The 230,686-nt window shown below is 35.5% G+C and carries 229 protein-coding genes, 1 tRNA gene and 4 pseudogenes (2 of these 234 running past the window's edge); 115 read left to right on the plus strand and 119 right to left on the minus strand.

Annotated elements, in window-relative coordinates; translation table 11 throughout:
• Nucleotides 1-358, minus strand: the 5' portion of a protein-coding gene (locus STA7437_RS03110; protein WP_015191912.1) for a sugar transferase. 317 nt of this gene lie to the left of the window's left edge; 358 of the gene's 675 nt are visible here — the first part of the coding sequence; the start codon lies at nucleotides 356-358; its stop codon lies beyond the left edge, outside the window.
• A 386-nt stretch (nucleotides 359-744) separates the two neighbouring features.
• On the opposite strand from STA7437_RS03110, the gene STA7437_RS03115 reads away from it, so the two are divergent.
• Genes STA7437_RS03115 through cobT form a run of 3 tightly spaced genes read left to right on the plus strand, consistent with a single transcriptional unit; the run spans nucleotide 745 to nucleotide 3,418 of the window.
• Nucleotides 745-1,473 (plus strand): Crp/Fnr family transcriptional regulator, encoded by a 729-nt coding sequence (locus STA7437_RS03115; RefSeq protein ID WP_015191913.1) that lies wholly within the window; start codon nucleotides 745-747, stop codon nucleotides 1,471-1,473.
• A 49-nt stretch (nucleotides 1,474-1,522) separates the two neighbouring features.
• Nucleotides 1,523-2,293: a DUF2232 domain-containing protein gene (locus STA7437_RS03120; RefSeq protein ID WP_015191914.1), complete on the plus strand. Its 771-nt coding sequence runs from the start codon at nucleotides 1,523-1,525 to the stop codon at nucleotides 2,291-2,293.
• Between the two features lie 6 nt (nucleotides 2,294-2,299).
• Entirely contained in the window at nucleotides 2,300-3,418 is a 1,119-nt protein-coding gene (cobT, locus tag STA7437_RS03125; RefSeq protein ID WP_015191915.1) for a nicotinate mononucleotide-dependent phosphoribosyltransferase CobT, read from the plus strand.
• Here the strand turns inward: cobT and STA7437_RS03130 are convergent.
• Nucleotides 3,395-3,778, minus strand: coding sequence for a hypothetical protein (locus tag STA7437_RS03130; protein ID WP_015191916.1), 384 nt, complete (start codon nucleotides 3,776-3,778; stop codon nucleotides 3,395-3,397). The two genes, cobT and STA7437_RS03130, sit on opposite strands and share 24 nt — an antisense overlap.
• A gap of 267 nt (nucleotides 3,779-4,045) precedes the next feature.
• Between STA7437_RS03130 and STA7437_RS03135 the strand changes: the two genes are divergently transcribed.
• Both STA7437_RS03135 and STA7437_RS03140 read left to right on the plus strand, forming a co-directional pair.
• The gene (locus tag STA7437_RS03135) at nucleotides 4,046-5,197 is read left to right on the plus strand and encodes an extracellular solute-binding protein (protein ID WP_015191917.1); all 1,152 of its coding nucleotides are present in this window, start codon (nucleotides 4,046-4,048) and stop codon (nucleotides 5,195-5,197) included.
• Nucleotides 5,198-5,230: 33 nt separating this feature from the next.
• Complete coding sequence (locus STA7437_RS03140; protein WP_015191918.1) at nucleotides 5,231-6,616, plus strand: ABC transporter substrate-binding protein; 1,386 nt, start codon at nucleotides 5,231-5,233, stop codon at nucleotides 6,614-6,616.
• On the opposite strand, the gene STA7437_RS03145 is transcribed toward STA7437_RS03140, so the two are convergent.
• Nucleotides 6,608-7,321, minus strand: a complete 714-nt coding sequence (locus STA7437_RS03145) for a GDSL-type esterase/lipase family protein (RefSeq protein WP_015191919.1) — start codon at nucleotides 7,319-7,321, stop codon at nucleotides 6,608-6,610. The genes STA7437_RS03140 and STA7437_RS03145 overlap by 9 nt on opposite strands.
• Nucleotides 7,322-7,579: 258 nt before the next feature.
• Here STA7437_RS03145 and STA7437_RS03150 point away from each other — a divergent pair, with 258 nt between their 5' ends.
• The 3 genes from STA7437_RS03150 (at nucleotide 7,580) to STA7437_RS03160 (ending at nucleotide 9,047) form a co-directional block, all read left to right on the plus strand.
• On the plus strand, nucleotides 7,580-7,807 hold the full coding sequence (locus STA7437_RS03150) for a DNA-directed RNA polymerase subunit omega (protein ID WP_015191920.1): 228 nt from the start codon (nucleotides 7,580-7,582) through the stop codon (nucleotides 7,805-7,807).
• A gap of 96 nt (nucleotides 7,808-7,903) precedes the next feature.
• Nucleotides 7,904-8,473: a hypothetical protein gene (locus STA7437_RS03155; RefSeq protein ID WP_041619721.1), complete on the plus strand. Its 570-nt coding sequence runs from the start codon at nucleotides 7,904-7,906 to the stop codon at nucleotides 8,471-8,473.
• Nucleotides 8,474-8,681: 208 nt separating this feature from the next.
• Nucleotides 8,682-9,047 (plus strand): DUF1818 family protein, encoded by a 366-nt coding sequence (locus STA7437_RS03160; RefSeq protein ID WP_015191922.1) that lies wholly within the window; start codon nucleotides 8,682-8,684, stop codon nucleotides 9,045-9,047.
• Here the strand turns inward: STA7437_RS03160 and STA7437_RS03165 are convergent, their stop codons facing one another.
• Complete coding sequence (locus STA7437_RS03165) at nucleotides 9,048-10,157, minus strand: Gfo/Idh/MocA family protein (RefSeq protein WP_015191923.1); 1,110 nt, start codon at nucleotides 10,155-10,157, stop codon at nucleotides 9,048-9,050.
• A gap of 222 nt (nucleotides 10,158-10,379) precedes the next feature.
• On the opposite strand from STA7437_RS03165, the gene STA7437_RS03170 reads away from it, so the two are divergent.
• Nucleotides 10,380-10,658 carry a hypothetical protein gene (locus tag STA7437_RS03170; protein WP_015191924.1) on the plus strand — a complete coding sequence of 93 codons (279 nt, stop codon included), beginning with the start codon at nucleotides 10,380-10,382 and terminating at the stop codon, nucleotides 10,656-10,658.
• Between the two features lie 81 nt (nucleotides 10,659-10,739).
• Here STA7437_RS03170 and gatC read toward each other — a convergent pair whose 3' ends face one another.
• From gatC to STA7437_RS03190, 4 genes are all read right to left on the minus strand, one after another.
• A complete protein-coding gene (gene gatC / locus STA7437_RS03175; protein WP_015191925.1) occupies nucleotides 10,740-11,036 on the minus strand; it encodes an Asp-tRNA(Asn)/Glu-tRNA(Gln) amidotransferase subunit GatC in 297 nt (98 codons plus the stop codon).
• 16 nt (nucleotides 11,037-11,052) lie between these two features.
• Nucleotides 11,053-11,574: a photosystem I assembly protein Ycf3 gene (locus tag STA7437_RS03180; RefSeq protein WP_015191926.1), complete on the minus strand. Its 522-nt coding sequence runs from the start codon at nucleotides 11,572-11,574 to the stop codon at nucleotides 11,053-11,055.
• 143 nt (nucleotides 11,575-11,717) lie between these two features.
• Nucleotides 11,718-13,370: an acetolactate synthase large subunit gene (locus STA7437_RS03185; RefSeq protein ID WP_015191927.1), complete on the minus strand. Its 1,653-nt coding sequence runs from the start codon at nucleotides 13,368-13,370 to the stop codon at nucleotides 11,718-11,720.
• Nucleotides 13,371-13,539: 169 nt separating this feature from the next.
• Nucleotides 13,540-13,971 (minus strand): VOC family protein, encoded by a 432-nt coding sequence (locus tag STA7437_RS03190; RefSeq protein WP_041619722.1) that lies wholly within the window; start codon nucleotides 13,969-13,971, stop codon nucleotides 13,540-13,542.
• A 183-nt stretch (nucleotides 13,972-14,154) separates the two neighbouring features.
• On the opposite strand from STA7437_RS03190, the gene cysC reads away from it, so the two are divergent.
• The 3 genes from cysC (at nucleotide 14,155) to STA7437_RS03205 (ending at nucleotide 16,787) form a co-directional block, all read left to right on the plus strand.
• A complete protein-coding gene (cysC, locus tag STA7437_RS03195; protein ID WP_322785859.1) occupies nucleotides 14,155-14,691 on the plus strand; it encodes an adenylyl-sulfate kinase in 537 nt (178 codons plus the stop codon).
• Nucleotides 14,692-15,116: 425 nt separating this feature from the next.
• A complete protein-coding gene (locus tag STA7437_RS03200) occupies nucleotides 15,117-16,481 on the plus strand; it encodes an RNA-guided endonuclease InsQ/TnpB family protein (RefSeq protein ID WP_015191930.1) in 1,365 nt (454 codons plus the stop codon).
• 9 nt (nucleotides 16,482-16,490) lie between these two features.
• On the plus strand, nucleotides 16,491-16,787 hold the full coding sequence (locus STA7437_RS03205) for an MSMEG_0570 family nitrogen starvation response protein (RefSeq protein ID WP_015191931.1): 297 nt from the start codon (nucleotides 16,491-16,493) through the stop codon (nucleotides 16,785-16,787).
• Nucleotides 16,788-17,016: 229 nt separating this feature from the next.
• On the opposite strand, the gene STA7437_RS03210 is transcribed toward STA7437_RS03205, so the two are convergent.
• The 5 genes from STA7437_RS03210 to STA7437_RS03230 form a co-directional block, all read right to left on the minus strand.
• Nucleotides 17,017-17,835, minus strand: coding sequence for a transporter (locus STA7437_RS03210; protein WP_015191932.1), 819 nt, complete (start codon nucleotides 17,833-17,835; stop codon nucleotides 17,017-17,019).
• A gap of 22 nt (nucleotides 17,836-17,857) precedes the next feature.
• Complete coding sequence (locus STA7437_RS03215) at nucleotides 17,858-19,081, minus strand: hypothetical protein (RefSeq protein WP_015191933.1); 1,224 nt, start codon at nucleotides 19,079-19,081, stop codon at nucleotides 17,858-17,860.
• Between the two features lie 16 nt (nucleotides 19,082-19,097).
• Complete coding sequence (locus STA7437_RS03220) at nucleotides 19,098-19,340, minus strand: hypothetical protein (RefSeq protein WP_015191934.1); 243 nt, start codon at nucleotides 19,338-19,340, stop codon at nucleotides 19,098-19,100.
• Between the two features lie 156 nt (nucleotides 19,341-19,496).
• A complete protein-coding gene (locus STA7437_RS03225; protein ID WP_015191935.1) occupies nucleotides 19,497-19,922 on the minus strand; it encodes a heavy metal-responsive transcriptional regulator in 426 nt (141 codons plus the stop codon).
• Between the two features lie 99 nt (nucleotides 19,923-20,021).
• On the minus strand, nucleotides 20,022-20,813 hold the full coding sequence (locus STA7437_RS03230) for a glutaredoxin family protein (RefSeq protein WP_015191936.1): 792 nt from the start codon (nucleotides 20,811-20,813) through the stop codon (nucleotides 20,022-20,024).
• A gap of 260 nt (nucleotides 20,814-21,073) precedes the next feature.
• Between STA7437_RS03230 and STA7437_RS03235 the strand changes: the two genes are divergently transcribed.
• The 6 genes from STA7437_RS03235 (at nucleotide 21,074) to STA7437_RS03255 (ending at nucleotide 27,479) form a co-directional block, all read left to right on the plus strand.
• On the plus strand, nucleotides 21,074-22,417 hold the full coding sequence (locus STA7437_RS03235; RefSeq protein WP_015191937.1) for an APC family permease: 1,344 nt from the start codon (nucleotides 21,074-21,076) through the stop codon (nucleotides 22,415-22,417).
• Between the two features lie 24 nt (nucleotides 22,418-22,441).
• Nucleotides 22,442-23,083: an SAM-dependent methyltransferase gene (locus tag STA7437_RS03240; RefSeq protein WP_015191938.1), complete on the plus strand. Its 642-nt coding sequence runs from the start codon at nucleotides 22,442-22,444 to the stop codon at nucleotides 23,081-23,083.
• A gap of 8 nt (nucleotides 23,084-23,091) precedes the next feature.
• Complete coding sequence (locus STA7437_RS03245) at nucleotides 23,092-24,429, plus strand: ferredoxin reductase family protein (protein WP_015191939.1); 1,338 nt, start codon at nucleotides 23,092-23,094, stop codon at nucleotides 24,427-24,429.
• A gap of 17 nt (nucleotides 24,430-24,446) precedes the next feature.
• Nucleotides 24,447-24,614 (plus strand): hypothetical protein, encoded by a 168-nt coding sequence (locus tag STA7437_RS26440; protein ID WP_015191940.1) that lies wholly within the window; start codon nucleotides 24,447-24,449, stop codon nucleotides 24,612-24,614.
• A gap of 39 nt (nucleotides 24,615-24,653) precedes the next feature.
• Nucleotides 24,654-26,027 (plus strand): glycoside hydrolase 100 family protein, encoded by a 1,374-nt coding sequence (locus STA7437_RS03250; RefSeq protein ID WP_015191941.1) that lies wholly within the window; start codon nucleotides 24,654-24,656, stop codon nucleotides 26,025-26,027.
• 78 nt (nucleotides 26,028-26,105) lie between these two features.
• A complete protein-coding gene (locus tag STA7437_RS03255; protein WP_015191942.1) occupies nucleotides 26,106-27,479 on the plus strand; it encodes a hypothetical protein in 1,374 nt (457 codons plus the stop codon).
• Here STA7437_RS03255 and STA7437_RS03260 read toward each other — a convergent pair.
• Nucleotides 27,476-27,865 carry a hypothetical protein gene (locus STA7437_RS03260; RefSeq protein ID WP_015191943.1) on the minus strand — a complete coding sequence of 130 codons (390 nt, stop codon included), beginning with the start codon at nucleotides 27,863-27,865 and terminating at the stop codon, nucleotides 27,476-27,478. The genes STA7437_RS03255 and STA7437_RS03260 overlap by 4 nt on opposite strands.
• A gap of 301 nt (nucleotides 27,866-28,166) precedes the next feature.
• Here STA7437_RS03260 and rppA point away from each other — a divergent pair, with 301 nt between their 5' ends.
• Nucleotides 28,167-28,856 (plus strand): two-component system response regulator RppA, encoded by a 690-nt coding sequence (gene rppA, locus STA7437_RS03265; protein WP_015191944.1) that lies wholly within the window; start codon nucleotides 28,167-28,169, stop codon nucleotides 28,854-28,856.
• 171 nt (nucleotides 28,857-29,027) lie between these two features.
• Nucleotides 29,028-30,275, plus strand: a complete 1,248-nt coding sequence (locus STA7437_RS03270; protein WP_015191945.1) for a sensor histidine kinase — start codon at nucleotides 29,028-29,030, stop codon at nucleotides 30,273-30,275.
• 268 nt (nucleotides 30,276-30,543) lie between these two features.
• Here the strand turns inward: STA7437_RS03270 and STA7437_RS03275 are convergent, their stop codons facing one another.
• The 4 genes from STA7437_RS03275 to STA7437_RS03290 all read right to left on the minus strand — a co-directional run bounded on the left by STA7437_RS03275 (nucleotide 30,544) and on the right by STA7437_RS03290 (nucleotide 37,814).
• Complete coding sequence (locus STA7437_RS03275; protein WP_015191946.1) at nucleotides 30,544-31,491, minus strand: YihY/virulence factor BrkB family protein; 948 nt, start codon at nucleotides 31,489-31,491, stop codon at nucleotides 30,544-30,546.
• A 13-nt stretch (nucleotides 31,492-31,504) separates the two neighbouring features.
• Nucleotides 31,505-32,572: an AI-2E family transporter gene (locus STA7437_RS03280; RefSeq protein WP_015191947.1), complete on the minus strand. Its 1,068-nt coding sequence runs from the start codon at nucleotides 32,570-32,572 to the stop codon at nucleotides 31,505-31,507.
• 48 nt (nucleotides 32,573-32,620) lie between these two features.
• The gene (locus STA7437_RS03285; RefSeq protein ID WP_015191948.1) at nucleotides 32,621-36,358 is read right to left on the minus strand and encodes a hypothetical protein; all 3,738 of its coding nucleotides are present in this window, start codon (nucleotides 36,356-36,358) and stop codon (nucleotides 32,621-32,623) included.
• A gap of 442 nt (nucleotides 36,359-36,800) precedes the next feature.
• Complete coding sequence (locus STA7437_RS03290; RefSeq protein ID WP_015191950.1) at nucleotides 36,801-37,814, minus strand: AI-2E family transporter; 1,014 nt, start codon at nucleotides 37,812-37,814, stop codon at nucleotides 36,801-36,803.
• 343 nt (nucleotides 37,815-38,157) lie between these two features.
• Between STA7437_RS03290 and STA7437_RS03295 the strand changes: the two genes are divergently transcribed.
• Entirely contained in the window at nucleotides 38,158-40,965 is a 2,808-nt protein-coding gene (locus STA7437_RS03295) for a cation-translocating P-type ATPase (protein WP_015191951.1), read from the plus strand.
• Nucleotides 40,966-41,201: 236 nt separating this feature from the next.
• On the opposite strand, the gene STA7437_RS03300 is transcribed toward STA7437_RS03295, so the two are convergent.
• Nucleotides 41,202-41,489 (minus strand): encapsulin-associated ferritin-like protein, encoded by a 288-nt coding sequence (locus STA7437_RS03300; protein ID WP_015191952.1) that lies wholly within the window; start codon nucleotides 41,487-41,489, stop codon nucleotides 41,202-41,204.
• A gap of 345 nt (nucleotides 41,490-41,834) precedes the next feature.
• Here STA7437_RS03300 and STA7437_RS03305 point away from each other — a divergent pair, with 345 nt between their 5' ends.
• Complete coding sequence (locus tag STA7437_RS03305) at nucleotides 41,835-43,445, plus strand: mechanosensitive ion channel family protein (RefSeq protein ID WP_015191953.1); 1,611 nt, start codon at nucleotides 41,835-41,837, stop codon at nucleotides 43,443-43,445.
• A 144-nt stretch (nucleotides 43,446-43,589) separates the two neighbouring features.
• Here the strand turns inward: STA7437_RS03305 and STA7437_RS03310 are convergent, their stop codons facing one another.
• The 5 genes from STA7437_RS03310 to STA7437_RS03330 all read right to left on the minus strand — a co-directional run bounded on the left by STA7437_RS03310 (nucleotide 43,590) and on the right by STA7437_RS03330 (nucleotide 47,288).
• On the minus strand, nucleotides 43,590-43,862 hold the full coding sequence (locus tag STA7437_RS03310) for a hypothetical protein (protein WP_015191954.1): 273 nt from the start codon (nucleotides 43,860-43,862) through the stop codon (nucleotides 43,590-43,592).
• A gap of 317 nt (nucleotides 43,863-44,179) precedes the next feature.
• Nucleotides 44,180-44,788: a DJ-1/PfpI family protein gene (locus STA7437_RS03315; RefSeq protein ID WP_015191955.1), complete on the minus strand. Its 609-nt coding sequence runs from the start codon at nucleotides 44,786-44,788 to the stop codon at nucleotides 44,180-44,182.
• 61 nt (nucleotides 44,789-44,849) lie between these two features.
• The gene (locus STA7437_RS03320; protein ID WP_041619112.1) at nucleotides 44,850-45,962 is read right to left on the minus strand and encodes a YihY/virulence factor BrkB family protein; all 1,113 of its coding nucleotides are present in this window, start codon (nucleotides 45,960-45,962) and stop codon (nucleotides 44,850-44,852) included.
• A 61-nt stretch (nucleotides 45,963-46,023) separates the two neighbouring features.
• Complete coding sequence (locus STA7437_RS03325) at nucleotides 46,024-46,866, minus strand: M56 family metallopeptidase (protein WP_015191957.1); 843 nt, start codon at nucleotides 46,864-46,866, stop codon at nucleotides 46,024-46,026.
• Nucleotides 46,866-47,288 (minus strand): BlaI/MecI/CopY family transcriptional regulator, encoded by a 423-nt coding sequence (locus STA7437_RS03330; RefSeq protein ID WP_015191958.1) that lies wholly within the window; start codon nucleotides 47,286-47,288, stop codon nucleotides 46,866-46,868. The genes STA7437_RS03325 and STA7437_RS03330 overlap by 1 nt, the downstream gene beginning before the upstream one ends.
• Nucleotides 47,289-47,616: 328 nt before the next feature.
• Between STA7437_RS03330 and STA7437_RS03335 the strand changes: the two genes are divergently transcribed.
• Complete coding sequence (locus STA7437_RS03335; RefSeq protein WP_015191959.1) at nucleotides 47,617-48,618, plus strand: zinc-dependent alcohol dehydrogenase family protein; 1,002 nt, start codon at nucleotides 47,617-47,619, stop codon at nucleotides 48,616-48,618.
• Between the two features lie 4 nt (nucleotides 48,619-48,622).
• Here STA7437_RS03335 and STA7437_RS03340 read toward each other — a convergent pair whose 3' ends face one another.
• On the minus strand, nucleotides 48,623-49,255 hold the full coding sequence (locus STA7437_RS03340; RefSeq protein ID WP_015191960.1) for a YdcF family protein: 633 nt from the start codon (nucleotides 49,253-49,255) through the stop codon (nucleotides 48,623-48,625).
• 284 nt (nucleotides 49,256-49,539) lie between these two features.
• Between STA7437_RS03340 and STA7437_RS03345 the strand changes: the two genes are divergently transcribed.
• The 3 genes from STA7437_RS03345 to STA7437_RS26080 all read left to right on the plus strand — a co-directional run bounded on the left by STA7437_RS03345 (nucleotide 49,540) and on the right by STA7437_RS26080 (nucleotide 50,572).
• A complete protein-coding gene (locus STA7437_RS03345) occupies nucleotides 49,540-49,812 on the plus strand; it encodes a hypothetical protein (RefSeq protein WP_015191961.1) in 273 nt (90 codons plus the stop codon).
• A 57-nt stretch (nucleotides 49,813-49,869) separates the two neighbouring features.
• A complete protein-coding gene (locus tag STA7437_RS25790; RefSeq protein ID WP_015191962.1) occupies nucleotides 49,870-50,208 on the plus strand; it encodes a hypothetical protein in 339 nt (112 codons plus the stop codon).
• 154 nt (nucleotides 50,209-50,362) lie between these two features.
• Nucleotides 50,363-50,572 carry a hypothetical protein gene (locus STA7437_RS26080; RefSeq protein WP_015191963.1) on the plus strand — a complete coding sequence of 70 codons (210 nt, stop codon included), beginning with the start codon at nucleotides 50,363-50,365 and terminating at the stop codon, nucleotides 50,570-50,572.
• Between the two features lie 125 nt (nucleotides 50,573-50,697).
• Here the strand turns inward: STA7437_RS26080 and bioB are convergent, their stop codons facing one another.
• From bioB to STA7437_RS03365, 3 genes are all read right to left on the minus strand, one after another.
• A complete protein-coding gene (bioB, locus tag STA7437_RS03355) occupies nucleotides 50,698-51,747 on the minus strand; it encodes a biotin synthase BioB (protein ID WP_015191964.1) in 1,050 nt (349 codons plus the stop codon).
• A gap of 74 nt (nucleotides 51,748-51,821) precedes the next feature.
• Complete coding sequence (locus STA7437_RS03360; protein WP_015191965.1) at nucleotides 51,822-53,426, minus strand: SpoIID/LytB domain-containing protein; 1,605 nt, start codon at nucleotides 53,424-53,426, stop codon at nucleotides 51,822-51,824.
• A gap of 35 nt (nucleotides 53,427-53,461) precedes the next feature.
• Entirely contained in the window at nucleotides 53,462-56,755 is a 3,294-nt protein-coding gene (locus STA7437_RS03365) for a hybrid sensor histidine kinase/response regulator (RefSeq protein ID WP_015191966.1), read from the minus strand.
• 114 nt (nucleotides 56,756-56,869) lie between these two features.
• Between STA7437_RS03365 and purU the strand changes: the two genes are divergently transcribed.
• Nucleotides 56,870-57,724 (plus strand): formyltetrahydrofolate deformylase, encoded by an 855-nt coding sequence (purU, locus tag STA7437_RS03370; RefSeq protein ID WP_015191967.1) that lies wholly within the window; start codon nucleotides 56,870-56,872, stop codon nucleotides 57,722-57,724.
• Here the strand turns inward: purU and STA7437_RS03375 are convergent.
• Nucleotides 57,721-58,110, minus strand: coding sequence for a YraN family protein (locus tag STA7437_RS03375; protein WP_015191968.1), 390 nt, complete (start codon nucleotides 58,108-58,110; stop codon nucleotides 57,721-57,723). The two genes, purU and STA7437_RS03375, sit on opposite strands and share 4 nt — an antisense overlap.
• A 244-nt stretch (nucleotides 58,111-58,354) precedes the next feature.
• Between STA7437_RS03375 and STA7437_RS03380 the strand changes: the two genes are divergently transcribed.
• From STA7437_RS03380 to STA7437_RS03400, 5 genes are all read left to right on the plus strand, one after another.
• Nucleotides 58,355-59,050, plus strand: a complete 696-nt coding sequence (locus tag STA7437_RS03380; protein ID WP_015191969.1) for an HAD-IA family hydrolase — start codon at nucleotides 58,355-58,357, stop codon at nucleotides 59,048-59,050.
• 54 nt (nucleotides 59,051-59,104) lie between these two features.
• A complete protein-coding gene (locus STA7437_RS03385) occupies nucleotides 59,105-60,022 on the plus strand; it encodes an Hpt domain-containing protein (RefSeq protein ID WP_015191970.1) in 918 nt (305 codons plus the stop codon).
• Nucleotides 60,023-60,106: 84 nt separating this feature from the next.
• Nucleotides 60,107-60,376 carry a hypothetical protein gene (locus STA7437_RS03390; RefSeq protein ID WP_015191971.1) on the plus strand — a complete coding sequence of 90 codons (270 nt, stop codon included), beginning with the start codon at nucleotides 60,107-60,109 and terminating at the stop codon, nucleotides 60,374-60,376.
• 144 nt (nucleotides 60,377-60,520) lie between these two features.
• Nucleotides 60,521-60,886 (plus strand): cupin domain-containing protein, encoded by a 366-nt coding sequence (locus STA7437_RS03395; protein WP_015191972.1) that lies wholly within the window; start codon nucleotides 60,521-60,523, stop codon nucleotides 60,884-60,886.
• 90 nt (nucleotides 60,887-60,976) lie between these two features.
• The gene (locus STA7437_RS03400; RefSeq protein ID WP_041619115.1) at nucleotides 60,977-61,165 is read left to right on the plus strand and encodes a hypothetical protein; all 189 of its coding nucleotides are present in this window, start codon (nucleotides 60,977-60,979) and stop codon (nucleotides 61,163-61,165) included.
• Between the two features lie 14 nt (nucleotides 61,166-61,179).
• On the opposite strand, the gene ygfZ is transcribed toward STA7437_RS03400, so the two are convergent.
• The 6 genes from ygfZ to radA form a co-directional block, all read right to left on the minus strand.
• Complete coding sequence (gene ygfZ / locus STA7437_RS03405) at nucleotides 61,180-62,229, minus strand: CAF17-like 4Fe-4S cluster assembly/insertion protein YgfZ (protein ID WP_015191973.1); 1,050 nt, start codon at nucleotides 62,227-62,229, stop codon at nucleotides 61,180-61,182.
• Between the two features lie 110 nt (nucleotides 62,230-62,339).
• Nucleotides 62,340-62,693 carry a hypothetical protein gene (locus STA7437_RS26820; protein WP_015191974.1) on the minus strand — a complete coding sequence of 118 codons (354 nt, stop codon included), beginning with the start codon at nucleotides 62,691-62,693 and terminating at the stop codon, nucleotides 62,340-62,342.
• A 172-nt stretch (nucleotides 62,694-62,865) separates the two neighbouring features.
• Nucleotides 62,866-63,219, minus strand: a complete 354-nt coding sequence (locus tag STA7437_RS03415) for a hypothetical protein (protein WP_015191975.1) — start codon at nucleotides 63,217-63,219, stop codon at nucleotides 62,866-62,868.
• Between the two features lie 17 nt (nucleotides 63,220-63,236).
• Nucleotides 63,237-63,677 (minus strand): hypothetical protein, encoded by a 441-nt coding sequence (locus tag STA7437_RS03420; protein ID WP_015191976.1) that lies wholly within the window; start codon nucleotides 63,675-63,677, stop codon nucleotides 63,237-63,239.
• A gap of 31 nt (nucleotides 63,678-63,708) precedes the next feature.
• Nucleotides 63,709-65,085 (minus strand): tRNA uridine-5-carboxymethylaminomethyl(34) synthesis GTPase MnmE, encoded by a 1,377-nt coding sequence (gene mnmE, locus STA7437_RS03425; protein ID WP_015191977.1) that lies wholly within the window; start codon nucleotides 65,083-65,085, stop codon nucleotides 63,709-63,711.
• 116 nt (nucleotides 65,086-65,201) lie between these two features.
• Nucleotides 65,202-66,719, minus strand: coding sequence for a DNA repair protein RadA (radA, locus tag STA7437_RS03430; protein ID WP_015191978.1), 1,518 nt, complete (start codon nucleotides 66,717-66,719; stop codon nucleotides 65,202-65,204).
• 245 nt (nucleotides 66,720-66,964) lie between these two features.
• Here radA and rpaB point away from each other — a divergent pair, with 245 nt between their 5' ends.
• Both rpaB and STA7437_RS03440 read left to right on the plus strand, forming a co-directional pair.
• A complete protein-coding gene (rpaB, locus tag STA7437_RS03435) occupies nucleotides 66,965-67,693 on the plus strand; it encodes a response regulator transcription factor RpaB (RefSeq protein ID WP_041619119.1) in 729 nt (242 codons plus the stop codon).
• 34 nt (nucleotides 67,694-67,727) lie between these two features.
• Nucleotides 67,728-68,372, plus strand: a complete 645-nt coding sequence (locus STA7437_RS03440; RefSeq protein WP_015191980.1) for a cofactor assembly of complex C subunit B — start codon at nucleotides 67,728-67,730, stop codon at nucleotides 68,370-68,372.
• A gap of 87 nt (nucleotides 68,373-68,459) precedes the next feature.
• Here STA7437_RS03440 and STA7437_RS03445 read toward each other — a convergent pair whose 3' ends face one another.
• Nucleotides 68,460-68,798, minus strand: a complete 339-nt coding sequence (locus tag STA7437_RS03445; protein ID WP_015191981.1) for a hypothetical protein — start codon at nucleotides 68,796-68,798, stop codon at nucleotides 68,460-68,462.
• A gap of 36 nt (nucleotides 68,799-68,834) precedes the next feature.
• Here STA7437_RS03445 and aat point away from each other — a divergent pair, with 36 nt between their 5' ends.
• Complete coding sequence (gene aat, locus STA7437_RS03450; protein WP_015191982.1) at nucleotides 68,835-69,410, plus strand: leucyl/phenylalanyl-tRNA--protein transferase; 576 nt, start codon at nucleotides 68,835-68,837, stop codon at nucleotides 69,408-69,410.
• Here the strand turns inward: aat and STA7437_RS03455 are convergent.
• Nucleotides 69,403-70,164 (minus strand): TIGR00297 family protein, encoded by a 762-nt coding sequence (locus STA7437_RS03455; RefSeq protein ID WP_015191983.1) that lies wholly within the window; start codon nucleotides 70,162-70,164, stop codon nucleotides 69,403-69,405. The genes aat and STA7437_RS03455 overlap by 8 nt on opposite strands.
• Nucleotides 70,165-70,382: 218 nt before the next feature.
• Nucleotides 70,383-70,796, minus strand: a complete 414-nt coding sequence (locus STA7437_RS03460) for a nuclear transport factor 2 family protein (RefSeq protein ID WP_015191984.1) — start codon at nucleotides 70,794-70,796, stop codon at nucleotides 70,383-70,385.
• 64 nt (nucleotides 70,797-70,860) lie between these two features.
• Between STA7437_RS03460 and STA7437_RS26445 the strand changes: the two genes are divergently transcribed.
• From STA7437_RS26445 to STA7437_RS03475, 3 genes are all read left to right on the plus strand, one after another.
• The gene (locus STA7437_RS26445) at nucleotides 70,861-71,013 is read left to right on the plus strand and encodes a hypothetical protein (RefSeq protein ID WP_015191985.1); all 153 of its coding nucleotides are present in this window, start codon (nucleotides 70,861-70,863) and stop codon (nucleotides 71,011-71,013) included.
• An 880-nt stretch (nucleotides 71,014-71,893) separates the two neighbouring features.
• The gene (locus tag STA7437_RS03470; RefSeq protein WP_015191987.1) at nucleotides 71,894-72,874 is read left to right on the plus strand and encodes a coiled-coil domain-containing protein; all 981 of its coding nucleotides are present in this window, start codon (nucleotides 71,894-71,896) and stop codon (nucleotides 72,872-72,874) included.
• A 20-nt stretch (nucleotides 72,875-72,894) separates the two neighbouring features.
• Nucleotides 72,895-73,956: a coiled-coil domain-containing protein gene (locus STA7437_RS03475; protein WP_015191988.1), complete on the plus strand. Its 1,062-nt coding sequence runs from the start codon at nucleotides 72,895-72,897 to the stop codon at nucleotides 73,954-73,956.
• Between the two features lie 84 nt (nucleotides 73,957-74,040).
• Here the strand turns inward: STA7437_RS03475 and STA7437_RS03480 are convergent, their stop codons facing one another.
• The 3 genes from STA7437_RS03480 to hpsJ-B all read right to left on the minus strand — a co-directional run bounded on the left by STA7437_RS03480 (nucleotide 74,041) and on the right by hpsJ-B (nucleotide 76,675).
• A complete protein-coding gene (locus STA7437_RS03480; RefSeq protein ID WP_015191989.1) occupies nucleotides 74,041-74,577 on the minus strand; it encodes a hypothetical protein in 537 nt (178 codons plus the stop codon).
• 365 nt (nucleotides 74,578-74,942) lie between these two features.
• Nucleotides 74,943-75,758 carry a tetratricopeptide repeat protein gene (locus tag STA7437_RS03485; protein ID WP_015191990.1) on the minus strand — a complete coding sequence of 272 codons (816 nt, stop codon included), beginning with the start codon at nucleotides 75,756-75,758 and terminating at the stop codon, nucleotides 74,943-74,945.
• A gap of 101 nt (nucleotides 75,759-75,859) precedes the next feature.
• Nucleotides 75,860-76,675 carry a hormogonium polysaccharide biosynthesis protein HpsJ gene (hpsJ-B, locus tag STA7437_RS03490; protein WP_015191991.1) on the minus strand — a complete coding sequence of 272 codons (816 nt, stop codon included), beginning with the start codon at nucleotides 76,673-76,675 and terminating at the stop codon, nucleotides 75,860-75,862.
• A gap of 304 nt (nucleotides 76,676-76,979) precedes the next feature.
• On the opposite strand from hpsJ-B, the gene pgl reads away from it, so the two are divergent.
• Nucleotides 76,980-77,711 carry a 6-phosphogluconolactonase gene (pgl, locus tag STA7437_RS03495; RefSeq protein ID WP_015191992.1) on the plus strand — a complete coding sequence of 244 codons (732 nt, stop codon included), beginning with the start codon at nucleotides 76,980-76,982 and terminating at the stop codon, nucleotides 77,709-77,711.
• A gap of 89 nt (nucleotides 77,712-77,800) precedes the next feature.
• Nucleotides 77,801-78,790, plus strand: a complete 990-nt coding sequence (locus STA7437_RS03500; protein ID WP_015191993.1) for an FHA domain-containing protein — start codon at nucleotides 77,801-77,803, stop codon at nucleotides 78,788-78,790.
• Between the two features lie 65 nt (nucleotides 78,791-78,855).
• Here the strand turns inward: STA7437_RS03500 and STA7437_RS03505 are convergent, their stop codons facing one another.
• Nucleotides 78,856-79,542, minus strand: a complete 687-nt coding sequence (locus STA7437_RS03505) for a hypothetical protein (RefSeq protein ID WP_015191994.1) — start codon at nucleotides 79,540-79,542, stop codon at nucleotides 78,856-78,858.
• 138 nt (nucleotides 79,543-79,680) lie between these two features.
• Here STA7437_RS03505 and STA7437_RS03510 point away from each other — a divergent pair, with 138 nt between their 5' ends.
• The gene (locus tag STA7437_RS03510; RefSeq protein ID WP_015191995.1) at nucleotides 79,681-81,867 is read left to right on the plus strand and encodes a transglycosylase SLT domain-containing protein; all 2,187 of its coding nucleotides are present in this window, start codon (nucleotides 79,681-79,683) and stop codon (nucleotides 81,865-81,867) included.
• Nucleotides 81,868-81,874: 7 nt separating this feature from the next.
• Here the strand turns inward: STA7437_RS03510 and STA7437_RS24640 are convergent, their stop codons facing one another.
• Nucleotides 81,875-83,299, minus strand: coding sequence for a protein kinase domain-containing protein (locus STA7437_RS24640; RefSeq protein ID WP_015191996.1), 1,425 nt, complete (start codon nucleotides 83,297-83,299; stop codon nucleotides 81,875-81,877).
• A 6-nt stretch (nucleotides 83,300-83,305) separates the two neighbouring features.
• The gene (locus STA7437_RS03520; RefSeq protein ID WP_015191997.1) at nucleotides 83,306-84,541 is read right to left on the minus strand and encodes an NB-ARC domain-containing protein; all 1,236 of its coding nucleotides are present in this window, start codon (nucleotides 84,539-84,541) and stop codon (nucleotides 83,306-83,308) included.
• A 307-nt stretch (nucleotides 84,542-84,848) separates the two neighbouring features.
• Between STA7437_RS03520 and STA7437_RS03525 the strand changes: the two genes are divergently transcribed.
• Nucleotides 84,849-85,061, plus strand: coding sequence for a hypothetical protein (locus STA7437_RS03525; protein WP_015191998.1), 213 nt, complete (start codon nucleotides 84,849-84,851; stop codon nucleotides 85,059-85,061).
• A 280-nt stretch (nucleotides 85,062-85,341) separates the two neighbouring features.
• Nucleotides 85,342-85,881, plus strand: a complete 540-nt coding sequence (locus tag STA7437_RS03530) for a Calx-beta domain-containing protein (RefSeq protein WP_015191999.1) — start codon at nucleotides 85,342-85,344, stop codon at nucleotides 85,879-85,881.
• Nucleotides 85,882-85,950: 69 nt separating this feature from the next.
• On the opposite strand, the gene STA7437_RS03535 is transcribed toward STA7437_RS03530, so the two are convergent.
• Together STA7437_RS03535 and STA7437_RS03540 are read right to left on the minus strand one after the other, a co-directional pair.
• The gene (locus tag STA7437_RS03535) at nucleotides 85,951-86,199 is read right to left on the minus strand and encodes a DUF4926 domain-containing protein (RefSeq protein WP_015192000.1); all 249 of its coding nucleotides are present in this window, start codon (nucleotides 86,197-86,199) and stop codon (nucleotides 85,951-85,953) included.
• Nucleotides 86,200-86,217: 18 nt separating this feature from the next.
• Nucleotides 86,218-86,574 carry a DUF6883 domain-containing protein gene (locus tag STA7437_RS03540; protein WP_015192001.1) on the minus strand — a complete coding sequence of 119 codons (357 nt, stop codon included), beginning with the start codon at nucleotides 86,572-86,574 and terminating at the stop codon, nucleotides 86,218-86,220.
• A gap of 90 nt (nucleotides 86,575-86,664) precedes the next feature.
• On the opposite strand from STA7437_RS03540, the gene STA7437_RS25365 reads away from it, so the two are divergent.
• From STA7437_RS25365 to psb35, 6 genes and pseudogenes are all read left to right on the plus strand, one after another.
• Nucleotides 86,665-86,805, plus strand: coding sequence for a winged helix-turn-helix domain-containing protein (locus STA7437_RS25365; protein ID WP_216087090.1), 141 nt, complete (start codon nucleotides 86,665-86,667; stop codon nucleotides 86,803-86,805).
• 137 nt (nucleotides 86,806-86,942) lie between these two features.
• Nucleotides 86,943-87,404: a HAMP domain-containing protein gene (locus STA7437_RS24645; protein ID WP_051036023.1), complete on the plus strand. Its 462-nt coding sequence runs from the start codon at nucleotides 86,943-86,945 to the stop codon at nucleotides 87,402-87,404.
• Nucleotides 87,405-87,597: 193 nt separating this feature from the next.
• Nucleotides 87,598-87,900, plus strand: a complete 303-nt coding sequence (locus STA7437_RS24650) for an ATP-binding protein (protein WP_051036024.1) — start codon at nucleotides 87,598-87,600, stop codon at nucleotides 87,898-87,900.
• Nucleotides 87,901-87,990: 90 nt separating this feature from the next.
• Entirely contained in the window at nucleotides 87,991-88,713 is a 723-nt protein-coding gene (locus STA7437_RS03555) for a carbonic anhydrase (RefSeq protein ID WP_015192002.1), read from the plus strand.
• A gap of 129 nt (nucleotides 88,714-88,842) precedes the next feature.
• Nucleotides 88,843-90,141 carry an envelope membrane protein gene (locus STA7437_RS03560; RefSeq protein WP_015192003.1) on the plus strand — a complete coding sequence of 433 codons (1,299 nt, stop codon included), beginning with the start codon at nucleotides 88,843-88,845 and terminating at the stop codon, nucleotides 90,139-90,141.
• A 213-nt stretch (nucleotides 90,142-90,354) separates the two neighbouring features.
• Nucleotides 90,355-90,561, plus strand: a pseudogene (psb35, locus tag STA7437_RS27645) (photosystem II assembly protein Psb35).
• Nucleotides 90,562-90,966: 405 nt separating this feature from the next.
• Here psb35 and STA7437_RS03570 read toward each other — a convergent pair.
• A complete protein-coding gene (locus tag STA7437_RS03570) occupies nucleotides 90,967-92,058 on the minus strand; it encodes a PIN/TRAM domain-containing protein (RefSeq protein WP_015192004.1) in 1,092 nt (363 codons plus the stop codon).
• A 297-nt stretch (nucleotides 92,059-92,355) separates the two neighbouring features.
• Here STA7437_RS03570 and hemW point away from each other — a divergent pair, with 297 nt between their 5' ends.
• The 3 genes from hemW (at nucleotide 92,356) to trxB (ending at nucleotide 96,793) form a co-directional block, all read left to right on the plus strand.
• On the plus strand, nucleotides 92,356-93,645 hold the full coding sequence (hemW, locus tag STA7437_RS03575) for a radical SAM family heme chaperone HemW (protein ID WP_015192005.1): 1,290 nt from the start codon (nucleotides 92,356-92,358) through the stop codon (nucleotides 93,643-93,645).
• Between the two features lie 463 nt (nucleotides 93,646-94,108).
• On the plus strand, nucleotides 94,109-95,191 hold the full coding sequence (gene psbA / locus STA7437_RS03580; RefSeq protein ID WP_015192006.1) for a photosystem II q(b) protein: 1,083 nt from the start codon (nucleotides 94,109-94,111) through the stop codon (nucleotides 95,189-95,191).
• A 204-nt stretch (nucleotides 95,192-95,395) separates the two neighbouring features.
• The gene (gene trxB, locus STA7437_RS03585; RefSeq protein WP_015192007.1) at nucleotides 95,396-96,793 is read left to right on the plus strand and encodes a thioredoxin-disulfide reductase; all 1,398 of its coding nucleotides are present in this window, start codon (nucleotides 95,396-95,398) and stop codon (nucleotides 96,791-96,793) included.
• Nucleotides 96,794-96,908: 115 nt separating this feature from the next.
• On the opposite strand, the gene STA7437_RS03590 is transcribed toward trxB, so the two are convergent.
• The gene (locus STA7437_RS03590; protein ID WP_015192008.1) at nucleotides 96,909-97,631 is read right to left on the minus strand and encodes a dienelactone hydrolase family protein; all 723 of its coding nucleotides are present in this window, start codon (nucleotides 97,629-97,631) and stop codon (nucleotides 96,909-96,911) included.
• 161 nt (nucleotides 97,632-97,792) lie between these two features.
• On the opposite strand from STA7437_RS03590, the gene STA7437_RS03595 reads away from it, so the two are divergent.
• The 6 genes from STA7437_RS03595 (at nucleotide 97,793) to STA7437_RS03620 (ending at nucleotide 101,246) form a co-directional block, all read left to right on the plus strand.
• Nucleotides 97,793-98,434 (plus strand): SOS response-associated peptidase, encoded by a 642-nt coding sequence (locus tag STA7437_RS03595; RefSeq protein ID WP_015192009.1) that lies wholly within the window; start codon nucleotides 97,793-97,795, stop codon nucleotides 98,432-98,434.
• A gap of 128 nt (nucleotides 98,435-98,562) precedes the next feature.
• A complete protein-coding gene (locus STA7437_RS03600) occupies nucleotides 98,563-98,958 on the plus strand; it encodes a YybH family protein (protein WP_015192010.1) in 396 nt (131 codons plus the stop codon).
• A 378-nt stretch (nucleotides 98,959-99,336) separates the two neighbouring features.
• Nucleotides 99,337-99,633 carry a photosynthetic electron transport-dependent transcriptional regulator PedR gene (gene pedR, locus STA7437_RS03605; protein WP_015192011.1) on the plus strand — a complete coding sequence of 99 codons (297 nt, stop codon included), beginning with the start codon at nucleotides 99,337-99,339 and terminating at the stop codon, nucleotides 99,631-99,633.
• Nucleotides 99,611-100,225 (plus strand): TolB family protein, encoded by a 615-nt coding sequence (locus tag STA7437_RS03610; protein ID WP_015192012.1) that lies wholly within the window; start codon nucleotides 99,611-99,613, stop codon nucleotides 100,223-100,225. Before pedR ends, STA7437_RS03610 begins: the two co-directional genes overlap by 23 nt.
• Nucleotides 100,226-100,257: 32 nt before the next feature.
• On the plus strand, nucleotides 100,258-100,758 hold the full coding sequence (locus tag STA7437_RS03615) for a hypothetical protein (protein ID WP_015192013.1): 501 nt from the start codon (nucleotides 100,258-100,260) through the stop codon (nucleotides 100,756-100,758).
• Nucleotides 100,759-101,045: 287 nt separating this feature from the next.
• Entirely contained in the window at nucleotides 101,046-101,246 is a 201-nt protein-coding gene (locus tag STA7437_RS03620; RefSeq protein WP_015192014.1) for a hypothetical protein, read from the plus strand.
• Here STA7437_RS03620 and STA7437_RS03625 read toward each other — a convergent pair.
• The 3 genes from STA7437_RS03625 to crtO form a co-directional block, all read right to left on the minus strand.
• Nucleotides 101,243-103,681, minus strand: a complete 2,439-nt coding sequence (locus STA7437_RS03625) for an EAL domain-containing protein (RefSeq protein ID WP_041619122.1) — start codon at nucleotides 103,679-103,681, stop codon at nucleotides 101,243-101,245. The two genes, STA7437_RS03620 and STA7437_RS03625, sit on opposite strands and share 4 nt — an antisense overlap.
• Nucleotides 103,682-103,871: 190 nt before the next feature.
• Nucleotides 103,872-104,021, minus strand: coding sequence for a hypothetical protein (locus tag STA7437_RS26450; RefSeq protein ID WP_015192016.1), 150 nt, complete (start codon nucleotides 104,019-104,021; stop codon nucleotides 103,872-103,874).
• Nucleotides 104,022-104,256: 235 nt separating this feature from the next.
• Nucleotides 104,257-105,930 (minus strand): beta-carotene ketolase CrtO, encoded by a 1,674-nt coding sequence (crtO, locus tag STA7437_RS03630; RefSeq protein WP_015192017.1) that lies wholly within the window; start codon nucleotides 105,928-105,930, stop codon nucleotides 104,257-104,259.
• A 158-nt stretch (nucleotides 105,931-106,088) separates the two neighbouring features.
• Between crtO and STA7437_RS03635 the strand changes: the two genes are divergently transcribed.
• Entirely contained in the window at nucleotides 106,089-106,406 is a 318-nt protein-coding gene (locus tag STA7437_RS03635; protein WP_015192018.1) for an STAS domain-containing protein, read from the plus strand.
• 39 nt (nucleotides 106,407-106,445) lie between these two features.
• On the opposite strand, the gene STA7437_RS03640 is transcribed toward STA7437_RS03635, so the two are convergent.
• The 3 genes from STA7437_RS03640 to STA7437_RS03650 all read right to left on the minus strand — a co-directional run bounded on the left by STA7437_RS03640 (nucleotide 106,446) and on the right by STA7437_RS03650 (nucleotide 108,484).
• A complete protein-coding gene (locus STA7437_RS03640; protein ID WP_015192019.1) occupies nucleotides 106,446-106,889 on the minus strand; it encodes a type II toxin-antitoxin system YhaV family toxin in 444 nt (147 codons plus the stop codon).
• Complete coding sequence (locus tag STA7437_RS03645) at nucleotides 106,886-107,215, minus strand: hypothetical protein (protein WP_015192020.1); 330 nt, start codon at nucleotides 107,213-107,215, stop codon at nucleotides 106,886-106,888. Before STA7437_RS03645 ends, STA7437_RS03640 begins: the two co-directional genes overlap by 4 nt.
• Before the next feature lie 129 nt (nucleotides 107,216-107,344).
• On the minus strand, nucleotides 107,345-108,484 hold the full coding sequence (locus STA7437_RS03650) for a PP2C family protein-serine/threonine phosphatase (RefSeq protein WP_015192021.1): 1,140 nt from the start codon (nucleotides 108,482-108,484) through the stop codon (nucleotides 107,345-107,347).
• A 306-nt stretch (nucleotides 108,485-108,790) separates the two neighbouring features.
• On the opposite strand from STA7437_RS03650, the gene STA7437_RS03655 reads away from it, so the two are divergent.
• Complete coding sequence (locus STA7437_RS03655; RefSeq protein WP_015192022.1) at nucleotides 108,791-109,222, plus strand: ATP-binding protein; 432 nt, start codon at nucleotides 108,791-108,793, stop codon at nucleotides 109,220-109,222.
• Nucleotides 109,219-110,043, plus strand: a complete 825-nt coding sequence (locus STA7437_RS03660; protein ID WP_015192023.1) for a sulfurtransferase — start codon at nucleotides 109,219-109,221, stop codon at nucleotides 110,041-110,043. The genes STA7437_RS03655 and STA7437_RS03660 overlap by 4 nt, the downstream gene beginning before the upstream one ends.
• Here STA7437_RS03660 and STA7437_RS03665 read toward each other — a convergent pair.
• Complete coding sequence (locus STA7437_RS03665) at nucleotides 110,037-110,387, minus strand: phage holin family protein (protein ID WP_015192024.1); 351 nt, start codon at nucleotides 110,385-110,387, stop codon at nucleotides 110,037-110,039. The genes STA7437_RS03660 and STA7437_RS03665 overlap by 7 nt on opposite strands.
• Before the next feature lie 49 nt (nucleotides 110,388-110,436).
• Nucleotides 110,437-111,222, minus strand: a complete 786-nt coding sequence (locus tag STA7437_RS03670; protein ID WP_015192025.1) for a hypothetical protein — start codon at nucleotides 111,220-111,222, stop codon at nucleotides 110,437-110,439.
• 889 nt (nucleotides 111,223-112,111) lie between these two features.
• Here STA7437_RS03670 and STA7437_RS24655 point away from each other — a divergent pair.
• Both STA7437_RS24655 and STA7437_RS03680 read left to right on the plus strand, forming a co-directional pair.
• Nucleotides 112,112-113,065, plus strand: a complete 954-nt coding sequence (locus tag STA7437_RS24655; protein ID WP_015192026.1) for a hypothetical protein — start codon at nucleotides 112,112-112,114, stop codon at nucleotides 113,063-113,065.
• Between the two features lie 40 nt (nucleotides 113,066-113,105).
• On the plus strand, nucleotides 113,106-113,684 hold the full coding sequence (locus STA7437_RS03680; RefSeq protein WP_015192027.1) for a TIGR04376 family protein: 579 nt from the start codon (nucleotides 113,106-113,108) through the stop codon (nucleotides 113,682-113,684).
• A 53-nt stretch (nucleotides 113,685-113,737) separates the two neighbouring features.
• Here STA7437_RS03680 and STA7437_RS03685 read toward each other — a convergent pair whose 3' ends face one another.
• Nucleotides 113,738-114,037: a hypothetical protein gene (locus STA7437_RS03685; protein ID WP_015192028.1), complete on the minus strand. Its 300-nt coding sequence runs from the start codon at nucleotides 114,035-114,037 to the stop codon at nucleotides 113,738-113,740.
• 148 nt (nucleotides 114,038-114,185) lie between these two features.
• Entirely contained in the window at nucleotides 114,186-115,187 is a 1,002-nt protein-coding gene (locus tag STA7437_RS03690) for a phosphoribulokinase (RefSeq protein WP_015192029.1), read from the minus strand.
• Nucleotides 115,188-115,777: 590 nt separating this feature from the next.
• On the opposite strand from STA7437_RS03690, the gene petH reads away from it, so the two are divergent.
• Nucleotides 115,778-117,040, plus strand: a complete 1,263-nt coding sequence (gene petH / locus STA7437_RS03695; RefSeq protein ID WP_015192030.1) for a ferredoxin--NADP reductase — start codon at nucleotides 115,778-115,780, stop codon at nucleotides 117,038-117,040.
• 248 nt (nucleotides 117,041-117,288) lie between these two features.
• Here petH and STA7437_RS03700 read toward each other — a convergent pair whose 3' ends face one another.
• The 9 genes from STA7437_RS03700 to STA7437_RS03735 form a co-directional block, all read right to left on the minus strand.
• Nucleotides 117,289-118,518 carry a nucleotidyltransferase domain-containing protein gene (locus STA7437_RS03700; RefSeq protein WP_015192031.1) on the minus strand — a complete coding sequence of 410 codons (1,230 nt, stop codon included), beginning with the start codon at nucleotides 118,516-118,518 and terminating at the stop codon, nucleotides 117,289-117,291.
• Between the two features lie 8 nt (nucleotides 118,519-118,526).
• Nucleotides 118,527-120,344 carry an ABC transporter ATP-binding protein gene (locus STA7437_RS03705; protein WP_015192032.1) on the minus strand — a complete coding sequence of 606 codons (1,818 nt, stop codon included), beginning with the start codon at nucleotides 120,342-120,344 and terminating at the stop codon, nucleotides 118,527-118,529.
• A gap of 15 nt (nucleotides 120,345-120,359) precedes the next feature.
• On the minus strand, nucleotides 120,360-121,637 hold the full coding sequence (locus STA7437_RS03710) for a Kelch repeat-containing protein (RefSeq protein WP_015192033.1): 1,278 nt from the start codon (nucleotides 121,635-121,637) through the stop codon (nucleotides 120,360-120,362).
• 32 nt (nucleotides 121,638-121,669) lie between these two features.
• Nucleotides 121,670-122,602 (minus strand): Hpr(Ser) kinase/phosphatase, encoded by a 933-nt coding sequence (locus STA7437_RS03715; protein ID WP_015192034.1) that lies wholly within the window; start codon nucleotides 122,600-122,602, stop codon nucleotides 121,670-121,672.
• A gap of 262 nt (nucleotides 122,603-122,864) precedes the next feature.
• Nucleotides 122,865-123,005 carry a hypothetical protein gene (locus STA7437_RS26090; RefSeq protein WP_015192035.1) on the minus strand — a complete coding sequence of 47 codons (141 nt, stop codon included), beginning with the start codon at nucleotides 123,003-123,005 and terminating at the stop codon, nucleotides 122,865-122,867.
• Nucleotides 123,006-123,177: 172 nt separating this feature from the next.
• Nucleotides 123,178-125,151, minus strand: coding sequence for a lasso peptide isopeptide bond-forming cyclase (locus STA7437_RS03720; protein WP_015192036.1), 1,974 nt, complete (start codon nucleotides 125,149-125,151; stop codon nucleotides 123,178-123,180).
• A gap of 80 nt (nucleotides 125,152-125,231) precedes the next feature.
• Complete coding sequence (locus STA7437_RS03725; protein WP_015192037.1) at nucleotides 125,232-125,513, minus strand: PqqD family protein; 282 nt, start codon at nucleotides 125,511-125,513, stop codon at nucleotides 125,232-125,234.
• A gap of 253 nt (nucleotides 125,514-125,766) precedes the next feature.
• A complete protein-coding gene (locus tag STA7437_RS03730; protein ID WP_015192038.1) occupies nucleotides 125,767-126,921 on the minus strand; it encodes a glycosyltransferase in 1,155 nt (384 codons plus the stop codon).
• Complete coding sequence (locus STA7437_RS03735; protein ID WP_015192039.1) at nucleotides 126,918-128,270, minus strand: NB-ARC domain-containing protein; 1,353 nt, start codon at nucleotides 128,268-128,270, stop codon at nucleotides 126,918-126,920. The genes STA7437_RS03730 and STA7437_RS03735 overlap by 4 nt, the downstream gene beginning before the upstream one ends.
• Before the next feature lie 439 nt (nucleotides 128,271-128,709).
• Between STA7437_RS03735 and STA7437_RS03740 the strand changes: the two genes are divergently transcribed.
• From STA7437_RS03740 to STA7437_RS03790, 11 genes are read left to right on the plus strand one after another with little or no spacing between them, the layout of a single operon-like run.
• Nucleotides 128,710-129,861 (plus strand): glycosyltransferase, encoded by a 1,152-nt coding sequence (locus STA7437_RS03740; RefSeq protein ID WP_015192040.1) that lies wholly within the window; start codon nucleotides 128,710-128,712, stop codon nucleotides 129,859-129,861.
• Complete coding sequence (locus STA7437_RS03745) at nucleotides 129,862-132,096, plus strand: GumC family protein (protein WP_015192041.1); 2,235 nt, start codon at nucleotides 129,862-129,864, stop codon at nucleotides 132,094-132,096.
• A gap of 10 nt (nucleotides 132,097-132,106) precedes the next feature.
• Nucleotides 132,107-133,036 carry a heterocyst development glycosyltransferase HepC gene (gene hepC, locus STA7437_RS03750; RefSeq protein ID WP_015192042.1) on the plus strand — a complete coding sequence of 310 codons (930 nt, stop codon included), beginning with the start codon at nucleotides 132,107-132,109 and terminating at the stop codon, nucleotides 133,034-133,036.
• Nucleotides 133,037-133,040: 4 nt separating this feature from the next.
• Nucleotides 133,041-134,891 carry a heterocyst formation ABC transporter subunit HepA gene (hepA, locus tag STA7437_RS03755; protein WP_015192043.1) on the plus strand — a complete coding sequence of 617 codons (1,851 nt, stop codon included), beginning with the start codon at nucleotides 133,041-133,043 and terminating at the stop codon, nucleotides 134,889-134,891.
• A gap of 26 nt (nucleotides 134,892-134,917) precedes the next feature.
• Complete coding sequence (locus STA7437_RS03760; protein WP_015192044.1) at nucleotides 134,918-135,760, plus strand: class I SAM-dependent methyltransferase; 843 nt, start codon at nucleotides 134,918-134,920, stop codon at nucleotides 135,758-135,760.
• A gap of 37 nt (nucleotides 135,761-135,797) precedes the next feature.
• Complete coding sequence (locus STA7437_RS03765; protein ID WP_015192045.1) at nucleotides 135,798-136,922, plus strand: glycosyltransferase family 4 protein; 1,125 nt, start codon at nucleotides 135,798-135,800, stop codon at nucleotides 136,920-136,922.
• On the plus strand, nucleotides 136,919-138,331 hold the full coding sequence (locus STA7437_RS03770) for an O-antigen ligase family protein (RefSeq protein WP_015192046.1): 1,413 nt from the start codon (nucleotides 136,919-136,921) through the stop codon (nucleotides 138,329-138,331). Before STA7437_RS03765 ends, STA7437_RS03770 begins: the two co-directional genes overlap by 4 nt.
• A 46-nt stretch (nucleotides 138,332-138,377) precedes the next feature.
• Nucleotides 138,378-139,094, plus strand: a complete 717-nt coding sequence (locus STA7437_RS03775; RefSeq protein WP_015192047.1) for an FkbM family methyltransferase — start codon at nucleotides 138,378-138,380, stop codon at nucleotides 139,092-139,094.
• A 33-nt stretch (nucleotides 139,095-139,127) separates the two neighbouring features.
• Entirely contained in the window at nucleotides 139,128-139,634 is a 507-nt protein-coding gene (locus STA7437_RS03780; RefSeq protein WP_015192048.1) for an acyltransferase, read from the plus strand.
• A 30-nt stretch (nucleotides 139,635-139,664) separates the two neighbouring features.
• Nucleotides 139,665-140,444, plus strand: coding sequence for a class I SAM-dependent methyltransferase (locus STA7437_RS03785; RefSeq protein ID WP_150109031.1), 780 nt, complete (start codon nucleotides 139,665-139,667; stop codon nucleotides 140,442-140,444).
• A gap of 26 nt (nucleotides 140,445-140,470) precedes the next feature.
• On the plus strand, nucleotides 140,471-141,151 hold the full coding sequence (locus STA7437_RS03790) for a methyltransferase domain-containing protein (protein WP_015192050.1): 681 nt from the start codon (nucleotides 140,471-140,473) through the stop codon (nucleotides 141,149-141,151).
• 46 nt (nucleotides 141,152-141,197) lie between these two features.
• On the opposite strand, the gene STA7437_RS03795 is transcribed toward STA7437_RS03790, so the two are convergent.
• Nucleotides 141,198-143,243 carry a hypothetical protein gene (locus STA7437_RS03795; protein WP_015192051.1) on the minus strand — a complete coding sequence of 682 codons (2,046 nt, stop codon included), beginning with the start codon at nucleotides 143,241-143,243 and terminating at the stop codon, nucleotides 141,198-141,200.
• Nucleotides 143,244-143,418: 175 nt separating this feature from the next.
• On the opposite strand from STA7437_RS03795, the gene STA7437_RS26095 reads away from it, so the two are divergent.
• The 4 genes from STA7437_RS26095 to STA7437_RS03810 all read left to right on the plus strand — a co-directional run bounded on the left by STA7437_RS26095 (nucleotide 143,419) and on the right by STA7437_RS03810 (nucleotide 145,712).
• On the plus strand, nucleotides 143,419-143,556 hold the full coding sequence (locus STA7437_RS26095; RefSeq protein ID WP_015192052.1) for a hypothetical protein: 138 nt from the start codon (nucleotides 143,419-143,421) through the stop codon (nucleotides 143,554-143,556).
• Between the two features lie 92 nt (nucleotides 143,557-143,648).
• Nucleotides 143,649-144,005: a nucleotidyltransferase family protein gene (locus STA7437_RS03800; protein ID WP_015192053.1), complete on the plus strand. Its 357-nt coding sequence runs from the start codon at nucleotides 143,649-143,651 to the stop codon at nucleotides 144,003-144,005.
• Nucleotides 143,987-144,451: a ribonuclease toxin HepT-like protein gene (locus tag STA7437_RS03805; RefSeq protein WP_015192054.1), complete on the plus strand. Its 465-nt coding sequence runs from the start codon at nucleotides 143,987-143,989 to the stop codon at nucleotides 144,449-144,451. Before STA7437_RS03800 ends, STA7437_RS03805 begins: the two co-directional genes overlap by 19 nt.
• Before the next feature lie 112 nt (nucleotides 144,452-144,563).
• Entirely contained in the window at nucleotides 144,564-145,712 is a 1,149-nt protein-coding gene (locus STA7437_RS03810; protein ID WP_015192055.1) for a glycosyltransferase family 4 protein, read from the plus strand.
• Nucleotides 145,713-145,869: 157 nt separating this feature from the next.
• Here the strand turns inward: STA7437_RS03810 and STA7437_RS03815 are convergent, their stop codons facing one another.
• A complete protein-coding gene (locus tag STA7437_RS03815; protein WP_015192056.1) occupies nucleotides 145,870-147,105 on the minus strand; it encodes an HhoA/HhoB/HtrA family serine endopeptidase in 1,236 nt (411 codons plus the stop codon).
• A gap of 382 nt (nucleotides 147,106-147,487) precedes the next feature.
• On the opposite strand from STA7437_RS03815, the gene STA7437_RS03820 reads away from it, so the two are divergent.
• Together STA7437_RS03820 and STA7437_RS03825 are read left to right on the plus strand one after the other, a co-directional pair.
• Nucleotides 147,488-148,324: a sulfite exporter TauE/SafE family protein gene (locus STA7437_RS03820; RefSeq protein ID WP_015192058.1), complete on the plus strand. Its 837-nt coding sequence runs from the start codon at nucleotides 147,488-147,490 to the stop codon at nucleotides 148,322-148,324.
• 1 nt (nucleotide 148,325) lies between these two features.
• On the plus strand, nucleotides 148,326-148,868 hold the full coding sequence (locus STA7437_RS03825; protein ID WP_015192059.1) for a DUF1634 domain-containing protein: 543 nt from the start codon (nucleotides 148,326-148,328) through the stop codon (nucleotides 148,866-148,868).
• Nucleotides 148,869-148,906: 38 nt separating this feature from the next.
• On the opposite strand, the pseudogene STA7437_RS03830 reads toward STA7437_RS03825, so the two are convergent.
• Nucleotides 148,907-149,359: pseudogene (locus tag STA7437_RS03830) on the minus strand (ABC transporter permease subunit); the annotation flags it as partial.
• A pseudogene (locus STA7437_RS03835) lies at nucleotides 149,334-149,618 on the minus strand (D-xylose ABC transporter ATP-binding protein); the annotation flags it as partial. The pseudogenes STA7437_RS03835 and STA7437_RS03830, both read right to left, overlap by 26 nt.
• Nucleotides 149,619-149,677: 59 nt before the next feature.
• Between STA7437_RS03835 and STA7437_RS03840 the strand changes: the two are divergent.
• Both STA7437_RS03840 and STA7437_RS03845 read left to right on the plus strand, forming a co-directional pair.
• The gene (locus STA7437_RS03840; RefSeq protein ID WP_015192060.1) at nucleotides 149,678-149,941 is read left to right on the plus strand and encodes a type II toxin-antitoxin system Phd/YefM family antitoxin; all 264 of its coding nucleotides are present in this window, start codon (nucleotides 149,678-149,680) and stop codon (nucleotides 149,939-149,941) included.
• Nucleotides 149,938-150,255, plus strand: coding sequence for a type II toxin-antitoxin system RelE family toxin (locus tag STA7437_RS03845; RefSeq protein ID WP_015192061.1), 318 nt, complete (start codon nucleotides 149,938-149,940; stop codon nucleotides 150,253-150,255). The genes STA7437_RS03840 and STA7437_RS03845 overlap by 4 nt, the downstream gene beginning before the upstream one ends.
• A gap of 435 nt (nucleotides 150,256-150,690) precedes the next feature.
• On the opposite strand, the gene STA7437_RS03850 is transcribed toward STA7437_RS03845, so the two are convergent.
• On the minus strand, nucleotides 150,691-151,173 hold the full coding sequence (locus tag STA7437_RS03850; protein ID WP_015192062.1) for a hypothetical protein: 483 nt from the start codon (nucleotides 151,171-151,173) through the stop codon (nucleotides 150,691-150,693).
• A gap of 281 nt (nucleotides 151,174-151,454) precedes the next feature.
• On the minus strand, nucleotides 151,455-151,799 hold the full coding sequence (locus STA7437_RS03855; protein WP_015192063.1) for a hypothetical protein: 345 nt from the start codon (nucleotides 151,797-151,799) through the stop codon (nucleotides 151,455-151,457).
• 190 nt (nucleotides 151,800-151,989) lie between these two features.
• Here STA7437_RS03855 and STA7437_RS03860 point away from each other — a divergent pair, with 190 nt between their 5' ends.
• Together STA7437_RS03860 and STA7437_RS03865 are read left to right on the plus strand one after the other, a co-directional pair.
• Nucleotides 151,990-152,532 (plus strand): zinc ribbon domain-containing protein, encoded by a 543-nt coding sequence (locus STA7437_RS03860; RefSeq protein ID WP_041619127.1) that lies wholly within the window; start codon nucleotides 151,990-151,992, stop codon nucleotides 152,530-152,532.
• A 9-nt stretch (nucleotides 152,533-152,541) separates the two neighbouring features.
• Complete coding sequence (locus STA7437_RS03865; protein ID WP_015192065.1) at nucleotides 152,542-153,309, plus strand: proteasome-type protease; 768 nt, start codon at nucleotides 152,542-152,544, stop codon at nucleotides 153,307-153,309.
• 71 nt (nucleotides 153,310-153,380) lie between these two features.
• On the opposite strand, the gene STA7437_RS03870 is transcribed toward STA7437_RS03865, so the two are convergent.
• Nucleotides 153,381-154,346, minus strand: a complete 966-nt coding sequence (locus STA7437_RS03870; RefSeq protein WP_015192066.1) for a metal ABC transporter substrate-binding protein — start codon at nucleotides 154,344-154,346, stop codon at nucleotides 153,381-153,383.
• Between the two features lie 255 nt (nucleotides 154,347-154,601).
• Between STA7437_RS03870 and STA7437_RS03875 the strand changes: the two genes are divergently transcribed.
• The 3 genes from STA7437_RS03875 (at nucleotide 154,602) to STA7437_RS03885 (ending at nucleotide 156,936) form a co-directional block, all read left to right on the plus strand.
• Complete coding sequence (locus STA7437_RS03875) at nucleotides 154,602-155,339, plus strand: metal ABC transporter ATP-binding protein (protein ID WP_015192067.1); 738 nt, start codon at nucleotides 154,602-154,604, stop codon at nucleotides 155,337-155,339.
• A 116-nt stretch (nucleotides 155,340-155,455) separates the two neighbouring features.
• Complete coding sequence (locus STA7437_RS03880; protein ID WP_015192068.1) at nucleotides 155,456-156,028, plus strand: Uma2 family endonuclease; 573 nt, start codon at nucleotides 155,456-155,458, stop codon at nucleotides 156,026-156,028.
• A gap of 11 nt (nucleotides 156,029-156,039) precedes the next feature.
• On the plus strand, nucleotides 156,040-156,936 hold the full coding sequence (locus STA7437_RS03885) for a metal ABC transporter permease (RefSeq protein WP_015192069.1): 897 nt from the start codon (nucleotides 156,040-156,042) through the stop codon (nucleotides 156,934-156,936).
• Between the two features lie 420 nt (nucleotides 156,937-157,356).
• On the opposite strand, the gene STA7437_RS03890 is transcribed toward STA7437_RS03885, so the two are convergent.
• The 8 genes from STA7437_RS03890 to STA7437_RS03925 form a co-directional block, all read right to left on the minus strand.
• Nucleotides 157,357-158,229 (minus strand): S-methyl-5'-thioadenosine phosphorylase, encoded by an 873-nt coding sequence (locus tag STA7437_RS03890; protein ID WP_015192070.1) that lies wholly within the window; start codon nucleotides 158,227-158,229, stop codon nucleotides 157,357-157,359.
• Nucleotides 158,230-158,314: 85 nt separating this feature from the next.
• Nucleotides 158,315-158,788, minus strand: coding sequence for a hypothetical protein (locus STA7437_RS03895; RefSeq protein WP_015192071.1), 474 nt, complete (start codon nucleotides 158,786-158,788; stop codon nucleotides 158,315-158,317).
• A gap of 354 nt (nucleotides 158,789-159,142) precedes the next feature.
• Nucleotides 159,143-159,802 (minus strand): hypothetical protein, encoded by a 660-nt coding sequence (locus STA7437_RS03900; RefSeq protein ID WP_015192072.1) that lies wholly within the window; start codon nucleotides 159,800-159,802, stop codon nucleotides 159,143-159,145.
• 106 nt (nucleotides 159,803-159,908) lie between these two features.
• Nucleotides 159,909-161,177, minus strand: coding sequence for a pentapeptide repeat-containing protein (locus tag STA7437_RS03905; protein WP_015192073.1), 1,269 nt, complete (start codon nucleotides 161,175-161,177; stop codon nucleotides 159,909-159,911).
• A gap of 173 nt (nucleotides 161,178-161,350) precedes the next feature.
• Nucleotides 161,351-162,715 (minus strand): GTP-binding protein, encoded by a 1,365-nt coding sequence (locus STA7437_RS03910; protein ID WP_015192074.1) that lies wholly within the window; start codon nucleotides 162,713-162,715, stop codon nucleotides 161,351-161,353.
• Between the two features lie 243 nt (nucleotides 162,716-162,958).
• Complete coding sequence (gene pdxH, locus STA7437_RS03915) at nucleotides 162,959-163,603, minus strand: pyridoxamine 5'-phosphate oxidase (RefSeq protein ID WP_015192075.1); 645 nt, start codon at nucleotides 163,601-163,603, stop codon at nucleotides 162,959-162,961.
• A 176-nt stretch (nucleotides 163,604-163,779) separates the two neighbouring features.
• The gene (locus STA7437_RS03920; protein ID WP_015192076.1) at nucleotides 163,780-163,980 is read right to left on the minus strand and encodes a DUF2949 domain-containing protein; all 201 of its coding nucleotides are present in this window, start codon (nucleotides 163,978-163,980) and stop codon (nucleotides 163,780-163,782) included.
• An 845-nt stretch (nucleotides 163,981-164,825) separates the two neighbouring features.
• Complete coding sequence (locus STA7437_RS03925; protein WP_015192077.1) at nucleotides 164,826-165,701, minus strand: hypothetical protein; 876 nt, start codon at nucleotides 165,699-165,701, stop codon at nucleotides 164,826-164,828.
• 744 nt (nucleotides 165,702-166,445) lie between these two features.
• Here STA7437_RS03925 and STA7437_RS03930 point away from each other — a divergent pair.
• The 3 genes from STA7437_RS03930 (at nucleotide 166,446) to STA7437_RS03940 (ending at nucleotide 171,023) form a co-directional block, all read left to right on the plus strand.
• Nucleotides 166,446-168,698: a ribonuclease R family protein gene (locus STA7437_RS03930; RefSeq protein WP_015192078.1), complete on the plus strand. Its 2,253-nt coding sequence runs from the start codon at nucleotides 166,446-166,448 to the stop codon at nucleotides 168,696-168,698.
• A gap of 142 nt (nucleotides 168,699-168,840) precedes the next feature.
• A complete protein-coding gene (locus tag STA7437_RS03935; RefSeq protein ID WP_041619741.1) occupies nucleotides 168,841-170,145 on the plus strand; it encodes a TldD/PmbA family protein in 1,305 nt (434 codons plus the stop codon).
• Nucleotides 170,146-170,249: 104 nt separating this feature from the next.
• Nucleotides 170,250-171,023 (plus strand): DUF3153 domain-containing protein, encoded by a 774-nt coding sequence (locus STA7437_RS03940; RefSeq protein ID WP_015192080.1) that lies wholly within the window; start codon nucleotides 170,250-170,252, stop codon nucleotides 171,021-171,023.
• Between the two features lie 254 nt (nucleotides 171,024-171,277).
• Here the strand turns inward: STA7437_RS03940 and STA7437_RS03945 are convergent, their stop codons facing one another.
• Nucleotides 171,278-171,742, minus strand: coding sequence for a GNAT family N-acetyltransferase (locus STA7437_RS03945; RefSeq protein WP_015192081.1), 465 nt, complete (start codon nucleotides 171,740-171,742; stop codon nucleotides 171,278-171,280).
• A 117-nt stretch (nucleotides 171,743-171,859) separates the two neighbouring features.
• On the minus strand, nucleotides 171,860-172,888 hold the full coding sequence (locus STA7437_RS03950; RefSeq protein ID WP_015192082.1) for a glycosyltransferase family 2 protein: 1,029 nt from the start codon (nucleotides 172,886-172,888) through the stop codon (nucleotides 171,860-171,862).
• Nucleotides 172,889-173,191: 303 nt separating this feature from the next.
• Here STA7437_RS03950 and STA7437_RS03955 point away from each other — a divergent pair, with 303 nt between their 5' ends.
• From STA7437_RS03955 to STA7437_RS03965, 3 genes are all read left to right on the plus strand, one after another.
• Nucleotides 173,192-173,902, plus strand: coding sequence for a Crp/Fnr family transcriptional regulator (locus STA7437_RS03955; RefSeq protein WP_015192083.1), 711 nt, complete (start codon nucleotides 173,192-173,194; stop codon nucleotides 173,900-173,902).
• 78 nt (nucleotides 173,903-173,980) lie between these two features.
• Nucleotides 173,981-174,187 carry a DUF7219 family protein gene (locus STA7437_RS03960; RefSeq protein ID WP_015192084.1) on the plus strand — a complete coding sequence of 69 codons (207 nt, stop codon included), beginning with the start codon at nucleotides 173,981-173,983 and terminating at the stop codon, nucleotides 174,185-174,187.
• A gap of 25 nt (nucleotides 174,188-174,212) precedes the next feature.
• Entirely contained in the window at nucleotides 174,213-175,190 is a 978-nt protein-coding gene (locus STA7437_RS03965; protein WP_015192085.1) for a CHAD domain-containing protein, read from the plus strand.
• Here the strand turns inward: STA7437_RS03965 and STA7437_RS03970 are convergent.
• Entirely contained in the window at nucleotides 175,160-175,591 is a 432-nt protein-coding gene (locus STA7437_RS03970; protein ID WP_015192086.1) for a hypothetical protein, read from the minus strand. The two genes, STA7437_RS03965 and STA7437_RS03970, sit on opposite strands and share 31 nt — an antisense overlap.
• A gap of 648 nt (nucleotides 175,592-176,239) precedes the next feature.
• On the opposite strand from STA7437_RS03970, the gene STA7437_RS03975 reads away from it, so the two are divergent.
• Entirely contained in the window at nucleotides 176,240-177,208 is a 969-nt protein-coding gene (locus STA7437_RS03975; protein ID WP_015192087.1) for a hypothetical protein, read from the plus strand.
• Between the two features lie 70 nt (nucleotides 177,209-177,278).
• On the opposite strand, the gene STA7437_RS03980 is transcribed toward STA7437_RS03975, so the two are convergent.
• The 4 genes from STA7437_RS03980 to STA7437_RS03995 form a co-directional block, all read right to left on the minus strand.
• Nucleotides 177,279-177,659, minus strand: coding sequence for a photosystem I reaction center subunit IV (locus tag STA7437_RS03980; RefSeq protein WP_015192088.1), 381 nt, complete (start codon nucleotides 177,657-177,659; stop codon nucleotides 177,279-177,281).
• Nucleotides 177,660-178,435: 776 nt separating this feature from the next.
• On the minus strand, nucleotides 178,436-179,704 hold the full coding sequence (locus tag STA7437_RS03985; protein ID WP_015192089.1) for a glycosyltransferase family 4 protein: 1,269 nt from the start codon (nucleotides 179,702-179,704) through the stop codon (nucleotides 178,436-178,438).
• A gap of 357 nt (nucleotides 179,705-180,061) precedes the next feature.
• Nucleotides 180,062-180,781, minus strand: a complete 720-nt coding sequence (locus STA7437_RS03990; RefSeq protein ID WP_015192090.1) for a phosphatase PAP2 family protein — start codon at nucleotides 180,779-180,781, stop codon at nucleotides 180,062-180,064.
• A gap of 62 nt (nucleotides 180,782-180,843) precedes the next feature.
• On the minus strand, nucleotides 180,844-181,044 hold the full coding sequence (locus STA7437_RS03995; protein ID WP_015192091.1) for an NblA/ycf18 family protein: 201 nt from the start codon (nucleotides 181,042-181,044) through the stop codon (nucleotides 180,844-180,846).
• A 356-nt stretch (nucleotides 181,045-181,400) separates the two neighbouring features.
• Between STA7437_RS03995 and STA7437_RS04000 the strand changes: the two genes are divergently transcribed.
• The 3 genes from STA7437_RS04000 (at nucleotide 181,401) to STA7437_RS04010 (ending at nucleotide 184,042) form a co-directional block, all read left to right on the plus strand.
• Entirely contained in the window at nucleotides 181,401-181,742 is a 342-nt protein-coding gene (locus STA7437_RS04000; protein ID WP_015192092.1) for a hypothetical protein, read from the plus strand.
• Between the two features lie 175 nt (nucleotides 181,743-181,917).
• On the plus strand, nucleotides 181,918-182,985 hold the full coding sequence (locus tag STA7437_RS04005) for a YcjF family protein (RefSeq protein ID WP_015192093.1): 1,068 nt from the start codon (nucleotides 181,918-181,920) through the stop codon (nucleotides 182,983-182,985).
• A gap of 187 nt (nucleotides 182,986-183,172) precedes the next feature.
• Nucleotides 183,173-184,042 carry a hypothetical protein gene (locus tag STA7437_RS04010; protein ID WP_015192094.1) on the plus strand — a complete coding sequence of 290 codons (870 nt, stop codon included), beginning with the start codon at nucleotides 183,173-183,175 and terminating at the stop codon, nucleotides 184,040-184,042.
• Nucleotide 184,043: 1 nt separating this feature from the next.
• On the opposite strand, the gene STA7437_RS04015 is transcribed toward STA7437_RS04010, so the two are convergent.
• The 6 genes from STA7437_RS04015 to STA7437_RS04040 form a co-directional block, all read right to left on the minus strand.
• Nucleotides 184,044-184,811 (minus strand): peptidylprolyl isomerase, encoded by a 768-nt coding sequence (locus STA7437_RS04015; protein WP_015192095.1) that lies wholly within the window; start codon nucleotides 184,809-184,811, stop codon nucleotides 184,044-184,046.
• Nucleotides 184,812-185,254: 443 nt separating this feature from the next.
• Complete coding sequence (locus STA7437_RS04020; RefSeq protein ID WP_015192096.1) at nucleotides 185,255-185,470, minus strand: hypothetical protein; 216 nt, start codon at nucleotides 185,468-185,470, stop codon at nucleotides 185,255-185,257.
• A 270-nt stretch (nucleotides 185,471-185,740) separates the two neighbouring features.
• A complete protein-coding gene (locus STA7437_RS04025) occupies nucleotides 185,741-185,905 on the minus strand; it encodes a ribbon-helix-helix protein, CopG family (protein ID WP_015192097.1) in 165 nt (54 codons plus the stop codon).
• Nucleotides 185,906-186,561: 656 nt separating this feature from the next.
• Nucleotides 186,562-186,747 carry a hypothetical protein gene (locus STA7437_RS04030; RefSeq protein ID WP_015192098.1) on the minus strand — a complete coding sequence of 62 codons (186 nt, stop codon included), beginning with the start codon at nucleotides 186,745-186,747 and terminating at the stop codon, nucleotides 186,562-186,564.
• 180 nt (nucleotides 186,748-186,927) lie between these two features.
• The gene (locus STA7437_RS04035; protein WP_015192099.1) at nucleotides 186,928-187,203 is read right to left on the minus strand and encodes a hypothetical protein; all 276 of its coding nucleotides are present in this window, start codon (nucleotides 187,201-187,203) and stop codon (nucleotides 186,928-186,930) included.
• An 87-nt stretch (nucleotides 187,204-187,290) separates the two neighbouring features.
• Nucleotides 187,291-187,512: a hypothetical protein gene (locus tag STA7437_RS04040; RefSeq protein WP_015192100.1), complete on the minus strand. Its 222-nt coding sequence runs from the start codon at nucleotides 187,510-187,512 to the stop codon at nucleotides 187,291-187,293.
• Between the two features lie 316 nt (nucleotides 187,513-187,828).
• Between STA7437_RS04040 and STA7437_RS04045 the strand changes: the two genes are divergently transcribed.
• Complete coding sequence (locus STA7437_RS04045; RefSeq protein WP_015192101.1) at nucleotides 187,829-189,514, plus strand: ShlB/FhaC/HecB family hemolysin secretion/activation protein; 1,686 nt, start codon at nucleotides 187,829-187,831, stop codon at nucleotides 189,512-189,514.
• A gap of 58 nt (nucleotides 189,515-189,572) precedes the next feature.
• On the opposite strand, the gene STA7437_RS04050 is transcribed toward STA7437_RS04045, so the two are convergent.
• Together STA7437_RS04050 and STA7437_RS04055 are read right to left on the minus strand one after the other, a co-directional pair.
• A complete protein-coding gene (locus tag STA7437_RS04050; protein WP_041619136.1) occupies nucleotides 189,573-189,902 on the minus strand; it encodes a hypothetical protein in 330 nt (109 codons plus the stop codon).
• A 124-nt stretch (nucleotides 189,903-190,026) separates the two neighbouring features.
• Nucleotides 190,027-190,986, minus strand: a complete 960-nt coding sequence (locus STA7437_RS04055) for an orange carotenoid-binding protein (protein WP_015192103.1) — start codon at nucleotides 190,984-190,986, stop codon at nucleotides 190,027-190,029.
• A gap of 279 nt (nucleotides 190,987-191,265) precedes the next feature.
• Between STA7437_RS04055 and STA7437_RS04060 the strand changes: the two genes are divergently transcribed.
• Nucleotides 191,266-192,696 carry a DNA cytosine methyltransferase gene (locus tag STA7437_RS04060; RefSeq protein WP_015192104.1) on the plus strand — a complete coding sequence of 477 codons (1,431 nt, stop codon included), beginning with the start codon at nucleotides 191,266-191,268 and terminating at the stop codon, nucleotides 192,694-192,696.
• Nucleotides 192,697-192,721: 25 nt separating this feature from the next.
• Here the strand turns inward: STA7437_RS04060 and STA7437_RS04065 are convergent, their stop codons facing one another.
• From STA7437_RS04065 to gltX, 4 genes are all read right to left on the minus strand, one after another.
• Nucleotides 192,722-193,420, minus strand: a complete 699-nt coding sequence (locus STA7437_RS04065; RefSeq protein WP_015192105.1) for a SinI family restriction endonuclease — start codon at nucleotides 193,418-193,420, stop codon at nucleotides 192,722-192,724.
• Between the two features lie 59 nt (nucleotides 193,421-193,479).
• Entirely contained in the window at nucleotides 193,480-194,772 is a 1,293-nt protein-coding gene (locus tag STA7437_RS04070; RefSeq protein WP_015192106.1) for a homoserine dehydrogenase, read from the minus strand.
• A 175-nt stretch (nucleotides 194,773-194,947) separates the two neighbouring features.
• Nucleotides 194,948-195,433 carry a hypothetical protein gene (locus tag STA7437_RS04075; RefSeq protein ID WP_015192107.1) on the minus strand — a complete coding sequence of 162 codons (486 nt, stop codon included), beginning with the start codon at nucleotides 195,431-195,433 and terminating at the stop codon, nucleotides 194,948-194,950.
• A 357-nt stretch (nucleotides 195,434-195,790) separates the two neighbouring features.
• Entirely contained in the window at nucleotides 195,791-197,239 is a 1,449-nt protein-coding gene (gene gltX / locus STA7437_RS04080; protein ID WP_015192108.1) for a glutamate--tRNA ligase, read from the minus strand.
• A 193-nt stretch (nucleotides 197,240-197,432) separates the two neighbouring features.
• On the opposite strand from gltX, the gene STA7437_RS04085 reads away from it, so the two are divergent.
• From STA7437_RS04085 to STA7437_RS04105, 5 genes are all read left to right on the plus strand, one after another.
• Nucleotides 197,433-197,504: transfer RNA gene (locus STA7437_RS04085), tRNA-Gln, on the plus strand.
• Nucleotides 197,505-198,052: 548 nt separating this feature from the next.
• A complete protein-coding gene (locus STA7437_RS04090) occupies nucleotides 198,053-198,556 on the plus strand; it encodes a hypothetical protein (RefSeq protein ID WP_015192109.1) in 504 nt (167 codons plus the stop codon).
• A 187-nt stretch (nucleotides 198,557-198,743) separates the two neighbouring features.
• Nucleotides 198,744-199,166 (plus strand): DUF1824 family protein, encoded by a 423-nt coding sequence (locus STA7437_RS04095; protein WP_015192110.1) that lies wholly within the window; start codon nucleotides 198,744-198,746, stop codon nucleotides 199,164-199,166.
• Between the two features lie 5 nt (nucleotides 199,167-199,171).
• Nucleotides 199,172-199,588: a secondary thiamine-phosphate synthase enzyme YjbQ gene (locus tag STA7437_RS04100; RefSeq protein ID WP_015192111.1), complete on the plus strand. Its 417-nt coding sequence runs from the start codon at nucleotides 199,172-199,174 to the stop codon at nucleotides 199,586-199,588.
• A 175-nt stretch (nucleotides 199,589-199,763) separates the two neighbouring features.
• Nucleotides 199,764-201,152, plus strand: coding sequence for an ammonium transporter (locus STA7437_RS04105; protein WP_015192112.1), 1,389 nt, complete (start codon nucleotides 199,764-199,766; stop codon nucleotides 201,150-201,152).
• Nucleotides 201,153-201,332: 180 nt separating this feature from the next.
• On the opposite strand, the gene STA7437_RS25800 is transcribed toward STA7437_RS04105, so the two are convergent.
• From STA7437_RS25800 to STA7437_RS04140, 8 genes are all read right to left on the minus strand, one after another.
• A complete protein-coding gene (locus STA7437_RS25800; RefSeq protein WP_051036027.1) occupies nucleotides 201,333-202,064 on the minus strand; it encodes a hypothetical protein in 732 nt (243 codons plus the stop codon).
• 375 nt (nucleotides 202,065-202,439) lie between these two features.
• Nucleotides 202,440-203,291 (minus strand): ATP-binding protein, encoded by an 852-nt coding sequence (locus STA7437_RS25805; protein ID WP_051036028.1) that lies wholly within the window; start codon nucleotides 203,289-203,291, stop codon nucleotides 202,440-202,442.
• A gap of 345 nt (nucleotides 203,292-203,636) precedes the next feature.
• Nucleotides 203,637-204,476 (minus strand): hypothetical protein, encoded by an 840-nt coding sequence (locus STA7437_RS04115; protein ID WP_015192113.1) that lies wholly within the window; start codon nucleotides 204,474-204,476, stop codon nucleotides 203,637-203,639.
• A gap of 107 nt (nucleotides 204,477-204,583) precedes the next feature.
• Entirely contained in the window at nucleotides 204,584-205,522 is a 939-nt protein-coding gene (locus STA7437_RS04120; protein WP_015192114.1) for a hypothetical protein, read from the minus strand.
• Between the two features lie 141 nt (nucleotides 205,523-205,663).
• Entirely contained in the window at nucleotides 205,664-206,653 is a 990-nt protein-coding gene (locus STA7437_RS04125) for a glycosyltransferase family 2 protein (protein WP_015192115.1), read from the minus strand.
• Between the two features lie 303 nt (nucleotides 206,654-206,956).
• Nucleotides 206,957-207,751: a glutathione S-transferase gene (locus STA7437_RS04130; protein WP_015192116.1), complete on the minus strand. Its 795-nt coding sequence runs from the start codon at nucleotides 207,749-207,751 to the stop codon at nucleotides 206,957-206,959.
• A 204-nt stretch (nucleotides 207,752-207,955) separates the two neighbouring features.
• On the minus strand, nucleotides 207,956-208,390 hold the full coding sequence (locus STA7437_RS04135) for a VOC family protein (RefSeq protein ID WP_041619138.1): 435 nt from the start codon (nucleotides 208,388-208,390) through the stop codon (nucleotides 207,956-207,958).
• Complete coding sequence (locus STA7437_RS04140; RefSeq protein ID WP_015192118.1) at nucleotides 208,390-208,896, minus strand: TIGR02652 family protein; 507 nt, start codon at nucleotides 208,894-208,896, stop codon at nucleotides 208,390-208,392. Before STA7437_RS04140 ends, STA7437_RS04135 begins: the two co-directional genes overlap by 1 nt.
• 61 nt (nucleotides 208,897-208,957) lie before the next feature.
• On the opposite strand from STA7437_RS04140, the gene STA7437_RS04145 reads away from it, so the two are divergent.
• A complete protein-coding gene (locus STA7437_RS04145; protein ID WP_015192119.1) occupies nucleotides 208,958-209,509 on the plus strand; it encodes a gamma carbonic anhydrase family protein in 552 nt (183 codons plus the stop codon).
• Nucleotides 209,510-209,613: 104 nt separating this feature from the next.
• Nucleotides 209,614-209,733, plus strand: coding sequence for a photosystem II protein Y (locus tag STA7437_RS04150; RefSeq protein ID WP_015192120.1), 120 nt, complete (start codon nucleotides 209,614-209,616; stop codon nucleotides 209,731-209,733).
• 144 nt (nucleotides 209,734-209,877) lie between these two features.
• Here the strand turns inward: STA7437_RS04150 and mutL are convergent, their stop codons facing one another.
• On the minus strand, nucleotides 209,878-211,551 hold the full coding sequence (mutL, locus tag STA7437_RS04155; RefSeq protein ID WP_015192121.1) for a DNA mismatch repair endonuclease MutL: 1,674 nt from the start codon (nucleotides 211,549-211,551) through the stop codon (nucleotides 209,878-209,880).
• A 109-nt stretch (nucleotides 211,552-211,660) separates the two neighbouring features.
• Complete coding sequence (locus tag STA7437_RS04160) at nucleotides 211,661-212,410, minus strand: J domain-containing protein (protein WP_015192122.1); 750 nt, start codon at nucleotides 212,408-212,410, stop codon at nucleotides 211,661-211,663.
• 301 nt (nucleotides 212,411-212,711) lie between these two features.
• Between STA7437_RS04160 and STA7437_RS04165 the strand changes: the two genes are divergently transcribed.
• Nucleotides 212,712-212,891: a hypothetical protein gene (locus STA7437_RS04165; RefSeq protein ID WP_041619139.1), complete on the plus strand. Its 180-nt coding sequence runs from the start codon at nucleotides 212,712-212,714 to the stop codon at nucleotides 212,889-212,891.
• Here STA7437_RS04165 and STA7437_RS04170 read toward each other — a convergent pair.
• Nucleotides 212,869-214,590: a helicase HerA domain-containing protein gene (locus tag STA7437_RS04170; protein WP_015192123.1), complete on the minus strand. Its 1,722-nt coding sequence runs from the start codon at nucleotides 214,588-214,590 to the stop codon at nucleotides 212,869-212,871. The two genes, STA7437_RS04165 and STA7437_RS04170, sit on opposite strands and share 23 nt — an antisense overlap.
• Before the next feature lie 839 nt (nucleotides 214,591-215,429).
• Here STA7437_RS04170 and STA7437_RS24670 point away from each other — a divergent pair.
• The 5 genes and pseudogenes from STA7437_RS24670 to STA7437_RS04195 form a co-directional block, all read left to right on the plus strand.
• Entirely contained in the window at nucleotides 215,430-216,221 is a 792-nt protein-coding gene (locus tag STA7437_RS24670; protein ID WP_150109032.1) for a hypothetical protein, read from the plus strand.
• A 45-nt stretch (nucleotides 216,222-216,266) separates the two neighbouring features.
• Entirely contained in the window at nucleotides 216,267-217,739 is a 1,473-nt protein-coding gene (gene zds / locus STA7437_RS04180) for a 9,9'-di-cis-zeta-carotene desaturase (protein WP_015192125.1), read from the plus strand.
• Nucleotides 217,740-218,134: 395 nt separating this feature from the next.
• Nucleotides 218,135-218,911, plus strand: a complete 777-nt coding sequence (locus STA7437_RS04185) for a Mut7-C RNAse domain-containing protein (protein ID WP_015192126.1) — start codon at nucleotides 218,135-218,137, stop codon at nucleotides 218,909-218,911.
• Between the two features lie 86 nt (nucleotides 218,912-218,997).
• On the plus strand, nucleotides 218,998-219,981 hold the full coding sequence (locus STA7437_RS04190) for an alpha-ketoacid dehydrogenase subunit beta (protein WP_015192127.1): 984 nt from the start codon (nucleotides 218,998-219,000) through the stop codon (nucleotides 219,979-219,981).
• Nucleotides 219,982-220,420: 439 nt separating this feature from the next.
• A pseudogene (locus STA7437_RS04195) lies at nucleotides 220,421-220,627 on the plus strand (IS701 family transposase); the annotation flags it as partial.
• Between the two features lie 125 nt (nucleotides 220,628-220,752).
• Here the strand turns inward: STA7437_RS04195 and STA7437_RS04200 are convergent.
• Nucleotides 220,753-222,153, minus strand: coding sequence for a TldD/PmbA family protein (locus STA7437_RS04200; RefSeq protein ID WP_015192128.1), 1,401 nt, complete (start codon nucleotides 222,151-222,153; stop codon nucleotides 220,753-220,755).
• A gap of 714 nt (nucleotides 222,154-222,867) precedes the next feature.
• Here STA7437_RS04200 and STA7437_RS04205 point away from each other — a divergent pair.
• Entirely contained in the window at nucleotides 222,868-224,424 is a 1,557-nt protein-coding gene (locus tag STA7437_RS04205; RefSeq protein WP_015192129.1) for an iron uptake porin, read from the plus strand.
• A gap of 86 nt (nucleotides 224,425-224,510) precedes the next feature.
• Here the strand turns inward: STA7437_RS04205 and nuoK are convergent, their stop codons facing one another.
• The 6 genes from nuoK to STA7437_RS04235 all read right to left on the minus strand — a co-directional run bounded on the left by nuoK (nucleotide 224,511) and on the right by STA7437_RS04235 (nucleotide 230,344).
• Entirely contained in the window at nucleotides 224,511-224,816 is a 306-nt protein-coding gene (gene nuoK, locus STA7437_RS04210) for an NADH-quinone oxidoreductase subunit NuoK (protein WP_015192130.1), read from the minus strand.
• Between the two features lie 80 nt (nucleotides 224,817-224,896).
• Entirely contained in the window at nucleotides 224,897-225,511 is a 615-nt protein-coding gene (locus STA7437_RS04215; protein WP_015192131.1) for an NADH-quinone oxidoreductase subunit J, read from the minus strand.
• 70 nt (nucleotides 225,512-225,581) lie between these two features.
• Entirely contained in the window at nucleotides 225,582-226,178 is a 597-nt protein-coding gene (ndhI, locus tag STA7437_RS04220; protein ID WP_015192132.1) for an NAD(P)H-quinone oxidoreductase subunit I, read from the minus strand.
• An 85-nt stretch (nucleotides 226,179-226,263) separates the two neighbouring features.
• Nucleotides 226,264-227,382, minus strand: a complete 1,119-nt coding sequence (gene nuoH / locus STA7437_RS04225) for an NADH-quinone oxidoreductase subunit NuoH (RefSeq protein WP_015192133.1) — start codon at nucleotides 227,380-227,382, stop codon at nucleotides 226,264-226,266.
• Nucleotides 227,383-227,597: 215 nt separating this feature from the next.
• Entirely contained in the window at nucleotides 227,598-228,851 is a 1,254-nt protein-coding gene (locus STA7437_RS04230) for an HhoA/HhoB/HtrA family serine endopeptidase (protein ID WP_015192134.1), read from the minus strand.
• A 194-nt stretch (nucleotides 228,852-229,045) separates the two neighbouring features.
• Nucleotides 229,046-230,344: a helix-turn-helix transcriptional regulator gene (locus tag STA7437_RS04235; protein WP_015192135.1), complete on the minus strand. Its 1,299-nt coding sequence runs from the start codon at nucleotides 230,342-230,344 to the stop codon at nucleotides 229,046-229,048.
• Nucleotides 230,345-230,635: 291 nt separating this feature from the next.
• Here STA7437_RS04235 and STA7437_RS04240 point away from each other — a divergent pair, with 291 nt between their 5' ends.
• Nucleotides 230,636-230,686: the start of a glycosyltransferase family 4 protein gene (locus STA7437_RS04240; RefSeq protein WP_015192136.1), read on the plus strand. 1,212 nt of this gene lie beyond the right edge of the window; the window shows 51 of its 1,263 coding nt (coding positions 1-51); the start codon lies at nucleotides 230,636-230,638; its stop codon lies beyond the right edge, outside the window.

Below are 230,686 nucleotides of genomic sequence, written 5' to 3' on the forward strand. Positions count from 1 at the left end.
CTACACGAGTAATACGAGGATCATTTTCATTTTTAAAAATATGCCCTTTAGCTTGATTAAAAACTAAATGTTTTTGTTGATCGGCATTAACAATCATTGAGCGAAATTTCCAAATCCGAAAAGTTTTCCCATACAAACCACAACGAATTTGACTATAAAAAACAGGACCAGCATCTTCCAATTTTATAGCGATCGCAATAGGAATAGCAATAATAATAGTAATTATTAAACCTATTAAAGCTCCAATAATATCAAGAACTCTTTTAGTTCTACTGATTACAGAAGGATGAATTTCTAAGTTTTGAGGTGAGGTTTTATTTTTATAAGAAATAATTGCTGAATTATCCAAAAAATTCATACTTGTTGATTTGATTAAAGTGATTAATTAAATAATCTTGTTTAATCAGTAATTTTACGCATGATTAGTCAGAAAATGGTCTATTGATAGAGTTAATTCATTGAATCTTTAAAATTTAGTCCTTATTTTTAAAGTTTTTGTATCTTAAATATTGAAAATATTATTTGACGCTTTTGAATTGTTGAGATTCTCATTGTCATTTAATAAAATTTATTTCACTCAAGAACTATTTTCAATGATGTCCTGTCACTACAAGACAAATAGCAAGGCAATTCAATCAAGGCAGGTTATAGTTGAAATACCTTTAACTAGGTTTTTTAATTTATTTTCAAGACATAAAACATCTGTGATTGTTAGATTTGTATCCTGACAGAATTTTGCTGCTTATGGAAAACCAATACAAATACATCGAAGAGCAACCAAAATACCTAGAACACCATGCTGAGCTTGGAGAACTAATTGTATCAGTACCTTTTTTCGCTGGTTTACCAGAAGATAGTCTCCAAAAAATTAATACTCATTTTGTCACTCTTAGCCATCCTCCCAATCAAATCATACTGTTAGAAAACGACTGGGGCGGTTCGGTTTATTTTATTTTAGAAGGTTGGGTAAAAATTCGGACTTATAATTTAGATGGAAAGGAAGTCACTCTAAATATTATTGGTCAGGGTGAAATCTTTGGCGAAATGGCAGCATTAGATAAAATGCCGCGCTCGACAGATGCTATTACTCTAACGCCGACAATTATTGGTAGAATTCCTTCTCAAAAATTTGTAGATTTAATTACTACTGAACCTTTAGCAGGAGTTCGTTTAGCTCAATTGATGGCCAAACGCTTACGTCAAGTCAACCGAAGACTACAACTACGAGAAGCAAACAGTACTTCAAGAGTAGCAGATGCCATTTTATTCCTCGTCGAAGGACAAGGACAAATAGGAGAAACAGGAACAGCGATTCCTAATTTACCTCATCGAGAAATTAGTAGTCTGAGTGGATTAGCTAGGGAAACTGTCACCCGAGTCCTTACTAAATTGGAAAAAAGAGGAATCATTAAAAGAGATGCAGATTTATTAACAATTCCTGATTTACCAGCTTTAGAGAATATGATTCTTTAGATAATTTAGACTAAATCAATATTCTACTAGGTATGACAGTCACTGGCTTATGTCTAATGAAAACCAAGAAAATCAATTGCCTGCATCTACTTCAGATTCTTGGATAGAAGATACTAATTGGGTTGATGGTGATGAGCAAGAGGATTTATTAAAGCAATCATCAGTCGTAAGTTGTCAATTAAAGAAACCAATTAAAAACACGACTAACACTGTGATTATAGTTGAAACTGCCTTTTTAGCTAGTACTGCTAGTTTAATCTGGCTGATTAACTATTATTTCCCTCTTGGCCCTTTACTAAAAATCTTTTTTCCCATCCCCATTGCTTTAATTTGTTTGCGTCGGGGACTCCGCGCTTCGTGGATGGCTGCCTTAGTATCTGGACTGCTTTTATCGGTATTGATGGGTCCTACTCGTAGTATTGTCTTTCTCATGCCTTATGGTTTGATGGGAGTACAATTGGGAGTTTGTTGGAGCAGAAGAGCTAGTTGGGTATTGTCGATTTTGATTGGCTCTTTGATCGGTACTTTTGGTTTATTTTTCCGTTTTTGGCTGTTTTCAGTTTTACTAGGCGAAGATCTTTGGATTTATGTAATTACTCAAATTACTGAATTAACCGATTGGATTTTTCTCAAGCTTGGTTTGCTCGCACAACCAAGTTTTTTTCTGATTCAAATTTTAGCGATCGCAATGATTTTAATCAATAATTTAGTTTATTTGTTCGCTGTTCATCTCGTAGCTTTGATTCTTTTAGACCGTCTCGGTAATCCTATTTCTCGTCCTCCTCAATGGGTACAAGTTCTTTTGGATTACGAAGATTAATAATAAATGATTTATCTTTACACTCAATTACAGCAGGGACAAAGATGGCTTAGAAGATATCAAGGAAAAACTCCTACTTTTGCCTGTATTTTAGGATTTACTGCCACTGGTTTAATTCCTGACATTTCTGCTGCGGGAAACACTCCTCAAGCAAGAGAGTATACAGCGATCGCTGATGCTGAGTTTTTATCTTTAGGAGTAGAACCTAATCCTCGTCAGCCTCTTCCTGATCTAACCGCTGGTAGTTCACCCGTATTTATTTCTCGGGCTGTGATTGAATCTCTTAATTTACCTTACTTTATATTTAATGCTGGCTTACTTCATGCCTTAACAGTAGACCATATTGACCTTGAAGGAATTGCTGCTAATTGTCTTACTTCTGGCAAAGCCATGCCTTTGGAAACAGTAAAACATTTATTTGAGCAGGGTTTAGAGTGGGGCAAGAAATTAGCTCAACAAACAGATTATTTAATTATTGGTGAATGTGTAGTGGGAGGAACGACTACTGCGCTTGCGATACTTACGGGTTTAGGAATAGATGCGGTGGGCAAGATAAATAGTAGTCATGTTCATTGCAATCATGCTCAAAAATGGTCAATTGTAGAAGCAGGACTAAAACAGGGAGGATTTATACCTTTTAGTCAAATCACCACTGATCCCTTGAGTTTAGTAGCTGCTGTAGGAGATCCCATGCAAGTTGTAGCTGCCGGAATGACTATCGCTGCTAGTCAGATTACGGGTGTCATGTTAGCAGGGGGTACTCAAATGCTAGCAGTGTATGCTCTAGCCAAAGCCATTAGCCATTATTTTGATTTAGAAATCAAACTAGAACAAGTAGTAGTAGGTACAACTCGTTGGGTAGTAGAAGACCCAACAGGAGATACAGTAGGATTAGCTCGGATGATTGAAGGAGTCCCACTCTTAGCGACTGGGTTAAACTTTACTACTTCCCGTTATCCCAGCTTTCGCCTTTATGAACAAGGATACGTAAAAGAAGGGGTTGGTGCAGGAGGTTGTGCTATTTCTGCTCACCTCAAACAAGGTTGGACTCCAAGTCAATTATTAACTGCCATAGAAACTCTATTTACCAGTTATCAGAATCTAGGATTGAATTCTGTAAGTTAACAATTGTTCTTCTAAAGCAGCGATACGGTTATAAGCTGCGGTTAATTGTGCTGTGAGTCGACGAATTTGAATATCTGGAGATAATTCTTGTTCTTTAGTGGCAGTAGGATTAGGTTGACTGCGGTCGTCGTCTACTAAAATATCTTTGTGAGCCAAGCTATAATCTCCTGTTTCGTAATGAGAACCAGCAGATTTATTACTTAGTTGAGAAACAGCAGCTAAAGAATAAGCAATTGGTTCAGAATGTTTTTGTTTAGCAGCCATTAATGTGTTGACTTGAGAACTAAGTCGTTCGACCATTTGATGAAGTTGGTCAATTTTTTGATTAATTTCCCTGATTTGTAGTTGTAGAGTGTCCATAAATTTGTGAAGTTGGTTGACTGATCTTTTTTCATGCTAAAAGCAAGCTCAAAGAAATGTGTAACTATTCCTGATTCATTTAATATTTGTTTGCTTAACTTTAATTACAAAAATTTACTTCTTTTTGGCATCAATTAGTTTAAATAATCAAAATTTAAAAACTAATTTGGGTAGATGAATTCAGCTATTGTGAGATAAGCTCCAATTAAAGCCAAAAAATGTAAAATTATCCTTATTTTCTCGATTGATTTTCTATAAAATAAAATTATGCTCGACCGTCGTTCTTTCTTGATTAGTGCAGCAACTTTAACTCTAGGACAATTAGTTTCTGGTTGTAGTCAGAATGCTGGAAATTTAAAAGTATTGTTACTGCAAGGTTCGATTCCACCTCAACTAACCAACGATTTTCGTAAAAATATAAATTTAGAAAAAAAAATTAATTTTCAACCAGAAGTAGAAATCAAAAAAATCTATAATTGGTTAGAAAATTGGCAAAATTCAGGTAAAAATACTCAGAGCTTATTTAGTTGGTTGGCTCAGGAAAATAACCAAAGTAAAATGAGCGCTTTGGTTACTTTAGGAGATACTTGGTTAACCACAGCAATTCAAAAACAATTAATCCAACCTCTCGATCTAACTCAATTAACTGCTTGGAAAAGTTTAGATTCAAGATGGCAAAACCTAGTTAAACGCGATCGCAATGGACAGTTAGCTGAAAATGGTCAAATTTGGGGTGCGCCTTATCGTTGGGGTAATACGATCATTGTTTATCGTCGGGATAAGTTTAAAGATTTAGATTGGCAACCAAAAGATTGGCAAGATCTTTGGCATCAAGATTTACGCGATCGCATTTCAATTGTTGATCAACCTAGGGAAGTAATTGGTTTAACTTTAAAAAAACTTGGTTATTCTTACAATACTAATGATTTAAACAAAATTCCTAATTTGTCTTCGGAATTAGCAGCACTACATCAACAGATTAAGTTTTATAGTTCTGACCATTATCTTGAGCCTTTAATTATTGGAGATACTTGGTTGGCTGTTGGTTGGTCTACAGATATTTTACCTTTAAGTAAACGTTACTCTAATCTTGGTTTTGTTGTGCCACAATCGGGTACATCTATCTGGGCAGATTTATGGGTACAACCACGATTAGCTGAGAGTAATTTTGGGGAATTATCTCAATGGATTAATTTTTGTTGGCGTCCCTTAGCAGCTAATCAAATTTCTTTATTTACTAATGCAATCTCGCCTGTAACAAACACAATGAAACCTACAGAATTACCTCAAGATTTACTACATAATTCTATTTTTCAAGCTTCTCTGAAAAGTTTTGCTCTTAGTGAATTTATTACTCCTCTATCCAGTCAAGCAAATCAACAATATCAAGAACTTTGGCAAAAAATTCGTCAAGCTTAATTGTTTCATAATTAATTGGGTGAAGGGGACAAAATGTCACAGAAAAATGAAACAGGAATTTTATTATTATCTTTATTAATTACGATTGGTTTAATTGGAGGCGGATGGTGGTGGTTTCAACAACAAGAAAATTTACCATTTAATTCTTCTAACAATACTTCAACAAGTTCAAGTGATGATTTATTAAGTCCAGGCAATCGAGTTTTAATTACTCAAAATGCTACACCAGAAAAACAAGCAGCAACGGCAGCGATCGCAAATAATAATTATGCCGAAGCAATATCTCAGTTAGAAGCTTCTTTGAAAAAACAGCGTAACGATCCAGAAGCTTTAATTTATCTGAATAATGCTCGAATTGGTACTCAAAAAGCTTATACCATTGCTGTGGCTGTCCCAATTGATGCCGAAACCAATGCTGCTCAAGAAATTCTTAGGGGAGTTGCTCAAGCTCAAACCGAAATTAACAATGCGGGTGGTATTAAAAGTGTACCTCTAAAAGTCATTATTTCTAGCGATCGCAATAATCTAGATACGGCTCAACTATTAGCACAAACTTTGGCACAAAATCCTGAAATTTTAGGTGTTGTCGGTCATTTTTCCAGCGATACAACTTTAGCAGCCAGCCAAGTTTATCAAAAGGCTGGTTTAGTGATGATTTCGCCTACTAGCACCTCTGTCGATCTTTCTGGCGTAGGTAATTACATTTTTCGGACTGTCCCAAGCGATCGCTTTGCAGGTAATGCTTTAGCTCAATATTTACTTCAACAATTAAAGCTACAACAAGCTGCGGTTTTTTATAATTCTGCTAGCAGTTATAGTAATTCTCTCAAAAATATTTTTACTACTGATATCTTTGCTCAAGGTGGAGATATCGTTGGGGAATTTGATTTAGGTAGTAATAGTTTTAATGCTGCTGATGCTGTTCGACAAGCACAACAACAGAAAGCGCAAGCTTTAGTTTTACTCGCTAATTCTGCTACTCTCGATCCAGCACTATTAGTTATTCAGGTTAACAATCGTCAGTTACCTTTACTAGGAGGAGATAGTCTTTATAAACCCCAAACTCTCCAAATAGCAGGAAGTAATGCAGTCGATTTAATTTTAGCTGTACCTTGGCATATTTTAGCTGATCCCAATTCTTCCTTTCCGCAAACAGCCACTCGTTTGTGGGGTGGAGAAGTCAACTGGCGTACTGCTTTAGCTTATGATGCTACCCAAGCCTTAATCGCTGGACTTGAGCGCAATCCCACTCGTCAGGGACTGCAACAAGCCTTATCGGCAAAAGATTTTGTAGCTAATGGTGCTTCAGGAAAGATTCGTTTTCTTCCTTCAGGCGATCGCAATCAAGCGGTTCAATTAGTTAAAGTTGTCAAAGGTAACCGCTCTGGTTTTGGTTATGATTTTGTACCGTTACGCTAGAGTTTTAAAAGCTTGCCAGGTCAAAATATCGTTTAATAAAGTTTGATATCCCTGCACATTAGGATGAAGTCCATCATCACCTAATTGAGTTTTAATCCAATGTTCACCTCTAGCCAACCACAGATCGAAAATATCTAAATAAGGAATGTTTCTTTGTTGACAAGCTTGTAAAGTAGCTTCTTTGTAATGGTATTGATCGCTACGATTGTAATACAAACAATCAAAAAAGGGCATTTTTGTCTCATCCACTGGTGTCATTCCAACAAAGAGTACAGGGCAAAGACTTTGGGCTGCATCTAGTAAATGGTTAACTTGTTGCTTAAATTCAAAAAAATCTGTAAATAAACGACCATTTTGTTTACCCAGACGAGGAGAATCATTAGTACCAACCGATAATAAAATCAAATCAGGTGTACGATTACGCAACTCTCCGCGACAGCGAAACTCTTGTTCCAAACGTTGAGTAACTTGAACAACGCGATCGCCTCTAACTCCTAGATTATATAATACATGACCAGAACTATCTGGAGACATCCATTGGCGACGTAACCTTTCTACCCAACCCCCACCAACAAAATCGCCATAACCGTAAATTAGGCTATCTCCTAAAGCAATAATTTTTAAAGGATGTTGTTTTTTAAAAGACAAACTGGAATTACGAGAACTACTTACCGAAGTCAAATGATTAGAATAAACAGCCTGCATAGATAGAGTTAAGATTTATCTCAAATAGTGGTGTTAAAATTTACATTTTTAAACATTAATAACAATATTAATAGCAAATCAGTAGCCAATCATAACTGATGAAGATAAAAATGTCTCACTGAAAGAACATAAATTGATTCAAAGCTTGATGTAACAGGGATTTAACCATCGTCATCTTAGAACTGCTAAACTAGTAATGATGTAGCAAAAGCTACGTCGCCTATATTTGCGTCAATCGTTTGGAGATCAAAAATATCAATGCAAAGACGAAGCTCGTTTGACTCTTCTCAAATCATGTATCGTGCTGATGAATTAATGAATGCAGCTTCTAATCGTTATAAAATTACGGTTCAAGTAGCTAATCGTGCCAAACGTCGTCGCTATGAAGAAATGGATAGTTTAGAAGATCCAATGATGAAACCAGCTATTCGCGCCATCATTGAAATGTCTGATGAACTTACTCAACCAGAGATTATTGGTGATTAATTAAATAAAACAATTTATAACTCTCTATAGCTTTCAACTAATATGATGGTTAAAGCTATAGATTTTTCAAGCAATTGTTTGCTTAAATCTGATGGTATGAAAATCCGAAACTTATTAATTTCTTTTAGTTTGGGACTGTTATTGCCTTTAATAGCAATAGATTTTTCAGCTAATCATAGTTTAACTTTAGTTGTTGCTCAAAATCTTCGTCCAGAAATGGCAGCAGCAGAAGTTTATCAAAGACTCAAACAATTTCCGCCAGCAAATCAATATCTGAGTCAAGAAACAGGAAAAATCGATTCAGATAATACCTTAGTTAGTCGCATCATTCGTTATCATCAATATGTTAAAAGTCGTCCCGTTACTTATCGACTTGATTGGCAATTAACTTTGGCTGATTATCTCGGTGTTAACGAACCCATTTCAGAATCTCGTTATCCAGGTAGTCAAACTTTAACTGTAAATCCTCAACAGAGCGATATCAAAATTATCAAAGATTTAACTCGCACTCAAAGAAATAAATTAATTGAGACTTTGGTTAGTATTTACAATCCTCAAACTCCATCTACTAACAATTCCAATTCTTCACCACCATCGCCTTCTTCTAACTCTGTTTCTCAACCAAGACTTCCTCAACCAGGAGATGCACAATTACTCTTACCCTAGTTGAAGCAATAAAAACTTTAAAAGCCCCGTCCAGACACTCACCTTTGGTAGAGTGCTGGGCTTCTGCCAGATTAGCTAAAAAGCTAGAAACGTATCGGCGACACATCTGTACAAAAGCACGAAGCGTACTGAGCGATCGCGAAAGATCAAAGTAAAAAAATCTAACTGGTAACTGATAACTGATAACTGATAACTGATAACTGAATTAATGGCACGTTTACTTAAAAGTGGTAATGGTTGGCGAATTGGCTGGAATCCCGAAGCCGAAACATATCCAGGATTAGTAGGAAGTGATGATTGGGCAATTGAACTTACTGAAGCCGAATTAAATGATTTTTGTCGTCTTTTGCTTCAATTGGTTGAAACTATGAATCAAATGAAAGCAGAATTGATGGATGAAGAAAAAATTAGTTGTGAAGCAGAAAGCGATTTACTTTGGTTAGAAGTAGATGGTTATCCTCATGCTTATTCTTTACGGTTGATTCTCAATTGCAATCGACGTTGTGAAGGCAATTGGCAGGAAGGAGTTGCTCAAGAATTAGCCGAAGCTGCCAGCCGATTAAATGTATTTTAATTATAAAAACCGATCTAGCTCAGGAACATCAACCCAACTTCTACTTTCATGGGATTGATGAGTTAAATCCATTAATAACTGGGAATAAACGCCTTCTTTCAAAGAAGGAACTAAAGACTCGCTTCGATCAATAGCTTCAACTAAACGATCTATTACTCGAATAAAAGGTGCTAAACGTCCATCAGTAAACACTTGAGGAAAAGCTAATCTTTTGGGAATTTCTACTTCAGTTAAAGCTTTACCCGCAGGCGCAGCTAATAAACGAAAACCATGAACGTAATCTTTAAGATTATCACTACCTAAAACTAATGTTCCTTCTTCACCATATACTTCTACCCAATGTCCTCTACCTGCATAGGTAACCGAACTAATTGCTAACTGACAAGGAGTACCGTCTGCCAATTCCAACATAATTAAACAAGTGTCGTCGGCATCTACAGGTTTTAATTCGCCTTCTGCTTGAGGATCAGGGCGTTTGGGAATGGCACAGGATAAATAACCAGATAATCGTTTAACCGAGCCAAATAACCAGCTAATATAATCAAAAGCGTGAGAACCAACCGCACCTAAAGCACCACCACCCATATCTTTACGAGAATACCAGTTCCAAGGGCGATCGCGATCAGCACGACTAGTAACTAACCAATCGATTTTGATTAATCTTTTCTTGCCTACATATCCCTGTTGTAGATGTTCTGCTAATAATTGCCAAGCAGGAATAAAACGAAATTCAAAATCTGCGATCGCGACTACTTTTTTTTGGGCAGCTAGATGATATAGTTCCTTAATTTCTGTTGCATTCATGCCCATCGGTTTTTCTAGCAGAAGATGTTTCCCTGCTTCGATTACTTGTTTTGCCATCTCGTAATGTAAAAATGGCGGTGTGGAAATACTAACTACATCTACTTCTGGTAAAGCGAGAATTTTATCTAATTGATTGTAAGCATAAAGAATATTGTGAGTATCTGCGGTCGCTTTAGCTTTACCCAAGTCGCGATGATAAACTGCTACTACTTCGGTACGGGAATGATGTTGAAAACCTGGCAGATGAATTTTTTGCCCGAAACCAGTGCCAACAATAGCTACGCCGATTTTTTTAGCCGAATTCATAGAATTTGTAATAGTTGATCAACATTTTGCCTTGTTTATTTTAAGGAATTTTGAAGCAGCATGAAAATAAAACCTCTTTAGTAACTATCAATAACTGCTTTAAAATGGTACAAAAATACTATATAATAGAGAAGTAGAACTTAAGCAGCAATTTCCATTTAATCAAGAAGTGGAATTAGCTTGAACTTATAGAAACTTTTCAAACAAATATTGGTTTTAGTTATGAAAAAACATTATTTACTTCATCTCAATCCCCACGCCTCTCATGAATGGGATCGATGTGTCTTAAGAAATCCTCTAACAGGAGAACGTCCCGATTTAGTCGAAGAGATTTCTCAAGCGGTCGCAAAAGGAGCAGGTTCTTATTTAATTAGTGTTTCGATAGATGTCGAAGTATTAGAACAAGTACCTCTAAGTTCAAATTCACTCAAAACTAAAGAAATCTCACCTACCAAAACTACAATTACAACGGTAGAATCAACACGATTACTTGCATCTTAAAGCAAATCATTGCACAACAAAAAACTCCCTTAATTGGGAGTCTGAATTAAATAGCCTTGTTAAAATAAATCCTAATGAGGATTATTCTTCGTCAGAAGTAAGAATTTGTGGGACACGAAAATAATCACCTTCTTGTTCGGGTGCAGCTTTTAATAAAGCATCTTTATCAGTAAAAGGTTTTAATTGATCGGGGCGAGTAATATTACTCAATTCTATAGCTCTTGTAGTTGGGGCAACATTTTCTGTATCAAGCTCACTCAACTGTTCAAAATAATCCAAAATACTATTAAGTTGAGTTGTAAATTGTTCTTCTTCTGCCGAAGAAATTTCTAAACGTGCTAAGTGAGCAACTTTTCTAACTTGTTCGCGATCGATCATGTTGAATTAATTAAATTTAAAAATATACATCCATTTCTGAACGTCCAGTAATTTTAAGCCAGTTTTGAGCTTCCATATAATTATTGGGAGCAATACGAATTGCTTGTTTCCAGAATTCAGCAGCTTTATCAAATAAAAACTCTGCCTTTTCATCTTGACCAGCTTCTTTAGCTTTTTCACCCTGATAATGATAAATTACAGCAACATTATTCAAAGCTTGAGGCATTTTCGGATTCAGATCGATTGCCTCATTATAATAGTCTAATGCTTTGTCCATATCGCCATTACTAGCATAGATCAACCCCATATTATAAAGAATATAGCTGCGATCGTTAGAATCCTCTTCTAATTTGAGAGCTTCTTCGTAGTTTTCTAAGGCTTCTGCATATTCACCATCAGCTTGAGCCGACATACCATCACGATAGTAGGCAAAAGCTTCCTTAGCTTGTTTATTCGTTGGTAAAACTTTCAAAATCAAATCTGCCATGACAGTGAAAGATTTATCAATAAAATTATCGTTTCTTTGAGTACGTGGCATAGTAATTTTTTAGATGCAATGATTATGTTTCGATCCTACCGTTTTGAGTCACGATTAGATAGATCAGGGATTGAGCAACAGGGTGATTTGATAAACGGAACTAAGTTCGCTATCCTTCACCGTCAATGTTACATTTTTTTGAATTAAAAATTCACCTCACAAGTTAAATCTCCTGCTTTTTGCGAAAAACGAAGATTTTCTTCATAATCAACAGGACAATCAATTACGGCTGGTACATCTTGAGCTAGTGCTTCTTTAAGAGTTGGAATTAAATCGGCTGCTGACTCAACGCGATAACCTTTTAAACCCATACTTTCAGCAAATTTAACAAAATCAGGATTGGTAAAATCAACAAAAGAGGAACGACCAAATTGATTAAGTTGTTTCCACTCAATTAAACCATAACCATTGTCATTAAAAATTAGAGTCACAAAAGGTGTTTTGACCCTCAAAGCAGTTTCTAATTCTTGACAGTTCATCATAAAACCGCCGTCTCCAGTCACTGCTACAACTTTTTTATCAGGATGAACTAATTTAGCTGCGATCGCGCCAGGAATGGCAATTCCCATGGCAGCAAAACCATTAGAAATGATACAAGTATTAGGGCGATCGCAATGATAATGACGTGCCATCCACATTTTATGCGCTCCTACGTCAGAAATTACGATGTCTTCTGGTCCCATTACCTGACGCAAATCGTAAATAATCTTTTGGGGTTTAACGGGAAAACCTTCATCAAAAGCATAATATTCATAATCCTCTTTAATCTGCGTTCTTAAGCGAGCGATTTTAGGGGTAGTTTTACCCTGACGGTCTGTTCGTTTGATAATATCGACTAGAGAATCCGAAATATCTCCCAACACTTCCACAATGGGAATATAACTACTATCAATTTCTGCGGGAGTCATACTGATGTGAATAATCGGGATATTACCCTCAGGATTCCATTTTTTCGGGGAATATTCAATTAAATCGTAACCAATAGCAATTACTAGATCTGTTTCATCAAAGGCACAACTAATCAAATCACGTTGTTGCAAACCAACTGTCCACAAAGCTAACGGGTGAGTGTATGGAATAGCTCCTTTTCCCATAAAAGTATTAGCCACAGGAATATTTAACTGGGTAGCAAATTCACTTAAAGTTTCACTACCATTTGAGCGAATTACTCCATTTCCTGCTAAGATTAGCGGATTTTTGGCTTTAGAAATAGCTGCTGCTGCTGCATTAATACTGCGGTAGGAAGCATAGGTTTTTTCTTGAGCGTCTTTTTTTAAGGGTTTACCAGTTACTGGCATAGCAGCAATATTTTCTGGTAAATCAATATGCGCTGCTCCTGGTTTTTCACTTTGAGCTACTTTAAAAGCTTTGCGAATAATTTCTGGAGTATTGGTAGGACGAACAATTTGCTTATTCCATTTAGTTACAGGAGCAAACATGGCTACTAAATCTAAATATTGATGAGATTCAATATGCATTCTGTCAGTGCCTACTTGTCCCGTAATAGCAACTAAAGGCGCACCATCGAGATTAGCATCAGCTACTCCTGTCATCAAATTAGTCGCACCAGGGCCTAACGTAGAAAGACAAACCCCTGCTTTACCCGTCAAACGACCATACACATCTGCCATAAAAGCTGCACCTTGTTCATGACGAGTAGTCACAAACTGAATCGAAGAACCTCTAAGAGCTTCTAAAATATGAAGATTTTCTTCTCCTGGTAACCCGAAAACGTATTCTACTTCTTCATTTTCCAAACATTGAACCAGCAACTCGGCAGTATTAAGTTCGCCCATGACCCCTTCCAATACTCTAACTTCACAAAATTTTGTCTTGATGAAGTCGAAGCAAACTCAGTAATTATTCTGTAAGAGAAAACTCGACCTCAAAAAAGCCCTTCAAATTTAGCATAGCTGAGATAAGTCTTATCCAACCACATGAGTTCAAAGCTGAGATTCAAACTAATTAGCGATCGCCAATTGTAGTTAGTTCTCTCCCGCCAAAAATCGCCTCAAAGTGTCGATAGAACTTAAATTCCAGCAAATTATAGAAGGGATCTTCTAAAAAGAAGGTGCGATGTTCGGTTAACTCTCCAGGAAAACGTAGTTTAGGTGATTGAGCCAAATTTAATTGTTGATTACGTGCTTTTTCTAGTAAATTTTCCCATTCTGATTCTGTGGGAAAAATTAAACCAAAATGCCTAGGATAAATACTTTTTTGTGGTTGAAGTGGTTCTAAGCTCATGTGAGCAACTACTTGATGACCATAAAAGTTAAAAATGATTGCAGTTGAATTTTCTCGACCGATCTGACAACCTAAACCTTGAGCATAAAATTCTTTGGCTTTAGCTAAATCGTTAATGGGAATAGCTAAATGAAAAATAATTTGATTATTGATCATAACTTTAATCTCCTTTTTCTCAAAATTGTAGAAAATACTAATCCATCGAGCTAAAAAATATTTTTTAGTTCTGGCAGTTGCAACGCTTATTATGACTAGGTTTGCTCGAAATAACTTAGATAGAATTTAGTCAATAAGCAAGTAGAATACGTAGAGGCGTAAATTTAAGTTAAGAGAAAAATAAACATGAAGCAGCGTGGAGTGACAGTTTGGTTTACAGGATTTAGTGGTGCAGGTAAAACTACGATCACCAATGCTTTAGTCGAAGAACTAAAAAATCAACAATTTGACATCGAAGTTTTAGATGGCGATATTATTAGAGAGAACCTTACTAAAGATTTAGGTTTTTCTAAAGAAGACCGAGATACTAATATTCGTCGCATTGGTTTTGTAGCTCAACTGTTGACTCGTCATGGAGTAATAGTTTTAGTACCAGTTATTTCTCCTTATCGTGCGCTCCGAGAAGAAATGAGAAAAAAAATTGGTGATTTTGTCGAAGTATTTGTTAATGCACCTTTAGCAGTTTGCGAAGACAGGGACGTTAAAGGATTATACAAAAAAGCCAGAGCAGGAGAAATTAAACAGTTTACTGGAATCGATGACCCTTATGAACCTCCCCTTAATCCTGACATTGAGTGTCGTACTGATAAAGAAGATGTAGCTGAATGTGTTGCTAAAGTGATGAATAAATTACAAGAATTAGGTTATATCGCTTAAAAATATTTGAAGTTATATTCAAATACAATTCTGACTAGGTATCAAACAAGATCTAATTAGTTTTTTAGATGTTATTTGTAATTTGCCTGGTCTTATTTTTGGGAGTTTCTGGCTCTATAACTACTTTACTATAATTGTAGCGGTCGCATTTTTCTTTGATGATAAAAATCTTTTGATTTCAACAATTATTTGGACTTGTTATTAGACCGAGGAAGCATCCGCTACAATACATTTAGACTAATTGGACTAAATTGAATAACTTGACGAACATACCGAACGGCAAATACTTACCGAACAGCGATGTTGAAAGCCCAGTGTCTTTAGTTATCTTTAGACCTGGGATGAAAACGAGCGCATTGTTCAGATTAGACACTTTTAAGTGTCCTGACTTCATTGTATTATTGCATTAGAAGGAGGTGAAGCTAATGTATGGCTGCCAGCAAGTGCTACTAAAGCCAAATAAAGAATTATCGGCTATTTTAGAGTTTCTTTGCCGACAAGCACATAGTTTAACCAACATGGGCATCTACTATGCACGTCAACTCTACCTTAAAACCAAACGTTACGTTGGCAAGTACGACCTGGAAAAGCTGTACAAAAACAATATCCACTACAAGGTTTTCCATTCTCAAGCAGCACAGCAAATACTTCGGTCGGTATATGAGTCTTTCTTCTCGTATAAGAAATTAGTTAAAGCCTACAAAGAAGGCAAGTTAGAAGATAGACCAAGACTTCCAAAATACCGCAAGAAAGGAGGTCTGGCACTAGTATCTTATCCTGGTCAAGCACTGAAATTAAAAGACGGAAGTATCCGAGTACCATTAGGCAAGCAGGTTAAATGCTGGTTCGAACTAGATAGTTTTCAACTACCAATGCCGAGCAACATTAATTTAGCTGATGTTAAAGAACTTAGAATACTGCCGAGAAACAAGTGTTTTTATGCGGAATTTGTATACAAAAAAGAAATACAAACTTTGGAAGTAGATAAGCAAAATGTACTCGGTATTGACCCAGGACTAAACAATTGGTTAACTTGTGTTTCTAACATCGGAACTAGTTTTATTATCGACGGCAAGCATATTAAATCGATGAATCGTTGGTATAACAAGCAAGTTTCAACTCTTAAAGAAGGTAAACCACAAGGTTTTTGGAGTAATAAATTAGCTGCTATCACCGAAAAGAGAAACAGACAAATTAAAGACGGGATTAATAAAGCTGCTCTTATTGTAATGAATCATTGTTTGGAAAACAGAATTGGTACGATTGTTTTTGGTTGGAATAAAAGGAACAAAAAAGAAATTGAACTTGGTAAGAAAAATAACTCTGAATTTGTTCCAATTCCAACTGCAAGACTGAAAGATAGAATCGAACAACTTTGTTTAGAATATGGGATTCAATTTGTTGAAACTGAAGAATCTTATACCTCAAAAGCTTCATTTTTAGATGGTGATACTCTTCCGATTTATGGTGAAAAACCCAAGTGTGAAAACTGGAAACCATCAGGAAAAAGAACGAAACGTGGTTTATATCGAACTGCGAATAATTGGTATATTAATGCGGATGCACAATCGGCTGGAAACATCATCCGCAAAGTAAGCATAACACTGGGCATAGACCTAAGTGGAGTGTGTAGGGCGACTTTGACTTCGCCCCACAGGATAAAACTGTGGTCAGCTAATAAGGAAACAACGCGAAGCAATGTGGCTTTAGCCCGTTGCGAAGCTACCTCATTAGAATCCCCTAGCGAAGCGGTGCTTGATTCTGGGGGAGCAGTCAATAGCGATAACTGATGATTAAATATGCCAGAAATAAAGTTTCTAATTGAATGGCCCGATGGTTCTCGACAAACTTGTTATTCTCCTTCTTTAGTAGTAAAAAAATATTTTACTCCTGGAGAAGAATATGACTTAGAAGATTTTTTGAATAGGTCAGAAACAGCATTACAAACAGCAAGCGATCGCTTTTTTGAAGCTTATGGATTTTCTTGTAGTAGAGCCTGGGGACAATTTCAGGATATTAAGACTCAAGCTGCTCAATACAAAAATCTTGATAACCCAAAAGTACGTTTTTTACAATTTCAGGAAGCTCAAAATTAGTTGAAATTAGCAGCTGATACCGTTTATCAAAAATTGCTAGATCAATAACAAACCTGAAATAACGTCAAGAATTCGTCTCAACTAAATCTCCAAGTACTTTTGAGAATTGGTATAATATTTGAAGCGACCGCTTTGCTGCTACGTTCGGTAGTCGTTTTTTTACCACAGCAATATTTTTTTCAAAATTAGCTTTGTCGGCACGCTACACGATGGGACTCGAGAGCTAAGTTTAAAAGGCAAAAGAATAACCAGCTACTAAACGTAACTCATTGGAATCACCTGATTCTCCTGCAATATCTCCCTGTATCCCCAAATCAAGAACACTTTGATAACCAATTTGTTGACGCATACCTACGCCTAAAGAGACTACTGCACCGTCATTTTCCTCTTCACTAGCTTTTACTCCCACTTCAGCTAAAAAAGTACGGGTAAAGGTTTTGGGATAGCCTATGGGTCGAGAATAACCCAAGATTACCCCAGGCACAAAAGATCTTTCTTCATCTTCAGTAGCAGTAGCAAAATTAGCATCTAAGTTGAGGTGTAAGCGGTTGGATTGTCCGACGGTTTTACTAGCAATACCTCTGAGGCGAAAATCTACCCCCTCAGAATCATTCCCTGTAGGAAAAGCCACATCACCCCGTAGGGCAAAAGCTGGAGTATTATTATATTCGCGATTGAAGTTATGCAGTACTCCTATAGATAAATCCCCGATATTAAATTCTGTCTCGTCATTATCTGATTCAATACTGGGATCTATGCCAATATTGAAATGTGTGTTAGGTGCAAAACCATAAAGATATTCGATTTCAAATTCACCCCCAACAGATTTTCCTTCAGGAATAATTAATGCTGCACCTAAATCTAGAGCTTGTTCACGAAAACCAATTGATTCAGCGTCATCAAAATTGAGGGGACGATTCGCATCAAGATTATTATGATCTGATGCCATAGCGCGATCGCTATAAATTAAAGTAAAAGCGACTACCGAAGGTAGCAGCAAAGCGATCGCACCTAGCTTGGCTAGGGAATAAAATTGTAATCTTTGCATTTAGGTTAGATTGTTTTAATAACTAATGGTTATGCTTGGTATGGTCTTCTTCTGGCTCGCTCATGTTGGGATTATTTTCTCTGCGATCTATCTCAGAATTATTCTCCTGGTTCATTTGTTGGTGCATGATGTGGGGATTGTTTTGCCTATGATTAAGATGCTCGTATCCTTCAATATCTCCCATCCAGCCCATTCCTGGCATTCCCGCCATAAAACGGTGGTCGTGTAGCTTGTCATCACCGTAGGTTTTTCCTGCTTCCATTCCTTCGTGATTGGAAGCCATTACTAACCAAATTGCTCGTTGAATTTGTTCTTCTTGCTGTTTCTCGCTCATCCATTCCGAAGCTAAGGCATCGTTCACCATGTCGTGCAGCATATGAAGGTTGTCAAAGGTATTGGCAATTTTGGGGAAACGGGCAGCAAAACGGGGGCTAACCTCTGCAAACATGGGCATAAAAGGGCGATCTGTACGATAAAGTTCTACTTCGTGATACTGTTTACCCATTTGCTCGTAAGCTTGTTGTTGTTCCTCTAAAGTTTTGCCATAGAGTAAGTCATACATCGAACCCTGTAACCAGTGGTAGCCCCAAAACAATCCATTAACTTTGGGATATTTGTCGCGAAAGGCTTTCGAGTAGGGCTGGGAATCAAGATAACCCATATTCATTGGTAACCCAGTAATGGCATAGGGTACGTTATCGAGATAAAACTGATACAAAGCTTCAATCTCCGCTTCTTTTTCTGCTTCAGTTAGTTCCGTACTTGCCAGCACGTCTACTGTTTGGGCATGAAGAATATGCGCCCATTCAAATACTTGTTCTAATACTCCATACTTGCGTCCAAAGGTAGGAGAAATATTGGCTTCATCGGGCATAAAACGGGGAGGATTTTTTAAAACTTGATTGATCTTCTCAAAAGTTTTGGTTTCCAATTGATCAGCTTTCCCTGTAATCAAATCCTCATAAGCAAAAGCATGACCGACAGCCACTGCGTTTAAATCTAAAGCAAGAGGACGAACGTTATAGATATCATCATTATATTTACCACGTTTGCGATAAATATGGTTTTTGTCTTTATTATTCATCCATTTTGGTAAATTTTGTGGCACAGGAGGTAATTCTTTTACTTCTTCTGTTGTCATCTGATGATGATGTTCTGATTGAGCGATCGCTGGTGGTAATCCTATAGCGATGAAAGAGAACATGACCGTACTAGCGGTAATTTTTGAAACTAGATTATTAAACATATCCAAAATAAACAGGCTATTTTTGAGATTGATTTTGAGTATTACATTGATGGTTTTGCTGATTTGCCGAATTAGTTGTCGAAGGTTGGCGATGTGGACTATGACACTTAGTTGTATGCTGTTGATTAGAGGGCTGGTTATTAGTAGTAGTTTGTTGTTGTTGATCATTATTTTGTACTTGGGCAGCAGACATAGATGCGATCTGTAGAGTAATTGCTATTCCTAAAACAAAAATCGATGCGGTTCGTTTATTTTTCATAAATAAATCACCTCCAAGAGTTCATATATCTATTTATTGATAGTTCTAAAAAATGAAATCAGAATGAAATTTGATGCGATTAATTGGATGAGAAATTAAAATCTACAATTTTCTTTCTTCTAACTTGCTTCAAGATTGTATGTAGCCGTCAAAAGTCTAATGTAAAGACACACTGGAAATTAAAGGACAGACTTCTTGAGAATTAGATTCGGGATAGGGATTATTTGTCCAAGCAGTTCGATACTCTTCCAATTCGGCTTTAAATAAAGTCATCTGCTTAATCTGAATTTCTAATTGCTCGATCTTCTGATTCAGTAAGCTTTTTACCAGACTGCAAGGTTGTTCTCCGCGATCTCTAACATCAAGAAATTGTTTGATTTCTTCTAAAGTAAATCCCAAAGCCTGAGCTTTTTTAATGAATTTTACTTGAGAACTGGCATCTTGACTGTAATAGCGATAACCATTGTCTCCCCGTAAGGAAGGGAGTAAAAGCCCTAAATCGCTGTAATAACGCAAAGTTCCCACTGCAATACCTGTTTGTTTGGCTAATTCACCAATTTTTAAAAAATTTATTTGATTCATAATTACTTTGCCACTTATTCTCGCTACTCCTTAAGTTTAGACTCTCTAGTATACTAGAGAGTCAAGGTAGGGATAGTCCAGAATATAGGTTGTATTTCTCTATCTACTTGCATCTTGCAACTGAACGATCGCGTTGGGTTCGGCTTCTTTTATTTTTACCGATTCAGCTTCTCCTGTAGTCGCAGAAAAAATAAGTGCTGCGCCCATAATTGTCATAATCGCATTCTCGGTAAAGCTGACAATTCCTAAAGGTGCTTTAGAATTTCCCCCAACACAGGCACAGTTGAGGGCTAGCTTGTCAATATAAACGGCTTTAAATACCGATATGCCACCACTAATACCAATAAATAGAGAAGTTATTCCTGTAGCTAATGGGGCGATACCCGAGAGAAAACCCAATCCTATCGCCAATTCTGCAAAAGGATATATTTTGGCATAGGGTTTAATTCTTTTAGTGATAAGGTCGTATTTGGTAAAACTTTCGGCAAAAGATTCAATATCCATTAGCTTAAGTGAAGCCAGTAGAGACAGAGAAAAACCCATAAATCCCGTAAGCCCCATTGTAGTAGCCAAAGCCATCAACCCCGCGGTAGAGAAGATGGCAATCACGGGAGTATAAGAATATTCTGCACCTTCTGCTTCCACATCCAGCTTTTCCGCTAGATCGGTATAACCGCCAATTCTTTCCTCACCAAAGAAAATCTGCGGTGTAGTTTGTACCTTGTATTTGGCTTTAAAAGCTTCGGTTTCTTCTTGCGATTTTAGTTTATGATCTTCAAATTCGATTCCTTTTTCTCTTAGCAAATTAACTGCTTTTAATCCCCAAGGACATTCGTGTTCTGGGGTAGACATCCGATATACTCTTACTTTTTCTAAAGTGGCACTATTCATACTATTTGACTATTCAATGTTGTTTAGATTGGAGTTAAATTAAGTTTAGACTCTACAGTTAACTAGAAAGTCAAGTGCCTATTGTTTGGTTTTTGAAATTAATTACTGACGTTTTTTCTTCTCTGCAATTGTCATTTTCTGGTCATATTAGTTTTCAACACTTTGAAATAGCAGGATTTTAAAGCGATTAAGCTATCAATTATTACGCGATCGTTTCCTGATATTGCGCTAAACGCACCTATAGTTTATGCAGAGTAAAAGTGAAAAGCAAACAATTATCTAAGTCAACTCTGTTCTCAACCAAATCTAAGTCAGCATTGAATTTTGTTGATGTTGTAGCTCTTATTGTTGGAGTTGTCATTGGTGCTGGTATTTTTGAGACACCTGCTCTGGTTGCTGCCAACACCGGGAGTAAAGAGCTTTTGCTGTTGACTTGGGTGTTGGGAGGAGCAATGTCGTTAATTGGTGCGATTTGTTATGCAGAATTAGCAACAACCTATCCTCATCCAGGAGGCAATTATTATTATCTCAAACGTGCCTTTGGTAAACCAACCGCTTTTCTCTTTGCCTGGGGACGCATGACAGTAATTCAAACTGGTTCGCTTACTCTGTTGGCGTTTGTGTTTGGTGATTATGCTTCCCAGTTATTTCGTCTTGGTGACTATTCTGCTTCTGTTTACGCTGCTCTTGCCATTGGCATTTTGACCATTTTAAATCTGATCGGCATTCGCCAAGGAAAATGGACTCAAAATTGGTTAACCGCAGCTAAAGTATTAGGATTGTTATTAGTTGTCATAGTTGGTTTACTATTTGCTGCGCCTGCTACTTCTGTAGAGCAAACTGAGCCTGAATTTTCCCAAAATCTAGGCATGGCAATGATTTTTGTTCTGTTATCCTATGGTGGCTGGAATGAAGCCGTATATATCTCTGCCGAATTAGAAAATCTTAAGCGGAATATGGTGCGATCGCTTTTGTGGAGTATTGGTGTCATTACCGCGATTTATTTGGCGATTAATTTGGCATACGTACAAGGATTGGGATTAGAAACAATGGCAGTTTCCGAAGCAGTAGCCACTCAGCTAATGAGTCGTGCAGTTGGCACACCAGGTGCTTGGTTAATCAGTTTATTAATTGCTATTTGTACTTTGGGTGCGATCAATGCCACGATTTTTACTGGTGCTAGAACTAACTATGCTTTAGGAAAAGATTTTGCGGTGTTGAGTTGGCTTGGACATTGGCATCGTAAGACTCAATCACCACCACCTGCTTTATTGATTCAGTCAGGAATTGCACTTTTTTTAGTTTTGTTGGGGACACTGACACGCAGGGGTTTTGAAACAATGGTAGATTACACTGCCCCAGCTTTTTGGTTCTTTTTTCTTCTGACAAGTTTGTCTTTATTGGTGTTGCGATTCAAAGAACCAGAAGTACCAAAACCTTTTCAAGTCCCATTTTATCCTTTAACACCGATTCTTTTTTGTTTGATCTGCGCCTACTTACTTTATTCGAGTCTAGTTTACACAGGCATTGGCGCACTTGTCGGCGTAGCAGTAGTAATTGCTGGGATTCCGCTGTTGCTATGGTCACGTCGGCAGAAAACTTGAATTTAAAATCAAAAGGAAAATATCATGAATTTAAGTAGAAAAATTGGATTTTTACTTACGAGTCTCAGTCTTAGTAGTTTAGTTGTAGTTGGATGTACTCAAGAACGCAACTTTAGCGAGACTTCTCCTCAAACTCAACCACCTTCAACCCCAGTCCAAAACCGACCGAGTACCAATGTACCTGACGTACCTTACGTACCTACACCTGAAAACGTTGTTAATCAAATGCTGGAATTGGCAAATGTATCGGGTGATGATGTTCTTTATGATCTTGGTAGTGGAGATGGTCGAATTCCCATTACCGCAGCGCAGAAATATGGAACTCGTGGGACTGGTGTAGAGATCAATCCAGAACTAGTACAACGTAGTCGAGAAAACGCAGAAGCAGCAGGTGTTGACGATCAAGTGGAGTTTTTGCAACAAGATTTATTCCAGACAGATTTAAGTGATGCTACAGTAGTCACTCTTTATTTACTACCAGATGTTAACCTCGAACTTCGTTCTAAATTACTGCGAGAACTTCAACCAGGTACACGAGTTGTTTCTCACGACTTTGATATGGGAGAATGGCAACCAGAACAAGTAATTAGAGTACAAAGTGGAGCTAGGCAACATACCATTTATTACTGGGTTGTTCCCGAAGAAATTCCTGAAAATCTTACCTAATAACAGCTATGAAACGTTTGTTAATGAGTAGTCCTGTAGCAGTGGCAGCCTTCTGGATTGCAATTTATATTGTTATCACTCTTTTACCACTGCTTGTACTTCTGTTCTATTTCCCTCCAGAAGGAAGAGGATTTTGGGTTGAGTTTTCGGTGGCTTTAGGTTTTATCGGCTTGGCGATGATGGCTCTTCAGTTCGCATTAACAGCCCGAATTAATCGCATTGAAGCTTCTTATGGAGTTGATATCATTCTTCAGTTTCATCGCTATATTTCTTTAGTAGCTTTTTGTCTGATTCTGATTCATCCTCTAATTTTATTTGTTACCGAACCTGAGACACTACAATTATTAAACTTTCCCCAAGCACCTTGGCGTGCTAGATACGCTGTCATTGCTACTTTGGCACTAATTATCTTAGTTGTTACCTCAGTTTGGCGCAAACGTTTCAACATTCCCTACGAATTCTGGCGCACTTCTCACGGGATTTTAGCCGTTACCGCAGTCACTTTGGGTTTGGCTCATGCTTTGGGAGTCAGTTACTACCTAAGCTTTTTCTGGAAAACGATTCTTTGGAGCGCGATCGCTATAATTGCTTTGTTACTACTAATTTATGTCCGTGTAATTAAACCCTGGTTCATGGTCAAAAAGGCTTATTTAGTAGAAGAAGTAATTCCTCAACGAGGTGATGTCTGGACATTGGCACTGCGATCGCGAGGACATGAGGGAATGCATTTTCAACCAGGTCAATTTGCTTGGATTACTTTAGCTATTTCTCCGTTTCGGATGCGTGAACATCCCTTTTCCATGTCTTCTAGTGCAGTCAATCCCGAACGTCTAGAATTTAGTATCAAAGCTTTGGGAGATTTTACTAATCACATCAAAGATGTCAAACCAGGTACAAAAGCTTACTTGGATGGTCCTTACGGTGTATTCACGACTGACCGTTATTGGGATTCGGCTGGATTTGTTCTCATTGCTGGTGGAATTGGGATTACGCCGATGATGAGTATGTTGGTTACTGCTGCCGAACGTCAAGATGATCGTTCCTTTTTATTGATTTATGCCAGTAAAAGATGGGAAGACATCACTTTTCGTGAAGAATTAGAAGCTTTGAAGGATAAAATCGACCTTACTATCATTCACGTTTTACGAGAACCACCAGAAGACTGGACTGGAGAAACTGGTTACGTCAATCGAGAATTGCTTGAGAAATACATTCCTATTCATCGTGGTAGCCGTCACTATTTCATTTGTGCTGCTCCAGTGATGATGGATCAAGTGGAAAGTGATTTACATAGTCTGGACGTCCCTGTGACCAACGTTCACATGGAACATTTTAATTTAGTTTAATTCAACAACGGAGATTTATGCGCTACAGCATTATGCTTCAAATAGTAGGAATTATTACCTTTACCCTAGTCAGTACGGCTGCCTTATTTGCCTGGTTACAAAACCGCGACATTTCCCAACCAGAAACTTTAGGCTCGTTTCATTCTAAAGAAAAATTACAAGGAGAAGTAAGCAGTGATCAGTGATCAGTTAACAATTAACAATTAACTATTTAGTACAAGAAGATGTTGTTTAAAAATGATTTGTGTCAGGATGCCTGGCAACAACTAAAAAATTCGATTGTTTATTATCAAGGTCGTCCTATTGGTACTGTAGCTGCTCAGGATTCTTCGATGGAAGAACTGAATTATGACCAGTGCTTTATTCGAGATTTTGTTCCTTCTGCCTTAGCCTTTTTGATTGCGGGCGATACAGAAATTGTCCACAATTTTTTGCAAGAAACTTTAACTCTCCAGAGTCACGAACCACAAATGGACTCGTTCAAACCAGGTCCAGGATTGATGCCTGCTAGTTTTAAAGTAGAAACCAAAGATGGTCAAGAATATCTCACTGCTGATTTTGGTGAAAGTGCGATCGCAAGAGTTCCTCCTGTTGATTCTTGTTTATGGTGGATTTTGCTGCTAAGAGCTTATGTCAAAGCGACAGGGGATGTATCACTAGCTCAACAAAGCGATTTTCAAGAAGGAATTAGATTAATTCTCGAAATGTGTTTGGCGCATCGGTTTGCCATGTACCCAACCATGTTAGTTCCTGATGGTGCATTTATGATTGACCGTCGTTTGGGAGTTTACGAACATCCCTTGGAAATTCAGGTCTTGTTTTATGCTGCGTTACGAGCAGCTATAGAATTGTTGTTACCTGAAAAATCAAATCAACCTTGTCTTAAGGACATCAATCGTCGTTTAGAAACTCTTACTTATCATGTACGCGAATATTATTGGCTCGATCTTCAACGTTTAAACGAAATCTATCGCTTTAAAGAAGATGAGTTTGGTCACGAAGTAGCCAACCGCTTCAATATTTATCCTGGTTCGATTCCTAGCTGGTTGACTGAATGGTTGCCAGAAAACGGAGGTTATTTAGCAGGCAATCTTGGTCCTGGACGAATGGATTTTCGTTTTTTTGCTTTAGGTAACTTGTTGGCAATTGTTACTTCTTTGGCTAGCGAGTATGAATCTCAATGTATCATGAATCTGATCGAACAACGTTGGCAAGACTTAGTTGGTAATATGCCAATGAAAATCTGTTTTCCTGCTTTAGAAGGACAAGAATGGCAAATAGTAACAGGAGCAGATCTCAAAAATATACCCTGGTCTTATCACAATGGTGGTAATTGGCCTGTCCTACTTTGGTTGTTGGTAGCAGCAGCACAAAAAACTGGACGCACAGAACTTGCTGATAAAGCCTTGGAACTGGCTCAGCATCGTTTAGCTCAGGATGGATGGCCAGAATACTATGATGGCAAAAACGGTCGCTTAATTGGTAAAGAAGCGAGAAAAAATCAAACTTGGACTTTTGCGGGTTTGTTGGTAGCACAGCAGTTAATCGCTAATCCTGACTACTTAAAATTAATTAGTTTTGACTGCCAATCATATTAAGTACCGAAGCAGAATTATTTGTATATTCCCTATTCTTTCCACTATCGAATTAACTTTACACTAACACTAATACTTTTCATGTCATCACAACCACGCTGGCAAAAAATCGCTGCGCTCATTGCCTTAGTTAATTTAGGCTTGGTTTTGTTTAATTTATCTTACATTCCTGCCCGTAGCTTTTACTGGCAAGTTATTCCTAGTTTAGTTAATCTATACGATCCGATTAAAGGCATTACACCTCATCCAGAAACTCAAAATTATCTAGCCCAAGTCAATCAGTTAGAAGAGCAACTAGAACAAACAGAATTATCTTCTGCTCAAGTTGAAGCAAGTTTTTTAGAATTACAAATTCTCAGCTACCGTATGATTGATGAAAATCCTTTTGAGGGAGTCAATCCAGGTAATACTTTGGAAACGATTAAAAGTAGAATCCGAAATCGAGTAGGAGAAAACTCTAGTCGAGATGCTTTTACTACTTTTTGGAGTTCTGATTATTTCAATCGTTTTGGTTGGCAAGCAGAAATTGAGTTTTTTAATCAAGAAATTCGACCATTAATTGCCACTAATTATTATCGAGAAATTGGTAGATTTGGTGGTTTGGTCGATTACTTTTGGCTGATTGATTTACCATTTATTAGTTTTTTTGTTGGTGAGATTTTTGCTCGAACTTATTTTCTCAGTCGTCGTAAACCTGATTTAACCTGGTTAGGAGCTATTTTAAGACGTTGGTATGACCTTTTTTTAATCTTTCCCTTCATTCGTTGGTTAAGAATTATTCCTGTAACTATCCGTCTTTATCAAGTAGGTTGGTTGAACTTAAAACCTTTACAGAAACAAATTAATTATGACTTTGCCATTAGTTTTGCAGGGGAACTAACAGAAATTGTTGGTATTCAAGTAATAGATCAAATGCAAGATGCAATTAAACGAGGTGATGTTTCAAACTGGTTATTTCATCCTGAAACACGTCGTCCCTATATTCAACTTAATAATAGAAATGAAGCTAAAGCGATCGCTGGTCGGTTAGTCAATATTAGTATTCATGATGTTTTACCACAAATTCAACCCGATCTTAAGGCTTTACTGCATCACAGTTTGGAAAATACTTTGATTCAATTACCTATCTACGAACAGTTACAAAATATTCCTGGTTTAGGTGATCTGCCAACTCGTTTCACCGAACAATTAGCCCAAAATTTATCTCAAGCAGCTTGTCAAAATGCCATTGAAGCAATGGAAAATCCTACTACTACAGAATTAACTAAGCGTTTAGTTACTAACTTCCGCGAGGTTTTGGAAACAGAATTACAAAAAAAACACAACCTTCAAGAAATTGAAGAGTTACTTGTAGATATGCTAGAAGAAATCAAATTTAATTACGTTAAAACTCTAGCAGAAGGGGGAATAGAAAGAATTCTTGAAGAAGCAGACCAACTACATCAACTAATTTAATATTTAATTTGATAACGAGTTAAACTTCTTACATCTGCTTGAGATAAACCTAGTTCTTTAGCAATCAAAGCTTCTACTTGCTCAAAATTTGCGATGGGAAAGATAAATTCCAGTCTTTTCAGTTCGGAATCGCTAGTTTTTACTTCAACTTGAGCCAATCCTCGATTTTTATCAATCAATACCTGAATAAATTGTACGGTAACTGTTAAGTTGATTTGTGTTTTTTTGTTAGCTTCTAATTCAGAAACCACATTAAAAGGACGACTTAAAACTTGATTAGAAATAAGTTCACCACCAATCCAGAAAGCAACGGATAATAAAGGTAGACAAAGCCAAAAATCTATACTGAGACTAGAAATTTTTGCAAACCAGCGAGGTGGAAACATAACCTGAAATAATTGGATATTTGATAAAGAGCTAGTTGATTTTTTAATTAATAAATTGATAATTGCTTAATTATTTAAAATTGTTTGTTCTACATCTAAAAATAAGCTAGTCAAATTGATTTTAGAAAGAAAATAGAAAAAAACAGATTAGCTCCCTGAAAAGGAAACTTTAATACTAAGCTTTTTTTTAATCATAAGCGTGAATTTTGTTCGATAAAATCAAACCCAAGGCGGATGCATCAAGAAGACAATTTTTATAACATCATTAGACTTAAAGCTAATTTTTTAGCCTTGTTTTCTTATGAAGATTTTATTAGTAGAAGACGACCTCGAACAATTAGAACCAATGCAAACCGCTTTGTCAGAATTTGGTTATTGGGTAGATGGTATCGAAGATGGAGAAATAGCCCATTGGCTAATGTTTCAAAAAGAGTATGATTTACTGATTTTAGATTGGATGCTGCCGAAAGTTAGTGGTTTAGAACTTTGTCAACAATATCGCAATTCTGGTAAAACTACTCCAATTTTAATGTTGACGGCTAAAGATACTATTAACGACAAAGTAACGGGTTTAGATGCGGGTGCAGATGATTATTTGGTTAAACCTGTTAATATCATTGAACTTTTAGCTAGAGTAAGAGCTTTATCAAGGCGATCGCCTGTGTGGCAAGGAGATCGTCTTCAAGTGGCAGATCTTCAGTTGAATATGACTACCTTAAATCTAGAACGACAAGCTACTACCGTCTCGTTATCGCCTCGTGAATTTCAGTTACTAGAGTATTTTTTGCGTCATCCCTATCAAGTTCTGACTCGAAACCAAATTGAAGAGTATTTGTGGGAGTGGGGTGAAGAACCAGAAAGTAATGCTATAACCGCAGCCGTGCGGAGGCTAAGACAGCGTTTAAAACTAGTTAATGCAGAAGACTGGATCGAAACTGTTTACGGTATGGGTTACCGTCTCAATCCCCCTTCACAAGGTAGTGCTGTTTGATTTTTGTACAAGATCAATGGGGAGATGGGGAGAAATTTTTAACTTTTAAGTGGATTAAGCTTAAGTAATTGTGCAAAATTGAATTGTTCAAAAAGGAAACAGGAAACGAGAAATATCAAGATTACAAGTGTGTCAATAATTATGTAATGGACTTACCAAATTAGAAGTTGAATGTTTTACCGTAGTCGTCGCAATTTGGCTCGTTGGTTCACTTTCTCAATGGGAACTATTTTCGTCCTTTTTGCTGGAGTACTGTATTATTTAGAAGCGGTAGATGAGCTAGAAAAACTAGACCGCTTGCTCTACAAAAAAACTAGGGTAATTGCAACTAACCTAAAATATGAATTCAGAACCAAAACAATCGATTTAGAAAATGTTCCTTTGTTGGGAAATAATACACGACTGCTAAATACCGAACTGATCTACGCTCGTTGGTACAGTCCTAAAAAGCAACTGATGCGATTTTTTGGTACTCCTGGCTTTGAAAAGTTGACCACACAACCTGGCTTGGAAACGATTAGAAACGAAACTCCTTGGATTCGACAACTTACCCTACCCGTCTATCAAAAAGGACTATTGATTGGCTATCTTCAAGTTGGTACACCTTTAACCTCGGCTCAAAATAACTTAACTCAATTACGGTTAGTTTTGGCGATCGCTGTACCGATTTCTTTGGGTCTGATCGGTATTACTGGCTGGATCTTAGCAGGAATAGCAATGCGTCCAATTCGTCAAGCTTATGAGCAACTTCAGCGTTTTACAGCCGATGCTTCTCACGAACTACGCGCACCTTTAGCAGCTATTTTAACCAATGCTCAAGTTGGACTAATTACTCCTGTCAAAGATGGTTCGCAACAACTTCTTCGTTTGGAAAAAATTACTAAATTAGTTGAGTCTGTAAGTCATCTGGTTAGTAATTTGCTATTTTTGGCGCGCCATGAAGGAGGATTAGCTGCTGAATCTTTACCAGAGATCGATTTAACCGATTTGCTCAACACTATAGCCGAAGAATATCAAACTCAAGCAAAAGAAAAGAGTTTAATTTTTACCTTTGATTTGCCTACTCAACCAGTCACATTATCAGCCGAGCCAAACCTTTTATCTCAAGCAGTGAAGAATCTGCTTACTAACGCCTATAAATACACTCCCGCAGGAGGCAAAGTTCAGTTACGTTTGTTTACCCGTTCGCGTCAGGCTTTGATCATAGTAGAAGATAGTGGGATTGGCATTCCCGAAGCAGATTTAGCGCACATTTTTGAGCGATTTTATCGAGTTGATAGCGAGCGATCGCGTAATACTGGTGGTTTTGGTTTAGGACTTGCGATCGTCAAGCAAATCATTGAAGCTCACGGCGGTAAAATTACTGTTTCTTCAAAACTTAAGCAGGGAAGTACTTTTACAATTCAATTGCCTCTTTGATGCCACTGTCATTTTTTCGTCACATTTAATCATTAAACTTTAGTTCAGATAAAGAGTTTTTAGTGCCTTTCGGTCATAGACGTTTTTCATGCCTGCTTAAAGCAGGCATTATTTATCTGCTTCAAGAATTCAATAGCAACGTATAACAGTTCTCACGCTCTATGAAGATACATTTGTTCGATACTGATTGAGCGTTAATTGTTTATAGTTTATGGTTAATTGTTCGTCCCTAATAATTAGTAATTAGTAATTACTAACTGATAACTGATCATCCCATCTTTCTATGACGACGACTCCCAAAAAGGTGTGCATAAACATAGGAAAACTCGCAGCCAATAAAAAAGATTTGACAAGTCAGATAGATCCATAGCAAGAGAATCATAACGCTTCCAATCACCCCATAAGCAACGAATTGACTGCCAATCGAAATGACACTATTACTAACCAGTTGCTGTAATACCACTAGCAATAAAGCAGTGAGTAGCGCACCCAACCAGACATCACGCCAGGTTACATAAACAGAGGGCAAAATTTTGAACAAAATGCAGGCAGCCAAAGCCAGAATAAAAAAAGATGAACTTGTCTGAAGCCCTTTAGTTAATAGTAGTTCGTCAACTTGAATTAAGGAAAAGTTACCTTCAAAGGTTGCAACCAGTTTAAGGACAGTCTCGATCGCAATTTTTGAAATTAAGGAAGTCAGAAGTAATAAGGCAATGCCGAATACTAACAAAAATGCCAGAAGTTGGTTAATGAGAAAGGAAATCACTGCCATCCAAATGGGTTCTGGTGCAGAAGTTGGATTATGCGATCGCCAAATTTGATTGACTGAATTCCTCAGAATAGCGAAGACGGTACTACCTGTCCATAAAAGCAAGCCAAATCCAACGATTCCCGCTCCAACACTATTTTCGTTGAGAGCAATGATAGTTCCTTTAATTAAATCGTGAACTTCTGGAGGCAAAAACCGCTCTATCACTTCTTTAATATGTTGAAATGCTTCTGTATTGGAGCCAATTAACGAACTGATAACACTCAGGATAACCAACAGCATCGGAAACAGTGAAAAAAGAGCATAATACGATAGAGCAGCAGCCATACCAGAGCAATTATCTCGATCCCATTTCAGTCCAGTTTGAAGTAATAGTTGAGCCGGTTTTGAAGGTAGGATAGTCGAGCGAATATAGGGTAGAAGGGTAGAGCGGATATATCGAATCATAAAAACTCATTAATCACGTCTTTGGCACTTGCTCAACAACATTCTCGGGGACTTCTTCCAGGCCTGGTTTTGTATCTTCCTCACTCGATCGCATCCAGGCAGCAATCATACCAGCGATCGGAATTGAAAGAAAGATGCCCAACAAACCAGCTACCCGTTGACCAATAAACAAAGCAAAAAACAGAAGCACCGGATTTAATTCCAAAGCATCGCCCATGACTTTGGGACGCACAAAGTTTTCCTGGATTTGTTCGAGCAGGATGCAGGTAATCACTACTTTGACCGCGATCGCAACACCTTGAGAGACAAAGACTAACAAAGTAACGACCAAAACTCCTAGGATAGCTCCAATTCCAGGAATAGCATCAAGTAAACCAATAATTACAGCCAGAATCAAAGGAAAATTAACGCCCAAAAGCGCAAAGATAATTAAGTTGGAAAATGACAAAAATAACATCAACAGCAACTGCCCACGTAAAAATCCCAGAAAACTTTGCTGAAAGATTTTGGCAAATCGATTTCGGAAAGCGATTGGTATAAGCTTAAGACACAACTGCCATAGCTTTTCCCCATCAATCAACATATAAAGGCTGATGACGGCTCCAAAAATTACGGTAAAAACACTAGAAAAGATTGTCTGCATGATGCCTAAACCGGAAGCCAGACCATTTTGTAGTGTGCCAATCACTTTGCTGATTTCCAGTTGGTTGAGAAAATCCTGAAACGGCAAGTTTTGTTGATTCAAGGCATTTCCGAGCTTGATTAGCAATTGCTGTCCTTGATTGAGCACTTCCAGTCCGACCCAAGTAGTCAGCCCAAGCAATAAAGCGATCGCGCCGAGAAAGGTTATTGCGATCGCCCATCCTCTGGGAAGATAACGGGATAGCCAAACCACTGGGTAATTCAAGAGAACGGCAAAGATAGCTGCTGCTGAAAACAGAGCGATCGTGTCATAAAAGTAATTAATCAGTAAGATCAAGCTCCAGCCACAGCCAAACAACAAGAGATAGCGCAGGAGGCTAGAATTATTCAGACTTTGCCATAGTTGGGATTCTGGTTGGCGTGATGGTAGTAGACCCATAATAAATTGCGGTGAGTGAATGGTTGAGAAAACACTGACTCTTCAAAATTAAATGGTCATGGGAGCGATGGGTTCTATCTCTGGATCTTGCCCACCTACCTGGTTGGTACGAAGTACCCAGACCGACGCACCATGCTCTAAAAAAACTTTGACGATCGTATCGCTTGCTTTGCGGGGTAAGAGTGTTCGCCAACTGCCCAAACCAATCCAAAGATTCCGCAGTGGTTCATCTTCTAGGGTCGTACCTAAATTAAATTCGTTTGCTTCCCAATCGGTACGGGGCGCGCCTAGGGGTTGTAATTTGCGGTATAGCTTGTCTTTTACATTCAGAAGTTGCTGATAACGCGGTGCCTGAGATGGGTTGTCCGCTAGCCAAGTTTGTAATAGAGATTGATTGGTCGCGATCTCGCTAGAAAGAGAACGAATGCTGGCAAACAATGCCTGATTAGAATCCTGAGAGCAGTTATTGGCGGGACCGACGTAGGTTGCTCCCGTGCCATCCCCAATACGGTAACGGGCGGTCATTGCCTCTAGTTGACTCAGCATATTACTGAGAGCCGATTTTCGGGTTTCGTTGATGTCAAATTGCCCAGTAAACGGCTCAAACTTAATCAAAATATCGCAAACAGGGCGAGTACCCAACCAACCAAACTGGCGATCGCCCATGTACCGCGACCAGTGTATAACTCCTGCGGTCAAACCATCGGTATTGTGAGTATATACCTGGTAATATTGAATCTCAAACCGTAGTTCGTTACTGAGAGGCTCTTGAATTACAGTAGCCAGTCCATAGGCAAAGTGACCGAAAAAGATTGGGGTCGCAGCAGCAGGTTCTTTTTTCTGACCACCAATACCACCATAGACGTGCAGCAGCAGTGCGCGGTCGCCAACTTTCCAGTCGTCGATGGCAGCTTGAATATTTTCCGTACTGCGCTTTCCAACACATAATACAGAAGAAATTTTGCCTTTGTGTGCTGCTGTATTTGCCCAAGATTCTTGACGAATATAGCGGTAGGAAGCTTTGCTACCAAATACCACGCGCTCGGGTTGAAGACGCAACAGCGATCGAGGAGCTAATGCCCGTACGACGAAGTATCCCTCAGCATCCTTTGCTCCATAAATGTACCATCCCATTTCATTCAGGGGGTTTTGTTCCAGATGGCGGGTGGTGGAAGGATAACTGCCATAAGCTTGAGCCTGGATTACTTGAGGTAAGCGCACCACTTCCGTCTGACCGTCAAATTGGTGGGAGATCGAGTTAAAATGTCTCACTTGGAAGCGATCGGTGTTGGGAATCGAGGCAAGAAATTGCACCAGAGCGTAGTAGCGTCCGGTAATCTCGATCGGTTGATGGGCAATACGTAAAATAGGGTAATTCATAGCTTGTGATTGCCCAATCTCAACTTGTCCTGTCAACATGACGATTATGTCATCAGTTGGATGAGAACCTGCCAAAGATTCTAGAGGGTCTACTTTTTGCCAGTGGTCAATACGTTCTGGATGAATATTGCCACCATAGCTGCTGGAATATTCGGCATCAATACTAAAATGAACGTCGTGAGTTACAGCTTTTACTAGTTCTTTCACAGTGGGATGATCCAGCCAACGCAGCATCACCGTTTGCCCTACCAAATACTCATAGTCATTAGGAGCGTGATGCACTTCAAACCAGATACCCTTCACTTTACGACGTTCGCTGGACTTGGGTAAAATCAAACGACCCATCCAAGGAGCAATTGGGCGATACCATTGTCGATCAACGCTCTGAGATAAAGGATAGTAACTGTAATCGTTAAAATCTGCTTGCTTGTAATGCTCGTAATTACTAATTTGTTTGGAACGGCGCGGGGTAGCAACTAAAAGATTACCTTGTAAAATGGCAACAATCATGGCGATCGTATGTTGCAGATGGCTCTCACCATTCGGTAAGAAAGCGTTAGGATCCATGATTCCTCCTGGAACTTGATGTCCCATTGGTCCCAGTGAAATTTGGTTGATTTTGCCTTTACGCATTGCCCGATTCCAGTAAGACAAAGGAAACCACTTGCATCGTCCAGGAAACAGAATTGGTCCCAGACGGGCTACTCCATCTTTATCCCCTACCAGATGATACAGATGCTCCAGTTTCAAAAAGTTATTGTTGGCACTCATCACACCACCAAGAGAAATCACTTCAAGATCGACTCCCAAGGCTCGCCTGAGATAGGGTGCCATTGCAACCGACATCTGCGCGCCACCACTGTAGCCAATCAGGGTAATGGGGATGCCATTCCCAGCTTGATAACCCCGTTCGATCAGTCCTTGATAAAGTACTTCAGCAATTCCTTGATTGTAGATCGGGCCATAACGCTTGTCGGCAGATACTGCCACAATCCAAGCATTGCGAAGATTGACCATCAAGCCTAACAAAGACGTTGGATTTTGCCACCGCATTCTGTCAGCCAATCGCCAAATAAATGCCAGAGGACGCTCCTGATTCAAAGGCTGGTTTAAAACTGAATAAAACATCAACCCCTGCACAAAATTCACATCCTGCGGTAAACTTTTCTGAAGTTCTCGAACAAATTCGACTACATCAGGTGTATACTCTTCACTTGACTGACCCACCCCATCTACATAGACAACGTAGCGCAAAGGAATATCCTGCTCTGCCAATGCTGCTGCACCGCTCTGAGTAACAAGCTGAGGCAGAATGGTTTCAGTACGACGAGAATCGAGATTATCGCCGAACCAACCCGCCCACCAACCTAACGTTTCCAGAGGAGCTAGAAATCCGGCAAAGACAAGGGCAACTACCCCAATCCAGGTTAGATCGAAAGTTCGGCGCACTAATCGGGGCAGGTCTTCATACCAACCAAATAAGCTTTCACGAATCGGACGTAACAGGATAGCGAAGAGTGCAAATAACAATATAGTCCCTAGCAAGACCAATCCCAGTCGAATCGCTTGGGGAATACCTCGGAAGTGATGAGCTAAACGCACCCCAAGCGTCTCAGTATTGGTAGATAAAACCTCAACGCTACTCAGATTTGCAGATGAGGGGGGAAAGGTGGTTTCAGGTGGCGGACTTGATGAAGAGAACAATTGAACGGCGGACTGGGTTTGATGATCGCTATTCGGTATTTTTAATGCTCGATCAGATTCGAGTGAAGCAAGTCGAGTCTCGAGATCGGCTTGGATAATTGCTGTTAATTCCGAATGGTTATCGGCTAGATCGACACCTGCTACTCTTTCGGTTAAGCGTTGTCCAAATTTGGCAATCGGCTGTCCAATCGTACCTTTTAAGAGTTGAAGCATAAACCAACCAAAAGCTACGTGGATAAAAGCAGATGCCCCGCTCACTTGGGCGATCGCGCTAAACCCTACAACCATCGCCAGTAAATGCCAAACCGATAATAAGTTGAGAATTGACACTCCAGCATAAGGCAAAGCACCCAGAAAACTAAACTGTAACGGAGCATAACTCAACCCCAAAGCTTCTACAAGATCGTTCCAAGATATACGTACCAAACCAGGCAACCAACCAATCGCCCAAGTACTGAATACCAAAAAGATAAAACCACAGGTAAATAAAACTGCATTGAGTAACAGACTGAAAACAAAGCGAACTGGTTGCACGCGATTAATGAACAGAATAATGCTCTGTCCCACACCTAACGAAAGTCCAGCAATCAAGACAACCAGTAGGGCTGTTGTTTGTCCCTCTGGAAGATTGATAATTATTTGAAAGGCCTCTTGGCTAAGTAAAAACGCTCCGCCAATTAAATCGCCAAGTTGCTCAAACATTTTCAGATCTCCTGTTTAAATTTGGCATGGTTGGAAGCGATTGGAATTAATCGCATGGGTTATGATCTTGCCTAATTCAATAGAGCAATAGCAATGCCACAACGGTTTCAATTAAGCTGATGGCGATTGTATTGAGCTTTGATATCGGCATCAATCTTTTCTTGATTATCCCAGTAGTAAGCTAAACCAGAATAAATATTACTCATAATTTAAGATGAGGATACTAAAACTGTTATTCTTTTGGATTGGATTAAATTAATTTGCTGTAGCTACACAAGCGTATATAGTAATTCTCACGCTCTATGAGGTACATCCGTTCGATATAGATTGAGTGTTGATTGTTTATAATTTATGGTTAATTGTTCGTCCCTAATAATTAGTAATTAGTAATTACTAACTGGTCACTGTTAACTGAAAAGTGGTATACCTTACCAAATTATATTTATTTTTCCGCTTTCATTTCATCAATTTCCAGTAAATTAATAATTACGCCAGCAATAGGAATCGCAATAAAAATACCAACTAAACCTGCTACCCTAGCACCTACTAATAAAGCAAAAAACATAATTACTGGATTTAGATCGAGTGAACCTTGCATAATTCTAGGCATCAATAAATTTTCTTCTACTTGTTGAAGCAGAATACAACTTACTAATACAACTAGACTCAACCAAATACTTTGAGGTAAAACAATTAAAGCTACAATACTAATTCCCAATGTTGCACCAATTCCGGGAATTAGGTCAAAAACTCCACTAATTGCTGCAAGGGCTAAAGCATAAGGAATTTGAAAAAAAATAAACACAAGAAAAGCAGACAAACCAAAAAAAACCGATAAAATTAATCTTCCCCAAAAGAAACCTAAAAAGTTACGTTTAACTACAACTGTTAGTTTATTACGAAAATGAAAAGGAAAAATTTTTAGCAAAAAATCCCACAATTTTACTCCGTCTAATAACATGAAAAAAGCAACAACTGCAATTAAAATTAAATCAACCAAGTTAGTTAGGATTCCTGGTAAACTAGCCAGGCTCAACCCAATTCCAGATAGAATATAATCACGTAGTTGTGTCTGAATTAAGTCTAAATCTACTGGAATATTTAATCTTTCAAAAAAATTGTTGAACTGCTCTCCTATAAAAAAGAAATAATCTAGTAATTCAGGTATTTGTTCAATTATTTGTTGTCCTTGAGATATGATGGTAAACCCTAAAGTAAATGTTATGACAATAAAACTAAGCAGACTTACTAAAAAAACTAAGCAAACTGCTACACCATGAGATAAAAAATTTTCTAGCCATTGTACAGGGTAACTTAGTAAAAATGCCAAAATCGCTGCAAAGATAAAAATAATTAAAATTGTTTCAAAATAAGCCATAATTTGCGCTACCGCCCAACCAAGAGCGATCAGAAGCAAGTAGCGAATTAATTGTGAGTTATTGAGTTGATTTTGCATAGTGTAATTTTTTTTAATATTTAATTTTTAGATAAAAACAAATTTTAAAACGACTAACTTAAGTAAGAAAAATAAACTTTAAATAAATTCTGGTTAATTTAAAAATAAAGCATTTTTTTGCTCGTTTAATTTCTTGTTATAAAAGCTTAAAATTATACTTATTGCCAAATGATTAACTCATTTTGATTGATTGTCATTTTTTAATCACATTTATTTGATAAAAGATAGAAAAATAAAAAAAATATAGTTTTTAATCAAAACTTGCTCGTAATTATTCATTTTATAAATATTTATTAATCATTGGATTGTTTTTACCAGCAAGATTCAAACGGAGATAAATCGGATGATAGCCAAAGAAAATATAGAATCTCTTCAATGGCACGATCGCTCTGTGCAACAGCTTACTGAGCAATTAGCAACAGATCTCATGAGTGGTTTAACTTCAACAGAAGTCAAACAGCGACAAGAGCAGTTTGGTGCTAACGAACTCAAAAGCAAACCTCTCAAAAATCCAATCATTCGATTTCTAGAACAGTTTAATCAACCTTTGCTCTATATTTTGCTCGCTGCTGGTACGATCAAAGCTTTTTTAGGACAATGGGTTAATGCTTGGGTAATTTGGGGTGTAACCTTAATTAATGCCATTATTGGGTTTATTCAAGAAGCCAAAGCCGAAAGTGCGATCGCAGCTTTAGCTTCTGCGGTTCAAACCGAAGCTACTGTTCGCCGTAACAATCAAAAAGTGCGGGTTTCTTCAACAGAGTTAGTTCCAGGAGATTTAGTTTTACTTGCTTCTGGGGATAAAGTACCAGCCGATTTACGTTTGATTGAAGTCAAAAATTTACAGATTAATGAGTCGGCATTGACGGGGGAATCTGTTGCCGTCGAAAAAACTACCCAAATTTTTGCCTCCGATACTCCTTTAGCAGAACGCAGTAATATGGCTTATGCTGGTAGTTTCGTTACTTCTGGACAAGGAAGAGGTATTGTAGTTGCGATCGCGGAAGGAACAGAAACAGGGCGAATTTCGCAGCTAATGGAGAGGCAAACCAACCTCAGCACTCCCTTAACTCGAAAATTTGACAAATTTAGTCGAACTTTACTCTACATTATTTTAGGGGTAGCAGCATTTACTTTTGCGATCGGTTTGGGGTATGGCAATACTTGGACGACGATGTTTGAAGCGACAGTTGCTTTAGCTGTCAGTGCCATTCCTGAAGGTTTACCTGCTGTGGTTACCGTCACTTTAGCGATTGGTGTCTCGCGGATGGCGCGTCGTCATGCCATTATTCGTAAATTACCCGCCGTCGAAACTTTAGGTAGTGCAACAGTTATTTGTTCGGATAAAACTGGCACACTTACCGAAAACCAAATGACGGTACAAGCTATTTACGCAGGTGGTCAAAACTATTCGGTAACTGGTACGGGATATGCACCAGAAGGAAAAATTATTTTAACAGAAACTAATTCTTCAGCAGTTGAAAACAATTCCTTCGGTTTGAATAACGAACATCTCAAATCCGAAATTGCTTTATTGGAATGCCTCAAAGCTGGTTTATTATGTAATGATTCTCATTTAGAAGTCAAACAAGGAGAATGGGTTGTGGTTGGCGATCCCACTGAAGGAGCATTAATTGCTGCTGCTAATAAAGTGGGATTTACGCAAGTTGATTTAGAAGAGGCAATGCCTAGAGTCGATGTGATTCCCTTTGAGTCTGACTATCAATATATGGCAACCCTACACGACAAAGAGCTTCCAGGAGAAATAGTTCCTACTCTGGCTGAAGTGGGTAATGATCGAAACTCTTCGCTGAAAACAATTTATGTCAAAGGTTCAGTAGAAGCGATTCTGCCTCGCTGTCAGCAAATGTTAGATACTAAAGGTAATTTCGAGACTCTTCACTCAGAACGCATCCATGCAGAAGTAGAACAAATGGCACAAAGAGGGTTACGAGTATTAGCTCTAGCGAAAAAATCCGTCTCAGCTAGCAAAAATTCCCTTGCTCACAGTGATCTTGAAACTCAACTGGTTTTTGTGGGTTTACAAGGAATGATCGATCCACCCAGACAAGAAGCAATTAGAGCCGTACGTGCCTGTCAATCAGCAGGAATACAGGTAAAAATGATTACAGGTGACCATGCCGTTACTGCTAGAGCGATCGCTTCAAGCATGGGATTGCAGCGACAAGGAGAAGTTTTAGCCTTTACAGGACAAGAACTTACTCAAATGAACGAGCGAGAACTAGCCAATGCGGTAGAAGATGGAGTCGTGTTTGCGCGTGTTGCTCCCGAACAAAAGCTACGTTTAGTTGAAGCTCTTCAGTCTAGAGGAGAAGTCGTTGCCATGACAGGGGATGGTGTTAATGATGCACCTGCTCTCAAGCAAGCTGATATTGGCATTGCTATGGGTAAGGCAGGCACAGAAGTAGCCAAAGAAGCAGCCGATATGATCCTGACGGACGATAACTTTGCCTCTCTAGAAGCAGCAGTAGAAGAAGGACGTACAGTTTACCGCAATTTACTTAAAGCGATCGCGTTTATTCTACCAGTTAATGGTGGTGAATCGATGACTATTGTGATCAGTGTTTTGTTGGGAAGAACTTTACCAATCCTATCTTTACAAGTTTTATGGCTTAACATGATTAATTCAATTGCCATGACTGTTCCTTTAGCCTTTGAACCCAAATCTCAACGCGTAATGGAACAGCCTCCACGCAAACCTAATGAACCTCTACTCAACCGCAAGCTTTTAGTACGGATTATAATCATTTCTCTGTTTAACTGGCTCTTAATTTTTGGCGTATTTGAATGGATAGAAAGCACTACAGGCAATCTCAATCTAGCTCGAACTATGGCAATTCAAGCTTTGGTTGCAGGCAGAATTTTTTATTTATTGAGTATTAGTCAGCTAGGAATTGCTCTGTTTCAAAGAATTCGAGGTCAAGCTGCAAAAATTAATGATGCTCCTGCTATTGTGATTGGTATTGTTGGTACGATCATTTTACAAATCATTTTTAGTCAATGGAGTTTAATGAATACTTTATTCTCCACCGCACCATTAAACTTAAATCAATGGTTAATTTGTCTATTAGTTGGTTTACCAATGATATTAGTAGCCACCTTAGTCAATCGCTTAGATCCGCAGTCATAACTCTCGGTACTTAAACAATTTTGCTAGTCAATGGTACACCGCTTGAGCATTATTTTCTAAAGCGATCGCTTTTATCTAATACTAAATCCGATTTTCAAAACCGTGATTGAATATGCTCCCTGACCGTGAGAGATGCTCTCGGTCAAAACCCACTTTTAAGTTGATACTCCTAAATTCTTTTAAACTCTTCTGCCTAAGTGATGTATGACAACAGGATTTGGTATATTCATTCCATTTTACTTATGAGCGATAGGCTGTGAAGTGAATAAATATTTCTTCAGATATTTGTCAAAAGTGGGGTCTTGCCGACGAATCCACTCTAAAAGCATTGCTGCGTGTTCTTTTTCTTCATCTCTATTGTGAGAAAGGATCGCTTTGAGTTCGGAGTCGTGACAGGCATTTACTCTTTGATTATACCAGTCTACCGCTTCCAACTCCTCCATCAGTGAGGTGATGGCACGGTGCATTTCTCTGGTTACTCCTGTCAATTCATGAACTGGTTCGTGGTAGCCTTCGTTTGACATAGCGATCCTCCTACTCCCGATACTTTTGATTTTACCTGACACAGTTATTACCAGAGCGTTGAAACTGTAGCGTCGCTAAAAAAATATTTCTGAGGTACAGCTAAAATTTTGATTAAAACGTTACAGCGTAATTGCGACAGAAATTAAAGCCATCAGCTAAGTCTAATTTTTCTTGAATCGAGTTGAGAGTACATTCATATTTAATTTCTTTCTTTGCGATCAATCTCTGTAAATATAAAAAATAATTATTTATAGCCTTACCATATATTGTATCTTCCAAAACAGACGGCAGATTAAATTTAGCCTGCGTTAAGATAAGTAACTTGTTTCGTGTAACAGAAGAGAATGTTTAAAAAACGTTATTTCTGGGCTACTTTATTGTTATCATTCTGTTTTGCTTGGTTCATTTCTTTACCTGTTCAAGCACAACTTCCAGTTCCAGGAATTAGGGATTTAATTCTCGACTATAATTTTTTGAACCAAAGAACAGAAAATCCCATTGAAGTTGCTTGTATTCGTTTAGATGGTCGTTGTTTGTTTCAAATTGCTTTTCCCCAATCAAATTTATCAGAAAGAATTGATGAAATTCAGACTCGTTTAAATCAGATCAAAACCCAATATTTAAACAGAAATAAGCCTCAACTAGAAATTACTCAGGAAAGAAGAGGTAATTCTCAATACGTTTATGTTAATTTAGGCAATAATCCAATTTTACTGTTAACAGTAACTAGCGCAGATGCTGCTTTAGATGGACTTACTATTGAAACCAAAGCAGAACAAATTGCCACACAGGTAGAGAATGGTTTAGAACAAGCTCAACAAGAAAGACAAACAAAATTTCTAGTTCGTCAAGCAATTATTTCAGGAATTTTAGCATTCTTCATAGTTATTACTAGTTTAATTATTGCTCGTTGGCAAAACAAATCAAAAAAAATCAAACAAGAATTAAAGCCATCAAATCTTTCTAAATCTTCACCTTTATCAATTCGTCTTCGTCAACAACTACACTGGAATCTTAAAGAAATTCAACATCGATTTTTTCAGATAGTTCAAGTTGGTTTATGGGGAGGAGGAATACTTATAATTTTAGGTTTATTTCCTCAAACTAGAGTTTTACAATTAATTATTATTACAGGTATTCGTATCCCTTTAAGAGTAAGTTTAATCGGTTTACTTACTTATGTTATCATTCGCCTTTCTTATGTTATTATCAATCGTTTTACTTCAAGTTTTGTGAGTAGTAATCTACTTAGTCCTAGAGCTAACCGCAGAATGCAATTAAGGGTAACTACCGTTTCTAGAGTTAGCAAAAGCATTGTAACTATTATTTGGTTAACAATTGGTTTTATTGTCGCTCTTTCAGTAATTGGAATTAATGTTGCTCCTTTACTAGCTGGTGCAGGGATTTTAGGTTTAGCTATTTCTCTAGCTTCACAAAACCTAATTAAAGATGCGATCAATGGCTTTTTTATTATTCTTGAAGATCAATATGCTGTTGGTGATGTAATTGATGTTGGTGGGATTGGTGGTTTAGTTGAAAATATTAATTTACGCATCACTCAAGTAAGAGATGGCGAAGGAAGATTAATTACTATTCCTAATAGTGAAATTAAAATTGTTGCCAATCTTTCTAGTCAATGGTCAAGAGCAGATCTAAATATTCCTGTTGATTATCATACAGATATTGATAAAGCATTGCATTTAATTCATCAAGTAGCCGATGAAATTTGTCAAGATGAAAATTGGCGCGAGCAAATTATTGAATCTCCTCAAATTTTAGGAGTAGATAACTTTGCCGACCGCGGTATTTTAATTCGAGTTTGGATTAAAACTGAACCATTAAAACAATGGGAAGTGGCAAGAGAATTTCGTCGTCGCATTAAAATTGCTTTTGATCAAGCAGAAATTCCTATTCCCCCACCACAACAACAAGTATGGCTTAATCGTACTCATTAAAATTCCTGTGACGCAGGAAAGTTAACTCGAATAATGCTATTATATGAAGTCCGCTTCAATAGTTCCACATCAATTTTGACGCTTGAGACACTGAAACGGGGAGACTGAGAAAATTTTATTCCTATTAATTAAAAGGACTTGATATTACTTTAATTCTTGAAGTACTTGAAGCAGTAATTGTGTAAAAACATCATCATCTAATCTTTGTAAAGCTTCCATCAAAATATCAACATCTGATGCTTTAGTAGTTGAGGCAAACTTTTTTAAAGGAATTAACATTGATAGATGAGTAATTAATTGAATTAAATCTTCACGAATTTGCGATCGCTTTGCTTTTAATACCCTCATCGTACGACGAATTGAACGTTCTTTTTCAAATTCTATTATTAAAGCATCTTTTTCTGGAGGTTCATTCATCGCTAAAATCTATCTCAAAAAGTATGAACAAATCCCCATCTTGACAACAGTCACTTCAAGAGATTTACTCCTTGCATTAAAACCTAATTTAATTAGTAGCGAACATATGTTTTTAATTTAAATTTAAATAGCTCTAAATATTAAAAAATTAGTGAAAATAAAGTAATAGTAAGATTGCGATCCCCTTACTTATAGTTAAACGTCTTAATTTAACTTAGATAACAGTGACAATAAAATTAAATGATTATAAAAAAACTCTCCATAATGAAGAGTAACCTAAAATTAGTTAGATATTATTTAATTAAATTTGAATTTGTTTACACTTGTCCTACTAAAATACTATCTTCTTGAGTAATTTTAGTACCTAAAACTTTTAAAAAGGCAGCCAACCAGCGAGGATGTGCTGGCCAAGCAGGTGCAGTAACTAAATTACCATCCGCAATCGCATCATCAACGGCAAGTTCTACATATTCACCACCTGCCAGACGCACTTCAGGACTACAAGCAGGGTATGCCGAACAACGTTTACCTCGAATAACATCAGCAGCAGCTAGTAATTGTGCGCCATGACATATAGCTGCGATCGGTTTATTGTCATCAGCAAAATGTTGCACCAAACTAATTACAGTTTGATTTAAACGTAGATATTCTGGTGCGCGTCCTCCTGGAATGACTAAGGCATCATAATCTGCGGGATTAATTTGTTCAAAGGTAGCATTAAGAGTAAAGTTATGACCTTTCTTTTCGCTATAAGTTTGCTCGCCTTCAAAATCATGAATAGCAGTAGCCACTTTTTCTCCAGATTTTTTATGAGGACAAATAGCATGAACTGTATGTCCTACTACTTGTAAAGCTTGAAAAGGAACCATCACTTCATAATCTTCAACAAAATCTCCTACCAACATCAAAATTTTTTTTCCAGACATTTTAAACTCCTAATAGCTGATAGTATTATTTTACTTTTACTAATTTTAATGAAAATTTTTTTTAGTGATTTTTAAATTTTTCCTGCTTTATTTCTGCAACAATAATATTTAACTGCGCTCCCAATAACATTACTAATGAACTAAGATGTAGCCATAACATAAGTACAATAATTGTGCTAATTGCTCCATAAATTTTGTTATACATTCCCACCCAAGCAACATAAAAACGGAATAATCCTGAAACTACGACCCAAGAAACTGAAGCTAAAATTGCACCTGGTATAATTGGAGTTCCTTTGTTCCAATGACTTGTGCCAAAACGATAAATAAAAGCAAAGGCGACTGCAATAATTACTAAAGCCAGAGGAAAACTTAATAATCGCCAAATACTTATTAAAAGAGTAAGAAACGTTTTTTCAATATTAGAATTAATAATTAAACTACTTACAAATAAAAATAGATAATAAACCAATTGAGTTGAAAATATTCCACTAACAAATATAAAAATAGTTAAAAGATATTTATTGTTTTTTTTGTTTAACTTAAAATTAATTTGACGAACTTGGTTGATTAAATATACAGCCGTAGAAATAATTGTTAGAATAAAAATAATAGTAAATATTTTCCAAGTAATTAACAATAAACTTGCCCAGTTTTGCTGAAGAGCAAATCTCAATAAAAAATCGCCAACTATCAACAAAAATGAAGCAATAGTTAATAAAAAGAAAGTACCAATAGTAAGTAAGATTGCAACAAACTTATGTTGCCAAAAAGAACGTTTTAATGATTGAGGAACTTGATATATGTGATCGAGTGCATTCATAGCTGCACTTAAAACACCAGAAAAAACCCAGATTGCTATTAAAAAAATAAAAGAAAACCAACTCTTTTCTTCAGGTAGTTTGACTTTATCAATAAAATCTAGCAGCAATTGCCAAACTTGTGGCGGAAATATCCCTGTAAAACGAATAGCTAAATTAACTAACGTAGATTTAAGCGAATTTTCAAATAAACCGATCGCAGTAACAATAGCCAAAATTGCAGGAAACAAACCGAGCATTCCGTTAAATGCCATTTCCGAGGCTAAACCCGTTAAACGATTTTTAACCGCATAAACTACCATCTTCTTGAGCGTTGCCCAATTTAGATAACTCCAGAAATTGAAAAAAAACATGATTTTCTGAGCTTAAATCTACTTTAATTAGGGCGGTAGCTCTTCATAATTAATGATTGATTTAATAATGAAGTGGAATAGTTAATAAAGGTATAAATAATAAAATCAGCCAACTCCAACTATACCATTGAGGAGAAGAAATTTGTTGTGGTTCTGCCAAGATAAAATCTATTCTTTCACTTAAACGTCCTTGGAGTAAATTACAACTAAAATTGGCACAAAATATAGCAGGAGATTCTAGTGGATTTCTAACAATTTTGATTAAAGATTCTGCAAGTAAAAGTGGGTCAGCTTCCTGCGCTGCTTTGAGATCTGCTCTGACTTCTCTTAATAATAAAAGTTCTTGCCATAATAATTCACTATTCGGTAACCAACCAGTTAAATAACGTAGCCAACCTAACCAAAAATACCAAAAATTATCGCGATAATAAACGTGAGCTTGTTCGTGAGCTAATACTACTGCCAAATGCTCTTGATCCAACAATTCTAACAAGCCTTGACTAATAACTAATTGAGAATTCCAAAAACCAATTTGCGCGCTATAAGGAAAATTAGTTGGTAAAATGCGAACTGTTTGTTGCTCTAAAATTTTTTGTTCGTATTGGCTAATTTGATTGCTTAATTGATAGCCCTGATAAGCTAATTTTAATAATAAACCAACAGACGCGATCGCAAAACCAATGGCCAAACTATAACCCAACCAACTTGCCTGCATTCCCAACATTTGCCCTTGAAAACCCATGCAAATAACAGCTATAGCAGTAGAAAGAAGTAACAAAGGAGGAAAAATTAAACTAAAGAGCGATCGCTGCCAACGTTGTTTCCAAGTACCTGTAGGTTTTAACTCGATACATCGTAAACCCCAAGCAATAATTAAAGCAGTTAAAATCATCATTAAATGCATTATCTTTCTTCCTCCCGCTGAGAACGAATTGCTTGAATTCGAGCCGTAATTGCTTCAATTTGCTCTAAGCTCACTACATCTAAGCTATCAACAAAAGAGGCTACTAAGTCAGGATTACTAATTGCTAAAAAGCGATTTAGATGTTCATAAGATTTGAGTGCTTGTGCTTGCTCTTTAGAAACCATTGGTTGCCAGTAAAAAACCTTACCTTGTTTATGACATTTGAGCCAGCCTTTAGCAGTTAAACGTCTTAGTACTGTAGTTACCGAAGTATATGCTAAGTCACGATTAGGATCGGCTAAAATTCTCTGATGAACATCTTTGACAGTAGCGTTTTTTAATTGCCAAACAATTTCTAGTATTTCTGTTTCTAAAGGTCCAAGAGAAAGTTTTTTCGGTCGATATTCTGGCAGAGGAGACATAAGCTGATTCCAACTTTAATACTGCAATATTTTAAATCAAGATCTTGACTGTCAGGAACTGAAATTATAATTTTGCCACTGTAAGGTAAAGTGCCTACTTTAGTTTTTGTTGATTGTTGGTCGCTACGCGCACCTTCGGTGAGGTTAATTATTCGTCCCTAATAATTAGTCATTACTAACTGGTCACTGATAACTGAAAAGTGGTGTACCTCATAGAAATAACGACTGCTATATGTGTTCTCTATTCCATCGACATTTCTCAAAGTATCTTTTGGAAAGCAAAATTTCCTAAGATTTATTATGAATATCGCAAAAGGAGAAAATGAAGATGAAAGCAGTAGTAATGACCACAGCGGGTGAACCAGAAGTATTGCAATGGCAAGATGTTTCTGAACCACAAATCGAACAACCTAATCAAGTTTTAATCCAACTCAAAGCAGCAGGAATCAATCCCATCGATACTAAAATTCGTAGTCGAGGCACATTTTACCCCGATCAAATGCCAGCAATTTTAGGTTGTGATGGTGCAGGAATAGTTAAAGCTGTTGGTAGTGAGGTTAAAAATTTTAAACCAGGAGATGAAGTTTATTTTTGTGGTGGTGGTTTAGGTAAACAAGGAACAGGAAATTATGCCGAATTAGCCGTCGTTGCTGAACATTTCCTTGCTACAAAACCGAAATCTCTTTCTTTTGCGGAAGCTGCTGCTGCACCTTTAGTCTTAATTACTGCTTGGGAAGCTTTATACGATCGCGCTAGATTAGAAGCAGGACAAAAAGTTTTAATTCATGCTGGTGCTGGTGGTGTTGGTCATGTTGCGATTCAATTAGCCAAGCTTAAAGGTGCAGAAGTTTATACAACAGTTAGTTCGCCTGACAAAGCTAGACTAGTACGTCAATTGGGTGCAGATGAACCAATACTATATCAACAAACTAATTTTGTCGAAACTGTCTTAAAATTGACCAATGGTACAGGGGTAGACATCGCTTTTGATACAGTTGGTGGTCAAACTTTTTTTGATACTGTTAATGCAGTAAAAGTTTACGGCGATTTAGTTACGATTTTAGAACCAAATTATTCTTTAGGTACTTTAAAAGTTGCCCGTAATCGCAATTTAAGAATTAGTTTAGAGTTAATGCTGACTCCAATGTTATCAGGATTAATTGAAGCACAACAACATCAAGCAGAAATTTTGCAACAATGTGCCACTTGGATCGATCAAGAAAAATTAAAGATTCACCTTCATCAAACCTTCCCGCTTCAAGAAGCAGCAAAAGCTCATAAAATGTTAGAAAATGGCTCAATTACAGGCAAAATTGCTTTAATAATTTAGATAATTAATTAATAATTAAAAATTTTGAGGTTTTGCCTAAAGAACGAACTAAAGTAGAACCAGTGTGACCAGTTGTTAACCAAAGTATCGCTCTAGCACCATCTCGTAAAGTCTTTTCAATAGGTTCTGGAGGAGACTCAGAAGGTACGGCAATTGGTTTAAACATGATATGACGACTACCAAAGACGATTTCTCCAATGATTCTGGCACGCAGCATATGATTATCAGAAGTGATCAAATAAACACTTTTTATACCTTGAGCTTTTAGCTCATCAACCAAAGTAGTAAAATTAGTTACTGTATCGCTAGCACGATAATCTAAGTGTAAGCGATCGCGACTAATTCCTGCTTTATCAAAAATGTTTTCTGCATAATCTTCAGGACTTCCAGAAGAAACCCAAATTGGGATATCAGGGTATTTTTGCGCTAGTTGGGCTGCATAGCGTTCTCTTTCTTCATGCCCTCCTAACACAAATAAAGCTTCGGGCGCAACAAAATAACTTTGAACTTGTTTATAACCTAAGTATAGACAAGCTGCTATTAGAAGCCATGGGAATAGCTTAAATTTTTTCTTTCTGGGAGATTGGACATAACGAGAACGAGATTGAGTTCTAAAATGACCAATGTTTAACAACATCGCGTTATCCGATTCGGCTTGTCTATTTAAGTTAACTTTAGCCAGTATAGTCAACAATTTGATGAAATTTATCTCAAAGAGCCAAGTATTTTTACTGCAATTAAAAACAAATTAAATATTTTAGTAAATCTTAAAATTTATTTAAATTAACCTAAATCATCCAAAATACACTTTATTTAAGACTTTATTAAGGTCTGAACGAGTTGAGTGAAATCTAGGTAAAAATACTACGAAAAATTATTTAAATCACTGTTGGGATTGGTAAAAACTATCTTACTTTTATTATGCCAAGCAAAAGTCAAGTTTACTGTTTTCGTGCTAGTTATGACATTAAATTAGATAAAAGTACTCTTCCTCCTTGGCTCTCAGTCGATGAAAATTGGCTAGGATACCGAATTCAAACTTTACCCTGGATTGTTGATGTTGCTAAGGTGCTTGATTTATTAGTTATAGATGATTCTATAGAAGAATGGATTTTTTATTTAGAAAATTTAGGTTTAAAGGAAGTAACTCCCGTTTGTTGTGAGGAATTTTTTACTGATAGTTTATATTCTTGAAATTGGCTTTGGCGATCGCTATTCTCGTTACCTAGAAATCAAGACAAAAGTTTTTAAATGTTAAATTCTTATAAAGTCAATGTCACGAAAAAATCTTCACTGGGTAATGAAATTGTCACTTTTGCATATCTAGAGGAAGCTACTGAAGAAGATATACCATCAAATGACTCACCTGATTGGACTTTTGACTGGACTAGCTTATGGAATAAGGCAGATTTTGAATGTGAGGCTATTATTAAACTGTCTTTCAACAAAGAAGTTCTAGGACTGATTAGATTTGCGCTTTATCCCTTTTGTTCAGATAATTTAGAGCCTGAATATTTGGAAATTTTGCATCTAGAGTGTATTTCAAACGTAAAGCGATTTATTGATCCTGTAGGATTTTGGCTTCTTTGATATGCTTGTAAAATAAGTCTTACTTACTGTAGAGGCGATAGTGATGGAATCTTAATTAGACTAGATTCAGTAGAAACTGCCATACCTTACTACAGAGATAAAGTTAGAATGGATGAATTAGGTTGGGTTACTATAGCCCCAGGAGAAGATGGTTATGCTTTCAGCTTTACAAAAAACGGTGCAGAACAATTCTGTATCAGAATCGAGCAAGAATACGGTAATCCAGTCCAACTCTAGTGACCACTCTTGGAAAGAATCTTCTGATGATGTAGTTACTGTAGGCTTAAAACGGTGGATGAGTCATCAAGAGCGGTATGAATTTGTCAAAAATAGAACTTACCACAAAGATAAACCTTCTACATAATCAGTTACGAGACAAATTAAACCAAATTAAACATTGTTTAACCTGTGCCACAATATTAAATTATTTATCTTGTCTGCACTCGAAGCACTTGAAGCTTTCTCTGCCTTCCTCCGTTTTATAACTAATTATGCCCACTTACTCATTTCGTTCACACTCGCGTCCTCTCCATAAAATTGTTCGGTTAAAATTGAACCATTAGAAGTTTCAAGTACAAACCCTGCATCGCGAAGCATTTGAAAATCAGCCAAAGTTGCTTGTCCAGGAGTAGTTAAATAATCACCGATAAAAATAGAATTAGCAGGATAAAGTCCTAGCGGTTGTAGCGATCGCAAATGCACTTCTCTGCCACCAGCAATTCTAATTTCTTGGGCAGGAAGAATAAAACGAAACAAACAAAGCACTCGCAAACAATGACGAGGATTTAATTGATTTTGTTGAGCTAAAGGAGTTCCAGGTATAGGAATCAAAAAATTAATTGGCACACTAGTCACATTTAATTCTCGAAGTGAATAAGCTAAATCAATCACATCATCATCCGATTCTCCCATGCCAATAATTCCACCAGAACAAGTAGTAATACCTGCTGCTTGAACATTTTGAATTGTTTGGACGCGATCGCTAAAAGTATGAGTAGAACAAATTTGAGGGTGATATTGCTCAGATGTATTGAGATTATGATTGACTCGATCTACTCCAGCTTCTGCTAAACGATGGGTTTGTTCTTCTGTTAACAATCCTAAACACGCACAAACTTTCAATTCATGTTTAGCTTTAACTTCTTTGACTGCTTCTAATACTTTACTAAAAACTGATTCCGAAGGCGATCGCCCTGAAATCACAAAACAAAAAGTTCCTGCTTTTAATTCCGCTGCTTTAGCTGCTGCATCAACAATTTTTGCTTGTGCCATCAAAGGATATTTCTCAATTTCTGCTGTAGAGATTTTTGATTGAGAGCAATAATTACAATCCTCTGGACAAAGACCACTTTGAGCATTGAGCAAAAAATGCAGTCTGACGCGATTCCCCCAATAGTGATGACGAATCCGATAAGCTGCTGCTAGCTGCTCTAATAATACTTCATCAGGTGCTTCTAATACTGCCTGTGCTTGTGATCGAGAAATCAACTCTCCAGTCAAACTACGAGTCGCTAGTGCATTCCAATCGGGTGATTTCATGTTTTCAGCTTGTATTGCAGAGGACAAATATTTATTGTTCTACCACAAGCTAACTTTGTCCAGAGTTATTTTGATTAAAGTGGTCGCCAAAAAATAATTGAATCATTAAGAGGTTCTATTTTAGTTCCAGGAAAATAAAAAGCTAAAATTTGTTCGGCAGACCAACCTATTTGAGCCAAATTATAAGAGCCATATTGACTCAAACCAACTCCATGCCCAAAACCACCACCTACAAAGGTATACCCTAATAGTTTCTGAGATTGATTATAAATAGGTTCAAGATAAAATAAGGTACTACGAGGCGGTTCAAAAGCACTACGAGCTTCATTTTTATGTAACTCAACTACACCTTGATCGGTTTGAACTGTTAAAGTCAAAATTCTGCCTGATTGCGATCGCTCGGTGACGGCCATTGACTCAATAGTTTTAAAATTAGCCAGAGGATGATTATTTTTTTGAAGATATTTGCGTAAATCTCGATTCAAATCTTGCAGTTTACTTTCTTTACGCCAGCGAAAAATGCCTCTACCAGTTTCATTAAATCCTTGTTTCAAATCAATAAACTTGCGAAAAGTCGCTTCATCTGACAAAGAATAACGAGATAAATCCCAAATATTCCCAGGAGAATCGATCACTGATTTAAGATAGGGACGTTGAGAACCATTCCAAATATCACTAAAAGTAGCAGTTACCCCACCATTAGTAGAAGAATAAAGCGCATCTACCAATTCATTTTTGTAGGTTAACACCAATCCTTTCGTTGTAGCTATGGCACTGTCGGTTTGAGAAGTAACCCCTGTTAACCCTTTATATACTTGACAATGAACCGTCGCACAAAGCTGATAATCATCAGCAGCAAAACGACGCAAATTTCTTAAAGCATAAGTACGCGCTAAAATAGTCTGTGCTGCGATCGCCTGAATTGGTGCATTAGTACCTATTTCATAGGGAACTACTCCTCGCAGATAAGTTTCTAGAGGTACTTGGTTAACTAAAGTAAAACTACCATAAGCATTAGGTTGAAGTCGTAAATTACCGCCATAAAGATAAGTAGCAGAAGATTGTTTACTAGTTTTACTAACTTGAACTAAGTTTTTTTCAGTAGTAACTTCTACTTGATTGTGATGATATTTTTTGCCATCTATCAACACAGTAATTTGGGGTATTTGTGATAAAACTTCTGTTTTTAAATAAGGAGTTTTATAACCATTGACTTGCAAACTTTTTAATAATAAGCGACGAATCAAAGGAGTAGGATAAACTTTTCTATCCGCCCAAACTTGCCAACGTCCAGGTTGCACAATTTCGACTTTAATTCCCAAAGTTTGCCAAAATTGAGCATCAGCTTCTGCTGTTTCAAACGTAGCATGACTATTTAAAACTAACTGTTCAGAAATTTCTGGTTCAGCTAAAGATTGATATTCTACTTTAACTATTGCTTGTTTAGTTTTCAGTATCTGTTGTTGGTCTAAAAATTTTATAGTTAACTGATCGTCAGCCGTACTACGAATAATTAATTCATCAATAATTTCCTCTTTTTCATCAATTGGTTTAGCCCCTAATCTTTGCACGATGCCAACTTCAAGATTGAGAGGATTAGCCCAAACACTAGCAGACCAAACTGCTTCAAATCCACACAAACAACCTAAAAAGATAACAATAAAACTACGACGAATCATAATAAATTTTATAATCTCAATTACTACAGTCAGACTTAATGTTCTGCGGGTTCGAGATTATCTAAATTAATATTTTCAAGTAATATTTCTCCGTTGATCATTTTGTACGCAGCGTCTAATAAAGCATCTTCTACATAGGGTTTAACAAAATAACCTTTTGCTCCTCTTTTGGCAGCAATATTACGCATCTTTTGCGCTCCGCGAGAAGTTAACATAGCCACAGGTAAAGCAGAAAGTTTTTCGTCTTCTTGCAAACGAGCTAATAACTCTAAACCATTAAGTCTCGGCATTTCTATGTCACAAAAAGCTAAATCGCAATCCAATCCAGCTTGTAATTTATCCCATGCTTCTTGACCATCTCTAGCTTGTTCCACTTGAAAACCAGCTTTTTTGAAAGTCATTGATAATAATTCTCTAACTGTTACCGAATCATCAATAATTAAAACGATTGGTTGAGTTCTTTCTGCTTTGGTTAATGGCTCAGATGAACTAATACCAGTAGATTTAGAGTTGACCACCATCGAATTGGCAGCTTGATTAGCTCGATTAATTTCAATCAAACGTTGAGCCACATCCATCAATTCTTTTTCGGTATAAGGCTTAGTTAAATAAGCTTTTGCTCCTAAATCTGTAGCTAATTTTCGATGTTTTTCTGCACCGCGAGAGGTCAGCATTGCCACAGGAATTAAATTAAGTTTTTCATCTTTTTGTAAATTAGAAAGCAATTCTAATCCATTCATTCTGGGCATTTCGATGTCACAGAAAATCATGTCACAAGGTAAACCATTACGAAGTTTATCCCAGCCTTCTTGACCATCTCTAGCTTGTTCGACACGATAACCTAATTTATTGAAACTAAGAGTAAGCAATTCTCGGACGGTAATTGAGTCGTCAACCACCAGTACCAAGGGTTCACTTCTGACTGGTTCAGTAGGTATTTGAAATTTTTCGGTCTGAGTTTGCCAGAGATTAAGTCCAATTTCTGTAGTTCTTTTACCTTGAGCAATTTCAATTAGTTCTAAAACATCGCCAATGGGAATAATTGTCCCATCGCCTAATACAGTTGCTCCAGCAATCCCTGCTGGTTTGGGTACTGGTCCTTCAATTTGTTTGATAACTATTTCTTGTTCTCCTAGAACTTGGTCTACTTGAACCGCCAATAAATGATCACCACTATGTAAAACAATTACAGAAACAGTATCTTCGTCGGTTTGACTGCCACCGTAAATATTTGTTCTACTAAGTTGACGATTGTAGGACAACAAGTTAGATAAAGATTGAAAAGGTAATAAAGTATTATTCCAGCTAATACATTTGACTCCATTGCTATTGGTTGGAATTTCGTTAAGAGGATATTCTTTAGCTTCTTCTACTCCATCGATAGGAAAAGCAATTCTAGTATTGTTGTAACTACAAGTAAGAGCTTTACAAATACTGAGAACTAAGGGTAAACGAATTGTGAAAGTAGTTCCTTTACCAAGTTCTGATTCGATGTTAATCGTACCGCGAATTTTTTTGAGGTCGGTAATAACTACGTCCATACCCACGCCTCGTCCAGCAAAGTCGTCAGCTTTGTCTTTGGTACTAAACCCAGCATGGAATAGCAAATCGTATACTTCTTGTTGAGATAGGTTTTGTGCTTGCGCCCAAGTTAAAAGATTTTTTTCAACTGCTTTGGCTTTGACTCGTTCAGAATCAATCCCAGCCCCATCATCTGAGACAGAAATTACTGTTTGATTTCCTTGAATAAAAGCACGAATTTTAATTTTCCCCGTTGCTGGTTTTCCTTGTAAAATTCTTTCTTGAGGAGATTCAATTCCGTGCGTAATAGCATTATTAACTAAGTGAGTCATCGGGTTATAAAGATGCTCAACAATCATTTTGTCAATTAAGACTTCTTTACCTTCTATTTCTAGTTCGACTTGTTTTTTTAACTGATGGGAAATGTTGCGTACTGCTCTTGGTAGACGGTCTGCGGTTTGACCAAATGGAGTCATCCGCGAGGAATTGATTCCTTCTTGTAGTTGAATTGTAACTTGTCGCAATGATTGAGTTACTTTATCGGTTTCGTCAACCACAAATTGAATATCAGAAGATGCTTCACGAATACGGACAATTAATTCAACAATGTCTTGGGAAAGTAAGTGAAACCCAGTAAAACGATCCATTTCTAAAGCACTGAGTTCATCGTCGCTGTTATTTTCTTGCTCAGAGTTAGAATTGAGAAAACCAGATTGAGTCCTGCGAGAGAAAGCTTTAGTGGACTGATTTTGCTGACGACTAGCCAACAACGCACCTTCTAGAAGGGATTTTTCGTATAAGTCGTGCATTCTTGCACCGACATCCCCTAGAGATTGAATATGATTTAACAAATTATCCAAGAAAAGACGCAAACGTTCTTGGTCTTCTTCTAAGCGGTTACGTTTTACTACTAACTCTCCAATCATATTGTTGAGGCTGTCTAGTTTTCTAACTGATACCCGCATTGTTTGATCGAAAGTTTGATTATTTTGCGACCTCGAATGCACCTGTGGTGCAGATTGCGCAAAAGAACCAATTTGAGGTTCGTAGCTGTTGGCAATAGATGGCTCAAGTAAATCGTCTAGTTCACCTAAAGTGTTGGTAGGTAATGATTCTTCAAAAATACCTTCTAAGTCGTCTAAATTATGAGCAACGATTATTTCTTGATTATTATTGTCTAATTCTAGTAGTTCTTCTAACTCATTAAATTGCTCTAATTCTTTCAGATCTGACTCAATATTTAACTGAAGTTCTAAATCTTTAAATTGTTCAGTTGATGATGCTGGTGTAAGCGAAAATTCTGGTTCTAAATCCTGCCAATCTAACTGGTTATTTAGTTCTAATAAATTATTTTCAGCTAAATCTAAATCCTCTAAATTTAAATCGATATTAGCTTGATTTAATATAGGGGAAGAATCTTGTTCAATTTTATTGATATTTGATTCGCTAGGGTTGCTGTCAGCCTTTAGATCGCATAATTCTTCATCCAAATCTAAGTCATGAAAGGCTAATGGTTCTGAGCTTAATTCTGATTGGTTAGTCAGAGAAGATTCTTCTGGCAAGTCCGAAGTTGTCGACCAATAATCTTCAGACTCAGCAACATTGATTGAAGCAGATTTCTCATCTTGCCTCATATTTTCAGTATCATCAAATAAATCTATTAATTCATCATCCCAGAGGTCATTAAGTTCTATAGGCTGGTCTTGATTATTCATAAGTTTTCTCTTTTCGATTTGCTTAAGCTTAACCGATGCTAAAGAATTCTGAAATCTAATAAAAACGTTGGTAAGATAAGCCTTACCAGTCATAATGAATTAATATAAAAATTACGTTACTTTATATGATTCTAGTTTTTCTAAAATTGGAGCGTCAAATTAATTTCCGTAAATGGACTTCTGTTCAAGGATGATTTTAATTATTATATGACTTCTCCTACTGCAACCTTGCTTGTTTCTTGTCCTGATCGCCCTGGATTAGTAGCAAAAATTGCGAATTTTATTTATTCTAATGGTGGCAATATTATTCATGCCGATCAACATACAGATTTTACGGCAGGTTTATTTTTAATTAGGATTGAATGGCAGCTTGAAGGTTTTTTGTTACCCAGAGACGTAATTGATACAGCTTTTGCTGCGATCGCAAAACCCATTGAAGCAAGCTGGCAATTACATTTTTCTGATACTATTCCTCGGATTGCAATTTGGGTTACTAAGCAGGATCATTGTTTATTAGATTTACTCTGGCGACATCAAGCTCAAGAACTTCCTGCTCAAATAGCATTAATAATTAGTAATCATGCTCATTTAGAATCTATTGCTCAACAATTTAAGCTAGATTTTTATCAATTTCCGATTACTAAAGATAATAAATTAGAACAAGAAGCTAAAGAGTTAGAGTTACTTCAAAAATATCAAATAGATTTAATTGTCTTAGCAAAATATCTGCAAATTCTTAGTGCCGATTTTGTGGCTAAGTTTCCCAATATTATTAATATTCATCATTCATTTTTACCAGCTTTTCCTGGAGCAAATCCTTATCAACGCGCTTATGAAAGGGGAGTAAAAATTATTGGCGCAACTGCTCATTATGTCACTGCCGATTTAGATGAAGGACCTATTATTGAACAAGAAGTAGTTCGAGTTAGTCATCGTGATACTGTGGCAGATTTGATTCGTAAAGGTAAGGATTTAGAACGATTAGTTTTGTCTCGTGCTGTGAGATTGCATTTACAAAATCGAGTTTTAGTTTATGGTAATCGTACTGTGGTTTTTAGCTAATAAAAATCAAAAGCAGCTTGGATATAATCTTGTAGAGTAAAAATAAATTTGTTTGCTTGTCCTATTTTTTGTTGATAGCTAACTAATGCGACATCAAAACGACAGGGACAATTAATTAACTGAGGATGTTCTGCTAAAAATAATTCAGCACTCAAAAAAAGTTTGTGTTGTTTCTGATGATTAATCGCTAATAATCCATTAGCATCCCAATTTTTTTGGCTACGGGTTTTGACTTCTACAAATACTAAAATACTAGTGATCTTTTCTAAAAAAATTAGATCTATTTCTCCCCAACGACAACGCCAACGATGATGATACAATTGATAACCCTGGGTTTCTAACCATTGAGCAACAAATTTTTCTCCTAATTCACCAATTTTATTCATTAATAAATTTAAGATAATTAGTTTAAAATAATAACTTATAAACTATTAATAATCAACTATCTACGAACGCTAAATTATCTGTGTTAATGCTATAGATAAACAATTAACAAAAAACAAAAATATTCATCATCAATTATCATGATTTACAGCAGTTTTCGTGCTTGATAGACTATACCTTATTATTAGGCAAGAGATAAAAAGTAACTAATAACTGGTGACTGATAACTGATAACTGGTAACTAAAATGACACAACCAAAAGTAATTTTTTTTGATGCAGTAGGAACTTTATTTGGAGTAAAAGGAAGTGTAGGAGAAGTTTATCACCAAATCGCTCTTAATTTTGGAGTAAAAACTAATCCTACCGATTTAAATATCGCTTTTTTAAATAGCTTTAAAACAGCACCACCACCTATTTTTACTAATGCGTCATTACCAGAACTAAGCCAACAAGAATATAATTGGTGGTATGCGATCGCAAAATCAACTTTTACTCAAGTTGGTGTTTTAGAGCAGTTTAATAATTTTGACGCTTTTTTTGCCGAACTTTATCATTATTTTGCTACCGAACAACCTTGGTATATCTATCCAGATGTATTACCAACCTTACAAAAATGGCAAAAGCGAGGTGTAGAGTTAGGAATTATTTCTAATTTTGATACTCGAATAGAACAGGTAATTGAATTATTAAATTTAAAAACATTTTTTAAAACAACCACAATTTCTAGTTTGGTTGGTGCAGCTAAACCAGATCCTAAAATCTTTTTGACTGCTTTATCTAAACATAATTGTTTGCCTCAACAAGCTTGGCATATTGGTGATAGTTTTACAGAAGATTATCAAGGTGCTAATCAAATTGGCATGAAAGCATTTTGGTTGAACCGATCCGAGGAATTATCAGTCCGTAAAAACCAACTACCCAATTTAAATCGTCTGGGATAAACTTGTGTTTAAATAATTTAAATTCAATTATGGTTGAATGAGGGGGAAATAATCTTGGATACGGCAAGTCAACAGAGAATTTTAGGCTATTTTATTGAAGAAGCAAAAGAACATCTGCAAACTTTAGAACAGGGGATTTTACAATTATCCACTGCGGTTAAAGATACGGAAATGGTTAATGAAATGTTTCGTGCTGCTCACTCAGTTAAAGGTGGTGCAGCGATGTTGGGATATAGCACTATTCAAAAAACTGCTCATCGTCTAGAAGATTCTTTTAAAGTGTTGCGGGAACATCCTGTCGATGTCGATCAAAAACTAGAATCTCTTTTTTTGACAGGATATGATTATTTACAAGATTTAATCGAAAGACTAGAAAGTTCTCCTAATTTTCGTGACGAAGATGCTTTAGAAATCCTCGAACAAGCGGAGTCCAATTTTACTTTATTGCAAAACTATTTAAAAGAATTATTGGCAGGAAATCAATCGGGAATAACTACTTCAGAAGCTTCAATCAATATTGCTGAAGAAGTCAAAGAAACTCTTAAAGAAATGCTGTTGTTATTTAAGCAACCCGATAGTCCAACAAATCGGCAACAACTGCAAAAATTATGTCAAAATTTAGGAAGATTAGCTCCTGAACAAACCAATTGGCAAAATCTGGTCAAAACCGCTACTGTAGCACTGGCGAATACTAAATATCCTTATAATACTGTTGCTCAAATTGTTATTAAAGAATTAAAACTCTGTGGTGATCTTCTTCATAGTGGACAAGGAGAGCAAATTGTCCCTAGTAATAATCTTAAACAATTAGCTGCCACTGCTACGAAGACAGTTCCTCCTGGTAATGTTGCTCAAATAACTATTCCTGTAGAACCTCAAGCTGCTGCGATCGCAATTCTTAAATCTTTTAATAAACAACAAATAGCTCAAATTATTAAAATACTTTCTAGTCAAATTTTAGATAAAAAATAACTTCAAATCAGAAACAGATAGTTACCACAGCTAATATGTGTCATAATAAATACTTATAAATAAATTGCTAAATTAGAATTGGCTGTGTTTCAACTATTAAATATCTTAGTTGAGGCAAGCGAGTCAGGGATTCTTCTACTCCGCTTCTTGTTGCCTTGCACTTTAATTACTTTGATCGGCTTAAGTTTAGTGAATTTTGGATTAGATGCTGTAGCACGAGCTAAACAAATGCATCAGATTCCATGTACTCAATGTCGTTTCTTTACTAACGACCATCGTTTAAAATGTACCATTCAACCTCAAATTGCTAATACAGAACAAGCAATTGATTGCTCTGACTTCCGTTCGGATTGATAATTATCTTAGGTTTGTTTAATTAGTTAGTAGTGTCAAAGATAGTTGCGAGAGTTGTTTTTTTCTTTCTCTACTTCCTCGACTAACTCTACCTTCTTTACTTTCCTTGAAGTTAATTTTCGCTATTCAATCGAACTTGATATTATGCTGGTACAAAAACTCAATCAAATGGAAGAATTTATCGCTGGCGATGGTACTCGTCTGCGAGAGTTATTACATCCAGATAAGCAACCGATAGAATTACGCTACAGTTTAGCTCATGCAATTGTTCCTGTGGGACAAACTTCTATTCCCCACGCTTTAACAACTTCAGAAGTCTATTATCTCCTCAGTGGTAAAGGAGAAATGCACATTGAGGACGAAACTCAACTGGTAGAAGCTGGAGATGCAGTGTATATTCCTCCCAATGCCAAACAATACATTCATAATTGCGGTGATGAACCTTTAATTTTTATCTGTATTGTCGATCCAGCTTGGCGAAAAGAAGACGAAACGGTTTTTTCTAGTTAACAGTGAACAGTAGGGGTTCTCGCAGTGCCTTGCCCCTACTTTGGTTATGCCCCGTCAGGAGACAACCTCTTTAGTATTAATTAAACGGATTTGATCTCATCTACCAGTAAAACAGTAAGTTGGACTGGTGAAATTGTTCATAACCTTGGTGGTAAAAAACTAATCAAAGATAGTAGAGGAGTTGCTATGGACAGAGATTTAAATGGAGGGCGTGGAATTTTTCTACGCTCATTGGTAGATATACCCAGTCTAAAAGACTGCATTGTTAATGTTAATTAGCAAAATTATATCGGTTATGAATAATATTCATGAGTCAAACAAGGTAAAGCAATAATTTCTCCTTTAGCATCTTCTACTTGAACTTGTAAACCTATTCCTCCTGCTTTAGTACGAAGATAAGCTAACCCAAAATTACCTTCAGAAGTGTTTGTACAGCTAGTTAAAATTCCAACTTTATTTCCTTCTAATATTAAAAGAGTTCCTGGATTAACTGGTGCGGTTAATTTTATACCCCAAAGTTGTTGTTTTACACCTTTATAGGTATTTAAACGAGCAATAGTTTCTTGCCCAATATAACAACCTTTTTCAAAAGAAATAGCGTGCCATAAACCTGCTTCTAAAGGATTATAATCTTCTGTTAATTCTTGATCGGGAATTGGTCTTCCTTGTAAAATTCGTAATTGTGACCAAACGCGATCGCCTATCGGAGTTACACCGATTGTAATTAATTTAGACCAGCAAGCAGCAGCTTCAGCAACAGGAATAATTAACGTATATCCAGGTAAAGCTAAACCATTACCGATGGCAATTCTAATGATATTATTATCAAAGTTAACTAATTGATGGCTATTTTCTGGTTGATTAATAACAGATTGAAGTCCTAATTTGGTTAGAAAATCATCGCTTTGTTTACCAATTAAATTAAAGACAGCATACTCAGTAGAAATATCACTCAATTCTACTTTGTCAAAGGGAAAAATAAACCTGTCTAACCATTCAAGTAATTGTTGACGACGTTGAGGAGAAACTAAAACTAAAACTGCATCTTCAGTTACATAAGCTGTAGCTAAATCTAAAGTTCTTGCTGTAGAAGTGACAAAAACAGTATCGCAACCTTGTCCAGGTTGAAGCTGATTAAAATTATTGGTACTTTGATTATGAAGATAGCGTAATCTATCTTCTCCAGTTAATTTGAGTAAACCCCAGTTAGAGCGATCGCATAAAACTACTTCTTCTTTGGCAGCTATTAAAGCACGTTCATCGTTACCAAAACTTAAAGGTATCTGAGTTTCTGAGTCTAAAATAGCTCCCATTTCTTGTTGAATTTGACGTAATAATTCCATAATTTTGTTTATTTAAATCTTTTAGTTTAATTATCTAATGCGATCGCTTATACTTTCTTTTATTTAAAAAATTTTATGATTAATTCCTTAATTGCTACAATCTAAATTAATTAAGGGTTGCCAGAAGAAAAGAATACCATTTTAGCTAATAACCCAAACAAAGCTAAGAAAATTCCCACTACAAAAGTCCATAACCTTGTATCTTGATCTTTTACTCTGGTTTCTAAAAGACTTACTCTTTTATCTATACCATCAACTTTTTCTGATAGTCCTTTAATATCACCTTTGACACTTTCTATTTTTAAATCGAGATTGCTAATATCTTTTTTTATTTCAGCTTGACTTGAAGCTATTTCTAATTTCAGTTCAGTTTTAACATCATCAATTCTTCTGTCTAGTTGGACAAAGCGATCGCTGATAAAATTTTTTAGCTCTTGAATTTCTGTGTTTGATGATGTGGTCATTGCTATCTTGATATTATGCTCTTGTTGAAAAGCTACTTTTTTAGTTTATCGTCTGTGAGGATAGATAATCTGAAGCCTGTTTTATTAATTGAAATAAAGCAAATTGTAGCGGTCAAGATTTTTTTCTTACTACTTATTACTTAAGAGCAAACCTCTCACCTTAGATTAAATTTTAATTGCTACAATTAGGAGAATTATTTAAAGTACGCTGAGTATGAGCGGTAGGATAAGCAGTTAAAATTACTGTACCATCAGGATTTTTTACTATTCCCCGTGCTGGATAAATTGCCCCTTGAGATGTCATTATTGGTGGATATTGTTCTTGTAAAGCTTTCTCCTCTGCTTCTGTTTTTCTCTGCACCTGAGCATTTGGTTCTATAGATTGACCATCAATAATTAAAATTTCAGAAGGAATTGGTTCAACAGGTGTAGGAGGAACACCACCCCTCCCGTTGACTACAAAAGTATTTTCTCTCCCTGCAAAAATATCTTGTGCTGTTTGAGTAACATTGCAGACTCCAGCCACTATTTGATCTGGTTCAACTATATTTTCTGGTCAGGTAAGTTTTCAAATACTTGTCTCACTGATTTTTGTGCTTTTGCTTCTAGAAATTGCCAATCAACTTCACCTGTATCATCTATTAAACGAGTATCTATTTCTACTTCATGACTACTTTGGTCGTAGGAACTAAAAATGTTATTGGGTAAGGTAAGATAATTCTGAAAACAAACTTGATAGCACAGTTCCCAAATATCAATTTCTATCAATTTTCCTTGACTAGTTAAACAAAGATGATAACCTGGGATAGGGTCAACCACTTCTTTGTATTCTCCCTTCCATGCCGAATTATCGAGTTGTTTGCGAATATTATCCAGAATTCTAATTAAGGCTGGTTGCATCAGCATTTGTGCTTGTTCCCATGCCTGTACGGTTTTAAATTTTGGTTTCATCAATCTTAAATTATTATCTCTAAAAGTAAGCATAGTACATTGCTACGCTGTATTTTTACGGGTTCTATTTCCCGATGCAAAATCGGCTAAAAATACGGTCTAGAACTGATTCTGTAACTTCTTCTCCCGTAATTTCGCCTAGAGCTTGAATTGCTCCTCTTAAATCAATTGTCCAAAAATCTAAAGGCAAATTTGCTTTGATGGTTTCTTGAACTTGTTCTAAGGATTGTTTGGCTTGAGTTAAAGCTGCTGCTTGTCTTTGATTGATGGCTAGCTCTAAATTAGCTGCGGTAGTTTCGCCAGTTTGCACCGATGCTAGAATTGCGGTTTCTAAGAGATCGATTCCTTCTTGATTAGCAGCAGAAGTAGTTACAATCTGCTGGATTTCTTGAGGATAAATGATTGTTTCTGGGGAAGCCAAATCGACTTTATTAATAACTAAAATTAGGGGACGATGTTTAACTTGAAGATAAATCTTTTGATCTTCTTCCGTCCATCCTGCTTCAGCATCAACTGTTAGTAAAACTAAATCGGCTGATTGGGCTGCTTTTTGCGATCGCTCTACGCCAATTTTTTCCACTGTATCAAACGTATCTCTAATTCCTGCGGTATCTAAAACTTGAATCGGAATCCCACCAGCTACTAAACTCGATTCAATTACGTCACGGGTAGTTCCAGGCAAATCCGTGACAATAGCGCGATCGCATTTACTCCAAGCATTGAGTAAACTTGATTTTCCCACATTAGGACGACCTACAATTGCTACTTTGATTCCATTCCTGAGTAATTCTCCTTGATTGGCAGTGGCAAGGATATCTTTGACTTGTTGTAAAACATCTTTGAGTTGTTGCCGAATTAAGTCTTCATTCAGGGGTGGTAAGTCTTCTTCAAAATCAATTCTGGCTTCTACTTCTGCCAAAATATCTAAACAAGTAGCTCGTAACTGACGGATCGGATGAGCCAGTTTACCTTGTAATCCTGCTAAAGCAACCACCGAAGCAGCTTGAGATTGCGCTCCTACTAATTCTGCAATACTTTCGGCTTGAGTCAGATCAATTCGACCGTTTAAAAATGCCCTGAGTGTAAATTCTCCTGGTTGAGCTAATCTTGCTCCCTGTTCTAAACAAAGTTTTAACACTTCTTGTACAGGGATAATACCACCATGACAGTGAAACTCAACCACATCTTCACGAGTAAAAGAACGAGGCGCAAGCATCAATAACAGCAAAGCTTCATCCACTAATTCCTTAGTGTCAGGATGACGAATATAACCGTAGAGAAGACGATGACTTTCCCATAACTGTTTACCAGGCGCATCAAATAAATTGCGGGCAATATTTACCGCTTCTTCTCCCGAAAGACGCACAATACCAATGCTACCCTGTTGAGGCACAACGGCTGTCGCGATCGCAACAATAGTTTTTCCTGTTGTAATTGTCATAAGCTATGAAGGCAGAAGGCAGAAAATTTAAAACCTTATTATGTATTACCTATTACTTTCTGATAACTGGTAACTGGTGTACAGACGTTCCATGGAACGTCTCTACTGGTAACTGTTTATTCTTCTTCCGCTACCTGCTTGATCCCCCTCTCCGAGGGAATAGCTGCAATAATCGCATCGATCACTTTACCAATCGGAACAATTTCTAAACCCACATCATCGGGAAAACTCTGTCCTTTCGGCACAATTGCTCGTTTAAAACCTAATTTAGCTGCTTCTTTAAGTCTTAACTCCATTTGGGAGACTAAACGAACTTGTCCACCCAAACCAACTTCCCCAATTAAAACCGTGCGAGGATCAACAATGCGATCGCGGAAACTAGCAACTATAGCGATCGCAATACCTAAATCGGCTGCGGGTTCACCGACATTTAAGCCTCCTGCCGAAGCGACATAGGCATCGAGTTTAGAAAGAGGAATGCCTACTCTTTTTTCTAAGACGGCTAAAATCTGCTGCAATCGATTGTAATCTACTCCTGTCGTCGAACGACGGGGAGAAGTGTAGCTAGTCGGACTAACTAACGCCTGCAACTCTACTACAATCGGACGAGTTCCTTCACAAGCAACGATGGTTGAAGTACCAGGGGCTAATTCATCTCGGTTGCCTAAAAACAGTTCCGAAGGATTGTCTACTTCAACTAAACCCTTATCTGCCATTTCAAAGATACCAATTTCATGAGTTGCTCCAAAACGATTTTTCACTGAACGTAACAGACGATGAGAAGCGTAACGATCTCCTTCAAAATACAACACAGTATCGACCAAATGTTCTAAGACTCTTGGCCCTGCGATCGCTCCTTCTTTGGTAACATGACCAACAATTAATAAGGTAATATTCTCTCGTTTCCCTACTTGCATCAAAGCGGAGGTACATTCTCTCACTTGGGCGACTGAACCAGGTGCAGAAGTAAGAGAGGCAAAATGAAGAGTTTGAATACTATCAATTACTGCAACTTGAGGTTTTAATGACTCTAATTCCCGAAGAATTTCTTCTAAATCTGTTTCTGGCATTACATAAAGATTATTTTCATCAATATCTTCTCTTGTTTTTGCTTTTTTGTTTGATTTGTTATGACCATTTTGATGCACTAAGGGTTCATCTTCTTCAACTACCCCTACTCCCAAACGAGAAGCTCGTAATTTGACCTGTTGTCCTGATTCTTCGGCAGAAACATATAGAATACGGGGTAAGCTTACCGATAACTGATTAGCTACTTGTAATAATAAAGTCGATTTACCAATACCAGGATCGCCTCCAATCAACACCAATGAACCAGGAACAATTCCCCCGCCCAAAACCCTGTCTAACTCTCCATATCCTGAAGGAAAACGAGCTTGGTTATTGTTATTGATCTGAGAAAATTTCAGTGATACTCTTGGTTGGGCTGGAGTATCTGCTCTACCCTGAGAACGAGTTCCAGATTGCCAACCTCCACGATTTCCCGTCGTAGGACTAATTTCAATCGGTTCTTCAGAAATTGTGCCGTAGGAATCGCACTCTTTACAATAACCATACCATTGAGTATATTCTGCACCACACTCACTACAAACATAAATTTGTCGGGATTTAGCCATGAGGATTTTTAAAAAAAATATTAAGAAAACTACAAACAATAGTCAATTAATGTTTAAAACTGTGACAGAATCCTCAACGGACTCAAAAATAAAGTAAATCTGAAAAAAGCCAATTTTTGGCATAATAAAATGCACACTCAGACTAATTAAATAACGTGAAAGCGATATTCTAGAAACACAGGTACTCAAAATTTAACTTATAGATCAGATCGGTAATCTAATTTAAAGAAGGAGTGTGGAGTAACTTGGAAACACATAAAGAAAAAATTCTAGTTGTTGATGATGAAGCTAGCATCCGTCGTATTTTGGAAACACGGTTGTCCATGATTGGTTACGACGTGGTAACTGCTGCTGATGGAGAAGAAGCTCTAGAAACTTTTCGCGTTGCTGAACCAGATCTTGTCGTTTTGGATGTCATGATGCCCAAATTAGACGGATATGGTGTTTGTCAAGAATTGCGAAAAGAATCTGATATTCCTATTATCATGTTAACTGCTTTAGGAGATGTCGCCGATCGCATTACAGGTTTAGAATTGGGTGCAGATGATTATGTCGTCAAACCCTTTTCTCCCAAGGAGTTAGAAGCCCGAATTCGCTCTGTTTTGCGTCGAGTTGAAAAAAATGGTGCGCCAGGCATTCCTAGTTCGGGTGTGATTCATATCGGTTCGATCAAAATCGATACCAACAAACGACAGGTATATAAGGGAGATGAAAGAATTCGTCTCACTGGAATGGAGTTTAGTTTGCTAGAATTACTGGTTAGTCGTTCTGGTGAGCCTTTTTCCCGTTCAGAAATTTTACAAGAAGTTTGGGGTTATACTCCCGAACGTCATGTAGATACTCGCGTAGTTGATGTTCATATTTCGCGTCTTAGAGCTAAATTAGAAGACGATCCGAGCAATCCCGAATTGATTCTCACTGCTAGGGGAACGGGCTATCTTTTTCAACGTATTCTCGAACCAGGAGAAGACTGAATTAGCCATTCACACTACCAGTCATAGGTAAAGGATGAGTAAATCCGATCCAAATCGAGTCTTACGGTTGTTACCGATCTTTGCTGGCGCGTTGGCGGGGATACTGTTGCTAATCAACCGTTTATTAACTGTACAGTTAACTGACTCTCAGGCAAGATCTGATGCTTTGGGAATCATTGAAGGTGCTGTACTAATTTTGGTTGGTTTAATTTGGCAGCAGATTCAACCGCGATCGCCAGATGCCGTTACTTTAATTGGACAAGAAGGTTTTGAATTAGCCCAGCATTTGCCATCAGAAGTTAAAACTGAATTGGCATGGGCTTCCCATTTATTATTAACTAATACAGTTACGCGATCGCTGGTAGTTTATGCTCAAGGACAAACTTTGTTAAGAAGAGGTATTTTAGGGCAGAATTCTCAAGTTAAACCAGGTGCGATCGTACAAAGAGTCTTAGATACCCAAAAGTCGATTTATTTGGTCAATCTGAATCTTTATCCTGGAAAAATTGAATTTGATTATTTACCAGAAAATACTCAAGGAGTTATTTGTCAACCGATTGGCGATCGCGGTGTGTTGATTTTGGGGGCGAATGTTCCTCGTAGTTATACCAAACAAGATGAAAAATGGATTGAAGGTATTGCGGATAAATTGGCAGAAACCTTAAAGAATCAAGTTTAAAACATTAGAATCGAATGTGATGGTTTTTGTGGATTGTTAATTGTTGATAGTTGATTGGTAACTGATTACTGGTAACTGGTAACTGTTTTAATTGCCACAACAGTGATCAATACCTAAACTGTCTAAAATAAGATCGCTCACTGCATTAGCGATCGCAAATTCACCATAAAAACTTTGACTAAAATCAAAAGCTTGCATTTCAGTAACAATGGCAATTACTAACGCACCAAGATCGTTTTCTCCTTCTAGACGTTGCCTAACAAAAATTTGTGATGCTCTTTGGGCGATTTTTTCATTGACTGCTTCAGGAATAAATTCTTGATCAAGCCAATTATGTAAAGAGCTTTTTAACCATTCTCCTTCTTTATCGGGGTCTTGGATCGGTGGTAAAACTATGGATGGAATAGGTTGAGGTTCTTCTCTCATTGGTAACTGATTTGATAACTGACCACTGGTAAAAAGATGTTATTCAATATCTCTTCAATTATAGAAGGATACAGTCAAGGCTACTTTCTGATGGCAGATGATGAGGAAGGGCTAAATTGGTATTCTACTCGTCAGCGTACTTTAATTCCTCTTGATGATCGTTTTCGCTATCCCAAATCTTTGCAACCAGTACTTAATCAGAATAGGTTTTCTGTTGCAATTAATCGGGATTTTGAGGCTGTTTGTGAAGGATGTGCCAATCGAGAAACTACTTGGATTTCTGCTGAGTTAAAAGAAATTTATTTAGCTTTATATCACGCTGGTTGGGCATATAGTTTTGAAACTTGGCAAGGAAACGAGTTAGCTGGAGGAATTTTAGGGATGGCTATTGCAGGAATGTTTATTGGTGAGTCGATGTTTTATCGCATCGATGATGGTTCAAAAGTTGCGATGGTAAAATTAGTTCAACATCTTCGCCAACGAGGTTATTTATTTTTTGATGCTCAATTACAAAATCCTCATTTAGAACGATTTGGTTCGTATGTAATTAGCTTAAAACAGTATCAACGTTTATTAACTCAAGCTTTAAGGTTGCCTTGTCAGTTTAATTAATTAAATTACTCCATCCCCAAGCTAATAAAATTGCTACGATCGCTCCAATTAAGGTATTAATAATATTAACCATTTCATTGGTTAACCACGACCAATTTGATTGCCAAGTTGCCCCGATCAAACTTTCAATGGTAGTAGCTAGAAAAGCTGCGATCGCACACCAAAGAATTCCCAACCCATCAATTGTACCGACTAACCAAGCAATAATCGCGATCGCTAATGAACCAACTATACCAGCTACAGTTCCTTCTAAACTTACTGCGCCTTCTGTGCCTTTTGGTACGGGTTTTAAAGTAGTAATCAAGAAAGTATGTTTGCCATATGCTTTACCCACTTCACTAGCAGTAGTATCGGAAAGTTTGGTACTAAAACTAGCTACATAACCTAATAAAAATAGTTCTTGTAAGAGAGAGTTAACAAATAAGGTGGTAACAGCGCAAATTGTGGCGATTAAAGCTGAACCCCAAACATTTTCTGGTCCTCGCATTCCTGAACGCTTTTCTGCTATTCCTGCTGCTTCTTTTTGAGTCATGCCGATTCGAGTGACTGCCGAACCAACCAAGAAATAAAACATGACAATTACATATCCTTGCCATCCCAATATTCCCCAAACCAACACGCCTAAAATCCAAGCATGAAGGTAACCCATTGGAGTAAGTAATTTTTTCGGACTAATCCAAGCAAAACTGATTAAAAAACTATTTAATCCTACTGCTACTAACCAAGGATTGAACCAATTAATTGTAGAAAACATTAGTCCTCTAATTTCAAGATGTTTTTATTCACCTAATAAAATATACAGACTTTTTGTGATTAAACTTCTTTAGTACTAAATTAATTTTGAGACCCTAAGCTTGTACTCTTAATTGTACCATTTGTGCTATTAGGATTTTGATGATCTTGCTGCCTGGTATGAGCTACGCTGAGACCGCACTTGTTGAAAATCTAAATTTGGAAATTACTAATCCACAATTAACTTTTCTTTTCAATATACTCGCGCCAATAAACTATTTTTCCGTCTTTTAGTTCAAAAATAATTGCATCTTCTGCTTGAGAATTTTTACCAGTTTTTTTATTGCGATCGCTCCAATTCCACTCTACCGCACCTTGAAATTCGTCAATAATTATTCGTTTAATTGTTACTTTTGTGTTAGTAAATTGCTCAAAATAATCTTCGGCTGCTTGTTTGATTACTTCCTTTCCTTCAAACTTAGTTCCAGCAGCTATAAAAATAGCATTTTCAGCAAAATCTTGCACAATAGCTGATGAATCAGCATTTTCCCAAGCATAAGCTTGTCTTTCTACCATTGCTTGAATAGCTTGTTCTGAATTCATCTGCCCTAAAAATAAAAATAAAAAAGCGACTAACGGTAAAACTTGTGCCATGATTACAAAAAAATCTTGCCTAAATTTTACTACTTTTTACATAATTAATTACTAATTATGAGGGATGAATAATCAACAATCAGCTATTAACCTCACCGAAAGTGCGCGTAGCGACCAACCATTAGCAAAAATAAGGGCTTTGATTATATTTTATGAAATTGATAACTACTATATTTCAAGTTTCTTTTTACAAATAAAGTATGGTAAAACACAATAAGAAAAAATTGAGATAACAATATAACTAATTAATAAAATCCATACCTGTTTGCTTTCATCTCTAACTTTTAAGTTACTAATTATTTTTTCGTAACTAATCTTGACAGATTTTCCTACAATATTTTTTCCAGTAATAATATTGTAATACAAATAATAAAAAGTATAGAGGACAAGTAGATAAATACTTAAAGAAATTGGATGATAAACAATTAAACTTAAATCATTATATAACAAACATTGTTCTTGAATCGAGTTAAATAAACAGTTGGTCGGACTAAGTTTACTTAAACTAGAAACACAAAACATTATTATTAAAAAGGTAGGCAAATAACAAAGAATTGGATGGTAAATAAACTTTTTAAAACCATTTAACATTGTTTGACTCTTTTTGATCGGCTGCTTAAAATTTTTACATAGGTTTGATAAAATATTTTAAAATTTCCTTCAAGAAAAATTAAAGATTGTTTAATGAGATTTACTATTTTTACTTATTTTTTTTAAGTTAATTGCTACAATAATTATCCTTACGTTAGTTTCCCTTTACATATTTTTAAATTAGTAAAATAGTATTATAATTGGCGAGTTATAGCGATCGCTAATAAATATACCTGTGAAGCTAATTTCTCACCTACGAACCTCACCAAAGACTCGACTCAAACTTGGTAACACCCCTTGTCTGCGCTAATACTCATTCCACCAGTAAATCCTTCTGCCCTCGTTAAAAAAAAATTATTCTAGCTATTGACTTAAAAATCAACTTAGCTTTAAGATAAAAACAAGTTGATTAAAAAATCAAACTAATTAATTTCAGACTTATGATCAAAAACTAACGATTCATCTCACGCGTTAGATAAATTTCAGCTATCAAACAGGAGAATAGTATGCTCGTAACTGCATCGCAAGAAGGCAGAGAAAAAATTCTCGTAGCCTTTAACAAATTATTAAATGAATATCAACAACAACAAACCAAAGTAGCGACTAAAGAAGAAGAATTACAACAAACTATTAATCAAAAACTTTTAACACAAGTCAACGAATATACAGTTAATAATATTATTAACGGCATGGCAGCATTACAATTAGATTTTAGTAGTGTCGTTAATGAATTAACTAGTAAATTAAACCGAGAATCTAATAAATTAACCGAATTAAAACAAGCTATTATAATTGAACAAAAAAAACTAGAACAACTACGTAAAATAAAATTAATTGCTGATGCTTTACATCTTTTAAAACAAGAACATCAAGAAAAAATTCAACAAATACAAATTCAGGCAACTAATCAAAAAGAAGCTTTAGCTAAAGAAATAAACCAAATTAAAAAACAATGGGCAAAAGAACAAGAAGAATTTAGCTTAAAAGTGACAGAAGTAGCAGAATTATTAAAACAAAAACGACAGCAAGAAGAAGCTGATTATCAATACGAAATTACTAGGCAAAGACAAATAGAAAGAGATGATTATCAAGAAGATAAACGTCAACAAGAAAGAGAATTAGCCGAAACAGCACAACAAAAAGAACAAAATTGGCAGGTAAGAGAAGAAAATTTAGCCGAACATAAAAAGGAATGGGAAGCAAATCAACAAAAAATAGCGACTTTTGCAGATAAAATTAAAGAAGAAGCTAATAAAGCTAGAGTAGAAGCAATTAAAGAAGCGGACAGAAAAGCTAAAATTCAACTTGATTTGCTTGAAAAAGAATGGGAAGCAAATCAACAAGGATACGAACTCAAAATACAAGTTTTAGAAACAACGATTCAGAAACAAACTGAACAGATAACTGAATTAACCACTCAACTGCAAACAGTTAATTCTCAAGCACAAAACTTAGCTCTCCAGGCTTTTCAAAGCAATGCTAATTAATCAATTAAAGGTAATTAATTATGACAATTAATTCTAAAAGTACTAAAGCTGAAATTTTGCAAGCCTATAAAATATTAGAAAAAGATAAAAAAGCATTAGAGTCCGAAATAAAAAAAGCAACTAGTAATTCTAGTGCTGTTATTAAAGAAAATCATCCTATTAATCAAACAAAAGCAACCTTATCATCTAAAAATATGGAACAAACTATTAAAATTTTAGAAAAATTGCAAACTGATTTTGGAAGTTCAGTTGGTAGTTTTTCTGAACAATTAGTAGCAGAAGCAATCTCATTTCAAACTATACAAGAATCGATTTTTACAGAAAAACAGCAACTAGAGGAACTATATCAATTAACTGAGATAAATGAAGATACTATTAATGATTTAATTAAAACTTATCAAATCAGTGCCAAACAATTTGTTGAAGAATTAACTCAACAGCAAGAAAATATTGAACAAGAAATCGAATCTTTAAAACAAGCTTGGGCTAAAGAAAAAGAAATTTTTACTCGCACTATTAAAGAACGCAATGAAAATTATCAAAAAACTAAACAAAGAGAAGCAGAAGAATATCAATATAATTTAGATTTACAAAGAGATTTAGATGAAGAACAATACGAACAACAAAAAAAACATTTATACCAAGAATTAACTACGGCTCGTTTACAATTAGAAAAACAATGGCAACAACGAGAAGAAATTATCACTCAACAAGAACAAGAATATACTGAAGCTAAAAACAAAGTAGCTACTTTTGAAGAAGAATTAAGAATAAAAATAAAACAAGCCGAAGAAGAAGGGAAAGGTATTGGTAATTATCAAGCCAAAATTAAAGCAGATTTACGAACTAAAGAAATAGAGGGACAAACCAAAAACTATCAGTTAAGAATACAAACATTAGAACAAACAATTCATAATCAAGAACTTAGAATTGATAAACTGTCCCAACAACTCGACTTAGCTCTTAAACAAGTTCAAGATTTAGCGGTTAAAGCTATTGAAGGTACATCTAATCGCAAGTCTTTTGAAGCAATGAAAGAAATTGCTTTGGAACAAATAAAAAATCAACCAAAAAGTAAATAAATAGATGTTGATTTAATTAAAGTTTTCTAGGGGTAATGTAGGGATAGATTGAACTTTTATCCCTATTTTTCTTGAATAAAACCTTCAATCATTAACTTGATCAATAGCTTGTTGAATTATTTGTTTTTGTTCTCGGTCATATCCCCAACGATTGAGAAATTTTTGATAATCTCCTTCTCCTGTCCATAGACTAATTTGTAATTTACGTAAACTTATTTTTATTTGTTCAAGATTTATTTGTTTAATTAAATTAAGAGTACGTTGAAGAACTTTTTCTGAACCTAATGCCATTATCTCTTGATGATTACGACGATGAGTAATACTCATTGCTGCTGACATAGCAAGATTTTTGATCAATAATTCACTAACAATTTCAGGAGCAGATTTTAAGCCACGAATAATACCTAAACAAGGCAAATCCGCTAACAAAAAATCACTGGTAAGATAACCAACAAAAAAACCTCTAGCACTACCTTTATTTTTGATTAAGTTAGTTATTGCAGAGGTAATTTCTTCATCGCTTAATCTATTAGCTTCAATCTGAATCATTAAAGCTTGAGTATTAGCGATCGCTTCTTCAAAAGACATAGATGTTGATATTTTATCTGCCAGTTGATTCATAATTTAACTCTCAATGTGTTTTGGGTAAGTGATAGATTGAAAAAAAGCAAATATGTTAATCATTGAAAAAATCTTAACAATTTCTCCTTTGATTAGTTCGTTTGTTTTAGCTCCACACCACACATTAAAACTTTAACTTGACTTTCCTGGTCTATTGTTGATTAGCCTTATGGGTATAATATATTATCAACATTTTTATCGATAGAAAACTAGTTAGGTTAATTTTTTGAAATTTTTTTGATTAAAGATTGATTTGGAGACAAATTGTACAGCTTAATTTGCTCAGAATTAGGCTAATAATAGTCTTGGTGTTACTTAATTTTATTGATAGAACCCAATAATATCTTGATAAGGTAAAGAAAATGCTAAGAGAGAGTCAAAAACTTTTCTAATGCCTCAATCATGGTTGGTGGCCAGCGACGATTATTTCTAACCCAATTAAGATCTTGATAGCGATGATCTAAACCGACTGTTGCTACCCAATTACTTTCAGCCTCTCCTTGGAAACCTGCCACCCATAAAGCTGCGGTTAAAGCTGCCCGAGGATCAGAAAATAAAGGATATTTACGGACTAAATTACGCAACTGACGAATTGCCTCATCGCAGTTTCCTAGTTGATAAGTACTAAGAGCTAAGTTAGCACGAGCCAAAGCAAAATTAGGAACAATTTCTACCGCTTTTTGATAATCGTTCAAAGCTTCTTGCCAAAGCCCTTGTGCTGCTTTAACATTACCACGATTATTATAGGCTACTGCATCATTAGCATTGATCGCTAAAACATGATCGTAATCAGCTAAAGCTTCTTGCCAAAGTCGTTTAATTTCATATGCAATCCCACGATTAAGATAAGGATCGGGATATTGAGGAGCTATTTTAATCGATTGATTAAAATCTGCGATCGCTTCATCTAGGCGATTTTGAGCAATGCGAGTATTGCCTCGATTACTCCAAACAGCAGGATTATTTGGAAATTGTTCAATTAACTGAGTCCAATAGACTTCCGCTTGAAGATAATTGCCTTGTTCTATTTCCTGTAAAGCTTTTTGAGCGGTTTCCTCTCCTTGATTAAGTTGCTGCTGCGTAAAAGAAGATAATTCCGAAGCTTGTACAGAAGCAACTTGATTGATATTGAAGAAGGAGAGAAAACAAATCCCAATTAAAACGATTAACCAACGAATCATTGCATCTCAGATTTTATTTTTAAGTATTTATTACTTATTATGATCTTAGAGATGCCTTGTAGATCGAGATCAAATCAATTTGGTTGAGATAGATAGACAGTTTAACGCACAGGAGCTTTTTTCGGGCTAAGCGAAGTACCTCCAAATCCTTTTAAGCCAAGCCAACCAATTACAATATAGCCAATGGCTAACATTAAACTACTTAAACCAGTGCGTAAACCTTGTTTAATAGCTTCAGTTTTAGCACGACCTTCTCTTTCTAGCTTTTGATCTCGTAGCTGAGTTTGTAATTCACTTAGTCTAGCTTCTAATGCTTCAGGATTTTTAGCCAATTCACGAAAGTTTTGAAATTGTTGTTGGGTTTCTTGTAAACGTTGTAGCTGCTGAGGATTAAGAGTTTGTCCTTCAACTTTACCACTACTAATAGCTTGATCGATTTGTTTGAGTTGGGCTTCCAATTGTTGTAGACGTTGAGGATCTTGAGCTAAAGCATTAAGCTGATCGTATTGTTCTTTAATTCTAGTTTCAGCCTGATCCGCTCCCTGTTGAATTTGATTGATAGCATTATCACTAGCTAAACGAAGATTATTTAAATGTAAAGGAACTAAAAGCAAAAATAATAAGCCAAGGAGACTAGCTAAGATAAATACTGGTAATTTGACATCAAAACCAGATTTTTTAGGTGTATTACTGAGAGTTGCTTCAATCCAAACAGCAACTAAAATAAAACTTATGCCAACCATAGGAACAATTCCGCGATCAACAATTTGACCAGTAAAACTAATTTGCCATTGAGAATCTAATGGCTGAAAAGGAATTGCTAAAGTGAGGTAATCGAGTAAAGCAGAAATAATCAAAATTAAGCCTACTATCTTAAGACATAAAGACGTAAATTGAGACGTACTTGTGTTATTCATGGTTTGATTTTTAGAACTACTAAATAATTGTGTTTAAGAGTAAACGCAGTAATAACTGATAAAGTAATAACGATAAACAAGCTAAATGGATTGGTAATTGTTTTAAGAGCAATTCAAAAATTTCAATCCAGATAAGTTTAATTGAGTTTTAACTTGCCCATCTTAACTTGTCCACTATTTGGCTAAGCTGTGACACAAATATATGCTTAAGTTTTAGTCTTTATTTTCCGAGGAGATTTTAGGATGGTAAGAGTCTAAAAAATGCCATCCCATTATTCCCAAATCTCACCAAGCTCAAATCATCATGAATAAAAAAGTTGAAATATTAAAAGATAAAAACGCTTTAATAGAGCGATCGCTTTCGCTAGTAGTTACCAAAATTCAACAAGCTATTGAAAGCAGAGGAAAATGTACTATTGCTTTAGCTGGAGGCAATACGCCCAAACCTTTGTATGAAGCTTTAGCAAAACAATCTTTTCCTTGGGACAAAATTGAGGTGTTTTGGGGTGACGAACGTTATGTTTCCGCAGATCATTTAGATAGTAATCAACTGATGGCACGCCAAGCTTGGCTATCAAAAGTTGATTTTCCTGAAACCAATATTCATCCAATGTCCACTACAGCAGGAGAACCCGATCTCGATGCCCAAAGACATGAAGCCGAATTACAACAATTTTTTCGACTTGCTCCTGGCGAATTTCCCCATTTCGATCTAATTTTATTAGGAATAGGAGATGATGGTCATACTGCTTCTTTGTTTCCTCAAACAGATGCTTTAACGGTAACAGACCGATTGGTAACAGTTGGAAATAAGCAGGGCGAACCTCGTTTAACTTTTACTGTACCTTTACTTAATCATGCTCGTTGTATCGTTTTTATCGTCAGTGGTGAAAATAAGCGTCCCGCCCTTAGAGAAATTTTTGCACCTCAAGGAGATGAAATGATGTATCCTGCTCGTTTAATTCAACCTGAAGGGGAACTATGGTGGTTGTTAGATCATTCTGCTGGGGCTGAATTTGATGGAAATCTGACTTAAAATATTCGAGACAAAATAATAATTCAGTTTTTTTTTTACTAAAAATTCTGGAAAACTAGATTGATAAAACTTAATTACCTAAAACACCTATGATTGTCTGTCCAAATTGCAATCATCAAAATCCAGAAAGTTCGATGCAATGTGAAAATTGCTATACTCTTTTGCCTCAAACTACTAGCTGCCCTAATTGCGGGGCCTCTGTACAAACTGATGCTACTTTTTGTGGTCAATGTGGTTTTAATCTTCAAGCAGAAAATCTCGCTCCTACTCCAGAACTTTCTGAAACCTTTGTAGGCTCGTCTACAACTGGTGCTTCCTCTACATTAATTAATCCTTGGGATGATGAGGAGATCGAAACAATTCCTACGCCCGAACCTTGGCAAACTCATGAAACCGAGGTGATGTCGCCGACATCAGGGTTTGAGGATTCTTGGGATGATGAAAATTTAGCAGTAGAAGATTTAGAGGAGTTGGAGGAATTGGAGGAACTTCCAGAAACAACTTCTCCTTTAGTTGATTTTGAGGAAGAATTATCAGCAACTTCGCAGAACAACCCCATATTTACTGAACCTGAGCCAAAATTAGCAGAAAATCTTGATTTTGAGCCTAGAGTTAATCAAGGGCAACCACTTCCATCACCTCAACCTGTTGCTGAAGCATCACCACCACCATCACCACCATCTCCGCCATTGCCACCACCACAACCATTTTCTCCAGGAGGAAAAGTGAGTTCTGCCACCCAACTCCAAATTCAGCAAGCTAGTCTGCTTCATGTCCAGACCAATACTACTTTAGAACTTCCTCACAATTTATATGTAATTCATATTGGCAAACCAAATAGTCAAATCCCTCCCGATATTGACGTTTCTGGTTTTCCTAATTCCGAAGTCGTCTCACGAATTCATGCTGATATTCGGGTTGAGGGAGATACTTATTTTCTGGAAGATGTTGGTTCTTCTAATGGCACTTATGTCAATCACAGTCCCTTACCACCTGGAAATCGTCATCGCTTGAGAACTGGCGATCGCATTTCCTTGGGCAAAGGCGATTTAGTGACTTTTATTTTTCAACTTAATTAATTTGAGTCAAACAATGATGTATTCAATTAAGAATTATGGAGCAACTTTTAAAAGTTTCTAAATGACTAGCGCAAAGCTAAGTCGGATTGGAGGGTTAAATTCAGATCGCTGTTGGGATCGATGGAAATGAGTTCTACTTGTTTTCTGCCCAACAGCCAACCTGCTGCTGCACCTATAGCACCACCACCGAGAACTTCTTCTGTAGCGATCGCTCTATCTCCAGTAACTCCCGAAACTACTGTGGCTGCTGCTGCACCTATCGCAGCACCTTTAAGAATTCCACCTGCACTTGCTCCTCTTCTAACGGTTTCGGTACGAGTAATAGTTTGAGAAGTAGCATCAATAGATTTTCTAGTGCCATCGGAGAAAACTAATTCTTGAGCAACAAAACGAGAACCACCATTAGTTGGTTCAATTTGACCAACAATTTCTGTTCCATAGGGGATCAAAGTAACGCGGTCGCGATTTCTTAAGTTAGCTGCCACTTTTAGAGTTAAAGGAGCAGTTTCTTCTTTAGTTACTAAAATTTTTTCTGCATCTTCATAAAAAACAGGAATTTCTGCTCCAGCAGGAATGATCAGCTGGCTAGGTAGATTAGGATTAGGATAGTTGTTACGATTAGGTCTATTTTGTGAAGGAAAAAGTTGAGCGGAAGCAGGAGCTAAACTAACTAATGGTGTAATGGCAACCATACCAATAGTTAATGACATTAGCAAAGAAGTAGCTGGTTTAAAGTATCTAGAAGCAAACATAATTTTCAAGATTTAATTTTATTGATTGATTATCTCGACGCAGAGCTATTTATCATAGTTCCTGGTAACTTTGGGATTCAATTCGGTTAGCAAAATGCTGTTGAATATAAGACCTGATTTGATTACTCATCTGTAGTTATGTTAAAACAAAGACCAGTACCTCAACCAAAACACAAAAGAGGTTCTCACAAAATTTGGTTAGGACTAAGTTTTAGTCTCTGCTTGCTAACTGTGATGGTTTGGCTATTCAAAACTCAGCAACCAGAAAAATCACAACAGCCTTCTCAAGTTTTACCATTAGTTAGCCTTTCTCCTGAGCAAAGAGATGTTCGTTTAAAAGCAATTATTCAGAGTAATTCCCCTTTTTGGAAAAAATCTGAGGTAACTAAAAGCGATCGCTCTCGGGCGCGTTATCTTTTGGCTGTAGATTTATTAAAAGCACAACGAGCAAAAGCTGCTTTGATTTATTTAAAAGACTTAGAAAGGAATTATTCGGTTCTCGCTCCGCAAATTCTGGTTCAACAAGCCAATGCTTATCAATTGCTGAATCAATCAGCCCAAGTGCAGCAAGTGTATCAACAATTAATCACAAAATATCCTGATTCTTTGGCAATTCCAGAAGTTTTGTTTTGGTTGAGTCACACTGATGTTTCTTATCAACAACAACTAATTGAAAAGTTTCCTTATCATCCTCTAACTCAAAAGCTAGTTCGTCAGCTACTTCAACAAGATTCCAATCAATTACATTTATTATTATTGTTAGCTAAATATAGTCGTGAGCCTAATACTGAGGAAATTAGAGATCGTTTAGTTCTAGAATATCCTGCACAATTAACCCCTGAAGATTGGGAAGCGATCGCATCGGGTTATTGGCGTGAAGAAAAATATCGTAAGGCTGCTGATGCTTATACTTTGGCTCGTCTGACTCCTCGTAATCTCTATCGGGCTGCTAGAGGTTTTCATCTGAACGGGAATTTTTCTGAAGCTATTAGAAGTTATCAACGCTTAATTGACGAGTTTCACGATTCCAGAGAAACAGGATTGAGTTTACTTCATTTAGCTTCAATTTCTGGAAGTGCAGAAGCGATCGCTTATTTAGAAATGGCAATTGAGAAGTTTCCTGAACAAGCACCCCAAGCTTTATTATCTCAAGGATTGATTTATGACGCACTCAAACAGTCAGAGTTAGCTAACCAAGCTCGACAAAAATTGTTGCAACAATATCCTAATTCTGAAGCAGCCGTAACTTATCGTTGGCAAGAAGCGCAGAAGTTAGCAGTAAAAGGAAACATTCAAGGTGCTTATTCATGGGTGCAACCTTTGATTAAAATTAAGGGTAATCTCAATCTGGAAATTTTGCCTAAAGCTATCTTCTGGGCAGGAAAATGGGCTAAACAATTAGGATTTGTCGCAGAATCTCAACAAGCCTTTCAAAAAGTCATTACTATTTATCCTCAATCCTATTATGCCTGGCGATCGGCAGTAAAATTGGGTTGGCAAGTGGGAGATTTTGATGATGTGCGTGCTTTTAATCCCGCTTTAGAGTTTCCTGAATTAAATCTAGTTCCTTATACCAATTCCGATACTATCAAAGAATTATTAGTGTTAGGACAGTATCAATCTGCGTGGAATCTCCTGGAATCAGAAATTAAACAGCCTCAAGAACTAACTGTCTCAGAACAATTTATTGAAGGGCTACTTTTACTCAAATTGAGGCAAATTTCGGCAGGAATTAATCAAGTTTGGGATTTAGCTCAACGGGAAAACCCCCACGAACAACAAAAATGGCAAGCTCTTAGAAAAACACCAACTTATTGGTATGCTTTATTTCCTTTTCCTTATCGAGATGAAATTTTGACCAATTCCCAACAAAGTAAAATCAATCCTTTATTAGTTGTGGCAGTGATGCGGAAAGAATCAACTTTTGCACCTGAAATTAATTCGCGAGTTGGTGCAGTGGGTTTGATGCAGGTTGTTCCCGAAACTGCTCAATGGGTAGCAGCACAAATCAATCTTGCCGAATATTCTTTAAAGCAACCCGAGGACAATATTAAGATTGGAACTTGGTATTTAGCTCATAATCACGAGCGTTATCAAAATAATTCTCTTCTTGCGATCGCTAGCTATAATGCGGGAACAGGTAATGTTAATCAATGGCTACAACAATATAATACTCAGGATTTAGATAGTTTTGTAGAAGACATTCCTTTTCCTGAAACTAAAGATTATGTAGAAGGAGTGTTTAGCAATTATTGGAATTATCTACGTTTATATGACCCTCAAGTTAAACAACAAGTGGCTAATTATCTCAAACGTAATAAATAATTTCGCTTTACAACTTGACAAAATTAGTACATCTAGTCTCACCTGTTGGTGGTTTAGCACAAGCACGAATTTCTGTATTTTTACCAGGCCCCATATCAGCATAGTGCCTATTCCATCCGTCTTTGGCAACTGTAATTTGACCGTAGATGTTGCCTTGACGATCTTCTACATAATGAACGGATCGATAAGGAGCTTCCGATCTTGCCCAAGTAGCATGGCAACGTTCAGAATAACGCAACTCTACCTTATAGGCAACTAGTTGTTCGTAAGCAAGCTGATAGTTACCAATGTTAGAGGTGATAGTTTTGGCATCGTTATCACAGTTATTATCAATTGGGTCGCGATTGAGACAAGTTAAATTATTACATAGTGGTGCGTTCTGAATTTTGTTGGTGGTAATTCTTTGATTTAAATTGTTACCAAAATTGAATACACCAAAAATTGATAACGGTAAAACAATTAAGCTTAAACTAACAGGAACATTTAATCTCAAACGTTTTTGCCATTTTTTCAGGAAATTATTTTTTGACTTTTGAGCCTTCGTTAAAGCAGCTAAAATTACTTGAGTATTAGCTGGACGTTTTCCTGGTAAATGATGCATCAGCGAATCGAGTAGATCTGCCAACGACTCTGATACAACAGGTGCTGCTTGATGCCAAAGCAATTCTCCTGTTTGCAAATTTTTTGGTAACTCTTGAGGATGTTTACCTGTCAGAAGATGAACCAAAGTTCTGCCTAAAGCAAAAAAATCTGATTGAGGTAAAGCACTGCCATCAATTTGTTCTGGTGCCATGTAACCTGGAGTACCAATACTAGTAATGCCTTGATTTACTCCTATCTTACCTAAATAAGTTGCAGTAACTCTTCTGGCTGCACCAAAATCTATGAGAGCTAATTTTCCATCGGGTTGGAGAATAATATTAGCTGGTTTGATATCGCGATGAAAATATTGTTTTTGATGTAATAGAGTAAGTATTTCTAATAATTGTTTAAGCCAATCAAAAGCTTGTTCGTTAGTAATTGGCTGTTGACTTTGTTGTTGTAGCCATTGTTCGAGATTTAAACCCTCAATTTTTTCCATCACCAAGCAATATAGCGGTTTGGTACTCCACCTCACTTGAGTCACAAAGTATCCTTCTGGTTGTACTTGAGGAATACCAGAATGATTAATTTGTTGTAAGATTTTCGCTTCTTGCTGAAATAATTCTACAGCTTTGGGATAGCTTGTCAGTAGAATTTTTAAAACTTTATTAGTTTGGGGAAATTTGCCATCCTTAACTTCTACAGTTAATGCTAGTTGACTTTTTCCTAACAAACTGACACCACGATAACGTTGTTGAATGATTAAATTAGCACCGCAATATTTACAAAACTCGTCGTCATTATTTTCCTGGTGAGAATGAAGACAATCAGGATTAAAACAATAACTCATATCAATTTAATAATAAGAATTTAAATACTTTCTTATCACAGGTTGAAGAGTATAGAAAGTTTGATTATGTTCTTGAACAGTTTCTAACAGCGATCGCCGCCTTAAACAGTCAAGCAACCCAATCATTTCTGAACAACGCATTGATAAAGTTGGTTTTGCCATCAACTGCGGAATTGAGACTAATTGATTTTCTTTTGCGATCGCACAAATCAAAGTTTTTTCTGCATCTGATAAACGATGATATTGTTGGTCAATTACAAATTCTAAATCCCCAAGAAATAAAGTATTTTGGCGCAAAAATTCAGATATACTACCATTAAAAACTTCTTTAATCGTTGTAGCGACTATTTTTAAAGCGAGGGGATGACCGCGATAAATTTCAATTAACTCATCCCAACGTTCTATTTCTGATAATTGCTTGTCTTCAAGTAACTGACGTGCTGCTGTAGTTAAACCTTGAAGTTGCAAAGAACGGATTGATGCCGAAGCACTTTCTAGTATGGCTAAATCTTTCGGTTTTTCGTTCCCAATTAGCAATAAACAGCTTTGATGTTCTAATTGAGCGATCTGACGAAATAATTCACCGTACATTTGATGCTCATCTTGATATGGTTGGGTCGCATTTCCCGTTGCCAAAATTGATTCTATTTGATCAAAGATCAACAAACAACGACTTTGACGCAATTGAAATAGTAATTGAGAGATTTTTTGAGCAACTGTAGCTTCAAAAGTTTGTCTGTGTGCAGTCAACACTATAGCTTCAGATAGGACAGTTTCTATCGATGGTGCATGAGCTAGACTACGCCAAAAGATATAATCAAATTCTTTTTGAAACTGTTTAGCTAAGTGTACAGCGAGCGTAGTTTTACCAATACCACCCAAACCATATAAAATGATTACTCGACAGCGTTCTTGAATCAACCATTGCCGTGATGTTTCAATTTCAGCTAGTCTTCCATAACAAACCATTCCATCAGGTGCTTCTCCCCAATCTTGTCCTGAATATTGAACTGTTTGCTGTTGACTAAGTTTGATTTCTCCTACATTTAATTCTGCTACTGCCGTCTGAGGTTTGGTAAAAATAGCTAGTAACTGACTTGGTTTAAGTTCTAAAACCTGAGCGATCTTAGCTAATTTATCATGCCCTGGTTTTTTGATTACACCACTAATCAGTTTACTCAGATAGGTTTTATCAATTCCAGTCTGTTGGGCGAGTCGATAGGCATTGATATTTTTTTTCATGAGTAACTGTTTAAATATCTCGCCTGCCAAATAACTATTTTGAAATTTTGTCACTATCGGTAATTGGGTTAATTGAGCAACTACAAAAATTTAAAAACAAACAATATCTAATCTCACTCCAAGTTAATGATGGTTTTTTATGCCAAGAGAAATTTTTTGTAATAAATATTTAAGTTTTTTTAGATAAAATTATTCAACCTGAAAATCATTCAACTAGTTGAATTTTTTTGAGGATTTTAAGCAACTTTTCATTTTCTTACTCAGGAAGTTATAAAAAAATAAGAATATCTTTGAAGGAGATTAAGTAATGATCACAGTTAAAGCTTTTTGGAGAAATAATGCGCTACCTGCCCAAAAAATTAAAATTGCTGTTGCATTCAATGACTTTTTTGGAGGTGGTGTAACTGATGATAATGGTGAGATTGATTTTGATTTAGAACCAGGACACGGACAAATTTTTTATCGAGGTTGTCCTATTTATATTGGAAAAATTGATGAAATTATAACTATTCATATTTGAAAAACTTAATAATTCAATCTAGGCAAAATTTAGACTATTTATTTATCAGGATGACAATATTGGTCAAGCAAGATTAATTTTCAACCTATGCTTGGAGGTGGTGATGGCTATATAACTTCAACAGGTCGTCAATTAGATTTAGTTTTTTCTATCCAATAAATATTTAGCAATTATTATCAATTCTCTTCTTTTTAGGAGAGATAATTTTTTATTATTTATTGTTAATTGTTGGATATTTTTCTCTAAATATTTTATTGATTGATGTTATTTTTTTAGAAAAATGGGAATAATAAATCCAGAAAAACCTAGCAATTTAATTTCGATCTCGAATCTTTATAGGTTTATTTTAGATGAATCTAAAAATCTTGAGATTAATTCAACTTTAGATACAGCCGATTACTTTCTTAGCATCAATCGTCGTGAAGATAATTTGAATACTAACTACAATCTTAGTTTTATATCTACAGCCGATCCTATCTCAACCGTTTCCGTCACAGCACAAGATAGCGAAGCCAAAGAAGAAGGAACTAATGCAGGAAAATTTAGAATTACTCGCGATGGCGATACTTCAGAAGCACAGACAGTAAATTATGTAATCGCAACAGGAGGCGGTCAAGCAGTTAACGGCGTTGACTACGAGAAATTATCTGGTTCGATAACTATTCCCGCAGAACATTTCTATGTCGATCTTTTTGTTACTCCCATTGATGATAGTGTGGTTGAACGCACTGAAAAAGTAACTATCACTCTTAAAGAAGTTGATGGCGACATCGGTACGGGAACAACCCAAACTGCTACAGTTACTATCGAAGACAATTAGAAATTTAAAACCTAATATTAGTGTAAGGGCGAACAGTAGTTTGCCCCTACAAAAATTATTGATAAGGTATCAAGCATTAATTATCTCGGGTGTTGAATTAAATAAAATAGGCTCAAAATGTAACACTATTATTTGTTCTGGACGTAAACCTAAAGATTCATAAGTTTGTCCCTCCGCATCGCTAAATTCTACTTCAAAAGCTTTACCATCAGCTAAAATTTCTACAACAGTTCCTACTTGACCTCGACACAAATTTTGTTCGGGTAGATTTACTGTTAACGCGACTACATCAAGTAGTTTAATATTATCGCTTGTCATTTTAAAGAAACCTCCTAATTAAACAAGAGGATAGCAACTGGTTAATTTGGGAATCTGAGAATTATGTTCGATAATCCAACCACTACGAATAACTGCATTTTTATTTTGCCATTTTAAAGTGAAATCTAGGGTGTAACGCTGTCCAAAATTATCTTTTCGCCCTAACTTAGCTTGATGGGTTTTGATAACTTCAAGCAAAATTTGACGTAACTCAAGGGCATTTTCTGCCGTTATTCCCAGTATTGATTGAAAAAGTCGCGCTTTATGTTTGCCTATCTTGTGTTCTTGATTGAGACAATAATCACGCAGTTTGCAAAGATCGACAAATGCATTTTCTGCATTAGGTATGAGTTGAGTTAAATTAGATTCTTCCATAAGATTTTTTGGTCACATTTTGCCACAGTAGAGAAAAGTCTAATGCTTCTAAAATTTCTCTAGCAGTTGTAAAGCGATCGCGTTTTGACATTGGCGAACGGGTTTGGAATTTTAGATTTTTATAACAATTCTAATGTGGTGGATGTTTATATTGGTTATCTGAGAAGAAAGATTGATCGCGATTATTCTCAGCAGTTAATTCATACTATTCGAGGTGTGGTTATTGTTTAAGAGTTGAATCAATTGATTTTTCTTAGTTAACAGTTCGGGCGACAATTTGGCGAGTATATAATCTCCCTTTAGCGATCGCTGCTAATGAAATTGCTGAAGCAATTTGGCTTAACAATAACAAGCAATCAGAGCAAATTGTGTTACAATTCGCTCAATCTTTGCAACCTGTTTCTCAAGCTTTAGATCGTCTTTTCTTGTTAATTATATTTGGATTTCCAATTGTTTTATTATTAGCTGGTTTAGGTGGATTATTTTTAGCAGACCGAGCTTTACGTCCAATTAATAGCATTATTCAAACTGCCGAAGCAATTAGCCCTGATGATTTGAGTCGCAGAATTGATTATCAAGGGGTCAAAGACGAAGTGGGGCGTTTGGCAATGACTTTAGATAAAATGTTTGATCGAATTGAGTTAGCCTTTGAACACGAACGACGTTTTATTGCTGATGCTCTTAGTCGTCGACGTACACCTGCTGAATATGAAACCACTTTATTAGATTTGGAAAAAGAAACAGATCGTTTAATTCATTTAACTAATGTATTATTATTTTTAGCCCGTTTAGAGCAAGAAGAATTAGAAGGAAAAGGTACTTTATTTTGAAGTAGATTTAAGCAATTTATTAGAAGTATTAATTGAACAAATTCAGCCTTGAGCAGAAAAATCTCAGATCGATATTGTTGCTAAAATTAGTTCAGAATTGTCGCTCGTGGGAAATTGTGATTTATTTATCAGTTTATTTTTAAATCTTTTAGACAATGCGGTTAAATATACGCCTTCTTAAGGACAAGTAAAATTGAAAGCTGATCAAAATCAAACTCAAATTTTGGTAACAATTAGTAATACAGGAACAGGAATTGCTGACAAACATCTACCCTTTCTGTTTGAAAGATTTTATCGCATCGAAGGCGATCGCGGTATTTTAGATAACGATTTAGATCGAGCTTCTAGTTATACCTATATTTTGACTGTTTGTACCAATGAAAAACAATTAAATTTTTTGATTGAAGAAATTACACCTCTCCTCAAAAAAGTTGGTGGAATTTGTTTAGTGAAGCGGCGTACAAGCCGAGGGTTTATGAACCCCGTCCCAAATTGAATTCGGGGGACAGCCTCTCACTGATGCAGCTTAGGTAAATCATTAAACAGTTCAAGTTATTCTTTCCGACAACTAAGATTGAGGATTATGATGTCAACAAAAGCCGTTGATTTACCAACTAGGGAGTTGTCTATGCCTCTTAGTCGCATTATTCAGGGATTGGGTGAATTTCAGACGAACTATTTTAATACTCATCAAGAATTATTTCAGCAACTTTCTCAAGGCCAAACTCCTGACATTCTGCTAATTACTTGTTCTGATTCCAGAATAGATCCTAATTTATTAACTCAAACTCAACCTGGAGAATTATTTATTATTCGCAATATCGGCAATATTGTTCCTCCTCATGGCATTCTTAATAGTAGCGAGGGTGCAGGAATTGAATATGCAGTAGCAGCTTTAGATATTAAACACGTTGTAGTCTGTGGACATTCTCATTGTGGCAGTATGAAAGCCTTGTTACAACTTAATAAACTAAATGAAGAAATGCCTTTAGTTTACGATTGGTTAAAACATCATGGCGAACCTGTGCGTCGTTTATTAAAAGAAAATTATGGTAATTGTAGTGAAGAACAATTATTGAAGATTGCTATTGAAGAAAATGTTTTAACTCAGATCGAAAATTTAGAAACTTATCCTGTCATTCGTTCCAAAATGCACAGCGGTCAAATTTCTCTTCACGCTTGGGTTTATACCATAGAAACTGGCAAAATTTATGCTTATGATGCTAATAAAGGCGAATTTGCTTTGCTTAGTTCTGGACCGTTTCCTGTTCCTAATCCTTTATCAATTATTCATCACCAACAAGCTTAAAGTGTTGATGTTTATCTTTTAAAATTTGCTCTCTCTTGGAAAAGAATTATCTGATTTGATTTAATAATTAAGCTATTCTTTTCCTGTTACTTTTTTTGATTGACAATCAAGACAATTCCCAACTCAATAATGAAAAAATCTTTATCTAAGAAAAATAAAGAAATTTTTCTCCAAAAAATATCTAGTTATTCCCAATCAAGCTATCGCTGGTTGATAGCCACTCCTGAAAGAGCATTAAATAAAGCTTATCAAGCAGCCTTACAAATTCAATTTTTAGAAGCAGATTATTTAGCAGCACAACAACAAATCCAGGCTACTAATAATTATAAATCGACCATTATAGAATGTTTACAATCAGACCTGGAGCAATATTTAGCAATTATTAAAATTAATTTAGCTGAATTTAAAGTTAGTCGTTTTTTACTTAATTCTCAAAACTCTAACTCTTGGGAAAAGTTAGTTGTCATTGATGAAGTTCTGAAAAAATATCGTACAGATATCGTTGAAGCATCCGTAGTAGAACCAATTAATACTCTTGAAAAATCTAATTCACCAACTAATTATGCTTCTGTACAAGATGAGTTTATAAATGTTCAATCAACAACAGAAAAAACTGAAGTATTACCACGATCGCGAAGTGCCTCGCCAAGGGAGAGATCTCTATCAAGAAGTTTTCAAAGAATTAAAACAGATTTTAATAACAATAGTGAAGCAGAAATTTTACAAAATTTTCGTCGTTCTCGTTGGATAACTCAAACTGCAATTCGATGTATACTTCTGTTAATTATTATTCCATTATTAACTCAACAATTATCTAAAGAATTTTTGTTATTACCTTTAGTTGAAGAATTTCGCGCTAGCCACAACGCAGAAATATTTATTAATAATGATATGAAACAAGAAGCTTTCAGAGAATTACAAATCTTTGAAGAAGGATTAAAATTTCAAAGTCTTCTAGGACAAATTTCTAATATTTCACCTGAAGCTACAGAATTAAAGCTCAAAGAAAAAGCTAATGAATTAGCCGAAGAATTTAGTTATAAAAGTAATGTTGCTATCAGTAATGTATTTGCTGATTTATTGGGATTAATTGCCTTTGCAGGAGTTGTACTAACCAATCAACAAGGAATTATTGCGGTCAAAAGTTTTCTTGACAGCATGATTTACAACTTAAGCGACAGTGCTAAAGCATTTATTATTATTATGTTGACCGATATCTTTGTCGGTTTTCACTCGCCTCATGGTTGGGAAATAATTATGGAAGGTGTTGCTAATCATTTAGGAATTCAGCCTAATCGCAGTGCTATCTTTTTATTTATTGCTACTTTTCCTGTTATTCTCGATACTATTTTTAAATATTGGATTTTTAGATATCTTAACCGTATTTCACCTTCAGCCGTTGCTACTTTGAAAAATATGAATGAATGAACTACTTATCTGAGATCAAAGATTTGTACTTTATTGTTAATTAAAATAGCCTTACATAAAAGGGTTAAAACTGAAAAATTTTGAAAGGGTAAACGGCATTCGCCCCTAGTATCTAGAATGATGTCCTAATCTTTCGTTCTAATGCTATAGGATCAAATACTCTTTTTTGATAAGATTACGTTTAATTAAGTTTTGTAAAGGAAAATTAGATTAATGTATTTATTGCTCGAAGCTGCGATCGCAGGTGGTAAATTTCCTACTTATTTTGTTGCTGTTTATGTAGTTGGTTTTATTGCTGCTGTAAGTATTGGTTCTATTGCTTGGTAAAATTCCAAACGTCCTACTGGTTGGGAAGATGCGGAAAAACCTAATATTGTGCCAAACATTGATTTAGATAATGATAAATTAAGTAAATTTTAGTTAGCATAATTAAATTAAAGTCTTGCCCCGAGCGATCGCGAAAGAAGTGAAAAGATAACTGTCGTCAATAACAAATCAATTAGCCATGTACCTAACCGAAAAACAGTATAGCCGTTCTCAAATAAGTAAGGTACGCCATTATCAGTTATCAGTTATCAGTGAGCAGGAAGTAGAGACATAAAATGTTATGTCTGTACAAAAGCGCGAAGCGTCCTGAGTAAGACGAAGGATCAAAAGTAGTAATCAACCATTAACATAAGCGAAGCGCACTACCGTAAATCTCAACTATTAAAGCTCAACCAGGGAAATGAACTGTATCTCATTAATCTGAGAACCCCGCTATTGTTTCTGGTTATTTCTTGGCAATAGCAACAATTACAATCAACTATTTATTCGCATTCCAAACTATTTCAAGATTTTAGAATAGCTTTCAGAAAATGGTTTGGCGAAAATCATTCTACCAGCAGAAGTTTGTAGAGAAGAAGTCACTACGACTTGAATTTCATCTCCAACATAATGATTGCCTTCCTCGACTACTACCATAGTGCCATCTTCAAGATAACCAATTCCCTGTTGTGGCTCTTTTCCTTCCTTCAGAATTTTTAATTCTAAATGATCACCTGGTAAGTAGATCGGACGTACTGCTTGAGCCAAATCATTAACATTGAGAATTACTACTTTTTGTAAGTTGGCAACTTTACTCAAATTGTAATCATTGGTTAAAAGCATACCACTAAGCTCTTGAGCCAAAGCAATTAATTTGGCATCTACTGTATCAATATCTTCATAGTCAGCACTATGAATAATAATACGCTCAGGAAATGCTTCTTGAATACGATTGAGAATGTCTAAACCTCTTCTACCACGAATCCGTTTTTGATCGTTACTGCCATCAGCTAATTGCTGTAATTCTTGCAAAACGAACTTCGGTACTAAAATCTGTCCTTCCAAAAAACCAGTTTTAAGTAACTCTTCAATCCGACCATCGATAATAGAGCTAGTGTCTAATATTTTAGTTGAGGTTGGTTTTAAAGTTCCTTCGGCGACCAACATCGTTTCTAGACTATTAGCATTGATCAAACGTAAAAAAGTGCGTCCATGAGTATCAGCTAAACTCACTCCCATAAAAGAAAACATGACGCTGCCTAAAATAGCTAGCATCGGTTTGGCAAAACTAAGCTCTTTGGGAATTGGTAGCAAAAAGATTGGCGCAAGCATTAAATTAGCTACCAACAAACCTACTACTAAACCGATCGCACGAGTAATAATGGTTTCTATTGCTGTATTACGGATTTGAGTTTCTAATCTTCGATAGGTAGTTTGTACTACGACACCAATCCCCAAACCGATAATGGCACTAAAACCAGCGATAACGAAGCGTAAAGCGTCAATATTAGAAACTTGTTCGAGAATATCAGCAGGTAATAGTTGTAAACTCTCAAAACCAAGATTTACTGCTGCTACAATACAAATAATAATTATGATGACATCAACCATTGTTCTAGTTGAAATAAATTAGGTATATGTTTACTTTAATAAATCTGACAGACAGACTGTGAAAGACTACCTAGTTCTTAATATTGTATCTGTCTGGAATACTCTACTAAGGTAAATTGATTTATTATCATCGCAATTTCTTTCGGCAGGATTTATTACAAAATTTAGCTTTTTTCAGATTGTCAAAAATGGCTTGATAATGATTGTTCTCAACAAAAGAAGTTACTAGTCAGACTGTTTTTGTTCTATTTCAATTGTGGGTGACTGTTCGTTTAAACAAATTAAAAATCGATCTTAATGACCTTAATGACGCAAAATTTATCCTTAAATCTAGAAGATTTTCTCTGCAAACAACAGCACAATTCGTTAATAGATTCTGTGCCAACTGCGGTTTATATTCATGTTCCTTTTTGTCGTCGTCGTTGTTACTATTGTGATTTTCCTATTTCTGTAGTGGGTAATGGTAATCTCATTTCCACTTCAACTATGGTAGTAGATTATGTTGAGGCATTATGTCAAGAAATCATAACAATTGAGCGATCGCGTCAACCTCTAACTACAATTTTTTTTGGTGGTGGCACACCATCCTTATTACCAGTTTCCTTACTTGCTCGAATTTTAGCAACTCTTGAGCAGCATTTTGGAATTGCTAAGGATGCAGAAATTTCTATGGAGATCGATCCAGGTACTTTTAATCGAGAACAATTACAAGGTTTTTTAGTTGCTGGTGTCAATCGATTGAGTTTAGGTGTACAAGCTTTTCAAGATGAATTATTGCAAATTTGCGGACGTTCTCATACAAGTCAAAATGTTTTTGATGCGATCGCTCTGATTAATCAATTAAACATAACTAATTTTAGTTTAGATTTAATTTCTGGTTTACCCAAACAAACCTTAACTCAATGGCATGATTCTCTGAATCAAGCGATCGCAATTAGTCCTGCTCATCTTTCTTGTTACGATCTGGTATTAGAATCGGTTACTGCTTTTGGTAAGCAATATCAACCAGGACTCCAACCTTTACCAAGCGATGAAGATACCGCCACCATGTATAGACTAGCACAGCAAATGTTAACCGATGCTGGTTATCAACATTACGAAATATCTAACTACGCCAAACCAGGGTTTCAATGTCGTCACAATCGAGTATATTGGCAAAATCAACCATACTACGGTTTTGGGATGGGTGCAGCAAGTTTTTTTGCCCAAAAAAGATTTACACGTCCTCGTACTAGAAGAGAATATTATGCTTGGGTTAAAGCTGGTGCCATAATTGATGTACCAAAGTTATCTGCTAGCGATTATTTGTTAGAAACACTAATGTTGGGTTTGCGTCTAGCTGAAGGAATTCGTTTATCAAACATCACTCAGCAATTTGGCAAACAAATTCTCAAACCAATTTGTATTTGTCTGCAACCTTATGTAAATCAGGGATGGGTAGAAACTATTACCGACGAAGGCAAGCAAATCAATGCAGATTGGCATAATCTGGAACAAAATTTAGAATTAAGCTTGCGATTAAAAGATCCAGAGGGATTTCTCTTTTCCAACACGATTTTAGCTGCTTTATTTGAAAAGTTGAGTTAGTTAAAGATTGTCTATTTTAGTTATTGACAAAAATCAATCTTAAGTGAAGCAATAATTGATATAATAAAATGATTGGGTGAAAAATATATTTTTGGCTACATCGTTTAAGTCGTTTTGTACCAAGACAATTAAATTTGTCATTATTTTTTGCTAATGTTTTAATTTTCCTTCCTTCAGAAAAAGTTTTATGTTACCTGGATTATTGTGTAGAAAATTTTACAGGTAACTTTTTTTTACTTAGAAATAATCAAAAAATGCTAGACTATTGTTAACAAATTTTAATTAATTTAACATCACATACCTAATTCGCAACAATTAGAAACATGACTTTAATTTACTCAAAATAAATATAAATAAATTAACTAAAAAATGCGATCCAATAAAAAGAGATGTAAATATACTTGAATATAAGCAAGCAAAAAACTTGCTTTTTTAAAGTAGATTTAATTCGGAATAATAATCAATGACAACTACTATACGCAGACCAGAAACTTCTGGTGTATGGGAAAGATTTTGTCAGTGGATCACTAGCACCAACAATCGTATCTATGTAGGTTGGTTCGGCGTGTTAATGATTCCCTGTCTTTTAACTGCTACTGTTTGCTACATCATAGCTTTCATTGCTGCTCCTCCAGTAGACATCGATGGTATCCGTGAACCTGTAGCAGGTTCTCTGTTATACGGAAACAACATCATCTCTGGTGCAGTAGTACCTTCCTCGAACGCAATTGGTCTTCACTTCTACCCCATCTGGGAAGCAGCTTCCTTAGATGAGTGGTTGTACAACGGTGGCCCTTACCAGTTAGTAGTATTCCACTTCCTAATTGGAATTTTCTGCTGGATGGGTCGTCAGTGGGAATTATCCTTCCGTTTAGGAATGCGTCCTTGGATTTGTGTAGCATACAGCGCACCTGTAGCTGCTGCTACTTCTGTATTCTTAATCTATCCATTAGGACAAGGTTCTTTCTCTGATGGAATGCCATTAGGAATCAGTGGCACATTCAACTTCATGTTCGTGTTCCAAGCAGAACACAACATCTTAATGCACCCCTTCCATATGTTGGGTGTAGCAGGTGTATTCGGAGGTTCTTTATTCTCCGCAATGCACGGAAGCTTAGTAACCTCTTCTTTGGTTCGTGAGACAACTGAAACTGAATCTTTAAACTACGGTTACAAATTCGGTCAAGAAGAAGAAACATACAACATCGTAGCTGCTCACGGTTACTTTGGAAGATTAATTTTCCAATATGCTTCTTTCAACAACAGCCGTTCCTTGCACTTCTTCTTAGGTGCATGGCCGGTAGTGGGAATCTGGTTTACTGCAATGGGTATTTCCACCATGGCATTCAACCTCAACGGATTCAACTTCAACCAATCCATTATGGATTCTCAAGGACGTGTGGTTAACACTTGGGCAGATGTACTGAATCGTGCCAACCTCGGTTTTGAAGTAATGCACGAACGTAATGCGCACAACTTCCCCTTAGACTTAGCTAGTGGTGAACAAACTCCTGTAGCTCTCACTGCACCTTCTATCCAAGGCTAATTGCTTCAAGTCTAACTGAATTTTTCAAGACGCTCTTCTTCGGAAGGGCGTTTTTGTTTGGTTCGGTTGCTATATCAGCGCTCAATCAAGGAAAGGAACTGTATCTCTAAAAATTGAGAAACGCTATAAATTGTTGTGCCAGAAGAGAAAAGTTAAGTTATAATAACCAAAGTGTAGTCGTTATGAGTTTAATATATAATAATTATGACAAATCAAACCATAGAAAACCTAGTAATTATTGGTTCAGGTCCTGCTGGTTACACTGCTGCTATTTATGCTGCGCGGGCAAATCTTAAACCAGTGATGTTTGAAGGTTTACAAGCAGGAGGAATTCCTGGTGGACAATTAATGACTACTACCGAAGTAGAAAACTTTCCTGGTTTTCCTGATGGTATTACTGGACCACAACTGATGGAAAGAATGAAGGGACAGGCAATTAGATGGGGAACAGAATGCTATACAGAAGATGTAGTGGAAGTAGATTTAAGTAAGCGTCCTTTTACCGTTCGTTCCAAGGAAAGAGAAGTACAAACCCACAGTATTATTATTGCCACAGGTGCAACGGCAAAACGGTTGAATCTTCCGAGTGAAAAGATTTATTGGAATAATGGAATTTCTGCTTGTGCTATTTGTGATGGTGCAAGTCCGTTATTTATTGGAGAAGAATTAGTAGTTATAGGTGGTGGAGATTCTGCTACAGAAGAAGCAGTTTATTTAACTAAATATGGTTCTCACGTACATTTATTAGTTCGTAAACATGAACTGCGGGCCTCTAAAGCTATGCAAGACAGAGTTTTAAACAATCCTAAAATTACTGTTCATTGGAATACAGAAGCAGTCGATGTCTTTGGTGAAAATGGTCGCATGAGTGGGATTAGAATCCGCAATAATCAAACTGGTGTAGAACAAGAGATTAAAGCTAAAGGTTTATTCTATGCCATTGGACACAATCCTAATACTTCTTTGTTTAAAGGACAGTTAGAACTAGATGAAGTTGGTTATCTAGTCGTCAAACCAGGCACAGTGCAGACTTCTGTAGAGGGAGTTTATGCAGCAGGAGATGTTCAAGACCATGAATATCGTCAGGCAATTACCGCAGCAGGAACTGGTTGTATGGCAGCTTTATCGGCAGAAAGATGGTTATCGGAACACAATTTAATTACGGAATATCATCAAAAAGTTTCAGGAGAGGTTCAAGAACAGACTGAAGTAGTTGAAACAGAACATCAAGCTGATACGGAAGAGACTTTTGATCTTAATGCTACTCGTCACTACGGTGGTTATGCCTTAAGAAGATTATTCCATGAAAGCGATCGCGTTTTAATGGTTAAATATGTTTCTCCTACTTGTGGTCCTTGTAAAACTCTCAAACCAATTTTAGATAAACTTGTCGAAGAATACGAAGGCAAGATTCATTTTATCGAGATTGATATTGTTGCCGAACCAGAAATTGCCAAAATGGGTCAAGTAATTGGTACACCTACTATTCAGTTTTTCCGCAATCAAGAACTAGTTCAAGAACTTAAAGGTGTAAAACAAAAGAGTGAATACCGTCAAGTAATAGAAAATTATTTACCAGTAGGAGTTAAAGCTTCAGTATAACTTTTGGTTGCTTGAAGAGACTTTAAATATATAGATACTCTCTTAGTAATTAGTAATTAGTAATTAGTAAATGCAACCAGGCTTTTTTATTTCAACCAATTATTAGTACTTGATATTAGACAGACTTTTGCAAATGTTTGTGGAAGAACTGTGTAAGCTCATGCCATGAATCTTCGGCTGCCAAACGGTTGTAGGAAGAACGCTCGTGGCAGAAAAAACCATGATCGGCATGAGGATAAACCTTCAATTTGTACTCTTTACCAAGTTCCTTAAACCGAGACTCGATTTGCTGAATACGTTCAAGCGGAATGAATGGATCAACACCACCATGAAACAAATATATCGGTACCGCGATGTTGCTCATTGCCTCAATCCACTCATCTAGCACCATTCCGTAGAAAGGAGCAGCCACCGCAATTTCGTCTGAAAACTTACAAGCCGTGAGAAAGGTCAAACCACCGCCTAAGCAAAATCCAGTCACCCCGACCCGCTCTGGAAAAACATCGGGTTGTGATTTCACATAAGCGATCGCAACTCTCAGATCCTCTTCTACTGGCTTGCCGAAATCAAGGCGGTACATCATTGCCATCGCTTGTTCAACTTCGCTATATTCAAACTTGTTGTTTGGCAACTCACGATAGTAGAGATCTGGTGCAAGCACTACATATCCTTCGTTGGCAATTCGGGCTGCTATATCTTTGATGTGTGTAGTTAAGCCGAATGCTTCCATTAAAAGAATTATGGCTGGCTTTTTTCCATGTTCAGTAGATTTATACAAGAATGCGGGCATCTGTCCATCAAGCGTAGAAATCATCACTGCTGTCTCTTCTATTTGCACGTCATACCTCCTTCCTGTCTATTTGGTTTACGTACTATCGTAGGACATGGAACTGCCATTTAGTCTGTCTAATTATTATGGAGAAACTTTCTGTAGCTCCACTACAACAACTAAGAATTACTTTATAATCATAGATTAGTACAATAGTATCTAAAATTTAGATGTGTGGTAGATTTACTTTATATCATTCTAGTTCTGAGATTGCCAAAGCTTTTAACTTGGCTAATCTTCCTGAGTTAAAACCCAGATATAATATCGCTCCTACTCAAGAGGTAGCAGCAATTGTAGGTTCTGAGGTAAAAGGCGGTCGCGAATTTAAATGGTTACGTTGGGGTTTGATTCCTCACTGGGCAAAAGATTCTTCAATAGGAGCAAAACTAATCAATGCTAGAGCCGAATCAGTTGCTCAAAAACCCTCTTTTAGAAGTGCGTTGAGTCATTCTCGCTGCTTAATTATTGCTGATGGCTTTTATGAATGGCAGAAGACCGAAAATCGCAAACAGCCGTTTTATATTCAGCAGATAGACGGTGTACCATTTGCCTTGGCTGGATTATGGTCAACCTGGCAACCAAAGAACGGCGAAACAATTGCTACTTGCACCATCATTACCACTAAAGCGAATGAGATTATGCAGCCAATTCACGAACGAATGCCAGTTATCTTAAAATCTACTGACTACGAAAAGTGGCTTGCTCCAACTGTACAACAACCAGAATTGTTACAACCACTTTTGCAGCCCTACAGTTCAGACAAACTTAAAATAGCTCCCGTAAGTACAAAAGTCGAAGATACTCCGCCTTAAAAAAACGAAGCCTGCTTCGACTTCGTCAATAATCCTTGTAACGATAGCCCCGAGTGTGTAAAATTGATTGAAAGTTAAAAGCGATCGCAATTTTAAAAAAAAACCTCTCTCAGTTATAAGATTATGGAATGACTAATTCATTGGATCGAGAAGCAGTTTTAGCTACCAACCAAGCCTTTTATGATGCTTTCTTGAATAGAAATATTGGAAGCATGAACCTTCTTTGGTGGCAGGGTTCGACTAGTCTGTGCGTTCATCCTGGGGGAAAAGTGCTTACGGGATGGGAAGAGATTCGAGAGAGTTGGGAATCGATCTTTAAAAACACAGACTCGTTTGAGATAGATATAGAAGTTGTCAAAGTAGAAATCGACTCTTGCCTTGCTTATGTAGTCGTTCGAGAAATAGTGTTACAGTCGAGCCAAGGTAGAAAAGTTAAAGCACCATCGATAGCGACCAATATTTTTCAGAAAATGGCGCAGAAATGGTATTTAATCCATCATCATGGCAGTCCCATTATGCGTTAGGTGACTTCCTCTCTCAGTAAAACTGAGAGCTTCCCAATCTTGCGATCTGGGGTTTACTGCCCTACGCCACTTATCTAAAACACGTTAGTACAAACGACAAAAAATGCCTCCTACCGTTGGTTTCGCGATAGCCCGACTTGACAGTCCATTTCTTACCCCCGTAGACCACGATAAACTAATTAATCGGTGGCAAAATTGAATCGATTGTTTTTTGCGTGTCTTTAAACTGAGGAAGAGACTTGCTCTCAATTAATTAACAGTACTAAAACTCAAAATCAATTTAAACTTCTATTACTCTGTAACAAAAAGGTTTCAATTGTAAAATTACCTTCTAAAATAATGGAGTAATAAGTAGATGTACTATGGAAAAAAATACCTATGATTAGTGACAAATTCGATCACCCTGCTTTACTATCTTCTCGCGAATTAGAAATTCTAGAATTAGTTGTCAGTGGCTTAAGTAATCATAAAATTGCTGAAGAATTGGATATTAGCAAACGAACCGTTGATAATCATATTAGTAACATTCTCAAAAAAACTCAAACCGAAAATCGCGTAGAATTAGTTCGTTGGGCTTTACAGTGGGGAAAAGTATGTATTGATGATGTCAACTGCTGTTCTTTGCCTAACTCTAATAAGTCACAAGACCGCAATGAGATGGTATCGGAAGCTTAAACAACAAATTGTTATAGTTACTGTATTAGGTATCGGTATAACCATAGGACTAGGCAGTTGTAATCAAGCTAATTACATTACACCGCCTACTCAAAATTTAGGTGCTACATTAAATACGACGGCAACAGAACAAGAACCTCATTTTTCCTATGATGGTCGTTATCTAGTGTTTGAGAGCGATCGCTACGCTCCCTGGCTACCCTCAGACCGTAACTCTCAACGTAGTATATATCTTTATGATCTGCAAAGTCGTCGTTTGATATCTCTTCCTGGACTTAATCAGCAAGGTAGTATGCAGTTTCAGGCGGATATTAGTGCTGATGGTCGTTACATAGTCTATGTTTCAGAACAATTGGGTAAACCAGATATTTTTCTTTACGATCGCTTTGCTTTAAAATCTGAACATATTACTCGTAATTTTCTGGGGGAAGTACGTAACCCAACTATTAGTGGAAATGGTCGCTTTATTGCTTTTGAAGGCAATCGTTCGGGACAATGGGATATAGAAATTTATGACCGAGGTTTGGGAACAGAGTTATCTTTACCTACTAGTGTTCCAAATAATTCTGCTCCACCGCAACCCAACAATTAATTTATTTTTAAAATCTTTATTAAGGATAAATCATGATCAAAAAACTCAATCAAGTCATAGGAATTTGTCTTGTCACTTTAGGTTTAACTACTGCAACTTTAATTCCACAAGCTCGCGCAGAAAAAAAACCAGAATGTTTTATGATTAATGAATCAGGCACATTAGTAGATTTAACTTCTCTATGTAACTCTTCCACGCCGAAACAGCCACAAACTGAGCAAAAATATTCAGCCTCAACACCACAAACAACTGTTCAAAATTCTGTATTTCCTAGCTTTCCTGGTTTTGTCTCTCTTGGTTCAGCTAATACCATTAATTCATCAGCATCTAACCCTGTAGTCTTTGCTAGTTCTACTCCTGTTGCCTATCTTACTAGTCCTAGTTCTAGTACGGTTTACACCAGTTCTAACTTTTTAGTTAGACGTTTTCAAGAGTCTGGTTTTAATTCTTCCGATCCTTTGACTGAGTTGCTTCCTATTTTAAATCTTCTTGAGAATAATCGAACTTTAGTGATCATTACTCGCTACGAATAAATTTCTTCTTTAACAATGTCTAATAATACTTAAAATACACCAGTGACCAGTTATCAGTTATCAGTTATCAGTTATCAGTGACCAGTTACTAATTACTAATTATGAGGGATGAATAATCAAGCTCACCGAAGGTGCGCGTAGCGACCAACAATTAATAATTAACCATCAACTATCAACATTTTAATAATCTTTAATTTTAAAAATTGTATCTTAACATTTTGAGTGTATCAGTCCTATTACAATAAATAAAATAAGTAATTTAAACAACAATTGCTGCCCTAAAAATTATGCAGCTAACTCCGTTTGATGAACTCAAAAAAATTCTAGAACAACTGGAAAATAGTCCAAGTGCAGGGTATCATCGCATTTATTTCCAAACTAAGCTCAAGAAAGCGATCGCTGCTTATGATCACCTTGGCATCTTAAAATATGTTGTAGTTGCACCTAGATATCATCAACTAATAAAACGAGTCCGTTCTTCTATTTAATCAATAGGTAACCATTTACTCGCATCTTCTGCTGCTAAGGGACGACTAAACCAAAAACCTTGCATTTGCTCGCATTCTAAACTGCGTAGCAAATCGATTTGTTGTTGAGTTTCTACTCCTTCTGCTACTACTCTCAGATTAAAACCTCTTCCTAAAGAAACTAAAGCAGAAATAATTGCTAAATCTTTGGGATCGTTTTTTAAATCATGAACAAAAGATTGGTCAATTTTTAAAGTATGAAATGGAAATTTCTTTAAATGCTCTAAAGAAGAAAAACCACTAGCAAAATCATCGATAGATATATGCACTCCCAAAGTATTTAATTGTTGTAAAATTTGTTGGGAATATTCAATATTTTGCATCAGAGTAACAGCAGCAATTTCTAACTCTAATAAATTCGGTTCTAAGTCAGTTTCATGTAAAATTTTGGCAACTGTTCCTGGTAAATTAGGTTGTTGAAATTGTAAAGCAGATAGATTAACTGAGACTCGTAAAGGAGGAATTCCTGATGATTGCCAAACTTTATTTTGGGTACAAGCGGTTTTTAAAACCCATTCTCCTATAGGAATAATTAATCCAGTTTGTTCGGCTAATTTAATAAAACTAGCAGGAGAAACTAATCCCAATTCTGGATGTTGCCAACGAAGTAGAGCTTCTACTCCTTGAATATTGCCACTATTAACATTAATTTGAGGTTGATAATAAAGTATAAATTCATCTCGTTCTAAAGCATGGTGCAATAAAGCTTCTAATCTTAATTGGACTGACGCTTGAGAGTTCATACTATAACTATAAAACTGATATTTGTAACTTCCTTGTTCTTGAGTCCGAGATAAAGCTTGATTAGCATTTTTAAGTAAAATATTGACTTGTTCGCCATCTTGAGGATAAATAGCAATGCCAATATTACATTTAATACTGAATTTATAATTACGAATTTTAAAAGATTTTTCTAATGATTCAATTATTCTTTGACTAATTTTAGCAGCTTCTTCTACTCCACTAATTTGAGGCATTAAAATACCAAATTGATCTTCTCCCCAATAAGAAACTGTATCTCCCATTCTTAAACAAGTTTTTAATCTTTCTGCAAAATTAGCTAGTAATACGTTTCCCAATTCTTCACCTAAAGTTTGGTTGATTTCTGTAAAACGCTGAAGATTGAGTGAGATAACAGCAACTAATTTTTGATTTCTTTTAGCATTAGCGATCGCCATAGCTAATTGTTTTTTAAACATAGCTTGATCTGGCAATCCAGTAATTTGTTCTTGTAGATTTGATGTAATTTCTTCTGTTAATGCATTGATTGTTAGAATATATTTATTACCCTGGGAAGTTTTGAGCAAATTAACTTTAACTTTTGCTGTAACGACAGAACCATCGCGATGACGTAAATTATATTCTCCAATCAAACTATTTTTTTCGCTAAAATTTTGTTCTAAATCACCAATTAAGCGAGCATCTTCTTGAAGCTCTTTAATATTTAATTTGAGTAGCTCTTCAATGGAATAACCTAATAATTGACAAATATGATTATTAACTTCAATAATTTTTTTGCTTGCTTCTTCGATAAAAATAATTCCTTCATTAACTTGTTTAAATAAAGCTTGATAAATATTTTTTTGTTCGTTTAAACTATTGGCTAATTGTTTTTTTTCAGTGATATCAGTTAGATAAGTTCTAATAATTTCGTTTTCTGGTAAATAATGAGCGTTTTGGAGAAAAATTCGTTCATCCACCTGAATTTCTCGTACCAAAATTTTACTATTTTCTTGACTGAAGTGAGTAATTAAATCAGTTAGTAATGGATGACTATTTCTTTTTTGTTGAATATTTTTTAAGGCTATAATTGCCGAAGAATTAAGATAAGTTATATTACCTTGAAAATCGATTTCAATAATTGGATGGGGATTTAATTCTGCAAAAGAAGCTAATCTAACTAATTCTAATGAATTTTGATTATTATTGGCTGGACTTTCTGAAAAATTAATCAGAGTTTCTTTGTTGATGACAGTTTTTTTATCAATAGATGAGCGATTTTTTTGAATTTGAGGGCTATCTCCTTTAACCTCATCAAACACAGTAGACTGCTCAGTTAAAATTTGATACTTAGCTTGTTCTTCGTTACCAAAGTTGATAACATCTCCATGTTTTAATTCATAAACCAAGCATTTTTTACCATTGACAAAAATTCCATTACGACTACGATTTCCTTGTAAATCTCCATCTAAAATCCAATAGGAAAAACTGTTATTTTTAACATCTGTTCTTCGCAGTAACGTAGCATGATTACGAGATGTTTTTGGCGATAGTAAAATAATATCATTACTAGAATGACGACCAATAGAATAGGTTGCCTCTTTAAGAATTATCTTTTTTTTTAAATCACCATCTTCTAAAATTAATACATGATAAACTTGTTGAGAATTATTCATTAATTTTACTGGCTCATTTATAACAGTCATTGGGATATTAAGGTGACCAATTAAAATATATTTGTATACATATTAAGCATTTTTACTATTCTAGGCAGAAGATTTAATAAAAAAAAGTTGAGTTATTTTAATTGAGTTAAGATTCGTCAAATCTTTAATTTACAGAACTTTTTTATAAAGTTTTGACTAGCTATAATAATAGATGACACTTAGTTTTACTTAAAAAAAATTGGTTGTTTTCCTTGGTTGAAGAATAAGTGTTTTGTTCAACTAACAAGCTTCCTTGAGATTTGGGATATTTACTTACTAAAACCGTATAAAATTGAGGTTGCTCGCTCATTATGATAGTTCTAACAAGTTGAATAGACTCTTAAAATTTATAGTTCCCGAATCTAGCAACCAAATGATCAGATTAAAAATGTTAGATTTTTGAGCGACAAAAACAGCTAAGACAAAAATACTCCCCTAGATAAACGAGGAGTAAGTAATTACAAGCAAGACGTTTTTTGAAAGCTAAAGCGATCTGCTTCGCAGGCGCAACGAGCGATCGCATGGCTCAAATCGTTTGATTGTCTTTATGCTTGAGCGAAAACAGAATTAAAGACTGACAGAATTGATTGCTGTGCTTTAGCAATTGGTGATTGTTGTTGCAAAAAGACTCGGGCGCAGTTTCTCCCAGGCATACCAGAGATTGAACCCCCTGGATGAGTACCTGCACCAGTAAGATATAAATTTTTAATGGGTGTAGTGTAATTAGCTATTTCGGGTAGAGGTCGCAAGAAGATCATTTGATCTAAAGTCATATCTAAATGATAGTAGTTACCTTTATAAGAACCCAATCTTTCTCCTAATTCAGCCGGACTTTCCACTCGTCGCGCAATTACAGAAGATTTAAGATTAGGAGCATATTGAGCTAATTTATCGATAACGCGATCGGCTACTTGATTTTTTAGTTCATCTGTCCAACCAGTACCATTTAAACCTGTTCCTTCTTTTCCTGCAATCTGATACGGAGCAAAAAATTCGATCCACAAAGTATGTTTACCTGGTGGTGCTAAAGTTGGGTCTAGTACAGAAGGGACATCTAAATACATCGAAGGATTTTGATCGGGAATTTGTCCCATCATTGCCAGGGAATGAGCTTGTTCGACATGAGCTACGGAATCAGCAATTAAAATTGTGCCAATCAAATACTCATCTTGATGCTCGTAAGCTTCAAAACGAGGAGGTTCGGATAAAGCGCAGTCAATTTTGAGAATAGTTTCATTATTATTGACGATGTTACGCTGAACTTTTTCTCTTAACTCTGTCTCGACTACTCCTGGTTCAATTAATTGTAAAAATAATCTTTGCACATCGATATTAGAAATGACTCCTTTGGTGGCACGATATTCTTTCCCACCTGTAACTTTGACCCCAACTGCACGATTGTCATCAACTATGACTTCTTTAACCATTTGCTCGGTTAAAATTACTCCTCCTAAAGCAGTAACCAACTTAACTAAGGCTTGAGTTAGTGCGCCTGTACCACCTTGTGGTCTTGCCATGCCTGGATGATGACGCATTGCCAACATCATCAAACCCGCAGTAATACCTTTTTGAGAAGGTGCAGCACCGATTTCTGCTGCCAGTCTAGCTAAAGGTGCTTTGACAATCTCCGTATCAAACCATTGATTGAGTAAGTCTTCAGGAGAAGTAATCATAGTGCGAATAAAATTTAACGCCTTGTTTTTTGAACCTACCATTTTAAGCGCATCAAGTAGATTCTTTTGACTATAATTGCGAGCAATAGCTAAGACAGACTGGGGTGGAGCATTAAACCAAGGAGCGATCGCACCCATTAAATGCGTCCAATACTCAACAAATTCTCGATATTTTTCGGCATCTCTAGCACTATATCTAGCGATCGCAGCACAAGTTTTTTCTAAAGATTGATGAGCTAAAAAGTACTTACCATCAGGATGAGGACAAAAAGTATGAGGATCGCAACTGAGATATTTTAAGCCATAGCGTGTTAATTGTAATTCTTCAATGATCGGAGAGAAAAAAATAAATTCGTGATCGATCGCACAAAGATTAAACTTAAATCCAGGAGCTTGTTCGGGAAGTGCTTCTTCTGTAGTGGCAGCACCGCCAGGAACAGGGCGTTTTTCTAACAATAAAACTTTATACCCTGCTTTAAGTAAATAAGCTGCACAAACTAGTCCATTGTGGCCAGCACCAATAATAATAACGTCATAAGTTTCCATAAATTTTGCGATGAGATAAGATTGGAATGGTCAAGACTAACTATAATTATTACTGAGCTTAGTTTACGACAATTTTCAATGATAAATCTTTGCTCTGGAAATTTGACTTACTTTGCTATACTGACTTAGGGTTACTAATTTGTAAATCTCTAATTTATATGAGTTCTGTCATTCAAGTAATTGAACCTAATGGTATATTAGATGGTACTAAAGCTCAAGAATTTCGCCAAAAGATCAACGAAAGTATCGAAAGCGGAGCAGAGATTATTTTAGTAGATTTTAATGATGTAACCTTTATGGATAGTTCTGGTTTGGGAGCTTTAGTTTTAGCTCTCAAAAGTGTTCGCGCTGCTGGAGCTAAACTATTTATATGTTCAATTAATGAACAAATTAGAATGTTGTTTGAACTTACTAGTATGGATCGAGTTTTTGAAATTTTTCCTAGTCGGGAAGATCTAGAAAAAAAGCTGCAATAGACATCTCTAATAAAAAACTTTAATTAATAATTAGTTGATTTATTCTGACTGGTATTCTCTTAAAAAATCATCTAAAGAGTTGGGAAATTCTCCTTTGAGAATTTTTTTAGAAAAAACTTGATAACAATCTTTCTGATCTCCTTCTTTACGAGGAAATCCCAACCAAAGAATAATGATGACTTTTTTTTCTTTAAAAGCTCTAAAAAATAGACGATAGTGATTTGGAAGTCCCATTTTTTTGAGACGACCATATTTATGTAAAGGTTTCTGCAAAGCAAAATAACTAGCAAAAGGATTTGAAGGAATTTTATCTTTGATTCCTAAATCTATAGCTTTGAGCAGTTTAGTATCTGGGTGAGTGACAAAATCTTTGGGTTCTAATTTGGTTTTGAGTTGTTTTACTTTTGCCACTAAGCTTATCCATGGAGCGTTAAAAAGAGGATGAAAAAAAATAGTCCATCCATGACAAGTTAGGGGATTCATTCATCTTCATCAACAGAAACATCAGCAAGTAAATCGTCAATTTCATCACTCATTTCTTTAGTGTAGGGAACGAGAGAAGTAGAGTTAGCGATCGCGTCTTTGAGTAAGGTATCAAGAAAAAGACTCATTATTAAACTTTCATCATTATCTTCTTCTAATTGATTGTCAAGATTCAGTCTTACTAAAAGAGTCTGATCATCAATAACTTCAATATGACCACTAGCTGCAACTAAATGAGGATAGTCACGAGAAAAAGCACGAGGAAGACGAAATCCATCTTGACTACCTATTTTAGCTGGATTGATTGGGTAGTTTTTAGATGCCATAGCAATAGAAGTTAATTACACATATTATAATTTTTTATTAAAACATCAATTAATAAGTAATAAAAGGAAGAATGAATTAATAAATTTTGTATTTTTAATTATTAAAAGTAATTTTTTTGATTAAATTAACTAGAAAAAATCAACCTGCATAATTGATAAATCATCTTCAAACTGAAAATTAGGCTGCCATTCTCTGACGTGTCCGAGCAGTTGATCGAGATTACGTTTAGGGTTTTTTTGATATTTTTTGAGTAAATTAATCAATTTTTCTAATCCCCAAAAAGAACTATTATGTGGTTCAACTTCATAAATTCCATCACTAAAAATATAAAGAGTTGAATGCGAACTAATTGAACAATAGCCATTAACATATTTCGCATCAGGAAACATTCCAATCGGAACTCCAGGAGTTTTTAACCTTTTTTCTATTATTTGTTCTTGATCAGTAAAACTTAGTAAAATTCCAGGAGGATGACCGGCACTAGAATAAACTAGACTTTTGGTTTTACGGTTATATACTCCATACCAAATAGTAAAATACTTATCGTTGCGATCGCTCATTTGAAAAGTTTGATTTAAACTGTATAAAACTTCTTTTGGTTGATAGTAATTAACATTATTTAAACCCCGAGAACGTAATAAATTAATTACGGCTAAAGAAGGTAAAGAAGCTCGTAAACCATGACCTGCAACATCTAATAAATAGAAAACTAAATGATGAGAATCAAGCCAAAAATAATCAAAACTATCTCCGCCTAGTTGCCGAGAAGGAATAAAACGAACATCAATAGCCAAAGATTGAGATTGAAGCGGTTCTGGTAAAATAGAACTAACATATTCTGCTGCTTCGATTAATTCAGCTTCCAGTAATTGTTTTTGTCTTTGCAAATCACGACTGAGTTGATGAATTCTTAATCCAGCACGAACACGAGCTTTTAGTTCATACATTTCAATCGGTTTACATAAAAAATCATCTGAACCTGCATCCAAACCCTTGACTCGATCTTCCACAGAATCAAGCGAAGTCAGCAAAATAAAAAAAGTAGTCGATAATTCTGGAGTTGATTTGATCTGACGACATACCTCTAATCCATTCATACGAGGCATAATCCAATCACAAATGATCAAAGCTGGACAAATAGACTTAGCTTTAATTAAACCTTCTTCTCCATCGCTAGCTAAAGTAATCTCATATCCCTGACTTTCTAGGGTTCTTTTGAGTAAAAGTTGTGTTGCCGAGTCATCATCAATAATTAAAATTTGAGCCATAGTAAATTGGTTTGCTCATCGCCGACAGCAGAGATTCAACTATTCATCCTAGGATAATTCGATTACTCTGCAATTGAATATAGTTTTTAAGCTTAATCCAAACAGGCAAAAATATTGATTATGAAAGAGAAATTTAACTCAAACAAACATTATTATTTTGATAATGCTCAATTAATGCTAAATTGCCGAGTTTTTTCTAACAGTTAGCTTGATTTATAAAACTTAAACTAACATAGAAAGTCAGTTAAATTAAACTAAGACATAAACAAAACTACTTTGTTCGGTTAGAATTTCGAGGCAAAGCAATTGAAAGTCCTCAAAAAAATTCAGATCAAAGCTCCCAGTACATTGAAGGCACTCGATGAAGTTTTACTTCAGTTTAATCAGATTTGCCGAAATTATCTGTCTTATCAAATTTGGTTACAGTGCCAATTAGCCTTAGCAGAAGGGTTTACTAATGCAGTACGTCATGCTCATCGTAATCTTTCAGAAGAATTTACGATTGAAATTGAAGCGATTTTAGCTCAAGATACTCTTGAAATTCGGATTTGGGATTGGGGAGAAGGTTTCGATTTACAAGCTTTTATCAACGAGCTTGAAAATAACAAGGGTAGTTGGTTAGGAAATGGACGAGGAATCGCAATTTTAACCAAAATTTCTGACCATTTAGCCTATTATCCTACTGATGATGGTCGCAATTGTCTGTTAATTGTTAAGCAATTGTCTCAACAAACATGAATCAAAAATATTTCGTCGATTGTCAATGGTTGGCGCAGCATCTCAACAACTCCCACGTAGTTATAGTAGACTGTCGTTTTCAGCTTAGTGACCCCAATTGGGGTTGGCTACAATATACTCATAGTCATATTCCTGGAGCTTATTATTTAGATTTAGACCGTGATTTATCTAGTACGATTCAAGCTCATGGTGGTCGTCATCCTCTTCCTGAAGTTGAGGGGTTAGGAACTAAATTAGCTTCTATGGGAGTGGTGCAGAACGAAACTTTAGTAGTAGCTTATGATAACTCTCGGTTTGCTTTTGCTGCTCGTTTATGGTGGTTATTGCGCTATTTAGGTCATGAAAAGGTAGCCTTATTAGATGGCGGTTGGAACGCCTGGCAAAGTGATGGTTATCCTGTGACTACCGAAATACCTCCTGCTCAAACTGGTTTTTTTGAACCTCAACCTCATCAAGATTGGATAGTTAACCTTGAACAAGTTAAAGCTTGTCAAAATAAACCTGGAGTGGTTTTAGTTGATTCCCGAGAACGCGATCGCTATGCTGGAATTAGAGAACCTATCGATCCGATTGCTGGTCATATTCCAGGTGCAGTTAATTCTCCTTGGCAGCTAGTTTCTGATCAAGATGGTTATCTACTTCCTAGTATAAATCAAGAGCAACTATGGTCTGACTATACTTCAGCAGAAGAAATCATCGTCTATTGTGGTTCTGGAGTAACTGCCTGTGTTAATTTATTATCTTTAAAATTGGCAGGAATTGAACGAACAAAACTTTATCCAGGTGGCTGGAGTGATTGGTGTTCTTATTTAAATCAATAGTTGTTAGTAGAGAAAAATTGACCAATAATTCCCGAGACAAAAGAAAGAACAATTGAACCAAATAAAGCAGGGAAAAAACCGGCAACCACAAAACCAGGAGTAAAATATCCTACCAAACTAAAAGCGACCGCATTTACTACCAACAAAAATAATCCCAGCGTCAAAATAGTTAAAGGTAAAGTAAACAGAATCAAAATCGGCTTAACAATAGCATTGACTAAACCTAACACTATTGCACCTACAGCAGCAGCCGTAAAACTTGTAATTGTTAATCCTGGTACAAGCCAAGCCGTAATTACTAAGGAAATAGCTGTCGCGAGCCAAGTCAGGACAAATTGCAGCATAAATATTTGCTCAAGCCAGTGTTTATAAGTAATTTACTTTAATTTTAAATTATTTTGCTTCTTTACCTTTAGTAGTTAAAGTACGGTACGTACTAGCAAGTTTAGTGCGAAAACTCACATTGACTCCTTCTCCATGTTGTTCTAAAAGTAATAAAGGAGTAGGTTTAGCTTTTTGATTCCAACTCATTGCGACAATATGTCCTTGAATAGTTGGTTGCCAATTTTCTCTAACTTCGGCAGGACTAAGAAAATTTTCAATACATTCAATAATTTGATTAACCGTACTAGAAGTAGATTGAGTTGGTAATTTCATGAGTTTAATTTGAATCCGAAATAAGACTCTTCTTGTCGGTTTGCCTTGAATATCAGTTTCATAAGTAACATCAAAAATTTCATCAATTTTAAATCCACCTCGACTACCAATTCCAACCTGAGAATTTTGAGATAAATTAATTCTTAAAGATGTACTAATAAATTGTTTAGCTTTAACTTTAGTTTGATTAATAATTGCATCATGGAAAATTTTTTCTTCCATTCGCATTCTAATATAATCCAGATTACAATCGCGAGAATGAATCAAATCAGGATTTGCTTCCCATTTATGAATAGTAGTAAGAGCTACATTTAATCTTTTTTGTAAATTTTCTGATTTAGTTTGTTCGTAATTAATTAATTCCTTAAATTGATTGAATTTCCATCTTCCATAAACTACCAGAGTTAAAATCACTACCATTAATCCGACACTACTAAACATCCACATTTGTTCTTGTTTGAGTGTTTGATTCGTAGGAGTTTGAGCAATTAAAGAATTAGATACGTACTTATACAATATCATTTGTTACTTGCCAAAATCTCAAAACTTAGTCCAGATCTTTAGTATGCCCAGAGTAATCCAAAATTAATCAAAACCATAAAAAAAATCATAGCTTTCTACCATTACAAACAATTGATTTACTCACATTTCAGAACTGAAAATCTATTTAAAATAATGTATTAATAGTTTTAAAACCTGACTAAGCAGATCAAAGCTTACGATTTAATGTAGATACTTATTCCAATAATAAAATCTTAATTCTAGCGTTTCGTTGACTAAACAACTATCGCAATACTAAAAAAGCTTACCCCTGATGTTTATACGCCCCGTCCCCTAAAAAAAATATAATAGATTTGTTGCCAAAAGCGATCAGCGCAGCGAAGCTGTCCGCGCTGCGCCGAAGGCGACCGCGTCTCCTCAACACATCAAAGATTTAAGTAAGTAATTTTACTAATTCAAATTATTAGTTTGATAAAAAGTTCTGAGTTATTACTATAGCCTTCAACTTCTAACTAAGCGTATCTTTGATCGATGCAAACTTCTCTGCTTTAAAGCGATTTTCAGTTGAATAGAACACAACTAATAATAAACTTTTTTCTTCTGGAGGGGCTGTCGCCTTAATTTACTTCAGGCTATAGCAACGCCCAGTCTACCTGTCTCCTACCTTTTGCCTAACAGCTTGCCTGAAAAGTACCAAATGTCATATTGAGCGTAGCGATAGCGAAGCGAAATATCTCAGTCTAACAACTCAAACCCTAGATTTTTCGTTACGTTTCACTCGACTCAGAATGACAAAAATGACTTTTCAGATGTCCTATAGTACCAGAGTGTAGTCTACCCAATTGAAAACTGCTTTAAAACAAATGATTTTGTTTGCATTGAGTCAACCTAACTACTGCTGGAATGATCGATGTCAACCGATGCCAGTTATCAACTCGTAACCCAAAAATTCTCTTTTATTGAGCAAATTAATTATTCCCGCTCAGTAAATAAAACTAATGCTCGGCAAAAATTTAATTATCAATCATCTGAAACTATTAACCCCAAAAAATCTCAGCCAGACAATCTGGCATCAACTTCCGATTCTTTTAGTTTGCCAGCTTTAACTCTCTATTCTAATTTTATTGGGAGCAATTTCCCAAACTTAGCTTACAACTTTGATCTCGCTCAAGACATAGAATTTTCAACAGCAATTAACAATCCGCCTCAAAAAGGCAAAATTCCTTGCGATAAAATTTTATTTGCTCTTTCCTGTCTCTATGTAATTGGTGTATCTGGATGGATTTTTTATCAAACTCAGGGACAATTTACTTGGCTATTTGCACCCTGGCAACTAACTCATCAAGTATCAGCAGAAGAACTTCAGTTTCTCGACTATTTAGAGCGATCGCTTGAAGTCATTGAACGTAAAACGCAGGCTAATCAAACAACAGAAGCAGATTCTGAAGCTAACAATCCATCTAATCATCCCACCTTAGTCTATGTTCCTGTTTATACACCTTCTCCTTATCCTACCGTCTCTTCTCAACCAGCTTGGTTACCACCTGTAGCTCAAATTGAACCACCCCCACCTCCTCAACCGCTTCCACCTCCGCCACCACCTACTGTAGCTTCGAGCGTTGCTACACCATCTCCAATTGCTACTGCTACTACTAATACTCTTTATAATTATGTCTTGATCGGAATATTAGAGTTGGGAGAACAATCTGTCGCCTTATTTAAAGTTGACGGAACAACTAAAAAAATTGGCATAGGAGAAACAATTGAAGATACAGGTTGGATACTCAAATCAATATCTAATCAACAAGCAACTATTAGTTTTCAAGGCAAAAATCGTTCTTTGAGTATTGGCGAAAAGTTCTAATATAAACACATAACCGCCAAACGAAATTTAGAGCGAGCCGATGGGTTTATTTGAAGATTTTAATCAGTTTCTTGAAGATCGTCTAGATGAGTTTTTAGCTAATAATCCTCATTTAGAATTGCAAGCAATTGAAGAACAACTAAGGGAACAGCAGCAAGATACACAAAGACTAATTGCCGAATTACAACTAAAAGAAAAAGAACTTCAAGATGAGATTTTAAATTTGGCTCAAGATATTCAAACTTGGCATGGTAGAGTCAGTAAAGCTCAAGCAGCAGGAAGACAAGATTTGGCTGAAGCTGCTCAAGAAAGAGAAGCTGCTTTATTACGCCAAGGTAATCAAGTTTGGGGGCAAATGGAGGGAGTCAAACAAAGAATCGTTCAAGCTAAGGAATTGCTCAAACAAATACAACAGCGACGACAAGAAGTTACGGCTAAATACGCTGAAGTCAAAACAAGTTCTAGTTCTGGAAGTAGCAATAATGGTTATACTGTCGGTTGGAACCAAGGAGTTAATTCCACTCATTATAGTAGAGCAGCCGATCCTTTAGACGCCCAGTTTCAAAAATGGGAATTAGATGAAGAAATCGAGCGTATGAAACGAAATTTGGGTAAATAAATTCTAATTTATCCACTTATAGCCCAAAATTTAAAATTTTTGACTTTTGTCATCTAATCTGGTTTTGCGGGTTGAACTTGCTGTTGGGGAAGATAAGTCACAGCAGTTAGTTCAGTCTCTGAAATTTGGTTTGGCTCAGTTTCAATTAACGTAGCTGTTTGAGATAGCGTATTGAAAGGTACTTCTGCTTGAGAACGAAATAAAGCAAAAATACCCTTCTCATAATTAGATGCGATCGCAAGAAAAGCACCGCCCAACAAATAAATTGGTAACGGTAAAATAAAATTTTTTGCCCACAGCAAAAATTCTGCTACTACAAATAAAAGGGCAACGCTAACTAACCATACTTTCATCGTGACAAAAATCCATTTGGTCTGGCTGGACTAATTGTATGTTAATCCAAACAAAATCGCGAGAGCTAAATAATCTAATCTTTGAAACTAGATGTATCTCTCGCGAACTAACTTTTAATTAATGCCTAAATTTTTGATTTTCAAAAGTCTATGAAGAAACTTGAGCAGGTTGCTTAGTAGTAGTAGAAGTTAATTTTTCGTAAGTTTCACGCATTTTCAAACCTACTAAAACTTGGAACAAACCAGTACCATTATTAGAACCAGGATAATCTCTATGTTTGAGCAATAATTCAGTCATTTCGCCGTAATGCTGAGTTCCTGTTTTACTCAAATGGCTTTCAATGTAAATCATCTCTTCAAGATTATCAAATTGACCATCTACTTCTAAAATGGACACTTCATTGCCGTAGAAACTATCTGGTCCATAATACATTTTGATACCAGGGTAGGCACAAGTTAACTTACGACCACAAGGTCTCCAATCAATCGTTGAACCTTCATCAAACAAATAAGCAGGTTCAAAGTTTTTCACACCCTCTTTTTGAATTAAACGTACTCGTAAAAGGTCGCTATCTTCTAATAATTGAGTTGGTAAAACTTGAATTACTACATCAGCAAATTCTCGTTGGGGTTCGATATAGGCAGAAAAGTCAGGCTTTCTGGCATTAATTGAAGCGATCACATCATCATAGCTATGACCTCTTTCCGCCATATCCCGTTGGATTTTCCACTGGATTTTTACTTCGTCACTAATATCTAGATAAACACTGAAATCTAATAAAGAACGAACTCTCTCATCAAACAAAGGATGAAGCCCTTCAATCACAATCACTTTGTTGGGTTCAATTCTTTCAGGAGGATCGATCATCCCAGTTTCATGATTGTAAATTGGTTTATCGATCGCATTTCCTTCTTTGAGAGCTTTGATCTGCTCATACATTAAATCAAAGTTATTCGCTTTAGGATCTAAAGCAGTAACTCCTGCTTTTTTTCTGCCTTGACGGTCTAAGCTATGATAGTCATCTAAGCAGATAACCGTCATAAATTCTTCGCCAAATAAATCTGTTAAACGACGTAAAAATGTTGATTTACCACAACCGGAGTCTCCTGCTACTCCAATAAGCACCACGCGGTCTAGATCAGTGGTCATAGCTTCCCTCTTTTTATAAAACTGATTTAACCCATATATAGTATTAAACAAGCCCAAGGTGAAGTCTAGATTTAAATTGGTAATCTCAATGTGTCACTTTCATATTTATAAGTATTGATATTAATGACACTTATATTGTTAATTACACCAATTTATTTTTTAATTAGACTTAATCCTGAGCTAATAATTGAGTATTTAATACTAACTACTAACATTGACCAATCTTACCAGAAGGCATATTCCTCTACAAGAGAGAAGCAGGCAATTTATTTGAGGATTTTTTTGGCAAAGTTTTTTCCCCGAGAATTTATATATGCTTAAAAAAAGCCAAAAATGATGCAGAGCTAACAGTTTTACAATAACTATCTCGCTATCGTTAGATCAGAAACTGGTCTAACTTCTAACAAACCCAAGCCTCCTGCCAAATTCAGTTGTGAGAGCCTCCCAATGATAGGCTAATAATGCAACCTAAATAAAATATCTGCTGACAGCATTAATTCTAGAAATAGACAAAATGCTTCTTAGCGTAGTTTTATTGAGGTAATTTTTAATATAATCAATCTGAGCATGGGGAGGAAATTATAGAAATAATGCACAATAGCGCAGCAACAGCTTCCAATAACAACACACAATATCAAAATCGTTTATTTGTGTATGAGGTGAAAGGTCTTTCACAAAATGGTAATACTAATAGCCTTAACTACCCGATTCGTCGGAGTGGTAGCGTTTTTATTACCGTACCTTATCATCGCATGAATCAAGAAATGCGCCGCATTACTCGCTTGGGCGGACAAATCGTCAGTATTAAACCTCTTAATGACGATGTTGTTTCAGAAGTTAATGGTACCAGTCAACACCGTGATTTTGTAAGCCGAGGAAACCTCGGCACATCTCACGGTCAATCGAATCAACCAAAGCAGCAACCACAAGCGCAAAGTAAATCGATGACCCAAACAAAAGCCAAAAAAGCAGATGTACCTGTTAACATCTACCGTCCCAAAAATCCTTATATCGGTAAATGTACTGAAATTTACGATCTAGTCGAAGAAGGTGGAATCGGTACTTGTCGTCACATGACTTTTGATCTTTCTGGTGGCGATTTGTACTATGTGGAAGGTCAAAGTATTGGCATTATTCCTCCAGGAACAGATGATAAAGGTAACTCTCACAAACTGAGACTTTATTCAATTGCCTCTACTCGTCATGGAGACGCAATGGATGATAAAACCGTTTCTCTCTGCGTTCGTAAATTAGAATATCAGCATCCAGAAACTGGAGAATTAGTTGAAGGAGTTTGTTCTACTTATCTTTGTAATCTTAAACCAGGCGACGATGTAGCTATTACTGGGCCTGTAGGCAAAGAAATGCTTTTACCAGATGACGAAGATGCCAACATTATTATGATGGCAACTGGTACTGGTATTGCACCTTTCCGCGCTTATCTATGGCGGATGTTTAAAGAAGGTGACCTCAACCCAGACTATAACTTTAAAGGTTTAGCTTGGTTATTCTTCGGTATTCCTACTAGTCCTAATATTCTCTATAAAGAAGATTTAGAAAAACTGGAAAAAGATTATCCTGATAACTTCCGTTTGACTTACGCTATTAGCCGTGAACAGAAAAATTCTGAAGGCGGTAGAATGTATATTCAACATAGAATTGCAGAATATGCTGACCAACTTTGGGAGTTAATGCAAAATCCTAAAACACATACCTATATTTGTGGACTCAAAGGTATGGAAGGTGGCATTGATGAAGCACTGACTGGTGCTGCTGCTAAACACGGTGTTAATTGGGATGAATACCGTAAGCAGATGAAAAAAGAGCATCGTTGGCACGTAGAAACTTACTAAAAATTCTTAAACTAATAATCGGCGCGTCTACCAAACCAAATGTAGGCGCGTTTTACTTTTCTCCGCAAGAAGTTCCTCAGATGTGCAGACAGAATGAATTGTGGGTAGAGTTTAAGAAATAGATACAAAAATTCTCATAGAATAATATTAAAATACTTTGAAGGCGTTCGATTGTCTCTAGTTGACTATTTAAATTGATTAAATTGCTATTAATATTCGCTTGACTTAATACTACTCCTCTGATGTCCTTAAATTTTTTTACTATTGAAATATTCTACAAATAATCGATAAGGTCTTACTAAAGAATACAAAAACGCTAAAGATTTGGGTAGTTTTAAATAATTCCATTCTTTTGCAGTGGGGGTTGTTAACATAGTAAGAAAATAAACAAGTTGAGTTGAGATATTACTTTTAAGACTACTAATAAAAATATATTTATTTAATTCTTCTGGGGGTCTTTCAAAAATAGATCTGTAAGACTGTTGAGCTAGCCACTGAACTCTTAAATTTTTTTCAAGCGAAGCTATAATAGATTTTGGAATATTAGCTTGTAGCAAATCATAAGCCAACCAAAGACCAAGCTCTAGTATTTTTTCACAATCAATTTTTTGAGCTTGTGCTTCCACTTTTTGCCAATCAATCTCTGGATTATTATTAATTAATTCAGCGACATCGCACACCCATTTTAATTCAGACCAACAATGTTTTGAGCCATGAAAGCATAAGTACAGCAGTAAATCTTCTAATGAAAATTGAGCGACTTTAGCTCCACCAAGAGAAGTTAACTGAGAATTATTTATTAAATATTCGAGATCGAGTTTGAAGAAATCATTAAGTCTTTTTTCAGTAATAGACCATTGAAGGTCTATAGCAATTTGTTTTTGAGAGTGGATAAAATCATATTTTCGTTGAATTTCTTTTGACTCTAAAAAATTTTTATATTGTAAATAAGGTTTCTGCTCTATTTCTGCAATGGGACTAGGTAGTTCATAACCTAAAGAAGTTAGAAGATTTATTATTTTTGGAACATCTCGTTCTCGAACTAATAAATCTAAATCGCAAAACTGTCTTAAAGTTAAATTTTTGTAGGCATAATTAGCGAGAGTAGGTCCTTTAAAAGGAATTGCTTGAATGTTATTATTTTTAAATATATCTAATATTTTTAGCAATTCCGCAGTCAAAAGTAAATTACGCCTAACATGAGCTTGAAAATACTGCTCTAAAGAAGAAAATATATTGCTAGGTATAGCTTGAGGACAAAGTTTATTGAGGTTATAAAATAATAAAGGTATTAAGCCGTGTCTTTCGCCTATTTCTAATAGCAATTCCCAATTTAAATCTTGATTGACTAAATTTTTTATTTTAACTTTAGTTTGTTCATCTACTTGACTGCGAGCGCAACATAAAAGCAGTTCGATTTCTGGTTGATTTACTATTAAAGGTGAATTAATATCTTTTTTAGTTAAAGTTGTTGTCATAATTTTGATTAACGATAATTCTGTGCTTGAGTTTCAAATAAATAAGCGTATTTTCCTTGTTGTTTGATTAACTCGCTGTGAGTACCACTCTCGACAATTGAACCTTGCTCCATGACATAAATTCGATCTGCCATTCGGACTGTAGATAGACGATGAGTAATTAGAATTGCAGCTTGGTCTTTAATTAATTCACGGAATCTACTAAATACTTCATATTCCGCTTTTGGATCCATTGCGCTAGTAGGTTCGTCTAAAACAATTACTTGAGAGTCTCTCAAAAATGCCCTAGCTAAAGCTACTTTTTGCCATTGACCGATACTTAATTCTTCTCCTTGAGCAAATAATTTGCCTAAAATAGTATCGTATTTTTGAGGTAGTCTTTGAATAACATCATCTGCGCCAGAACGACAAGCAGCAGACCTGATTTGATGATCGCCTGGTAAAATATCAATATTACCAAGGCGAATATTTTCTGCTGCCGTAAAATGATATTTAGCATAATCTTGAAATATTACGCCGATTTGTTTACGCAGATCGGCTATTTTAAAATCGCGAAGATCGACACCATCGATTGTAATATTCCCTGATGTAGGATCGTATAACCGACATAATAATTTAATTAGGGTAGTTTTACCTGAACCATTTTCCCCTACTAAAGCGATCGTTTCTCCAGGTTTAATCGTGAGATTAATATTTTTTAATGCCTGACGTGCAGAATCAGTATATTGAAAACTGACATTATCAAAAATAATGCCTTTTGTGATTGGTTGAGGCAGTAGTTTTGGATATTCAGGTTCAACAATTTTGGGTTTTAAATCTAAGAATTCATACAAATTTGCTAGAAATAAGTTATCTTCATAAAGTCCTGACAGACTGGTTAACAGAGCTTTAAGATTCTGTTGACCTCTTTGCAGCGCTTGATAATAAAGTACTAAATCTCCTAAAAGTAATATTCCCTGAATAGTTTGGTAAATAATAAAAGCAAAAACACCAAAAACAAAAATCCCAGCAGTAGCTTGAGCTAAAAAATAAGCAATTGAACGTTTAGTTGCGATACTCAATCTTTCTTGATAAAGTTTATTTCTAATCTTTAAATATTCTTTACTAAACCAAGAACCTAAGTCAAATAAACGAATTTCTTTAGCATATTGATCTGCTGTAATCATCCAACCTAAATACATTGATTGTCGCTCTAATTGAGTACGTCTGCGTTGCCAATAATACATAACGCGAGAATATTTCATCCGCACTAAAACAGCAGGAATAGCAGCGACTAAAAGAATTCCAATAATTCCCCAGTGTAGAGAGAGTAATAATCCTATCATTGCCACTAAAGAAATTCCATTCTGACCAGCTTCAGCTAAACGATTGAGAATCTGGGGCGGTCGATAAGGTGCTTCTTGCTGCGCTCTTTGTAGAGCATCGTGATACTTGGCGTTTTCATAGTATTCTAAATCTGCTTCAATTGATTTAGCATGGATAATTCCCTGCATATAATCAGTCACTTTCTGTGAATGAGCCGTATTGACTAATTCGGTTAGAGACTGACACAAACTGATAATAATGGTGACTATGCCAGCGATAATTAACAACGGTAAAATTTGATCAAAAGCTGCGCTAGGATTAGCTGCTCGTAAATTGCTAGTTACTGTATCGATAATTAATTTAGCAAGATAAATGGCAGCTAAAGGTAATATACCTTGGATTGAGACTAAAATGATTCGTGCGATCGTCCAACCAGGGCTACTTTGCCAAACCAAACCTAGTGCAGGTATAAAGCGTGTAGCTTGTTTAATTTTACTTTTGATTATTTTTCCCGCTTTCATTATTGATCACTTTGTTTAGGTAGGTGTGTAGCTTAAAATTTCTCCTGAATTATTAATCGGCTCGCCGTAATCTTGTCCTAAACCAAAATAAAATTTTCCATTTAAATATTCAAAAGAACGAGCTTTGTTACTACTTTTAAAACTCAAGACTTTTTGCCATCCTCTTTTGTTACTAAGATTGCTAGTTTTATATATATAAATTATAAAGCGATCGCAAAAGATTTTTCTATTAGCTAAAACATATAATTCGTTATTAATAACTAAAATATCTTCCCCTATAGCATGGTGAGGTAAATGGACTACTTCAGGAGTTTTTCCCATACCTTTTTTTAGATACATTCCCAAAGAATTCATGTAATTTTCTTCGTATTTTTGCTTATTACTGCTATTAGAATAAGAACGTACAGAATAAATTAAACTATGATTAAATTCTACTGGATGCCAAATTCGATAAATAGTTTCAAATCCATATTTACCCTTGTTTTCTTTGATCTGTTTTTGAGGTATAAACTCACTATTATCTAATTGGGGAGCTAAAATAAAACTTTTTTCTTGAAGTTCATATACAGCAATAGTACCTGGTGAGTTCCAAGCATCTTTTAACATCGAAGTAGGAGCATAAATTTTATTTTGATAGGAAAAAACTGAAAAAAACCAATTATAATCAGCTAAAACTACATTATTTATAGAGGGAGAATTATTTACTCCTGCTCCTTGAAAAGAAGCACCATTATCTGTAGTAATTGCCGTTCCAGGAGCATCTTGATTTATATTATTAGGATTACGATTATTACCAACTAACAGTAAATCACCACTTTTAGTTTCGATTAAATCGCGAACGTGTGCTAACTTCACAGCATTAGAAGCATATTTAGTCCATTGTCCATCGCTTGCTTTACAATAAAATTTATTGGCATCATTACCTCGCGGATCTGCTGCTGGTATATAAAGCTGATTATCAAACACTTTATAATGTTCGATCGCTTCTTCGTTAACTGTATATTCTTTTATAAAACTTTGAGTTGCAGGATTATATGCCCAGACATTTATCGGTCCTGCATTATTAACAGTACTTCCACCAGCAATATATATTTTGCCGTCAAAAACTTGCAAATCCCAAACGTTAAGAGCGCGGTCTACCTTACCATCATTTAATGATGGATTTCCCAATCTAACTACGGCATGATGATTATAATGTTCTCGGCTTAAAGTTTCGCAGGTTAAAATTAGTATTGTGAGCGAAAACAGCAATACAGATAATAAGATTTTTTGTCTGTACTTCTGCCTTATCATTTACTTATTTTTGTCCTTTAGAGCTAATATTACTAACTAGCCATTGTTAAAAAAGGTTCTTGATTGAGATCTGCTTCTACTAAACGTGCTACTTCAGGAAGTAAATCTAGCGATCGCGGTCTTTCTAAGCTGCAAATTTTTACTTTGTTGACGAGACTTGCGCTTTGGCAAAAATGTTGAGCAACATTATTAAGCTGAGAAAACTTATCTCCTAAAGTCATAGCAATATAAGAATTACCGATTAACTCTTTGATTGCTTCTTGAGGATTTAACTGTTTAATACCCAGATTAGAACCTATCTGTAAAATATAGATGCGGTGCAAGGATAAAGGTTTTGAGAAAAAACCGTCAAATGTAGGACGAGCGCGTTTTTCAACCAAAGGATGTATTTTGCTAAAGCTTTCAGGAGTATCTCCTAAAGCCGATTTAACAGAATCAGGCCATAATTTGATCTGAGGAAACCCAGGAAGTAAGATGGGATTGCCACTATTATCAAAAGAGACCGCAGCAACATCATCTACCATCATTTGATGTCCCCGTCCATATAAAGTGGCTGCCATTGTCGATTTGCCTTGTCCTTTGACACCCAAAAATAAACAAGCGCGATCGCCAATTTTAACTCCGCTAGCATGAAGAATTAAGTAGTTACGTTGATGAAGAATCATTCCTAATAAAGGACCTAAAATAGGCTGACGGATTATATAGTCTTCTTCTAGGTTGGGGATAGGATCAACAACAATTTTTCTTCCCCCTTTGACTAAAAACTTACCGCCGTATTTCCAGTAAAAATAAGCTGATTCACCCTCTATGTGCCAATAACGAGGTGTTTCAGCGCATTGTGGCGGTTGCCAATCAATTGATTGGCAATCGATTGTAATTTCAGTTGGAGCAGTTTTGGAAATTGGTAATTCTGGTAAAGGCATTGCCGATTGAATACCCAAACCATATGCCATGTATTTATACATCAATACTTTTGATTATTTTGACTAGTAGTAAATTTAGATATATCTAAATATTTATTAAATAAGAACTATACTTAGAAATACTAAGTATGGAGTTAACAGGGAGGGATAACTAGACTTTAGAAACCTAGTTATCTTGGCTAAAACACTAGCTGTCTTTTAGTCGCGATTTAACCCAAAGATACTAACGTTACTAAAAATATTTGTTTATATATTTTTGAGCCATCCCTGTTAATTTACTAACTTACTTGAGCTTAAAACTAAACTAGGAAATAGTAAGTTCAGTCAGAGGAGTACCTGCTTCAAAACTAGCATCTAGCTTTGTTCCTACTTTAGTTTTTTGAGTTAAAGTTTCAACGTTACCGTGAACGGATAGTTGAGGTTGAGTGTATGCTTTTTTGCTCATGATTTTTTGCGTTTTTTAGTTAGTTGTGTTTAGTTTACAGCTTGCTAATATTTACCTAAATCAATAACAGTATTTGGGTAATTACCAGGTTCGCTGTGCTGGAAGACAAAATACAGTAATTACATTGTCTTGTCTCCCAGGACAAAGAACTTGTTTGGTTAATGATTTTTCATTAGCCTATTTGCTGTAAAGATTCTTTTTGCTCTATGGTTGAAAAATTACCATTGTTATCAGCCACGAAATTAAGCCACAAACCCAAAGAAGTAGCTCTCCAAATGAACCGAATATCTTTAAGGTCGGGTTTAGATTTTTCCGATGAAACCTGATCATCATAGATACTTTGTAAAATCTCAGTATTGATATAGTTACTTAAGATTTGATAATTGTGAAAAATTAGTTGCTTCAAAGTTCGTTTTTCTTGATTTAGCAAACCATAAACTAGATTGGGTGTAAAATCCATTTTGCTAGTACGCCACTGAACTTCTGATGGCAAAATATTTTCCATAGCACGGCGCATTATTATACGACTCCAGCCTTGAGATAGTTTTTGTTCTGGAGGCAGGGAAAAACAAAACTCAACTAAGCGTTTATCCCAAAAGGGATAACGCAGTTCAAGGGAAAAAGCAGCAGCAGCCTTATCAAATATTTCTAAACCAAAAGCATGAATCCCTTGAGTAAGAATTCGGTAATGTTCAGCTTGACAAGTTTGATTAGAACTATTTTCAATTTCTTCCAGTTTTTGCTCTCGCTGTTTTAGATCGATGCGCCTAACAAAATCTAGATTAAAACTACTATAAATCGACTGTGGCAAATCTTTCTGGATACTGAATGTTTTTCTTAATTTCCCCTTAATTTTTCGCCAAAGTTTTATTGGCTTACTTCGACTCAGAGTGTAGGTATAAAAGTAATTCCAAAATCCTTGCCAGGCTGATTCATTGTATACTTTGGCTACTCCTCGAATCTCTTGCCATAATCTTAACCAATATCCCTCCTTAGCTAATTCGTGCAAATATCCAGAACCGTGGCATACTGTGCTATCTCCATCGTAACCGTCAAGAATTATATTTACTCCCTTATCGCGAGCTAGTTCGCAAATCCCCCAAGTCATCATGGCAAATCCAGGGGCAAAAAAAGCTTCGTCTTCATGTTCAAAAATTTTATTGATATCAGTCAAAGGGGTGCGAAGATCTGCATTGAGATAATGAGGTTGATAATTACCTTTTTTTAAAACTGTATTAATGTACTGGCGTTCGTCACATTCCTTAATGCGATCAAAAATAGCTGAAAAAGTAGGTAGTTGTTGTTCTTCTGGTAATAATTTTCTCGCTACGCAAGTAATTGAAGAAGAATCGAGTCCTCCACTGAGCATCGAACCGACATTTGAGCAACTGCGAAGACGACATCTTACTGCTTCGGTAAATATCTCTAAAAACTTAGCAGCATATTCTTCATTTGAATCAAAACGAGTCTCTTTAGTAACATCGAGACTCCAATAAGAATTTATATTGATTCCTTCAGAAGTAACAGTCATAAAACTGGCAGGAGGAAGTCTAAATATATTTTGATATGAAGTTATGGCGAGATCGTCAAAATTACCGATTAAATAATCTCCGATCCTTTCTTCATTAATTACCTGTGGTATTTCTGATAAACAAAAAATTGCTTTAATTTCACTAGCAAATACAAAAATAGAATCTGAGGAATGGTAATACAGTGGTTTTATGCCAAAATGATCTCTAGCACAGAAAAGTTGCTGTTTTTGTTTATCCCAGATGGCAAAAGCAAAATCACCAATCAATTTTTCTGGACATTGTTCACCCCAGGTTTGATAAGCAGCTAAAATAAGACCGCTATCGGTAATTTTTTCTTTCGGTAAATGATTTAATTCTAAAGCTGAAATTAGTTCATCTCGATTATCAATGCGAGCATCGGCAGTAATTACTAAATTATTTTTTTCTAGAGGCAAACTTTCCAATAAAGATTCTGGAGTAGTCCAAAGCATCCGATGAATAAAACCGACATTATCTTCAGACCAAATATTTGCTCCATCTGAGCCTCGGTGTGCCAGTATGTCAAGCATTTTTGTTAAATGGTTTCGCTCTACTGGCTTTTTATCTATATAAAAGATACCCGCGATCGCGCTCATAGTAAAATATATCTATAGCTTGACTTAAAATTTATCGATAATAATCTTGGAATAATTTAAGTAGAAATAGCTGTTTTTTCCTATTTAGCTATCTCGATGATTCCTGCTTCAAGCATTTCCTGTAATAGATTTTTGACATCAATAGCTCCTTGCTCTGGAGTTACGTCATATTCTGCTAAAACTAAGTCGATAATTTCTGACTCGGTTTTAGGTTCTTGTAACCATTGCCAAATTTGATTACCAGTTTCATTCAAACCAAAATATACTCCTGATTTGAGGTCTAAAATTACGGCTTCAGAGCCTACCTCTGAATGGAGTTGCTCGGAAGAAACTTGATAACTCACTAAAACTTGTTGCAGCATATTTTTTGTTCTTTAAATTATCGAATGAGTATATTAATTTAGGTAAACTCTATTTTTTTTTCGTAGAGTTAAATTTAGAACTTACAGTAACTGAAGATATTTCTTGCAAACAATTTACTTTGTAAGGATAATAGCAGTTGCATCTATAGTTTTAAAGTAGTAAAAAAGTTATTGGAAAGTAACTTTGAGAGTTTAAGCGAGTATTGCTTAGCTAATTTATGATTATTTTTGTCTAAAATATTGTTTATATAGATTAAGTATCGATCGTTTTGATAGCTCGATCAAAGCTATTTAAAATTGTTTCTAAAGAAAAGTTAGTTTTGGCACTAATATAACCATGGTGTGCTATCTTATCAGCAAAAGCAGAATCGTCAATTAATTTTTGAATTTGCTGTTGGAGAGCAATCTGATCTCCAAGAGGAAATAACAAACCTGTTTTGCCATCTTCGATTAACTCTAATGCTCCTCCCGCAGCCGAAGCAATGACTGGTTTTTGCGCCAATTGTCCTTCGACGATTACTCTGCCAAATGGTTCTGGTTCGGTGGAAGTATGAGCTATAATATCGCAAGCTTTCATTAAGGTTGGAATGTCATCACGAAAACCTAACCAATGAACTCTTTCTTTCAGTTCTGGTTCGTTGGCTAGAGTCTTGAGATAAGAAACATATTCTTCTTCACCAAATAAAGCATCTCCTACTAAGATAACGTGGACTTGAGGTAGTTGTTTAATCGCAAGTAACAGAATATGTTGTCCTTTCCAGTAAGAAAGCCGGCTAAATAATCCCACTAAAATTTTATTGCCGATTGCTAAAGAATCTCGTATTTGCTGAATTGCTTGTGTTGATACGCAATCGAAGGATGCTGAATCAAAGCCATTATATACAACGCTGACTAGACTTGCTTTACCTCCAGCAGCGATAAAAGCTTTACCTGTAGCTTGAGAATTAACTAATACTTTAGTAGCAAATTGATTAGCTAAAGTTACAGCAATACGACGATTGAGTCGACTAAAATGTTTGGCAGTAATAATATCTCTTAAATGCCAAACTACAGGAGGACTACCTTGTAGAGTTGCTAGTGCAGCAACAATAAAGGCTTTTTGGGAGTTGGCATGAATTAAATCAAATCCTTTTGCTTCAGTTGCTACTTGTCGAGCTATTCGCCATAATTCTGGTATTGTCTTTAGAGCCTTTAGTCCTCCCGAAGTACGAAGTCCGAGAATTTGTTGGGAAGCTTCAACAAGTTTAACTGTGACACCTAAATTTTCAAGACGGGGACGCAAAATTCCATCGGTAAATAATAATACTTGGCTTGAGCGACGGTAGGCAAAGGCTAAATCAATTAAACTTAGTTCGGCACCTCCTAAAGTAGCAGTATGGTCGACAAAAAGAATTTTGGGTTGTTTCATTCTTGAATAATTATTTCGATTAGTTTTTTTTGCATATAATTTTTCATTAAAGGTTGCAAAATATAATTATTATCTTTTTTATAAATCAATCCTCGCTCTCTAAGAAAATCAAAGCTTTCGTGTAACTTAGATTTAGGTCTAAAATGAGAAAATTGTCGCTCTAATAGCTCATTTTTAGTGTAACCACTATTAATGGCAAGCCAATACAACATTTCTTTTTCTAATTTTGATAAATTGTTTAATTCTTGTTCTAGAATTTTAGTAACTTCTTTTAAGAGTGATATTTCTTGAAGAATACAATTAAAGTCTTCTTCTAAAATATTGTTGATATTGCTAACAAAAATATTGATAATTTGCGGATTATACTGACAATATTTGATTAAGCTGTGCCACTGTAATTCAGTTAAATTATTGTTTTTTAATCGATTTCGATAAACCAACTCAAGGCTAGATTGATTTAAACCTTGCAAATGCATAAAAAAAACTCGTTCATTGTCGTAGTATTCAAAGATTTTAGGCTTGATACTACTTGTAAAAATTGATAAACTTTGATGATGAGTTGCAACTAGACAACGAAGTAACTGAGCGTACTCTTCAGAATTTTGACGATAAAAAATAGTTGTAGAATCGCTTTCAAGAATTGAGTCAAGATCATCGATAATTAAAAGACAACGATAAGTCCGCAGATGTTCGACAAATTTTGTCAATAGACTGTTAATATGCTCATAATCATCCACTAAACTTTGATCTACTGAAGAGGCAAAAATTTGTAGATAGCTTTTTAACAATTCTTTGACAGAAAGAGATTCAGTTAGAGAAAACCAAATTACATAGTCAAATTGCTCGCTTATTTGCTTACCAAACTTGATAGCCAAAGCAGTTTTACCACAACCAACCATTCCTGAAATGATAACGGCACGACAACAAGGTTCTTGACTCCAATTATGTAATTGAGTTAGCTCCATTTGCCTACCTTGGAAATTTGTGATCTCAGGGGCAGTAGTCCAATGAATATACTCTTGCTTGCTGTTACTTGTTATAGTTGTTTCTCGTTTTTGATATTTATCAAGACTGCTATTTAGAGAGTTAATTTGACTTCTCATAAAAGGAACAAAATTGCTTTTATTAATCTGTGTTCCAAAAGATTTTGATAGCAGTTTCCAGAGTTCACAACCTTTTGTTTTGATATACTCGGTATCATAGTTATAGATATTAGCAATCTCAGAGTACGTTTTTCCTTCCCAAACTTGTTTAAGAATGATTTCTTGTATTTTATTTAAGTAAGAAGGACGAATCACTTCATCGATTATAAAAATAATACTTTCAAAACTATAAGAATTATTTATCATGCTCAATCTTAATTGCCAAGTTTTTAAATTTGATTAAAAAAATATTGATAGCTAAAAGTAATAAAAGTTACAAAAAATAAATCCAAGTGCTACTCATATAGAAACGAGTATTTTTCTAGCTTATACGTACGTATTACAAAGTCATAGAAAATAATACACTAAAAAATCTTGAAGTTAGATGAATTATTTCAAATAATTTCAGATTTTAGGTCACTTTATAATTTCTTTTGAGTTACTAGATCAACCTGTTACTTGTTAGTCTCAAGTACATATAATTATCGCAACACAACATACCAAAGTTTTGTTTTCTTGACTTGAGCGATCAAGCCAAAAGAAAACACGAGATTAAAACTAGCATTTAGTTGAAATTTTTAAACTAAGCATTGTTTAAGAATTGTCAAAAAACTATCAATGCGCCAAGGTCATATAGTAATAAATTATGAGAATAGCCCTGGTACATGACTATTTAACTCAAAAAGGAGGAGCAGAAAGAGTTTTTGCTCTACTATGTAAATTTTTCCATAGCGCGGATATTTATACTTCACTCTACGATTCAGTTAACACCATCGATTTAACGAACCGCTTGCCTCATACGACATTTTTACAAAAGCTTCCGGGTACGAAAAGGAATTTTCGTCTGTTTGCCCCGTTGTATTATCCCGCTTTTAGACTTTTAGACCTTCGTGAATACGATCTAATTATCAGCAGTACGTCTAGTTTTGCTAAAGCAGTAAAAACTAAACCTGGTGCAATGCATATATGTTTTTGTCATAATGTAACTCGTTTTTTGTGGAATACTCGCACTTATTTGGAAGAATATAACAGTTTTAGAAAATATTCTTTATTAATCAAACCAATATTAGGATTGATGCGCCAAGCAGATTTTATCTATGCTCAAGAGCCAGATTTGTATATAGCCAATTCTTCGACTGTTGCTTGCCGTATCGAAAAAATTTATCGTCGGAAGTCTTTAGTAATTAATTATCCTATTGACACCAATAAATTTATATTTTCAGACCAAAAAGAAGATTTTTATTTGATTTCTTCCCGTATGATTAGTTATAAGCGTTTAGATATCGCGATCGAAGCTTTTAACTGGTTAGGGCTACCCTTAGTAATTATTGGTGATGGTCCAGAGCGCAAACGTTTAGAAGAAAAAGCATTAAGTAATATCAAATTTTTAGGATATGTAGACGATCAATGGCGTACTCATTTAATGGCAAAAGCCAAAGCTGTTGTGATTACGGCATTAGAAGATTATGGATTAGTTCCAATTGAAGCTAATGCTAGCGGTACTCCAGTAATTGGCTATGGAGCGGGAGGAATTCTTGATACTCAAATTTCAGGAAAAACGGGAATTTTATTCAAACATCAATCACCAGAAGCTTTGCAATCAGCTTTATTACTCTCAGAAAAGCAAAAATGGAATTATCGCCAAATTCGCGCTCATGCAGTCAACAATTTTTCGGAAGCAGTATTTTTCGCTCAAGTCCAAAAAACTCTGGAAGAATTTTGTGGTAAATCGATGGTGGACAATTTAGCTCTTAACAGAGATTTAATCACAAAAAATGTTTTAGTGGAGGCGAATTAGATGAAGCAGATTGAATGGGAAGAAAATAGCAGTGATTTAGGCTATGGGCAGCTTTTAGGAATTTTATGGCGCAGGCGTTTTTGGATAGGAGGCGTGTTTTTGGGAGTTTTGGCAGTAGCAATTCCTTTGGCTTTGATGAAACAACCCCTCTACATGAGTCAGATGCAACTTTTAATCGAGTCTAATTATCAGACTAAAGATAGTACAAGAGGTAACGATAATAATCAATATTTAGAGGAAGAATTTGCCGATTCGAGTATCGAGATCGATTATCCAACTCAACTGAAGTTGATGCGTAGCTCTTATTTATTAAAAAAAGTAGTTAAAAAATTAGGTGTTGAAGGTTCGGATGCTGAAATTGCTGAAATTGTTGAACAATTAAAAAGCTCTCTTAGTGTCTACCAGGTTATCGATGAAAGTGAGGATAACAAAGGAACTGAAACAAAAATTATAGAAGTAGCCTACGTTAGCCAAGATTATAACGATAGCAAAAAAATATTAGAAGCAATTGAGCAAGTTTACATCGAATACAACGTCGAGCAACAAGAAAAGCGTCTGCGTGATGGATTGGCTTTTATTGCCAAACAAATTCCCGCAGCCCAACAAGAGGTAGCTGCGATCGAAGCTAAACTAACTCAACTGCGGTCAGAAAACAATTTAGTTTCACCCCAAGGAGAATCTGAGTCGATTAAAGCAGTTTTGAATAATATTCAACAGGAAAGAGCGACTCTCAAAGCAGAACAAAAGCAAACTCAAGGAAATTATCGTCAATTACAACAGGAATTAGGTTTATCAGCCGAAAATTCAGTCGCTATGACTCGCCTCAACCAATCATCCCAATATCAAAGTTTACTCAATAAGTTACAGCAAATTGAGATTGAATTGGCAGACAAACAGGCACGTTTTACAGATGATAATCCCGTAGTTAAAGATTTATTAGCACAAAAAAATACTCAAACAACATTATTACTACAAGAAGTAAAAAAAATTTTAGGAGCAGTGCCACCTAACTTTGCAGTGCAATTACAATCTTTATTGAGACAAGGAGAATTAGTCAACAGCAAAACCAATTTTATCGAAACAATTACTCAGTCGCAAGCTGACTTAAAGGGACTTGAAGAGCGAGATAGAAGCTTAGCTCAAACTGAATCAGAGCTTAGAGAAAAATTAACTCAATTTCCCGCTCTCATTGCTCGCTATGATAGTTTAACTCAGGAAGCAAATCTCAAAAAAAATGCTTTACAAAGACTACTAGCAGCCAAACAAGAACTAGAAATCGCACTGAGTCGAGGGGCTTACAATTGGCAAGTTATTGAATCGCCTCAACTGGGTGTACAAATTGCTCCCAATACTACTAAGGATATTTTGCTTAGTTTAGTAGTAGCTTCTTTTCTGGGAGGAACTACGGCTTTTATTAAAGAGTCTTTAGACGAGCAACTTTATAATTCCCGACAAATTCAAGAAAAAATTGCTTTACCACTATTAGGTAGTACTCCTGGATTACCTTTAGCTAAGCATGATCAATTTGTCGTAAAACTGCCTTTTCTGTCCCCTAAAGAGTCTTCTGTACAAGAAATTATCAACTGGCAACCTTTTCGTGAGTCTTTAGATTTGATTTATGAAAACTTGCAAAGACTTGGCTCTGGTTTTGCCTTTAAATCTTTATTACTAACTAGTGCCGTAGCAGGAGAAGGTAAATCGACTTTAGTTTTGGGATTGGCTTTCAGTATTGCCCGTCATCAAAAGCGTGTTTTGGTTATTGATGCTGACTTACGTTGTCCAAGTTTGCATGAAAAATTAGGAGTGGAAAATAATTCTGGCTTGAGCGATTTATTACAGGGAACTACTGCTAGTCTTAATATTCAACAAGTTACCTTGGCGGGAGAAAATATCGATCTAGTAACCTGTGGTTCTAGAATTACAGACCCTGTTAAATTTCTTAGTTCTCCTAAATTTAAACAGTCAATCGATCAGTTACAAGCTAATTATGACTTGATCTTAATCGATACGCCTCCAGTCCTGGGAATGGTCGATGCGATTAAAATCTCTGGTTATTGTGGGGGAACGATGATAGTAAGTCGTCTCAATCAAGTTAAAGCAACCGAATTAATTGAGGCTACCAATTTACTTTGTAATTCTAATTCTAAAGTACTGGGAATAGTTGTCAATAATTCTCAAGATGTAACCATGCGATATCAAAAGCAACCTCAATATTTATTAAGCCAACCAATTTGATTACTTATTCATGACTGCAAATATCTTACTTACTACCTCCAAAGTCTTAACTTTAGACCTCGACAATCCCCAAACCGAGAAATTTATACCTGCCTGTCGTCTAAAATGGCGCAAGAAAATTCTCTGGGTAACTAAAGTTTCAGACGATTTTAAGCCAATTCCTGCTTTAACACGTCAGCAATGGCTACAAGACTGTCTGAATAATTCTTGGGTAAAAACGGTTTGTCTGGACTATAGTTTGGAAGAGAAAGCAATCCGAGTATGGGCAGATACTTGTCGAAAAGCTAAGAAAAAGGTGTTTTTACGTATTAATTCTAGTTATCAAATTCTAAATCGCTACACCCAAGTTTGTTGGCAGATTAAAAGAATTTTTGATTGGGTTAGTGCTGCTATATTACTGTTGTTGCTAAGTCCACTAATGTTAGCGATCGCATTCTTAGTGAAGCTTTCTAGTCCTGGAAAGATTTTATTTCGTCAATGGCGCGTGGGCAAAAGAGGTCAACTATTCCAAATTTATAAATTTCGCACTATGAAGGTAGATGCCGAACAGCAACATCATCAGGTTATGGGCGATCTCGATGGCTTACACAAGTTAGAAAAAGACCCTAGAATTACTCCTCTTGGTAAGTGGTTGCGTAAATATAGTCTCGATGAGTTACCTCAGCTATTTAACGTATTACGGGGAGAAATGAGTTTAGTTGGTCCTCGTCCTTGGGCTTTGTATGACGCGCTTCGGCTAAGAGAAGCAGACAAGAAAAGATTGAATGCTTTGCCTGGAATTACTGGTGCTTGGCAAGTCAAGTCTCGTTCTCAATTGTTGGATTTGAATGCCGTCACTAAATGCGATCTTGAATATTTACATAGTTGGTCGTTAATTGGAGACCTCAAAATCTTAATGCTGACAATTCCTAAAGTTATTTCTGGTTTTGGTGCTTATTAATACTATGCTCGTTCGTCTTAAAATCTCCACTTACATCGGTAAATTGCTCAAAACTACAAGTTTTTGGCAAGATAACAAGATTATTCTCAGAGAGTTTAAGTACTTTCGTACGATCGCGATTATTGCCTTAACCTGTACTTTACTGGCTGCTCTTTTTGAAGGAACGACGGTTGGTTTAATTGCCTCTTTTTTACAGGTATTGACTACTCCTGAAAAACCACCTCTAGAAACTGGGATTCAATGGTTAGATATTAATCTCTTAGCAACAAAAGCATCTCCAGAAGCGCGAATTTATCGCCTGTCTGCTTTTATTTTAGTAGCGATTTGGTTGCGATCGCTTTTAAATTACTTAGGACTTTATTATTCTAGACTGGCTCAATCTAACTTATGCGATCGTCTTCGGAAACGTTTATTCGAGCAGTTTCAGAGTTTGAGTCTTAGCTACTATACAACCAGTCGTTCGGGAGATTTAATCAATAGCCTGACTACAGAAATTAATCAACTAAAACAAGCTTTTGATGTATTTTCTGGCTTAATTACTAGAGGCTCTACTTTAGTAGCATATATAATCTCCATGTTTTGGCTATCTTGGCAACTTTCTTTAGCTGCATTGTCACTTTACACGCTGCTATCAGTAGGTTTATCAACACTTATTCGTCGCGTCCGCCAAGCAAGCTTTAGCATACCACAAGCAAACGGTCAATTAGCTTCGATTGGGATCCAATTTATTAACGGAATTCGCACCGTAAAGGGTTCGGCGACAGAAGACTTTGAAAGAAAAAGATTTTATCAAGCCAGTCAAGACATAATTCGTGCTGAAGAGCGGGTCGCGGGTATTTCCGCTTTGGTTCAACCCTTAGCAGAAGGAACGGCTAGCACTATTTTGATTGTCATGGTTATCGTGGCATTTAATCTTTTTATCTCAAAGGGAAACTTACAAACTTCATCGCTACTGACTTTTATGTTTGTCCTGTTTCGGATGATGCCATTGGTATCTCAGGTAAACACAATCAGAGAGTATCTAGGTCGTTTTCAAGGTTCAGTTAATAATATCCAAGAACTGCTTAAAACTAAAAATAAACCTTATTTAGACAATGGCACTCTACAATTTAAGGGATTAAAACAAGGAATAAGTTTTTTATTAGTAAATTTTGGTTATGAATTTAACAATTTTGTTTTAAAAAATATCAAGATCACCATTGAAAAAGGTAAAGTTACAGCAATAGTAGGTGGCTCGGGTGCTGGTAAAAGTACTTTGGTAGATCTGATTATCCGTTTTTATGACCCAACAGAAGGTTCGATTTTATTAGATGGCAAGAATTTAAAAGATTTTGATATTGCTTCGGTTCGTCGCAAAATGGCAATTGTCAGTCAAGACACTTTTATTTTTAATGCTTCGGTTAGAGATAATATTGCCTATGGTTTAGAAAAACTTAGTGAAGAAGATATTTGGCAAGCAGCCAAATTAGCTCACGCAGTTGAATTTATCAAAGAACTACCAGATGGTTTAGATACTGTTTTGGGAGACAGAGGAGTACGTTTATCTGGTGGACAAAAACAAAGAATTGCGATCGCTCGTGCCTTACTGCGTAATCCAGACATTTTAATCTTAGATGAAGCCACCAGTGCGTTAGATTCAGTTACGGAAAAGTTGATCCAAGAGTCTTTAGAAAAGCTAACTCAAGGAAGAACCGTAATCGCGATCGCTCATCGTCTATCTACTATTGCTAAGGCAGATAAAATTGTAGTGCTTGAAGAAGGAAGAATTATAGAACAGGGAAGTTATCAAAATTTATTGGCAAGAAAAGCTGCGCTTTGGAAATATCATCAAATGCAACACCAGCTTACTAACTAAAAAAAAATTACAAGAAAGAACAGAGAATGAAAAGTATTTTCTTGAATAAAAATTGGCATCCAAGTTGGAAACAAGCTTATATACACGACCTCAATGATATTTATAATTGTCAAAAAAATATTATTGATTTTAAAAAACTCAATTTAAAAAATAGAGGTTATACGTATGCTTACGCTAATCGTTTTCAGCAAACTGTTAATTTAATTCAAAAATGTGTAAACCCTGGAGGTAAAATTTTAGATTTAGCTGCTGGAGGAGGTAATTTTAGTTTAGTTTTGGCAGAATTAGGTTACGAAGTTACTTGGAATGATTTACGCGAAGAACTTGTAGATTATGTCAAATTAAAATATGAAAAAGGTAAGATTAATTATCTGCCTGGAAATATATTTGAGCTTGATTTAGAGCCAAATTTTGATTTAATTCTTATTGCAGAGGTAATCGAACACGTTGCTTATCCAGATAAGTTTTTAGAGCAAGTGTCAAAATATCTTAAACCTGGAGGTCATATAATTATGACAACTCCAAATGGTGAATATATACGAAACCAACTACCAAAATTTTCAGACTTCCCAGAGCCAAGTAAATTTGAATCCGAACAGTTTAAGCCTGACGGAGATGGACATATATTTTTACTACACATCGACGAAGTAGAAATGTTAGCGAAAAAATCAAATTTAACGGTGAAAGAATTCTATTTAATTAATAATTTTTTTACTAGAGGTTGCTTAAAAACAGAACAAATATTATCTATAACACCTTATTTTATTGTTGAAAATATAGAAAAAATTATTAATTTTTTGCCTTTATTAATAAAGAAAAAGCTTGCTCGGGGAATGTGTTTTATCCTAACCAACTCGGCAAGTATCTAATCTAGTTTTTGCTCATGATGATACTTGTTATAGATTTATGAAAATTTGTATTGTTACACATAAATTAATTAAAGGCGATGGTCAAGGTAGAGTTAATTATGAAATTGCTTCGGCAGCTATCCGGAATGGTTATCAAGTCACTCTTATAGCTACTCAGATAGATAGTAAACTACAAAATCATCCTTTAGTCGAGTGGGTCTATATTCCTGTTAAAATTTTTCCTTCAGTATTTCTACGAAATCTTGCTTTTTCTTGGCAAAGTACTAAATGGTTGAAAACTTATCGTAAAAATCTAGATATTGTTGTAATAAATGGTGCGATTAATAGCTTTCCCGCAGATATTAATATAGCTCATTTTGTTCATAGTTCTTGGTTACAATCACCATTTCATATTTCTAAGCAGCGTAAGAATTTATATGGATTTTATCAATGGTTTTATACATTTTTAAATTCTTATTGGGAAAAACGGTCTTTTGCTATCGCTAAATTAGTTGTAGCTGTATCAAAAAAGGTTAAAGATGAACTAATCGAAATTGGTGTACCTTCCGAAAAAATTCAAGTAATTTTTAATGGTGTCGATTTAGAAGAATTTTCTCCAGGGTATGTTAAACGGCAAAAAATCGTTCTTCCTGAAAACGTAACTTTGGCAATGTTTGCAGGTGATATTCGCACTAATCGCAAAAACTTAGATACTGTTCTTAAAGCTTTAGTGGAATTGCCTAATTTACATTTGGCGGTATTGGGTAACGTCCAAAACAGCCCCTATCCCAAAATGGCAGAAGATTTAGGTATAAGCCAGAGAGTTCATTTTTTAGGCTATCGCGTTGATGTGGCACAGATAATGCAAACAGTAGATATGTTTGTATTTCCCTCTCGTTATGAAGCTTGCACCTTAGTCTTGCTAGAAGCAATTGCTAGTGGTCTTCCTGTAATTACTGCTAAAATAACGGGCGGTTCTGAAGTTATAACATCTGAGTGTGGAATACTTTTAAATTCAACGGAAGATGTTTCTGAACTATCAAAAGCTTTAGAAAGATTAACAAGCGATCGCAATTTAAGAGAGCAAATGGGTAAAGCAGGTAGAGCCATAGCAGAACAACATAGCTGGGAAAGTAAAGCAGAAAGATATTTACATTTGTTTGAGGAGTTGATTGCCTCATGAAAATCAGCACCGTTGTTCCTAAAAATATCCCCTTTTCTTTTCAGATAGCGAAGCCAGTCCGAATTGCTATTGGAGGCTTAACTCTGTTTACTATTTTGGGTATTTTGCTAGGTGCGGGTAATATTCTGCGCTTGATTTTCCCTGTAGCATCTTTATGTGTAGGATTATTTTTATATTTTCAATATCCAATTATCTACATTGGCTTTACTTGGTGGCTTTGGTTTTTAACCCCTCTTATCAGTCGGCTAATTGACTATCGTAGTGGTTGGGATCCGAGTCGTCTAATTTTGGTCGCACCATACTTAGTGACCATGATTACAACAATTACCTTATTCAAATATCTTCCCAGAACCTACAGTCGTGGCGGATTGCCATTTATTTTAGTACTTGCTGCCATCGGTTATGGAACATTAATTGGCTTAGTTAATAATCAAGTTTTTGCCGTAGCACGTAGTTTTTTAGATTGGTTTTCCCCCATAGTATTTGCTTTTCACTTATGGATTAACTGGCGCGACTATCTACGTCATCGAGAAATAATACAATCTACTTTTCTTTGGGGAGTTTTAATTATGGGGGCTTACGGTGTTATTCAATATTTGATTGCTCCGGAATGGGATAGATTTTGGCTTAACGAATCTGGAATGTTTACTAGTTCTGGTTCTCCCGAACCTTTGGGAATTAGAGTTTGGAGTACGATGCATTCACCAGGTCCATTTGCTGTAGTCATGCAAGCTGGCTTAATACTTTTATTTACCCATAAAAAACCTTTACGAATTCCTGCTGCAATTGTAGGAATTTTAACGTTTTTACTAACTTTAGTTCGTTCTGCTTGGGGAGGTTCAATATTAGCAATGTTACTTTTTATTCCCTCTCTTAAAAGCAAACTTCAGTTACAAATAATTTCCACAATACTAATTTTAGGTCTTTGTGTACTACCTTTAGCAACTGTCGAACCATTTGCTAGTAAGATTAGCGATCGCGTTCAAACTTTAACCAACATTAAAAAAGACAATAGTTTTAGAGCAAGACAAAATAGATATGAGGAAAATCTTCAAGCCTCTCTTTCACAATTTCAAGGTACAGGATTAGGTCACACTTGGTCATTTAATGAAAGTAAAAATGGATTATCAGTTACCGTAATTGATAGTGGAGTTTTAGATCTTTTCTCAACCTTAGGATGGGTTGGAGCTATTCCTTACTTAGGCGGTCTTATTTTGATGATTGCCAATTTATTCAAGTTTTCTCAACTGAATTTTGATTCTTTTCTCTCTGCTTCAAAAGCTTTAATATTAAGCTATTTAATCATGTTAATTATCTCTAGCGGAATGATATCAGTTTCCGGATTGTTATTGTGGGGTTTTATAGGATTGAATATGGCAGGAAATAAATTTTATTTAAAAAATACATAGCTCAATTGATTTTTTAATATTAAAAATTTACAAATAGGTAAAATTAATGGTTTTTATAAACACTAATCAAAAAAAAGAACTAGTTTCTATTAGAGGTCATCATTTTTATACTAGGTTTATTAATGAAAATTCTAATATAATTGATTTAGGTAGTCATCTAGGACAATTTTCTGAACAAGTAAGTAAGAAATTTAAATGTAAGTGTTTTGCTGTAGAGGCTTTTCCAGATTTATTTAAAAAAATCAAAGAAACTGAATTAATTAAAAAATTTAATTATGCAATTTCAATTAGTGATGAACCTGTTAGTTTTAACATAAGTGATAATCTTGAAGCTAATCATATCAGCAAATTTTCATCAAATAATACTCAAACTATTGTTGTGCAAGGAATAACCTTTGAGAATTTTATTAAAAAATACAATATAAAATACATTGATTTACTAAAGGTTGACATTGAAGGTGCTGAAATAGATTTATTTAATTCGATTAGTGATGAAAGTTTAAAAAAAATTAAACAAATAACAATTGAGTTTCATGATTTTGTATTTCCAATAGAAAAAGAAGTTAATCTTATAATTAAAAGGTTATCTGTTTTGGGATTTTATCCAATTAATTTCTCTTTGCGTACCAAAGAAGATTTTTTGTTCATTAATCGGAAATTGTGTAAATTTTCATTTTTTGATTTTTTATTTACCAAATATATTCTTAAAAATAGAGAAGGGGTTATCAGGATTTTTAAAAGATTATTTAAATCAAATAGGTAATTTATTAAGTAGAAACAATTTATAGCTCATCGAATGATTTTAATCAATAAAATAAAAAGAAAAATTATTGCTGTTTTAGCTTATTGTATAGAGCCAGTAATTCAAGAAATAATTAATAATCGAATTAGAGTTTGGGGAGATCCTAAGCGTCTGAAAATAGCTTCAACGGCATCAATGGTAAACACTCTTTTTAATACGTCATCTGGATACATTACAATAGGAGACTATACTTTTACTGGTCATAACGTTTCGATTATAACTGGAACTCATAAATATCAATCTTTTCTAGAAGAAAGAAAAACAAATGTTCCATGTATTGGAAGAGATATAGTGATTGGAAAAGGAGTGTGGATTGGTTCTAATTGCGTAATCTTAGGTCCAGCAACAATTGGAGATCATGCAGTAATTGCAGCAGGGTCAGTGATCATACCAAAAACAAATATACCCCCAGCAGTTATTGTAGGTGGCATTCCAGGGAAAATAATTAAAAAGATCGTCAAAGATGATTCTTTATATTTTATTAATCAATCAAACAGTTAATAAACTAAATAAAAAATTTTAATCGAGCAATTGCGAAACAAAAAAACTGTTTTATTAGAGAATTTAAAAATAATGAGCGAAAAGACAAACGAAATTGAAATTCAAAAGCATTATTATGCAACAACTGCTGCGCAATACGATGAGATGCACATTAATGAAGAAGAAATTGCTCATACTATAGCTCTATCATTTTTAATTGGTCTGATAGATTATTTAGATGTAAAATCGATTCTTGACGTTGGTTCGGGAACTGGCAGGGCAATTTGTTATATACAAAAATATCGTCCAGATATAAATATAGTGGGCATTGAACCTGTTGAAGAACTTAGAAGAATTGGTTATTCAAAAGGAATTTCCCAAAAAAACTTAATTTATGGAGATGCAACGAAACTTCAGTTTGAAACAGCAGAATTCGATCTAGTTTGTGAGTTTGGAGTATTACATCATCTAAGAAAACCAGAATTAGCCGTTTCTGAAATGATTCGAGTTGCTAAAAAGGGAATATTTATTTCCGATATAAATAACTTCGGGGAAGGTTCCTTATTAAGTCGCTCAATTAAGCAAATGTTAAATTTTATAAGATTGTGGAAAATTGTAAATTTGATTAAAACCAAGGGAAAAGGTTATCGAATCTCTAAGGGAGATGGTCTTTCCTACTCTTATTCAGTTTTTAACAACTACAAACAAATTAAAAATCAATGCAATAGTGTTCATATTTTGAACACTCAAACTCCAAGTAGAGGTATCAATCCTTATCGAAATGCAGGTAATATTGCAATATTAGGTATAAAAAATCAAACGATTTACTAAAGCAAAACAATATTATAAAAATAAAAATGAAACAAGTAACCTACGCTAAACAAACCATAAACAACCCCAATCCGATAGCACGATTTGCACATCAGTCAAGAGTTAAAAAATCCATCAATTATACTTCTCATAATCTACCAGATAATGGTTCTATTTTAGATTTTGGTGCAGGACAAGGTTATTTTTTAAATATGCTTGCTAAAGAAAAACCTTATGCCAATTTATATGGCTATGAACCATACATGAATCTTCAACACAGTGAATTTATCCAAGTCAAAAATCTTGATAATTTACAATCTTCTTCTTTAGATGTTATTACTGCTTTTGAGGTTTGCGAACATCTTTATGACTACGAGTTACATGAATTTTTGCAACAAACAAAAAGATTACTTAAACCAGAAGGAACAGTTATCATTTCAGTTCCTATTATGTATGGATTTGCTTTAATTCCCAAAGAGTTAAATAGTATGTTCTTATGGAAAAGAAAACCAAATTATACAACTGTTGAATTTTGGAACGCTTTGTGGGGCAAACAAATATTAAGACCAAATTCGCTAAAGCACAATCATAAGGGATTTGATTTTCGTTGGCTTGAAAATATATTAAAACAATATTTTATAATAACAAAAAAATCGTTTTCTCCTTACAAATATTTACCTTGGTATATTAATTCTCAGTGTTTTTTTGAATGTAGTAAAAAAAAATAATTAAGATTAGAAATTCAATCAATTAAATTTATTACAGATAACTCTTTTAATCAGCAAATAAAGGTGTTTCTTGTTGCAATATTGGTTGAGATTGAGTGTTAACCAATTCTCTTTTAAGGGTTAAAAGATAAGGATAGTCTGTCGCAATTAATTCTAAACTAAAGCTATTAGACTCGGCATTTTGACTGAATTTTACGGGAATGTTTTTGTCATTAATCGGATCGTAAACGCTAACAGCAGTTAAATCCTTAATCCCTGTAATTTCTACTGTAAATTTTTCTGGCGTTAAATCTTGTTGCACGTCTCGCGTCATTACATAATAAGGAATTATCAACTTATTGGCATTAACTTGAAAAGGTAAAAAAGTGAAAACATCGCGATCATACAAATTAGGATGAGCTGTTGTCCCATCTCCCTTAAACTGATAGTGATCATGTGTATCTTTGATCGAAACTATTTGTAAAGGTTGAGTTGTTTTTAAAGTCAAATTGTGATCGACCCCTTTTTTGATTTGATTAACTATCCGACTGACAACTTTTAATGATGGAGAAACATATTGTTCTTCATTTAAAGGATAGACACTATTAGATTGTTTGGCATATTGTATAAAATTATCTTGAATTATTCCCCAGCTTTTATCTCCACCAGATGCTCCGTATAAATGAACTTGGGTAACACCCTTATTTAGATAAAAACAGAAAAAACGAGCTGCTGCTTTAGCTTTAATTGCAAGAGCGCGTTCAATTGATACATTGGGATTGCTTCCCTCTAGATGAACATTAATTTCTGTTATCCATACAGGAACTGGAAACACTTTACCATTAAAAACTCTGGCATACCTTCCGTGTTTTATGCCATAAAATTCATTGTTTATCGGTGCTATATCGCGAATAATAGTCTCAGTTTGTAAAGCAGTACCGATATATTCTGGGAAATATACTGAATAAGTAGGAATAAAAGAATCCTCTTGAGCAAAAGCATTCAATTTCTTTCCTGGATACTCATCTTGAGGATAGCTTTTTTTCGGTGGATAAGGATGTTTACTAATAGCATTAATTCTAGCGGGTTGTTGGGATGATGCAGACCAAGGAATAGTATTGCTAAAGCCGTTACTAATTTGGACTCCTGCAAAATTAGTTGAATGAGCGTTAATATAAGTAACAGTTTCTTTAACTAAATTGTTCCAGATATTGTTTTGTTCATATTGATAGGGTTCATTAGTATAGTATTTATTTATATATAAAAAATTAGAGCCAAAAGTTAACTCATTCCAAATTTCTAAATCGAATCCTTTATTATTACTACTGCTTGTCCCTAATGAATTTGTAACAAATTTAGCTACTGTCTCTATATACTTATTCCAACCAACCATAGTTTTTTGATAATCGCTACTACCAGGAATTGAAAAAGGACGATATTTAAGAGTATCAATTTTTAAGCTAGTTCCTGATGTCAAATTTTTTGGTAATGGTTTGGAAAGAGTAACAGTATTGCCAGTAATATTAGTAATTAAATACTCAGCAGCTATACCATTACCAATATTAGAAATTCCACTGTAATTGGATTGCAAGTTATTAGTACTATTTAATTCAATTTTAGTATCTCCAGCACTAGCATTTTTGTTTAAAGTTAGCTGAATACTTGTAAGTGGACAAGGACCACCATGATGGGCATTTAATAAAATTAAAGGGCGTAAATTATATTTTTTTAAAGCAACTAAAATATTTTTAAGTCTGTCGGCGTGAACTTTAACTATTTGAGTTTCGTCATTAACATCCACTAGTCCCCAACCTATTTCAACTCTAACTCTTTTAAAACCATATTTAGCTAACATATGAGCTACTAATTCTGGGTTTACAGCAGATTCTACATTCCAAACAACACCGATTCCATTTAAAAATTGTTTAGCAGGCACTGTTTCCATGTAGGCACGCCAGGGTTGTATCCAATGAGAATGACTACCAAAAGGAACACTAGTTAAATAAGCTGGATCGATATAGGCTGTAGATAAAGTTCCAGCATTACCAAGATATGCATATAATGCAAATAGTAGAGTAAAGCAAGCAATTGCCAAAAACTTAAAATACTTCATAAAATAATTTTTTAATTTATCTAACCTCGGCTCAATCTTATATACATATTTCCAAAATGCCAATGTATAAAAATAGAAATAAGTTATGGCAACCCTAAATAACTAAATTATTTTATAGAGCTAATTTATAAACAAAAATTTAAGCTATCAATTTTTTTTTTAATCAAAATTTTGAATGACTAAAATAAAAAGTTTTCAAATAGGAATGGGTTGGTTTACCGATCGCCCTGGAGGACTCGATCACTATTACTACGACTGCTGCCAATATCTACCTCAAGCTGACATTGAAATTACAAGTTTATTAGCTGGCTGATAGCGAGTAATCCAAGACAGCAGCCTTTATACCCTTTAAAATACTAATATTGGTTAAAAACCCTTAAGTCAAAAAAGCTTAGGGATTACCACATGAACAGTCAATTTAACACTTACCTTTTAGATGAAGCTTTAATTAGACGCAAGGAAGCTTTAGAGCAGGAACGTCAAACAATACTCAACCAAGTACAACAATGGCTGGAATATAATGGAAACCAATACGGAATTGATCGCGCTTACTTGTTTGGCTCTTTGACTCGTCCCCATCAATTTACACCACAATCCGATATCGATTTAGCAGTAGAATTGATCGCCCCAGAGTGTTTGTTTTTAGCCATGACTGCCCTAGTGGAAGCAACAGCAAGAGAGGTAGACTTAATTGAGTTGTCCAAATGTCCGTTTGCCCATCGGATTCGTCAGGAGGGAATTTTGTGGACAAAAACACCCTAATTGTTTTAAAAACCGATCTAAACACTCAAATGAAAGTCATTAAAGCAATTTCCGAACGTTTAGAGGAACGCGCTAGAGGACTGAAACCAGAAGATGCTGTTCGATTAGAGAGCGTAGCTTATCAGATCCATAATCTCTACAACGCTATCGAAGATTTGTTGAAAATAGTGGCAGCCCACTTTGAAAATCAGATTGCCGATACTGCTCGCTGGCATAGCTTATTATTACAGCGAATGTCTCAAGAAATCCCTGGCATTCGTCCTGCTTTTCTTTCTCAAGAAAGTTACTTGTTGTTGAATAGTTTACGTGGATTCCGACACTTTTTTCGTCACGCTTATGGAGTTCCCATTGACTACGAACAACTTCAGATTAACCTAAACAAAGCCCGACAACTCTATTCTCTTCTCGAACAGGATTTTGAGCGATTCTTTGTCACTTTGCAGTAACTATATCAGTACCTGTGCAAAATTAATTGTCTAGTCACCGATAGGTTTTAGGTTTTAGCTGTTAGGAAAATACAAAATGTACTAATAATTTTGTTTAAATACTTAAAAATAAATGAAAACACTACAAATAGGAATGGAATGGTTTCCCGACCGCCCTGGAGGACTCGATCGCTATTACTACGACTGCTGCCAATATCTACCTCAAGCTGACATTGAAGTTACAGGTTTATTAGCTGGCTCAGATCAAGTATTCCAAGAAAGCAATGGACAAGTTAAGGCTTTCGCTTCATCCAAGGATTCTCTTCCTAAACGCTGGCTCAAAATGAGAACAGCTTTTGGGCAAAATATGACAGACAATCAATACGATCTGGTTGTATCACACTTTGCACTTTATACTTTTCCTATTCTCGATCAACTTCGCCATCTGCCTTTAGTAACCCACTTTCACGGCCCTTGGGCATTAGAAAGCGAGGTGGAAAAGCCTAAACCAATGGCAATTTGGCTCAAAAAACAAATTGAAAAAGCTGTTTATCGGCGTTCTTCTCAATTTATTGTTCTTTCTCAAACTTTCCGCGATATCCTACATCGAGAATATCAAGTACCTTTGAATAAAATTCACATCATTCCAGGGGGAGTAGATATTGATCGCTTTAACATTAACCTCTCTTCCATTGAAGCTCGTACCCAACTTAATTGGCATCCAGACAAACCGATTATTTTTTGCATCCGTCGTCTAGCTAAACGCATGGGATTAGAAAACTTAATTACCGCAATGGCACAGGTACGCGATCGCTATCCCGATATTCTTCTTTATATTGCTGGCAAAGGTGCATTAGCCGATACCCTACAAACTCAGATCAACGAACTAGAATTAACAGATCACGTTAAATTACTGGGATACGTACCCGACGAACAACTACCATTATGCTATCGCGCTGCTAACTTTTCCGTTGTTCCCACTGTCGCCTTAGAAGGTTTTGGTTTGATCGTAGTTGAATCCTTAGCTGCTGGTACTCCAGTATTAGGAACTCCTATTGGTGGTATTCCTGAAATTTTAAAACCCTTTTCTCAAGATTTAGTTTTTGAAGGCTACCAACCAAATCAAATTGCAGAGGGAATTATCGAAGCATTGGGTGGCGATCGTGTCTTACCCAGTAGTGAAGAATGTTTAGCTTACATTCGGGCAAATTATAATTGGAATGCGATCGCACAAAAAATTAAACTCGTTTATCAAAAAGCATCAATTGTCAAAAAGACTTAAAAAAGGGAATCCCGTAGTTACCAACTCACGTACTAATAGTACATTGAAGGAAGTTCTGCTAGCTCATCAATTTTGGGCTACCCAGAAGCCTACACTGTATTCGACAGAATCAGTGTAGGTAAGTCACTCTAAAGCAAGCATAACTTTGAGAAACTTATTATTGATTTGAAGATTGAGGTGTAGGTAAAACTCCTACCTCAACATTTAAGTCAATGGTTTTTCCATCTCGTTGCAAGCTCATTAAAAGTTGATTACCAATAGCGGTTTCTTCAACTAGTTGTTGAACTTCACTTGGTTCTTGCACTTCTTGCTTATTAATGCTTTGAATGATATCACCAGATTGTAATCCTGCTCGCTGGGCAGGTGAATTTGGCACTACATTAACAATTAAGACCCCTTGATCTGCGGTTAAATCTAAATTGCGACTGCTCTTAAGTTGTTGCTTTAACTCTGGGGTGATTGTTGCCATCTGAATTCCTAAAAAAGGATGGTCTACTTTACCTTTAGCAATTAACTCTTCAGCAATATTTCTAGCTGTATCGATGGGAATCGCAAAACCTAGTCCTTGAGCGTTTCTGATAATAGCAGTGTTGACCCCAATAACTTCTCCTTGAGCATTTAGTAAAGGACCACCAGAGTTACCAGGATTAATGGCAGCATCAGTTTGAATAAAGCTAACTCGTTTATCAGCAACTCCGACTTGTGCGCCACTTCTACCCGTAGCACTCACAATTCCAGTGGTAACAGTGTTATCTAAACCGAGAGGATTACCAATTGCGATCGCCCATTCACCAGGTTGTATTTCTTCGCTATCAGCAAAAGTGACTGTAGGTAAATTTTGAGCTTCTATTTTAATTACGGCAATGTCTGTTAAAGGATCGGTTCCCATCACTTTACCTTCAAAAGAGCGTCCGTTTTTCAGTGTGACTTCTACATTGTCAGCCCCGTCAACCACATGAGCATTAGTTAAAATTAAACCATCTGAACTGAGGATAAAGCCAGAACCTAGTCCTCTTTGAATTTGTTCTTGAGGCATCTCAGGAATCTGTGAACCAAAATACTCACGGAAAAAAGGCTCTTCAAAAACTGCTGGAACTTGAGTAGTAACAGTTCGAGACGCATCAATCCGAACTACTGCCGGGCCTACTTGTTCAACGACTTGGGTAACAAAATTTTGTGGTACAGCAATTTGATTCGATGTATTATTATTCGCACTCGTTGTTTCTTGCCAATCAATTTTATTTTCTTTACTTTCTAAAATTTCTTTGTTGGTAAGATTTGCGACCGCTTGAGGATGGTTGACTAAATAATTGCCACCAAGGGCAATGCCTCCCCCAAACAAGAGTAATAATAATGAGCCAAAGGCTTTAGAAATAGAAAATTGTTGATTCATAGAATTTTATCTTTAAAGCAATAATATTTCAGCTTAAATAGTTTTGATGGTAGAAAATTAATTTTATGTTTAGGTATGGTCAGTCCAATTAGGTGTGAGGGCTTAGATTGTGTGAGGAATTGGACTGACATTTTTAATGTAACTAGAGTATATGAACTTAATGTGACAATCTTTTTAAATTCTGACGATTTTTTTGAGATGATTAAAATTAATTACCCCATGTGCGATCGCGTCAAAAAATTTGCTTTAAAGTTATGCAACTACAATCAATTAGCCTGTAAAACTTATAAAATTACCTGACTCTGTAGCTTTATTTGTATTATATTTAGCTTGTAAGAAATTGTAAGCAAGTATTTTAATTGCTAAACAACAAATTGAAAATGTGACTATCTTAGAATTTTCATTGCTAGTTTGGGTTTGCTCCTTTAGTGCTGGTTTTGTGGGCGCGCTTACAGGTTTAGGTGGTGGAGTTGTGATCGTTCCTCTCTTAACTGCTATGTTTGGCGTTGATATTAGATATGCTGTTGGTGCTTCATTAGTATCTGTCATTGCCACTTCTCTAGGTGCAGCATCCACTTATATTAAACAAGGCTTAACTAATTGGCGTTTGGGTATGTTTTTAGAAGTAGCCACAACCATTGGGGCTTTAGTTGGAGCGTTCATGGCAACTATAGTATCTGTTAAAGCTTTGAGCCTCGTACTTGCCATAGTTTTAATTTATTCAGCCTTAGTTTCACAACAATCTCCACCAAAGGATTTAGCAAACAAAGTAAGTAACCCTCTAGCGGAAAGTTTGAAATTGCATGGAGCTTATCCAACTTCTGAAGGGATAAAATCTTACCAAGTTAATTTTGTTCTACCTGGTTTTGGGGTGATGTTAACCGCCGGAGTAATTTCTGGTTTACTTGGAATTGGTTCGGGAGCATTTAAAGTACTAGCGATGGATCGAGTTATGGGGATTCCATTTAAAGTTTCTACCACTACCAGTAATTTTATGATTGGTGTAACCGCAGCAGCTTCAGCCGGTGTTTATTTGGCAAGAGGTTACATCGATCCAGGACTGTCAATGCCTGTAATCTTAGGAGTACTTCCTGGTGCGTTTTTGGGAGCAAAAGTTTTGCTCGGAACTAAAACACAAGTTTTAAGGATTGTCTTTAGTTTAGTGTTAGTGGCGATGGCTTTTAAAATAATCTACAACAGCTTGGCTGGAGAAGTATAGTATGAATAAATTTGGCTCTCGTTTCTGGTGGTTTTCCTCTGCCACAACTCAAGAAGAAAAAATTTCATCTTCATTAGCGCAGCAAGATTTTACCTCCGAGTTGCCAAACTTAACCACCAATGACGTTACGAAGATTGAGCCTCAATTCGTTCCCAGCCAAAATCTTTTTAAAACAGAAACTGAACAGCAACTTGAAGATTGGCTTAGTAACATTTTGAAAGCTGGCGTATTGCTCGCTAGTACAGTTGTGTTGCTAGGAGGAATTTTGTATTTAATTCGTCATGGTAACGAACCTGCTGATTATCGAATTTTTCGCGGAGAACCATCTGATCTTTGTTTTCCCACAGGTATAGTCAAAGCTGCTTGGCGCGGTAGCAGTCGCGGTATCATTCAATTTGGACTTTTACTACTGATTGCAACACCCATCGCCCGCGTAGCTATCTCTTTGTCAGCTTTTTTAAGAATGCGAGATTTTAATTATGTCGCGATCGCTTTGTCGGTTTTGATTAGTTTGATTTATAGTTTTTTAAAAGCATACTACTAACAGCAACTGTCAGTAGTACGATAGCTCAGGCAATAACTTTATCGTCTAGAACGTTTGCGGAGTCGGTCGATAATTACAGCTACAATAATAACCAAGCCTTTGACAACTAATTGCCAGAAGTCAAACCATTGTTAAGAACAGCAATGATTAATGCACCCAGAAGAGTACCAATACCGCCTGTAAAGCTAGTTCCACCAAGAATCACCGCAGCGATCGCATCTAATTCCTGCCAAACCTGACAGCAAGCCACTTACGCCGTAGACAAATAGCAGTACTCGATTAACTTTAATTCCTGTTAATCTTGCTGCTCGCTCGTTACCGCCAACAGCGTATATTTGTACACCCAAAACAGTCTGTCGCAGCACAAACCAGCTTATAGCTACAATTAAGAGGGCAATGATTACTAACCAGGGCAGAGGCACTACATAACTATTACCAATCCAAGCAAAATTGATGTTGCGGTTAATTACTGTCGTACCGTTGGCGACCAATTTCTACTTGCTGCTGTTCCGCGATCGCTAAACTGCCAACTATAGTATTTGCGCCAAAAGTAGCTCCTAAACTATCTAGGACTTGCTGCACTTCGTTTTGCATGGCTTTGCGGTCTAGAAATTGACCTTTCTTTAACTCGCTACCCATAAACATATTTTCAGTCACGGTTAAATTGGGTGCGACATTCAATTCTTGATAGCTCAAATTAATACCCGCCTGACGTGCTGAAGCTGGATCGCTAATCTTTGTTGGAATTCCATAGACTTGCATTATAAACTTTTTGCTACAATCAGTGTACATTTAACTGCACATTTATTATGACTAAATATCTTACTATTACAGAAGCCAGACAAAAATTTTTAGAGTTACCTAACGAACTAAATGAAGAACCAATCGTAATTACCAAACATGGTAAACCTGTAATGACTGCAATAAGCTATCAACAGTTTGAATCTTTAATTGAAACTCTAAAGATATTGAGTGACCAACCCTTCAGTAAAAGATTGGATGCTAGTATCGCACAAATTGAACAAGGAAACACAATTACTTGGCAAGAGGCTAAAACACAACTAGGATTATGACTACAGAAAAGGAGTATGAGATACGATTAACTTCCTTAGCTGTAGAAATGTTAGCCGAAATTAAAGATCGAAGACATCTTAAAACTATAGGCGAACGCATTGAAAAACTGAAAATTAATCCCGAACTACAAGGAAAAGCATTAACTAATAAACTAAAAGGCTATCGTAGTATAAGAGCAGTAAGTCAACGTTATCGTATTATCTATCAAATAGAACGAGATCGGGTTATTGTCTTTATAGTTGGTGTTGGACTAAGAGCAGAAGGAAATCGCCAAGATATTTATACTCAGATAGAGAATTTACTAGAAGATTAACGCGCGATCGCTGGAGATTAGGACTTAATTTTACCAATCTGTTTGATGAAATCTACTACGAAACTGCTCAAGGCAGAGATATTATTTATCCTGGCGCACCTTTCACTGTTTTGGGAACGGTTTCAGTAGAGTTTTAAGAAATTTAAAAATAGCAAATTTTTTACTAAGAATAAGACAATGAAATTAATTAAAGATAGTTTTTTTATAGGTCAAATTAGCTTATTTACAGGTAGAAAATAACAGAAAACTAATCTGAAAACGAATTTGGCAAAGCTAAAGCTTAAACTTTAATTGTTCTAAAAGGTTAACCGTCTAGGAAAATTTAGGAAAAAGCGATCGCGTTTAGCCAAAAAATACGCTACTGCCTGGCAAGGCAAATAGCGCATCGAGGTAAGTAAGAGAAAGAAAAAATTTAAATATCCATTGCCATTTGTTTTAAAGAGGAAGATTAATCGGCAGTTTAATGGGAGGAATAACTACAGTCGGACGAGGAGGAGTTGGTTGTACTACTTGAGGGGGAACTGCCCCAGGAATAACACCAGAAGGAACGGGAACTCCACTGTTAGGTACAACTCCAGAAGGTAGAGTACCAACTTGATTGGTTACAGTAGTTTGAGATATTGAACCTTGTGAAGGAATCATACCCGTCGGTGCTGGAGCTAAACCAGTCGCACCAGGAACGGGAAGGCGAACGGGCGAACTACCAACGCTGAAAGTATTGCCGTTGAGGTTGCCTGTACCAAAAGTTAGGTTGCGGTTGGGAATTTGTTCTGGTGGACGATTAAATAAGGCATTGAGCGCACCAGTGGCTAATTCGAGTACTTGAGCATCTGCCCGTTGGGGAGCAGCGAGGGTGGAAGCACCTACAGTTAAAGCTAGAGCGAAGGTTGCAGTTAGTTTTCGATTGAGCTTGTTCATCTTACTTACCTTAAGTTATTGTCGTTAATCTCTTCAATTACTAAGTATGTTAGTTGAGATAAAAATATGCACTTTTGACAACGATTAATAAAATAAATGACCTCAACCGCTTCGGGGTCAAAGTCATAGAGGTCTAGAGTTAAACTTTAAAAGACCTTGAGAAAATTAGAACTAGCAAAGCTGTTATTAAGGGTAATAAGTGCCTAAATTAAACAGTATTAATAGACAAAAAGGGGCATTTCGCCCCCATGTTCGTTGTGAAGGAATTTGATATTTAATGATTAGTAAGGATAAGCAGGAATTCCGTAACCGCTTAAGTCAACTTGAGTTTGAGTAGCATTGTTGTAAACGCCTTGATTGGTTACGTTGCCGATACCTGAAGTAGCACTTTGATTTTGTCCTGCTTGTACTGATTGTTGAATTTGAGGATCGATACCGTAACCACCTAAATCTAATTGAGTTTGAGTTAAATCGTTAGAAACGGTTTGGTTAGTAACGTTGCCAATGCCATGAGTTACAGCAGCATTAGAACCAGCTTGAACATTACTTTGTACTTGTTGGGCAAATGCAGCTAGGGGAGAGAGAGTTAAAGCGAGAGTGGAGATGATTAGTGCAGCTTTTTTCATTTTTCTAGACCTCTAAAATTTAATTTGTTTGTTTTTCGTTGTTGTTTGTCTTCACTCTTTAGTTACGTTGAGGATAATTTTTTTATGCAAGTTTAAATAATTTCTGAACTAGGTATACTTAATTTTTTTTTCACGTACCAGAAAATAACTACAATGAAAGAGCATAAGTCAATCAAAGGTGATGAGCTTAATGGCTTACACAGCAAATCTTGGGGTCAATCAACAGTTATACCTTGAAAATCAAGGCACTCAAACCTTAATTTCTTTGAACAGTAGTAATGCAGGACAACAGCAAAGACAAAGTATTAGTTTAACCACAGGTAATTGGACTGTACCACCGACTTTATTCACCACAAAATTTGGTTTTGTCTTACAACTTGATACTGATAAAAGACAGTATTTTATTCAAATACAAGCCAATGGCATCAATACCCTCAACAACGCGCCATCTTTAAATAATGCCGAAACTGTACCCCTTCAAGAAATAGCAGATTCAGCACCCCAAAACTCAAATAAAATTGAATTTGAACCGATGCAACCCATGAACAAGATGAAAATGGGAAATATGTCCATGAGTATGAATCCAATGGAAATGCGCATGGGAAATATGTCCATGAAGATGGGAAAAAAAGTAAAATCTACTTCAACAAAGCGTTTTTGTACTCAATGCGGTCATCCAGTCAACAAGAGCGATCGCTTTTGTAGTAGCTGTGGTCACCAATTAAAGGATTAAATGTAATACATGACCTATTGTTTAGGAATTATTAATCGCTTCGGAATTGTTATGGCTGCTGACTCTCGTACTAATGCAGGAGTTGATTATATTTCAGCCTATAAGAAGTTGTTCGATCTCTCTTTACCAGGAGAAAGAGTAATTATTATTTGTGCTTCTGGTAATCTCTCAGTTACCCAGGGAGTAATAACTAGGTTAAATCGAGATATTCAAAATCAACAGGAAACTAATTTGCATACTCTCCCGAATATGTTTGATGTTGCTCGCTACATTGGTGAGAAAGGGAGGGAAATTCAAAGTATAGATCGTTCTTGGTTAGAAAAAGATCGTATCGATCATAGTTGTAATTTTTTGTTGGGTGGACAAATAAAAGGAGAAGAACCCCAATTATTTTTAATTTATCCTCAAGGCAATTTTATTCAGGCAACCAAAGAAACACCTTTTTTACAAATTGGTGAAACAAAATACGGTAAGCCTATACTAGACCGTACAATAACTTATGATACGCCTTTAAATGATGTTGCCAAATGCGCTCTTTTATCGATAGATTCAACTATGAAATCTAATATTTCTGTTGGTCCACCGATTAATATAATAATGTATGAAACCGATAGTTTAGTCATTCGCAATACATTGCAACTACGTTTAGGTGATCCTTATTTAGCTAAAATTCGCAAGTTGTGGGAAGATTCAGTACGTCAAGCTTTTGAATCTATGCCGAATATTGAATGGCAATATAAATTAGAAGATTCTACTGATGATATTTTGATTGATTGAATTTTGTCTCAAAGCAAGAAAAACAGAAGGTGACTGGTGTGCGGACAATTCATATTAAAGTCAAAAAAAATTTATTCGGCAAAATCTTGATACTTACCTCCTAAAGCTTCAACTATTGTTTTAGTATTAGTAACTAACATCTTGAGATAACTATCTCCTTCGCTACCTGGCGCACCAATAGAATCTGAATAGAGTTGTTGTGATGCAAGTTGTACTCCTGCTTCTTCGGCTACAGTTTGTATTAGTTTAGGATTAATAGTTGTTTCAGCAAAAATTGCAGGTACGTTAGCTTTTTGAATTGAATCTGTCAGTTGCTTAACCGTTTGTGCGCTTGGTTGTTCTTCCGTACTAATACCGATTAATGTCCCAATGATTTTTAAATTATAAGCATGAGCATAATATTGAAAAGCATCATGAGTAGTTACTAATTTCCTTTGTTCCTCTGGAATGGTTGCAATTTGTTGATTAATCCAACGATCTAAACGTTCTAATTTTTTGGTTAATTGTGCTGCATTATTGGTAAATTCTGCTTTATCTTCAGGAGATAATTCACTCAAGCGATCGCGTATAGCTTTCACCATTAAAATAGCATTTTTGGCATCTCCCCAAACGTGAGGATCTGGTTCTTTTTGTCCTTTATATTCATAGTCTAAGGGTTTGACTACTTCTCCGACGGCAAATTTCTCTGCTTGATTTCCTGTCGCATTCATCATCTTAATCAAACCAGGTTCGAGATTGTAACCGTTGTAGAAAATTAAATCTGCTTTTTCTAAAGCAATATTATCTTTAGGTGTAGGTTCGTAGACATGAGGATCGCTACCAGGTTGTAAAATTCCTTGATGTTCAATTTCATCTCCTCCTACTTGAGTGGTTAAATCTGCAATGATTGTACTGGTAGAAACTACTCTAGGTTTGTCATTGTCTCGTTCCAAGTTATTACCTGTTTGTGCCTGACAACCTCCTAACCAAACTCCAACTAAAATTCCTGCTGTTAATAACCAGCTAAATCTCTGACTAAATATCGATCCTGTTTTCATATTGCTTTAGATATAAAGTGTATAAGCTCATCAGCAATGCCAAATGCTGATTTTTAACCAATAAATTAATCAACATCACAGTTTCAGATTGGGTTTTTCTTTCTGCCTTAGCTAAACAAATATCTATCTCCTGACCTTGACATTTTTTTCATATTTCTTTCATAATGTTTATCATAATCTTTTCATAATTGAAAGTGATTGTGATTGAATTGTTTGATGGAACTTAGATGTAAACAATTAACTAAGGAGAGAAATATGAGTTACAGTGGCGCAATTGCAGTTAATAATTTAGGGGTTTGTTACCGCACAGTAGAAGCGTTGCGCGACATCTCTCTCAATCTCCTGCCAGGAAAAGTGACGGGAGTATTTGGTCCTAATGGTGCGGGAAAAAGTACTTTAGTTAAAGCGATGTTAGGTTTAATTCCTGTCAATGTAGGTACAGTTTCTTATGATGGACAACCGTTACAAAACCATCTAGAGAAAGTTGCTTACGTACCACAGCGATCGCAAATTGATTGGACTTATCCCGTTACTGTGTGGGATGTAGTGATGATGGGAAGAGTGAGAAAGACTGGTTGGTTTCGGCGTTTTTCTTCTCTTAGTCGTCACCAAGCTACAGATGCATTGGAAAAAGTTGAAATGATTGAATATAAAAATCGTCCTATCGGTCAACTTTCAGGGGGACAACAACAACGAGTCTTTTTAGCGCGATCGCTTGCACAGGAGGCAGAAGTATTCTTTTTTGATGAACCTTTTGTTGGGGTGGATCAAAAGACAGAAAATATTATTTTTAATTTATTTCATGAATTAGCTGATACAGGCAAAATTGTAGTTGTAGTTAATCACGATTTGGGAGAATCGATTACTAATTTTGATGACTTAATTTTACTCAATAAAGAATTAATTGCTTTCGGTCAAAGACAACAAGTTCTTCAAGAAGAAAATCTTCAACGTGCCTATGGTGGAAAGGTGAATTTTTTTGTTGATCGATAATAGTTTAACTCATACAATTAATCACCATACTGTTACTTCTATAAGATAAAGTCCGCTTGAATAGTTACACATAGAATTTTATTGGCTACAAAATCTAAATATAATGCAATAAAAATATGGATACCCTAATTCTTGATTGCCAATCAATCGAATTAACCGACGAACAATTTTATCAATTGTGTCTAAATAATCGTGACTTGCGTTTTGAAAGAAATGCAAATGGAGATTTATTAATTATGTCCCCTACTGGTGGAGAAACTGGTAATCGTAATGCTGGAATTACCGCACAATTATGGGTTTGGAATGAGCGAGATAAATTAGGTAAAGTTTTTGATTCTTCCACTGGTTTTAAATTACCTAATGGTGCAGATCGATCGCCTGATGCATCATGGATACCATTAGTTAAATGGAACTCTCTTACCTCCGAACAAAAACAAAAGTTTCTGCCTGTGTGTCCCGATTTTGTGATTGAATTACTTTCCCCTAGTGATAAGCTAGCAAAAATTCAAGAAAAGATGCAAGAATATCTTGATAATGGCACTAGGTTAGGTTGGTTAATTAATCGTCGAGATCAACAAGTAGAGATTTATCGTCAAGGAAAAGAAGTTGAACGTTTAGACTTTCCAAGCAGCTTATCAGGGGAAGATGTCTTGTCTGGATTTATGTTAGATCTCGAATCTATTTGGTAGTTTCAAAATAAATGTTAGAAGCTCTACTCGAACCTTTACAATATAGTTTTATGCAGCGATCGCTGGTGGTTGCCATTATTGTTGGTATTATCTGTGCGGTTGTTGGTAGTTATTTAATGGTGCAAAGATTAGCATTACTGGGAGATGCTATTAGTCATTCTGTTTTACCTGGTTTAGCGATCGCTTATTTAGTTGGATTTAATATTTTTATTGGGGCATTTATTGCAGGGATAATTAGTACTATTTGTATTAATATTATTCGCACACGGTCTAATCTTAAAGAAGATACGGCGATGGGAATAGTTTTCTCGGCATTTTTTGCTTTTGGTATTACTTTAATTACAGTTATTCAAAAAGATAATAAAATCGATCTCAATCACTTTTTATTTGGCAATATTTTAGGAGTTACTGCTAGCGAGGTAATTGATACTTTAATTATTGCTGTTATTGTTGTTTCGGTTGTTTATTTTCTCTACAAAGAACTTTTATTTTATAGTTTTGATCGCCTAGGCGCACAAGCAGTTGGGTTACCAGTTCATTTGCTTGATTTGGGTTTAATGATGTTGATTGGTTTAACCATTGTAGCGAGTTTAAAAGCAGTAGGAGTAATCTTAGTTTTAGCACTATTAATAACACCAGCAGCTACGGCTTATTTATTAGTAAATCGCTTGCATCAAGTCATGTTTTTAGGAGTTGCGATCGCAGTTACTTCTAGTATTACAGGAATGTATTTAAGTTACTTTTTTAATCTTCCTTCTGGTCCTGCTATTGTTTTAGTTGCTTCAGGAATATTTTTGCTTGCTTTATTATTTAGTCCAACTCAAGGAATTTTAACTAATCCTACTTCTAATCAACAGCGATCGCCATTAATTAAAGAATTAAAAAAAATCTTTCAATCTCATCATTAATTATGATTCAAAATTAGAAATAGTAATTTAAATATAATATCAAGTACCGATAAGTACTTTAAATAAAATTTCTCTAATTCTCTATATTCCTAAGTTCCCAAATCAATACTATTTCATGTTTAATTAAGTGGAGTTACTGATTAGGCGGAGAGCTTTAATTAATATTATTCTCCAAGAAAATAAACAATCAAAATACATCTCCGTCTTGTTTGCTTTTAGATGTTAGCTGAACTAATTTTGAATTCTAACTATTCAAAATCAAGCTATAGCAATTCTTAGACTCATGAGGTACACCATGAGCAGTTACTAATTACTAATTATGAGGGATGAATAATCAACATAAGCGAAGCGCACTACCGTAGGTCTCAACCAAAACCAAAATGTTGATTCTACTTCACAACTATTAGAAAAGCTATAAAACTAAAGATATTTTTTTAACAACAAATCTAATTTTTGTAACGTAGGTTGAGGTACTTTATCTAAAGCCGTTAATAAAGCATATTTTAAAGCAGAATGTGCTGCTGATTCAGGAGGATTAATACTAATTCTTTTAACAGTTTCTTGAATTACCTTTTGGGCATTAATCGCATTACGTTGTAAATTAGCAATTACCATCTCAACTGTGACACTATCATGATCGCTATGCCAACAATCATAATCAGTTACTAAAGCTAAAGTTGCATAAGCAATTTCTGCTTCTCTAGCTAATTTCGCTTCGGTTAAATTAGTCATCCCAATTACCGTCGCACCCCAACTACGATAAAGATTAGATTCTGCTTTAGTTGAAAAAGCAGGGCCTTCCATGCAAACATAAGTACCACCACGATGCAAATTGACTTCGGGTAAATCTAAAGAATCTACCGCATCAGCAACTATCGAAGCTAAATTAACACAAACAGGATCGCCAAAAGCAATATGGGCAACTAATCCTTCACCAAAAAAAGTAGCGACTCGGTTTTTAGTGCGATCGATAAATTGATCTGGTACAACTAAATCTAAAGGCTTAACTTCTTCTTTAAGAGAACCTACTGCCGAAGCTGAGATAATGTATTCTACTCCCAGTTGCTTCATCGCATAGATATTGGCACAAAAAGGCAATTCTGAAGGTAATAAATGATGATTACGTCCATGACGAGCTAAAAAAGCGACAGTTGTACCTTCTAACTTACCTACAATTAAAGCATCTGAAGGAGAACCAAAGGGAGTATCGATGGTTATTTCTTCGACTTGTTGAAGTGCTTGCATTTTGTATAAACCACTGCCACCAATAATCCCAATTTTTGCTTGTGTCATAGTTTCAAGTCATCCTTTTGTATGAATTTCGCCCAAATCATTGTACGAGAAAATTAGCTGCTTCAGAATTTCTGGTAGATTGTTTTTAACCTTCTTGGGCAATTAATACCAGGGGCATCATTTCATTTTCGGGAATTTCTGAGAGACTAGCTATAATTTTGTCCCGAATTAATTCAGTAAGGATTTTATTAATGAAATTGATTTCAGTACGATTATCATATTGATAAATTATTTCGTAAATTCGTTGCTTTTTGGCTACTTTGGGATTTTTTTTGTCATAGACATTTTTACTTTTTTTTCTGACATAAATATTTGGTTTTTCCGAGCGATCATTTAACTCTGCTACATAATTGCTCCAATAAAGTTTATAAATTTGATAATTGGGTTTTTGATATAGTTTTAAACTAGGTAAATAAGGAAGATAAAGTGAATAAAAGTCTTCTTCCTTTTTGATTCTAAAGTAACCCCAAGCTTTTTCTTGTTTGTCAAAAAGTTTATTAATGGCTAAAGAAAGACAAGTAAGCTCTAACTCTTGTAAGTTTAGACTGTTAACAACCATAAAAAATTAATTAAATAAATAGCTCAATTAATATATTAATATATCAGGTTTGTTTAAACAGTTAAATATTGTAAGCTGCATATTCTTTTAAAGCTTCTGCCTGCTGAAGGAGCAGTGATAAATTTCAAATCGAGTCCGAAAACAATCTTCATCTTTACTGATCCTGCCTTTTTTTAATCAATAACTTAAATACGTAAAGGCAAATTTTTTTTAAGTAATTATCCAAATTTAGTAGAAAATATATTTTTGTAGTTCAATGACTAAAATTAAAATAACAATACAAATTATGAAATAAAAGCCAAGTAATTAATTTTAAATAAGTTGCTTAGTTTGCCAATAATATTTTTATAGCACTTATTCCCATTTTTCTTGATAAGTAGAAAGTTTCAATTGTTGTTCTTTGTTTGTTTTAGTCTCAGCCTGGATTTGTTGACTAATTCTAAAAAACATTAAAGTTAAAATCAATAAAACTACTAAACTATCTAATCCTGATGGATTTTTAGATTGCTCGCTAGTTAAACCTGTACCTTGATAATCCAATGCAACTAAACTGTTATCTATAGTCTTGAAACTATCAAGTTCGCTTTGAAAATCTACTTGCCAATAAGAATTAATTGAATTAATTAAATTACTACGGTCTTGTTCTAAAGTCCGAATCACAAATTGCAAATTGTTAGTCTTTAAATCATAGTTGAATTTTTCAAATTGAATCTCTTCCTTTGGTTTAATTAAGTCAAATACAGAAAATATTTGTGGTTGAAGTTCGCTTTGGGATACAATCATTCCTTCAAAACTTTTGACTTCAGTGAGAGATATTTTGTTATCTCCATTAAGATCTTTAGCTTGAAATTTGCCAGCAAGTTTGATTTTCTCCAATCCATTTCTGTAATCGCGAGAAAAATTAAAATAACTACCAAAGGCAGGCTTACTAATCCCTAAACATAGCAATAAACTTGCTACTGAAATGGGAATAGCAGAAGGGAAAGTAATTCCCCAATAATATTGAGATGTCATAGACTACAATTATGTTTACACCAATTAAAAATATAAATAAATTATAAATTAAGTATTTCTTTTATGTAAACTTACTGAACTTAAGTAACTTTTATGAAAGGAATAACTATCTTCCTAACAAGTTGGGGATTCCTTCACAGCCACCAGGAATTGTCATTCTAGTTTTTTCTCCTCCCCAAGCACAAATATAATAACGTTGTTCTTCACTAAGTCTTCTCACTTCGGTAAAATTAACTCTTTCGATCACTGCGCCCGTATATTCACCAGTTTCATAGTTAGGAACTTCAGTACGACTACGAGGGCTAGCAGTTTCTGCCGAACCATAAAACAAACGAGTACCTTTTAAATCAGCACCGCTAAGATTGGCATCATATAAAATAGTTCGCGACAAATTGGCTTTAACTAAATCACAACGAGTTAAATTGGTTCTAACCATGTTAGCTTCGCTGAGATCTGTCCAACGTAAATCTTGAAAAGCTAAGTTAGCTCCTGCTAAGATTACTCCCAAATCAATTACTCGGACTCCATAGGGACGATCCTCCGCATAACTACCACTACCATCGAGAATCGCTCTACCTAGAAGACTATCGCGTTTGAGAGGAGTTAATAAACGAGCTTGAGATAAAAAACGTAATATTTTAGCCTTACCAGAAGCATCTACACTAGACATAATTGCTGCGGTACGACCTTCAGCGATCGCTCTTTCTTGAGGCCAATCTTCGAGTAAACCTTCTTCGCTTAAAGCTAAATCGGAAATACCTTGAAAATACGCATCGATGGTTTGTTGTTGAGTAATGCGGTTTTGTTGAATAGTTAAATCTCTAGAAATAACGTACTGCGCCCAGGCAACATATACAGCAAGAATGGCAATTGAAATTTGTCCCAAAGCACCAATCCATTCTGCCCAAGAACCAAATTCATCGTATTTAAAGTTAGCTAGCCAATCACTAATATTATTGTAAACACCCAAATAATTTAACAATCCTGCGATCGCTAGACTAAAACCAAGAAAAGCCAACAGATTCTTTCTTTCTTGAGGAGTTAATAATTTTAACCACAGATCGTAGGCACCACTAATAACCGCACCCAAAGAAAATAACAACGCACTGATAGAGCCAATTATTCCCAACCAAGAGAGCTTTAAAAATAATCCTATCCCCATCACAACTAAAGCGAGCGCAATTAATTGAGACTGAGATAAATTCAATTGTTGAGCAATAGTCTTTTTATTCGGATTAATAATAAAGTGTCTTGAGGTAGAAATTGTTTGATGCTCCAATGAAGAGGAAGACTGAGAATCTGTTTGATTTCCATTGGTTGATTCATCACTAACATTAGTATCAGTCTGAGAATTAGAATTGGGCGGTTCAATCATCCTTGGTGATTTTTTGAAGATTAAAGGAACAAACTTCTAAATTATCTTACTTTTCTATCTAGACTCTTGATTCAAAAGTAAAAAGTAGCAATCAACTATTAACGATCAACAATCAAAAAAAACCCCTATCGAACGGATGTATCTCATCAAAGCGAGAAATGCTATATGTATTGTTACATTAATAATTCCTGTCGCAATCGATAGATAATTGTTTTTGAGTCTACTTGAGCAAGAATATCAGCGATTAAAGTTGAAGCACCCAAAGCTCCCCAAGTACAGCCTTGCTGTAGATATACTTGAGCAATTTTACCAATCGCATAAGAGCCATAACCAGCGATCGCACCTTGTAAACTAGCAGTTGTGGCAAAAGCAGCAAAAGCACCAGGACTTTCAAAGGCACTAGTAAGAGCAAAACCACTTTTTCCAATCCCTAAAATTAGATTACTGCCGATTTCTCCTAATAATAAAGCTCCCGAACTAGCAATAATTCTGCGCCAAATATTACTAGCTTCATAACTAGTAATTGGTAGTCCATATAATCTCGCTAAAGCACGAATTAAAGCTAAATCTGCTACAAATCCCCCAAAAATATCCAATAAAACAATAGGATTAACTGCAACCACTAACGCTTTATATTTAGCGTATTGCCAAATAATTGCTTCTGCTTCTTCCTGTCTAATTTCTACTGTTTTTTTAGCAATATTTAACTGAGCATCACGAGCTTGCACTAAGGCATTTAAAGCCAAAAGCGATCGCCCTTCACGATTGAGTATCCTTAAAATTGTTTCTTTTAATTCGTCAATTTGAGGAGGCGGAGTTTCCCACTGAGTAGTAACACTACCGTCGGCTGCTTCAATTCTGACTTGAATTGGTTGGGGTTTAGCTGCTACCATCACAATTTCGTCAGTTGAGATCAAATGTTCTATACTTTCTCCACGATTAACCGCATTTTGTTGTTGTAGTTGTTGATAAATCTCTTCTCGGTCGGTTTGCGGATACAGATCGACTTTATTAAAGACAAGAATTAAAGGTTTTTGACTACGACGTAATTGACATAAAGCCTTGTATTCGGTACGGGTTATATCACCAGCTACCACAAATAAAATTAAATCAGATCTTTGGGCTACCTCCTGAGCCATTTGAGTGCGTTGTTCCCCTTCAATTTCATCCAAACCAGGAGTATCAATAAACTCAACCTGTACTTTCCCACTAGGAGGAGTCCAACGTAGCGATTTAGGCCAAGTAGTTACACCGTGAATTGGCCCAGTTTCCAGAATTTCTTGTCCTAACAACGCATTAATAACTGAAGACTTGCCACAACTTACCAAACCAAAAGTTGAAATCCGAATTACCGTTTGGTCTAATCTATCCAATGCTCCTTTTAAAGACTGTAAATCTTTTCTAACGGCTGCTTGTAATTCTGGATTGGGGGGATAATTCCAATGACGGCGAAAGCTAGTATACCAAGAAATAGCTTGTTGTAAGCTAGCACGGGCTTGATTCAAATGGGTTTCTTGAGCGGAAGAAGTTTTAGTCATCTAAGATGATGGATAAATTTCTAAAAGATGCTGACTGAACTAAATTCAGGTACTTGTGCTTCCCGAAGGGTGACGGAACGTCTTGTCAGTGTAGTCACAGTTTAGCCAAACTCAGACAAAAATTTCCAGAAATAAAGTATGCGTTCATCTTTTTTTGTAAATTGTCAATATATCCTAATCGTCATGAAAATTTAATTCCATATAAAAATTTACATTGTCAATATTCAACAAAGCTAATAATAACTAGGGTGATAATCTTTCTATCTTCCAATTTCCTTCTGGTTGAAGAGTGTATTTTAAACGGTCATGGAGGCGATTAGGACGACCTTGCCAAAATTCAATTATTTCTGGTGACACCCGAAACCCACCCCAATGAGGAGGACGAGGAATAGGCTTTTCTTGATATTGTTGAGCCAAATCGTTTAGTTTGCGATCGAGGACTTGACGAGTTGGAATTACTTGACTTTGATCCGAAGCCCAAGCACCCAGTTGGGAATTAATCGGACGACTTTGAAAATAAGCATCAGATTCTTCAGCACTTACCTTTTCTACCCTACCTTCAATTCTTACTTGTCGTTCTAATTCACCCCACCAAAACACCAAAGCAGCCCAATTATTTGCCGTTAATTCTCTACCTTTGTGACTGTAATAATTGGTATAAAAAACAAAACCCCTGTGATCAAAACCTTTAAGTAAAACAATCCGTGCCGAAGGTTTTCCGTCAGGAGTAGCTGTAGCCAAAGTCATGGCATTAGGTTCGAGTAGCTGTGCTTCTACTGCTTGTTCAAACCAAATTGCAAATTGAGCGATCGCATTTGGCTCGACATTACTTTGATTTAGCTCGGCAAGAGTATAATTTTGACGTAAATCAGCAACAGATAAATCCATAAAATTTTATTTCCGCCATTAAAATTGAACAAGCTCTATTCCCAGCTTTATTTTATTAGGCTATGATTCGATTTACAGCTTTTTTACCTCTACAAATTCAATTTGGTGTGTTATTTTTTTTTATCTCTTGAGCTTAAAATTCTTGAGCCGGTCATAATACTTTACTCAGTCATAAGTTAGATTATGTAGTCTGTTTCTAACCAATCGTATATACGGTCTAATTCTTCAAGAGTTACCAAACCATACTGCCACAAAATCATTGGTAACGGCCCAAGGTTTTGTTGGGCGGTTTTCTGGACAGTTTGAATCGAGTCAGAAGATAAAGCTAATTCTTCTTTGAGAAATTTAATAAATTTGTTGTATATGGCAGGTGTCATATCTTTCACCTCCTAGTTTCATAAAAGTTAACTTAATTACATTACTGTTGCAGCAACAGTTTTACATTCAATTGTCTTATTGTTGATGTTAAAAGATCACTTGCCAGTGCTGCTAATCACAAAGAAACAAAATTTTAAATATTTCTTATATAAGATACTGATAATTCAAAAATGGGACTTCTATCGAAAGTTATTAAAAAAGCATTTCTTATGTTTGGCTTAAGATAGATGTAAATGTTTTGATAATTATATTTAAGAAAGCAAATTTACTAATTATTAACTTTTTATTTTCGTTTAATTGATAGTTGGTTTTTGTTATTTTCCTCCCCAGTTAAAAATTTAATTAACAACTACGAAAAAAGTGTGATTATTAAGTTGACGCAGTGAACGCAAGACCTGTCTGTTTAAGGTGGAGTAAGGTTCACAGTCTAACTGGGGAACGCCAGTCCGTGCCGTCTCCGCCGTTGAACGGCTTCGAGGTAACCTCGAAAGGCGGAGTACCTGCGACTTAAATCATAAACAATAAGACTTCAAGCAATAAATTGTTGTTTAAACAAGATTTTTGAGGATTTACATTAAATTTATAGTTGCTATAATAGTCAATCATTAACCAAAAATTGCTATCCGAGAATATTTAGGTCATTTTATAGCATAGATTGGTTATTTCCATAAATTTTTTAGATAATTAAAGATTTTAATAAGGAACAAAATAGTTCAAACCTTTGATTCCTTAAACAGTTTTTTAAATTAATCATGTTTTAAGAAATCAAGGCTAAAATTTAGCCTTAAAACATAGTTATTATATTAGGCTAGCTCTAGTTTTTTTTTTAATTGGATTTCTTCTCTTACTGTGGTGTTGGTAACTTCTGCAAATAATCAAGAAAAGCTAATAATTCCTCATCATTAAGATGAAGACGCGATTTTTTGCCATAATGGGCTTTGAGAAATTCTTTTCCAATTTCCTTTGTCCATCCTAAACGTTTCATTTCTCGATCAGTTTGATCAATGATTTCATTAAAAGTAATCTCTAAGATTTCTGAATTATTGCCCGAAGATAAAGGTGCGGTTTGCTGTTCAAAATCATTGTCTTCTAATAATTCATCTTCAGCAGTTGATTCAGTTGAATTAACATCAAACAAAGATGGAATACTATGGGAGGAGCTAATAGTTTCAGAGTGTGGTAAGGATTCTTCGATAGGAAAATTTATTGTCTCATTATCTTCTTCAAAAGTTGTTTGCTCTTGAATTTCAATCACTGAATCAAAAGAGTTGTAATCGTTATTTTGGGGAGAAGTATTGATCGATGGACTGACTAGGTTAAGGGTATCTTGAACACTTGCTTCTGTTTCCAAAGAAAAAGAAGTTTGAGATGTTGGTGAAGTAACTTCCTCAACCGTCTCCTTAACTTGTAAATTTTGTTCGATGAAAACTGGTTCAACAATTTGTTGTTGTTTTATATCAGTTTGAGGTTTTTGACTTTCTTTCAAGTCTTGATTGTTATTTTTTGCTAATACACTTTTTTCCATTACTAAAGTAGCTAAGGCTCTTTCTCTAGCTCGATCCTCTGCCATTTCTACTGTTTGGGCAGCAGCTAGTCCAGTGGCTACAGTTTTTCCTGCTACTTTGACTGAAACTTTAACAATATAATTACCGTGGTCTATAGTTAATAATTTACTAATCAAACTACCGTCGGGATAAAGATGGCGAAATTGAATTAACATCAGCTTATTTTGATTGTCTTTAGTACTAATTTACTATTAAATCTTTAACTTTTAAAACAAATTTGCCAATAGACAGAGAAAATTTAAAATAGATACAGGCTAGTTACAAGCTAACTCACTATTTTTGTTCCTAGCATCTTCAAGAACTTAATTTCTCGCTTAGAGAAACTGTGAGTTAGATAGCTACAGCGAACAACTAAACTGGATAAGTTGATTTGACGTATACCTTGAGATAAACCACTATTGTATTTTAGCTGCGACTTCGCGCTACAGCTAAATCTGATTAAGGAAATTGTCATCAGTAGTATCCAGCAAAGTTGTATCTTGTAAGGGGTTTGTACGCCCCATCAGCCGATAACTGAGTGAACTGCGTTCCGTCCTACAAGGCAGAGTACTGTTCACTAGCGGTCACTGAAGAAGCGTTAAATGTAAAGAGTCGTCTCTGTCTTTCAACGCTAGACGGGGCGGGGCTTTCTGGGTATTACCTGGTTAGGACTACAACTTTTTGGTTGGTCAACCCTGTACCTCGTCAAGTCTTGAGAGTGACTCAATTGCGGTTTGCTCAAGCAGTAACTTAATTAAAGCGATCGCGCTTATGATACTAATCTTTGACGCACTCCGTGTTTGTAGTTCTATCTCAAGAGTAAATCTACTTGATGATCGTTCAATAGAGTAGCACAGCAGTGCTAGCACTTATTAAATCTTAGTGGAATCAATAACTTCAACTGAAAAGGAACACTATACATGGATTTTTCAATCGCTACAATTCTGGCTCAATTTGTAGATGACAAATTAGTCGCAGCAAAGAATCTAGAAAAAAAACTAGGTTGCGAGGATGAGGAAAGTATTCAAAAATTACAAATTGCTTTGGATGCTTTAGAAAAAATTGGGATTTTAACCAAAGAAAGAGGAAAATATCGTCGCTTATACGAAAATGATGTAGTAGAAGCCAAACTACGTTGTTCGAGTAAAGGATTTTGTTTTGCGATTCAAGATGAAGAAAATGCTGATGACATCTATGTCAGGGAAAGTCATTTAAGTAATGCTTGGAATGGCGATCGCGTCTTGATTAAAATTATTAAAGAAGGTAGTCGTCGTCGTTCTCCTGAAGGAGAAGTCAAGTTAATTTTAGAAAGAGCTAATCCTTCTTTACTGGCTACAGTTAATGCTGTTGACAGTAGTTATCGTGCTACACCGCTTGATGATCGTTTATTATTTGAATTAGATCTCAAGCAAAATGGACAAGATTTGGCGGAAGCTGTTGAACATCTAGTTCATGTTTCAGTTTTGCGTTATCCCATCGGACAGTATCCTCCTTTAGGAAAAGTTACCAAAATTCTGGGTAGTGATGCGGAGGAAGCTTCGGATGTTGATATTGTTTCTTGTAAACACGATTTAGTTCAAAATTTTACCGAGTCAGCACTAAAAGCAGCATCCTCTTTACCAACCAGAATTCCTGCTGCTGAGATTAAAAAACGATTAGATCTGCGGGATAAATTAACTGTTGCGATCGAACCAGAGACGGAAGAGGACAATCCTTGGATTGAAAATGCTTTAACTTTAGAAAAAACGGACAATGATAATTGGCAATTAGGAATTCATATTGCTGATGTGGCTCATTATATCGAACAGGATTCTCCTTTAGACCGCGCAGGTAAAAAACGGGTTACCGCAATTAACCTACGAAAAAAAATCTTACCCATGCTGCCCGAACAAGTAGCGAAAGTGTGTTCTTTAATCCCAGGTAAAGATCGTTTAACTATTTCTGTTTTAATTGAAATTAATAATCAAGGGGAAGTAGTCGAATATTCGATTAAACCTTCGGTAGTTAAAGTCGATCATAAAATTACTTATAATCAAGTACAGTCTTTACTAGGAGAAAAAGCTGAAGAAGATGAAAAATCAGCAGCTTTAGGCAATCTTTTTAACGAACTATTTTTTAATGTAAGTCCTTTAATTAAAGCACAAAGATTACAAAGAGGAGGGTTTGAAATTGCTACTCCTGAAATTTACAATCTATATAAAGATGAAGGTAGATTGGGAGTGATCTTAACTTCTTCTACCTTACCTGTTCGTTCTTTATTAACTGAATTAATGGTTTTAGTAGGTAGATTAGTTGCCCAACATCTCCAAGCTTTACAAGTACCAGGAATTTATTGTACTCAACCAGAACCAGATGTTGATGAGTTGGAAGATTTACTCAAACTAGGCAGCAATTTACAACTACGCTTAGATTTAGATGCCGAAGGAGATGTTACGCCCCAAGATTATCAAGCTTTAACTCAAGAATTTAGCAAGTCTCCCGAAGCAATGGTACTCAACTACATTTTGCAAGGAACATTTAAACCAGTTAAATATAGCACTAAACCTGCTGCTCATTTTGGTTTAGCTTATAGTGATGGTTATACTCACTGCATTTCTCCTGGACAAAGATATGTCGATCTTTTGATTCAAAGAATTCTCAAAACCGTCTTTGAATACGGCCGCGATCGCCGTCATAGTCGAGCTAAAACTGGTGTAGATTTATTTAGTAGCAGCAGTCATGGTGAAATTAATTGGAATGTTTTACCACCTCAGATGCAAGAGGAAATGGAAACTGAATTACACGCCGTAATTCCTCATCTCAATGACCGCGAAAAACTAGCCGAAGATGCAGAAAAAGACTTAGATGGTTTGAAAAAAGCCGAGAAAATGAAAGAAAGAACTGGTAAAATTTTTGAAGGTTTAATTACAGGCGTACAATCCTACGGATTTTTTGTAGAAATTGAAGACTTATTAGTAGAAGGATTAGTTCACGTCAGTTCTCTCAAAGATGATTGGTACGAATATCGTTCTCGTCACAGTTGTTTAGTCGGCAGAAAAAACCGCATTGCTTATCGTTTGGGCGATCGCGTAGAAGTAGAGGTGAAAAGCGTTGATTATTACCGTCAGCAAATCGATTTAGTTACTGTTGGTGGTGGTTCAACTGCCAGTAATGCCGATTTAGAAGAAGAATAGTTGCTAATTTAAACAATAGGGGGCATTCCAAGACTTGAATAAAAAACTAAGGATGAAATTAATATGTTCTGTTCAATTTCAGTCTTAGCCCCTTTTAATGGTATTTGCCCAAAAGCAATCTAAACAAGCAATAATAAACACAATGACTCAATCAATCCTAGAACAAGTAATCGATCTAGCCAAACAAAAAGGTATCACAGCAGAAGCTTATTATCGTGCTAGTCAAGATACACCGATTGAATTTGCTAATAATCGCTTAAAATCACTCTCTACCAAAGCTTCAGAAGGAATTGCCCTTAGAATTATTGCTGATGGACGTTTAGGTTTTGCTAGTTCAACCGATTTAACTAGACTAGAAGAATTAATTGATGCTGCGATCGCAACTGCTACCATTGGCGATCCGATAGAATTTGCTTTTGCTGAAAATTTTCATCTCACCACTCCCGACAGTCATTATCAACCACCAACCACAGCAAGTTTAGTAGAAGTGGGAGAAAACTTAATTGAAAAAGTTCATCAATACAATCCCGAAATTTTAGTAGATGTTAACTTTGGGATTCGTTCTAGTCAAACTAAACTCGCCACTACTACCGATGTGTATACCGAACGTAGTAATCATGTAGTTAGTGCCAGTCTATCAGGAAACTTAGTTCGAGGTGAAGACTTTTTACAAGCTTACTCCTATGATGTGACAAGCGATCGTGAACCAGATTACAATCAAATTCTAGATAAATTATTACAAAAGTACCAACGAGCCGAACAAACAGCAACCATTAGTAGTGGTAGTTTTCCTGTGATCTTTACACCAATGGCTGCTGCTTTTACGATGGGAAGATTGTTTGAAACTATCTTTTCTGGTCAAGTAATAGCTCAAAAAGCTTCTCCGTTAGTAGATAAACTAGGAGAAAAATTATTTGACGAACGTTTAACAGTCATTGAAGATCCTACCATTGGTGTTTCTGCTTGTGCTTTTGACGACGAAGGCACACCAACGAGTAAAAAAGTTTTGATTCAAGCAGGAGAAGTTAAACAATTCTATTGGGATCGTCTTTGGGCTGCTCGCACGGGGTTACAATCTACAGGCAATGGTTTTCGTGGCGGATTATCTCGTCCTAATCCTGATTTAGTCAATCTCTGTTTTACGCCTGGCACAACTTCTGTGGCAGATCTGATTGCAGGAGTAGAAGAAGGAATTATTATCGATCAAGTTTTGGGTGCAGGACAATCTAATGTATTAGCAGGAGAATTTTCTGTCAATCTCGATCTAGGCTACAAAATAGAAAAAGGAGAAATTGTTGGTCGAATTAAAAATACGATGGTGGCAGGAAATATTTTTGAAGCTTTTAATCATTTAATCGATTTAAGTAGTGAGACAGAATTAATCGGTGGTGGTTCAACTGTTCCTTATCTTGCCTTTTCTCAATTAGGTGTTGCCTCGAAACAGTAATCAATTACTAATTACTAATTACTAATTACTAATTACTAATTATGAGGGATGAATAATCAACCATTAACAATCAATTATTATCAGTAATCAGTCAGGAGGTTTGAATGGAGACAATGAAACACAAAAAACATCCTTTAGTATTCTTTTTACCTTTAATTTTTTGTCTTTTAACTTTCTTGACTGGTTGTGTTCGTTATGATGTCGGAGTCAATTTTGACCATCCTCAAAAAGGCAGTATTGTTCAACATATAAAAATCGGTGAACAACTAAGTAGTTTAAGCCAAGCAGAAGCTAAACAATGGTTAAATAGTATTGAAGACCGCGCTCGTCAATTAAGAGGCAAAGTAACTAAAATTAACGCCCAAGAAGTTATAGTTACTATTCCTTTTAGTAATGGTAAAGAATTAACCAAAAAATTTAATCAGTTTTTTTATACTCCTAATAGTAAACTTAATAACTCGATCCAATCTGATAGTTTAGATTTAGTTAAACTTAATTCTTTATTAACTTTAAAACAAAGTAATTTCGTATTTTTCGAGCGTGCTAATCTTAATCTTACTGTTGATTTACGGGCTTTAGGAGTGCTTTCTAATCAAGGCAAAATTATTGTTAGTCCTGGTTCTTTAATCGATTTACAATTTCAACTCAATACGCCTTTATTTGCTCGTAGTCTTACTGGCAATAATTTACTTGAACCAATTAATCATAGTCAAGGAAAACAATTAATTTGGCAATTACAACCAGGTCAAATTAATAATATTAAAGCTGTGGTTTGGTTACCTAGCCCAATAGGAATTGGTTCATTAATAATTGCTTTATTAGCTTTAGGTGGTTTTTATTTGAAATATAAGCGTTTACCTGGAGTGGTTAAGGTTTAATTAAGTAACAAGTAACAAGTCAAAAATTGATCACTTGTCACTGGTAACTGTTCACTGATAATGGTGTACCTCACCAGCTTGGAAAATCCTATAAATTTATTTATGTAATAAATAGGTAATAGACGTAGCACCGCGTAATCTCTACAAATGAATCCAACAAACCTTAAACCTTTTTATTTCAACCAATTATCCGTACTTGATATAACTCCATCTGTGTTCACCTGTGTTTATCGGTGGACTTATTTTTAAGAAAATTAAAAATCAATTAGTTCTAATCGCATTTCATTATTAGCAACAAAGCCTAACTTTTCATAGATTGGTTTACCATGAGGTGAAGCATGAAGAATTGCTCGCGTACAACCAAGAGATTTTAAATAATTAATGCTTTCATTGCTTAGTTTACTGGCAATTCCCTGACGACGATAAGCAGATTCAACATAAACATTCCAAATATAGCCATAGTAACGATATTCAGGTTTAAAAGGAGAAGGATACAAACCGGCAAAAAGCTGACAGCTAGCAGAAGCAATTATCTTTCCTTCTATTTCTGCAACAAAAGCTTGAAACAATAATTCTTGACGTGCGTGATCAATAAACTTGAGTGTTACTTCTAACCAATCATCTCGAATCAAGTCTGGAGACACTTCATTATCTAACCAGAGTTGATAAAAATGTTGTGCTATCACGCAATCTTCTTGATTTGTTGCTTTTCTATACATCAATTTGATTTCAAGCTTTCTCCTAATAATATTTCTCGGTGCGGGTTTTGAACTGAAGATGATCTAAACCTAGTAATTATGATGCTTAGTTTGACGCGATCGCTTTATTTCTGAATTTTATACTTCAGAATTGACCATTTCGTAAGATTTGCCTTTAATTACCTCTCTAATGCGATAAATCGGTCTTTTTTGTGATTCATGATAGGTACGCATCAACAATTCAGCTAATAAGCCAAAACTAAATAACTGAACTCCAGTAACTACCAAAAGAACTGATAAAATTAACAAAGGGCGATCGCCAATGTTTTGATTGAAAAATAACTTAACTAAAGTTAGGTACAAACCCATCAAAGTACCGATTAGAAGAGAAATTAATCCCCACACCCCAAACACGTGCATTGGTCTAGTTAAAAACTTCTTCATAAAAAAGACAGTCAATAGATCCATTACCACTCGAACTGTTCTTCCTAATCCATACTTACTTTTACCAAAACGACGAGCGTGATGACGAACTGGTATTTCCGTAATTCTCGCACCTTCGATATAAGCTAAAGCTGGTAAAAATCGATGCAATTCACCATACAGATTCATATCAGCGACGAGTTCTCCACGATAAGCTTTTAAAGAACAACCATAATCGTGTAATTTAACTCCTGTAACTTTACCAATTAACCAGTTAGCGATTTTAGAAGGAAGCAATCTAGTTAGTGCTGCATCTTGTCTTTGTTTGCGCCAACCACTAACCAAATCGTAACCTTCTTCTAGTTTGGCAAGTAGTAAAGGTATATCTGTCGGATCGTTTTGTAAATCGCCATCAAGAGTAATAATTACTTTACCTACAGCATTTTCAAATCCTGCTGCCATTGCTGGAGTTTGACCATAATTTCTTCTTAAAATTACTGCTTTAAGACTGCTACGTCGACGGGCTAATTCTTTTAAAATTGCAGTAGAACCATCAGTAGAACCATCGTCCACACAAATAATTTCATAGCTTAGTTGAAGTGAACCAACAGCATTGGTAATTTCTTCAAGCAAATGGCTAAGACTTTCTGCTTCGTTATAAATAGGGACAACAATTGATAAATCTATTTTTGTTGTTTCTAAAGATGAGGTGCTAATTCCTGAGATTGAGCCACGATATGCCATATTTTTTGGTGTAGTTAGTCTTAATGAATCTGAAAGTCTACAGAATATCTCAGTTTAGATGATTTTTTTCAAACTAAAAAGATCAATTTAAGATTTGTCAATTGTTCTAATTAACACACTTGTAATCTTTTGTTTTCTATTTCCTATTGCCTATTACCTGTCTTTAACTTTGACTTAACCTTATCTTCAATTTTGAATGAAAAAGTATCAATATATACTGAAAAAAGTATAAACCTTTATCTATCAAACAATTAGTTGTTACGGCTTGCCAGAAGTGGGGTAGATACCAAAAACAAATAATCAATGAGCAAGAATGAATCACAACAAAATCAATTACTGGCAGCTTTACCAAACTACGAATTTCAACGCCTAATTCCTCATTTACAAACTGTAAAACTTACTGTGGGGGAAATTCTTGATCAACCTTACGAAACGATTGAATATGTTTACTTTCCTCATCAGGGCATGATTTCGTTAGTCGCGATCATGGAAAACGGTACAACTACGGAAGTAGCAATAGTAGGCAAAGAAGGAGTAATCGGAATTTCTACACTTTTAGGTAGTGACTGTAGTATTCATTGCGCGATGGTACAAATTGCTGGCAACGCTAGCAGAATAAAAGTCGATTTACTCAAACAAGAATTCAATCGCGGTAGCAGATTACAAAAACTGTTATTACTTTATACTCAAGCTAGATTAACTCAAATTACCCAAAACGCAGCTTGTTATAGTCAACATTTAATCGAACAAAGATTAGCCCGTTGGTTATTAACAGTTCATGATTGTGTTCAACAAGATAATTTTAGTTTAACTCAAGAAATAATTGCTGCTATGTTGGGTGTGCGTCGTTCTGGTATTACTAAAGCAGCCAATCTACTACAAAAAGCTGAAATTATTAGTTACAGTCGCGGTAATATTACTATTTTAAATAGAGCAGCTTTAGAATCGGCTAGTTGTGAATGTTATTGGATTATTCAACAAGAATTTCAAAGATTATTTAGATTTAATGTCTGAAACCGTACATACAAAATTAGTGATAATTTGTAATGATAATCACATATACTCGGGAAGTAGTTGGCATTTAGGTGGGTTATGCAAGATAAAAGTGATTCAAAAGTACCAGAACAATTATTGCTAAAAGATCATTTGCATAATTTTGGTGAAGCAGTGATTGATATTTGCGATCGCGAAGAACAATATCAACTTTCCGCTCAAGCTGCCTATCAAAAAATTAGACAAATGTGGCTACAACTTCAAAAAAATCAACCAGAAATCAAGAATTATATTCATAATAATTAAGTAACAAAGTACGTTTAAAATTTAAATGACCCAACAAGAAACAGCAACAACCTTTGGGGATTGGGGTAAACGGGCGATCGCAAAACATTTTCGTAAAATTGTTAAGCACGAATCAGCAGTATTAGAAGATCAAGATCCTGAAGAATTACATCAAATGCGGGTAGGAATACGTCGTTTACGTAGTGCCATGTCTGGTTTTGCGCTTGCTTTAAATTTACCTAAAAAAGCAGGAGAAAAAGCTGTAGGTAAAGTAGGCAAAAGTTTAGGCAATCTAAGAGATTTAGATGTTCTTCAACTTACGTTAGTTACTGACTATTTTCCTAATTTACCAACCTCAGAACAAAAAGAATTAAAGCAAGTTTTTAAGCATTTAAAAAAAGAACGCAAAGAAGCATTCAAAGAAGTCAAATCTACTCTCGAAGGCAAACACTATCAACAGTTAAAAAAAGATTTAAAAGACTGGTTAGAAAAACCAGATTATTCTAATATTGCTGCAATTAACATTAAATTAGTTCTACCCGATCTTTTATTACCTCAAGTTAGTCATTTGTTACTTCATCCAGGTTGGTTAGTAGGAAGCAACTTAGAGACAGAAACAAATCAATCTCAAGAACTAAACTTAGAACAAGTAGAACAATTATTAGAAGAACAAGGTGAAACACTACATAGTTTGAGAAAAGAAGCGAAAAAAACTCGCTACAATATGGCTTTGTTTACTGAATTTTATGGAGAGCAATTTCAAAATTATTTAGAAAAAATTAAAAATATTCAAGAAATTTTAGGCACAATTCAAGACTGTTTTATTCTGCGGTTATTTCTAGAACAAACTGTTGGAGAGGAATTAGACAAATCCATTCCTCACTTAGCAACTCAACTGCAACAAAAACGTTATCAAAAATGGCAAGAATGGCAATCTTTACAACGCCAATTTTTAGAATTGTCCACCAGACAAGATTTTCAAAAAACTTTAATTTATAGTGAAGTTTCTGAATTAAATAATTGAAAAACTTGACGACAAAATAGTTTAAGTTTTTGTTCCACTTCTGTCACTGGTTGATTTTTTCCTACACATTGCCAATGATCCACTGTTGAAAAACGCCAAGCTTGTCCTTGATGACTAAAACCAGCCGTTTCCAAGCCTATTAATTTGACACGCTGATCTAAACTATCTTGATAAAAACGAATTTGAACCAAAATACTATTACAAGCAAAGCGTCGACTCCAACCAGGAAAATGAAAACCGATATCGATGGAATCGGGATCTACTAGTTCTAGAGTATCAGGATCGTTACGCCAAGGTTTAAGATCAGCTTTAGCGTCAGGAAATTGAGCTTTAAAAAGATTTACTACAGCAGCTATTTTGGTAGTAATATCTAATCCTTTAGCTTGTTCAGAGGCATTCACTTGTTAATCTCCTTTGCTTTAATTCAATTAAAAGACTGTTTAACTATTTATTACAAAAGTTAAAACATCTCTGGTGTATTTAGTAACAGTCAGAATTTTTTAAGATTTTTTTCAAAGTAATCAACGCAGCGAATCTATCTGTGCAGAAAGTTAAATTATGGTAAGAAATGTCCTAATTTACCACTTAGCTATTTTATTTATAACATATATGCGATCGCTTCGATTCAGTAATCAAAATCAAATTTATATAGCAGTTCTTACTTCTATAAGATACATCCGTTCAATCCGGGTTTTTGTTGAGACCTACGGTAGTGCGCTTCGCTTATGTTGATTATTCATCCCTCATAATTAGTAATTAGTAATTGGTCACTGATAGTGGTGTACCTTCCCAATAGGAGAAATGCTATAGAATCCTTGTATATACAGAGACAGGATTGAGCATTTTGTAAATTATGTATTAAATTCAGCACTTTATCCGATCATACTTTATAAATTCTTTATATATTTATACCTAAGATTTACATTAAATATACCTAATCCCCAATCAATTAATTTAATCTAGAAAGTGTCTTTCAAGTCTGAAATCACAAGAATTAAACAGATTAACCTTAACGATTATTAAAAATAAATTTTATTGAGAATTTTTTTATGAGTAAGCCAATTTTATCAATTGTAATTCCTACCAGAGAAGGTTTTGCCCAACATTGGCTACAAGAATTATTAAAAATTAAAGGAGAAGTAGAATTTATATTAGTTCATCCACCTGGAATGGCTAAATTAGAATTTTGCGATCGCAGAGTTCAACAAATTAATAGTTCTTTTCGTGGCGAAATAATTCAAAGATTAACAGGTTTTTTTAATGCTTCGGGAACTTATCTACTAACAATTAATTGTGATGAATATCTCAATCCAGACATAACTGCAATTACCAGTAACTACTTTCAACAATTTCCCGATAGTTGGGTAATGAGACTAGCAAGGAAAAATTTTCAATTTGGAGAAAAACAACACCTTGATGCACCTTGGTTAAATATTCTTGGTTTTGAGCAATTACAAACCTGGAATAAAGTTACCAATAACAATATTAGTTACGATCAAAATAGTCATTTATTAGAAATACCCATTATTCCTTTAGAAAATAAACTTGATTTACTTTGTTTTTTTCGTCAAAGAAAAGATCATCATGGAGTACACACAGAAAACTTTGATAAAAAAGTGTGGAAAAATGAAATGGTACAAGCAGCCATTTTAGATTTAAGTAATTTAATGATTATTGTTGGGCCTTTTAAATATATTCCGTTTTGGTGTTTAGATCGTTTATTAGGATTATTTATTCAGGCAAAGTTTTATCAATCAGGTAAAATTATTGGTCATTTATTACCTATGCCAGAACAAATCAGAATTGAAGATAATCCTCCTGAATATTCCCGAAAAAATCGTTTCTATGTATTAGCTGAAATTTTACTACTGAGGCGTTTCCCTCAATATGGCTATTTTTGGAATTTAATTATTAATCATTGTAGGGCGGTATTAGGTATGGCAATTAAAAGTTTAATTCTTCGATTTTCTCAAGAAAAGCTCCAAAAACAAAAAACTAGTAGTCAATTACCCACTTAATTACAATTGACTACCAAGCTAAAAAAAATATAAGCAATTAAAATGCGGAATAAATTAAACTAAAGTCTGATTAACGACTTTCTGTACCTTGATTAGGATTTCCTGGAGTATCAGTATCTTTATCTCCTGGTGCTTCTGGTTTAGCACCTTCTCTTGCAGGTGAAGTTCTCGCATCAGTTCCAGTTCGACGAGATTCGGCTTCTAGAGGTGTTTGTTTTCCTCCTGAAGCTGTAGGTGCTGAAACTTTCTGCATACCTTTTGGTGGTGTGACTTCTTCTAATTCATGTTCGGCAAAATTGTTAGTATTGACTCCGTGATAAGCAACTTTGTTAAATCTAACAATCACTGGATAACGAATACCACTTTTATCTACAGAAGCAACCGTACCAAAGTCTTGATACCAATAAGATTCTTTTCTTAAAATCTTTACCTGAGAGCCACGCTGAACCATAATTTCATTCCTTTAACTAACGAGATGCTGTTAATTATTTGAGTGATAAGCTTCAGAAAATAGCTAAATTAATTAAAATAGTTAACCGTAGTTGAAATATTATTATTCAACAACTTTTGTTTTCATGTCACAATCATTTTGAAATAAACACCAAAAACTCTAAACTATTTTATGTCCATGTTAGGGTTAATCATTTAGTATAGCTTTAGTTCAATAATTTAAAAAATTATTATTTAAAACCATAGTAAACCCTGTTTAGCTAATTATCTTTGGCTTTCAATATCTTTGAATTGATTAACCTAGAGTGAGCTTGATTGCCGACTCAAACTAAATTATAAACCTAGAGATGCAATTAATCTCATCGAAATATCGACTAATTATTGCACAACTATCAATAATATTACAGAAGAAAGTAAAAAAAAACTATCTTGAGCTTTATCTTTAAATATTTTATTTACAAATAAGTTGATTAACCTATTTTATTAAAACTTTTTATTTTACATTAAGATCATTCAATTAAAAAACACTACTGTTTTTTTTTTACAAATCTTTGGATTAAATAGCTAATGTATTTAGCTTTGCAGAATACTAACCCTTTTTTCAACCAAATAAATCAGAGTGACGCTTAATTTATTAAAACAATAAAAAAAACCAAGAATTAAATGAAAGTAAACTTTTAAAAAGTCTTTAATTAGTTAACCTACAAAAGAGAAACAAAATTTTAAACTATAGAAAGTTTACTTTCACCATTAAAATGAACATGAGCTTGCCAAAGATTACACCGCAGGGGTTAAAAATTCTTGGTGCAAGCGAGCCAACTGAGACAAATACAAATGATCTAATTGTCTAGCAACTCCATCCCAACTAAACTTCGACTCTACTCTTTGTCTAGCATTTTGACTCAGTTGATTACGCCATTGTGGATCAGATAAGATAATATCGATCGCTCTGGCAAAAGCTGCTTCATCTTGAGCAGGAGCAAGTAAACCAGTTACTTCATCAAGTACGGTAAATTTCAAACCACCTACATCAGAAGCAATTACTGGTGTACCAGATGCCATAGCTTCGATCGCAACTAAACCAAATGGTTCATAATGACTAGGTACAACGCAGACATCAGCAGCAGCATAATAATTGCACAAGTCTGTGTGTTCGACTCGACCAGCAAAGATGGTGATTTCTTCTAACCCTAGTTCTTTAATAATACCTTCTATGCGTTCTCTTTCTATGCCGTCTGATTGTCCTGGTGTACTACCACCGACAATAACTAGTTTAAGATTTTGATGTTCTTTAACTTCGTGACGACCAACTGCTCTAACTAAAGTTTCAATTCCTTTGCGGTGATCGAAACGTCCCACATAAAGAATAACTTTGCTTTGAGAGTCTATACCTAATTTAGCTCTACCTTCTGCTAAACTAACACTACCAAAACAATTAATATCAGTACCACAAGGAATTATGGTAATATTGCCTTGTTCGGAAACTAGCGATCGCATATGTTGCTTTTCTTGAGGAGAGGTTGCAACTATCATGTCGGCAGTTTCTAAACATTCTTTTTCGACAGCCAGACGAGTACTAGCAATTAAAGGAATAGTATTAATAGATTTATATTTAACCGCTCCCAGAGAATGATAAGTATGAATTTGTTTTACTAACTGACGTTTTTTAATTTCCATTCCCACCCATGAGGAAAGCCAGTAGTTAGTATGGATGAGAGGATAAATAGTGCGAGTTTGATGTTGAAAACGGAAAAAAGCTTCTACAAATTCTGGTAAATATTCAAAAAGTTCTTGACGAGGAACAAATTCTTTAGGTCCAGCAGTTAGACGAATAGTACGGCAGTTTGGTGTATGTTGAACAATTTTAGCTTGTTGTGCATCGCTACGACGAGTAAACATGTCTACTTGCCAACCTTGACGAGCTAATGCTTCCCCTACTTCTCTAACATATACGTTTTGTCCGCCAGCTTCTTCCTTGCCGATATCAATTGCAGGATCTCCGTGAACTGAAATAAGAGCTATTGTGCCTCTGGTTTTAGGTAACATGATCGTAGAGTTGTATATTAAAATAAATAATTTTGTAACTAAACAGAAGCTTAATAACTATTTAAATAATTGACATCGTTCCTAAGAAATAAATCTTTAGTACGATTAAACTAGGAAATAATTTCATTACTACGTAAAAAACCTCTACAATCTTGTAGGCTCAGACGTAGAGGTAAAGTTAAACAAGAGATAAGGAGAAAGGAAAAAGAAATAAAGATAAATATATATATTTACTACATAAGGATTTAATATATTTAAGTTTATTAAAATTCAAAATTGAGTAAGTTTCATCTATTGTCGGATAGAGATTAAATAATTTAGTTTATAGCTTTAGATAGAGATGTAATTATTATGTTTCTATTTAGGTTCGACATAGGTTTTGTTTAAACGATAAGTTTTAGCTGCCTCAAGACTAGAAATACACAAAAATAACCACACTGTTCCTGCTACATAACCACCAATTACATCAGTTAACCAGTGAACTCCTAGATAGAGGCGTGTCAAACCAATCAAAATAATTAAAATTGTAGTTAAACTAATAAATAGTAAAGAATATTTTCTATAATTAAAAATTAGTAGATAACACAGAAAACCATAAATAATCAATGAAGTCATGGCGTGTCCACTAGGAAAACTGTAAAAATCTACTGTGACTAAATTGTTTTCTATAGTTGGACGAGCGCGAGAAAAGAAATTTTTTAAGAGATAATTTAAACCAATACCTCCACTGGTTACAATAGCTAAAAAAGTTGCCTGAATTTGTTTTTGTCGCCACCATAAAACTATTGCGATCGCTAAACTTAAAAAGAATAAAACTGTCGGTGAACCAAGATAAGTTATACCAATAGCTAAGTTATTCAATAAAGAACTACGATAAGAGATGAGGGTTTTTAGAACCGCTAGGTCGAGTATGGCTGTTTCTTTTTCTAGTACTTCATCGGCAAGTTCCAAAAATCCCCACATAGCTAAAGCAGAAATTCCAAATCCGATTAGCCAAAAGATTGATAGGAATGAAATTATTTTGGGATTAATTTTTTGTTGCCAAACTCCGATTATTTTGACAAGAATTTGCTTCATTAATAAAGTATTAGTAAATAATATTAGTTAGAGTCAATTAACTATATTAATAGTTTTGTCAACTAAAAGGATAGGTTTTGTTTAATTAAATCTCTAATAATATTATCTTTGATCATTAATAATCGAGAAGCCTCCAATAACAGAGAAAGAGCTTGTTCACGATTCATATTTTCGGCAGAATCTTGAAATAATCTCATTTGTAATTTTTGTTCTAGAGTGAGATTTAAATTATTGAAGTTAATTCCAGCAGGATTAGCGTCCATGTTCGATTCCCTTTTTGATATTTAACGTTATTTAATAGCTTATAGCCCAAAAAAGTTATCGACCTCTACCAAAAGTGTTATCCTTTTAAACATCATTGTAAAAAAACTTAATATATTTAAGATTTTATGTAGAACAATTTAACTCCTTTAATATAGTTAATTTCTATCTTTAGATAGATGTGCTGACTTATAACCTATAAAAAAAAACGTTTAAAATAAAAAAAAAGCTAATTTTTCAGAGCAAATCAGCAATTTATCAATTTCAGTCACGATTTACTTCTTAAGAATGATGTTTGAGTTATTTTTTAGATGTTATTTATAAATAGTAATCAAAAACCGAAGAGGCAAAATTCCAAATGTTGTCTATTAATTTTAAAAGTATTTTTCATAACTCAGTTCGTTTTTTATTAACAGCTATGGTTTGCTGTTTATTATTTGTCGCTAATGTTTTTCCCGCGTATGCTGTAACTAGCAGTCCTACGGAAGGAGAAGCTAATCTAAATCGTATCCAAGACAAAACAGACGAAATAGCTCGCAGCAAGCCTCTTAATCTAGAAGAAACGATTGAGGCTAATAAAGGAGGATTAAACGAAGTACAAGGTGCTGCCGATGAGCAAAAAATGGTTGAACCAGGCGAAACTAATGCTACTAGCGTTACCGAACAAGCTAAAAAATTCTTCACCGATTTAACTAAGTAAATAAAGTCTCAAACTAAATCAATTGTTTTTGTACTATTAAACACAGCTAAACTTTAAATCTTATTAGGGAAAATAGGAGGGAATGTTGTTTGACATTTATCCTATTTCCTTTTTGCTGTTTAGCTGATTAAATCAAGCTCAATTTATTGGCGAACAAATAAAAGCAATCAAGTTTATGTCTAATCAAAACACCGAGCAACCTATAGATATTTTCTTCAAAATTGCTACTGAAACAACTAAAACAATCATTAATATAACCAATGGTGCGATCGCAGTTACCACAAGCGAAATACAAAAACTATTAGAAAGAACTACCACTCAAACTGGACTTACTTTAAAAGCGATCGCACAAAATCCACTTTTAAGATTTATTGATAAAATTTTTGGACTTAATTGGCTATTAACTTTTTTAGGAGAAGTAGATACAACTAAAATCAGAACCAAAGTTGAACAACTTCAAGCAAAACATCCTCAAGAAACAAACAATCAAATTGCTCATCGTTTAATTGTTGCTAAAAGTTGGCAAGCTGGTCGTTTAGGAATTCTTACTAATATCATTCCACCAATTGCAGCAGCTTTATTAGGCATAGAATTAATTGCCACAGCTAAATTACAAGCAGAAATGGTTTATGAAATTGCAGCAGCTTATGGTTTAGATTTAGAAGAGCCAACTAGAAGAGGAGAAGTATTAGCACTTTTTGGTTTATCTTTAGGTACAAACTTTTTCAAAACAGGATTGAGTTTTATCGAAATTCTTCCAGGTATTGGTCCAGCAGTGGGAGCTTCTACTAATGCAGCAATACTTTATGTTTTAGGACAAACAACTTGTCGTTTTTATGAAGGAAAATCTCAAGCGATAGAAGTTCCAACTCAGACATTACAAACCGAAGTCAACGAAGATTGGCAAATTGCTATAGCTCAAGCAAAGATTATCGATCAAATTTTAGTCCACATGGTTAGAGCAAGTTATCCAAATCAAAATTGGTCAGAAATTTTACCAACTATCACAAAATTATTACCTTCTTCTGTAGACAATATTGCTGCCGAACTCAAAAATCCTGCATCTTTAGATTCTTTGTTAAATCAACTTGAACCAGATTTTGCACCCTTACTTCTCAATAGGTGTCAAACTTTGGCTCAACTAGATGGCACAATTACACCAGCAGAACAAGAAATCATTGATGCGATCGCTCATAAATTTGAGCTAAATTTAGCGGAAATTGAGCAAATTAATCTTCAATAAATCTAAAATTATCATGAGGTTTCAACAATCAAATAAAAGTATCGAAACTAAAAATCATAAAATCTTTAAACTATAACTAGTTATTTTCACTGGAACTTTAAGAGAACTTTAAATAAATAGAGCATAATAGACCGATAAATTCCTGGTTTTCACCAAGCAAAAATTAGTAAGTATAAGGAATATTATTATGGTCTTGAATTGCTTAAAAACAAGACAGATTTTATTATGTTTAACTTCTACTGCGATCGGTAGTTTTACAGTTAATGTTTTACCTAGTTATGCCGTAACTTTTAGTTCAGAAAGTTTTATTAATAGTTTTGGTTTTTCCACAACACCTACAGCAGTTGCAACTAATGCCGAAACCAATACTTTTTCTTTGGCTGGAGTTAATTCTGCAATTGAGGCAGAAGCATTTGCTAATTCTATTTTTTTTACTCCAACTAACTTTTTACTACAATGTATTCCTGGTAGTAGTCTAGTACCAACCCCTTCTGCTTGTAACAATTCTGGAGCTAGAATTGAAGCAACAGGACCAGATTTTTTAGGTTTTGCTGAAGGTCGAGATGAAGCACAAGGAAACTTTTTTATTGGTAGTTCTTTAATTGGTACTAACGAAAATTTTTCTTTTGATTTTTTTGGTTTTTTAGACTTAGAATCCCAAGTAGATCAAGTATTACCTAAAAGATTTCAAACTATTGGTGAAGTAGCTTTTCAAGTTTATAAATTGGATACTACTACTAGTAACTTAACTTTACTAGATTCTTTTAGTTTATTGGGTATCTTAAACACAGATACTAGAGCAAAAGATGCTTTAATTACAACTGAAGAAAGTGATTATATTACTCTCAATACAAATAGTAATAATAATTTTGGTAGCGACACAGAAACAATTACCGCTTCTTTTGTAGGTAATTACTCTCGTTCTTTTAATGAAGAAACTCGTTTGGTTTTTGTTAGCACCAGTCTAAGTAAAGTTACTCCTGTGCCTGAGTCTTCAAGTTGGTTGGGTTTGCTAGGTTTAGGATTATTACCATTGATTAATCGTAGTAAATTCTAGATTAAGTAGCTGATTGTAATTCGGAATCAGAATTTGTTTGATTGTGGAGTAGATAGTTAACTTCCCCTTCTAACCATCGATCAAACATTTTCATGATAATTTCTTCATGAAGCTCAGGAGTTAATTGTGGATCGATAAACTCTTCTACTTTAATAATGTGATATCCTAATCCAGTCTTGATCGGACCTACAATTTGACCTTGGGTACTAGCAAAAATTGCTGCTGATATCTCTGGTAAAATATTCCAACGATAAAGTTTTCCTTCATAGCCACATTGATATCTTCTTTTCTGATCAAGGTCGTAATAATGGGCTGCTTGATAAAAACTAATTTCCTCTTCTTCGATCTGATAAAACAACTCTTGAGCTAATTTCTCGTAAGGAATTACGATTTGATATAACAAAACTTGTTCAAAGTCTAAACGGTTTTGAGCAAAATGCTTTTCTGCTTCTTTGGCAAATAAATGTCTTGCTAATTTTTCGGCACGAATGCGATCGCAAATCCCCGCTTCCCAGTCGTCTGCTGTTAACATTTCTTCTTTAAGCCAGGCAAGAGTATCAGCTGCCTTTTCTAGCCGTTTTTGACGACGAATTTTATCTGCCTCTCCTTGAATTTCTTCTGGCGTTACCTGAATACCTCGTTCTGCTGCTGCTCGATTAATTACTATTTGATGTAAAATTTTTTGACAGATTTCTCTGAGGCTAATGTTTTTTTTTAAGAAATCAAGAATTAACTCGGGTTGTTTGGGGATTTGGTTTAAGGAAATCATGTTTACATCTTGCTCATTTTATAACAATCCATATTAATAACAATTTTTATTTTAAATAACTGTAGCAATTCTAAAAATATTATGTAAACAAATTGTATATCAACAGTAAACTTACAAGCTCAACATATTTTTTTTGACAAAAGATTAAAAATTGCTATCTAATTAAGATAAGAGGCAAAAGTGGATTTAAACTGCATATTCTTTTAACGAAAGCTACTACCCTTTTTTAACCATTAACTTAAATGAATGATGGCTTATATAAATAATTTACTTTTCCTTGAAAATTATCAATAAAGCAGAGCCTAAAATATGTAATTAGATTAGGCTCAAACTTTAAAAAGTTTTTGTTTAAAAATAGATTAGTGGTAATAAACATCTTCTAGGTAATACGTTATAAATTTCACCCGAAGATGTCTACTATAAAAGTTGAGTAACTCTGACACTTAGAGGTCAATTACAGCAGTATTGCTAGCTGTAACGTTTACACCTACACCAGATTTATAAGCTTTGATCTTAATATCACCTGTAGATGCTTTAGCATATTGATCAACATCGATGTCTACTTTGTAGCTATAGTAACCACCTTTTTTACCTTTTTTTCCTCCACCAATAATTTCATCAGTAGCAACTTCTAAGTAGGTAAGATCAGAAATATACATAACTTTCTCTCCAAATTTGATTGATTAACTCGCAATTGATTTATTGCTTTGTTACTTTTAATTTATCTAAAAAAAATATTTTTAAGTTGCCATTTTGGCAGAGATTTTAAATTGAGTTTATCCACACTGAATTAATATAAATTTTCCAATGTTTTTGAAGTTTATAAAAATAATATAAAGAACATTTTTGTTATAAAAGCATCTAAAATACATCTTTTAAGTATGCTTATTTATAAATAAAGCTCATTTAGTTAAGAATTTAAACTACAACTATTTAAGTTTTTCTACCTGAAAGAATTGAGCTTGTCTAATCAACTCTCTAATAACATCGTTATATTCTCGACCCGATTGTTGACAGTATTTATCTAGTTTTTCTAATTCTGCCTGAGAAAGTCGAACGGAAATTGTTTTAGCAACCCAACCTTTTCTACCCATTTTTTTATCTTACAGCTACATTTAAGATGTGCCTATGTCAAATCAAAGAATTTTTGTGAGGGGCTAACCTCGGAGGCTTGTACGCCTCGTAACAGATAAACACTGTAGATGCAACTCATACTCAGAGCGTTCGGGGTTTCTTCTGCTGAGTTGCTCGTTAATTCAAAAATTTGCTCTACAAGTTCTTTGTTGATTTTTTATTCAAATTTGAATATAAACGCTAATAAAGCCAATCTTTTAATTTTTTCAAAAAATTGGCAATTGAGTAAGTTTTCAAAATGATTACAACGGATCAAGACTTAAACTTTTAAAGCACCCCAGCAATCAATTTCTTAGCTAATAGAACCAATTTTATTACCTAAGACTGTTAATATTTTAATCTCTTTTAATAAACTTAATTTATTAGTTTTTAAATTGTAGTTCGAGGAATTGAGCCAAACCAATTTAAGTTCCAATCCTTTTGTCAAAAACCCAATTTTTAGTTTTGAAAGGATCAAGCAAAACTCGTGAATACCTAATCATTAAATTTAACTTACAAAAAATTAGAATCCCCTTACCTGGCAATGATTGGGCAAGAGGATTTAAGAATAATTATTAGTTGATTTTTACTGCCCACGTCCTGATTTAGTCGATGGGATGGTTTACAAAAAACTAATTTACGAAAACTTAGTTATGTTAAAAGAAGTTGCAGCAACTGAAGTGTCTCCGCCATAACTAATAGCAGAACCTCGGGAGCTAGCTATTTGATTAACTCGGATTGAATAGATATTAACTATTAGTCCGCCAACCACTTGAGCAGAATTATAATTAGCTTCTATGTAATCTAAATCTTTGATCTTCATTAATTTAATCTCCTTAGACATCTTGAAGATTGATGCACTAGATTTCAAGTTGAGTATGGACTGAAGGTGTTAAAAAATTGCTACTATTTCCTGATAACTCATTTTTGGAGTGTAATCAGAACTTTTATAAACTATTTCTAACCTCTGCCAAACTCTTTATTTTGCTCTAGCTTGTTCGTTTTAAATTTTGTAATTTTTGGCAAAAGCTGTAGCATAAGCTTTACCACCAACTGAACCAGCAGCAGCACCAGCAGTAGCACCTTGGCTTACACCAACAAGACCAACATTGATTACCCCCTTATCAAAGCTGCCATCAATGGTAAGCTCTGCGTGTAAATCAGCATCTATATCTGTGGCTAAAGCAGTACTTAGTTTTTTTCCGCCTTGAATAACTTGTTTATTGTCTGCTGGTAATACTTCTAAAAAATTTAGATCTTTGAGTATTATGTTACTCATTTTTATCCTCCATAATTAAATAAGAAAACCGTGAAAATCTTAATTAATTTTCATTTCAACGATTTTCTTATTTTTATTTTTAATATTTTAATAACCCCAAGTTTTGGCATAAGAGCCTGACGCAGAGCTACTACCGCCTCCTAGAACAACCTGGGCATCAGTAAATGTTGCAGTCTTACTATTACTACCAATTGCAGTAGCATAAGCTTCAGCAATTGCTTCATTTTTGTAAAACTTTTTCCAACCGCCTTCAATAGCATTAGATTCTAGAGTAACATCTTCTAAGTGTTGTAAATCTCTAATAATCATTGTTCTTTCTCCTAGTAATTGTTGCGAAATTATTTATGATTAATTATGTTAATAACAATATCAAAATAAAAAATATTCAAGTTGCCATTTTGGCATAAAAATACAATTCATTCTAATAATAAAAAAACTTAAAAAATATAATAGCAATTAAAATTCATGTTGCCATTTTGGCATTTTTATTTAATCAAGAAATAAAAATATTATTAATTAATTTAATTTGAGATGAAAAATAACCCTCATTTGTAGTTTTGCCATCCTCTTAAAGATAGGTTGTATTATTTGTATTGATCGATTTATCTTGATTAGGCAGAAACTAATGATTACTGAGAAGTCGTGGTCATCAATGCAATGGTTTGTGGCTGGAAGTTTATTCCTATTGACTTCTCCTCTAGAAACAAATCCTGTCATGGCACAATCAACTCTTCCTTCTACAGATAATCAATTAGATTACGATCGCAACCAGCCTCTATTTCCCCAACTTAAACCAGTACCTCAAACTATTACCGTAGAAAAATTTGAGTTTGTGGGTAATACGGTTTTTAGCACAGAAGAGTTAAACCAAATTATTGCTCAATATCAAAATAAACCGATCGCTTTTGTGCAACTATTACAAATAGCCGATCGCATTACTCAGGCTTATGTTCAAAAAGGCTATATTACTTCTGGAGCTTATATTCCTAGTCAAGAGTTAACTTCGGGAGTAGTCAAAATTCAAATTGTTGAAGGTACTTTATCCGATATTGATGTCACTGTAGTTAAAGGTCGTTTAAATCCTAATTATATCCGTTCTCGTATTGCTGCTGGTACAACTGAACCTTTAAATCTAAATGACTTACAGACATCTTTGCAATTACTACAATTTGATCCTTTAATAGATCGTTTACAAGCTCAATTAATTGCTGGAACTAAACCAGGTACAAATATTCTCAGTATAGAAGTAACTGGTGCAGATACTTTTAAGTTTAGTCCGATTTTAAATAATAATCGCAACCCTAGTATTGGTAGTTTTGAAAAAGGTATCCAAATTTCCGAAGCGAATTTATTCGGTTGGGGAGATCGAGTTAATCTAGCTTACCGTAATACTGAAGGTAGCGATCGCTTTGAAGTGGGTTATCAGTTACCAATCAATGCTCGCAATGGTTCTGTTGGTTTATCATATAGTGTTTCGGATAACCAAATTATTGAACCACCTTTTGAACAATTAGATATCGAAATAGAGACTCAAGAGTTTGATTTGACTGTTCGTCAACCAATTCTGCAAACCGCTTCTGCAGATCGAACTCAAGAATTAGCTCTTAGTTTATCTGCTAATCGACGTAATAGTAATTCTCGTTTACTCGGAGTCAATTTTCCCATTTCTGAAGAAGCTAATCAACAAGGTGAAACTGATATTTCGGCATTGCGTTTTAGTCAGGAATGGTTACAAAGAAGTCGTCAAGATGTACTTAGTCTGCGTTCACAATTTAATTGGGGAATTGATGCCTTTGATGCGACAGTAAATTCAGATCAACCTGATAGCCGTTTTTTCTCTTGGCGAGGACAAGCAGTTTATTCTCATTTATTTAATATATCGAGCAATCCTAATCTGATTAATCCTAGTATCTTTCTTCGTTCTGACTTACAATTATCTGCTACTTCTTTAGTTGCGATCGAACAATTAGGTTTAGGAGGGCAATCTAGTATCAGAGGTTATCGTCAAGATGCCCTGTTAAGCGATAACGGTATTATAGCTTCTGCCGAAATTAGAGTACCTGTAATTCAAGTTCCTCAATTACAAAGTGCTGTCCAGGTAGTACCTTTTGTTGATTTTGGTAAAGGTTGGAATACTAAGCGAGAAAATCCCGAAACAACTACCTTAGCTAGTGTTGGTTTAGGCTTGCTTTGGCAATCAGATAATTTTTCCGCTCGTTTAGATTGGGGTATTCCTTTAGTAGAATTAGAATCAAGTAAAAGAACTTGGCAGGAAAACGGTGTCTATTTCCAATTAAATTCTACCTTTTAATCAAAAAACAGCGCGGAGCAAAGAATTTTCAAACCTTCGCTTCGCGCAGCCTTCTTAATTAAATACGTGCCAGTGCAGATATTTTAGATAGTGTTTTTGGATTGAGACCTTTCAATTCCTCGTGATGCAACCACCCTTGTTTGAGTAATTGGGCAAAAACAAACACCAGAGTAGAATGATCGTAATCATATTTGCCATCTATTTCGTGTCTTTTGGTACTTAATAAATCATGTAAATACCATAAATCTTCAAGCTTTGTAATCTGACTAGCTTGTTCGCGAACAATCTTGATTAAGGCTAAAGTTTCTCTTTGATAAGCTTTCTCAAAAGCTTGTTTCGCTATTTTTTCTTCGGTTTCAGACCATTTAATTTCACTCACTTGTATTATTGACGCTAAACTTTAATATATATATACTTATCTCTATCCTAGTACGAGCTTGCCTTACCTAAAGTCTAACTGGCAGTTTTAGTTAACTTTAAAGTTATAGGATTAGCTCGCACTAGAGTTTCTTCTAGCGAACTAGATTAAGCAACTCTTTAGGAGATGCTAGCAAGTCAATCGCTACAAAGAAAATTTTATTCTCGGAATTGAGCAAAAATCGCCAAGCCATATTCATACCTACGCCTGCACCAAACCAAGGAGTTTGAACTTTACCAGTAACCTTGATCTGAGTAAAACCGTCTTCAGCAGGTTCAGCAACACCTCTTTCTGGCATTAATTTGAGGTTTTGACATTCTTCCCTAAAGAATTTTAATACAGCTTCTTTGCCAACAATGGGTTTTTGGAAAGGAGGTTGGAGCGCACCATCGGAAGCAAACAGTTTAATTAACTCATCAAAATCATTGGCATTTAATAAATTCATGTAGCTCAAAACGGTGGAATTATTAATTCCTTCAATTTTGACGCTGGTGCGTTGTGCCATGTCTGTAGGAGGAACAACTGGTTCAGAAACTTTGGTATATTGACCCAGTTTGTTTTTATCAAACCCCATATCAACTACAGCGTTACGCAAAACTGTGATTTGTTGACCAGATTCCATGTCTCTGAGTGCTTGCAACACCGCCGAAGCATTTGCCGAAAGTTTATAGCCTTTGGGAATTGGGGCAACAATACCTTCTTCCATCCATTGTCCAAGTCGATACCAGAAACCGAGCTTAATATTAGGAGTCCAAGTAGCATAAGTACGACAAATAGGTGTGTCAGCATGATTAGCTAAATCACACATTACCTGAGATTGCTCTTGGAAACTCATTTGCTTAATTTCGTTTAATGTATTTTCAGCAAACTGCATATTAGCTGCGCCAGGGGCAGCAACCGTAACAGTTTTGCCCATTTCTAAATAAGCAAACCAAATCCATGCTAATTGATCTTCAGCACTAAGCTGATTGAATCTAGCGATTGCTGCTGGCACGGCATCAGCAGATAAAGTATTTGGAAAAATGCCACGGGCTGAATCGATAGTAAAAGGCATGAATGTTCCTCAGCTAAATTTCACTCTTCTTATTGTAAACATATATTGCAAAAAAATAATTTTTGTTAAGGAAAATGTAATTATTAGCTTTTTACTATTAAAACGAACCTCGGCTTTTGGTCGAGGTTCGTTTTAAGTATGCTCTAACTAAAATTTCAGCCTACGTTGAGTAATTTAGATAAATTTAAAAAAAAACACGGTCTTTAAAGCTCATGCTTGACAGATAAGCATATATAGCTAAACTGGTACTAATAAAAAGTTTCGATTGGGAAACTAACAGTGAGTACCTATATAAGCATAAAGGACGCTTCTCTGCAACTTAAAATTAGTGAACAGCAAGTTAGAACCCTTTGCAGACAAGGAAAAATAATTGCTGAAAAAATAGGCAATACATGGATAGTCGATCAAAAAAGCCTGAATAAATATGGACTACTATCAGCCCATAGAGTAGCTGAGGATCGCCCATCTTATAATGTCAATATTCAAGAGCAACAAAAACCAATTGCTTTAAGTTTTTTTTCTGGTGCAATGGGTTTGGATTTGGGCATTGAAAAAGCTGGATTTAACATTCGCCTTGCTTGTGAAGTAGATAAGTTTTGTAGACAAACAATCACTATAAATAGACCAAATACTGCTTTATTAGGCGATATCAATAATTATGAACCAGATGACGTTTTGAAAGCTGCAAGACTTACGAGTCAAGATGATATTGATTTAATTGTTGGAGGACCTCCATGCCAAGCGTTTAGTACGGCTGGCAAAAGAAAAGCTTTTCATGACGAGCGAGGAAATGTTTTTTTAAAATATATTGATCTAGCACTATCGCTCAAGCCTCAATACTTGGTTATTGAAAATGTCAGAGGTTTGTTGTCTTGCCCATTAAAACAGAGAAATTACAATCGAAGAGGAGATATATCTTCATATTTTTCAGAAGATGAACTGAAAGGAAGCGCACTAAACTTTATCATTAACAAATTAAAAAAATTTGGTTATGCCTACTCTTTCAATTTATATAATGCAGCAAATTTTGGAACTCCTCAGACAAGAGAACGAATCATAATTCTTTGCGCTAGAAATGGAAAAACACCGCCTTTTTTAACCCCAACTCATTCAGAAAATGGTGAATATGGATTATCAAAGTGGAAAACATTAGAATCTTGCATTAAAAATATCGATAAACACGACCATCTAAATTTTCCAGAAAAACGATTAAAGTACTATAAAATACTAAATTCTGGACAAAATTGGCGTAATTTGCCTAAAGAATTACAAAAAGAGGCAATGGGTAAATCCTATTATTTAGGAGGTGGAAAAACAGGTTTTTTGCGAAGATTAGCTTGGGATAAACCATCTCCCACCTTAGTAACACATCCTGCCATGCCCGCGACAGATTTAGCTCATCCCGAAGAAGATAGACCATTATCCATCCAAGAATACAAGCGAATACAAGAGTTTCCCGATCATTGGGAACTTGCAGGTCCACTTATTCAACAATATAAACAAGTAGGAAACGCTGTTCCTGTTAGTCTGGGTTTAGCAGTAGGCAAGTTAATTATCAACTTAATTAATGATGTTGAAGTAATCCAGTTTAATGATTTTAAGTTTTCTCGCTACCAGAATACCAATCATGTAGATTGGGAAAAACAATTTTTGCAACAACTAGAAAAAAACAAAAACAATTATGAACAACAAGAGCTTGTTTTTCGATAATTCTATGATTGAGAGAAGTTTTTTCTTACTTATTTAATCTTGCTTTTTCTTCTTTTAAATATTTCTCAACAAAAGCAACAAAACCCGATTCTGAAAGATTGTAACCCTGCATTAGTTCTGGTAAATTATCCCAGTTTGTTCCCCCTTTTTTGGAAAATGAGCGAAACCATTTCTGAATTTCAGTTCCGTTCCGTATTGCACTGCTAGAGGAATTTTCAGTATTGTCTCTATTTTTAATTTGTAAAACTAGCCATTTTCCATTTTTATCTTTGCTAATAAAATCAATAGCTTTAATAAAATCACCACAACACCAATGCCAACCTTGTTTTCGTAAGACAGAGTCTAAATATCTTTCCAGAAGTGCGCCAACACAATTTTCCGCACACATAGAGTGCTGGTGTTCTACTTTAATTTTTTCACATTGTTCGGCAGAATAACCATAAGCTTGCTGCATTACAATGCTTATCATTTCATCAGGTATTGTTCCAGGTTCAGCAGGAAAGTCTGACTTTCTAAATCCATTTAAAAACTTTTCAGCCAGAACCTTTAAATCATTTTGATCGGTAACACTTGGTTTATTTCTTGACCTCCAAGATAATCTATCTGGGTTATCGTATAAAAACCTGCAAATCTCAATAAATGCTACATCTAGTCCTTGTTCTTTTGGATTATCAGTTAGAAATTCGGCAACGGTCTTTTTGACCAATTCTTCGTCAAAACTCAATGATTACTCCTTCGTTAAATTGATCGTCTGCAACAATGTAAGTTTGAATTAAAGTCAGTTTAAAGCACTCTTAAGATACTGGGAATGCTATCAATTGCTTCTAAACTACTTATTTCTGCTAAAGCATGACGGAAATTACCTTCTTTAACATCATGAGTAACCACTACAATTTCTGCTAATTTGTTTTGAAAACCAATTTGAACGACTGACTCTAAACTAACATTATGATTACCAAAGGCTGTTCCCAAATGACCAATTACCCCTGGAAGATCTTGAGATAAAAAACGAGCATAAAAACGACTTTCAATCTCTTCTATTGTGGTTAAACTACAAAAATGTTGATGAGAACAACCTAACAGTGGATCGAGACTTTTGTTTTTACCGCTACTTTTAAGCAGACCAACAATATTAACAATATCTGACACAACCGCACTAGCTGTAGCACCAGCACCAGCACCGGGACCAAAAAACATCACCTGTCCCAAAGGTTCACCTTCTACCAAGATGGCATTATAGACATCATTAATATTGGCAAGAGGATGAGTTTTTGGTACAAGGGTAGGATGAACTCTGACTTCTAAAGAATCGTGTTGAGCGTGGATTTTTGCGATCGCTAGTAATTTAATCACAAATCCTAATTTATCTGCATAACTGATATCTGTAGCACTAACGTTGCGAATTCCTTCACAAGAAATGTCTTCTCGTTTGACTCGGTCTCCAAAGGCTATTGTTGCTAAGATGCCAATTTTATCGGCTGCGTCTAAACCATCAACATCAGCAGTAGGATCGGCTTCCGCATAACCAAGTTGTTGTGCTTCGGCAAGTACTTCGGCAAAATCTGCTCCTGCGGTGGTCATTTTGGTCAAAATGTAATTAGTTGTACCATTAACTATCCCAATTACACTCTTAATTCGATTAACACCTAAAGACTGTTTGAGGGGTTTAATAATCGGAATTCCACCACCGACAGCAGCTTCTAATAAAACATATACTCCTGCTTGATTAGCTGCGGTATAAATTTCATCGCCATAACGAGCAATCACAGCTTTATTAGCTGTAACGACGTGTTTACCTTCAGCAATAGCTTTGAGTATTAGTGTCCGCGCTGGTTCTAATCCCCCGATTAATTCTACGACTATATCAATTTCGGGGTCAGTAACAATTTTTTCTAAATCTGTGGTGAAAATTTCCGTAGGTAATTGTACATTTCTCGGTTTATCTAGCGATCGCACGCCGACTTGTTTAATTTCGATTTCTTGTAGGAGAGAATTCCGTCCTTGAGTATCAAGCAGAATCTCTGCGGTACCTGTTCCTACTGTGCCTAATCCTAGTAAACCAATCTTAAAAGTCACGATTCTTGTTTAGACTTTAACTGTACTTTATCTAGATTAGCTGCAAAGGGTCAGATATAGAAGTAAAAAGTAACAAGTAAAAAGTAGAAAGTACAATAATTAACCACTGGTAACTGATAACTGTTCATTGTTGATGGTTGATTGATAACTGGTAACTGGTAACTGAATAACTGATTTAATTGGTTTGTGTGATTTTAACTCGGTAATTATTAACTGAGTTTTCTTGATAAGAACCGATCCAAATTTTATAATTTCCTGGTTGCCATTGACCTTCTATAGAAGGGTTAGTACTATCTGAATCATCATTACACCAAATTCCACCAGGCCCTTTAACCAGAATAGTTGTATCTACAGGACTTTCTACTTCTATCTTGAGATAATCAAAAAAAGAATTGAGCGTCAAAGTATAGTTGGGTTCATGGTTAACAAAACCGTCACAGTAACCTGTAGCAGTTTCTTCGATTCTAACTACATCTCTGGCTGAAATTGAACCATTACTAACGCCTTCAAAGGTTAAAGGATTAGGGACAAATTGATTATTTATAGTAATATTTTTGACCGAAGTTTGAGCATATATTGGGTTTATACTGATAAAATTAACAATTAAACCAATCCCTACAGACAAAGAAATTTTGCTAACTTCTGTTAACTGTTTAATCATCCCGTCCTAGTGTTTTGAGTGCTTTAAAAGATTATCTTTTGAGCAGTTAGACTATTGTTTCGACGTTATCATGATTACAGTTGTTCCTCGCTAAAACTAAGTTTCTTTTTATACTCGATAGTTACTGAGCTATTAAAACTGGGGAATGGGAATTAGATAATTAATTGATTGTCCTTTCCCGATTCCCTTTCAATTCAGGTTTATACCTTACGACCAAAATCATTATACAACGCCTGAAACCCTCGCTATATAAAGATTGTTTATCAAAATTGTACACTTGTGTCCGATAAACCCAGTCCCGATTTTCATCCCGACGCTGATGCTTCGCATACAGCGCGGGACTTCCCGTCGGTATAGTTAAATTTTGCTCAATGTCTGTTGTAGACGAATTCGATCTAGACCTTTCTGATTTAATAATAACCAGGATTGAATCAGATCGGGCCCGTGCAATTCTCCTGTTAAACCAGCCCGAAGCGATCGCATGACTAAACCTTTTTTAACTTTATGAGTTTTAGTTAGTTGATTAACGATGTTTTTGGCTTCTGCTTCTGATAAAGCATTAGTAAAATTAATCGTTTCTAACAGTTCTTGCAGTAGCGGTTTAACTTCATCTTGTTTAAGAAAATCAAGAGCTTCTTGGCTATATTCAACAGATTCGCCAAATAATAACTTACTTTCTTTAACTGCATCAGTTAGACGAGTAAGACTCGGAGCAATCATTGCGGTTAAACTTTCTAACCAAGGATGATCTGTATCAAGATTAATTTCGTATCCACCTTCTTGCCAATAGGGAACTAATAACTCTACTAACTTATCTGGGGGCATTTGATGAAGATATTGGCTGTTAATCCAATCTAATTTTGCCCAATCAAATTTTGCACCTGCTTTATTAACTCGATCTAAACTGAATTGTTCGGCTGCTTGGGACAATGTAAAAATCTCTTCGGTAGAATCTGGAGGAGTCCAACCTAACAAAGACATATAATTTGCCATAGCTTCGGGTAAAAAGCCCATTTTCCGAAAATCATCGATGGAAGTTACTCCATCTCTTTTAGAAAGTTTGCGTCCATCTTGATTCAAAATCAAGGGTGTATGAGCAAATTCTGGTACTTTTACGCCCATTGCTTCATAAAGCAAAATTTGTTTAGCTGTATTGGCAATATGATCTTCACCACGAATAACATGGGTAATTTCCATATCGATATCATCGACCACTACCGCTAAGTTATACAAAGGTTGTCCAAAAGCTTGATCACCTTCGGCTGCACGAGCTACAACCATATCACCACCGAGATCGCTACCTTTCCACCTAACTTCATCCCTGATTAAATCGTGCCAAACAATTTCGCGATGATCATCAATTTTAAATCTGATGACAGGTTTACGTCCTTCGGCTTCATAAGCTGCGATTTGCTCTGAGGTAAGATTACGGTGACGATTATCATAACGCGGTGCAAGTCCCTTAGTTTTTTGTTCTTCCCGCATTTGTTCTAATTCTTCGGGAGTACAATAGCAGCGATAGGCTAAATCTTTGTCTAACAAAGTCTGGATAGCTTGTTGATAACGATCTAAGCGTTGGGTTTGAAAAAAAGGACCTTCATCCCAGTTTAAACCAAGCCATTTTAGTCCTGATTGAATATTCTCAGTATACTCCTGACGCGATCGCGCTTCATCTGTATCTTCAATTCGTAAAATAAACTTACCTTTTTGATTGTGAGCAAATAACCAGTTAAACACAGCAGTCCTTGCTGTCCCGATATGTAAATTTCCTGTTGGGGAAGGAGCGATCCTAACTCTAACCGTCACAAAACACCTCTGATTAAAAATTAATGGTTTATTGATGTGCAGTTCCCTATTTTAACGAGGGAACGCCCATAACATTTCTCTAACCATTTCTTTGCTCAAAGTTTTGGTGTACTGCAATACTAGGAATGAAAATAAAGAAAATACTTGACAAATTTGGTGAATAAACTGCTAATATATTTAAGGCATTCTGAATTGGGGTGTAGCCAAGCGGTAAGGCAGCGGGTTTTGGTCCCGCCATTCCTAGGTTCGAATCCTAGCACCCCAGTAAGTTTTTTTTGTGTATAGCTAAGATTTTCACCCAGAAATGTCAAAACCAAAGCATCATTTCGCTCAGTAACCCTCACCCTACCCCCACACAGAAACAGTCTTCATCAACTCTTTAATTGACATTCGGCAGAAATAAAAAAATGGCTGAATAATTAATTTGAGAAAGAAGTTGATGATATGCTGAGAAGCATGAAACCATCAACATCACAAATCTAAGTATAAAACCTAGATCATTATCGATAAGACTTATCAACCGTAATTATTCGCTTAATAAGCCTAACTCTACCCTTAACCAAAAACAAAAAAAGAAAGTTTTTTTTTCGCTCACTTGTTCTTAACGAGATTACAAAGATTCAAGTTCTACTGCACCCGTAAAATAATTTTTAGATTAACCCCCATAGCATATTATAAAAAAATTAAATATTACAAATTATGTGACGATTTGTTGGTAAAACAATTAAAAGTCAAAAAAATTTAGATTAAATTCGCTTTGATAGACCATCTTTTGCTAAAATAGCTTGGGTCAATCAGATAAATTGAGATTCTTTGAGTCAATCACTAGATATTACTACAATCGACACATTAACCCAAGAACTAGCAGCAATTCAGCAAACTGGTTCTCGTAGAATTGCTTTATTGGGTTCTCGCCATGTTCCGATCATGCATCAGCAATTAATTGAAATGATGAGCTATGCTTTGGCGTTAGCCGGTAATCGCATAGTTACTTCTGGTGCTACAGGAACAAATTCAGCAGCAATTAAAGGAGTTATGCGTGCTGATCCTAATCTGTTGACAGTGATTTTACCCCAAAGTTTGGAACGACAACCAAGGGAATCTCAAGAACAACTTAAACAGGTGATTCATTTGGTAGAAAATTCCGAAAATAATCATTTATCATTGGGTGAAGCTAGTGCCTTGTGTAATCGGGAAATTATCAATCGCTGTCAGCAATTAATTTGTTTTGCTTTTCATGACAGTCACACTTTGCTACAAAGTTGTGAAGAAGCCGAAGAACAACGTAAGTTAGTTACTTTATTTTATTTCGATTAAATTGTAGTTAACAAGATTATTCCCCGCGAATTTTTTTGATAATTTGGCGGGTTTTTTTATGAGTAAAAATTTAATAAAAAATCTTCGAGTCAACTTTATTGATAACTATTCAAGCGGACTTGATAAGTATTAGTTTTTGATTAATCATAAAAATATCAATAAAAAAATCCCTCTAACATTTTGAATCATGTCTGAATCTATTAGCTCTCAATTGACTCTTGATCAAGCTGTAAAACTTCTGAAAAGATACAGTTGCCTTCCTTCTCAAACCGTTGAATCTCAAGAACAAAACCAACAACTGCGCCAAGCTTTATTACTTGTTACCAGTGAATCGGAATGGGAAAACTTAGGAATTTGTGCTGAAAATACCAGTAATGCGATCGCAACTTTAAGAAGTTATTTGCAAGCTTTAGGTTACAATGCTAATCTCAATTTTGCAGAAATTCCTAGTTTAAATGAATCGGTTTATCTTAAATTTAATACTCAAAAAATGTCTTATTATGTAGATCGTTACACAGGTGAGTATCGTGGTGTTTTGATTTCTTGCCAAGGTGAACAGGAAAATATTATTGGTACTTACGGTTATTTTCCTCTAGATTTATTTGGATAAAAAAAATGATTTATCAAGAACAAATTACTATTAAAACTAAACCTAATGGTGATATGCACGATATTACCAAAGAAGTCAATCAGGTTGTTAAGCGATCGCAAATTACTACAGGTATAACTCATATTTTTAATATTGGTAGTACTGCTGCGATTGGAACAATTGAATTTGAACCAGGACTGCAACAAGATTTACCAGCAATTTTAAATAAATTAATGCCTCCTAGTCGCGAATATGGACACGAACAAACCTGGCATGATGGCAATGGACATTCTCATTTACAAGCAACCATATTAGGACCTGAAATTACGATTCCTGTTGGGAATGGCAAATTAATTTTAGGTACTTGGCAGCAAATCTTTCATCTCGAATGTGATGTAAAACCAAGACAAAGACAAATTGTCATAACTATTTATGGAGAATAAATTTATATTTAACTAGTCTAAAATGAACTTGTAGCTTACATATTTTGCATCAAATTAATCCTAAAAATTCATGAAGTTATTACGAGTCGATAATTATTAATTCTTTTGTGACGTTTAACTCTTAGGGTCAATGTTTTAAGTATAAGTTAAATTATCTTTTAGCTTGTATTAATCAATGTCTCTGAAGAAATATCTCTTTGTTGCAACTATTAGTTGTTTTTTCTTGTTTGCTTTACCTACAAACTCTGCTCTAGCGCAAGCAACTGCTAATAGTAATCCAATTGACTTGGGTGATACAACCTGGATGTTAATCTCTACAGCTTTAGTTCTTTTGATGACTCCAGGCTTGGCATTTTTTTATGGGGGATTAGTGCGTTCTCGTAACGTCCTTAATACCATGATGATGAGTTTAGTGGCCATGGGACTGATTGGAGTAACTTGGTGTTTATGGGGTTATAGTCTGGCGTTTGATGTTAATGGTATTGATGCTAATCATCCTTTTGGGCAAGGAATTGAGGCTTTTATTGGTGGATTAGATTGGGTTTTTCTAAATGGTGTAACAGCAGCTGAACCCGATCCCATTGGTTATGCGCCTACTGTTCCTCATCAATTGTTTATGGCATATCAGATGACTTTTGCCATTATTACTCCTGCTTTGATCTCTGGTGCTATTGTTGAGCGAATTAATTTTAAAGCCTATTTTTGGTTTTTATTATTGTGGTCTACTTTTATTTATTCTCCTCTGGCTCACTGGGTATGGGGAAGAGGTTGGATTGGTGCATCGGGAGCTTTGGATTTTGCGGGAGGAACAGTAGTACACATTAGTTCTGGTGTGTCTGCGGTAGTTGCTGCTTGGGTAATTGGTTCGCGTCGAGGTTTTATGACACAGCCTTACGCACCGCATAATGTTCCTTTTGTGTTATTAGGTATTGGTTTACTTTGGTTTGGTTGGTTTGGTTTTAATGGTGGAAGTGCTTTAGCTTCAGGCTCTTTAGCAACAACTGCTTTTGTTAATACGCTGATTGCTTCGGCTGCTGGTGGATTAACTTGGCTAATTGTGGAATGGGTTTATCGAGGAAAACCGACTGCGATAGGAATTGCTAGTGGATTTTTAGCTGGTTTGGTAGGAATTACTCCTGGTGCTGGTTTTGTGCTTCCTATTGGTGCAATTTTAATGGGTTCGATTACGGCGGTTGGTTGTTTTTTTGCGGTTAGTTTAAGAGCTAAATTAAAGTTTGATGATTCCCTTGATACTTTTCCGATTCATGGTGTGGGTGGCACGATAGGAGCATTATTAACTGGTGTGTTTGCTACTAATGGTTTGCTATTTGGCAATCCAGGATTGTTGTGGACTCAATTTGTTGGCGTTGCTGCTACTTATATTTTTGCTGCGGTTGGTACATTGATTATTTTGAAGTTTTTGAGTTTATTTATGAAGTTGAGGGTGGATCAAGAAACCGAACAACAAGGTTTAGATGTGCCTCAACATGGTGAAGAAGCTTATGGACAAGATTTTGAATTTACTTCTTTATCTATGAATGAATTTTCCAATGAACCTCAATAATACTAAATCCTGTTTAGAGACAATACCTAAAAGCAAGATCAAGGCAGAAGTATTTGAGCCTAATTAAAACCTTTGCTCAAAAGTATGTTTTGATAATCGAATTTCGTATAAAATCTCTTTAAACTTCAAAAAAGCGATCGCTTTTGTACGAGCGAACCTCTCGCTTTAACCAACATTTCATTAGATTACTTTAGATACAATTTGTTCTTCTAGAGGTGCATCAGGATTTGCGATCGCAATTCTTTTTTCTCGATTCAATTCTGTGATTAATTGTTCAATTTGTTGTTCGGCTAGCTCAAGTTTTTGTTGTTGAACTTGTAAGATTAATTGTTGTTTACCGATGATTTGATTGACTTGGACTAGATTAAAAATTAAGTCTTTAATTGCTAGAATGTCAAGTTTGTCTGTTGCTTTTTTCAAAGGACTAATTACTATACCTAATTCCTGTAATAATCTACATTGTTTTAAAACTTGATTATCCCGAACTAAAATTTGTAATTGGGGTAAAGTAATAATTTTTGAACCTAAAACTAAATCTCCTGCGATCGCTTCATTGGCTAAACGATAATAGGTTTTTAAATAATAGATTGAATCTAGTTCTGCGGTCAAATGACGATGAGAGGAATTGTGGAAGATATTGCTAAATATTTGATAACATTTATTTTTTGGCGTACCTAAATTTTCTCCTCTTATTAAAATTAAATTATATTGAGGATGAAGTTTAATTGCTTGTTGACAAGCTTTCATGGCAAAAACAAAACTTTTTAAGCTTGGTTCTTCATTCCATAAAATTGCCAATTTCTGTTTTTTTCTGGGTAATTGATAACAAAAAGAATAACTAGTATATTTACCAGATATAAATTTGGTATCAATAATTGGTATTGTTAAAGCCTCCATAACTCGAACAAGCATTTTTAGCAATTCTTGGGAAGAAAACTGACGAATTCGAGTGATACTTGCTTGAGTTTTTTGATATTCTTGTTGCCAGAGTAATTGAAAAGCTGCTGTTAAATTTTCTTCTACTTCTGCTTGTCCAGTTTTATAAGTTAACCATAGTTTATTAGCTAAAGCGAGGGAATCTCTTAAATTAGCTTTGTTACCAGGATAAGCATTTGTTAATTGTTGTTGCTCAAAAGGTTCTATTGGTGAAGTCGGTTGAGGTTTTGCTTGAGCATGAAGAGGAGCAAGACGACTATGCCACAGTGCTTCTACTTGATTTAAATTAATTTGTTTGAGAGTAATTGTTTGTTCAATTCGAGCTAAATCTGATTGAGGTAAATTAGCTTTTCATGTCACAAACTGATTGCGAGTAATACTAATAATAATCAAAAAGTTTTTTAAATTATCATTGTGAATAGTGGTATTAATATTAAATACTGAACTAATATCAAAACTGCCTTCAGTATTACGATAAGTTTCTACCTGGTCAAAACAAATAACTATTGGTTGATTAACTTCAGCAATTCTGCCTAAATTACCAATAATTCCCCTAGCTGCTTCTTCCGTATCAATAATACTACTAACACCTAATTTTTTTAGGTCTTCTTCAGCTAAATTTTCTCCTCGTAACCAGTCACAAGCAAGGAAATATAAGTTTGGTTGAGTAAGTTGATATAAAATTGTAAAAAAATCTTTTGCCTGATAAATTCCCGTCGGATAAGCACTGCGAAAATTGAGAATAAATAAACCTTTTTCGCCCAATATTTGTTTCATTAAACTGCGGTTTTGTAACTCAATTAAATTTTTTAACCAACGAATTAATTGAGCTTCTTCTTCTCCTTCTGGAGTATGCATTAAACTATCTACAGTGTATCGAAGTGTATGTCGCCAAATACAATCACTACTAGGACAAGGATCGATATAGGCAAACAACGCTTGTGAATTAAATTTTCGTTTTAAACGTCCTAATAAATAACTTTTACCACAACCAGAATCACCCGTTAATAAAATAGTACGAGTAGCATGATCCTTGATAACCAGATTAAAAATATTTTTAATTTGTATAATTTCTTCTTGATGAATTGATTCAATATTAGTAATTAAAATTTGTAGATTGTTTGTCCAAAAGTTGCCAGTTTTAAAAGTAACTGGCTCGAAAGGATTTGCTTCTTTTTGAATAATTTCTGTTAAAGTTGCCACACCACTACCTCTACACTTGGATTTATTCCCACTGCTATCTCAATTGAGATTAAGCTTGTATTATTCTCTACTGAATTGTAAACTACCTTCAAAAATAATTTGAAATTATACCGTTTCTTATAGTTGTTATCTACAATCAATATCTTGGTCTTTGTTAATGCTTGACGGTTGATATATCAATCGGAAATGATTTATAAAAAATTATATTGCCTATTGCCTCCTGCCTATCCCAAGTGATTAAGTTACAACTAAAATACGACTGCTATAATTAATTGAGATATAGCTCATGAGTCGAATAATTTTTATATATTGTTTTTTTTGAATGTAAAGGTAATTATAAATTTCTCAATTGACAATTAAAAAAAATAATCTACCACCAATAGTTTGGGGAATCCCAGCATTAATTTGTGATTGACTATAATTTTCTGCTACTAATAAAGAACTCAATTCAAGTTTGTCTTGTTTTTGTAATCGATAAAGTGATGCATCTAATTCTTCTCTAGACAAAGGTGGTTGTAACTTTTCTCTAAGATAAAAAATAGGTAAATAATTATCTGTGCCTAATTCTCGATCTAAATCAATAATTGTTTTTAGAATATCTTCATCAGTTGGAATTGTTTGTTTAATTGTAGGTAAAAGTTCAAGCTTTTCAGAAGTACAATTTAACTCTGAGGTTGACAAAAAAAATTTTCGTAAAAAATATAGATAATTATTTAATAAATCTAAACTTAAAACAGAATGATGACCTTTACAATTATATTCTTTGATTAAATATTCTTTACCTTGTTCAGTTAAATAAACCTGTTTAATTTTCGTAGTTGCTGCAACAATCAAACCTCGTTTAATTAAACTATTAACTAATTGTTGCCGATAACTAACAGGAGTTATCTTAATTATTTGAGGAGTAATAGGTTTTTGAGCGCAAGCAGTAAGAATGGTTGACTCATCATGATTCAGGGGTAAACCAGTTGAGTTTAGTTTTAATAACGCTTTTCCTGAAGGACTTAATTTAATTTTAATTAATTCTTCTTGACATTCTATCAAATTGCGATCGCGTAATTTACGGCAAATACTTTCTACCTCGGTAATTTTAGTTTTACTACTAGGCTCGAGTTCTGTAATTGTTCCATGATAATCAGGTTTTCCTAATAATTTAAGTAATAATTTTAGTTCTTTAACTTCCATGTTTGCTCAAGCATGAAACACTGAAAAGCTTCTTGATCAGAAAACTTAACACAAAACTGTCAATTAATACTTTTAGTATTGTGTAGCTCAAAAATTTATTATTGAGATTAAAAAAACTTTATTTTTGAGGGAAATAATACTTCTGTTCCTGGAATATGTCCAAATATTTTTAAAGAATATTCTATTAGTTCTTCATGATTAAATAATTGACGATATTGGTCATGATCAAGCAACTGTTTCCAGCGATTGTTTACATCCATTTGATTAGCTTTACCATCTAAGTTACGACCATCAAAAGAACTACCTCCACCACAACCAGAAACATTATCAATTCCAGCATCAGTAAAATTTATATCTAGTTGCTTGGCTATTTCTTGCCGATAATCTTTATTTTGTACCCATAAATTATAATTAATGCAAACTTTATTATGTTGTAAATAATTAGTTTCATTTAAAAATTCTCTGGCATAATCTAGCCATAACTCTATTGATGTTTTAGTTTTAGATTTAGTAGCTAAAAAATTATTTTTGATTCGACTAGCAAATAAATTAAAAGGATCTCTAATGATTAATACATCGTATCTTTTGTTTGTTTTGCCTAGATATAAATCATGTTTAGATTCAAATAACTGACTAAATATTTTTTCTAATTCATAGTCTTCATAACTATAAAGCAAACAATCTTTAGGAGTAAGCTCGCCTTTAACCTGTTGTTTAAAATTATTAATTGACCATTGATGTTGAGGAAAATAGTAACTTAAATTTTGATATTTATATCGATAAGGATTTTCATTGACTTTAACATTGTTAAGATGCCAAACACTTCCTTCTTGTTGGGCTTGCATCCAGGAAAGAATAGCATGATTACCAGTTCTTCTCATGCCAGCTATTCTAATTTCTTTTTGATTAACAGTTTTTAACCAATAATCTTTTTTAAAAATATTCCTGAATAAATCTTCTGCTTCATTATTAACTTTCTGTGAGAAAGTATGCCAAGCAAAACCTGGTTGATTAATTACCTTAGAAATTAAATTAATATAATTCATAACTAACGAATCTAATAATTATTAAAAAAAGTAAATTACCCTTATATACAGTTATCAATTAACTATCAACTAAAAACAGTAGGTAATCGAAGTAACACTATCACAACAATAAACAATAACTATATTACTTTAAAACAAAAATTATCCAGCAACTTGTCTTACTTTTTCTGAATAATCTTTTGCACGAAAATATCGAAAGAATTGTAAAGCAAACTGTCGCCAACTTAAAGGTAAATAAGACATAAATAAACCAATTTTAGTGCGCAAAGAACTTCCTAAAATCTGTTGAGATTGTTGTAGTAATTCTCTCCCTTTAATAACTTCTCCCTTTTCAATTAATCTTAATCCTAAGCCTTGCTGAATACCAGCCAACTTTTGTAATCTGATTTGGGCTAACTCTGGATCGTTAAAATGATAACTTTCAATGCAAAAAGCTTTAGCAGAAAGAAAATGAATATCCTGTTTTAAACTGGTTTGTGCGCCATGAAAACGATATTCCATTAATAACTCTGGTAAAAAATAACCTTGTTTTCCTGCGATCGCTAGTCTAACTAAAAGATCGAAATCTTCGCAACCATCAGCTTGTGGACGCATATAATCTACTTCTTGCAAACAAGCACGACGAAATAAAGTAGAACCAACTTGTAAACTTTGATGCAAAAAAGTCTCTCTCAATAAATCAGGGATTAATCCTTCTTTAAGACGAGATTTGCCCCATTTTTCCGAATTAGCTTGAGTAGCAACTTCATCTCTTTCACCTTGAGCATTAATAATCCAGTGATCGCTACAAACAAAATCAACTTCAGGATAAACATCCAAGATCGCTACAGTTTTAGCCAAAAACTCAGGTGCGATCGCGTCATCGTCATCAAACTTAATAAAATAATCTCCTACTGCTGCATCAAAACCAGAACGCATATTATGACTACGCCCGATATTTTGTGGATGTCGAATATAGCGTAGACGTACATCTTGCCACTGACTTACTATTTGAGGAGTATTATCAGTCGAACCATCATCGCAAATAATTACTTCAAAATCGCTATAAGTTTGTTGTAAAACGCTGTTAAGGGCATATTGAAGATAATTAGCACGATTATAAGTAGGAATTACAATAGTAACTTTGGGCATTGGTTCAACTAAGTCAAGCGAAGAATTAGTACTGTTATAACTTTTTAGTTTCCTCTCGTCTTCTTGAGAATTTGTTTATTTACACACAACTTAGTATTAGAATCAGCAGCAGTTAAAAAGCTTGAATCATCTGTAACTTCTACTAAGTCAAAAATCAAAACTTATAAAGCATACGTTTTAAAAACAAATAAACTGTTAGCTTTTAGCCCAAAGCTTTCTAATTGTGTTCTATTCAATTGAAAAACGCAGTAAATTTTTTTTGTAACAGGTCTAATCAATAGGGCGCAATGCGCCCTGAAAAAATTAATCTATGTTGATTGCCGTTGGTGCAGAACCATTATTTTTGTTAGGACTACCAGAAGCTTTGCGGTAATCTGCATACAAGCGATCGCGCCAAGTAAAGAAGGGTTCGTAAGCGATATTATCTGCTAACCCTGGAATACCTTTACCTTTGAGTTGTTCGGGAAGATCGAGATAAGAACCTTCAGGGAATTTGAGGATCATAGTTAATCCTGCTACTGCCAAATCTGCCAAAGTAGGAGTATCACCGACTAAATAGGGGCGATTTTCTAAAATTAAACAAAGGGCTTCTAAATCTTGTTGTAGTCCTTTTTTGGCTTCTTTAACCGCATCACCACCTAAACCGACTCCAGTACCTAAAACATCTAATAAATCTCCAGGAATAGCACTTACTAAAGTTTTGAGGAAATCAGGAGTTTGTTTGGGTAAAACTGCGGTACGAAAGTTTTGATTTTGATTTAAAGCACCAATTAAAGCTTTTCTGCCTTTGATGCCAATCGATTCATCTGCCCATTCTTCAATTAATAAACACTGCCCTCTCGCTACAGGATCGTCAGGAATAATTGGTCGCTCTGGATATTTCTGATCTAGATAAAAAGCGATCGCTGTTGAGTCAGCCACATAGGTATCACCATCTTTTAAAACTGGTACTTGTCTTTTCCCAGTCTTTTGCATTAGTTCTATTTGTCCAACGCCAGGAGTAACTTCAATTTTGCGATATTCTAAACCCTTGTAATCTAAAATCAGACGTACTTTTTCTGAATATTGAGATAATTCAAATTGGTATAGCTCCAGCATCGCTCTCACTTTTTATAAAAGTTAACAATAGTTAATTTAGCTTGTTTGACACGATTGCTACATCAATCTCAAGTTGAGATCAATAGTTTTGTTTCTGAGTGGTTAACAAAAGGCAGGAGTTAGAAAGCAGTAGGCAGAAGTTTTTAAGGACACCTCGTGCATACAGCCCCTCCAGTAGGCAGAAGCTTTAAAAAAATATATAGCTTACTGAACTGTTTTACCCAAAACACGGATAAATTCTAGAGGCAAACCATCACAATCAGCAATAAAAGCTACTTCATAAACGCGATCGCCAATCATTTGTTGAGTAGGTTCTAATAAAACTTGTAATGGTTGAATTGATTCTTCTGCTTGAGCCAAATTAAGTTTAAGCTGCTGTAACCAGGAAGGTAAATCTTGGGTAACCTCGCTCAAGTCAAAAGAAAGATGATAGTAACCCACATAATGCTCATCCCCAAAAGCATCAGGGGCTGGTTTAGGTTCAGGAATTTGGATCAGTTCAATTCTGCCACCTAATCCTTCCATCCAACAAGCCAGGGTGTAACCTGTCGTAAAACGCTCGTTGACAGTAAAACCCAATTGTTCGTAAAATGCGATCGCACGATGGATATTTGCCGTGCGGATAGAAACATGATGCATCATTCAAATAAACGAAAATAGGGATAATTACGAGGTACTCCTGGTTCTTTTTCCAAAGAGAAGTTGATCACTTCCCAACAAGGATCTGCTGGAGTTTCAGAACTAAACACCACAGGTAAACCGTATAACTTAGGAATTTTACTGTCACCGTTTTCTCGCCAAGGATGACTTCTTTCCAAATAAGCATTAACTAAGTCTTTATAACGACTAGCAATAATCACTTTGGTAGCTCGATAGCCTTCGGTATAAAGTCGATCCAAAGCTTCATGAATTTCAAAGCGAATTCCATCAGGGTGGGTATGCTGTCGATACCATTGATTTTCCCATCTGCGCCATCGCCTTCCAGAAGGAAGATGAATTAGTTCTTCTGTATCAGGATTAGCCTCAAAAGCACCATGACGAGGACACAAATAAGTATCTGTCAGTGTCAAAGCGGAAATGACTTGACGACAGTGAGGACATTTAATTTCTGGACCAAATATAGGGTATTGTAAACCTGAGTTCATTATTATAGGGTTTTTTATTTACCTTATAACACGCGCCTGTAATCCTAGCTTGTTTATCATAATGAATCAATCTTCCTTTTCAGTCGATCATCCATTTTGGTTACCACCAGATGTTTCCCAAGCAGCTTTTATTGCTGCCAATGCAGTCGTTATGGGGCAAGTTACTCTGGCTGCTGGTGCTAGTGTTTGGTATGGCGCAGTAGTACGAGGAGATGTGGAACAAATCGTCATTGGTAAATGTACCAATATTCAGGATGGGGCAATTCTGCATGGCGATCCTGGTAAACCAACTATCCTAGAAGATTACGTTACCGTAGGACATCGAGCCGTAATTCATTCAGCTTATATTGAACATGGTTGTTTGATTGGCATTGGAGCAGTAGTGTTAGATGGAGTTAGAGTAGGTAGAGGTAGTATCATTGGTGCAGGCTGTATTGTCACTAAAGATGTAGCACCTCATTCTTTAATGGTAGGAGTTCCTGCCAAAAAAGTTAGAGAACTTAATGAAACCGAAGTCGCAGAATTAATCGAACACGCCCAAAAATACGAAAAATTGGCTTTAGTTCATGCTGGCAAAGGCACAGACTTAGGCTTTATCTCCAAGTCTCCTTGACAAATAGTAACAATTTGCTAGAAAAACTGCGAAAATTAAGATATATATATAAATTAATCAAAATATTTTAAAATAAATTAAGGGTTTTCAGAGGAGATTGAATTATGGATTGGCGTTTGATAATCGTTCTTGCTCCACTTATCGTTGCTGGTAGCTGGGCTCTTTACAATGTTGGTACGATCGCTTTAAGACAAGCACAACAATTTATCGGTAAAAATTCTTAAATAGTAATTGATTTTGATACAAAATTTCATAGATTGCCTCATAATCACATTTGGGGCAGTCTTTTTTTTGTAGAGGACGGGGCGTATAAACCCTCGAACCAAGTTCGAGGGACAGCCCCTCCAATTCATGAATTGCCCCTACGGTTAAATTCCATGACTTTTACCAATTACCCAATGACGACGGAAAAAACGAGCGAGGGAAGTTTCTTCTAAAGATAAATAAATTGGTCTACCATGAGGACAGGTACGAGGATTACGAGTGCTTTGCCATTGATCGATGAGATTTTGCATTTCTGGTAAACTTAAAGGTGTTCCGTTGCGAATGGCACTCCGACAAGCGGTAGCTACTTGGGCAGATTGTAAATCTCCTCCCAAACTAAGTTCGATTAAAGCTTCATGGCAGTCATCTCTTTGCGCTAGTAAAGCAGGAGCGTTTCTAGCTGCCCAGATTCCTTCTCCAAAGGGTTCTATTTCTATTTTTAATCTTTCCAATTGTTCTAGTTGAAAAAAATTTAAATTATTTAAAAGAATGGGTGTTTTTAACGGTATTAATTGCCAATGATCTTGGATTTGTTCGTATAAAACTCGTTCATGAGCAATATGTTGTTCTACTAACCAAAAACCACTCGAATGTTCTACAACTATATAAGTTTTATTAACCTGGGCAACTGCTTTAAGTTGAATGAGATTTAATTCATGTTTTGGTTTTGTTTCGTTTGGTTCACAATTATAAGAATTTTTTTCCTCGGCAACTTTTAATAATTTATTAACTCGTTGATTGACAACAGCTAAAGGAAGATTAATTGGTGTGATAGTTAAAGCTTTTTCGATTGCTTGAGTAACTTGTTCTTGCCAATCAGGAAGATAATGAAGATAAATTTCTGTTTTGGCTGGATGACGATTCCAATCAACTAAATGAGAAGGAAGATGAAGATGAAGAAAACTGACAGGATAGCGATCGCGTGGTACGTTTTTCGCCATACTTGTAATGATAGTTTGTTCTAATTCTGGAAGTCGGACAATCCTACCATTAACTGCAATTTTAACCCAATCGGGTCGATGACGGTGACAGCGATCAGGTAAACCAATCACTAATTCTAGATTAGATTTGGCTTCTGATTCTTCGGGGACAGCAACGTCTAGCTTGAGAAATTGTAAATCAGTTAAGTTAACTCTTTTAAGAATTTGAGGTAAAATCTCTTTAGCTGTCATACCAGGACTAAGATTAAACCAAGGCTTTTGATTCTGCCACACTTGCCAAGTAATCCCAGGATGAGTTAAAGCTAATTGGTGAATAATATTTTGAACTAATTTAATCTGTTGATTAACCGAAGGTAAGGCGCGACGACGCACAGGTAAACTAGCAAATAAATTAGCCACGGTGATAATTGTACCAGAAGCGATCGCAACAATTTCTTCTGTGACGAGTTTTCCTTCTTGATAAGCTACTCGCCATCCTATTTCATCGATAGCAGCACGACTAAAAATTTCTAATTCTGCTACTTGAGCGATACTATGTAAAGCTTCGCCACGAAATCCTAAACTATTAATCTTCCATAAATCTTGGCGATCGCGAATTTTACTGGTACTATGAGCATTAGCACATAAACGTAGATCTTCTACACTCATGCCTTTGCCGTTATCTGTTACTTGTAATTGCCACAGATTAGGCATCAAAGAAACTGTAATTCTAGTTGCTTCTGCATCCAAAGAGTTTTCTACTAATTCTCGCACTACTGCTGCCAGAGAATCGATTACTTCCCCGGCTGCAATTAAATTAATTACATCTGGAGGTAAAGTCTGAATGATCGATGACATGAGAATTATTTGCTCTTATTTGTGCTTAAATACAATCAGCGAGAATAAGAGGATTTGAATTATAACGCAAATAGTTAGAACTTTGCTTAATGTTTTTCCCTTTTACCTTTCAATTTTTAACAGTATCATTAGAATGAGTTAAATAATCTTGAGAAATCTCCCACGCAGCATTAATTAGTTGCATAGCACGCTGCGAACCATCTAAATCGGGATGATGTTTTAAACTCAGTTTACGATAAGAAGAACGTCCAAAAGCAACAAAAGCCAGAGAACACCAAATTAAATCTAACTCATCAATAATAAAATTTTGATAGGTTTGATATTGGTCTAAATATCGAACTACCATTTGTTTATAAATTGATTCTGCATGAGGTAAAGCAGCTTTAATTTTTTCAATAGTTAAAAATGAATCTTCACTATTGTGCTGATCAGAAGCAAGATTAAAAATTAATTCTTCAGTTTGCTGTTGCTCTACGAATGTTTTTTGCTCGGAAAAATTATGATCCTTAAAAACTCCAGTTAAGGTGTCTTGAGCCAGAGGAATCGGCAAAGCAGAATATAATGTTTGTAATAATTCTTGATTATCCTGGCATTCAGCTTTTAAAACTTGAAATTGCTGAGAAAAAGCAGCTATTTTTGCTAATTTGGCTAATTTTACTTTGATTTCCTCTGCTTGACGATAAAGCTCAATTGCTTCTCGATCTAGTTCGCTTTGGCGTTGATATTGTTGCTGGATTGTTTGTTCCAACTCTTGAATAGTTTGATTGATAGTTGCTTGTTCTTGTTGGTTTTGTTCTTCTTTGACTTGTATTTGTTGCAGTTGAGATTGTAGTTTAGCAATCGCATCGACAAGATTCATTGGAATTAGCTAGTAATTATAGAAGATTAATATATCAGTTGTTTTTATTTTATTTTATTAATCTTTTTAGCAATTTTTTTGCTTAAATATTTTGCAATTTCATTAATTTAAAGTGAAGTTTAAGTAAATTATTAACTATAGCAATAGGAATGGAGAATAAGACATCTGTAAACCTGATCTTTACTTAGTAAGCTAGCTAATTTTACACAAGCTTTTTATACTTTACTTCGACAGTTAAATTAATTGTTTTTTTTATAGATAATTAAGGACTGTCAGAAAGAATAAGGAGAAATTTAAACCTTTGGCGATTTCAGAATTAGAACAAACTATCATTACAAGTATGGCGAAGAACTTACCACGCGATCGCTATAGCTGGATTAACCCCCAAAACTACGCTCGCGACAAAAAAAAACTTCTTCATGATCGAGAGAATCCCCCACTAAAGTTGGCGGGAGTCGTCAAAATCCTAAATCTGCTTTAGCGGTTTCGGCTGCTGCAAAGACTTCTTCATTAGGAAGTTGTCCCCAATCAGGATCGCCTATTTCGGCATAAAATTGACTATCATAAGCACGGGTACGGACTACCACAGGCATCGGAACAGCATGACCCAAAACTAACGCTTGTTGTTTAGAATCTAATTTAGCTAAAACTGATCGCAATCCTTGTGCGCCTGAGACTCCTGTAAAGATCGCATCAATGTCTTTTTCATCGTTGAGTAAACAGGTAATCCTAGTTCCAACTTGAGACATGACTTCGTTATCAATTCCTGAAGGACGTTGATCGACAATTAATAACGTAACAAAATATTTACGCATTTCTCTAGCGATCGTACCAAAGATGGTTTGATGAACGATCGCAGAATCAAGAAAACGATGAGCTTCTTCAATGGTAATGACTAATTGACGAGGACGATCTAAGGGATTTTTAGATTGCAAAAATTTGTCTGCTTTTTTGACGTAACTGGCATGGATACGTCTGGTGATCATATTGGTTGCCAGCATATAAGAAAGCATATTTGATTGCGAACCAAATTCTACAACTACGTGTTTACCAGCATCGAGAGATTCTAAAATGCGATCAATATAATTAAAAGGACAGGTAGAACGAAGATATTTGAGAGTTTCAAAACGAAGTAACTTACGTTGCAATGCCATGATAGATCCTTGATGTCCTTGTTTTTCCTGACAGAACATCTTGATATCTTCATTAGTCATATTCATCAGTTGAATGATCCAAGACTTACCAAATTCATTAAACAAAATATTGGCATTGTCTAAACTAGCATCGGAAATACCTAATTCTCTGGCAACTAATTTAAGATCTTCAATTTCAATTTGATCGTAGCTCAGATATAATTCTTGAGATTCTCGAACCCCACGACGTTTAGTAGATTCGGCATCGAGGGTATAAATTTCAACTTGTCCGGGAAATAACTGACGCAAACCTTTAACCGTACTAACCTTTTTTCCTTCTTGCATCGCTTCCCAACCGTATTCGGAGTGCATATCAAACATTAAATTGACGGCTGCACCTTTACGAATAACTCCAGAAATCAACAAACGGGTTAAAAAGGATTTACCTGTCCCCGATTTGCCAAAAACTCCATTACTTCGTTCGACAAAACGATCTAAATCAATACAGATTGGTACATCCATATCCAAAGGTTGACCGATTGAGAAATTACGACGATGAGGATCATTTTCCCAACCAAAAACCGTATGAAAGTCTTGTTCACTAGCTTCGTAAACTTGACTAAAATGAGAAGGGATAGTTTTAACGGGAAGTAGTTCTAAATCAGTACTGGTTTGAGCTTCAAAGGAAGCTAGTTTACTTTTTTTAGATTTAGGCTCGATTGGTATTGTCGGTAAATCTTTTTGAGTCGCCGAAGGCGTTAACATCAACATCGGTGAAACTTGGACTGTGCCATAAGTACCGCTTCCTGCCAAAACATCTCGCAAAAAAGAATCTTCCATAGCAGGAGGATTAGCCAAAATTCTTTCACTAGCTGCACCCAAAGTAACATCTGTCAGCAAACAGAAAAAAAGCGATCGCGTTCCTCTGATCACTAAAAATTTTCCGACTCGCATATCTTCAACCGAGACATCGGGATGTAATCTTACTTCTAAACCCTTTGTTAACGAGCCTTGAATAACCGAACCGAGAGGCAAATCTAAATTCATGTTTGATCCTAATGCGGAATGGGACAATTATTGCTCCAGACTTAGTTTGGCTGTACTAAATAGTAACAATTAAATTAATGAAATAGATAAACAAGCTTTAAATCTAACAGCTAAATTTAGTCACGAAGTTATCATTAAAGTCCTCGCGATGCACCTAGGCAACATCTGTTCCTAGTTATAAGTTGTATTGGCGTAATTGATCGCGATCGCGACTTTGAGCTAACATGAAGTCTGCTAAATATTTGCTACGAATGGCTGATGCACAAATGCGGAGACAGATTGATGTGTAGCATTCTTTTTTCTATTTCATATAATTTAACTAACCAGCCTTTAGCTCTGAGTAATAGCAAAGGTTCAAAAACAATCAATTATCAACCAAAAACCAAAGCATTGAATCGTATTTTATCAATTTGAAAACTATATATAAAAACCAGCAAAAACACTGATTATTTTTCCTCTTAAACTAGTTACATTTTACACAGACAAATAGCCAGAAAAATAGCTAGTTTAGCAACCAAATAAGTGCGAATTAAGTAAAAAACTGATTGTTAAGTTTCATTAGTTATCGACAAAAAACATTTATTGTGAATTTTCTCAATTGAAATAAAAATACTCCGTTATTGTCTTTTTATCGTACTGCTTGATATGTTATACATCAAATTAAGCTCTTAAATTAAATCAATCTATTATCATAAACCAAAGCAAAAATTAAAGAAGTAATATAGTTAACCAAAGATAAGTGTCATCGCAATTAATTTGATTTAAACTGCATAATAGTAGTTCAGTTATTGAACCAAAGAATTTGGGTAAGCGTAGACACTATATTTGAACAGCAGTGTATGGCTGACAGACTTCAGCAGAGAAAGTTGATGACCAATGTTAATCAAGACTTAGCAATTGCTCAAACAGTAGCCTTAATTACCCGCTATGGGTTTGATTTGGGAACTTTTACTGTTGAAGAATTAATGGAAAAATGGCTCAAAAGTTTTCATTCTAATTGGATTCGTTTAGCTACTATTGAAGCTCTTTATTTAGGTAGATATAAAGCTGTTTCTATCGAACAAATTTTAGCAGTTTGGTTACGCTTGGGTAATCCCAATACCCATTTTACTCATGAATTTGAAAGATTAATTTCTCGAAAGTTACCTAGACATTTAGCAGATTTATCCGACGAATTTGTAGAAACTACACCCATTGATCAAAAAGCGCCAGTATCAAAAACACATCTTAATTTACTGTTAACTTCTCAAGAGCTTTTATCAAGCAACGAAAATAAAGTATTGCAGCAAAATTCATCTGAGTTACCCGAAGAAGAGATAACTAATATTGAAGCAAAAAACCAACAGTCTAACTATTTTTCTCCCTCACCCACCAATCAAGAGACGGGAGCAGAAGTGAATTTTCAAGATTTATACGCTTCACCCGATACAGAATCTGAAGAATTCGATGACTCGACGGGATCCCAATCAAACTTTTCTCCTGCCTCTGCCCTAGGACTACCTCATCAGCCTAATAACTCACGCAGTAAACCAGAACAAAAACTTATTCATAAATTTACACCATTACCTGATTTTTCTACTTTTTATCACAAACTTAAAACCTTAGCGCAACGAAAATTAGAAGAGGAATAAAATACATTACAATATGTAAAGCAAAATGATCGGGAAAAAAGCTGAATGCGTGTTGCAATTGTAGGTGCAGGATTAGCTGGCATGGCAACAGCTATCGATTTAGTAGATGCTGGTTGGGATGTAGAAATCTTTGAATCTCGTCCTTTTGTAGGCGGAAAAGTTGGTAGCTGGGTAGATGCAGAGGGTAACCATATCGAAATGGGTTTACACGTTTTTTTTGGTTGCTACTATAATTTGTTTGAATTAATGCGTAAAGTGGGTGCGATTGATAATTTACGCTTAAAAGAACATACCCATACTTTTATTAATGAGGGAGGCAAAAAAGGAGAATTAGATTTCCGTTTTCCTATTGGTGCGCCTTTTCATGGATTAAAAGCATTTTTTACTTCTTCTCAATTATCAGCAGTAGATAAATTAGCTAATTCTTTAGCATTGGGGACTAGTCCAATAGTTCGAGGATTGGTTGATTTTGAAGGTGCGATGAAAACTATTCGTAGTCTCGATTCGATTAGTTTTGCCGATTGGTTTCGTCAGCACGGAGGCAATAATGGTAGCCTCAAAAAAATGTGGAATCCTATTGCTTATGCGTTAGGTTTTATTGATACAGAAAATATTTCCGCTCGTTGTATGTTGACGATTTTCCAATTTTTTGCTGCAAAAACAGAAGCGTCAGTATTGCGGATGTTAGAAGGTTCTCCTCATGAATATCTCCATCAACCCATTATTGATTATTTAGAAGCCAGAGGAGCAAAAATTTATACTCGTCGCCGAGTTAGAGAAATTTTATTTGCTACAGAAGAAAATACTACCAGAGTTACAGGTTTAGTAGTTGCCCAGGGAGAAAACGAAGAAACTATTACAGCAGATGCTTATGTCTGTGCTTGTGATGTGCCTGGTATTCAAAAAGTTTTGCCTCAACAGTGGCGTAAATGGTCAGAATTTGACAATATCTATAAATTAGAAGCTGTTCCTGTCGCTACAGTACAACTACGCTTTGATGGTTGGGTAACCGAATTAAACGATCCTCAAAAACGCCAACAACTCAAACAAGCAGCAGGAATTGATAATTTACTTTATACCGCCGATGCCGATTTTTCTTGCTTTTCTGATTTAGCTTTAGCTAGTCCTGGAAGTTATTATCGCCAAGGACAAGGATCGTTATTACAATTAGTACTAACTCCGGGCGATCCTTTTATTAAAGCAAAAAATGAAGACATTGCTAATCATGTTCTGCAACAGGTTCATAAATTATTTCCTTCATCCAGGGAATTAAATATGACTTGGTATAGCGTCGTAAAATTAGCCCAATCTTTATATCGAGAAGCACCAGGAATGGATGTTTATCGTCCACCCCAACAAACTCCAGTTGCTAACTTTTTTCTAGCTGGTAGTTATACCCAACAAGACTATATTGATAGTATGGAAGGGGCTACTATTTCTGGTCGACAAGCAGCTAAAGTCGTTTTAGATAATATTAAGCAGTTAAAATCTACTCCTTCAGTATCAATAGTTAGTTAATTAAGAGAAAAAAAGCAGGGAAAAAAAAGAAAGCTAACCCTGCTTCCCTACCAAAGCTTTAAACAATTTTAGTTGAACTGATTCAAAGATATTTTGCTGGCTGCCAATAGTTTTTATCTGGCTGTTTTTCTACAAATAATACTAATAGTTTAAGTACTTGTATCTGTACTTAGAACCTTAGCATAGATTTTTTGAACTATGGTTTGCCCGTAGTAACTACACTACTTCCCCATCCAAATAATCAAATTTCGAGCGATCGCGTATTGAGAAGAATCTGATGGTTTAAAAATGCTTTTTCTAACTATAACTTTTGTACAGACGTAGCACCGCTTAGTCTCTACGATGTTTACCTTTTTCAACTAGCTACAATAAAGATAAACTAGTCTTAATCACTTATGGGAGTAGCAACTTTTTGTTTTCAAGGCGAATTAAATTATTTTTTGCCTTCCCATCAAAAAGAAGTTAACTTTGTTCATCAATTCAAAGAACGTCCTTCAATCAAAGATGCGATTGAATCTTTAGGTGTTCCTCATCCAGAAGTTAATTATATTGTCGTTAATCAACAAACAGTTGATTTTTCCTATATTTTACAAGATGGCGATCGCGTTATCATCTATCCTGCTGGGATTGTGCCTGATGTTGTACCAATAATATCTCTACAACCACCGCTACCAACCAAACCAAAATTTATTTTAGATGTACATTTGGGTAAACTAGCTTCTTCTTTAAGAATGCTTGGTTTTGATACTTTATATCGTAATGATTATGAAGATGCCGAAATAGCAGAAATTGGTGCCAAAGAAACGAGAATTATTTTAACACGCGATCGCGGAGTATTAATGCGCAGTGTAGTAACCTACGGATATTATGTGCGTTCCACTAAACCCAGTCAACAAATTGTCGAGATTTTACAACAGTTTAATTTATTGAATTTAGTCAAACCGTTTCAAAGATGTATTCGTTGCAATGGCATCCTCAAAGCAGTTGATAAAAAATTAATACTCGATCAACTTCCCTTACAAACACGCCGAGAAATTGAGCAATTTCACCGTTGTAATAATTGCAGTCAAATTTATTGGCAAGGTTCTCATTTTTCTAGAATGGAACAATTTGTGCAACAGGTGTTATCTAATACTCAATCAAACAGTTATCAGCAGAGGAAATCTGGTTGAAAGAAAAAATTTAATCGTAAACAAATAAGCAATTAGACCACATTGAGTAATGATAGGATTATCTTTTGCTGATATAGGGAAAATAGATGGCAGAAACTTTATTATTTAATGCTCTACGAGAAGCTACCGACGAAGAAATGGCTAGAGATAATACCGTCTTCGTTTTAGGAGAAGATGTGGGTCATTATGGTGGTTCTTATAAAGTTACCAAAGACCTATATAAAAAATATGGTGAATTACGAGTCTTAGATACTCCCATTGCCGAAAACAGTTTTTGTGGCTTGGCTGTTGGTGCAGCCCTAACTGGCTTACGTCCCATTATTGAAGGGATGAATATGGGCTTTTTGTTGTTGGCGTTTAACCAAATTGCCAATAACGCAGGAATGTTACGTTATACTTCAGGTGGTAATTTCAAAATTCCTATGGTAATTCGTGGCCCTGGTGGTGTAGGAAGACAGTTGGGTGCAGAACACTCTCAACGCTTAGAAGCATATTTTCATGCAGTTCCTGGCTTAAAAATTGTTGCTTGTTCTACCCCATATAATGCCAAAGGATTATTAAAATCTGCCATTAGAGATGATAATCCAGTGTTATTTTTTGAACACGTTCTTCTCTACAACCTCAAAGAAGATTTACCAGAAGAAGAATATCTCGTTCCTTTAGATAAAGCTGAAATAGTTAGAAAAGGTAAAGATGTTACCATCTTGACTTACTCGCGGATGCGTCACCATTGTACTCAAGCCTTAAAATCTTTAGAAAAACAAGGATACGACCCCGAAATTATTGACTTGATTTCCCTCAAACCTTTTGACATGGAAACTATTGGTGAATCAGTCAGAAAAACTCACCGCGTTATTATCGTGGAAGAATGTATGAAAACTGGCGGGATTGGAGCAGAATTAGTTGCTTTGATTAACGAACAGTTATTTGATGAGTTAGATGCGCCAGTACTACGGTTATCTTCTCAAGATATCCCAACTCCTTATAATGGTGCTTTAGAAAGACTGACTATCGTTCAACCAGAACAAATTGTGGAAGCAGTTCAAAAAATGATGTCAGTCCGAATTTGATCTTTAGCTTCGGTGGGTTTAACCCACCCTAACTATTGCTAACCAGTTAAACTGATGTGCTTGTTAGAACTTCTCATTTATTTGATCTTAAACGGCACTCGCGGACGCAAGTGAGATAGATACCCTAATTTTATCTGCTATAACACTACGTATTTAGGTTAGGACACGCAAATCTTGTCAGGGCGATTGACCAATCGCCCCTACGATTTACAATAATGTCCTAATCTTTCTTTGTACTGCTATACTTCAATTCTTCTATTTTAAGATTGATTGAAATGCGATCGCAATTTTTAAGACCAACTTGAGATCGCAATAACATTGTTATCTAGAGCTATCCTCACGAATTAATTCAACACGTCAGGAAATTCTCCATAGGTTTCTTGTAGCTTTGTCCGTATCTTATCTGCTTGATGAACGACAAAAGTTTTGTTTTGAAAACGAGATGTTCAAGATTGAATTAGTATTGGCTGATAGTTTATATGGTGAAGCTAGTTTATTTATTAGAACTTTAGACAAATATAAATTATCTTGGGTCTTGGCGATTAGAAGTAACCATGGGGTACTTATGCCATCATCTCAAAGAGTTAGAGCTAACAAGTGGTCTAAATTTGAGCGCATATTTAGTAATCAAACATCAGAAATAAGATCTCTTTCTGGATAAATCGAATTATTTCTTACTCTTTAAATTCGGAGAGTGACAAAAGAGGGTTAAGTTAAGAACGCGATCGCTATTAAAAAAATCTCACTAATGCAACTCACTAATATTGTTAATTATTCAATTGCCTCTCCACCAACAACGACATTTTTAATTCTTAAACTAGGGCCTCCACAACCAACCGCTAAACCGCTTTGTCCGCCTTTACCACAACCGCCAGATTCATCCCAATAAAAATCATCTGCGATCGCTTCAATATTAGCTAGAGTTTTAAATACATTTCCTGAAAGAGTTACATCTTTGACTGGTTCGGCTATTTCTCCGTTACGAATCATCCAAGCTTCTCCAGCACTAAAGGTAAACATTTCCCCATTAGTCATACCTCCCAACCAATTACTGGCATATACTCCTTCTTTGATATTTTGGAATAAATCTTTTACTGGTGTTGTGCCTCGTTCGATCCAAGTATTGGTCATGCGGACAATGGGAGGATAATGGTAATTTAAACAGCGTGCATTTCCTGTGGGTTGTTCTCCTAATTTTCCTGCTGTTTCACGAGAATGCAATCTTCCTACCAAAACACCATCTTTAATTAATTGAGTAGTAGTTGCAGGTGTTCCTTCGTCATCATAATAATAAGAACCTCGATGTCCTTCTGGTGCTGCACCGTCAAAGATTTGTAGTTGGGGACAACCAAAACGTTTACCCATACTCATTACTTCTAATAAATCTGGGTTTTCATAAGCCATATCTGCTTCAGAAAGATGCCCAAAAGCTTCGTGAACAAATAAACCTGTTAGGATTGGATCAATCACTACTGTATAGGTATCACCTTTCACGGTTGGCAGGGTAAGGGCATTTACTGCACGTCTAGCTGCTGCTTCAACTTGTAGATCTAGATTAGTTAAATCCTGATATCCTCGACGTGAACCTGAAGTCTCTCTACCAGTTTGTACTATTTCCCCATTTCTCGCTGTAGCAGAAAAACGCATTTCCAAATCTGACCAAGATTGCTCAATTAAACTGCCGTCAGAAGTAGCTAGAATAATAGTTTGAGTGGTATCACTATAACGAACCGAAGTAGAAATAATACTTTGATCGTAACTACGTAAAATTTGATTATAGCGATCGCAAAGAGCTTTTTTATCTGTTAAAGAAATTAAACGCGGATCGGTTTTGGTTAGAGGTAATTGACAAGTAGCTTGTACAGCTTCTACTGCTGCGATGGTAGTTTCTCCATCTCCCACAATTCTAGCAGCAGCGATCGCTTCTTCGATGCGTTGAACTAAAGTAGATAAATCATTAAAGGCTGCGAAACCCCAACCTCCTTTGTAAAAAGCCCTGACTTGTCCACCCAAAGATGTTCCTTCACTAAGGGTTTCAATTTTTTCTCCTCGCAAGGAAATATCAGTACCTTCTGCTTGTTCGAGGCGAATCGAAAGAAAGTCAACGCGGGAACGATAACGAGTGATTAAATCTGCAATCAGGTTTTTGCGATCGGTGAGTAAATTAGTCATGATTAGGAAGATATCTTGGTTTCTATTTTGATTAACTTGTTGTATTAAACTTTAAGGGTTTAGATTTTCAATTGATATCCTGAGTGTATTTTAGATTTATATTTAAACGATTTTACATTTAATTTACATCATTCAAGACTTAAAAATCATTACCATAACTAAGTTGAACTTTAATTAAAAATTTGCTCAATATCTCAATAAACTTTTAATTTAAAAAACTTAATTGAATTATCATTTATTTACTTATTTTTAACTTTTACTATTGTTAATATTGATTATTATAATTATTTTTTTTAAACCTAATCGTTAAGTTTAGGTATAAAATTTTAAATAAAAATATTATAAAATAACCAAAAAGTTTCCTTAAAATACACTATATTGATTTTTGAATTAATTGAGAATTTTTTACAAAAACTGGATTATGAAAAGCTAATTAGATTTGATTAAAATCAATTAAGTCAAATGAAAAGCTTATAAATTAAATAGACAAAATTGCTAGCAAATTAGATAGTGCAGGACAATGTTAACAAAAAAATTATAGAAATAGTCTTGTCCACACTTTATAAAAAGCAATTCATTCTTTAAAATCTGTCGTCAAGATTCTCGCAAGATCGTTTGCCTCAGAATCTAGAGATATTAATCAAATTTGTGCATCCCTTGTCATTTAGAATGATAATCATTACCTAAAACTCAAATGGTGTGAGGACTGTGACCATGAAACAAAAAATTATCCCCATTCTTGTAGGGATTAGTGGGTTGGGTTTTTCTAATCCTGTACAAGCCCAAACAGCAGATGTAATTCAAGAAGTAGAACAATATTCTAGCGAATCAATCAATCAAGTTACGAATGTCAATCAATTGCGGGATGTATCTCCTACAGATTGGGCTTATGAAGCATTAAGAAGTTTAGTAGACCGTTACGGTTGTATTGTAGGTTATCCCAATCAAACTTATCGTGGCAATCAAGCTTTGTCTCGTTACGAATTTGCAGCAGGATTAAATGCTTGTTTAAATCAGATTGAAAGATTAATTGCTTCGTCTGAATCAGTTGCTAGAGAAGATTTAGATACTATTAACCGACTGACTCAAGAATTTGAAGCTGAACTTGCTACTTTAGGCGGAAGAGTCGATGATTTAGAAAGTAGGACTGCGTTTTTAGAAGATCATCAATTCTCCACCACCACCAAACTAGCAGGAGAAGTAATCTTTGGGTTAGGTAGCGTCTTGGCAGGAGAGGCAGATCAAGTAGCCGTCTTAGGCAATCGTACCCGCCTCGAACTAGAAACCAGCTTCACAGGAAAAGACTTACTCTTTACCCGTCTTTCCACAGGCAACTTTCCCTCCTTTGCCGAAGAAACTGGCACCTTCGCAGGAGACTTAGCCTTTGCCGAACCCGCCGATAATGATTTGGGTTTAGAAGTACTCTTTTATAACTTTCCTCTGGGAGACAAGACTAATATAATTTTAGGTCCAGCAGGAATCGCAGCCGATGACATTGCCAATACCGTGAGTGTCCTCGATGGCGATGCTGCTTCTGGAGCAATTTCTGCTTTTGGCACTCGCAACCCGATTTATTTACCTCCAGGAGATGCTGGGTTGGGAATTATTCATCGTTTAGCAGATACATTAGAACTAAGTGCTGGTTATTTAGCTTCTCCTGCTAATGAGGCAACTCAAGGAAATGGATTATTGAATGGCCCTTTTTCAGCCCTGGGACAAATTACTTTTACTCCTAGTGAAAGTTTAACCATTGCTGCTACCTATGTGCATGGTTATAACCAAAGCGATACCGAAACAGGTAGTAATCTAGCTAACATCCAATCTTTAACTGAAGATTTATTTGGGCAAGCTGTACCCACAGTGAGTAATTCCTATAGCTTACAATTTTCCTATAGTATAAGCACGCGCCTGATTGTCGGTGGTTGGGGTACGTTGAGTAAAGTTACCACTCTTGATTCTTTAGCAGGACAATTGAACCGAGGTACACAGGATGTGTGGAATTGGGCAGCGACTTTAGCATTGCCTGATTTAGGTAAAGAAGGGAATTTAGCAGGAATCATTGTAGGGATGGAACCGTGGGTAACTGATTCAAGTATTGAAGGGATTGGAGATGATGCGGATACTTCCTTACACGTTGAAGCGTTTTATCAGTACATGCTGAGTGATAATATTGCGATTACTCCTGGGGTGGTGTGGGTTTCTGCCCCTGATAATAATCAGGAGAATGATGATCTAGTTATTGGTACTATTCGCACTACTTTTAGTTTTTAATTGCTTTTTCTAAGCTTTTACTCTCACTTTCCTAATTAAAATCCGCCAAATCATTTTGGAGGTGGGCAAATCGCCCACTTCCAGTTTTACCATTTCAGTAGATTGAACTGTTCCATATCAATAGTGTTGCGGTTGCGATAAATTGCTAAAATAATCGCCAATCCTACTGCTGCTTCTGCTGCTGCCACAGTAATGACAAACACTGTAAATACTTGACCTTTTATTCCAGTAGGGTCTAAAAAATTGGAAAAGCCCATTAAATTAAGATTAACCGCATTAAGCATTAATTCAATCGACATTAAAACCCGCACTGCATTACGACTGGTAATTAAGCCATAAATACCAATACAAAAAAGAGCAGCAGCTAAAAGTAAACAATATTCCAGTTGCACTTGTTCCTCTCTTAAAATTTTTGATTCAAAATTATATTGTTGAGTTGTTATTTACTAGATTGAGTAAATTTCACTCATTTTTATTTTTCTGTTGTCGAACTACTACCAATCAAATCACGAGGACGTTCTGGTAAAGTCAAACTAGTAGTAATAGTTTCTTGCCTAGCTAAAATTTCGGGAATAAAATCGCGACGAGCTAAAATAATTGCTCCTACCATTGCCATTAATAACAACACAGAAGCTAATTCAAATGGCAATAAAAAGTCACTAAAAAAATGCTCGCCAATTGCTACGATGGTATTTTCCACGATCGCAGGTGAAGTACTATCAATTGCCCAAGGGGTAACCATTACCATAGTTCCCAGCAACAAAAATAATCCCAGACAAACTAATGCAGTTGCACCCTGACGAATCCAACGACGAGGAATTGCCGAAAAATCTTCGCGTTTATTTACCAACATAATGGCAAACAAGATTAGAACGTTGATTGCTCCAACGTAAATTAGGATTTGGGCAGCAGCAACAAAATCAGCATTGAGTAGAATGTAAATCCCAGAAATACTGATAAATACGCCTCCTAATAAAAATGCTGAATAAACGATATTAGATAACAGCACTACTCCTAAAGCTGTAGCCAGCATCATGGCAGCTAAAACGCCAAAAGAAACTATTTGAACACCTTCAGCTAAGGTCACTTCATTCTCCTTTCATTAATTAAGCAATCGGGATAGAACAAATTGATCAATTCTTCCCGATTTTGATATTTCAGTTACTATCTTCAGCTTTTGTTGCTGCTAGAATCTCTTCAGGGTCTTTGCCTGCTCTTTTAGAACCAGCAGGAAGATCGTGAGGATCGACTACGCCTTTGGGTAAATAACCAAATTCTCGTAAAGGTGTCACCATTGGATCTTGAGTAACTTTATACGGTAAGCGACCTAAAGCCACATTATCATAATTGAGTTCGTGACGGTCATAAGTTGCTAGTTCGTATTCTTCGGTCATGGATAAGCAATTGGTAGGACAATATTCAACACAATTACCGCAGAAGATACAAACTCCGAAATCAATACTGTAGTGATTTAGTTTTTTCTTTTTAACTGCTTTGTCAAATTCCCAGTCAACTACAGGAAGATTGATCGGACAAACACGAACGCAAACTTCACAAGCAATACATTTGTCAAATTCAAAATGAATTCTACCGCGAAAGCGTTCTGAAGGAATTAACTTTTCGTAGGGATATTGAACTGTAATTGGTCTTCTTCTCATGTGGTCAAAAGTTACTGATAAACCCTGACCAATGTATTTAGCTGCTTGCCAACTTTCCTTGGCATAATCTTGAACTTGTTTGAGAACTTTAAACATAATCTGTTGTCCTTTGTGATTGTGAGTTGCTCTACTCCTAAATTCAACAGATATCTCTATTGAGTTTTCGATCTTAACTAATTAACTAACCACCAAAAGCCACAGGAAAAGCTAATTTCAAAGCAGCCGTAATTAATAAGTTAGCTAAAGAAACTGGCAGTAAAAATTTCCAACCTAAATCTAGTAATTGGTCAATTCGTACCCGAGGAACTGTCCAACGTAAAAGAATGGCAATGAAAATTAGGAAGTAAGCCTTGAGTAAAGTCATAATAATTCCTAAAGATGCTGCTAGTACTTGTAACCAAGGAGTAGTATCACTTACTCCAAACCAACCAGCTAAATGATCTAAAGGAACGATAAATTCCCAACCACCAAGATAGAGAACTGCAAAAACTAGAGCTGATAATACGAGGTTAACGTAAGACCCAAGGTAAAATAGGGCAAACTTCATGCCTGCATATTCAGTTTGGTAACCAGCTACTAATTCTTCTTCTGCTTCAGGAAGGTCAAAAGGAAGACGTTCACATTCTGCTAAAGCTGCGATCCAAAAAATAATGAAGCCTACTGGTTGTCGCCAAACGTTCCAACCAAGAATGCCATAACCTGCCTGTTGCTCAACAATATCGATAGTACTAAGACTGTTGGACATCATCACGACTGCGAGTACTGATAATGCCAAGGGAATTTCGTAGCTAATTGACTGTGCTGCTGCCCGTAAACCACCCAAGAGTGAGTATTTGTTATTGGAAGCATAACCAGACATTAATAAACCAATTGGAGCAATACTTGAAAGAGAAATCCAGATAAAAATCCCGACATTTAAGTCCGTAATCGCCAAATTTTGTCCAAAAGGAACAATTAAATAAGATAAAAACACAGGAATTACGACTACGACAGGGCCAAGAGTGAACAACCAACGGTCGGATTTAGCTGGAATAACATCTTCTTTAAAAACAAGTTTGATGCCATCGGCTACTGGTTGAAGTACTCCCAACGGACCTGCATATTCAGGACCAATACGTTGTTGTGCTGCAGCAGAAATTTTTCTTTCTAACCAAACAACTACTAAAACTCCTACTGTTGCCCCAATCAGCATCAATAACATTGGTATAGGTAACCAGAGGGCTTGTGCTACACCAGAGGGAAGTCCTAAAGCTTTGACAGCTTCAATAAAACTTCCTTGGAGGTCGATTCCTGAATTCATATTTGCTTTTGCTTTGTAGATTGAGTTACTTTAAGCTCAAATTTAGAAAGTGTGAAGATTTTTAATCCTTCTCAATGGATAGTATATCGTTGTCCAACAATTAACCTGATCGATTAATCAGTAATTTTTACTTATGTTAGTGATTAAAAGTCACTAAAGACTTGATTTGCTTTGAAAGTGGGGAATGGGCAACAGGCAAAAGGAAATCAAGAAAACTATTCTATAGCAGTTCTTGGCATACCTTGGAGTTGGGCTGTGACTACCTTAAGCTGGATACGGCGACCACGCAGTGCCTCGGCTCCGCCGAGACCGCCTCGCAAAATTTCTAATTGAAGACTGTGATTGACACCGCTATTTTCAACAATCGACTGCAAGCGGTCGGCGGTGGTTACTGGTTCGCCATCAACGGATAAAATAACGTCTCCGCGACGAACTCCTCCTTTTTCTGCTGGAGTATTTGGCATCACCCTGACAACTAAAACTCCTGCTGTTTCGGGTACAAAGAAAGCAGAGTTGGGGTCTTGATTATTTTGTCGGGCAAGTTCTGGGGTTAAACTAACCATTTGTATGCCCACATAGGGATGCGGTACTTGTTGACCAGCAGCTAGAGTGTCTTTGAGGGTTTTAGCTTTATTGATTGGAATGGCAAACCCAATTCCATTGGCATCAGCCCGAATTGCTGTATTAATGCCAATTACTTCTCCTCTTTCATTGAGTAAAGGACCTCCAGAGTTACCAGGATTGATCGCTGCATCGGTTTGTAAAAAATCTACTCGTTTATCTGGAATTCCTACTTGAGCCGAGGAACGAGATAAAGTACTGATAATTCCCAACGTTACAGTGTTATTTAAACCAATCGGATTCCCAACTGCGATCGCCCAATCTCCTACTTGTACCTGGGTAGAATCTCCTAAAGGTGCGACTGGTAAGGCTGCTCCTTTTGGTTCAATTTTGACTACTGCTAAGTCGGTTACTTCGTCTGTGCCTTGAACTTTTCCTTCAAACTCTCTACCATCTTTGAGAGTTACTACTACTCGGTCTGCCTGACTGACTACGTGAGCATTAGTCAAGATAATCCCATTAGGATCGATAATAAACCCAGAACCTTGACCCCGAAGTTGTCTTTGTTCGGGAATCGGGGCTGCGAAGCGATCGCCAAAAAAGTCTCGAAAAAAGGGGTCTTCAAATAAAGGATCAATTCTACGGGTCACGGTTTTTTCCGTATCAATTCTAACTACGGCTGGTCCCGTTTTTGCGATCGCAGAGCTAACAAAATTGGTTGCAGTTTGAGCTTGATTACGATCAAGTTGCAGAGCAATAGCATTATTTTGAGGATTAACCGCAGAAGGTGAAGTTAGGGGGTCAGCTTGAGAGGACATGACCTTAATGCCACCAAAAGTTAATCCGACTCCTAACAAAAGTGCCACAAAATGACTAACTACTTTGCCTAGAAATCCTGATTTTTCCATACAGTTGAAATTAATAAGATTGAAAATCTATCAAACAAAAAATATACAAGATTTTTTTTCGATCATAGCTTTTTGTTGAGTCTTGTTTGGGGAATTAATATCTTGCTGAGGTTAAATCAATTTTGATGAAACAGAATTTTTCTAAATTCAGAAGTCATGGGTCGCAAGCTCTATATTTGAAAATTAATAATTACTTAACTAAGAGCAACTTCTCGAACTACAGGAGAGACTATAAACCCATTTGCGGATTTTTCTACAAGCGATCGCTGTCTTAAAGAAACAACAGCACTAATAATATCTCCGCCAGAAATATTCACCAAACTTGTAATCAAATCTTTTAACAAAATAGGTTGTGATTGATTAGCAATTTCAATCAAAATTTTTAGTTCTAAATCTGAAAGCCTGTTTAACATTCCTCTCACAAAATTTGTGACATTGCGAGGAAATAAAGTAGCATCTAAAAAGTCACTGACATTGCCATCAAAAACTTCTTGAATAGTAGTAGCTGCTAATTTAAGTAGTAAAGGATTTCCGCCATAAATTTCGATTAAACTCTGCCAATTTCCTTGTCCTGACAATTTTTTTTCTTTTAATAATAACTTAGCGTTTTCTCCTAATCCTGCTATTTTTAGGGAACGAACAGGAGATGTTTCTCCTTCTAAGAAAGAAATTTCTCTGACTTGTTCTCGACTAGTAATTAAGATACAACTTTTTGAGTTTTCTTCACCAAAGCGACGAAAAAATTGACCGTAATTTTCGTAGCCTTGAGTATAAGTTCCTACTAATTCTTTTGGTAAAAGTAAATTTTCCAAACCATCCAGAATAATCAAACAACGATGAGTTTTAAAATGAGTAATTAGCCAAGATATTTTATAATTTAAACTATTAATTTGATGCTTTTCCCCTTGCGGGTGCAAAATTTGAATAATATCAGTTAATAATTGATCAAGAGAAGGTGCTTGATACAGCGATCGCCAAATTAAATAATCAAATTGTTCCTGAATTTGTTGAGCAATTTTTACTCCTAAAGCAGTTTTACCAATTCCACCTATTCCTATTAAAGAAATTAAACGACAACGTTGATTGACAATCCAATCATTGAGAATAGCTAGTTCTTGAGAGCGGTCATAAAATACGGAAACATCGGGCGCACTATCCCAATCGAGATAATTATGAGTTTGAGTTGGTTGTGAAGAGGATTGAAGATTAAGATGATTAGCTTGTGCCAAAAGTGTCGATAACTCTGCTTGTTCCTGATACTTTCTGATCAGACGTTGCTGTAATTTTGTCAGTTTAACAGGACCTCGTCCCTCAATCTGAAACTTTTGATACACCTCACTAAGTCTTTTCCGTACGGCATCCTCACTGATGTGCAGGTTCGCTGCCATAGTTGCTACTGATTCTCCCTCCATCGCCAATGACAACACTTCTAGTTCAGCACTAGAAATGCGATGTTCAGATGCGATCGCTTTAATGAAGTTTTGAGGGATCATGTTCGGATTATTTACTTGGTCGTGAATATTACATTAACAGCTTACCTCATTTTAATGAGGTCATTAACATTGATTAGCTGATATCCAATCATTTTGCAAGACTTTTATTCCGTTCAAATCTAAAGAAAATATTAAGAAATATTACTAATCTCATTCAAGCGAATTATATTTAAGAGAATCTCATTTATGTGAGCATAAAGCTGCTTAAATGAGTAGCTTAAGTGAGAAAAATAAGTCTTTTTAGACTGAACTCTCATTTAATTACTTTATCGAGTTAAGAATAACGATATTATGAATGCTGGTAAGCGTATTGCGCTAATTTCTGTTCACGGCGACCCTGCG

The sequence above is a fragment of the Stanieria cyanosphaera PCC 7437 genome, from assembly GCF_000317575.1.
GTDB lineage: Bacteria > Cyanobacteriota > Cyanobacteriia > Cyanobacteriales > Xenococcaceae > Stanieria > Stanieria cyanosphaera.

Excerpts from the sequence above, each read along its gene's own strand:
- hemW (WP_015192005.1), top strand. The coding sequence starts at position 92,356 with ATGACCTTAATGACGCAAAATTTATCCTTAAATCTAGAAGATTTTCTC.
- STA7437_RS03770 (WP_015192046.1), top strand. The coding sequence starts at position 136,919 with ATGAAAATCAGCACCGTTGTTCCTAAAAATATCCCCTTTTCTTTTCAG.
- STA7437_RS03570 (WP_015192004.1), bottom strand. The coding sequence starts at position 92,058 with ATGGTTGATGTCATCATAATTATTATTTGTATTGTAGCAGCAGTAAAT.
- STA7437_RS03535 (WP_015192000.1), bottom strand. The coding sequence starts at position 86,199 with ATGACAAGCGATAATATTAAACTACTTGATGTAGTCGCGTTAACAGTA.
- STA7437_RS03200 (WP_015191930.1), top strand. The coding sequence starts at position 15,117 with ATGTATGGCTGCCAGCAAGTGCTACTAAAGCCAAATAAAGAATTATCG.
- STA7437_RS03230 (WP_015191936.1), bottom strand. The coding sequence starts at position 20,813 with ATGAATAGTGCCACTTTAGAAAAAGTAAGAGTATATCGGATGTCTACC.
- STA7437_RS03360 (WP_015191965.1), bottom strand. The coding sequence starts at position 53,426 with ATGATTCGTCGTAGTTTTATTGTTATCTTTTTAGGTTGTTTGTGTGGA.
- STA7437_RS03500 (WP_015191993.1), top strand. The coding sequence starts at position 77,801 with ATGATTGTCTGTCCAAATTGCAATCATCAAAATCCAGAAAGTTCGATG.
- STA7437_RS03330 (WP_015191958.1), bottom strand. The coding sequence starts at position 47,288 with ATGTCTCCTCTGCCAGAATATCGACCGAAAAAACTTTCTCTTGGACCT.
- STA7437_RS03940 (WP_015192080.1), top strand. The coding sequence starts at position 170,250 with ATGGAGACAATGAAACACAAAAAACATCCTTTAGTATTCTTTTTACCT.
- STA7437_RS03300 (WP_015191952.1), bottom strand. The coding sequence starts at position 41,489 with ATGTCAAACGAAGGCTACCACGAACCAGTTCATGAATTGACAGGAGTA.
- STA7437_RS03595 (WP_015192009.1), top strand. The coding sequence starts at position 97,793 with ATGTGTGGTAGATTTACTTTATATCATTCTAGTTCTGAGATTGCCAAA.
- STA7437_RS03315 (WP_015191955.1), bottom strand. The coding sequence starts at position 44,788 with ATGTCTGGAAAAAAAATTTTGATGTTGGTAGGAGATTTTGTTGAAGAT.
- STA7437_RS03815 (WP_015192056.1), bottom strand. The coding sequence starts at position 147,105 with ATGAATCAACAATTTTCTATTTCTAAAGCCTTTGGCTCATTATTATTA.
- STA7437_RS04035 (WP_015192099.1), bottom strand. The coding sequence starts at position 187,203 with ATGAGTAACATAATACTCAAAGATCTAAATTTTTTAGAAGTATTACCA.
- STA7437_RS03135 (WP_015191917.1), top strand. The coding sequence starts at position 4,046 with ATGCTCGACCGTCGTTCTTTCTTGATTAGTGCAGCAACTTTAACTCTA.
- STA7437_RS03270 (WP_015191945.1), top strand. The coding sequence starts at position 29,028 with ATGTTTTACCGTAGTCGTCGCAATTTGGCTCGTTGGTTCACTTTCTCA.
- STA7437_RS03685 (WP_015192028.1), bottom strand. The coding sequence starts at position 114,037 with ATGAAAGTATGGTTAGTTAGCGTTGCCCTTTTATTTGTAGTAGCAGAA.
- STA7437_RS04010 (WP_015192094.1), top strand. The coding sequence starts at position 183,173 with ATGGTCTTGAATTGCTTAAAAACAAGACAGATTTTATTATGTTTAACT.
- STA7437_RS03625 (WP_041619122.1), bottom strand. The coding sequence starts at position 103,681 with ATGAATAATTCTCAACAAGTTTATCATGTATTAATTTTAGAAGATGGT.
- STA7437_RS03895 (WP_015192071.1), bottom strand. The coding sequence starts at position 158,788 with ATGGTTGTTAACAGTCTAAACTTACAAGAGTTAGAGCTTACTTGTCTT.
- STA7437_RS03960 (WP_015192084.1), top strand. The coding sequence starts at position 173,981 with ATGCAAGATAAAAGTGATTCAAAAGTACCAGAACAATTATTGCTAAAA.
- STA7437_RS03720 (WP_015192036.1), bottom strand. The coding sequence starts at position 125,151 with ATGAGCGCGATCGCGGGTATCTTTTATATAGATAAAAAGCCAGTAGAG.
- STA7437_RS25790 (WP_015191962.1), top strand. The coding sequence starts at position 49,870 with ATGTTAAATTCTTATAAAGTCAATGTCACGAAAAAATCTTCACTGGGT.
- STA7437_RS03760 (WP_015192044.1), top strand. The coding sequence starts at position 134,918 with ATGAAAAGTATTTTCTTGAATAAAAATTGGCATCCAAGTTGGAAACAA.
- STA7437_RS03660 (WP_015192023.1), top strand. The coding sequence starts at position 109,219 with ATGAATCAAAAATATTTCGTCGATTGTCAATGGTTGGCGCAGCATCTC.
- STA7437_RS03485 (WP_015191990.1), bottom strand. The coding sequence starts at position 75,758 with ATGATTCGTTGGTTAATCGTTTTAATTGGGATTTGTTTTCTCTCCTTC.
- STA7437_RS03920 (WP_015192076.1), bottom strand. The coding sequence starts at position 163,980 with ATGACACCTGCCATATACAACAAATTTATTAAATTTCTCAAAGAAGAA.
- STA7437_RS03600 (WP_015192010.1), top strand. The coding sequence starts at position 98,563 with ATGACTAATTCATTGGATCGAGAAGCAGTTTTAGCTACCAACCAAGCC.
- STA7437_RS03205 (WP_015191931.1), top strand. The coding sequence starts at position 16,491 with ATGCCAGAAATAAAGTTTCTAATTGAATGGCCCGATGGTTCTCGACAA.
- ndhI (WP_015192132.1), bottom strand. The coding sequence starts at position 226,178 with ATGTTTAAAGTTCTCAAACAAGTTCAAGATTATGCCAAGGAAAGTTGG.
- STA7437_RS03180 (WP_015191926.1), bottom strand. The coding sequence starts at position 11,574 with ATGCCACGTACTCAAAGAAACGATAATTTTATTGATAAATCTTTCACT.
- STA7437_RS03985 (WP_015192089.1), bottom strand. The coding sequence starts at position 179,704 with ATGTTACCTAAAACCAGAGGCACAATAGCTCTTATTTCAGTTCACGGA.
- STA7437_RS03555 (WP_015192002.1), top strand. The coding sequence starts at position 87,991 with ATGTCAACAAAAGCCGTTGATTTACCAACTAGGGAGTTGTCTATGCCT.
- STA7437_RS04170 (WP_015192123.1), bottom strand. The coding sequence starts at position 214,590 with ATGAATTTAGATTTGCCTCTCGGTTCGGTTATTCAAGGCTCGTTAACA.
- STA7437_RS04120 (WP_015192114.1), bottom strand. The coding sequence starts at position 205,522 with ATGAATTATATTAATTTAATTTCTAAGGTAATTAATCAACCAGGTTTT.
- STA7437_RS03900 (WP_015192072.1), bottom strand. The coding sequence starts at position 159,802 with ATGACATCTCAATATTATTGGGGAATTACTTTCCCTTCTGCTATTCCC.
- STA7437_RS03455 (WP_015191983.1), bottom strand. The coding sequence starts at position 70,164 with ATGTTTTCTACAATTAATTGGTTCAATCCTTGGTTAGTAGCAGTAGGA.
- STA7437_RS03215 (WP_015191933.1), bottom strand. The coding sequence starts at position 19,081 with ATGTTTAATAATCTAGTTTCAAAAATTACCGCTAGTACGGTCATGTTC.
- STA7437_RS03260 (WP_015191943.1), bottom strand. The coding sequence starts at position 27,865 with ATGTTTCCACCTCGCTGGTTTGCAAAAATTTCTAGTCTCAGTATAGAT.
- STA7437_RS03700 (WP_015192031.1), bottom strand. The coding sequence starts at position 118,518 with ATGACAACAACTTTAACTAAAAAAGATATTAATTCACCTTTAATAGTA.
- ygfZ (WP_015191973.1), bottom strand. The coding sequence starts at position 62,229 with ATGGAATTATTACGTCAAATTCAACAAGAAATGGGAGCTATTTTAGAC.
- nuoH (WP_015192133.1), bottom strand. The coding sequence starts at position 227,382 with ATGAATTCAGGAATCGACCTCCAAGGAAGTTTTATTGAAGCTGTCAAA.
- STA7437_RS04190 (WP_015192127.1), top strand. The coding sequence starts at position 218,998 with ATGGCAGAAACTTTATTATTTAATGCTCTACGAGAAGCTACCGACGAA.
- STA7437_RS03375 (WP_015191968.1), bottom strand. The coding sequence starts at position 58,110 with ATGAATAAAATTGGTGAATTAGGAGAAAAATTTGTTGCTCAATGGTTA.
- STA7437_RS03990 (WP_015192090.1), bottom strand. The coding sequence starts at position 180,781 with ATGAAGCAAATTCTTGTCAAAATAATCGGAGTTTGGCAACAAAAAATT.
- STA7437_RS03320 (WP_041619112.1), bottom strand. The coding sequence starts at position 45,962 with ATGTTTTTTTTCAATTTCTGGAGTTATCTAAATTGGGCAACGCTCAAG.
- pedR (WP_015192011.1), top strand. The coding sequence starts at position 99,337 with ATGATTAGTGACAAATTCGATCACCCTGCTTTACTATCTTCTCGCGAA.
- STA7437_RS04020 (WP_015192096.1), bottom strand. The coding sequence starts at position 185,470 with ATGTATATTTCTGATCTTACCTACTTAGAAGTTGCTACTGATGAAATT.
- STA7437_RS03520 (WP_015191997.1), bottom strand. The coding sequence starts at position 84,541 with ATGAAAAAAAATATCAATGCCTATCGACTCGCCCAACAGACTGGAATT.
- STA7437_RS04055 (WP_015192103.1), bottom strand. The coding sequence starts at position 190,986 with ATGCCTTTTACTATCGATTCAGCCCGTGGCATTTTTCCAAATACTTTA.
- STA7437_RS03530 (WP_015191999.1), top strand. The coding sequence starts at position 85,342 with ATGGGAATAATAAATCCAGAAAAACCTAGCAATTTAATTTCGATCTCG.
- STA7437_RS03185 (WP_015191927.1), bottom strand. The coding sequence starts at position 13,370 with ATGGGCGAACTTAATACTGCCGAGTTGCTGGTTCAATGTTTGGAAAAT.
- STA7437_RS04025 (WP_015192097.1), bottom strand. The coding sequence starts at position 185,905 with ATGGGTAGAAAAGGTTGGGTTGCTAAAACAATTTCCGTTCGACTTTCT.
- STA7437_RS03795 (WP_015192051.1), bottom strand. The coding sequence starts at position 143,243 with ATGAAGTATTTTAAGTTTTTGGCAATTGCTTGCTTTACTCTACTATTT.
- STA7437_RS25800 (WP_051036027.1), bottom strand. The coding sequence starts at position 202,064 with ATGCTTGTTCGAGTTATGGAGGCTTTAACAATACCAATTATTGATACC.
- psbA (WP_015192006.1), top strand. The coding sequence starts at position 94,109 with ATGACAACTACTATACGCAGACCAGAAACTTCTGGTGTATGGGAAAGA.
- STA7437_RS03275 (WP_015191946.1), bottom strand. The coding sequence starts at position 31,491 with ATGATTCGATATATCCGCTCTACCCTTCTACCCTATATTCGCTCGACT.
- STA7437_RS04235 (WP_015192135.1), bottom strand. The coding sequence starts at position 230,344 with ATGATCCCTCAAAACTTCATTAAAGCGATCGCATCTGAACATCGCATT.
- STA7437_RS03140 (WP_015191918.1), top strand. The coding sequence starts at position 5,231 with ATGTCACAGAAAAATGAAACAGGAATTTTATTATTATCTTTATTAATT.
- STA7437_RS26440 (WP_015191940.1), top strand. The coding sequence starts at position 24,447 with ATGCGCTACAGCATTATGCTTCAAATAGTAGGAATTATTACCTTTACC.
- STA7437_RS26090 (WP_015192035.1), bottom strand. The coding sequence starts at position 123,005 with ATGAGCAAAAAAGCATACACTCAACCTCAACTATCCGTTCACGGTAAC.
- STA7437_RS03690 (WP_015192029.1), bottom strand. The coding sequence starts at position 115,187 with ATGACCACTGATCTAGACCGCGTGGTGCTTATTGGAGTAGCAGGAGAC.
- STA7437_RS26445 (WP_015191985.1), top strand. The coding sequence starts at position 70,861 with ATGAATAATCAACAATCAGCTATTAACCTCACCGAAAGTGCGCGTAGC.
- rppA (WP_015191944.1), top strand. The coding sequence starts at position 28,167 with ATGAAGATTTTATTAGTAGAAGACGACCTCGAACAATTAGAACCAATG.
- STA7437_RS03665 (WP_015192024.1), bottom strand. The coding sequence starts at position 110,387 with ATGCTGCAATTTGTCCTGACTTGGCTCGCGACAGCTATTTCCTTAGTA.
- STA7437_RS03935 (WP_041619741.1), top strand. The coding sequence starts at position 168,841 with ATGACTCAATCAATCCTAGAACAAGTAATCGATCTAGCCAAACAAAAA.
- STA7437_RS04095 (WP_015192110.1), top strand. The coding sequence starts at position 198,744 with ATGTCTGAATCTATTAGCTCTCAATTGACTCTTGATCAAGCTGTAAAA.
- purU (WP_015191967.1), top strand. The coding sequence starts at position 56,870 with ATGACTTCTCCTACTGCAACCTTGCTTGTTTCTTGTCCTGATCGCCCT.
- STA7437_RS03715 (WP_015192034.1), bottom strand. The coding sequence starts at position 122,602 with ATGTATAAATACATGGCATATGGTTTGGGTATTCAATCGGCAATGCCT.
- crtO (WP_015192017.1), bottom strand. The coding sequence starts at position 105,930 with ATGGAAACTTATGACGTTATTATTATTGGTGCTGGCCACAATGGACTA.
- STA7437_RS03810 (WP_015192055.1), top strand. The coding sequence starts at position 144,564 with ATGAAAACACTACAAATAGGAATGGAATGGTTTCCCGACCGCCCTGGA.
- STA7437_RS04135 (WP_041619138.1), bottom strand. The coding sequence starts at position 208,390 with ATGCATCATGTTTCTATCCGCACGGCAAATATCCATCGTGCGATCGCA.
- STA7437_RS03875 (WP_015192067.1), top strand. The coding sequence starts at position 154,602 with ATGAGTTACAGTGGCGCAATTGCAGTTAATAATTTAGGGGTTTGTTAC.
- bioB (WP_015191964.1), bottom strand. The coding sequence starts at position 51,747 with ATGAAATCACCCGATTGGAATGCACTAGCGACTCGTAGTTTGACTGGA.
- STA7437_RS03950 (WP_015192082.1), bottom strand. The coding sequence starts at position 172,888 with ATGGCATATCGTGGCTCAATCTCAGGAATTAGCACCTCATCTTTAGAA.
- STA7437_RS04130 (WP_015192116.1), bottom strand. The coding sequence starts at position 207,751 with ATGCTGGAGCTATACCAATTTGAATTATCTCAATATTCAGAAAAAGTA.
- STA7437_RS03130 (WP_015191916.1), bottom strand. The coding sequence starts at position 3,778 with ATGGACACTCTACAACTACAAATCAGGGAAATTAATCAAAAAATTGAC.
- STA7437_RS03980 (WP_015192088.1), bottom strand. The coding sequence starts at position 177,659 with ATGGTTCAGCGTGGCTCTCAGGTAAAGATTTTAAGAAAAGAATCTTAT.
- STA7437_RS26450 (WP_015192016.1), bottom strand. The coding sequence starts at position 104,021 with ATGAGCGAGCAACCTCAATTTTATACGGTTTTAGTAAGTAAATATCCC.
- STA7437_RS03220 (WP_015191934.1), bottom strand. The coding sequence starts at position 19,340 with ATGAAAAATAAACGAACCGCATCGATTTTTGTTTTAGGAATAGCAATT.
- STA7437_RS03155 (WP_041619721.1), top strand. The coding sequence starts at position 7,904 with ATGAAAATCCGAAACTTATTAATTTCTTTTAGTTTGGGACTGTTATTG.
- zds (WP_015192125.1), top strand. The coding sequence starts at position 216,267 with ATGCGTGTTGCAATTGTAGGTGCAGGATTAGCTGGCATGGCAACAGCT.
- STA7437_RS04150 (WP_015192120.1), top strand. The coding sequence starts at position 209,614 with ATGGATTGGCGTTTGATAATCGTTCTTGCTCCACTTATCGTTGCTGGT.
- STA7437_RS04005 (WP_015192093.1), top strand. The coding sequence starts at position 181,918 with ATGTCTAATCAAAACACCGAGCAACCTATAGATATTTTCTTCAAAATT.
- STA7437_RS04230 (WP_015192134.1), bottom strand. The coding sequence starts at position 228,851 with ATGGAAAAATCAGGATTTCTAGGCAAAGTAGTTAGTCATTTTGTGGCA.
- mnmE (WP_015191977.1), bottom strand. The coding sequence starts at position 65,085 with ATGACAATTACAACAGGAAAAACTATTGTTGCGATCGCGACAGCCGTT.
- STA7437_RS03145 (WP_015191919.1), bottom strand. The coding sequence starts at position 7,321 with ATGCAGGCTGTTTATTCTAATCATTTGACTTCGGTAAGTAGTTCTCGT.
- STA7437_RS03885 (WP_015192069.1), top strand. The coding sequence starts at position 156,040 with ATGTTAGAAGCTCTACTCGAACCTTTACAATATAGTTTTATGCAGCGA.
- STA7437_RS24670 (WP_150109032.1), top strand. The coding sequence starts at position 215,430 with ATGGCTGACAGACTTCAGCAGAGAAAGTTGATGACCAATGTTAATCAA.
- STA7437_RS03825 (WP_015192059.1), top strand. The coding sequence starts at position 148,326 with ATGAATAAATTTGGCTCTCGTTTCTGGTGGTTTTCCTCTGCCACAACT.
- STA7437_RS03965 (WP_015192085.1), top strand. The coding sequence starts at position 174,213 with ATGACCCAACAAGAAACAGCAACAACCTTTGGGGATTGGGGTAAACGG.
- STA7437_RS03780 (WP_015192048.1), top strand. The coding sequence starts at position 139,128 with ATGATTTTAATCAATAAAATAAAAAGAAAAATTATTGCTGTTTTAGCT.
- STA7437_RS03845 (WP_015192061.1), top strand. The coding sequence starts at position 149,938 with ATGACTACAGAAAAGGAGTATGAGATACGATTAACTTCCTTAGCTGTA.
- STA7437_RS03225 (WP_015191935.1), bottom strand. The coding sequence starts at position 19,922 with ATGAATCAAATAAATTTTTTAAAAATTGGTGAATTAGCCAAACAAACA.
- pgl (WP_015191992.1), top strand. The coding sequence starts at position 76,980 with ATGAATAAAAAAGTTGAAATATTAAAAGATAAAAACGCTTTAATAGAG.
- STA7437_RS03725 (WP_015192037.1), bottom strand. The coding sequence starts at position 125,513 with ATGCTGCAACAAGTTTTAGTGAGTTATCAAGTTTCTTCCGAGCAACTC.
- STA7437_RS03340 (WP_015191960.1), bottom strand. The coding sequence starts at position 49,255 with ATGTTGTTAAACATTGGTCATTTTAGAACTCAATCTCGTTCTCGTTAT.
- STA7437_RS03505 (WP_015191994.1), bottom strand. The coding sequence starts at position 79,542 with ATGTTTGCTTCTAGATACTTTAAACCAGCTACTTCTTTGCTAATGTCA.
- STA7437_RS03365 (WP_015191966.1), bottom strand. The coding sequence starts at position 56,755 with ATGACTGGTAAGGCTTATCTTACCAACGTTTTTATTAGATTTCAGAAT.
- STA7437_RS04000 (WP_015192092.1), top strand. The coding sequence starts at position 181,401 with ATGTTGTCTATTAATTTTAAAAGTATTTTTCATAACTCAGTTCGTTTT.
- STA7437_RS03250 (WP_015191941.1), top strand. The coding sequence starts at position 24,654 with ATGTTGTTTAAAAATGATTTGTGTCAGGATGCCTGGCAACAACTAAAA.
- STA7437_RS03210 (WP_015191932.1), bottom strand. The coding sequence starts at position 17,835 with ATGCAAAGATTACAATTTTATTCCCTAGCCAAGCTAGGTGCGATCGCT.
- STA7437_RS03460 (WP_015191984.1), bottom strand. The coding sequence starts at position 70,796 with ATGGCACAAGTTTTACCGTTAGTCGCTTTTTTATTTTTATTTTTAGGG.
- STA7437_RS03890 (WP_015192070.1), bottom strand. The coding sequence starts at position 158,229 with ATGACACAAGCAAAAATTGGGATTATTGGTGGCAGTGGTTTATACAAA.
- STA7437_RS03525 (WP_015191998.1), top strand. The coding sequence starts at position 84,849 with ATGATCACAGTTAAAGCTTTTTGGAGAAATAATGCGCTACCTGCCCAA.
- STA7437_RS03705 (WP_015192032.1), bottom strand. The coding sequence starts at position 120,344 with ATGAAAGCGGGAAAAATAATCAAAAGTAAAATTAAACAAGCTACACGC.
- STA7437_RS03165 (WP_015191923.1), bottom strand. The coding sequence starts at position 10,157 with ATGAATTCGGCTAAAAAAATCGGCGTAGCTATTGTTGGCACTGGTTTC.
- trxB (WP_015192007.1), top strand. The coding sequence starts at position 95,396 with ATGACAAATCAAACCATAGAAAACCTAGTAATTATTGGTTCAGGTCCT.
- STA7437_RS03150 (WP_015191920.1), top strand. The coding sequence starts at position 7,580 with ATGCAAAGACGAAGCTCGTTTGACTCTTCTCAAATCATGTATCGTGCT.
- STA7437_RS03945 (WP_015192081.1), bottom strand. The coding sequence starts at position 171,742 with ATGTATAGAAAAGCAACAAATCAAGAAGATTGCGTGATAGCACAACAT.
- STA7437_RS04185 (WP_015192126.1), top strand. The coding sequence starts at position 218,135 with ATGGGAGTAGCAACTTTTTGTTTTCAAGGCGAATTAAATTATTTTTTG.
- STA7437_RS03710 (WP_015192033.1), bottom strand. The coding sequence starts at position 121,637 with ATGATAAGGCAGAAGTACAGACAAAAAATCTTATTATCTGTATTGCTG.
- STA7437_RS03680 (WP_015192027.1), top strand. The coding sequence starts at position 113,106 with ATGGGTTTATTTGAAGATTTTAATCAGTTTCTTGAAGATCGTCTAGAT.
- STA7437_RS03870 (WP_015192066.1), bottom strand. The coding sequence starts at position 154,346 with ATGAAAACAGGATCGATATTTAGTCAGAGATTTAGCTGGTTATTAACA.
- cobT (WP_015191915.1), top strand. The coding sequence starts at position 2,300 with ATGATTTATCTTTACACTCAATTACAGCAGGGACAAAGATGGCTTAGA.
- STA7437_RS03790 (WP_015192050.1), top strand. The coding sequence starts at position 140,471 with ATGAAACAAGTAACCTACGCTAAACAAACCATAAACAACCCCAATCCG.
- STA7437_RS03650 (WP_015192021.1), bottom strand. The coding sequence starts at position 108,484 with ATGGCTCAAATTTTAATTATTGATGATGACTCGGCAACACAACTTTTA.
- STA7437_RS03395 (WP_015191972.1), top strand. The coding sequence starts at position 60,521 with ATGCTGGTACAAAAACTCAATCAAATGGAAGAATTTATCGCTGGCGAT.
- mutL (WP_015192121.1), bottom strand. The coding sequence starts at position 211,551 with ATGTCATCGATCATTCAGACTTTACCTCCAGATGTAATTAATTTAATT.
- petH (WP_015192030.1), top strand. The coding sequence starts at position 115,778 with ATGCACAATAGCGCAGCAACAGCTTCCAATAACAACACACAATATCAA.
- STA7437_RS03170 (WP_015191924.1), top strand. The coding sequence starts at position 10,380 with ATGAAAAAACATTATTTACTTCATCTCAATCCCCACGCCTCTCATGAA.
- STA7437_RS04040 (WP_015192100.1), bottom strand. The coding sequence starts at position 187,512 with ATGATTATTAGAGATTTACAACACTTAGAAGATGTTACTCTAGAATCT.
- STA7437_RS03640 (WP_015192019.1), bottom strand. The coding sequence starts at position 106,889 with ATGAATCCCCTAACTTGTCATGGATGGACTATTTTTTTTCATCCTCTT.
- STA7437_RS03615 (WP_015192013.1), top strand. The coding sequence starts at position 100,258 with ATGATCAAAAAACTCAATCAAGTCATAGGAATTTGTCTTGTCACTTTA.
- STA7437_RS04105 (WP_015192112.1), top strand. The coding sequence starts at position 199,764 with ATGTCTCTGAAGAAATATCTCTTTGTTGCAACTATTAGTTGTTTTTTC.
- STA7437_RS03955 (WP_015192083.1), top strand. The coding sequence starts at position 173,192 with ATGAGCAAGAATGAATCACAACAAAATCAATTACTGGCAGCTTTACCA.
- STA7437_RS03440 (WP_015191980.1), top strand. The coding sequence starts at position 67,728 with ATGAGTAAATCCGATCCAAATCGAGTCTTACGGTTGTTACCGATCTTT.
- STA7437_RS03115 (WP_015191913.1), top strand. The coding sequence starts at position 745 with ATGGAAAACCAATACAAATACATCGAAGAGCAACCAAAATACCTAGAA.
- STA7437_RS03290 (WP_015191950.1), bottom strand. The coding sequence starts at position 37,814 with ATGCAAAATCAACTCAATAACTCACAATTAATTCGCTACTTGCTTCTG.
- STA7437_RS03925 (WP_015192077.1), bottom strand. The coding sequence starts at position 165,701 with ATGTTAATTCAATTTCGCCATCTTTATCCCGACGGTAGTTTGATTAGT.
- STA7437_RS03610 (WP_015192012.1), top strand. The coding sequence starts at position 99,611 with ATGAGATGGTATCGGAAGCTTAAACAACAAATTGTTATAGTTACTGTA.
- pdxH (WP_015192075.1), bottom strand. The coding sequence starts at position 163,603 with ATGGATTTATCTGTTGCTGATTTACGTCAAAATTATACTCTTGCCGAG.
- STA7437_RS03445 (WP_015191981.1), bottom strand. The coding sequence starts at position 68,798 with ATGAGAGAAGAACCTCAACCTATTCCATCCATAGTTTTACCACCGATC.
- STA7437_RS03540 (WP_015192001.1), bottom strand. The coding sequence starts at position 86,574 with ATGGAAGAATCTAATTTAACTCAACTCATACCTAATGCAGAAAATGCA.
- STA7437_RS24640 (WP_015191996.1), bottom strand. The coding sequence starts at position 83,299 with ATGAGTTATTGTTTTAATCCTGATTGTCTTCATTCTCACCAGGAAAAT.
- STA7437_RS03240 (WP_015191938.1), top strand. The coding sequence starts at position 22,442 with ATGAATTTAAGTAGAAAAATTGGATTTTTACTTACGAGTCTCAGTCTT.
- STA7437_RS03420 (WP_015191976.1), bottom strand. The coding sequence starts at position 63,677 with ATGCTTACTTTTAGAGATAATAATTTAAGATTGATGAAACCAAAATTT.
- STA7437_RS04205 (WP_015192129.1), top strand. The coding sequence starts at position 222,868 with ATGAAACAAAAAATTATCCCCATTCTTGTAGGGATTAGTGGGTTGGGT.
- STA7437_RS04015 (WP_015192095.1), bottom strand. The coding sequence starts at position 184,811 with ATGATTTCCTTAAACCAAATCCCCAAACAACCCGAGTTAATTCTTGAT.
- STA7437_RS03975 (WP_015192087.1), top strand. The coding sequence starts at position 176,240 with ATGAGTAAGCCAATTTTATCAATTGTAATTCCTACCAGAGAAGGTTTT.
- STA7437_RS04140 (WP_015192118.1), bottom strand. The coding sequence starts at position 208,896 with ATGAACTCAGGTTTACAATACCCTATATTTGGTCCAGAAATTAAATGT.
- gatC (WP_015191925.1), bottom strand. The coding sequence starts at position 11,036 with ATGATCGATCGCGAACAAGTTAGAAAAGTTGCTCACTTAGCACGTTTA.
- STA7437_RS03855 (WP_015192063.1), bottom strand. The coding sequence starts at position 151,799 with ATGAAAAAAGCTGCACTAATCATCTCCACTCTCGCTTTAACTCTCTCT.
- STA7437_RS03635 (WP_015192018.1), top strand. The coding sequence starts at position 106,089 with ATGAGTTCTGTCATTCAAGTAATTGAACCTAATGGTATATTAGATGGT.
- STA7437_RS03285 (WP_015191948.1), bottom strand. The coding sequence starts at position 36,358 with ATGTTTGAGCAACTTGGCGATTTAATTGGCGGAGCGTTTTTACTTAGC.
- radA (WP_015191978.1), bottom strand. The coding sequence starts at position 66,719 with ATGGCTAAATCCCGACAAATTTATGTTTGTAGTGAGTGTGGTGCAGAA.
- STA7437_RS03620 (WP_015192014.1), top strand. The coding sequence starts at position 101,046 with ATGCAGCTAACTCCGTTTGATGAACTCAAAAAAATTCTAGAACAACTG.
- STA7437_RS26080 (WP_015191963.1), top strand. The coding sequence starts at position 50,363 with ATGCTTTCAGCTTTACAAAAAACGGTGCAGAACAATTCTGTATCAGAA.
- STA7437_RS03480 (WP_015191989.1), bottom strand. The coding sequence starts at position 74,577 with ATGAATCAACTGGCAGATAAAATATCAACATCTATGTCTTTTGAAGAA.
- STA7437_RS03345 (WP_015191961.1), top strand. The coding sequence starts at position 49,540 with ATGCCAAGCAAAAGTCAAGTTTACTGTTTTCGTGCTAGTTATGACATT.
- STA7437_RS03730 (WP_015192038.1), bottom strand. The coding sequence starts at position 126,921 with ATGAAACAACCCAAAATTCTTTTTGTCGACCATACTGCTACTTTAGGA.
- STA7437_RS03800 (WP_015192053.1), top strand. The coding sequence starts at position 143,649 with ATGAACAGTCAATTTAACACTTACCTTTTAGATGAAGCTTTAATTAGA.
- STA7437_RS04100 (WP_015192111.1), top strand. The coding sequence starts at position 199,172 with ATGATTTATCAAGAACAAATTACTATTAAAACTAAACCTAATGGTGAT.
- STA7437_RS03880 (WP_015192068.1), top strand. The coding sequence starts at position 155,456 with ATGGATACCCTAATTCTTGATTGCCAATCAATCGAATTAACCGACGAA.
- STA7437_RS03295 (WP_015191951.1), top strand. The coding sequence starts at position 38,158 with ATGATAGCCAAAGAAAATATAGAATCTCTTCAATGGCACGATCGCTCT.
- STA7437_RS03850 (WP_015192062.1), bottom strand. The coding sequence starts at position 151,173 with ATGAACAAGCTCAATCGAAAACTAACTGCAACCTTCGCTCTAGCTTTA.
- STA7437_RS03380 (WP_015191969.1), top strand. The coding sequence starts at position 58,355 with ATGACACAACCAAAAGTAATTTTTTTTGATGCAGTAGGAACTTTATTT.
- STA7437_RS03120 (WP_015191914.1), top strand. The coding sequence starts at position 1,523 with ATGTCTAATGAAAACCAAGAAAATCAATTGCCTGCATCTACTTCAGAT.
- STA7437_RS03840 (WP_015192060.1), top strand. The coding sequence starts at position 149,678 with ATGACTAAATATCTTACTATTACAGAAGCCAGACAAAAATTTTTAGAG.
- STA7437_RS04145 (WP_015192119.1), top strand. The coding sequence starts at position 208,958 with ATGAATCAATCTTCCTTTTCAGTCGATCATCCATTTTGGTTACCACCA.
- STA7437_RS03775 (WP_015192047.1), top strand. The coding sequence starts at position 138,378 with ATGGTTTTTATAAACACTAATCAAAAAAAAGAACTAGTTTCTATTAGA.
- STA7437_RS03335 (WP_015191959.1), top strand. The coding sequence starts at position 47,617 with ATGAAAGCAGTAGTAATGACCACAGCGGGTGAACCAGAAGTATTGCAA.
- STA7437_RS04160 (WP_015192122.1), bottom strand. The coding sequence starts at position 212,410 with ATGAATCTTGTCGATGCGATTGCTAAACTACAATCTCAACTGCAACAA.
- STA7437_RS03560 (WP_015192003.1), top strand. The coding sequence starts at position 88,843 with ATGAAAAAATCTTTATCTAAGAAAAATAAAGAAATTTTTCTCCAAAAA.
- STA7437_RS03475 (WP_015191988.1), top strand. The coding sequence starts at position 72,895 with ATGACAATTAATTCTAAAAGTACTAAAGCTGAAATTTTGCAAGCCTAT.
- STA7437_RS03910 (WP_015192074.1), bottom strand. The coding sequence starts at position 162,715 with ATGACTAAAACTTCTTCCGCTCAAGAAACCCATTTGAATCAAGCCCGT.
- STA7437_RS03310 (WP_015191954.1), bottom strand. The coding sequence starts at position 43,862 with ATGAATGAACCTCCAGAAAAAGATGCTTTAATAATAGAATTTGAAAAA.
- STA7437_RS04045 (WP_015192101.1), top strand. The coding sequence starts at position 187,829 with ATGATTACTGAGAAGTCGTGGTCATCAATGCAATGGTTTGTGGCTGGA.
- STA7437_RS03860 (WP_041619127.1), top strand. The coding sequence starts at position 151,990 with ATGGCTTACACAGCAAATCTTGGGGTCAATCAACAGTTATACCTTGAA.
- hepC (WP_015192042.1), top strand. The coding sequence starts at position 132,107 with ATGACTGCAAATATCTTACTTACTACCTCCAAAGTCTTAACTTTAGAC.
- STA7437_RS04200 (WP_015192128.1), bottom strand. The coding sequence starts at position 222,153 with ATGACTAATTTACTCACCGATCGCAAAAACCTGATTGCAGATTTAATC.
- STA7437_RS03325 (WP_015191957.1), bottom strand. The coding sequence starts at position 46,866 with ATGCATTTAATGATGATTTTAACTGCTTTAATTATTGCTTGGGGTTTA.
- STA7437_RS03280 (WP_015191947.1), bottom strand. The coding sequence starts at position 32,572 with ATGGGTCTACTACCATCACGCCAACCAGAATCCCAACTATGGCAAAGT.
- STA7437_RS03245 (WP_015191939.1), top strand. The coding sequence starts at position 23,092 with ATGAAACGTTTGTTAATGAGTAGTCCTGTAGCAGTGGCAGCCTTCTGG.
- STA7437_RS03745 (WP_015192041.1), top strand. The coding sequence starts at position 129,862 with ATGAAGCAGATTGAATGGGAAGAAAATAGCAGTGATTTAGGCTATGGG.
- STA7437_RS03765 (WP_015192045.1), top strand. The coding sequence starts at position 135,798 with ATGAAAATTTGTATTGTTACACATAAATTAATTAAAGGCGATGGTCAA.
- STA7437_RS03930 (WP_015192078.1), top strand. The coding sequence starts at position 166,446 with ATGGATTTTTCAATCGCTACAATTCTGGCTCAATTTGTAGATGACAAA.
- STA7437_RS04075 (WP_015192107.1), bottom strand. The coding sequence starts at position 195,433 with ATGATTAAACAGTTAACAGAAGTTAGCAAAATTTCTTTGTCTGTAGGG.
- STA7437_RS03510 (WP_015191995.1), top strand. The coding sequence starts at position 79,681 with ATGTTAAAACAAAGACCAGTACCTCAACCAAAACACAAAAGAGGTTCT.
- STA7437_RS04115 (WP_015192113.1), bottom strand. The coding sequence starts at position 204,476 with ATGGAAGTTAAAGAACTAAAATTATTACTTAAATTATTAGGAAAACCT.
- STA7437_RS03905 (WP_015192073.1), bottom strand. The coding sequence starts at position 161,177 with ATGATTGAACCGCCCAATTCTAATTCTCAGACTGATACTAATGTTAGT.
- STA7437_RS03470 (WP_015191987.1), top strand. The coding sequence starts at position 71,894 with ATGCTCGTAACTGCATCGCAAGAAGGCAGAGAAAAAATTCTCGTAGCC.
- STA7437_RS03670 (WP_015192025.1), bottom strand. The coding sequence starts at position 111,222 with ATGATATTGTATAAGTACGTATCTAATTCTTTAATTGCTCAAACTCCT.
- STA7437_RS03995 (WP_015192091.1), bottom strand. The coding sequence starts at position 181,044 with ATGGACGCTAATCCTGCTGGAATTAACTTCAATAATTTAAATCTCACT.
- STA7437_RS03160 (WP_015191922.1), top strand. The coding sequence starts at position 8,682 with ATGGCACGTTTACTTAAAAGTGGTAATGGTTGGCGAATTGGCTGGAAT.
- STA7437_RS26095 (WP_015192052.1), top strand. The coding sequence starts at position 143,419 with ATGACTAAAATAAAAAGTTTTCAAATAGGAATGGGTTGGTTTACCGAT.
- hpsJ-B (WP_015191991.1), bottom strand. The coding sequence starts at position 76,675 with ATGAATAACACAAGTACGTCTCAATTTACGTCTTTATGTCTTAAGATA.
- STA7437_RS03645 (WP_015192020.1), bottom strand. The coding sequence starts at position 107,215 with ATGGCATCTAAAAACTACCCAATCAATCCAGCTAAAATAGGTAGTCAA.
- STA7437_RS03255 (WP_015191942.1), top strand. The coding sequence starts at position 26,106 with ATGTCATCACAACCACGCTGGCAAAAAATCGCTGCGCTCATTGCCTTA.
- STA7437_RS03740 (WP_015192040.1), top strand. The coding sequence starts at position 128,710 with ATGAGAATAGCCCTGGTACATGACTATTTAACTCAAAAAGGAGGAGCA.
- hepA (WP_015192043.1), top strand. The coding sequence starts at position 133,041 with ATGCTCGTTCGTCTTAAAATCTCCACTTACATCGGTAAATTGCTCAAA.
- STA7437_RS03865 (WP_015192065.1), top strand. The coding sequence starts at position 152,542 with ATGACCTATTGTTTAGGAATTATTAATCGCTTCGGAATTGTTATGGCT.
- aat (WP_015191982.1), top strand. The coding sequence starts at position 68,835 with ATGTTATTCAATATCTCTTCAATTATAGAAGGATACAGTCAAGGCTAC.
- STA7437_RS04125 (WP_015192115.1), bottom strand. The coding sequence starts at position 206,653 with ATGCCCAAAGTTACTATTGTAATTCCTACTTATAATCGTGCTAATTAT.
- STA7437_RS03735 (WP_015192039.1), bottom strand. The coding sequence starts at position 128,270 with ATGATAAATAATTCTTATAGTTTTGAAAGTATTATTTTTATAATCGAT.
- STA7437_RS03305 (WP_015191953.1), top strand. The coding sequence starts at position 41,835 with ATGTTTAAAAAACGTTATTTCTGGGCTACTTTATTGTTATCATTCTGT.
- STA7437_RS24655 (WP_015192026.1), top strand. The coding sequence starts at position 112,112 with ATGTCAACCGATGCCAGTTATCAACTCGTAACCCAAAAATTCTCTTTT.
- STA7437_RS04030 (WP_015192098.1), bottom strand. The coding sequence starts at position 186,747 with ATGAAGATCAAAGATTTAGATTACATAGAAGCTAATTATAATTCTGCT.
- STA7437_RS26820 (WP_015191974.1), bottom strand. The coding sequence starts at position 62,693 with ATGACCACATCATCAAACACAGAAATTCAAGAGCTAAAAAATTTTATC.